The sequence below is a fragment of the Labrys sp. F242 genome (genome assembly GCF_057813875.1).
Genome location: NZ_JBVASG010000001.1, coordinates 2,877,516 through 3,099,205, shown reverse-complemented (window position 1 = coordinate 3,099,205; position 221,690 = coordinate 2,877,516). Strand labels below are relative to the sequence as shown.

General features: G+C 63.2%; 220 protein-coding genes and 1 pseudogene (2 of these 221 cut by a window edge). 117 read left to right on the top strand and 104 right to left on the bottom strand.

Translation table 11 applies throughout. The features are described from left to right. Positions 1-229, top strand: the final stretch of a protein-coding gene (locus ACZYTC_RS14595) for a S8 family peptidase (RefSeq protein ID WP_488989872.1). The gene continues 932 nt to the left of window position 1, outside the view; only the last 229 of its 1,161 coding nucleotides appear in the window; the start codon falls outside the window, past its left edge; it ends in the stop codon at positions 227-229. Between the two features lie 13 nt (positions 230-242). On the opposite strand, the gene ACZYTC_RS14590 is transcribed toward ACZYTC_RS14595, so the two are convergent. Both ACZYTC_RS14590 and ppdK read right to left on the bottom strand, forming a co-directional pair. Further along, positions 243-1,250 (bottom strand): nodulation protein NodZ, encoded by a 1,008-nt coding sequence (locus ACZYTC_RS14590; protein ID WP_488989871.1) that lies wholly within the window; start codon positions 1,248-1,250, stop codon positions 243-245. Between the two features lie 9 nt (positions 1,251-1,259). Continuing rightward, positions 1,260-3,926 carry a pyruvate, phosphate dikinase gene (gene ppdK, locus ACZYTC_RS14585; protein ID WP_434955380.1) on the bottom strand — a complete coding sequence of 889 codons (2,667 nt, stop codon included), beginning with the start codon at positions 3,924-3,926 and terminating at the stop codon, positions 1,260-1,262. Between the two features lie 410 nt (positions 3,927-4,336). Here ppdK and acuI point away from each other — a divergent pair, with 410 nt between their 5' ends. The 3 genes from acuI to ACZYTC_RS14570 all read left to right on the top strand — a co-directional run bounded on the left by acuI (position 4,337) and on the right by ACZYTC_RS14570 (position 7,782). Further along, positions 4,337-5,323 carry an acrylyl-CoA reductase (NADPH) gene (gene acuI, locus ACZYTC_RS14580; protein WP_434955381.1) on the top strand — a complete coding sequence of 329 codons (987 nt, stop codon included), beginning with the start codon at positions 4,337-4,339 and terminating at the stop codon, positions 5,321-5,323. A gap of 234 nt (positions 5,324-5,557) precedes the next feature. Then, a complete protein-coding gene (locus ACZYTC_RS14575) occupies positions 5,558-6,457 on the top strand; it encodes an EamA family transporter (RefSeq protein WP_488989870.1) in 900 nt (299 codons plus the stop codon). Positions 6,458-6,624: 167 nt separating this feature from the next. Continuing rightward, complete coding sequence (locus tag ACZYTC_RS14570) at positions 6,625-7,782, top strand: MFS transporter (RefSeq protein WP_488989869.1); 1,158 nt, start codon at positions 6,625-6,627, stop codon at positions 7,780-7,782. Between the two features lie 61 nt (positions 7,783-7,843). Here ACZYTC_RS14570 and ACZYTC_RS14565 read toward each other — a convergent pair whose 3' ends face one another. From ACZYTC_RS14565 to ACZYTC_RS14555, 3 genes are all read right to left on the bottom strand, one after another. After that, a complete protein-coding gene (locus ACZYTC_RS14565; protein ID WP_434955384.1) occupies positions 7,844-8,761 on the bottom strand; it encodes a LysR family transcriptional regulator in 918 nt (305 codons plus the stop codon). Between the two features lie 365 nt (positions 8,762-9,126). After that, a complete protein-coding gene (gene glyS / locus ACZYTC_RS14560; RefSeq protein WP_488989868.1) occupies positions 9,127-11,232 on the bottom strand; it encodes a glycine--tRNA ligase subunit beta in 2,106 nt (701 codons plus the stop codon). Between the two features lie 82 nt (positions 11,233-11,314). Then, entirely contained in the window at positions 11,315-12,214 is a 900-nt protein-coding gene (locus ACZYTC_RS14555) for a glycine--tRNA ligase subunit alpha (protein WP_441772851.1), read from the bottom strand. Positions 12,215-12,454: 240 nt separating this feature from the next. Here ACZYTC_RS14555 and ACZYTC_RS14550 point away from each other — a divergent pair, with 240 nt between their 5' ends. Beyond that, positions 12,455-12,862 carry a hypothetical protein gene (locus tag ACZYTC_RS14550; RefSeq protein WP_488989867.1) on the top strand — a complete coding sequence of 136 codons (408 nt, stop codon included), beginning with the start codon at positions 12,455-12,457 and terminating at the stop codon, positions 12,860-12,862. Positions 12,863-12,995: 133 nt separating this feature from the next. Here ACZYTC_RS14550 and ACZYTC_RS14545 read toward each other — a convergent pair whose 3' ends face one another. Continuing rightward, positions 12,996-13,169 carry a hypothetical protein gene (locus ACZYTC_RS14545; protein ID WP_187829741.1) on the bottom strand — a complete coding sequence of 58 codons (174 nt, stop codon included), beginning with the start codon at positions 13,167-13,169 and terminating at the stop codon, positions 12,996-12,998. Between the two features lie 30 nt (positions 13,170-13,199). Beyond that, entirely contained in the window at positions 13,200-14,102 is a 903-nt protein-coding gene (locus ACZYTC_RS14540) for a S49 family peptidase (protein ID WP_441772776.1), read from the bottom strand. Positions 14,103-14,403: 301 nt separating this feature from the next. On the opposite strand from ACZYTC_RS14540, the gene ACZYTC_RS14535 reads away from it, so the two are divergent. Continuing rightward, the gene (locus ACZYTC_RS14535) at positions 14,404-14,718 is read left to right on the top strand and encodes a hypothetical protein (RefSeq protein ID WP_441772777.1); all 315 of its coding nucleotides are present in this window, start codon (positions 14,404-14,406) and stop codon (positions 14,716-14,718) included. 180 nt (positions 14,719-14,898) lie between these two features. Here ACZYTC_RS14535 and ACZYTC_RS14530 read toward each other — a convergent pair whose 3' ends face one another. The 7 genes from ACZYTC_RS14530 to ACZYTC_RS14500 all read right to left on the bottom strand — a co-directional run bounded on the left by ACZYTC_RS14530 (position 14,899) and on the right by ACZYTC_RS14500 (position 22,665). Then, positions 14,899-15,843, bottom strand: a complete 945-nt coding sequence (locus ACZYTC_RS14530) for an amino acid ABC transporter substrate-binding protein (protein WP_441772778.1) — start codon at positions 15,841-15,843, stop codon at positions 14,899-14,901. Between the two features lie 137 nt (positions 15,844-15,980). Beyond that, positions 15,981-17,228 carry a dicarboxylate/amino acid:cation symporter gene (locus ACZYTC_RS14525; RefSeq protein WP_434959603.1) on the bottom strand — a complete coding sequence of 416 codons (1,248 nt, stop codon included), beginning with the start codon at positions 17,226-17,228 and terminating at the stop codon, positions 15,981-15,983. Positions 17,229-17,615: 387 nt separating this feature from the next. Continuing rightward, complete coding sequence (locus ACZYTC_RS14520; RefSeq protein WP_434955390.1) at positions 17,616-18,377, bottom strand: SDR family NAD(P)-dependent oxidoreductase; 762 nt, start codon at positions 18,375-18,377, stop codon at positions 17,616-17,618. 32 nt (positions 18,378-18,409) lie between these two features. After that, positions 18,410-19,213 (bottom strand): ABC transporter permease, encoded by an 804-nt coding sequence (locus ACZYTC_RS14515; RefSeq protein WP_434955391.1) that lies wholly within the window; start codon positions 19,211-19,213, stop codon positions 18,410-18,412. Then, positions 19,213-20,076, bottom strand: a complete 864-nt coding sequence (locus ACZYTC_RS14510) for an ABC transporter permease (RefSeq protein WP_441772779.1) — start codon at positions 20,074-20,076, stop codon at positions 19,213-19,215. The genes ACZYTC_RS14515 and ACZYTC_RS14510 overlap by 1 nt, the downstream gene beginning before the upstream one ends. 204 nt (positions 20,077-20,280) lie before the next feature. Further along, positions 20,281-21,444, bottom strand: a complete 1,164-nt coding sequence (locus tag ACZYTC_RS14505; RefSeq protein ID WP_488989866.1) for an ABC transporter substrate-binding protein — start codon at positions 21,442-21,444, stop codon at positions 20,281-20,283. Positions 21,445-21,576: 132 nt separating this feature from the next. Next, entirely contained in the window at positions 21,577-22,665 is a 1,089-nt protein-coding gene (locus tag ACZYTC_RS14500) for an ABC transporter ATP-binding protein (RefSeq protein WP_488989865.1), read from the bottom strand. 297 nt (positions 22,666-22,962) lie between these two features. Here ACZYTC_RS14500 and ACZYTC_RS14495 point away from each other — a divergent pair, with 297 nt between their 5' ends. Continuing rightward, positions 22,963-23,640: a helix-turn-helix transcriptional regulator gene (locus ACZYTC_RS14495; protein WP_488989864.1), complete on the top strand. Its 678-nt coding sequence runs from the start codon at positions 22,963-22,965 to the stop codon at positions 23,638-23,640. 8 nt (positions 23,641-23,648) lie between these two features. Here the strand turns inward: ACZYTC_RS14495 and ACZYTC_RS14490 are convergent, their stop codons facing one another. Both ACZYTC_RS14490 and ACZYTC_RS14485 read right to left on the bottom strand, forming a co-directional pair. Next, on the bottom strand, positions 23,649-24,407 hold the full coding sequence (locus tag ACZYTC_RS14490) for a tRNA1(Val) (adenine(37)-N6)-methyltransferase (protein ID WP_488989863.1): 759 nt from the start codon (positions 24,405-24,407) through the stop codon (positions 23,649-23,651). Next, positions 24,404-24,628, bottom strand: a complete 225-nt coding sequence (locus ACZYTC_RS14485; protein ID WP_149251743.1) for a putative signal transducing protein — start codon at positions 24,626-24,628, stop codon at positions 24,404-24,406. The genes ACZYTC_RS14490 and ACZYTC_RS14485 overlap by 4 nt, the downstream gene beginning before the upstream one ends. Before the next feature lie 114 nt (positions 24,629-24,742). On the opposite strand from ACZYTC_RS14485, the gene ACZYTC_RS14480 reads away from it, so the two are divergent. Next, on the top strand, positions 24,743-25,759 hold the full coding sequence (locus ACZYTC_RS14480) for a polyprenyl synthetase family protein (RefSeq protein ID WP_488989862.1): 1,017 nt from the start codon (positions 24,743-24,745) through the stop codon (positions 25,757-25,759). Positions 25,760-25,845: 86 nt separating this feature from the next. Then, a complete protein-coding gene (locus ACZYTC_RS14475; protein ID WP_434955398.1) occupies positions 25,846-26,424 on the top strand; it encodes a DUF1993 family protein in 579 nt (192 codons plus the stop codon). A 39-nt stretch (positions 26,425-26,463) separates the two neighbouring features. Here the strand turns inward: ACZYTC_RS14475 and ACZYTC_RS14470 are convergent, their stop codons facing one another. Further along, on the bottom strand, positions 26,464-26,946 hold the full coding sequence (locus ACZYTC_RS14470) for a MarR family winged helix-turn-helix transcriptional regulator (protein WP_481274015.1): 483 nt from the start codon (positions 26,944-26,946) through the stop codon (positions 26,464-26,466). A gap of 107 nt (positions 26,947-27,053) precedes the next feature. Between ACZYTC_RS14470 and ACZYTC_RS14465 the strand changes: the two genes are divergently transcribed. Next, a complete protein-coding gene (locus tag ACZYTC_RS14465; protein ID WP_434955400.1) occupies positions 27,054-27,467 on the top strand; it encodes a VOC family protein in 414 nt (137 codons plus the stop codon). Positions 27,468-27,574: 107 nt separating this feature from the next. Here ACZYTC_RS14465 and ACZYTC_RS14460 read toward each other — a convergent pair whose 3' ends face one another. Then, positions 27,575-28,993, bottom strand: a complete 1,419-nt coding sequence (locus ACZYTC_RS14460) for an MFS transporter (RefSeq protein WP_488989861.1) — start codon at positions 28,991-28,993, stop codon at positions 27,575-27,577. 173 nt (positions 28,994-29,166) lie between these two features. Between ACZYTC_RS14460 and ACZYTC_RS14455 the strand changes: the two genes are divergently transcribed. Then, positions 29,167-30,069 carry a LysR family transcriptional regulator gene (locus ACZYTC_RS14455; protein WP_488989860.1) on the top strand — a complete coding sequence of 301 codons (903 nt, stop codon included), beginning with the start codon at positions 29,167-29,169 and terminating at the stop codon, positions 30,067-30,069. A gap of 49 nt (positions 30,070-30,118) precedes the next feature. Here ACZYTC_RS14455 and ACZYTC_RS14450 read toward each other — a convergent pair whose 3' ends face one another. From ACZYTC_RS14450 to hisD, 6 genes are all read right to left on the bottom strand, one after another. Then, positions 30,119-30,565: an NUDIX hydrolase gene (locus ACZYTC_RS14450; protein ID WP_434955403.1), complete on the bottom strand. Its 447-nt coding sequence runs from the start codon at positions 30,563-30,565 to the stop codon at positions 30,119-30,121. 336 nt (positions 30,566-30,901) lie between these two features. Then, positions 30,902-31,726: an ABC transporter permease gene (locus ACZYTC_RS14445; protein WP_434959604.1), complete on the bottom strand. Its 825-nt coding sequence runs from the start codon at positions 31,724-31,726 to the stop codon at positions 30,902-30,904. Further along, positions 31,726-32,901 carry an ABC transporter permease gene (locus tag ACZYTC_RS14440; protein ID WP_434955404.1) on the bottom strand — a complete coding sequence of 392 codons (1,176 nt, stop codon included), beginning with the start codon at positions 32,899-32,901 and terminating at the stop codon, positions 31,726-31,728. Before ACZYTC_RS14440 ends, ACZYTC_RS14445 begins: the two co-directional genes overlap by 1 nt. Next, positions 32,898-33,962 (bottom strand): ABC transporter ATP-binding protein, encoded by a 1,065-nt coding sequence (locus tag ACZYTC_RS14435; RefSeq protein ID WP_434955405.1) that lies wholly within the window; start codon positions 33,960-33,962, stop codon positions 32,898-32,900. The genes ACZYTC_RS14440 and ACZYTC_RS14435 overlap by 4 nt, the downstream gene beginning before the upstream one ends. Positions 33,963-34,197: 235 nt before the next feature. Next, positions 34,198-35,247, bottom strand: coding sequence for an ABC transporter substrate-binding protein (locus ACZYTC_RS14430; RefSeq protein WP_434955406.1), 1,050 nt, complete (start codon positions 35,245-35,247; stop codon positions 34,198-34,200). Positions 35,248-35,412: 165 nt separating this feature from the next. Further along, a complete protein-coding gene (gene hisD / locus ACZYTC_RS14425; protein WP_441772788.1) occupies positions 35,413-36,714 on the bottom strand; it encodes a histidinol dehydrogenase in 1,302 nt (433 codons plus the stop codon). 190 nt (positions 36,715-36,904) lie between these two features. On the opposite strand from hisD, the gene ACZYTC_RS14420 reads away from it, so the two are divergent. From ACZYTC_RS14420 to ACZYTC_RS14410, 3 genes are all read left to right on the top strand, one after another. Then, on the top strand, positions 36,905-37,450 hold the full coding sequence (locus ACZYTC_RS14420) for a cupin domain-containing protein (protein ID WP_434955408.1): 546 nt from the start codon (positions 36,905-36,907) through the stop codon (positions 37,448-37,450). 337 nt (positions 37,451-37,787) lie between these two features. Next, positions 37,788-38,855 (top strand): phosphotransferase, encoded by a 1,068-nt coding sequence (locus ACZYTC_RS14415; RefSeq protein ID WP_441772789.1) that lies wholly within the window; start codon positions 37,788-37,790, stop codon positions 38,853-38,855. Continuing rightward, positions 38,852-40,150 (top strand): aspartate aminotransferase family protein, encoded by a 1,299-nt coding sequence (locus ACZYTC_RS14410; RefSeq protein WP_441772790.1) that lies wholly within the window; start codon positions 38,852-38,854, stop codon positions 40,148-40,150. The genes ACZYTC_RS14415 and ACZYTC_RS14410 overlap by 4 nt, the downstream gene beginning before the upstream one ends. 299 nt (positions 40,151-40,449) lie before the next feature. Here the strand turns inward: ACZYTC_RS14410 and ACZYTC_RS14405 are convergent, their stop codons facing one another. From ACZYTC_RS14405 to ACZYTC_RS14350, 12 genes are all read right to left on the bottom strand, one after another. Further along, on the bottom strand, positions 40,450-40,965 hold the full coding sequence (locus ACZYTC_RS14405; protein ID WP_441772791.1) for a GNAT family N-acetyltransferase: 516 nt from the start codon (positions 40,963-40,965) through the stop codon (positions 40,450-40,452). Between the two features lie 193 nt (positions 40,966-41,158). Continuing rightward, complete coding sequence (locus ACZYTC_RS14400) at positions 41,159-41,659, bottom strand: F0F1 ATP synthase subunit B family protein (protein WP_149255299.1); 501 nt, start codon at positions 41,657-41,659, stop codon at positions 41,159-41,161. 32 nt (positions 41,660-41,691) lie between these two features. Next, positions 41,692-42,237: a F0F1 ATP synthase subunit B gene (locus tag ACZYTC_RS14395; protein WP_441772792.1), complete on the bottom strand. Its 546-nt coding sequence runs from the start codon at positions 42,235-42,237 to the stop codon at positions 41,692-41,694. A 270-nt stretch (positions 42,238-42,507) separates the two neighbouring features. Further along, the gene (locus tag ACZYTC_RS14390; RefSeq protein WP_068291855.1) at positions 42,508-42,735 is read right to left on the bottom strand and encodes a F0F1 ATP synthase subunit C; all 228 of its coding nucleotides are present in this window, start codon (positions 42,733-42,735) and stop codon (positions 42,508-42,510) included. 43 nt (positions 42,736-42,778) lie between these two features. Then, positions 42,779-43,513 (bottom strand): F0F1 ATP synthase subunit A, encoded by a 735-nt coding sequence (locus tag ACZYTC_RS14385; RefSeq protein WP_434955413.1) that lies wholly within the window; start codon positions 43,511-43,513, stop codon positions 42,779-42,781. Between the two features lie 43 nt (positions 43,514-43,556). Continuing rightward, positions 43,557-43,925: an AtpZ/AtpI family protein gene (locus ACZYTC_RS14380; protein ID WP_454813155.1), complete on the bottom strand. Its 369-nt coding sequence runs from the start codon at positions 43,923-43,925 to the stop codon at positions 43,557-43,559. A 704-nt stretch (positions 43,926-44,629) separates the two neighbouring features. Next, a complete protein-coding gene (locus ACZYTC_RS14375) occupies positions 44,630-45,226 on the bottom strand; it encodes an ATP-dependent Clp protease proteolytic subunit (RefSeq protein ID WP_434955415.1) in 597 nt (198 codons plus the stop codon). A 10-nt stretch (positions 45,227-45,236) separates the two neighbouring features. Continuing rightward, the gene (locus ACZYTC_RS14370; protein ID WP_441772793.1) at positions 45,237-45,761 is read right to left on the bottom strand and encodes an SRPBCC family protein; all 525 of its coding nucleotides are present in this window, start codon (positions 45,759-45,761) and stop codon (positions 45,237-45,239) included. Then, complete coding sequence (locus ACZYTC_RS14365; RefSeq protein ID WP_434955417.1) at positions 45,758-46,072, bottom strand: ArsR/SmtB family transcription factor; 315 nt, start codon at positions 46,070-46,072, stop codon at positions 45,758-45,760. The genes ACZYTC_RS14370 and ACZYTC_RS14365 overlap by 4 nt, the downstream gene beginning before the upstream one ends. Before the next feature lie 191 nt (positions 46,073-46,263). Continuing rightward, positions 46,264-49,722, bottom strand: a complete 3,459-nt coding sequence (smc, locus tag ACZYTC_RS14360; protein WP_488989859.1) for a chromosome segregation protein SMC — start codon at positions 49,720-49,722, stop codon at positions 46,264-46,266. Positions 49,723-49,758: 36 nt separating this feature from the next. Further along, on the bottom strand, positions 49,759-50,421 hold the full coding sequence (locus ACZYTC_RS14355; protein WP_434955419.1) for a DsbA family protein: 663 nt from the start codon (positions 50,419-50,421) through the stop codon (positions 49,759-49,761). A 94-nt stretch (positions 50,422-50,515) separates the two neighbouring features. Continuing rightward, positions 50,516-51,100: a DUF721 domain-containing protein gene (locus tag ACZYTC_RS14350; protein WP_434955420.1), complete on the bottom strand. Its 585-nt coding sequence runs from the start codon at positions 51,098-51,100 to the stop codon at positions 50,516-50,518. A gap of 24 nt (positions 51,101-51,124) precedes the next feature. Between ACZYTC_RS14350 and mutY the strand changes: the two genes are divergently transcribed. Continuing rightward, positions 51,125-52,219, top strand: coding sequence for an A/G-specific adenine glycosylase (mutY, locus tag ACZYTC_RS14345; protein ID WP_441772795.1), 1,095 nt, complete (start codon positions 51,125-51,127; stop codon positions 52,217-52,219). A gap of 42 nt (positions 52,220-52,261) precedes the next feature. Here the strand turns inward: mutY and ACZYTC_RS14340 are convergent, their stop codons facing one another. Both ACZYTC_RS14340 and ACZYTC_RS14335 read right to left on the bottom strand, forming a co-directional pair. Beyond that, positions 52,262-52,939 carry an aspartate/glutamate racemase family protein gene (locus ACZYTC_RS14340; protein WP_441772796.1) on the bottom strand — a complete coding sequence of 226 codons (678 nt, stop codon included), beginning with the start codon at positions 52,937-52,939 and terminating at the stop codon, positions 52,262-52,264. A 2-nt stretch (positions 52,940-52,941) separates the two neighbouring features. Continuing rightward, positions 52,942-54,396 (bottom strand): MFS transporter, encoded by a 1,455-nt coding sequence (locus ACZYTC_RS14335; protein WP_441772797.1) that lies wholly within the window; start codon positions 54,394-54,396, stop codon positions 52,942-52,944. Positions 54,397-54,595: 199 nt separating this feature from the next. Here ACZYTC_RS14335 and ACZYTC_RS14330 point away from each other — a divergent pair, with 199 nt between their 5' ends. From ACZYTC_RS14330 to ACZYTC_RS14315, 4 genes are all read left to right on the top strand, one after another. Further along, the gene (locus ACZYTC_RS14330; protein WP_441772798.1) at positions 54,596-55,438 is read left to right on the top strand and encodes a MurR/RpiR family transcriptional regulator; all 843 of its coding nucleotides are present in this window, start codon (positions 54,596-54,598) and stop codon (positions 55,436-55,438) included. Between the two features lie 239 nt (positions 55,439-55,677). Further along, positions 55,678-56,139 carry a DUF4126 family protein gene (locus ACZYTC_RS14325; RefSeq protein ID WP_441772799.1) on the top strand — a complete coding sequence of 154 codons (462 nt, stop codon included), beginning with the start codon at positions 55,678-55,680 and terminating at the stop codon, positions 56,137-56,139. Next, complete coding sequence (locus ACZYTC_RS14320) at positions 56,136-57,518, top strand: FAD-containing oxidoreductase (RefSeq protein WP_441772800.1); 1,383 nt, start codon at positions 56,136-56,138, stop codon at positions 57,516-57,518. The genes ACZYTC_RS14325 and ACZYTC_RS14320 overlap by 4 nt, the downstream gene beginning before the upstream one ends. A gap of 213 nt (positions 57,519-57,731) precedes the next feature. Next, complete coding sequence (locus ACZYTC_RS14315) at positions 57,732-58,631, top strand: alpha/beta fold hydrolase (protein ID WP_441772801.1); 900 nt, start codon at positions 57,732-57,734, stop codon at positions 58,629-58,631. Positions 58,632-58,776: 145 nt separating this feature from the next. Here the strand turns inward: ACZYTC_RS14315 and ACZYTC_RS14310 are convergent, their stop codons facing one another. Beyond that, the gene (locus ACZYTC_RS14310) at positions 58,777-59,736 is read right to left on the bottom strand and encodes a MurR/RpiR family transcriptional regulator (RefSeq protein WP_488989858.1); all 960 of its coding nucleotides are present in this window, start codon (positions 59,734-59,736) and stop codon (positions 58,777-58,779) included. A gap of 241 nt (positions 59,737-59,977) precedes the next feature. Between ACZYTC_RS14310 and ACZYTC_RS14305 the strand changes: the two genes are divergently transcribed. From ACZYTC_RS14305 to ACZYTC_RS14285, 5 genes are all read left to right on the top strand, one after another. Then, positions 59,978-60,796: an ABC transporter ATP-binding protein gene (locus ACZYTC_RS14305; protein WP_488989857.1), complete on the top strand. Its 819-nt coding sequence runs from the start codon at positions 59,978-59,980 to the stop codon at positions 60,794-60,796. A 10-nt stretch (positions 60,797-60,806) separates the two neighbouring features. Next, positions 60,807-61,649, top strand: coding sequence for an ABC transporter permease (locus tag ACZYTC_RS14300; protein ID WP_434955430.1), 843 nt, complete (start codon positions 60,807-60,809; stop codon positions 61,647-61,649). A 93-nt stretch (positions 61,650-61,742) separates the two neighbouring features. Further along, positions 61,743-62,927, top strand: a complete 1,185-nt coding sequence (locus ACZYTC_RS14295; RefSeq protein ID WP_434955431.1) for an ABC transporter substrate-binding protein — start codon at positions 61,743-61,745, stop codon at positions 62,925-62,927. Between the two features lie 257 nt (positions 62,928-63,184). After that, positions 63,185-64,270: a Gfo/Idh/MocA family protein gene (locus ACZYTC_RS14290; RefSeq protein WP_488989856.1), complete on the top strand. Its 1,086-nt coding sequence runs from the start codon at positions 63,185-63,187 to the stop codon at positions 64,268-64,270. A gap of 85 nt (positions 64,271-64,355) precedes the next feature. Then, positions 64,356-65,786, top strand: a complete 1,431-nt coding sequence (locus tag ACZYTC_RS14285) for an amidase (protein ID WP_488989855.1) — start codon at positions 64,356-64,358, stop codon at positions 65,784-65,786. 189 nt (positions 65,787-65,975) lie between these two features. On the opposite strand, the gene ACZYTC_RS14280 is transcribed toward ACZYTC_RS14285, so the two are convergent. Further along, positions 65,976-67,148, bottom strand: a complete 1,173-nt coding sequence (locus tag ACZYTC_RS14280; protein ID WP_488989854.1) for a site-specific DNA-methyltransferase — start codon at positions 67,146-67,148, stop codon at positions 65,976-65,978. Between the two features lie 267 nt (positions 67,149-67,415). Between ACZYTC_RS14280 and ACZYTC_RS14275 the strand changes: the two genes are divergently transcribed. The 5 genes from ACZYTC_RS14275 to ACZYTC_RS14255 all read left to right on the top strand — a co-directional run bounded on the left by ACZYTC_RS14275 (position 67,416) and on the right by ACZYTC_RS14255 (position 72,577). Beyond that, positions 67,416-68,396 carry an ABC transporter substrate-binding protein gene (locus ACZYTC_RS14275; RefSeq protein WP_488989853.1) on the top strand — a complete coding sequence of 327 codons (981 nt, stop codon included), beginning with the start codon at positions 67,416-67,418 and terminating at the stop codon, positions 68,394-68,396. 182 nt (positions 68,397-68,578) lie between these two features. After that, positions 68,579-70,135, top strand: coding sequence for a sugar ABC transporter ATP-binding protein (locus tag ACZYTC_RS14270; protein ID WP_434955436.1), 1,557 nt, complete (start codon positions 68,579-68,581; stop codon positions 70,133-70,135). Beyond that, positions 70,128-71,084 (top strand): ABC transporter permease, encoded by a 957-nt coding sequence (locus ACZYTC_RS14265; protein WP_441772808.1) that lies wholly within the window; start codon positions 70,128-70,130, stop codon positions 71,082-71,084. Before ACZYTC_RS14270 ends, ACZYTC_RS14265 begins: the two co-directional genes overlap by 8 nt. Continuing rightward, positions 71,084-72,121, top strand: coding sequence for an ABC transporter permease (locus ACZYTC_RS14260; RefSeq protein WP_454813172.1), 1,038 nt, complete (start codon positions 71,084-71,086; stop codon positions 72,119-72,121). Before ACZYTC_RS14265 ends, ACZYTC_RS14260 begins: the two co-directional genes overlap by 1 nt. A 9-nt stretch (positions 72,122-72,130) precedes the next feature. Then, complete coding sequence (locus ACZYTC_RS14255; protein ID WP_434955439.1) at positions 72,131-72,577, top strand: RbsD/FucU family protein; 447 nt, start codon at positions 72,131-72,133, stop codon at positions 72,575-72,577. 18 nt (positions 72,578-72,595) lie between these two features. Here ACZYTC_RS14255 and rnhB read toward each other — a convergent pair whose 3' ends face one another. Further along, complete coding sequence (rnhB, locus tag ACZYTC_RS14250) at positions 72,596-73,168, bottom strand: ribonuclease HII (RefSeq protein ID WP_434955440.1); 573 nt, start codon at positions 73,166-73,168, stop codon at positions 72,596-72,598. 186 nt (positions 73,169-73,354) lie between these two features. Between rnhB and ACZYTC_RS14245 the strand changes: the two genes are divergently transcribed. Next, a complete protein-coding gene (locus ACZYTC_RS14245; RefSeq protein ID WP_434955441.1) occupies positions 73,355-73,816 on the top strand; it encodes a hypothetical protein in 462 nt (153 codons plus the stop codon). 152 nt (positions 73,817-73,968) lie between these two features. Here the strand turns inward: ACZYTC_RS14245 and ACZYTC_RS14240 are convergent, their stop codons facing one another. After that, positions 73,969-75,093 carry a PA0069 family radical SAM protein gene (locus ACZYTC_RS14240; RefSeq protein WP_434955442.1) on the bottom strand — a complete coding sequence of 375 codons (1,125 nt, stop codon included), beginning with the start codon at positions 75,091-75,093 and terminating at the stop codon, positions 73,969-73,971. On the opposite strand from ACZYTC_RS14240, the gene ACZYTC_RS14235 reads away from it, so the two are divergent. Continuing rightward, a complete protein-coding gene (locus ACZYTC_RS14235; RefSeq protein WP_434955443.1) occupies positions 75,074-75,787 on the top strand; it encodes a glycosyltransferase family protein in 714 nt (237 codons plus the stop codon). The two genes, ACZYTC_RS14240 and ACZYTC_RS14235, sit on opposite strands and share 20 nt — an antisense overlap. 89 nt (positions 75,788-75,876) lie before the next feature. Here the strand turns inward: ACZYTC_RS14235 and ACZYTC_RS14230 are convergent, their stop codons facing one another. Continuing rightward, the gene (locus ACZYTC_RS14230) at positions 75,877-77,031 is read right to left on the bottom strand and encodes an FAD-dependent oxidoreductase (protein ID WP_488989852.1); all 1,155 of its coding nucleotides are present in this window, start codon (positions 77,029-77,031) and stop codon (positions 75,877-75,879) included. An 82-nt stretch (positions 77,032-77,113) separates the two neighbouring features. On the opposite strand from ACZYTC_RS14230, the gene ACZYTC_RS14225 reads away from it, so the two are divergent. Then, positions 77,114-77,785, top strand: coding sequence for a TetR/AcrR family transcriptional regulator (locus ACZYTC_RS14225; protein ID WP_488989851.1), 672 nt, complete (start codon positions 77,114-77,116; stop codon positions 77,783-77,785). 70 nt (positions 77,786-77,855) lie between these two features. On the opposite strand, the gene ACZYTC_RS14220 is transcribed toward ACZYTC_RS14225, so the two are convergent. The 7 genes from ACZYTC_RS14220 to uxaC all read right to left on the bottom strand — a co-directional run bounded on the left by ACZYTC_RS14220 (position 77,856) and on the right by uxaC (position 85,754). Then, on the bottom strand, positions 77,856-78,935 hold the full coding sequence (locus ACZYTC_RS14220) for an ABC transporter ATP-binding protein (RefSeq protein ID WP_434955446.1): 1,080 nt from the start codon (positions 78,933-78,935) through the stop codon (positions 77,856-77,858). 10 nt (positions 78,936-78,945) lie between these two features. Continuing rightward, positions 78,946-80,013, bottom strand: coding sequence for a Gfo/Idh/MocA family protein (locus ACZYTC_RS14215; protein ID WP_488989850.1), 1,068 nt, complete (start codon positions 80,011-80,013; stop codon positions 78,946-78,948). After that, on the bottom strand, positions 80,013-81,023 hold the full coding sequence (locus ACZYTC_RS14210; protein WP_488989849.1) for a Gfo/Idh/MocA family protein: 1,011 nt from the start codon (positions 81,021-81,023) through the stop codon (positions 80,013-80,015). The genes ACZYTC_RS14215 and ACZYTC_RS14210 overlap by 1 nt, the downstream gene beginning before the upstream one ends. 120 nt (positions 81,024-81,143) lie before the next feature. Next, positions 81,144-82,013 (bottom strand): carbohydrate ABC transporter permease, encoded by an 870-nt coding sequence (locus ACZYTC_RS14205; protein ID WP_434955449.1) that lies wholly within the window; start codon positions 82,011-82,013, stop codon positions 81,144-81,146. After that, positions 82,003-82,935, bottom strand: a complete 933-nt coding sequence (locus tag ACZYTC_RS14200; protein ID WP_488989848.1) for a carbohydrate ABC transporter permease — start codon at positions 82,933-82,935, stop codon at positions 82,003-82,005. The genes ACZYTC_RS14205 and ACZYTC_RS14200 overlap by 11 nt, the downstream gene beginning before the upstream one ends. A gap of 5 nt (positions 82,936-82,940) precedes the next feature. Continuing rightward, positions 82,941-84,224 (bottom strand): ABC transporter substrate-binding protein, encoded by a 1,284-nt coding sequence (locus ACZYTC_RS14195; protein ID WP_488989847.1) that lies wholly within the window; start codon positions 84,222-84,224, stop codon positions 82,941-82,943. 129 nt (positions 84,225-84,353) lie between these two features. Next, on the bottom strand, positions 84,354-85,754 hold the full coding sequence (gene uxaC, locus ACZYTC_RS14190) for a glucuronate isomerase (protein ID WP_488989846.1): 1,401 nt from the start codon (positions 85,752-85,754) through the stop codon (positions 84,354-84,356). A 220-nt stretch (positions 85,755-85,974) separates the two neighbouring features. Between uxaC and ACZYTC_RS14185 the strand changes: the two genes are divergently transcribed. Then, a complete protein-coding gene (locus ACZYTC_RS14185; protein ID WP_481274040.1) occupies positions 85,975-86,715 on the top strand; it encodes a GntR family transcriptional regulator in 741 nt (246 codons plus the stop codon). Positions 86,716-86,878: 163 nt separating this feature from the next. After that, positions 86,879-88,147 carry a Gfo/Idh/MocA family protein gene (locus ACZYTC_RS14180; protein ID WP_441772817.1) on the top strand — a complete coding sequence of 423 codons (1,269 nt, stop codon included), beginning with the start codon at positions 86,879-86,881 and terminating at the stop codon, positions 88,145-88,147. Positions 88,148-88,433: 286 nt separating this feature from the next. On the opposite strand, the gene ypfJ is transcribed toward ACZYTC_RS14180, so the two are convergent. Both ypfJ and ACZYTC_RS14170 read right to left on the bottom strand, forming a co-directional pair. After that, positions 88,434-89,333, bottom strand: coding sequence for a KPN_02809 family neutral zinc metallopeptidase (gene ypfJ, locus ACZYTC_RS14175; RefSeq protein ID WP_488989845.1), 900 nt, complete (start codon positions 89,331-89,333; stop codon positions 88,434-88,436). A 238-nt stretch (positions 89,334-89,571) separates the two neighbouring features. Next, complete coding sequence (locus ACZYTC_RS14170) at positions 89,572-90,408, bottom strand: uracil-DNA glycosylase (RefSeq protein WP_488989844.1); 837 nt, start codon at positions 90,406-90,408, stop codon at positions 89,572-89,574. 146 nt (positions 90,409-90,554) lie between these two features. Here ACZYTC_RS14170 and ACZYTC_RS14165 point away from each other — a divergent pair, with 146 nt between their 5' ends. Both ACZYTC_RS14165 and ACZYTC_RS14160 read left to right on the top strand, forming a co-directional pair. Beyond that, complete coding sequence (locus tag ACZYTC_RS14165) at positions 90,555-91,961, top strand: cell wall hydrolase (protein ID WP_488989843.1); 1,407 nt, start codon at positions 90,555-90,557, stop codon at positions 91,959-91,961. 439 nt (positions 91,962-92,400) lie between these two features. Next, positions 92,401-95,205, top strand: a complete 2,805-nt coding sequence (locus ACZYTC_RS14160) for a DUF2339 domain-containing protein (protein ID WP_488989842.1) — start codon at positions 92,401-92,403, stop codon at positions 95,203-95,205. 577 nt (positions 95,206-95,782) lie between these two features. On the opposite strand, the gene ACZYTC_RS14155 is transcribed toward ACZYTC_RS14160, so the two are convergent. From ACZYTC_RS14155 to ACZYTC_RS14145, 3 genes are read right to left on the bottom strand one after another with little or no spacing between them, the layout of a single operon-like run. Further along, positions 95,783-96,292 carry a tyrosine phosphatase family protein gene (locus ACZYTC_RS14155; RefSeq protein ID WP_434955459.1) on the bottom strand — a complete coding sequence of 170 codons (510 nt, stop codon included), beginning with the start codon at positions 96,290-96,292 and terminating at the stop codon, positions 95,783-95,785. A 6-nt stretch (positions 96,293-96,298) separates the two neighbouring features. Further along, complete coding sequence (locus ACZYTC_RS14150; protein WP_488989841.1) at positions 96,299-96,907, bottom strand: HD domain-containing protein; 609 nt, start codon at positions 96,905-96,907, stop codon at positions 96,299-96,301. Positions 96,908-96,909: 2 nt separating this feature from the next. Further along, entirely contained in the window at positions 96,910-97,527 is a 618-nt protein-coding gene (locus ACZYTC_RS14145) for a DNA-3-methyladenine glycosylase I (RefSeq protein WP_488989840.1), read from the bottom strand. A gap of 150 nt (positions 97,528-97,677) precedes the next feature. Here ACZYTC_RS14145 and ACZYTC_RS14140 point away from each other — a divergent pair, with 150 nt between their 5' ends. Next, positions 97,678-98,688: an LLM class flavin-dependent oxidoreductase gene (locus ACZYTC_RS14140; protein ID WP_434955462.1), complete on the top strand. Its 1,011-nt coding sequence runs from the start codon at positions 97,678-97,680 to the stop codon at positions 98,686-98,688. On the opposite strand, the gene ACZYTC_RS14135 is transcribed toward ACZYTC_RS14140, so the two are convergent. Together ACZYTC_RS14135 and ygfZ are read right to left on the bottom strand one after the other, a co-directional pair. After that, on the bottom strand, positions 98,670-99,260 hold the full coding sequence (locus tag ACZYTC_RS14135; protein ID WP_434955463.1) for a hypothetical protein: 591 nt from the start codon (positions 99,258-99,260) through the stop codon (positions 98,670-98,672). The two genes, ACZYTC_RS14140 and ACZYTC_RS14135, sit on opposite strands and share 19 nt — an antisense overlap. Positions 99,261-99,639: 379 nt before the next feature. Next, positions 99,640-100,503, bottom strand: a complete 864-nt coding sequence (ygfZ, locus tag ACZYTC_RS14130; RefSeq protein ID WP_488989839.1) for a CAF17-like 4Fe-4S cluster assembly/insertion protein YgfZ — start codon at positions 100,501-100,503, stop codon at positions 99,640-99,642. A gap of 139 nt (positions 100,504-100,642) precedes the next feature. On the opposite strand from ygfZ, the gene ACZYTC_RS14125 reads away from it, so the two are divergent. After that, positions 100,643-101,968, top strand: a complete 1,326-nt coding sequence (locus ACZYTC_RS14125; RefSeq protein ID WP_441772823.1) for a dihydroorotase — start codon at positions 100,643-100,645, stop codon at positions 101,966-101,968. A 20-nt stretch (positions 101,969-101,988) separates the two neighbouring features. Here ACZYTC_RS14125 and ACZYTC_RS14120 read toward each other — a convergent pair whose 3' ends face one another. Beyond that, entirely contained in the window at positions 101,989-103,527 is a 1,539-nt protein-coding gene (locus tag ACZYTC_RS14120; protein WP_488989838.1) for a rhomboid family intramembrane serine protease, read from the bottom strand. A 153-nt stretch (positions 103,528-103,680) separates the two neighbouring features. Here ACZYTC_RS14120 and ACZYTC_RS14115 point away from each other — a divergent pair, with 153 nt between their 5' ends. From ACZYTC_RS14115 to ACZYTC_RS14075, 9 genes are all read left to right on the top strand, one after another. After that, positions 103,681-103,929, top strand: coding sequence for an exodeoxyribonuclease VII small subunit (locus ACZYTC_RS14115; RefSeq protein WP_068284665.1), 249 nt, complete (start codon positions 103,681-103,683; stop codon positions 103,927-103,929). A gap of 136 nt (positions 103,930-104,065) precedes the next feature. Further along, positions 104,066-105,985: a 1-deoxy-D-xylulose-5-phosphate synthase gene (dxs, locus tag ACZYTC_RS14110; RefSeq protein ID WP_488989837.1), complete on the top strand. Its 1,920-nt coding sequence runs from the start codon at positions 104,066-104,068 to the stop codon at positions 105,983-105,985. After that, positions 105,985-106,734, top strand: coding sequence for a TlyA family RNA methyltransferase (locus ACZYTC_RS14105; protein ID WP_481274049.1), 750 nt, complete (start codon positions 105,985-105,987; stop codon positions 106,732-106,734). The genes dxs and ACZYTC_RS14105 overlap by 1 nt, the downstream gene beginning before the upstream one ends. Positions 106,735-106,807: 73 nt before the next feature. Then, positions 106,808-108,034, top strand: coding sequence for a class I SAM-dependent RNA methyltransferase (locus tag ACZYTC_RS14100; protein WP_434955469.1), 1,227 nt, complete (start codon positions 106,808-106,810; stop codon positions 108,032-108,034). 109 nt (positions 108,035-108,143) lie between these two features. After that, positions 108,144-108,662 carry a gluconokinase gene (locus ACZYTC_RS14095; protein ID WP_434955470.1) on the top strand — a complete coding sequence of 173 codons (519 nt, stop codon included), beginning with the start codon at positions 108,144-108,146 and terminating at the stop codon, positions 108,660-108,662. Positions 108,663-108,799: 137 nt separating this feature from the next. Next, the gene (locus tag ACZYTC_RS14090; RefSeq protein ID WP_434955471.1) at positions 108,800-110,218 is read left to right on the top strand and encodes an FAD-binding oxidoreductase; all 1,419 of its coding nucleotides are present in this window, start codon (positions 108,800-108,802) and stop codon (positions 110,216-110,218) included. 1 nt (position 110,219) lies between these two features. Next, entirely contained in the window at positions 110,220-110,825 is a 606-nt protein-coding gene (locus ACZYTC_RS14085) for an NAD(P)H-dependent oxidoreductase (RefSeq protein WP_434955472.1), read from the top strand. 14 nt (positions 110,826-110,839) lie between these two features. Next, positions 110,840-111,565 (top strand): 3-keto-5-aminohexanoate cleavage protein, encoded by a 726-nt coding sequence (locus ACZYTC_RS14080; protein ID WP_488989836.1) that lies wholly within the window; start codon positions 110,840-110,842, stop codon positions 111,563-111,565. A gap of 79 nt (positions 111,566-111,644) precedes the next feature. Continuing rightward, positions 111,645-112,745: a D-alanyl-D-alanine carboxypeptidase family protein gene (locus tag ACZYTC_RS14075; RefSeq protein ID WP_488989835.1), complete on the top strand. Its 1,101-nt coding sequence runs from the start codon at positions 111,645-111,647 to the stop codon at positions 112,743-112,745. Between the two features lie 11 nt (positions 112,746-112,756). Here the strand turns inward: ACZYTC_RS14075 and ACZYTC_RS14070 are convergent, their stop codons facing one another. After that, entirely contained in the window at positions 112,757-112,984 is a 228-nt protein-coding gene (locus tag ACZYTC_RS14070; protein WP_441772828.1) for a hypothetical protein, read from the bottom strand. Between the two features lie 150 nt (positions 112,985-113,134). After that, positions 113,135-113,764: an SOS response-associated peptidase gene (locus ACZYTC_RS14065; RefSeq protein WP_441772829.1), complete on the bottom strand. Its 630-nt coding sequence runs from the start codon at positions 113,762-113,764 to the stop codon at positions 113,135-113,137. Here ACZYTC_RS14065 and ACZYTC_RS14060 point away from each other — a divergent pair. The 5 genes from ACZYTC_RS14060 (at position 113,763) to ACZYTC_RS14040 (ending at position 116,129) form a co-directional block, all read left to right on the top strand. Then, positions 113,763-114,248 carry an NUDIX hydrolase gene (locus ACZYTC_RS14060; RefSeq protein WP_441772830.1) on the top strand — a complete coding sequence of 162 codons (486 nt, stop codon included), beginning with the start codon at positions 113,763-113,765 and terminating at the stop codon, positions 114,246-114,248. The genes ACZYTC_RS14065 and ACZYTC_RS14060 overlap by 2 nt on opposite strands. Then, the gene (locus tag ACZYTC_RS14055) at positions 114,245-114,670 is read left to right on the top strand and encodes a TIGR02301 family protein (protein WP_441772831.1); all 426 of its coding nucleotides are present in this window, start codon (positions 114,245-114,247) and stop codon (positions 114,668-114,670) included. The genes ACZYTC_RS14060 and ACZYTC_RS14055 overlap by 4 nt, the downstream gene beginning before the upstream one ends. Positions 114,671-114,756: 86 nt before the next feature. Further along, a complete protein-coding gene (locus ACZYTC_RS14050) occupies positions 114,757-115,017 on the top strand; it encodes a hypothetical protein (RefSeq protein ID WP_068284643.1) in 261 nt (86 codons plus the stop codon). A gap of 109 nt (positions 115,018-115,126) precedes the next feature. Then, complete coding sequence (locus ACZYTC_RS14045; protein ID WP_434955479.1) at positions 115,127-115,765, top strand: hypothetical protein; 639 nt, start codon at positions 115,127-115,129, stop codon at positions 115,763-115,765. Between the two features lie 58 nt (positions 115,766-115,823). Then, on the top strand, positions 115,824-116,129 hold the full coding sequence (locus tag ACZYTC_RS14040; protein WP_441772832.1) for a hypothetical protein: 306 nt from the start codon (positions 115,824-115,826) through the stop codon (positions 116,127-116,129). 36 nt (positions 116,130-116,165) lie between these two features. Here ACZYTC_RS14040 and ACZYTC_RS14035 read toward each other — a convergent pair whose 3' ends face one another. From ACZYTC_RS14035 to ACZYTC_RS14025, 3 genes are read right to left on the bottom strand one after another with little or no spacing between them, the layout of a single operon-like run. Next, positions 116,166-117,101, bottom strand: a complete 936-nt coding sequence (locus ACZYTC_RS14035; RefSeq protein WP_441772833.1) for a histone deacetylase family protein — start codon at positions 117,099-117,101, stop codon at positions 116,166-116,168. Between the two features lie 22 nt (positions 117,102-117,123). Continuing rightward, entirely contained in the window at positions 117,124-117,987 is an 864-nt protein-coding gene (locus ACZYTC_RS14030; protein WP_441772834.1) for an SDR family oxidoreductase, read from the bottom strand. A 13-nt stretch (positions 117,988-118,000) separates the two neighbouring features. Next, a complete protein-coding gene (locus tag ACZYTC_RS14025; protein WP_441772835.1) occupies positions 118,001-119,767 on the bottom strand; it encodes an acyl-CoA dehydrogenase family protein in 1,767 nt (588 codons plus the stop codon). 106 nt (positions 119,768-119,873) lie between these two features. Between ACZYTC_RS14025 and ACZYTC_RS14020 the strand changes: the two genes are divergently transcribed. Both ACZYTC_RS14020 and ACZYTC_RS14015 read left to right on the top strand, forming a co-directional pair. Further along, positions 119,874-120,845 carry an L-threonylcarbamoyladenylate synthase gene (locus ACZYTC_RS14020; protein ID WP_434955484.1) on the top strand — a complete coding sequence of 324 codons (972 nt, stop codon included), beginning with the start codon at positions 119,874-119,876 and terminating at the stop codon, positions 120,843-120,845. A gap of 719 nt (positions 120,846-121,564) precedes the next feature. Continuing rightward, entirely contained in the window at positions 121,565-122,629 is a 1,065-nt protein-coding gene (locus ACZYTC_RS14015) for a sulfotransferase family protein (RefSeq protein ID WP_434955485.1), read from the top strand. A gap of 235 nt (positions 122,630-122,864) precedes the next feature. Here ACZYTC_RS14015 and ald read toward each other — a convergent pair whose 3' ends face one another. Then, positions 122,865-123,983, bottom strand: coding sequence for an alanine dehydrogenase (ald, locus tag ACZYTC_RS14010; protein ID WP_488989834.1), 1,119 nt, complete (start codon positions 123,981-123,983; stop codon positions 122,865-122,867). Positions 123,984-124,142: 159 nt separating this feature from the next. Between ald and ACZYTC_RS14005 the strand changes: the two genes are divergently transcribed. After that, a complete protein-coding gene (locus ACZYTC_RS14005) occupies positions 124,143-124,616 on the top strand; it encodes an Lrp/AsnC family transcriptional regulator (RefSeq protein ID WP_434955487.1) in 474 nt (157 codons plus the stop codon). Between the two features lie 19 nt (positions 124,617-124,635). Here ACZYTC_RS14005 and ribB read toward each other — a convergent pair whose 3' ends face one another. The 6 genes from ribB to ACZYTC_RS13975 all read right to left on the bottom strand — a co-directional run bounded on the left by ribB (position 124,636) and on the right by ACZYTC_RS13975 (position 129,772). Then, on the bottom strand, positions 124,636-125,931 hold the full coding sequence (gene ribB, locus ACZYTC_RS14000; protein WP_434955488.1) for a 3,4-dihydroxy-2-butanone-4-phosphate synthase: 1,296 nt from the start codon (positions 125,929-125,931) through the stop codon (positions 124,636-124,638). A 79-nt stretch (positions 125,932-126,010) separates the two neighbouring features. Beyond that, positions 126,011-126,361, bottom strand: coding sequence for an anti-sigma factor (locus tag ACZYTC_RS13995; RefSeq protein ID WP_434955489.1), 351 nt, complete (start codon positions 126,359-126,361; stop codon positions 126,011-126,013). Next, the gene (locus tag ACZYTC_RS13990) at positions 126,358-126,804 is read right to left on the bottom strand and encodes a sigma factor-like helix-turn-helix DNA-binding protein (protein ID WP_434955490.1); all 447 of its coding nucleotides are present in this window, start codon (positions 126,802-126,804) and stop codon (positions 126,358-126,360) included. The genes ACZYTC_RS13995 and ACZYTC_RS13990 overlap by 4 nt, the downstream gene beginning before the upstream one ends. Positions 126,805-126,948: 144 nt before the next feature. After that, positions 126,949-127,929: a nickel/cobalt transporter gene (locus tag ACZYTC_RS13985; protein ID WP_434955491.1), complete on the bottom strand. Its 981-nt coding sequence runs from the start codon at positions 127,927-127,929 to the stop codon at positions 126,949-126,951. Further along, positions 127,926-128,573, bottom strand: a complete 648-nt coding sequence (locus ACZYTC_RS13980; protein WP_488989833.1) for a DUF1007 family protein — start codon at positions 128,571-128,573, stop codon at positions 127,926-127,928. The genes ACZYTC_RS13985 and ACZYTC_RS13980 overlap by 4 nt, the downstream gene beginning before the upstream one ends. Before the next feature lie 185 nt (positions 128,574-128,758). Continuing rightward, the gene (locus ACZYTC_RS13975) at positions 128,759-129,772 is read right to left on the bottom strand and encodes a zinc-binding alcohol dehydrogenase family protein (RefSeq protein ID WP_441772839.1); all 1,014 of its coding nucleotides are present in this window, start codon (positions 129,770-129,772) and stop codon (positions 128,759-128,761) included. Positions 129,773-129,875: 103 nt separating this feature from the next. Between ACZYTC_RS13975 and ACZYTC_RS13970 the strand changes: the two genes are divergently transcribed. Next, positions 129,876-130,250: a winged helix-turn-helix transcriptional regulator gene (locus ACZYTC_RS13970; RefSeq protein ID WP_434955494.1), complete on the top strand. Its 375-nt coding sequence runs from the start codon at positions 129,876-129,878 to the stop codon at positions 130,248-130,250. A 22-nt stretch (positions 130,251-130,272) separates the two neighbouring features. Here ACZYTC_RS13970 and ACZYTC_RS13965 read toward each other — a convergent pair whose 3' ends face one another. Both ACZYTC_RS13965 and ACZYTC_RS13960 read right to left on the bottom strand, forming a co-directional pair. Continuing rightward, positions 130,273-130,971 carry a DUF1045 domain-containing protein gene (locus tag ACZYTC_RS13965; protein WP_488989832.1) on the bottom strand — a complete coding sequence of 233 codons (699 nt, stop codon included), beginning with the start codon at positions 130,969-130,971 and terminating at the stop codon, positions 130,273-130,275. Between the two features lie 144 nt (positions 130,972-131,115). Continuing rightward, complete coding sequence (locus ACZYTC_RS13960; protein ID WP_488989831.1) at positions 131,116-132,702, bottom strand: gamma-glutamyltransferase family protein; 1,587 nt, start codon at positions 132,700-132,702, stop codon at positions 131,116-131,118. 230 nt (positions 132,703-132,932) lie between these two features. On the opposite strand from ACZYTC_RS13960, the gene ACZYTC_RS13955 reads away from it, so the two are divergent. Together ACZYTC_RS13955 and ACZYTC_RS13950 are read left to right on the top strand one after the other, a co-directional pair. After that, a complete protein-coding gene (locus tag ACZYTC_RS13955) occupies positions 132,933-133,190 on the top strand; it encodes a hypothetical protein (RefSeq protein WP_434955497.1) in 258 nt (85 codons plus the stop codon). A 34-nt stretch (positions 133,191-133,224) separates the two neighbouring features. Further along, positions 133,225-134,169 carry an alpha/beta hydrolase fold domain-containing protein gene (locus ACZYTC_RS13950; RefSeq protein WP_434955498.1) on the top strand — a complete coding sequence of 315 codons (945 nt, stop codon included), beginning with the start codon at positions 133,225-133,227 and terminating at the stop codon, positions 134,167-134,169. A gap of 15 nt (positions 134,170-134,184) precedes the next feature. On the opposite strand, the gene ACZYTC_RS13945 is transcribed toward ACZYTC_RS13950, so the two are convergent. Further along, entirely contained in the window at positions 134,185-135,537 is a 1,353-nt protein-coding gene (locus tag ACZYTC_RS13945) for an MATE family efflux transporter (protein ID WP_488989830.1), read from the bottom strand. A gap of 72 nt (positions 135,538-135,609) precedes the next feature. Continuing rightward, complete coding sequence (locus tag ACZYTC_RS13940; protein WP_488989829.1) at positions 135,610-136,035, bottom strand: DUF1330 domain-containing protein; 426 nt, start codon at positions 136,033-136,035, stop codon at positions 135,610-135,612. A gap of 204 nt (positions 136,036-136,239) precedes the next feature. On the opposite strand from ACZYTC_RS13940, the gene ACZYTC_RS13935 reads away from it, so the two are divergent. Beyond that, a complete protein-coding gene (locus ACZYTC_RS13935) occupies positions 136,240-136,575 on the top strand; it encodes a GIY-YIG nuclease family protein (RefSeq protein ID WP_434955501.1) in 336 nt (111 codons plus the stop codon). Positions 136,576-136,768: 193 nt separating this feature from the next. Next, on the top strand, positions 136,769-137,038 hold the full coding sequence (locus ACZYTC_RS13930; RefSeq protein WP_434955502.1) for a hypothetical protein: 270 nt from the start codon (positions 136,769-136,771) through the stop codon (positions 137,036-137,038). Between the two features lie 214 nt (positions 137,039-137,252). Here the strand turns inward: ACZYTC_RS13930 and ACZYTC_RS13925 are convergent, their stop codons facing one another. Next, positions 137,253-138,851, bottom strand: a complete 1,599-nt coding sequence (locus ACZYTC_RS13925) for a vWA domain-containing protein (RefSeq protein ID WP_434955503.1) — start codon at positions 138,849-138,851, stop codon at positions 137,253-137,255. 467 nt (positions 138,852-139,318) lie between these two features. Between ACZYTC_RS13925 and ACZYTC_RS13920 the strand changes: the two genes are divergently transcribed. Both ACZYTC_RS13920 and ACZYTC_RS13915 read left to right on the top strand, forming a co-directional pair. Then, positions 139,319-139,621: a hypothetical protein gene (locus ACZYTC_RS13920; RefSeq protein WP_434955504.1), complete on the top strand. Its 303-nt coding sequence runs from the start codon at positions 139,319-139,321 to the stop codon at positions 139,619-139,621. A gap of 600 nt (positions 139,622-140,221) precedes the next feature. Then, positions 140,222-140,809 (top strand): L,D-transpeptidase, encoded by a 588-nt coding sequence (locus ACZYTC_RS13915; RefSeq protein WP_434955505.1) that lies wholly within the window; start codon positions 140,222-140,224, stop codon positions 140,807-140,809. A 662-nt stretch (positions 140,810-141,471) separates the two neighbouring features. On the opposite strand, the gene ACZYTC_RS13910 is transcribed toward ACZYTC_RS13915, so the two are convergent. The 3 genes from ACZYTC_RS13910 to ACZYTC_RS13900 all read right to left on the bottom strand — a co-directional run bounded on the left by ACZYTC_RS13910 (position 141,472) and on the right by ACZYTC_RS13900 (position 142,978). Then, entirely contained in the window at positions 141,472-141,660 is a 189-nt protein-coding gene (locus ACZYTC_RS13910) for a hypothetical protein (protein ID WP_149251642.1), read from the bottom strand. Positions 141,661-142,075: 415 nt separating this feature from the next. After that, a complete protein-coding gene (locus ACZYTC_RS13905; RefSeq protein WP_434955506.1) occupies positions 142,076-142,294 on the bottom strand; it encodes a hypothetical protein in 219 nt (72 codons plus the stop codon). A gap of 207 nt (positions 142,295-142,501) precedes the next feature. Then, positions 142,502-142,978, bottom strand: coding sequence for a hypothetical protein (locus ACZYTC_RS13900; protein WP_488989828.1), 477 nt, complete (start codon positions 142,976-142,978; stop codon positions 142,502-142,504). Positions 142,979-142,993: 15 nt separating this feature from the next. Here ACZYTC_RS13900 and pdxH point away from each other — a divergent pair, with 15 nt between their 5' ends. The 4 genes from pdxH to ACZYTC_RS13880 all read left to right on the top strand — a co-directional run bounded on the left by pdxH (position 142,994) and on the right by ACZYTC_RS13880 (position 146,374). After that, complete coding sequence (gene pdxH, locus ACZYTC_RS13895) at positions 142,994-143,644, top strand: pyridoxamine 5'-phosphate oxidase (protein ID WP_434955508.1); 651 nt, start codon at positions 142,994-142,996, stop codon at positions 143,642-143,644. 160 nt (positions 143,645-143,804) lie between these two features. Then, positions 143,805-144,557: an SDR family NAD(P)-dependent oxidoreductase gene (locus tag ACZYTC_RS13890; protein WP_434955509.1), complete on the top strand. Its 753-nt coding sequence runs from the start codon at positions 143,805-143,807 to the stop codon at positions 144,555-144,557. A gap of 148 nt (positions 144,558-144,705) precedes the next feature. Beyond that, positions 144,706-145,524 carry an enoyl-ACP reductase FabI gene (fabI, locus tag ACZYTC_RS13885; protein WP_068284574.1) on the top strand — a complete coding sequence of 273 codons (819 nt, stop codon included), beginning with the start codon at positions 144,706-144,708 and terminating at the stop codon, positions 145,522-145,524. A 268-nt stretch (positions 145,525-145,792) separates the two neighbouring features. Beyond that, entirely contained in the window at positions 145,793-146,374 is a 582-nt protein-coding gene (locus ACZYTC_RS13880; protein ID WP_434955510.1) for a histidine phosphatase family protein, read from the top strand. A 328-nt stretch (positions 146,375-146,702) separates the two neighbouring features. Here the strand turns inward: ACZYTC_RS13880 and ACZYTC_RS13875 are convergent, their stop codons facing one another. Further along, entirely contained in the window at positions 146,703-147,005 is a 303-nt protein-coding gene (locus ACZYTC_RS13875; RefSeq protein WP_488989827.1) for a PsiF family protein, read from the bottom strand. 283 nt (positions 147,006-147,288) lie between these two features. Between ACZYTC_RS13875 and aroC the strand changes: the two genes are divergently transcribed. Further along, entirely contained in the window at positions 147,289-148,404 is a 1,116-nt protein-coding gene (gene aroC, locus ACZYTC_RS13870) for a chorismate synthase (protein ID WP_488989826.1), read from the top strand. A gap of 168 nt (positions 148,405-148,572) precedes the next feature. Here the strand turns inward: aroC and ACZYTC_RS13865 are convergent, their stop codons facing one another. Beyond that, positions 148,573-149,514 (bottom strand): DnaJ C-terminal domain-containing protein, encoded by a 942-nt coding sequence (locus ACZYTC_RS13865; protein WP_441774512.1) that lies wholly within the window; start codon positions 149,512-149,514, stop codon positions 148,573-148,575. Between the two features lie 280 nt (positions 149,515-149,794). On the opposite strand from ACZYTC_RS13865, the gene ACZYTC_RS13860 reads away from it, so the two are divergent. Then, positions 149,795-150,508, top strand: a complete 714-nt coding sequence (locus ACZYTC_RS13860) for an HAD family hydrolase (RefSeq protein WP_434955514.1) — start codon at positions 149,795-149,797, stop codon at positions 150,506-150,508. Continuing rightward, the gene (locus ACZYTC_RS13855; protein ID WP_434955515.1) at positions 150,508-151,392 is read left to right on the top strand and encodes a DUF1499 domain-containing protein; all 885 of its coding nucleotides are present in this window, start codon (positions 150,508-150,510) and stop codon (positions 151,390-151,392) included. Before ACZYTC_RS13860 ends, ACZYTC_RS13855 begins: the two co-directional genes overlap by 1 nt. Here the strand turns inward: ACZYTC_RS13855 and ACZYTC_RS13850 are convergent. Further along, positions 151,377-152,285, bottom strand: a complete 909-nt coding sequence (locus tag ACZYTC_RS13850; RefSeq protein ID WP_441774509.1) for an MBL fold metallo-hydrolase — start codon at positions 152,283-152,285, stop codon at positions 151,377-151,379. The two genes, ACZYTC_RS13855 and ACZYTC_RS13850, sit on opposite strands and share 16 nt — an antisense overlap. 162 nt (positions 152,286-152,447) lie before the next feature. On the opposite strand from ACZYTC_RS13850, the gene ACZYTC_RS13845 reads away from it, so the two are divergent. After that, positions 152,448-152,660, top strand: a complete 213-nt coding sequence (locus ACZYTC_RS13845) for a cold-shock protein (protein WP_068284736.1) — start codon at positions 152,448-152,450, stop codon at positions 152,658-152,660. A gap of 64 nt (positions 152,661-152,724) precedes the next feature. Continuing rightward, on the top strand, positions 152,725-153,354 hold the full coding sequence (locus tag ACZYTC_RS13840; protein WP_488989825.1) for a glutathione S-transferase: 630 nt from the start codon (positions 152,725-152,727) through the stop codon (positions 153,352-153,354). Between the two features lie 200 nt (positions 153,355-153,554). Here ACZYTC_RS13840 and ACZYTC_RS13835 read toward each other — a convergent pair whose 3' ends face one another. Further along, positions 153,555-154,250, bottom strand: coding sequence for a helix-turn-helix transcriptional regulator (locus ACZYTC_RS13835; RefSeq protein WP_434955518.1), 696 nt, complete (start codon positions 154,248-154,250; stop codon positions 153,555-153,557). Between the two features lie 114 nt (positions 154,251-154,364). Here ACZYTC_RS13835 and ACZYTC_RS13830 point away from each other — a divergent pair, with 114 nt between their 5' ends. After that, positions 154,365-155,261: a DMT family transporter gene (locus tag ACZYTC_RS13830; protein WP_488989824.1), complete on the top strand. Its 897-nt coding sequence runs from the start codon at positions 154,365-154,367 to the stop codon at positions 155,259-155,261. Between the two features lie 66 nt (positions 155,262-155,327). Here the strand turns inward: ACZYTC_RS13830 and ACZYTC_RS13825 are convergent, their stop codons facing one another. From ACZYTC_RS13825 to ACZYTC_RS13815, 3 genes are all read right to left on the bottom strand, one after another. Continuing rightward, the gene (locus ACZYTC_RS13825; protein WP_434955520.1) at positions 155,328-155,963 is read right to left on the bottom strand and encodes an outer membrane protein; all 636 of its coding nucleotides are present in this window, start codon (positions 155,961-155,963) and stop codon (positions 155,328-155,330) included. A 277-nt stretch (positions 155,964-156,240) separates the two neighbouring features. Continuing rightward, on the bottom strand, positions 156,241-156,711 hold the full coding sequence (locus tag ACZYTC_RS13820) for a hypothetical protein (protein ID WP_434955521.1): 471 nt from the start codon (positions 156,709-156,711) through the stop codon (positions 156,241-156,243). 81 nt (positions 156,712-156,792) lie between these two features. Further along, positions 156,793-157,038, bottom strand: a complete 246-nt coding sequence (locus ACZYTC_RS13815) for a hypothetical protein (protein ID WP_434955522.1) — start codon at positions 157,036-157,038, stop codon at positions 156,793-156,795. A 27-nt stretch (positions 157,039-157,065) separates the two neighbouring features. Here ACZYTC_RS13815 and ACZYTC_RS13810 point away from each other — a divergent pair, with 27 nt between their 5' ends. From ACZYTC_RS13810 to ACZYTC_RS13780, 7 genes are all read left to right on the top strand, one after another. Then, positions 157,066-157,818, top strand: a complete 753-nt coding sequence (locus tag ACZYTC_RS13810) for an SDR family oxidoreductase (protein WP_488989823.1) — start codon at positions 157,066-157,068, stop codon at positions 157,816-157,818. A gap of 102 nt (positions 157,819-157,920) precedes the next feature. Beyond that, complete coding sequence (gene uvrC, locus ACZYTC_RS13805; protein ID WP_488989822.1) at positions 157,921-159,897, top strand: excinuclease ABC subunit UvrC; 1,977 nt, start codon at positions 157,921-157,923, stop codon at positions 159,895-159,897. Between the two features lie 61 nt (positions 159,898-159,958). Next, complete coding sequence (pgsA, locus tag ACZYTC_RS13800; protein ID WP_434955525.1) at positions 159,959-160,561, top strand: CDP-diacylglycerol--glycerol-3-phosphate 3-phosphatidyltransferase; 603 nt, start codon at positions 159,959-159,961, stop codon at positions 160,559-160,561. Between the two features lie 19 nt (positions 160,562-160,580). After that, a complete protein-coding gene (gene moaD / locus ACZYTC_RS13795) occupies positions 160,581-160,832 on the top strand; it encodes a molybdopterin converting factor subunit 1 (RefSeq protein WP_434955526.1) in 252 nt (83 codons plus the stop codon). Positions 160,833-160,953: 121 nt separating this feature from the next. After that, a complete protein-coding gene (locus tag ACZYTC_RS13790) occupies positions 160,954-161,415 on the top strand; it encodes a molybdenum cofactor biosynthesis protein MoaE (protein WP_434955527.1) in 462 nt (153 codons plus the stop codon). 75 nt (positions 161,416-161,490) lie between these two features. Further along, positions 161,491-162,639: a hypothetical protein gene (locus ACZYTC_RS13785; protein ID WP_434955528.1), complete on the top strand. Its 1,149-nt coding sequence runs from the start codon at positions 161,491-161,493 to the stop codon at positions 162,637-162,639. A gap of 202 nt (positions 162,640-162,841) precedes the next feature. Then, on the top strand, positions 162,842-163,129 hold the full coding sequence (locus ACZYTC_RS13780) for a hypothetical protein (RefSeq protein ID WP_068284544.1): 288 nt from the start codon (positions 162,842-162,844) through the stop codon (positions 163,127-163,129). 181 nt (positions 163,130-163,310) lie between these two features. On the opposite strand, the gene ACZYTC_RS13775 is transcribed toward ACZYTC_RS13780, so the two are convergent. Continuing rightward, complete coding sequence (locus tag ACZYTC_RS13775) at positions 163,311-163,490, bottom strand: hypothetical protein (protein ID WP_209431936.1); 180 nt, start codon at positions 163,488-163,490, stop codon at positions 163,311-163,313. 240 nt (positions 163,491-163,730) lie between these two features. Continuing rightward, entirely contained in the window at positions 163,731-165,245 is a 1,515-nt protein-coding gene (gene ilvA / locus ACZYTC_RS13770) for a threonine ammonia-lyase, biosynthetic (RefSeq protein WP_481274081.1), read from the bottom strand. A 124-nt stretch (positions 165,246-165,369) separates the two neighbouring features. Between ilvA and ACZYTC_RS13765 the strand changes: the two genes are divergently transcribed. Beyond that, positions 165,370-166,896, top strand: coding sequence for a caspase family protein (locus ACZYTC_RS13765; protein ID WP_488989821.1), 1,527 nt, complete (start codon positions 165,370-165,372; stop codon positions 166,894-166,896). 53 nt (positions 166,897-166,949) lie between these two features. Here ACZYTC_RS13765 and ACZYTC_RS13760 read toward each other — a convergent pair whose 3' ends face one another. From ACZYTC_RS13760 to ACZYTC_RS13750, 3 genes are all read right to left on the bottom strand, one after another. After that, positions 166,950-168,356: an MATE family efflux transporter gene (locus tag ACZYTC_RS13760; RefSeq protein ID WP_488989820.1), complete on the bottom strand. Its 1,407-nt coding sequence runs from the start codon at positions 168,354-168,356 to the stop codon at positions 166,950-166,952. Between the two features lie 224 nt (positions 168,357-168,580). Then, the gene (locus ACZYTC_RS13755; protein WP_434955532.1) at positions 168,581-169,834 is read right to left on the bottom strand and encodes an MFS transporter; all 1,254 of its coding nucleotides are present in this window, start codon (positions 169,832-169,834) and stop codon (positions 168,581-168,583) included. 388 nt (positions 169,835-170,222) lie between these two features. Next, the gene (locus ACZYTC_RS13750) at positions 170,223-170,393 is read right to left on the bottom strand and encodes a hypothetical protein (RefSeq protein WP_434955533.1); all 171 of its coding nucleotides are present in this window, start codon (positions 170,391-170,393) and stop codon (positions 170,223-170,225) included. A 392-nt stretch (positions 170,394-170,785) separates the two neighbouring features. Between ACZYTC_RS13750 and ACZYTC_RS13745 the strand changes: the two genes are divergently transcribed. Further along, positions 170,786-171,787 carry a ribonuclease T2 family protein gene (locus tag ACZYTC_RS13745; RefSeq protein ID WP_488989819.1) on the top strand — a complete coding sequence of 334 codons (1,002 nt, stop codon included), beginning with the start codon at positions 170,786-170,788 and terminating at the stop codon, positions 171,785-171,787. A 9-nt stretch (positions 171,788-171,796) separates the two neighbouring features. Further along, positions 171,797-172,447, top strand: coding sequence for a DUF2161 domain-containing phosphodiesterase (locus tag ACZYTC_RS13740; RefSeq protein ID WP_434955535.1), 651 nt, complete (start codon positions 171,797-171,799; stop codon positions 172,445-172,447). Between the two features lie 35 nt (positions 172,448-172,482). Here the strand turns inward: ACZYTC_RS13740 and ACZYTC_RS13735 are convergent, their stop codons facing one another. After that, entirely contained in the window at positions 172,483-173,640 is a 1,158-nt protein-coding gene (locus tag ACZYTC_RS13735; protein ID WP_434955536.1) for a diphosphate--fructose-6-phosphate 1-phosphotransferase, read from the bottom strand. Between the two features lie 383 nt (positions 173,641-174,023). On the opposite strand from ACZYTC_RS13735, the gene ugpB reads away from it, so the two are divergent. The 8 genes from ugpB to ACZYTC_RS13695 all read left to right on the top strand — a co-directional run bounded on the left by ugpB (position 174,024) and on the right by ACZYTC_RS13695 (position 181,079). Further along, entirely contained in the window at positions 174,024-175,334 is a 1,311-nt protein-coding gene (gene ugpB / locus ACZYTC_RS13730) for a sn-glycerol-3-phosphate ABC transporter substrate-binding protein UgpB (RefSeq protein ID WP_481274083.1), read from the top strand. Positions 175,335-175,544: 210 nt separating this feature from the next. After that, entirely contained in the window at positions 175,545-176,426 is an 882-nt protein-coding gene (gene ugpA / locus ACZYTC_RS13725; protein ID WP_434955538.1) for a sn-glycerol-3-phosphate ABC transporter permease UgpA, read from the top strand. A gap of 36 nt (positions 176,427-176,462) precedes the next feature. Continuing rightward, positions 176,463-177,311, top strand: a complete 849-nt coding sequence (ugpE, locus tag ACZYTC_RS13720) for a sn-glycerol-3-phosphate ABC transporter permease UgpE (RefSeq protein WP_441774441.1) — start codon at positions 176,463-176,465, stop codon at positions 177,309-177,311. A gap of 7 nt (positions 177,312-177,318) precedes the next feature. Next, the gene (gene ugpC, locus ACZYTC_RS13715) at positions 177,319-178,374 is read left to right on the top strand and encodes a sn-glycerol-3-phosphate ABC transporter ATP-binding protein UgpC (RefSeq protein WP_454813234.1); all 1,056 of its coding nucleotides are present in this window, start codon (positions 177,319-177,321) and stop codon (positions 178,372-178,374) included. Positions 178,375-178,454: 80 nt separating this feature from the next. Continuing rightward, positions 178,455-178,865, top strand: coding sequence for a hypothetical protein (locus ACZYTC_RS13710; protein ID WP_488989818.1), 411 nt, complete (start codon positions 178,455-178,457; stop codon positions 178,863-178,865). A 130-nt stretch (positions 178,866-178,995) separates the two neighbouring features. Further along, entirely contained in the window at positions 178,996-179,409 is a 414-nt protein-coding gene (locus tag ACZYTC_RS13705; protein ID WP_434955542.1) for a VOC family protein, read from the top strand. 48 nt (positions 179,410-179,457) lie between these two features. Next, positions 179,458-180,072 carry a pyridoxamine 5'-phosphate oxidase family protein gene (locus tag ACZYTC_RS13700; RefSeq protein ID WP_434955543.1) on the top strand — a complete coding sequence of 205 codons (615 nt, stop codon included), beginning with the start codon at positions 179,458-179,460 and terminating at the stop codon, positions 180,070-180,072. A 65-nt stretch (positions 180,073-180,137) separates the two neighbouring features. Beyond that, positions 180,138-181,079: a DUF6454 family protein gene (locus tag ACZYTC_RS13695; protein ID WP_488989817.1), complete on the top strand. Its 942-nt coding sequence runs from the start codon at positions 180,138-180,140 to the stop codon at positions 181,077-181,079. Between the two features lie 29 nt (positions 181,080-181,108). Here ACZYTC_RS13695 and ACZYTC_RS13690 read toward each other — a convergent pair whose 3' ends face one another. After that, a complete protein-coding gene (locus tag ACZYTC_RS13690) occupies positions 181,109-181,528 on the bottom strand; it encodes a hypothetical protein (protein ID WP_454813236.1) in 420 nt (139 codons plus the stop codon). A 158-nt stretch (positions 181,529-181,686) separates the two neighbouring features. Next, positions 181,687-182,187 (bottom strand): hypothetical protein, encoded by a 501-nt coding sequence (locus ACZYTC_RS13685; RefSeq protein WP_441774436.1) that lies wholly within the window; start codon positions 182,185-182,187, stop codon positions 181,687-181,689. 297 nt (positions 182,188-182,484) lie between these two features. Between ACZYTC_RS13685 and ACZYTC_RS13680 the strand changes: the two genes are divergently transcribed. Next, positions 182,485-183,660, top strand: a complete 1,176-nt coding sequence (locus tag ACZYTC_RS13680) for a PcfJ domain-containing protein (protein WP_441774435.1) — start codon at positions 182,485-182,487, stop codon at positions 183,658-183,660. A gap of 106 nt (positions 183,661-183,766) precedes the next feature. On the opposite strand, the gene ACZYTC_RS13675 is transcribed toward ACZYTC_RS13680, so the two are convergent. Then, complete coding sequence (locus tag ACZYTC_RS13675; protein WP_488989816.1) at positions 183,767-184,195, bottom strand: hypothetical protein; 429 nt, start codon at positions 184,193-184,195, stop codon at positions 183,767-183,769. A gap of 322 nt (positions 184,196-184,517) precedes the next feature. Between ACZYTC_RS13675 and ACZYTC_RS13670 the strand changes: the two genes are divergently transcribed. The 4 genes from ACZYTC_RS13670 (at position 184,518) to ACZYTC_RS13655 (ending at position 187,708) form a co-directional block, all read left to right on the top strand. Beyond that, entirely contained in the window at positions 184,518-184,937 is a 420-nt protein-coding gene (locus tag ACZYTC_RS13670) for a hypothetical protein (RefSeq protein ID WP_434955549.1), read from the top strand. A 78-nt stretch (positions 184,938-185,015) separates the two neighbouring features. Next, positions 185,016-186,251 carry a bifunctional glucose-1-phosphatase/inositol phosphatase gene (agp, locus tag ACZYTC_RS13665; protein ID WP_441774433.1) on the top strand — a complete coding sequence of 412 codons (1,236 nt, stop codon included), beginning with the start codon at positions 185,016-185,018 and terminating at the stop codon, positions 186,249-186,251. 118 nt (positions 186,252-186,369) lie between these two features. Next, positions 186,370-186,624, top strand: a complete 255-nt coding sequence (locus tag ACZYTC_RS13660) for a hypothetical protein (RefSeq protein WP_488989815.1) — start codon at positions 186,370-186,372, stop codon at positions 186,622-186,624. A 259-nt stretch (positions 186,625-186,883) separates the two neighbouring features. Next, positions 186,884-187,708, top strand: coding sequence for an outer membrane protein (locus ACZYTC_RS13655; RefSeq protein ID WP_488989814.1), 825 nt, complete (start codon positions 186,884-186,886; stop codon positions 187,706-187,708). Positions 187,709-187,743: 35 nt separating this feature from the next. On the opposite strand, the gene ACZYTC_RS13650 is transcribed toward ACZYTC_RS13655, so the two are convergent. Further along, positions 187,744-188,388 carry a TetR/AcrR family transcriptional regulator gene (locus tag ACZYTC_RS13650; protein WP_434955553.1) on the bottom strand — a complete coding sequence of 215 codons (645 nt, stop codon included), beginning with the start codon at positions 188,386-188,388 and terminating at the stop codon, positions 187,744-187,746. Positions 188,389-188,483: 95 nt separating this feature from the next. Here ACZYTC_RS13650 and ACZYTC_RS13645 point away from each other — a divergent pair, with 95 nt between their 5' ends. Continuing rightward, complete coding sequence (locus ACZYTC_RS13645; protein WP_441774431.1) at positions 188,484-189,875, top strand: cytochrome P450; 1,392 nt, start codon at positions 188,484-188,486, stop codon at positions 189,873-189,875. A gap of 182 nt (positions 189,876-190,057) precedes the next feature. Then, complete coding sequence (locus ACZYTC_RS13640; RefSeq protein WP_488989813.1) at positions 190,058-190,873, top strand: hypothetical protein; 816 nt, start codon at positions 190,058-190,060, stop codon at positions 190,871-190,873. A gap of 23 nt (positions 190,874-190,896) precedes the next feature. Here ACZYTC_RS13640 and ACZYTC_RS13635 read toward each other — a convergent pair whose 3' ends face one another. Then, positions 190,897-192,186 (bottom strand): aminotransferase class V-fold PLP-dependent enzyme, encoded by a 1,290-nt coding sequence (locus ACZYTC_RS13635; RefSeq protein WP_488989812.1) that lies wholly within the window; start codon positions 192,184-192,186, stop codon positions 190,897-190,899. Between the two features lie 235 nt (positions 192,187-192,421). Between ACZYTC_RS13635 and ACZYTC_RS13630 the strand changes: the two genes are divergently transcribed. From ACZYTC_RS13630 to ACZYTC_RS13595, 8 genes and pseudogenes are all read left to right on the top strand, one after another. Further along, positions 192,422-193,435: a DUF4261 domain-containing protein gene (locus tag ACZYTC_RS13630; protein WP_488989811.1), complete on the top strand. Its 1,014-nt coding sequence runs from the start codon at positions 192,422-192,424 to the stop codon at positions 193,433-193,435. A gap of 200 nt (positions 193,436-193,635) precedes the next feature. Beyond that, entirely contained in the window at positions 193,636-195,687 is a 2,052-nt protein-coding gene (locus ACZYTC_RS13625) for a caspase family protein (protein ID WP_434955557.1), read from the top strand. Positions 195,688-196,211: 524 nt separating this feature from the next. Next, positions 196,212-198,530, top strand: coding sequence for an FdhF/YdeP family oxidoreductase (locus tag ACZYTC_RS13620; RefSeq protein WP_488989810.1), 2,319 nt, complete (start codon positions 196,212-196,214; stop codon positions 198,528-198,530). Then, a complete protein-coding gene (locus ACZYTC_RS13615; protein ID WP_434955559.1) occupies positions 198,527-198,817 on the top strand; it encodes a hypothetical protein in 291 nt (96 codons plus the stop codon). Before ACZYTC_RS13620 ends, ACZYTC_RS13615 begins: the two co-directional genes overlap by 4 nt. An 89-nt stretch (positions 198,818-198,906) precedes the next feature. After that, positions 198,907-200,130, top strand: a complete 1,224-nt coding sequence (locus tag ACZYTC_RS13610; protein WP_488989809.1) for a multidrug effflux MFS transporter — start codon at positions 198,907-198,909, stop codon at positions 200,128-200,130. Positions 200,131-201,003: 873 nt separating this feature from the next. Continuing rightward, on the top strand, positions 201,004-202,062 hold the full coding sequence (locus tag ACZYTC_RS13605) for a methyltransferase (RefSeq protein ID WP_488989808.1): 1,059 nt from the start codon (positions 201,004-201,006) through the stop codon (positions 202,060-202,062). Between the two features lie 344 nt (positions 202,063-202,406). Continuing rightward, positions 202,407-202,670 (top strand): annotated as a pseudogene (locus tag ACZYTC_RS13600) (general stress protein); the annotation flags it as partial. A gap of 204 nt (positions 202,671-202,874) precedes the next feature. Further along, positions 202,875-203,063, top strand: coding sequence for a DUF2171 domain-containing protein (locus tag ACZYTC_RS13595; protein WP_441774447.1), 189 nt, complete (start codon positions 202,875-202,877; stop codon positions 203,061-203,063). Between the two features lie 68 nt (positions 203,064-203,131). Here the strand turns inward: ACZYTC_RS13595 and ACZYTC_RS13590 are convergent, their stop codons facing one another. Continuing rightward, on the bottom strand, positions 203,132-203,545 hold the full coding sequence (locus ACZYTC_RS13590) for a VOC family protein (protein ID WP_434955563.1): 414 nt from the start codon (positions 203,543-203,545) through the stop codon (positions 203,132-203,134). Between the two features lie 211 nt (positions 203,546-203,756). Between ACZYTC_RS13590 and ACZYTC_RS13585 the strand changes: the two genes are divergently transcribed. Continuing rightward, complete coding sequence (locus tag ACZYTC_RS13585) at positions 203,757-204,461, top strand: DUF6882 domain-containing protein (RefSeq protein WP_488989807.1); 705 nt, start codon at positions 203,757-203,759, stop codon at positions 204,459-204,461. Between the two features lie 97 nt (positions 204,462-204,558). Here ACZYTC_RS13585 and ACZYTC_RS13580 read toward each other — a convergent pair whose 3' ends face one another. Beyond that, positions 204,559-204,834 (bottom strand): DUF4242 domain-containing protein, encoded by a 276-nt coding sequence (locus ACZYTC_RS13580; RefSeq protein WP_434955565.1) that lies wholly within the window; start codon positions 204,832-204,834, stop codon positions 204,559-204,561. A gap of 147 nt (positions 204,835-204,981) precedes the next feature. On the opposite strand from ACZYTC_RS13580, the gene ACZYTC_RS13575 reads away from it, so the two are divergent. Together ACZYTC_RS13575 and ACZYTC_RS13570 are read left to right on the top strand one after the other, a co-directional pair. Beyond that, on the top strand, positions 204,982-205,902 hold the full coding sequence (locus ACZYTC_RS13575) for a LysR family transcriptional regulator (RefSeq protein ID WP_488989806.1): 921 nt from the start codon (positions 204,982-204,984) through the stop codon (positions 205,900-205,902). Positions 205,903-206,046: 144 nt separating this feature from the next. After that, complete coding sequence (locus tag ACZYTC_RS13570; protein WP_441774597.1) at positions 206,047-206,286, top strand: hypothetical protein; 240 nt, start codon at positions 206,047-206,049, stop codon at positions 206,284-206,286. Positions 206,287-206,343: 57 nt separating this feature from the next. On the opposite strand, the gene ACZYTC_RS13565 is transcribed toward ACZYTC_RS13570, so the two are convergent. Then, positions 206,344-208,341 carry a peptidoglycan-binding domain-containing protein gene (locus ACZYTC_RS13565; protein ID WP_488989805.1) on the bottom strand — a complete coding sequence of 666 codons (1,998 nt, stop codon included), beginning with the start codon at positions 208,339-208,341 and terminating at the stop codon, positions 206,344-206,346. 454 nt (positions 208,342-208,795) lie between these two features. On the opposite strand from ACZYTC_RS13565, the gene ACZYTC_RS13560 reads away from it, so the two are divergent. From ACZYTC_RS13560 to ACZYTC_RS13550, 3 genes are all read left to right on the top strand, one after another. Continuing rightward, positions 208,796-209,548, top strand: a complete 753-nt coding sequence (locus ACZYTC_RS13560; protein WP_488989804.1) for a hypothetical protein — start codon at positions 208,796-208,798, stop codon at positions 209,546-209,548. A gap of 210 nt (positions 209,549-209,758) precedes the next feature. Next, positions 209,759-210,700 carry a T6SS effector amidase Tae4 family protein gene (locus tag ACZYTC_RS13555; RefSeq protein WP_441774594.1) on the top strand — a complete coding sequence of 314 codons (942 nt, stop codon included), beginning with the start codon at positions 209,759-209,761 and terminating at the stop codon, positions 210,698-210,700. A gap of 243 nt (positions 210,701-210,943) precedes the next feature. Beyond that, the gene (locus ACZYTC_RS13550) at positions 210,944-211,405 is read left to right on the top strand and encodes a hypothetical protein (protein ID WP_488989803.1); all 462 of its coding nucleotides are present in this window, start codon (positions 210,944-210,946) and stop codon (positions 211,403-211,405) included. Positions 211,406-211,531: 126 nt separating this feature from the next. On the opposite strand, the gene ACZYTC_RS13545 is transcribed toward ACZYTC_RS13550, so the two are convergent. Both ACZYTC_RS13545 and ACZYTC_RS13540 read right to left on the bottom strand, forming a co-directional pair. Further along, entirely contained in the window at positions 211,532-212,062 is a 531-nt protein-coding gene (locus ACZYTC_RS13545; protein WP_481274103.1) for a DUF3455 domain-containing protein, read from the bottom strand. Between the two features lie 176 nt (positions 212,063-212,238). Beyond that, a complete protein-coding gene (locus ACZYTC_RS13540) occupies positions 212,239-212,769 on the bottom strand; it encodes a T6SS effector amidase Tae4 family protein (RefSeq protein WP_434955573.1) in 531 nt (176 codons plus the stop codon). Positions 212,770-213,268: 499 nt separating this feature from the next. Between ACZYTC_RS13540 and ACZYTC_RS13535 the strand changes: the two genes are divergently transcribed. The 5 genes from ACZYTC_RS13535 to ACZYTC_RS13515 all read left to right on the top strand — a co-directional run bounded on the left by ACZYTC_RS13535 (position 213,269) and on the right by ACZYTC_RS13515 (position 216,183). Beyond that, on the top strand, positions 213,269-214,399 hold the full coding sequence (locus ACZYTC_RS13535) for a hypothetical protein (protein ID WP_488989802.1): 1,131 nt from the start codon (positions 213,269-213,271) through the stop codon (positions 214,397-214,399). A 269-nt stretch (positions 214,400-214,668) separates the two neighbouring features. Continuing rightward, complete coding sequence (locus ACZYTC_RS13530; RefSeq protein ID WP_488989801.1) at positions 214,669-214,959, top strand: excalibur calcium-binding domain-containing protein; 291 nt, start codon at positions 214,669-214,671, stop codon at positions 214,957-214,959. Then, positions 214,868-215,143 (top strand): YdcA family protein, encoded by a 276-nt coding sequence (locus ACZYTC_RS13525; RefSeq protein ID WP_488990010.1) that lies wholly within the window; start codon positions 214,868-214,870, stop codon positions 215,141-215,143. Before ACZYTC_RS13530 ends, ACZYTC_RS13525 begins: the two co-directional genes overlap by 92 nt. Positions 215,144-215,288: 145 nt before the next feature. After that, positions 215,289-215,888, top strand: coding sequence for an imm11 family protein (locus tag ACZYTC_RS13520; RefSeq protein WP_488989800.1), 600 nt, complete (start codon positions 215,289-215,291; stop codon positions 215,886-215,888). Between the two features lie 124 nt (positions 215,889-216,012). Then, positions 216,013-216,183 (top strand): hypothetical protein, encoded by a 171-nt coding sequence (locus ACZYTC_RS13515; protein WP_488989799.1) that lies wholly within the window; start codon positions 216,013-216,015, stop codon positions 216,181-216,183. 124 nt (positions 216,184-216,307) lie between these two features. Here the strand turns inward: ACZYTC_RS13515 and ACZYTC_RS13510 are convergent, their stop codons facing one another. From ACZYTC_RS13510 to uvrB, 3 genes are all read right to left on the bottom strand, one after another. Beyond that, entirely contained in the window at positions 216,308-217,273 is a 966-nt protein-coding gene (locus ACZYTC_RS13510) for a retron St85 family RNA-directed DNA polymerase (protein ID WP_488989798.1), read from the bottom strand. Continuing rightward, the gene (locus tag ACZYTC_RS13505) at positions 217,263-218,183 is read right to left on the bottom strand and encodes a retron St85 family effector protein (protein WP_488989797.1); all 921 of its coding nucleotides are present in this window, start codon (positions 218,181-218,183) and stop codon (positions 217,263-217,265) included. Before ACZYTC_RS13505 ends, ACZYTC_RS13510 begins: the two co-directional genes overlap by 11 nt. A 419-nt stretch (positions 218,184-218,602) precedes the next feature. Then, positions 218,603-221,308 carry an excinuclease ABC subunit UvrB gene (uvrB, locus tag ACZYTC_RS13500; RefSeq protein ID WP_488989796.1) on the bottom strand — a complete coding sequence of 902 codons (2,706 nt, stop codon included), beginning with the start codon at positions 221,306-221,308 and terminating at the stop codon, positions 218,603-218,605. A gap of 156 nt (positions 221,309-221,464) precedes the next feature. Here uvrB and ACZYTC_RS13495 point away from each other — a divergent pair, with 156 nt between their 5' ends. After that, positions 221,465-221,690, top strand: partial view of a lysozyme inhibitor LprI family protein gene (locus tag ACZYTC_RS13495; protein WP_441773731.1) — the 5' portion only. Its footprint extends 149 nt past the window's final position; only the first 226 of its 375 coding nucleotides appear in the window; the start codon lies at positions 221,465-221,467; its stop codon lies off the right edge, out of view.

Genomic DNA, 221,690 nt, shown 5'->3' with positions numbered 1-221,690 from the left:
CTGGCCTGGCGGCGGCCTTCATACCATCAGCGGCACCAGCATGGCCTGCCCGCATGTCTCGGGCGTGGCCGCCTTGTGGTGGCAGGCGCTCGAGCAGAAGGGCATCAGCGCCAGTGCCGCCAGCGTCGGCGCCCGTATTCTCGCCAGCGCCCGCCGGAACGTGTTCCCCGCGGATGTCCCCGAGGTCGATATCGGCCAGGGCATGGTCACGGCGCCGCCGGCAAACTGACGGCAGCGCTCGCTCAGACGAGGAGGGCGGGAGACAGCGGATCCGCCCGATCGAAGGGCTGCTGCAAGGCTCCGACCGTTGCCGGGGCGGCGTCTGGCCTCGCCTGGGTGATCGCCGCGTAGAAGGAAAAGAAGCTTCCGGCGGGGTAGCGGATCAGGGCATCGCAGCGGGCCAGCAGCAGCATTTCCACCAGGGCGTCCTCGAAGCCTGCTGCGGCGGCACCGGGCGCGTGCAGTTCCCCGGCGGCGGGCGGGCGATAGGTCTTGGGACGGCAGATCACGCCGGGTACCTGGGCCCTGAAAGCGGTCTCCACCTCGACGCTGTCGGTGCAGAGCAGTACCGGGGCCTCGTGGCCGAGCCTGGCGCGAGCGGCCTCGACGGCCCGCCGGCAGCGCTGGAGGGCGGCGTCGAAGGAATGCCAGGAAGGCGCGTGCCCCATGATGTCGCCGCCATTGCCATGGCGCATGTGCAGGCCGATCACCGGCGCTTGTGGAAGCTGGGTTCGCCGGAAATCCTCGACCGCTGCGGCGATGGCGGGCAGGGGACGCAGGGCTGCGAGACAGGCATGCGCGTCGGCGAAGGGGAAATGCTCGCTCGACAGGCAAGCATGGAAGGCGACCGTCGCGGCTGGAAAATCCTCGCCGGCCAGGATCGCGGCCACCGCCTTGTCCCGTTCCTCGGGATAGGAATCGGTCGGCATCAGCCATGGCATGGCCAGCATGCCCGGCTGTTCCCAGGCAAGCGGATAGGCCGGCCGGGGCAGATCGGCGGTATCGAGCTCGTCGCCGGTGATCAGCGGCACGCCGGCAAGCGTGGGCCCGGCTTCAAAGCAGTGTGTAAAAAGGTTGCCGGCGCCCGGCGCATAGCGGGCGTGGCGCCAGTCGACCACCAGCGTGCGCGCGCTCAGACGCGCGAAACGCCAGGCTGCGCAGAGGCAGACGAGCCGGTCGCCCAATCCCGTCTTGCGCAGCGACAGGGCATAGCGACCGGCATCAGGACGGGCCGAGACGGGATCCGGCACGTTTCCCGTCTATTTCCTGGCCTCGAGCGCGGCCTGTGCGGCCGCCAGTCTGGCGATCGGCACGCGGAAGGGCGAGCAGGAGACATAGTCGAGCCCGGTGCGCTCGCAAAAGGCGATTGAGGCCGGGTCGCCGCCATGCTCGCCGCAGATGCCGAGCTTGAGATTGGGCCGCTGCTTGCGGCCACGTTCGACGCCGATCTCCACCAGCGCGCCGACACCCTCCTGGTCGATCGAGACGAAGGGATCGATGGCGAAGATGCCCTTCTGCACATAGGTGCCGAGGAAGGAGGCCGCGTCGTCGCGCGAGATGCCGATCGTGGTCTGCGTCAGGTCGTTGGTGCCGAAGGAGAAGAATTCGGCGCTTTCGGCGATCTCGCCAGCACGGATTGCCGCGCGCGGCAGCTCGATCATGGTGCCGACCTGATAGACCAGCTTAACGCCCTTCTCCTTTTCCACCGCCTGCGCCATGGCATCGATGCGCGCCTTGACGAGGTCGAGTTCGGCTCGCGTCGCCACCAGCGGCACCATGATCTCAGGCGTCACCGGCTGGCCGGTCGAGGCGGCAGCTTCGACCGCCGCCTCGAAGATGGCGCGCGCCTGCATCTCGGCGATTTCCGGGAAGGCGATCGCCAGGCGGCAGCCGCGGAAGCCGAGCATCGGGTTGAACTCGTGCAGTTCCTGGGCGCGGGCCCTGAGCTTGGCGGCCGAGGCTCCCATCGCGGCCGCGACTTCGGCGACCTCGTCTTCCGAATGCGGCAGGAACTCGTGCAGCGGCGGGTCGAGCAGACGGATGGTGACCGGCAGGCCCGACATGATCTCGAAGAGCTGGCGGAAATCCTCGCGCTGCATCGGCAGGAGCTTGGCGAGGGCGGCGCGCCGGCCCTTCTCGTCGTCGGCCAGGATCATCTCGCGCATGGAGACGATGCGGCCCTCGTCGAAGAACATGTGCTCGGTGCGGCACAGGCCAATGCCCTCGGCCCCGAAGCTGCGCGCCTGGCGGGCATCGGCCGGGGTTTCGGCATTGGTGCGTACCTTCATGCGCCTGACGCCGTCGGCCCAGGTCATCAGCTCGGCGAACTCGCCGGAGAGCTCGGGCTGTACCATGGCGATCTTGCCGGCGAGCACCTGTCCCGTCGAGCCGTCAATGGTGATGACGTCGCCCTTCTTGTAGGTCTTGCCACCAGCCACCAGCGTGCCGGTCGCGGTGTCGACGCGGATGCTGCCCGCGCCGGAGACGCAGGGCTTGCCCCAGCCGCGGGCCACCACGGCGGCGTGCGAAGTCATGCCACCGAGACGGGTGAGGATGCCGGAAGCAGCCAGCATGCCCTTGATGTCCTCCGGGCTGGTTTCCTGGCGCACCAGGATGACGGTCTTGCCGGCTGCCTTGCCGGCTTCGGCCTCGTCGGAGGTGAAGACGATCTCCCCGGAGGCCGCGCCAGGGGAGGCTGGCAGGCCGCGCGCGATCTCGATGCGTTCGGCCTTGGGGTCGATCGTGGGGTGGAGAAGCTGGTCGAGGGCGCCCGGGTCGATGCGGCCGACGGCCTCTTCCTGCGTGATCAGGCCTTCCTTGGCCATTTCAACCGCGATGCGCAGCGAGGCCTTGGCCGTGCGCTTGCCGGAACGCGTTTGCAGCATCCACAGCTTGTTGTCCTCGACCGTGAACTCGATGTCCTGCATGTCGCGGTAGTGCTTCTCGAGCACCTTGGTGATGCCGACGAATTCGGCGAAAGCGGCAGGCATCGCCTCTTCCATCGAGGGCTTGTTCGAGGCGCCTGCCTGCGCGGCGGCCTTGGAGATCGGCTGCGGCGTGCGGATGCCGGCCACCACGTCCTCGCCCTGGGCGTTGATCAGGAACTCGCCATAGAGCGCGTGCTCGCCGGTGGACGGGTTGCGGGTGAAGGCGACGCCGGTGGCTGAGGTATCACCGCGATTGCCGAACACCATGGCCTGCACATTGACGGCCGTGCCCCATTCGGCGGGGATGGCGTGCAGCGAGCGATAAGTGATGGCGCGCGCGTTCATCCAGGAAGCGAAGACAGCGCCGACAGCGCCCCAGAGCTGTTCCTGCGGATCCTCGGGGAAGGGCTTGCCGAGCTCTTCGAGCACCAGAGCCTTGTATTGGCCGACCAGTATCTTCCAGTCCGCGGCCTGGAGGTCGGTGTCGAGCACATAGCCCTTGCGCTCCTTATAGGTGTCGAGGATCTCCTCGAAATGGCCGTGGTCGACGCCGAGCACCACGTCCGAGAACATGGTGATGAAGCGCCGGTAGGAATCCCAGGCGAAGCGCTCATTGTTGGAGGCCGCCGCCACCGCAGCGACCGTGGTGTCGTTGAGGCCGAGATTGAGCACCGTATCCATCATGCCCGGCATCGAGGCGCGCGCGCCCGAGCGCACCGAGACCAGCAGCGGATTCTCGGCATCGCCGAAGGCCTTGCCGGTGATGCGGCCGATCTCGGCCAGGGCCGTTTCGACCTGGCCCTTCAGCTCCGGCGGGTAGCTGCGGTCATTGGCGTAATAGTAGGTGCAGACTTCGGTGGTGACGGTGAAGCCGGGCGGCACCGGCAGGCCCAGATTCGACATCTCCGCCAGGTTGGCGCCCTTGCCGCCCAGCAGGTTCTTCATGCTCTGTTCGCCTTCGGCCTTGCCGTCGCCGAACCCATACACCCACTTCGTCATTGCACTTCCTCAGTGATTTCGGATTGGCCGATTGCGCCGGCACGTATTTGGCGCAGAGCCTTTCCACAGCCGGCCGATAAATTCAATTCTTCAAACGTCTAAATCGATAGGTTGGACGGATAACAAAATGTGTCAGAGTGTAATAATTGCGCGTGATCCCGCTTTTGTCTGAAGAACGGGCACGTCTAGAGCGCGATATGTCTGATTAATCGAGCCGAATCGTTGAAGATGGCGGGGAGACAGTATCAGGGACCGCTGTCTTCCGGCCGGCCCTTCCTCTCCAACCAGCGTTGCGTTTCCAGGAGCCGGCTGGAAGCCAGCGGTCCCAGCAAGGCTCTGCGGCCATTTTTCCCCTTGCCTTAACCGGCCCGGGCCTCGAAAACGCCAGTATACCAATTGCAGGAGCGTGCATGTCGACTTTCAAGGCTCTCGTCGTCACCAAGCCCGATAGCGGCTATGCCTGCAACTTCGCCGAGTTCGACGAGCGCGATCTCATGGACGGCGATGTCACAGTGCGCGTCACCCACTCGACCGTCAACTACAAGGATGGCCTCGCCATTACCGGCAAGGGACCGGTGGTACGGCGCTTTCCGATGATTCCGGGGGTCGATTTCGCCGGCGAGGTGATCGCCACTTCCAGCAAGGACTGGGATCCCGGCGACCATGTCATCCTCAATGGCTGGGGCGTGGGCGAGACCCATCTCGGTGGTTATGCCGAGCGGGCCCGCGTCAAGGGCGAGTGGCTGGTACGGGTGCCCTATGGCATGACCCATGCGCAGGCGATGGCTGTTGGCACCGCCGGCTACACCGCCATGCTCAGCCTGATGGCGCTGGAGGCTCATGCCATCACGCCTTCGCGCGGGCCGGTGCTGGTGACCGGGGCTGCCGGCGGCGTGGGTTCCACGGCAGTCGCTTTGCTGGCTCGGGCCGGCTACAGCGTGATTGCCTCCACCGGGCGGCCTGAAGAAGCCGACTATCTCAAGAATCTCGGTGCCGCCGAGGTGATCGATCGTGCCGAGCTGACCGGGCCCGCGCGCCCCCTCGGGAAGGAGCGCTTTGCCGGCGCGGTCGATACGGTCGGCTCGCTTACCCTCGCCAATGTGCTGTCGCAGATCAAATATGGCGGTGCCGTCGCCGCCTGCGGCCTCGCCGGCGGGGCCGACCTGCCATCCAGCGTGATGCCCTTCATCCTGCGCGGGGTCTCGCTGCTCGGCATCGATTCGGTGCAATGCCCCCAGGTCGTCCGCCAGGAGGCTTGGCGCCGCCTCGCCAACGAACTCGACCGCGACAAGCTCGACGCGATGACGAGTTCGATCCCCTTCGACGAGGTCCGCGAAACCGCCGCCAACATTCTGGAAGGCAAGGTGCGCGGCCGGGTCGTGGTGGAGATCGGCTGACGGTTCGGCAAAGGTCCGATGCGGTATAGCTTGCACGACCTTTGTCATTGCCGGGCTTGACCCGGCAACCCAGCTTCAGCCGCCGAACCGCTGGATGCCCGGGTCGAGGCCCGGGCATGACAAAAAGCTGCGTTTCTTTCTTAAGCAAACCGCAGGGGGACAGGGCCGGCTGGGCCCCTCCGTTTGCAGGGCGCCTCCTCAGTGGGCGTTCCTCTTCCTCATGCCAAGGCTGCCATGCGCAAGGATCTTATTCTGGGCATCGTCCTCGTGCTGGTCGGGGCCTCCTGCTATGGGCTGCAATCGACCTGCGTGACGCTCGCCTACGGCCAGGGCTATTCGCCGGGCGAGGTCATCGGCACTCAGTTCGTCATCGGGGCCATCGCCCTCGGCCTGATCAAGCTGGCCAGCCAGATGCGGCCGTCCAGATCGGGCGCAGTGCGGGTGCGTTGGCCCGATCGGCTCAAATTGATCGCCGGCGGTGCCAGCATCGGCTTCACCGGCTCGTTCTATTACCTGTCGGTTGCCTATACCTCGGTCTCGGCCGCGATCGTGCTCCTGATGCAGAGCGTGTGGATGGGCGTGGCGCTCGATGCCGTGCTGAGCCGGTCCTGGCCGTCGCCGATCAAGCTGGCATCATCCGCATTGGTGCTGCTCGGCACCGTGCTGGCAACCAATCTCCTCGGGGATACAGACCATCTGAGTGTCCTCGGCATCACCTTTGGCCTGCTGGCGGCCGTGAGCTATACGGCCGTGATCTGGTGCTCCAATCACGTGGCCGTCCATGTCGACGTGATCAGCCGGAGCTTCCTGATGGTGTTCGGTGGCGCGGTGGTCGCGGTGCTCATCGCGCTGCCGCAACTCTCGGTGCGGTTCGATCCGAGCATCATCTGGGGCTGGGGCCTCGTCATCGCCCTGTTCGGCACGGTGCTGCCGCCCTTCCTGTTCAACAAGGGTATTCCAGCCACAGGCGTCGGCCTTGCGGCGATGCTCTCCTCCGTGGAGCTGCCGGTGGCGGTCGTCATGGCCGGCCTGATGCTGCACGAGGCCTTCCTGCCCTCGCAATGGGCCGGTGTCGGCATCATTCTCGGCGCGATCGGGTTGGCCAATGTCGGCGCTGGACGGGCGGCAGCTTGATGCCGCCTAGCCGGACGATTGTTCCAATGGTGCCGATTTCCTGCTATTCAGGGCTTTAAAGGGATAACCGAAGCGCTGCCTCGAAACCCGACATCCTTGGCCTCACCAGGCGGATCGTCGGAACCATCCCGATCCCGGACGTGAGGTCTCATGATCGGGAAGACCAGATGGATCGCCGCGTCCTACTCCTTGCACTCGCTACTTTCGTCACCGGCACCGCCGAGAACATCGTCATCGGCATCCTGCCCGACATTGCCGGCGGGCTCGGTGTTTCCATCGGCCTTGCCGGCCAACTGACGGCAGTCTTTTCGATCACGTTTGCGCTCGCAGCTCCTGCCGCCCTGCTGTTGACCGCGCGTTTGGAGCGCAAGGCCGCCTTTGTCGCGGCCCTCGCGGCCTTCGTCCTTTGCAACCTCCTCGCCGCAGCCAGCCCCGGCTACGGCGTGTTGTTCGTCGCCCGCGTCGGCATGGCGGCGGCGAGCGCCACCATCGCCCTGCTGGCGACCATGCTGGCCACCGAACTCGTCGACGAGAGCATGAAAGGCCGGGCGATCGGCGTGATCTTCATGGGGGTCAGCGGCTCACTGGTGCTCGGTGTGCCGATCGGCATGCTCGTCTGCTCGCTGGCGGGTTGGCGCAGCGTGTTCCTGGCGCTCGCCGCCCTGGCGGTCGTCGTCCTGATCGTCTGCCGCCTGAAGCTGCCCGATGTCGGGGCCCGCCGGCAGGGCACGCCCGATTACCTCGCCCATTTGCGATCGCGCCCCCTGGTCTGCGCACAGCTGGTGTCGATCCTGATGATCTCAGGCCATTTCGTGCTGTTTGCCTATTTGGCTCCCTATCTCGGTGGTGTTCTCGGCATCGCCGGAACCGGGATCGTGCTGGCCTTCATCGCTTTCGGCGTTGCCGGTGTGTCGGGTGGCTATCTCGGCGGCCTCACCGCCGACAAGCTCACGCCGCGCCGGGCGATCGTGCTGGTGCCGCTGGGCTATCTCACAGCGCTCATGCTGATCCCGCTCGCGGCCGGCACGAGCCTGTCCTTCTTTCCGGTGATGATGGTCTGGGCCTGCCTGAGCTGGATGATCTCGCCGGCGGTGCAGAGCTTCCTGATCGCGATGGGGCCGGATACCGCCGAAGCGGGGGTGAGCCTCAATCTTTCCGCCATGCATATCGGCGTCGGCCTGGGCACGGCCCTGGGCGGCGTCGCGGTGGAACGGGTGCCGATCAGCTCTCTGCCGGGCATCGGCGCGATCCTGGCCGCCATGGCCTTGATGATGGCAATGCTGGCCTATCGGGGCGCAGGCAGGCGGGCTGGGATGGCGATGTAGCGGGAGAGCGAATAACCCCCCGGCTTTACGGGTGAAGCGGCGAACGAGCCGGGGCGGATGCTCAGGATTCTCCGGTTCCCTCCAGCACGGGCCTCAGCTTCGTCAGCGCTTCCCAGCCATGGTCCATGAAGGCGCGGACCTTGGCCGAGTGCTTGAGATCGGGATGGGTCAGGAGCCATAGGCCGGCGCCGACGCCCGGCAGTGGCTCTGACAGGCGCGGCAGCGGCAGGGTATCGCCGATATAACAGGGCAGCAGGCCGACCCCGAACCCCGAACGCAGGGCCTCGGCGACGCCGACAATGGTGTTGAGGCGCATCATGATGCGCTCGTTCGGCACTTCGCGTTCCACCCAGCGCGCCGGCGGAATGTTGGAAAGCCCTTCGCCGGTGGCGATCCAGCGCTCGGCGAAAAGGTCGGTGAGTTCGGCTCCCTTCAGCCGCTCCGGGCCGTAAATGGCCCAGGCAATAGTGCAGACCCGCCGGCCGACCAGCGTGTCCGGCGGCGCGGAGGTGGCACGGATCGCCACATCGGCGTCCCGCTTGGACAGGTTCAGCGGCAGGTTGGAGACCACGACGTCGAGGCGGATGTCGGGAAAGCTGGTCAGGAAACTGGTGAAAACAGGCATCGTCAGGTGGGCCATGATGCTGTCATTGGTGGTGACGCGCAGTTCCCCCGACGGCTTGACGTCCCGTCCCGCAACGCGGCGCTCGAAGCCGCTGATGTCGTCGGCAATGCGGCCGGCGAGGGCCACCATCTCCTCACCGGCCGCGGTGAGGGCGTAGCCGCTGCGCCCTCGCTCGAACAGGCGGGCGCCGAGCAATTCCTCGACGGCATTGATGCGGCGAAACACGGTGGAATGATTGACCCCGAGCGCGATTGCCGCACCCACCAGGGATTTCGTCTCCGCCACGGCGCGGACATAGCGATAATCATCCCAATTGGGGGATGGACGCTGTAGAGCGGAGTCAGAAACGGTCATACAGGCGCCCCTGGCGACAAGAAACGCGGATCCAGCGAAGGCTTTCTATTGTTAGCATCGGTGAGCAACGGTGCAAGATCGACTTGCTGGCGGCAATTCGGTCCGTGTTTTCATAGCAAGCATATTCGTCATTGCGAGCGCAGCGAAGCAATCCAGTCTTCGCAATATCGTGGGCTATGGCCCCTGGATTGCTTCGCTGCGCTCGCAATGACGGGTCGATTGGGCTTGTGGGTGCCGAGTACGAGAGCAAAGCGCGTTTAGCCGGAAACGCTTGTTTGCTCTCGCTCTTTGGTTCCAAGCCAATCCTACGGATTGGCTTGGGCGTCTTTGCGATTCTTGGCGATTCCGCCAAATCGTAAAACGCTTCAGCCCTCGATGCGCGAGAAGTCGGCGACGCTGCGGGTTGCGGTCCGGATCTCCTCGAGCAGCTTCAGACGGTTGAGACGCAGAGCGGCATCCTCGGCATTGACCAGGATCTTGTCGAAGAAGGCGTCGACGGGCCGGCGCAACTGCGCGAGGGCCGTCATGGCGCCTTCATAGTCCTCGGTCGCAATGGCGGCAGCGACAGCCTGCTTGGCCGTCTGCAAGGCCATCTGCAGGGCTTTCTCCTCCGGCTCGGTGAGGAGAGAAGCGTCCGCACCGCCGGAATAGGCGCCGGCGCCGTCCTTCTTCTCCTCGATGCGCAGGATGTTGGCGGCGCGCTTGGCGCCAGCCAGCAGTGCCTTGCCGTCCTCGTTGCCGAGAAAGCGGCCAAGAGCCTCGACCCGGCGGACGATGAGCAGGAGATCGTCCTGCCCGCCCAGGCCGAACACCGCGTCGACGAGGTCGTGGCGTGCGCCCTGTTCGCGCAACTGCACCTTAAGGCGATCGGCGAAGAAGGCCAGGAGATCGCCGGCGATGTCATTGCTCTTGGCGAAGGGCGCCTGGGCGATGACAGCCAGAAGAGGCAGGCGCAGCTCGTTGTCGAGGACCAGGCGGATGACGCCGAGAGCGGCCCGGCGCAGCGCATAAGGGTCCTTGCTGCCGGTCGGCTTCTCGTCGATGGTCCAGAAGCCGACCAGTGTGTCGAGCTTGTCGGCGAGCGCCACGGCGACCGCAACCGGATCGGTTGGCGCACTGTCGCCGGCGCCCTTGGGACGGTAGTGATCTTCGATCGCGGCGGCGATGGCGGCGTCCTCGCCCTGGGCGGTGGCATAATAGCGGCCCATCAACCCCTGCAATTCGGGGAATTCGCCGACCATTTCAGTGGCGAGATCCGCTTTTGCCAGCTTTGACGCGCGTTCGGCCTTGGCTGGATCCGCGCCGACGGCTGGCGCCAGCGCCTTGGCCAGGGCGGCGATGCGATCGATGCGCTGGCCCTGCGTGCCGAGCTTCTCGTGGAACACCACGTTCGAGGCGATGATCTTGGCGAGGCGCTGGTCGAGCGGCTTGCCTTCTTCCTCATAGCCGGGCAGCGGCCTCTGGTCGGTCTCCCAGAAGAATTTGGCGTCGGACAGGCGCGCGCGGATGACGCGCTCATTGCCGGCGACGATGGCCTCGCCGCCATCGACAGCCTCGATATTGGCGATCAGGATGAAGCGGTTGGCCAGGCGCCCCGTCCTGGGATCACGCACCACGAAGCATTTCTGGTTGGCGCGGATGGTAGCCTGGATTGCTTCATCCGGCACGGAGAGGAAGCTCTCCTCGAACGAACCCATCAGCACCACCGGCCATTCCACCAGGCCGGCAGCTTCATGCAGCACCGCATCGTCCTCGACCAGTTCCAGCCCCTGGGCGAAAGCGAGGTTGCGGGCGTCGGTGAGGATGATGTCGCGCCGGCGGGCCGGATCGAGCACCACCTTGGCGGCCTCCAGCTTGGCGACATAATCTTCGAAGCGCCTGATCTGGATGGTGCCCGGCGCCATGAAGCGGTGGCCCTTGGTGGTGTCGCCGACGGCGACGCCCTCGATCTCGAAGCGCACCACCTCCGGGTCCTCGGTCTCGGGACCGAAGGTGCAGATGATGGAATGCAGCGGGCGCACCCAGCGCAAGCTTCCCGACCCCCAGCGCATCGATTTGGGCCAGGGAAAGGTACGCACGACTTCCGGCACGATCTCGGCGATGAGTTCGGGCACGGCGCGGCCGGCTTTCTCCACCACCGCGACGTAGAACTCGCCCTTCTTCGGATCGCTCTCGATGCGTGCCTGATCGAGCGAGGCGAGACCGGCGGCCTTCAGGAAGCCCTGGATCGCCCCGTCGGGGGCGCCGACCCGGGGACCCTTGCGTTCCTCGCGCGTATCGGGCTGGCGGATCGGCAGGCCGTGCACGGTTAGCGCCAGGCGGCGCGGCGTGGCATAGGCCGAGGCGCCCTCATAGACGACGCCGCGCTCGACGAGCGCATCCGTCACCATTTTCTTGAGGTCTTCAGCCGCCTTGGCCTGCATGCGGGCGGGGATTTCCTCGGAGAAGAGTTCGAGCAGAAGGTCGGGCATGGGATCGGTTTCGAAGTTGGGCGACCCGGAAGGTCGAATGAAGGAGGCGAGGACGTGTCGGGCAAGGGAGAGTTGGGGAGAGCTAGGCTCCACCTGCCTCGGTCCTGACCCAGGCCTCGCCGCAGGCCTTGGCGAGCTCGCGCACGCGCAGGATGTAGCTCTGGCGCTCGGTCACCGAGATGGCGCCGCGGGCATCGAGCAGGTTGAAGCGGTGGCTCGCCTTGATGCACTGGTCATAGGCGGGCAAAGCGAGCTGATGCCGCTCGCCTTTGTCGCCGGCCGCGAGCAGGGCCTTGCACTCCTTTTCGGCATCGGCGAAGTGCTGCTTGAGCATCTCGATGTCGGCATGCTCGAAATTATGCCGCGAATATTCCTGCTCGGCTTGCAGAAAGACGTCGCCATAGGTCACCTTCTCGGCGCCGTCGCGGCCGTTGAAGTTGAGGTCGTAGACGTTCTCGACGCCCTGGACATACATGGCCAGGCGCTCGAGGCCGTAGGTCAGTTCCCCGGAGACGGGACTACACTCTTGACCAGCCACGATTTGGAAATAGGTGAACTGCGACACTTCCATGCCGTCGCACCAGCATTCCCAGCCCAAACCCGATGCACCGAGGGTGGGGCTTTCCCAGTCGTCCTCGACGAAGCGGATGTCGTGCAGCAAGGGATCGACGCCGATGGCGGCGAGCGAGCCGAGATAGAGGTCCTGCAGATCCGGCGGCGACGGCTTGAGGATGACCTGGAACTGGTAATAATGCTGCAGGCGATTGGGGTTTTCGCCATAGCGGCCGTCCTTGGGGCGGCGCGAGGGCTGGACATAGGCGGCATTCCAGGCCTTGGGGCCGAGCGAGCGCAGCGTGGTGGCCGGATGGAAGGTACCCGCACCCACTTCCATGTCGTAGGGCTGCAGCACGACACAGCCATAATCGGCCCAGTAGCGCTGGAGGGTCAGGATCAGGCCCTGGAACGAGCGTTCAGGGCGCATATAAGCGGGGGTAGCGTCGGCCATCTCGGTTCTCGAAAGTAATAAGCCGTGCCGGGGAAGGTGTTTCCGCCGGTACAGACGTCAGCCCGACCCTTAGAGCAAGATCGACACTGGGGAAACCTGTTTGTGCAGCGCGCGATCCTGTGCCTGTCCGCACAGCTGCCGGGAAGCTCTCATGAGACAAGGGATGCAACGGGACACATCAACCGATCCCGTACAACCAAATCCCAGGAGAGTAGTATGTCCAGGCAATCCCTTCTTCGTACCGGTCTCATCGCAGCCTTGATCTTCGGCTCGGTGGTCGGCTCCATCACCACCTCCTTTGCCGCATCCACCGGCCCCGGTGCGGGCGGCAACGGTGGGAACGGCGGCGGTCGCGGCGCCAGCTCGGGTCCTTCCGGTGGTGGTGGTGGCGGTGGTGGCATCTCACCCGAGGCCCGCCTGATCATCGCGAACCCGCCGCCCTGCCGCACCCATGTCTGCAATCCGCCGCCACGCCCGCCCGTGGTTCGCATCCAGACCAAATTCGTCGATCAGACGCGCTGCACCAATGTCTGGCGCCAGGTAGTGCTGGATGACGGCAGCGTCATCGAGGACCGCACGATGCCGATGCGCAAGCATTGCCGGGTCATCCGCAATTTCGATTGATCGAGCGTCCCAAAACAAAGAAGCAGGTTCGCAAGAACCTGCTTCGACGCGTCTGATAGGCTTGGCGTTAAGAGCGGCCGCACATAGGCATGTGCCATGCCGGGAGGCAGCACCAGGTCTGCCGTCCTCCGGTTCAATCCGGGCGATAGACGCCGCTGCGCGGGTCGCGGCGCAGGTTGATGGCTTCCTGCCGAACGGGCTGGGGCTTGTAGAGTTCGTTGTTCACTCGCTCCCATTCGCGCTTGACCAGGCGAACAAGCACCACGGTCCCAACGAGGCTGGCGACTGCTAGAACGACAGGATGCATGGCAGGCCCTCTTCATTCATCATTTCGTAACTATAAACCGAAACGGGCACGAATTGCACGCCCTTCGAGTGCGGCAAGTACGCCTTCGGTTAATTGCTCACTTTCGGCGGCCGAAAAATGGGCGCCCAGACCAAGGCGCCGGCCCAGCAGACCACGTGACTCCGAGACGGTCTTGAAGCGCACCTTTTCGCCGTAGCGCGCGCGCATGACGGACCGGATGTCCCCAATCGCATCGGCAAGGCCGAACTCGATCGCCTGCGGCGCGAGCCAGAACTCGCCCGAAAAGAGCTGATCGTCTTCGCCCTTGAGCTTGCCGGCTCGGCGCTCCTTCACCAGGGCGATGAACATATCGTGGATGTCGCGCTGCAGGGTGGCCAGCCTTTCGACATCTTCGGGTCTTTCGGGGCGGAAGGGGTCCAGCATCGTCTTGGAGCGCCCGGCCGTATGGACACGGCGCTCGACCCCGATTTTCTCGATCAGCTTGTCGAAGCCGAACGAGGCGGAGACCACGCCGATGGAGCCGAGGATCGAGGCTGGGTCGGCGATGATCTCGTCGGCAGCGCAGGCGATCATATAGCCGCCGGAGGCGGCGACATCCTCGACGAAAGCGAAGACCGGCAGCTTCTTCTCGGCGGCAAGGGCCCGGATGCGGCGCATGATCAGATGCGACTGCGCCGGCGAGCCGCCGGGCGAATTGATCACCAATGCGACCGCCTTGGCACCTTTTACCGCGAAGGCGCTGTCGATGAGCTTGTCGAGCTTGGTCATGTTCAGGCTGGCGCTGAAACGCGAGCCGGTGCCAATGGTGCCCGAGAGCGGAAGGACGGCAACCACGGGAGCCGGGTGGCGCCACTTCTCGGGCAGCAACCGCCGGATCCGGCCGACACTTCGCTTCAACAGATTGTCCGATTGCGGGATATCAGGTGTCGTCAACGCGGCTTCGCCTTTTCCTGTGCAGCATGAAGCGGCGGGCCTCACGAGAAGGTGATGACCGCCTTTGCCGCATATAGGCACGAAATCCCGGCGGGACGATAGGCTGCGGCATCTGCTGAATGCAGGATGAACGGGTCGATCAAGTGGCATTCAGCAGATGATGGGATAGTGAAAGCGGGAAGGAGCGAGAGATAGTCGCCACTCCCCTGGAACCTTCCCGGTTCTGGCAGTTAGTATCATAGTAAGCTGGCCCGTCGGGGTTGGGTCGAGCTTTCGCCGATCTGAATCGCAGGAGGAACGAATGTTTCGCAAGCTCGCTTTAGCGGCCGCCTTGGCTTTCGGCATGGGGGGCGCTGCCATGACCGTGCAGTCGGTCCAGGCCGCGGTGGTTCATCCGGCAGCCAATGCCGGCGTGATCCAGGCCATCGAACAGTCGGCCCCGGCACCGGATGCCGCACAGAAGGTCTATCACCGCGGTCGCCCGCATTATGGCCGTCCGCACTACGGCCGCCCGCATTGGCGTCCACGTCCACACCGCTATTGTCGGGTGAAGCGCGTGCGTGTGCACACCTATTACGGCTGGCGCTGGGTGAACCGTCGCGTCTGCTGGCGCTAACGAACGTTTCGTCCAAGGCGTTTCGCGACTTGGCGGCATCGCCAGGGATCACAAGGATGCGTCGGACCAAAGAGTGAGAGCAAAGCGATGCTCCGTCTGAACGCGCTTTGCTCGAGGGCGTGAATATGAACACCCCCGATCTTGGTTCGGGGGTGTTTCTTCATGCGCAGAGCGGATGCCTTAGAACTCGTCGATGCCGAGTGCCCGCCAGGCTTCGGTCAACTGCAGGGAGATAGGCAGGTTGAGGTTCTCCCCCGTGGGAGTGGGCTGGAGGAACCATCTGCGATAGGTTCTGACCAGCTTGCCCTGTTCGGCCATGGTCGCGAAGGCTCGCCTGACGGCTTCGGCCATCAGCGGATCTTCCCGGCGGAACATGATGCCATAGGCGTCGTAGGTGATGAAATCCCCGACGACGGCCAATGACTTCTGGGCGTGATTGCGGGCGATAAAGCCATAGAGCAGGGCGTCATCGGTCGCGAAGGCATCGGCTTTGCCTGCCGCCAGCATGTCGTAAGACTGCTGGTGGTCGGGAGCCGAGGCGATGATCATGCCAAGCTTGTATTTGTCGTTGAGCTGCTTCAGTGCGGCTTCATTGGTGGTGCCGGCTGTCACCACCAGGGTCTTGCCGTGCAGGTCCTTGTAGGTGTGGATGCCGGAATCGCGTTTGACCAGGAGCTTGGTGCCGGCCACATAGGTGATCGGCGAAAAGGAGACGCTCTTCTGGCGCTCGAGATTGGCAGTGGTCGAGCCGCATTCGAGATCGGCCTCACCTGATGTCACGGCCTCGATACGCGTATCGGAGGTGACGAGCTTGTAGTCGATGCGCACCGGCTTGTCGTGCAGTTCGCGCGAGATCTCCTCCACCACGCCCTTGCACAACTCGATGGCGTAGCCCTCTGGTCCGGCCTGGTCCGGGCGCTTGAAGGAGAAGGGAAAGGAGGCGTCGCGATAGCCGATGGTGATGGCACCGGTGCTGTTCGCCTTCAAAAGGGTGCCGGACAGTTCGAGCGGAAAATATTGCTGCTTGGGCGCGGCCGACAGGTCCTCGCCGATCATGTCTTCGGCCCTGGCGATGCCGATTGCCGCCATCACGATAGCGAACGTGAGCGGAATGAGTTTGTTCAAGGATCTCTCCCGAAAATCCGGGCGGCCGCCGGTCGGCGCCGCCCTCATGCGGCGTGCCGCGACGCAAGAGGCGATTGGCGGCACAAACGATGCTCGATGAGGGCGGCGGCATCGCAGCCGATGCCGCCGCCAGGCGTTCAGGCGTGAGCGCCTGCGGGTGTGGCACCGGCCACGCCGATGTCGTCCTTCTCCGGGCCGAGATCGCCTTCGAACTTGGCGACTGCAGAGGCCGCCAGCGAGTTTCCGATCACATTGGTGGCACTGCGGCCCATGTCGAGGAATTGGTCGATCCCGATGATCAGGAACAGGCCGGCCTCCGGAATCTTGAACTGCTGCAGCGTGGCGAGGATCACCACCAGCGAGGCACGCGGTACACCGGCCACGCCCTTGGAGGTGAGCATCAGCACGGCAGCGATGGTCAACTGGGTACCAATCGAGAGTTCGATGCCATAGGCCTGCGCGATGAACAATGTCGCGAAGGTCGTGTAGGCCATGGTGCCGTCCAGATTGAACGAATAGCCCAAGGGCAGCACGAAACTGGCGATGCGCTTGGAGACACCGAAACGCTCGAGCTGGTCGAGGATCTTCGGATAGGAAGCCTCCGAACTCGCGGTGGAGAAGGCAAGGAGGAAGGGCTCGCGCATGCGGCTGACAAGGCTGGTCATACGTCCGCCGAGCACGAAATAGCCGACGCCGAGCAGGAGTGCCCACAAGATGGCCAGAGTCAGGTAGAAGCCCCCAAGGAACTTGGCGAAGTTGAGGAGAACGCCCGGCCCGGACTTGGTGATGACCGAAGCAACGGCCGCGCATACGGCGAAGGGGGCGACCTTCATCACATAGCCGGTGATGACGAGCATCATATGGGCGATATCGTCTGCCAGCTGGATCAGTGGCTTGCCGCGCTCGCCCAGGGCCATGATGGCGACGCCGGCAAACATCGAGAACACCACGATCTGCAGAATCTCGCCCTCGGCCAGCGATTTGAACAGCGAGGTCGGTACCAGGTGTTCGACGAAGTTCTTGAAACTGAAGGATTCGGAGGAGAGATTGGCTGTGTTCGCGGCCTGATCGGCGATGACGATGCCATGACCGGGCTGGAGGAGATTGGCCATCAGCAGGCCGAGCAGCAGCGACACGATCGAAGCCGATATGAACCAGGCCATGGTCTTGGCGCCGACGCGCCCAAGCGTCGCGGCATCGCCCATATGGCCGATCCCGACGATCAGGGTCGTGAGAACCAGGGGGCCGATGATCATCTTGATCAGGCGCAGGAAGACGGCGCTGACCAGGGACATGTAGTCGGCGACCGAGACAGCCGTTTTCTTGTCGGGGAAGGAATAGAAGCAGGCGATACCGATCGCGATGCCCAGTACAAGGCCTATCATCACGTAGATGAAATTCTTATTCAAGTTGACCCCCCTCATTTGACCTAACGGTTGCATCCGGCGGGATGCAGACAAGCGAGATTTCTCTGGGGCAAATTATCAGACAAACGGCGTTTGAAAGGGCGCTTGCCAAAAATTTGCAACGGATTTGTCATGTTATTGACATAGTTGCACTCCAGCCGGCCGCGTGAGTCAAGCCTTTTCAAAGCGCTTTTGCAGATGTCGACCGGCACATTTCCTGTCGAATATTGACGGGATGTTTTGCTCGAAAAACAGGAGCGTTCACTTTGGTCAACGCGAGGCAGGACCATACCGCCCGTGGTGCAGGCTTCGCGCAGGACAGTGCGGCGGAACGGCGGTGCTGACCGGTGAACTTGCGGTGGCGGCTCAGCCGATGCTTTCTCCACCGTCGACGACCAGGGCCTGCCCGGTCATGAAGGCGGAGCGATCCGAGACCAGGAAGAGGATGGCCTCGGCGATCTCCTCAGCCGTGGCCCAGCGGCCCATCGGGATCTTCTCGCGGACATAGGCTTCGATGGCGGCACGGCCGCCCATCTGGGCGATGAAGGGCTCGTTGAAGGGGGTGTCGACCCAGCCGGGGCAGAGGGCGTTCACGCGCACCTTGTGCCGGGCATAGTCGAGGGCCATCTGGCGGGTCATCGCCACCACGGCGTGCTTGGAGGTGGCATAGGCGATCATCTCCCGGTCGTAGAACATGCCGGAATTGGAGGCGGTGTTGAGGATGACGCCACCGCCAGCCGCGATCATCGCCGGCATGGCGAGCCGGGCCGCAAGGAAATGGGCGCGGACATTGATGCGCCAGGAGGCGTCGAACCCATCGAGGCTGACATCGGTGAGCGGCCCGCCGATCTGGATGCCGGCATGATTGTGCAGGATGTCGATGCGGCCATGGCGATCGAGCGTGCTGCGAACGAGATGCTCGACGGCCGCATCGTCAGCCACATCGGTGGCTACAGCCTCGGCACGGCCTCCCTGCGTGCGGATCCTGTCGGCGGTCGCCTCGCCGGCGGCGGCGTCCCGGTCGGCGACGATCACGACGGCTCCTTCGCGCGCCATGGCAAGGGCACCGGCCTGGCCGATACCCGAGCCCGAACCGGTGACGACGGCGATGCGGCTTTCCAGGATCATGGTCATTCACTCGATGATGGGGAGCAGGGGCGCTATTGGCGCTTGCGCAGCAGGAACTGGGCGAGCAGCACCATCAGCACCGAGGCGACCAGCACCAGCGTGGCGATGGCGTTGATCTCGGGCGTGACGCCGCGGCGGATCGAGGCGAACACATAAATGGGCAGGGTGGTCTGCGGGCCCGCGACGAAGAAGGCCACGATGAAATCGTCGAAAGAGAAGGTGAAGGACAGCAGGAATCCCGCCAGGATGGCCGGGAAGATCTGCGGCAGCACGATGGAGCGGAAGGTGGTGAAGGGCGTGGCGTAAAGATCGCTCGACGCCTCGACCAGGTCGCGGCTCAGGCTGCCGAGGCGCGCGCGTACGATCATGGTGACCAACGCCATCGAGAACAGGCCGTGCGCGGCGATGATCGAGCCATAGCCGAGGCCGAGCCTGGGCGGGGCATCGCCCGGCCAGATCGCCGCGAGCAGCGGATTGGCGAAGGCGAAAACCTGCACCAGCGCCACCAGCGTGGCGATGCCGATGACCACGCCGGGCACCACGATCGCGGCGCCGAAAAGAGCATCGAAGACGAGGCGGGTTCGCGTGCCGACGCGCGACAGGCCGAGGGCCGCCATCGTGCCGAACACCGCCGCCAGCAGTGCACTGCTGGAGGCGACGATCAGGCTGTTGCGCAGGGCTTCCATCAGGAAGGGATTGGCGAGGGCGGTGCCGTACCACTTCGTCGAAAAGCCGACGATCTCGCTGGCGTTGCGGCCGGCGTTGAAGGAGAACAGGACGAGGAGCCCGATCGGCAGATAGAGAAAGGCGAAGACGGCGGCGACGAAGGCTCTCATCAGATCAGGTCCACCTGCCGGGCGCCCGATACGCGTGCCGTGATGCGGTTGGCGATCATGAGCACCACGACCGAGGCGACCACCAGCGTTACGGCGATGGCGGAGCCGAACGGCCAGTTGCGCGATTGCAGGAAGAGGTCGACCAGGGCATTGCCGATGAAGAAGACCTTGCCGCCGCCGAGCAAGGTCGGGATCAGATATTCGCCGAGCAGCAGGATCATCACCAGGCTGAAGCCGGTCATCACGCCGGGCAGGGACAACGGCAGCGTCACGCCGAGGAAGGTCGAGACGGGCCTGGCGCCGAGGTCGGCCGAGGCTTCGAGCAGGCGGCGGTCGAGCCGCTCGAGGCTGACGTAGATCGGCAGGATCATCAGCGGCAGGTAGCCATAGACGATGCCGACCAGCACCGAGCCCGGCGTGTTGAGGAGCCGGATATCGGCAATGCCGATGAGATCGAGCAAGGCCGGGATGCCGCGCGAGCCGAGGATGTACATCCAGGCATAGCTGCGCATCAGCAGGCTGGTCCAGAATGGGATGACCACCAGCGCCAGCAGGATCAGGCGCCAGCGTGGCGGCGCTTTGACGGCGAGGTAATAGGCGACGGGATAGGCCACCAGCAGGCAGGCGAAGGCACCGGCCGGCGCCAGGATCGCGGTGTTCCAGAAGGCAGTGGAGCGTGCGCCGAGATTGGCATATTGCGCAAAAGAGAACGCGGCCTGGTAGCCGCCCTCCGGCGCCCGCTCGCCGACGCTGAAGACGAGCACGGCGATGAAGGGCAGCACCAGGAAGACCACGAGCCAGGCGCTCGCCGGGGCGAGCAGCAGGGTCGTCACGAGTGTGCGGCGGGCGCGGGAGGAGGCCACGGATGAGGTTCCAGTGGAAGGGCGAGCTGCATTGTTGGCAAAATGCGCTCGGTGTGAGGATGCTGTCATTCCCGGCGCCGCCGCAGGTGGCGGGAAGGGAATCCAGGGCCAGGGGCGTCGTGCTGCCCCTGGATTCCCTTCCCCTCGCTGTGCTCGGCCGGGAATGACGGAGCGGCCTTGTCTCCAGCGATCACCAGGGGGCACTCAGGCCGATTTGAAACGGGCCATCAGCTCGGCCCGGTTCGGATCGGTCAGTGTCGCCGCCGCCCCGAATTCCAGAGGCTTCAGCAGGTCGGCGGCCGGATAGAGGATGGGATTGGCAAGAAATTCCTTGGGCAGCAGGGCGTTGACACGCGAATCCGTGCAGGGCGCGCCATTGGCGATGTGCTCCTTCACCGCATTTTCCGGCGTCATCAGATAATTGAGCAGGGCGTAGCCGGCCGGCTTGTTGGGCGCGTCCTTGGGAATGGCGTAGAAGTCGGTCCAGATCTCGCCGCCTTCCTTGCCGAGGATATATTTGATGTGGGGCAGGTCGCGATTGAGCTGGGCTCCGTCATTGGTCCAGCACATCGTCATCCAGGCATCGTTGGCGCGCATCGGCGGCTGATAGTCGGAGGACACGGCATAGAGATGGGGCTTGGCCTTGATCAGCAGTTCCTCGGCCTTGGCGAGCTCGTCCTGCTTCAGCGAATTGAAGGAATAGCCGAAATATTTCAAGGCGTTGCCGATGGTGGTGAGCTGGTAGTCATGCACCATGGTGCGATTGGAGCCCTCGGCCATGGCGGTGTCCCAGAAATCCTTCCAGCTTGCCAGCGGCTTGCCGAGCTTCTGGGTGTTCACCGCAAAGCCGGTGGTGCCCCAGTTCTTCGGCACGGCAAAGACCGTGCCGTCGATGGTGCCCTCCGCGGTGAAGCGGGCATCCTCGGTGGGGGCGCTATAGGCCGGCAGCTTGGCAAGGTCGATGGCGTCGATGAGGCCGAGCTTTTTGTAGGTGGAGATGGTGTAGTTGGTCGGCACGAACAGGCTCCAGCCGGTGGCGCCGGCCTGGAGCTTGGCCAGCATCTCCTCGTTGGAACCGAAGACGTTGACCTCGACGGCGACGCCCGTCGCCTTGGTGAAGTTCACGAAGGTCTGCGGGTCGTGATAATTGGGCCAGGTGGCGATCGACATCTTGTCGCCGAGTTCGCCGGCGGCATGGGCGGGAGCGGGCAAGATGCCGTTTTCCCGGCCGAGCACGGCCATCGCCATACCGAGGCCGGTGGCGCCGAGGAAATGGCGGCGGCTGATCGAGCCCTTCCGGTAGCGCAGGAGCTGATCGACAAAGTGTTGGGCGGAGATCGGCAGGCCGTCGCGATAGGATTTCGACATGGCTCATTTCCCTCTGGTGGTGCCGCTTTGCGCGGCTTTTAGATCGACTTCTCGATTAAGAAAATGGGTTAAAACAAAGAGTTAGAGCGAAGGTGACAATTCGAAGATAAAGTCATTTTGCTCTATCGTCGTTCAGGCGGCGAAGGCCAACGGCGCTCCCGGTGCGAAGCCGATCGAGACGCTGTCGCCCGGCCCCTTGAGGCCGGGGCCATGGGCCAGATGGTCGGCGGCGACCAGCACCGTGCCGACATCCTTGACGTCGATGGCATATTCGGCGGTCGAACCGAGAAAGATGCGGTTGTGCACGGTGCCCCGCAGGCTCGGTCCCTCGCCGGCCTCTAGGCGCATGGCTTCGGGACGGATGCTGATGCGCGCGGCCTGGCCGAGCTGGAGCGGGGTATGGCTTCGCGCCTGGAGCATGGTGCCGTCGGCCAGCACGATCCTGGCCGCCTTGCCGTCGACCTCGGCGACCTTGCCGTCGAGGAAATTGGACTTTCCGACGAAATCGGCAACGAAGAGGTCGGCCGGATCGTCATAGATCTGGCTGGGTGCCCCGGTCTGGACGATGCGGCCCTTGTTCATCACGCAGACGAGATCGCTCATCGAGAGCGCCTCTTCCTGGTCATGAGTGACGAGCACGAAGGTGATGCCGAGGGACCTTTGCAGATTCTGCAGTTCGAGCTGCATCTCGGTGCGCAGCTTCTTGTCGAGGGCGGCGAGCGGTTCGTCGAGCAGCAGTACGGCGGGCTTGTTGACCAGGGCCCGGGCCAGGGCAACACGCTGCTGCTGGCCGCCGGAGAGCTCGTGGATGCGCCGGCGGCCATAACCGGAGAGGCGCACCATGGCGAGGGCCTCGTCGACGCGCCGGGCGATCTCCGAACCAGCCAGGCGCGGACGCGCCTGGCGCAGGCCATAGGCGATGTTGTCGCCGACGGTCAGATGCGGAAACAGGGCATATTGCTGGAAGACCATGTTGACCGGGCGGCGATAGGGCGGCGTGCCGGCCATGTCCTGGCCGCGGATCATCACCTGGCCGCTGCTTGGCTGTTCGAAGCCACCGATCATGCGCAGGCAGGTGGTCTTGCCGCAGCCCGAGGGGCCGAGCAAAGCGACGAAGGCCCCGTTGGGGATGGCGAGATCGATGCCATGCACCGCGGTGACCTCACCATAGCGCTTGGCGACGGCGCGAAATTCGATATCGGGCGAGGTCCTGTCGTTCATCCGCGCTTGTCCCCTCGGTCGCTGCCAAGCCGTTTCGATCTGGCCGGTTCATTCTTGCTTTTCGGCTTTTGCGAAAGGAAAGCTAGCAGAGCCGATTTCATCTCGTATATACCTACCAGGGGGTATATACTGCATGTTTGTTCAGCACAGGGGGTAGAAATCGGCGGCACCAGGCATAATCTGGCGGCATCCACGGCGCTGGCGGAGGCGATAGGAACCGCGGGTCGCACCGGCTCGGGTGACTTCGCGCGCGCCCTGCTGGCCTGGCTCGGCCTGCATGCGCGTTTCGACCACAGCGTGGTGTTCGCCTATCGCGGCTCGGCTCGGCCGCCGATGCTGTACGAGACCTTTTCGCCGGCCGAGAGCCATATCTTCGTCGCCCTCTATCAGGATGGCGCCTATCTGCTCGATCCCTTTCATCGGGCTGCGATCGGGGGCTGCGAAGGCTTCCGGCGCATGCGCGAGCTGGCGCCCGACCGCTTCTATACGAGCGAATATTTCCGCTCCTATTACAGCCAGACGGGCCTTGCCGAGGAGGTGGGCTTTTTCGTGCAGCTCCCCGAGCAGACTTCGGTGGTGCTGTCGCTGATGCGCCTGGCGGGGTCGGGGCCGTTCGGCACCGCCGAGGCGCGCGGCCTGCGCGACCTGGCGCCGATCGTCCTCGCGCTGTGCGCCCAGCATTGGCGCGACCTGCCGGAGTTCGGCGAGACCGGCAGCCGGATGGCGACATTGCCGCTGCCGGGCAGCGATTTCGATCGCGCCCGCCTATGGGCCAGCCAGTCGCTGACGGCGCGGGAGGGCGAAATCGTCAATCTGGTGCTGCAGGGGCATTCGTCGGATTCGATCAGCCGCCTTCTGCATATCTCAGTGGGCACAGTGAAGGTGCATCGCCGCAACATTCACCACAAGCTCGGCATCCATTCCCAGGCCGGCCTGTTCGCCCGTTTCCTCTCGCTTTTGAACGAGACTGGCTAGCCTCCAGGCTAGGCCTGCCAGTCGATCAAGGCTTCACCGCGATGCAGGGCCTCCGCCTCTGCGGTGAAGCCGCCGTTCTCGTCATGCAGGATCAGCGGCGGCAGCAGGAGGAAGGGCGCGCGCGAACCCTTGACGGCGCGGATGAGCAGGCGGACGGCCGGCGCGCCGGCGTTCGGCTGCACGGGCTTGACCCGGATGTCGCCGAAGCGCCGGTCGAGGCTGGCCAGCAGCCGGGGCAGGGCATCCGCGCGGTGGATGAGGGCGAGGCTGCCTTTGGCGCGCAGGAGGGCGAGGGCGCAGAGGATCCAGGCTTCCTCATCGGCCTCGCCATGCACATGCGCGCCGGCGCGATAGGCATCGGGTGCCGGGCGAATCGTGCCGGGAAGATGGAAGGGCGGATTCATGATGACATGGTCGACCGTGCCGGGCTGCAAGGCCTGGCCCTTTGCCGGCCTTTGCGTGACGTCGGCCTCGATCGTGGCCACCCGTTCGGCAAGGCCGTTGCGCGCAGCATTCCCGGCTGCCAATGCCGCGATGACCGGATCGATCTCGACCAAAGTGACGCGACATTGCAGGCAGCGGACGGCAAGGCCGAGGCCGGCGGCGCCGATCCCCGCACCGAGGTCGTAGACCATCTCTCCCGCAGCCGGCAAAAGACAGGCCGAAAGCAAGGCGGCGTCGGTTCCGACCCGATGGCCCCGGGCCGGCTGTGAGAGCTGCAGCCGACCGCCGAGAAAAGCCGAGAGTGTGGTCTCGGTTGCGGTCACGGCGTGCGCAGCTCCTTGCCGAGGCCGGCCTCGGTCAGCCGCTGGCGCGCCAGCACGCTCTGATCCGTGTCGACCAGTATGCGGCGCGGGATCATGCCGAGCGAGCCTTCAAGCACGCTCATATGGGTGTCCAGCACGAGATGGACCACGCCTGCCTCTGTGAGCAGGGCCTCGATATAGGAGATCAGCACGGGATCATTGGTACGAACGATTTCTTCCATGCGGCAATGGTTGCGATTATCGCAACAATTGCAATGTGCTTGTTGGCGCGACAACTGCGAGCTTGTATGGGGAGCCACGCATTTCTATGGTGCCGGCAAAACGGAGTGCATGTATTGGGCGTCGTTGTCGCATTCGAGGACAAATCCGGGTCGCAAGGATCGATCCAGCCGATCGTCGACCTGACCAAGGCGGATATGGCGCGGGTCAATGCCACCATCCTGTCGCGGACGGGGTCGGAGGTGACGATGATTCCTGAAGTCGCCAACCATCTGATCTCTTCCGGAGGCAAGCGACTGCGCCCGATCCTGACCCTGGCGACTGCCCAGCTTGCCCGCTACCAGGGCGAGGGGCATGTGAAGCTGGCCGCCTCCGTGGAGTTCATGCATACGGCCACGCTTTTGCACGACGATGTCGTCGACGAGAGCGATATGCGGCGCGGCAAGCCGGCCGCGCGCATACTGTGGGGCAATGAGGCGAGCGTGCTGGTCGGCGATTTCCTGCTCGGCCAGGCTTTCAAGATGATGGTGGAAGTCGGCTCGCTCAAGGCACTCGACATCCTCTCGACCGCTGCGACGGTGATCGCCGAGGGTGAAGTGGCCCAGCTTGCCGCCGCCAAGAATACGGCGACCACCGAGGACGAATATCTGGCGGTGATTCGCGGCAAGACGGCGGAGCTCTTCGCGGCCGCCTGCGAAGTCGGCCCGGTTCTGGCCGAGCGCCCCAAGGATGAGCAGGCCGCCTGCCGTTCCTTCGGCATGAATCTCGGCATTGCCTTCCAGCTCGTCGACGATGCGCTCGACTATGGCGGCTCGGACACCAAGCTCGGCAAGAATGTCGGCGACGATTTCCGCGAGGGCAAGATCACCCTGCCGGTGGTGCTGGCCTTCCGACGCGGCAATGAGGGCGAGCGCGATTTCTGGCGCCGCACGCTGGAACGCGGCGAGATCACGGAAGCCGATCTCGAGCACGCCATCGGCCTGATGCGCCGCCACAAGACGCTGGAAGATACCATCGAGCGCGCCCGTCATTATGGGGCCATGGCCAAGGATGCCCTGGCGCTGTTCGCCGACAGTCCGATGAAATCGGCCCTGGCGGATGTGGTGGAGTTCTGTATCGGCCGCGCTCACTGAGCGCCGGCCGGCCCCTTTTGGCCGGATGCGGAACTCGACAAGCGTATTTATGCGGGCGGTCCGAGGCCGTCCAGGGAAGCAAGCCCATGGCTGATCTTTTCGACGTTTCCGTTCCGGTTTTCCTGCGCTATCTCACCAATCTCGACGCGATCCTCGACAAGACGGCCGAGCATCTGCAGCTCCGGGGCACTGAGCAGGCGGAGGTCCTCAACCTGGCCCTGCAGCCGAACATGTTCCCTTTGAAGTGGCAGGTTCGCATCGCGCTGGGCTTCTCCATCCGGGCCATCAACCCGGTGCTGCAGCAACCGATCATGCTCGATGACGGCCCGATCGAATCGATCGAGGACATCCGCCTCTTGCTGGGAAACACCATCGCGCGGCTCAAAAACGTCTCGCGGCGTGATTTTGCCGGCGGGGAAGCCAGGCTCGTACGGGAGAAGGCCGGCCAGGCGGTGTTCGAGGCCAAGGCCGTCGAATTCGTCACTCAATATGCCTTGCCGAACTTCTTCTTTCATCTCGGCATGGCCTATTCACTCTTGCGCCTTGCCGGTTGCCCGATCGGCAAGGGTGATTTCGACGGCTTCCACCAGTATGAAGCCGGCCTCAACCTGGTGCCGGAGATGCCGGCGCAGCCGCAGCCGCTGATGCAGCGGCTACCCGGTTGAAGCATGCGCGCCTGGCTGCGCAGCAGCCGGAGCCTCTCGTCAAAGGGCGGTGATCAGCTTTCGGAGCAAGCCATCGAGGGTTTCCTGCTCGGCCCGCGTCAGCACCGACAGCAGCCGCTCCTCATTGGCAACATGGCGCGCGATAGTCTCGTCGATCACGGCCTTGCCGGCCTCGGTGAGGGCGATCAGCTTGCCGCGGCGGTCATTGGGATCGGGGCGCCTCTCGACCAGGCCGGCGTGTTCCAGCCTGTCGAGGCGATTGGTCATGCCGCCCGAGGAGATCATCGCCGCTTCGTAGAGCCGGGTCGGCGAAAGCATATAGGGCTCGCCCGAACGCCTCAGCGTAGCCAGCACGTCGAACTCGCCGGGCTGCAGGCCCGCGGCGGCGAAGAGCGGGTTCATATGGTCGCGCAGCACCCGTTCGGACGCATCGGACAAGCGGCCGAACACCGCCATCGGCAAGGAGGGAAGGTCGGGGCGTTCGCGAGCCCATTGTTCGACGGCAATATCGGCGCGGTCCATCGGCAGGTTCTCTTGACGAAAAGTATCTTGACATTAAGATACCTTTCGTCTACTAACATCATAGCGAGATAATAAATCAACTCGCCCATTCGGTGAAGGAGGAAGTGATGGCCAAGATGATTTTCTTGAATCTGCCGGTGCGCGATCTTGCCGCCGCAACTGCATTCTATGTCGCGCTGGGCGGCGAGGTGAACCCGCAATTTTCCGATGAGCAGACCAAATCGGTGGTGCTTTCGGATGCGATCGTCGTGATGCTGCTCACCCATGAGCGCTATGGTCAGTTCACCAAGCGCCCGATCGGTGATGCGCGCCAGTGGAGCCAGGCCCTGATCGCCCTCAATGTCGACACCCGCGATGGTGTGGATGCGACGCTGGCCCGCGCCACGGCGGCGGGCGGGCGCGCCGATCCCAACCCGGCGCAGGACCATGGCTTCATGATCAGCCGCAGCGTCGAGGATCCCGACGGCAATGTCTGGGAAATCGTGTGGATGGATCCCGCTGCGATGGCGCCGCAGGGCTGAGGCGCGAATGCATCACCCTCCCCTGGAGGTATCGGCACTTCCTCTTGGAAGTGCCGATACCTCCAGGGGGTGAAACTTGTGCTTGGGCTTCACCTGCACCCCGCAATTCAGGGGACATCCTGTGGCTGCGCGGCGCGTCCCGCCAGAATGCGCGTTCCCGCAGCCAGGATAATCGCAACCACGATCAGGAAGGCGGCGGTGGCGAATGTCGCCTGCATGCCGAAGGCGACGGCCTCCAAAGGGGCTTTGGCGATGTCGCCCATTCCGGCGGCAAAACGGAAGATGGCTCCCATGGCCGAAGCCCCGGTTATCAGGCCCAGATTGCGCGACAAATTGACGAGGCCCGATGTCACGCCTCGCCGGTCCGCTGGGATACCGGCCATGACGACGGTGTTGTTCGCGGCCTGGAAAAGCTGGTAGCCCGGCGTCAGGATGACGATGCCGGCAATATAGCCGGCGACGCCGAACGCCGGGCCCATCATGGACAGGGCGATGGCTCCGACTGCCATCTCGGTGAGGCCGATAAGGATCAGGCGAGGCGCACCCAGGCGATCGACGATGCGTCCGGCAAACACGCCGCTCAGGATGGAAAGGACCGGGCCGACCGCCATCACCGCTCCGATTTCAGCTTCGTCGAGAGCGAAGACGCTGGACAGATAGAATGGCCCGACCACGAAGGTCGTCATCATCACCGTCGCGACCAGGGCGCTCGTTGCCAAATTGACGCTCAGCTCCTCGCTACGGAAGGCGGCCACTTGGATCAGGGGTGAGCTGACACGTGCCTCCGCCAGCAGGAAGAGACCGCCGCCGATGACGGTTGCCAGCAGCAGACTCGTGCCGATCCAGCCGGGAGTGCCGCGTCCCGTGGTCATGGCCAGGGCATAGGCGGCGAGCGTTGCGGCCAGCAGCAGCGTGCCGAGGCTGTCGAAGCTGTTGCGGACATCCCGGGATTTGCCGCCGTCCTCGCGCAGGAATCGATGGGCAAGATAGAAGGCCAGGAGGCTCAGGGGGACATTGACGAGGAAGATGCTCCGCCAGCCGAAGGCGGAAATCATGAGGCCTCCGAGCGATGGCCCCAGAGCGGTGCCGACGGCCGACATCGTACCGAGCAGCCCCATGGCACTGCCGGTCCTTTCCCTGGGAACGGCTTCGCCGATAACAGCCATGCCGAGAGCCGCCATGATGGCTGCGCCGAGGCCCTGGGCGGCGCGAGCCGCGACCAGCAGCCCGAATGTGGGCGCCACTGCGCAGGAAGCGGAAGCCAGCGTAAACAGGGCGAGCCCGGCCAACAGCAGCCTGCGCCGCCCGACGATGTCCCCCAATCGGCCGACACTGACGACCAAAGTGGTCATCGCCAGCAGATAGGCCAGCACGATCCACTGCACCTGCTCGAATGAGGCCGAGAAGGCCGTGGCCAAGGTCGGCAGGGCGACATTGGCGATGCTGGTGCCCAGGGACGACAGCAGGATGCAGAGGGAAAGGCAGGCAAGCGCTCCGTGGAACTTGGGCGTGGCCTTTTCATGCATTCGTCCATCGTCTCTGGTGGCTGATTTCGGCATGGATCGCGTCTTCCGTCGGTTCGAAGGTGGAACCACCGAAAGATAGGCCTGTGCCTGACATGGCGGAATGCGCATCATTTGCACTTCATTCGTGCATCAGACGCCATGCCATAATTGACTTTGGATGCTATGATCGACCCATGTCGCTTCCCGATTTCAATCTTCTCATCACGCTCGACGTTCTGCTGACGGAAGGCAGTGTCGCCCGAGCGGCCCGCCGCCTCAGGCTCAGCCCCTCGGCGATGAGCCGGGCCCTGGCCCGCTTGCGCGAGACGACCGGTGATCCCCTGTTGGTTCGGGCCGGCCGCGGGCTCGTGCCGACGCCGCGGGCTCTGGAACTGCGCGAACGCGTCGGCCAACTCGTCCAGAGTGTCGAAAGCGTTCTTCGTCCGGTAGAAGCGCTCAACCTGAAAAAGCTCACGAGAACCTTCACCCTTCGCAACCGGGAGGGCTTCGTCGAGAATTTCGGACCCGATCTCATTGCTCATGTCCGCGAACAGGCGCCGGGGGTCACGCTCCGGTTCGTGCCGAAAGTCGACAAGGACAGCACGCCTCTGCGGGACGGCAGCGTGGATCTGGAGACGGGCGTGATCGGCGATTCGATGGGACCGGAGGTGCGGGCGCAGGCCCTGTTCCGCGATCGTTTCGTCGGTGTCGTCAGGATGGGGCATCCTCTGAGCGAGGCTCTGGTCACGCCTGAGCGCTATGCCGGCGGAAGCCATGTTCTGATTTCTCGCCGAGCCCTCTATCGGGGGCCTGTCGACGGCAGGTTCGAAGCGCTTGGCCTCAAGCCGAACATTGCCACGATCGTCAGCGGTTTTGCCGAAGCCCTGGCCCTGGCCCGCTCGACCGACCTGATCGCCACCGTGCCCGAGCGTTCCACCGGTCGGCTGCGCGCCGGGCTGTTCTGCTTCCCGCTGCCGTTTGCCTTGCCGGAGATCACGATTTCTCTGCTCTGGCACCCGCGGCTCGATGCCGACCCGGCGCATCGCTGGCTGAGGGATTGCGTCCGAAAGGTCTGCATGGAGCAGCTTGCCGGTTAGGCCGGCTCATCATTTCATGGGATGCCTGCGATCCAAAAAGAGGGACATCCTACGGTGCCATGGCCGGCCTCAGCCCGGACAGCAGCCGGGCGAGACCGGGATCGTCCACGATGATGGAGGCGTCGCCGAGGCCCATCCATTGCACGCGGCGCTCGGCCTGTTCCTTCCACGCCGGCAGCATGCCGGTGACGCGCAGGGGATAGACGTTCACCTTGATCAGTTCGAAGCGGTCGGCGAGACGTTTCCAATAGATAAAGGAGCCGAGCGCCTTCTTGCGCGGCTTGCCGGTCAGCCCCGCTTCCTGCTCGGCCTCGATGCGCGCGGCGACATGATCCTTGCGGCCCTTGATGGGCCAGCCCTTCGGCACCGTCCAGCGATGGGTAGTGCGGGTGGTCACCAGGCAGACCTCGATGCGACCGTCCTTTTCGCGAAGCGGCAAGGCCGCGACCTGGCGGCGCGTCGGATTGGGCAGGATGTCGGTGGCGGTACTCGGCATGGTACTCTCACGCTTCCAGGGCAAAGCGCGTTGGGACGGGAACGTGCTTTGCTCTAACTCTTTGTTTCCTCGCGTCTTTGCGATTCTTGGCGATGCCGCCAGGAATCACAAAACGCTATGGTGGAGCAAAGGCTCCTACGCGACTGACTTGCCGATATCTTTGCTCAAGCACCGCTATGCCGGCGTGACACGACGCACGCGCCGGGCAGGGGGTGCCTCATGGCGTGCCGAATATGTCGAGCGATGGTCCTTCCGGGTGCGCGGACGTCACAGCGACATGCCTGCATGTCTTGGCGTCCGCGCTCCCGGAAGGAGCCTATCTCCTCGAACTTGGTATCATTCCTCAGCCGGCAGGACCTGCTTGCGCTTGCCGAGCAAAGCCAGGATCGCGGCTCCCTTCACGGCGACTGCCAGGATCAGCGTGATCACGATGATCAGGAAGGCAGCTGCGGCGATGGCCGGGCTGATGTTCTCCCTGAGCGACGAGAACATCTGCCGTGCCAGCGTGGTCTGGTTGGGGCCGGCGACGAACAGGGTGATCACCACCTCGTCGAGCGAGGTGGCGAAGGCGAAGGCAGCGCCGGTGAGGATGCCGGGCAGAGCGAGCGGGAAGGTCACGGCTCGGAAGACGGTGCCGGGCGAAGCGCCGAGGCTGGCCGCCGCCTTTTCCAGTGCCGGATCGATACTGGCAAGCGAACCGGAGACGTTGACCAGCACGAAGGGTACGCACAAAACGGCATGGGCGATGATCACGCCCGCATAGGAGGAGGCGAGGCCGAGCCGGGCATAGAGGATCTGCATGCCGACGCCGAGCACCACCGCCGGCACCACCATGGGCAGCAGGAAGATCGAGCGCAGCACGCCCGAGAACGGCACCAGATTGCGCCTGAGGCCGAGGGCGGCAAGCGTGCCAACCACGGTGGACAGCACCGTCGCGCCCGAGCCCACGATCATGGAGTTGACGATCGAGCGCTGCCAGGCGTCGCTGGTGGCGAGCGTATCGAACCAGCGTGTCGAGGGGCCCGTCATCGGGTAGGTCAGGAACACGCTGTCGGTGAAGGCCAGCGGCAGGATCGCCGCCAGCGGGACGACCAGGAACGCCACGATCAGCGCGCCGAAGGCAAGGCGCAGGGCGTTGAAGGAATTCTTGCCCAATCCCATCATGGCTGCACCATTGGCGTGCGCGAGAGCCGTCCATAGACGAGGTAGAGCACCGTGGTCGGCACCAGCAGGAAGATGCCGAGCGCGCCGGCCATGCCCCAATTGGCGGTGCCGGTGGCATAGAAGGCGATTACCGAGGAGATCATCTGCTCGTTCGGGCCGCCGACCAAAGCGGGGGTGATGTAGTAGCCGAGCGCCACCATGAAGACGAGGAGCGAGCCGGAGAGCACGCCCGGCATGGCCAGCGGCAGGAGAACGTGGCTGAAGGCCCGCAGCGGGGGGGCGCCGAGCGAGGCGGCGGCCGGCATCAGATTGCGCGGAATGGCGACGAGGCTAGCATAAACAGGTAGCACCATGAAGGGCAGTAGCACATGCGTCATGGCGATGAGGATGCCGGTGCGGTTGTAGATCAGCGGCAGCGAGGCATCGATCAGGCCGAGGGCCTTCAGCGTCTGGTTGATCAGCCCGTTCTCCTGCAGCAGGATCATCCAGGCGGCGGTTCGCACCAGGAGTGAGGTCCAGAGCGGCAGCAGCACGGAGAGCAGCAGGAGATTGCGTTTCCAGCCCGAGAGGCTTGCGGCCAGCATGGCGAAGGGCAGGCCGATGGCGACGCAGAGCAGCGTCACCTGCAGGGCGATCATGAAGGTGCGCAGCATGATCATGCGGTTTACGGCCATATCCGCAGGCACATTGGCGATGCTGCCGTCATCGGCGCGCTTGAGATCGACCGCAGCCAGGAGGTTCGCATCCGTGTAGGACGGCATCGAGCGCTTCAGCGCCAGCCAGAAGGCAGGCTGCCCCCAGCGCGGATCGATGCCGGCGAGGGGAGGCGGGCTGTTTTCGGGGGCGTTGCGCACGGCAGTGGCGGTCTTCGGCAAGAGGGTGCGGAAGCCCGCCTGCTGGCTGTTGAGCGCGCGCACGGCATCGCCGAATTGCTCCTGGGGGATCGTCGTACGCAGATCCTTGGCGAGCGCGGCCTGGACCTCGGCCGGCGGCAGGCCGTCGCCCTTCCAGCCGGCGATCGCCTCCGCCGTCAGCGGGAAGGCATGACGCACGGTGCCGCCCTGCACGGAGGTGACGATCATCATGCCGAGCGGCCACAGGAAGAAGATGCCGAGAAAGGCGATGAGGGGAAGCACCAGGAGAGCGGCCTTGAGCCGCGCCGCCGCCGTCATGGCAGGACCAGCGTGCAGTCGTCGGGCGCGAAGCCGACATGGACCTCGGAACCGATGGCCCGGCTCGCCTCGCGCCTATCGGCCTTGGCCACGAGGCGGCGTTCGCCGCTCGACAGATGCAGCCGGACATGGTCGCCGTGATAGACGTCATCCTCGACGCGCACGGGCAGGCTGTTGGCCAGGGTCGGCGCATCGCTCAGATGTAGCCTTTCGGGCCGCACGGAGACCAGCACCTGCGCACTCGGCTTCGGCGAAAGCTCGGTGCGACAGGAGACTGTCGGTCCCAAAGCGAGCTCGACGGTGGCCAGGCCGTCCGAGCAGGATTTCAGGGTACCGTCGAGCAAATTGGTCTCGCCGATGAATTCGGCGACGAAGCGCGTGCGCGGACGGTCGTAGAGGCCCGATGGCGTGTCGAGCTGCTCGATCTTGCCGAGATTGAGCACGGCGACCCGGTCCGACATGGTCAGGGCCTCGCCCTGGTCATGCGTGACGAAGATCACGGTGAGGCCGAGCTTGCGATGCAGCTCGCGGATCTCGAGCTGCATGTGCTCGCGCAACTGCTTGTCGAGTGCGCTGAGCGGCTCGTCCATCAGCACCACCTTGGGTTCGTAGACGAGGGCGCGCGAGAGAGCGATGCGCTGCTGCTGGCCGCCCGAGAGTTGGGAGGGCTTGCGGTCCTTGAGATGGCCGAGGCGAACCAGGTCGAGCGCCTTGGTCACCCGGGCGTCACGCTCCGCCCGGCCGATCCCGCGCATCTTGAGCGGAAAGGCGACGTTCTCGGCGATGCTCATATGCGGAAACAGGGCGTAGTTCTGGAAGACCACGCCCATGTTGCGCTTGTAGGAGGGCAGGTTCTCCACGCGGGTGCCGTCGACGAGCAAGGCGCCGCTGCTGGGTGCCTCGAAGCCGGCCAGCATCATCAGGAGGGTTGTCTTGCCCGACCCGGAGGGGCCGAGCAGGCTGACGAATTCGCCCTGGCCGACATGGAAGTCGAGATTGTCGACGACCTTCATCGTGCCGAAGGATTTGCTGACACCGTCGAAGTGAATGAACGAGTCCATCGGATCCGAAAAGCTCCTTCCAGGCGCGGGCCTTGGGAAGTTGGAATGAGCGATGTCCACACGGACATCGAGACGCAACCCAGCCGGCATTAACGCAGCCTTGTCATGCCCGGGCTCGACCCGGGCATCCAGTGCCTCGCCTCAACCTTGAAAGCGGTCCTGGATTGCCGGGTCAAGCCCGGCAACGACAAAGGCTGGTGCCCGAGAGCAGGCGCATGCTGGAGAAAGGACGGGCCTACTGCCCGAGCCAGGCGTTGAAGCGCTTGGTCAGATCCTCGATGTTGTCATTCCAGAATTCGGTGTCGATGGAGACCGAATCCGTCATGTTGGCCGGCGAGGTCGGCAGATCGACGGCAAGATCGGCGGGCACCTGGGCGGCCGCGGCCTTGCTCGGCAGGCCGTAGGCGATGTCCTGCGGCAACTTGGACTGGTTCTCCGGCAGGCTGGCGAAGGCGATGAAGTCCATCGCCGCATCCTTGTTCGGGCTGCCCTTGAGGATGACCCAGCTGTCGACGGCGTAGATCGAGCCCGGCCACACGCCCTTGAAGTGCGTACCTTCGGTCTTGTTGATGCCGGTGATGCGGCCATTATAGGCCGAGGTCATCACCACCTGGCCCGACTTCAGGAGCTGAAGCGGCTGGGCGCCCGATTCCCACCAGACCATGTCGCCCTTGATCTCGCCGAGCTTCTTGAAGGCACGATCGACGCCCTCGGGCGTGCGCAGCACCGTGTAGACGTCCTTGGGGGCGACGCCATCGGCCATCAGCGCGAATTCGAGGGCGTATTTGGGGCCGCGTCGCAAGGCGCGCTTGCCCGGAAACTTCTTGGTGTCCCAGAAATCGGCCCAGGATTTCGGGGCTTCCTTCAGCTTGTCGCTGTCATAGGCGAGCTGGGTTGACCAGACGATGGCGCCCACGCCGCAATCGCTGACGGCACTGTCGATGAACTTGTCCTTGCCGCCGAGCTTGTTCCAGTCGAGCGGCTCGTAGATGCCGTCAGCACAGCCGATCGCCAATTCCTCGGCCTCGACCTGCACGGCATCCCAATTGGGCGTGCCTGCCTTGACCTTGGCCTGCAGTACGCCGATGCCGCCGTCCCAGGCCTCGTCGAGCACCGGCTTGCCGGTCTTCTCGGAGAAGGGCTTGAAATAGATCTTGCGCTGGGCGTCCTGGTAGTTCCCGCCCCAGGATACGACGGTGAGGTCGCGCGCCGAAGCGCTGGCGACGCCGGCGAGGACGGTGCCCAAGGCGATGCCGGAGGCAAGAAGGAGGTGTTTGAAGCGCATTGCGGTCTTCCCCACTGGTTCGGTCTCTGGTTTGCGTCGCAGTGTCTTTCCCGGAGGAAGGACCCGCTTCGTCTGTTGCACGCGGCTCACCGCCGCATGGAATTGTCGCATCGGAACCCGCGAGCCCGCCAATGGCAATGGCAGCGCCCGCTTCCGGTGAAAAAATTAGACGCCGATCTCCGCAAGCAGCTGCTTGGGAGCGAGGCGCAGGGCTGCCGCCCGGCGATGGCCTTCCAGCCCCTCGCTGGCGCTCTGCCGAATGGCCGGCGGGGCGACTGCGGCGACGCCGCGATCGTCCAGCCACTGATGGGTGCAGGTCTTGAGGTAGGATCCGACCCACAGGCCTCCTGTGTAGCGCCCCGCGCCCATGGTGGGCAAGGTGTGGTTGGTGCCGCAGCACTTGTCCGAATAGACCACGCTGGCCGAGACGCCGATGAACAGCGAGCCGTAATTGCGCAGCCTGGCTGCGGTGGCGTGGGCATCGCGCGTGTGCACCTCAAGATGTTCGGCAGCGATAAAGTCCGAATAGGCCAGCATGGCCCCTTCGTCTTCGCACAGCACGATCTCGCCATAGTCGCGCCACGCCGGACCGGCGACATTGGCGGTGGGCAGGTTGGCGAGCTGGCGCTCGACCTCGGCCAGGGTCGCTTCGGCCAGGGCCCTGTCCGTGGTGATCAGGCCGACGCGCGTGCGTACGTCGTGCTCGGCCTGCGCCAGGAGATCGACGGCGATGGTGACCGCGTCTCCCGTCTCGTCGGCCACCACGAAGATCTCGCTGGGGCCGGCGAGCTGGTCGATGCCGACAAGGCCGAAGACCTGGCGCTTGGCCTCGTTGACGAAGGCATTTCCGGGGCCGAAGATCTTGTCGACGGCCGGGATGCTCTCGGTACCATAGGCCATGGCGGCAATGGCCTGGGCGCCGCCGACCCGGAAGATGCGGTCGGCGCCGGAGAGGTGGCAGCCGGCAATCATGGCCTGGTGAGCGCCCGGCGGCAGGCAGGCGATCACCTCGTCGCAGCCGGCGACCTTGGCGGGCACGATGGTCATCACCGGCGCCGACAGCAGCGGATAGCGCCCGCCGGGCACATAGGCGCCGACACGGGCGATCGGGATGATGCGATGGCCAAGATGCAGGCCCGGCAGGGCCTCGATCTCCAAGGGCAGCAGCGTGGCGCGCTGGGCCTCGGCAAAAGCGCGCACCCGCTCGATGGCGAATTCGGTATCGGCTCGGGTCTGCGGGTCGAGGGCATCCACGGCCGCCTGGCGCTCGGCGGCGGTCACCTCGAAGCGCTCCACATCGACCTTGTCGAACTCGCGCGAATAGTCGCGCAGCGCCGCATCGCCGCGTTTGCGCACCTCGTCGACGACCTGCTTCACGGTGGCTTCCACGGACGCATTGTCGGTGAGGGCGCTGCGTCCCGGTGCCTTGATGCGTGTGATGCGAGCTTGGATGGTGGCGTCGAGCATTGGTGGCCTTTTTCTCTAATTCTTTGTTTTGGCGCATTTTCTGAATCAGGAAGTCGATCAACTTCTTGGAAAATGCCTTGGGAAGCGAGATGCCCAAAGACTTGCCGCCGCAAGCGCCCGGCGCAATTGCCCCAGACTGGCTCGTTCAATATATTCACCACTTGCGTGATGCCATGCCCAAGGAGGGACGATGAAGATCGGAGACAAGCTGCGCGAATTGCGCCACCGGCGCAAGCTCAGCGTCAGGGAGGTCGCCCTGCGCTCGGGTGTCTCGCACTCCTCGGTCTCGCTGATCGAACGGGACCTGATCAGCCCCTCGCTCGACACGCTGAGAGCGGTTCTCGACGCGCTCGGCACCACGCTGCCGGGCTTCTTCATCGATCTCAAATCCGCGCTGCCGCAGAGCCCCTTCTACCGGGCCGCCGACCTGACCGAGATCGGGCAGCCGGAGGCGATCTCCCATCGCGTCATCGGCCTCGATTATCCCAACAAGTCCATGCTGCTGCTGCACGAGACCTACGCGCCCGGCGCCGATTCAGGCGAGGCCTATGCCCATTCGGCGCAGGAAGGCGGCATGGTGCTGAGCGGCGCCATCGAGATTACCGTCGACGGCAAGGTCGAGGTGCTCCGTGCCGGCGATGGCTATTATTTCGACAGCCGGCTGCCGCACCGTTTTCGCAACATCTCGGACGGGCGCAGCGAGATCGTCAGCGCGATCACGCCGCCGACCTATTAGGCTATCAAGGACGCAATCTAACGAGGCCGAGTAGAGCGCGACAATCCCTCCCCGACTTCGGGGAGGGTGGCCCGGCAAAGCCGGGTCGGGTGGGGGAGAGTGGCGCAGTCGATCATATTTGACAGATGGGCGCCACTCTCCCCCTTCCGCCGCTGCTTCGCATCGGCACCTTCCCCGAAGTCGGGGAAGGATGATCGCGCGCCATTCTGAGAACCGAGGCCTGATGGCCGAAACAGCCATACAGGCAGGCACCCTGGTCGATTTACCGACCATTGCGCGGCCTCTCCCGCCATGCGGGGGTTGCGTCGAGGCCTGAGGGATGGGAGAGGGGGATGCCATGGCGCCTCCACAGACATCGACCGTTCTTTCAACGCCGGCCCCGCCTGTTTCCAAGGCACGTGCGGAGGCCATCATCCGTGATCATTACGGCCTCGACGTCGAAGCCTTCCCGCTGATCGGCGAGCGCGACAACAATTTCCGGCTCCGGGCGGGCGACGGACGCGAGTTTCTCCTGAAGATCGTCAACCCGGCCGAAGATGTGGCGGTGACCGATTTCCAGACGGAGGCCCTGCTGCATATCGCCCGAAGGGATGCCGACCTGCCGGTGCCTCGGGTCGTGCGTACGCAGGCCGGCGAAGCCTATTTCTGGCTTGAGGAGCCCGGGCAGCCGCCGCGCCTGGTGCGCGTGCTGACCTATCTGCCCGGCACGCCTCTGGCCAAGCTCGAACGGGGCCCCGCGCTTCGCCGCAATCTCGGCGCCGGCCTTGCCCAGCTCGACCGCGCCCTGGACGGTTTCGAGCATGCCGGCAGCCCGGCCGACCTGTTGTGGGACCTCACCCACGCCCCCAGCCTGCGGCCGCTGGTCGTGCATGTCGAGGACGAGGAGGCTCGCGCCCTCGTCACCGCCGTGCTGGACCGGCTCGAGGCCCACACATTGCCCCTGACGGCCGGGCTTCGAACCCAGGTGATTCATAACGACTTCAACCCCTCCAACATCCTGGTCGGACCGGGAGATGACGGTGCGTTGGACCAGCTCGCCGGCATCATCGATTTCGGCGACATGGTGCGAGCCCCGTTGGTCAACGAGGTGGGCGTATCGGCCTCCTATCATATCGGGGAAGGGGTAGACTTCCTGGAGCCGGTCAAGCAGTTCGTCGCCGGTTACAACCGCATCCAGCCCCTGCAGGACGATGAGATCGGCTGCCTGTTCGATCTCATCTGCGGCCGCATGACGCTGACGGCCATTATCACGGCCTGGCGCTGCACGCTGGAGCCCGGCAATCGCGACTACATCCTGCGCAATGCCGGCCGGGCCTGGGCGGGATTGGCTGCCGCGCGCTCGCTCTCGTCAAACCAGGCGGCGGACGAATTCCACCTTTACCTGAGCAAGGATCGCCTCTCATGACCATGGTCAATGCCTTCGATCCCAGCAACACGGCCGGCTTTGCCGCCGATGAGGCAGCCCTGATCGAGCGCCGCCGGCGCGTGCTCGGTCCTGCCTATCGTCTGTTCTATGCCCATCCGGTGCATGTGGTCAGGGGCGAGGGCGTCTGGCTTTACGGGCCCGACGACACGGCCTATCTCGACGCCTACAACAATGTCGCCAGCGTCGGTCATTGCCACCCGCATGTGGTGGCGGCGCTGGCGCGCCAGGCCGGGGTGCTCAACACCCATACGCGCTATGTCACCGACGGCATTCTCGACTATGCCGAGCGGCTGGTCGCGACCATGCCGGCCGAGATCTCCAACATCATGTTCACCTGCACCGGCAGCGAGGCCAACGACCTGGCCTTGCGCGTCGCCAAGGCTGTGACCGGCGGTACGGGCGTCATCGTCACGCAGAACGCCTATCATGGCGTGACGGATGTGCTCGCCCAGATGTCGCCCTCGCTCGGCGCGGGGGCGCCGATCGCCGAGACGGTGCGGGTGGTGCCTGCTCCCACATCTGCCGACACGACCGGCGAAGCCTTTGCGCAAGGCGTGAAGGCGGCGATTGCCGATATGGCTGTTCATGGCATCCGACCTTCGGCGCTGCTGGTCGACACCATCTTCTCCAGCGACGGCGTCTTCGCCGACCCGCCGGGCTTCCTGCGTCCGGCGGTGGAGGCCATCCGCGCTGCCGGCGGCCTGTTCATCGCCGACGAGGTTCAGCCCGGCTTCGGCCGTACCGGCGCCGGCATGTGGGGCTTTGCCCGGCATGACATCGTTCCCGATCTCGTCACCATGGGCAAGCCGATGGGCGATGGCCATCCGATGGCGGCCATGGCGGCGAGGCCCGAGCATCTCGAAGCCTTCGGGCGCGAGGTGCGCTATTTCAACACCTTCGGCGGCAATCCCGTCTCCTGCGCGGTGGGCATGGCCGTGCTCGACGTTATCGAGAACGAAGGCCTGATCGCCAATGCCCGTGACGTCGGCGCCGCGCTCAAGCGCGGCATTGAGGATCTCGGCAGGCATGATGGCCGTATCGGCGAAGTGCGCGGGGCAGGGCTGTTCATCGGCGCCGACATCGTCGATGCCAAGGGTGCCCCCGACGCCGCAGCGGCCGCCGCCATCGTCAACGGCCTGCGCGAGCGCCAAGTGCTGATCTCGGCTACCGGACTGCGGGGGCACAGCCTGAAGATCCGCCCGCCCATGGTGTTCTCGCATGAGAATGCGGCCTTGCTGATCGAGCGATTGAAGGCGACGCTGGTGGACCTGTAGGGGCCCACCAAGGTATAGCCCCTTCTCTCCTCGCGGGAGAAGGGGCGGCTGGACGAGGGCGATGAGTTTCACTTAGGAAGGGCAGAGCGCTTCAATTCGTCATAGCCGGGCTTGACCCGGCTATCCAGCGCCACAGACAGGCGGGCAAGAGACTGGATTGCCGGGTCAAGTGTAAAGACCGCGGACGTAGCTCGCGCAAACTCCGATGGTGTTTTAGCGAACGACATTGAGCCGGACGAGGCGACGTATCACCCGCAAGGAACCTCGACGCGGACGCAGCCGTCCAAATCTACATGGTTTCAGGACCGGCTCGCCGTCGCCCGAAAATCCTCGGCCGTCATGACATAGACGAGGCTCGGCGCTTGCCCCGGCACATCGTCGAGAAAGCCATCGCGGCGCATCGCCAGTCTCTCGAGCGTTCGGATCGAGGGGAGATTGGCCGGCCGGACGAGCGCGAAGACCGCCTCGCTGCCCAGGTCCTCAAAGGCGTGTTCTAGGCCTGCACGGCCGAGTTCCGTGGCCAGGCCCTGACCCCAGGCTTCGGGGGCGAATCGAAAGCCGAGATTGAGGCGTTCCTCGCTGCCATAGGTTCGGTAACCGACGCCGCCGAAGCCGATCAGGTGTTCGGGATTGTCTGCGGCCGCCACCGCCCATGTCCCGAAGCCGTGCCGACGCCAATGCTCGATCCAGCGTGCAAGTGCCCGCTCGCTGGCTGCGATATTCGGGGTCGGACCCGCCGGATTGTAAAGATTGGTCGCCGGATCGCCGTGGATCTCGAAATGCCGTTCGAGATCGGACACAGCAGGTTGACGCAAGACCAGACGTCCAAATCGCTTCATGATTTTCGGCATCCGCGGCTGGGGCTCGGCAATCCGCGGGATCCCGCGCTGGCCCTGCAGCGGGCCTATCATCGGATCACGGCCTTTCCAAGCGACAGCGGCGCGAGCAGGACAATAAAAAACCGCCCGAGAGCTCGGGCGGTTTTCAACAGCGCCCGGTTCGGGCCGCTTAGTTGAGCTTGGCGCGCACCTCGTTGAGGGCAGCCGACATCAGATTGCCGGTGCTGGCGGGCGGCTGGTCGGCAAGGATCGTGGTGGCAGCCTTGACGGCGGCATCGGCAGCGGCGGCCTTGACCTCGGCGACGGCCGACGTTTCGGCCTGGGCGATCTTCTGATCGGCAAGCTTGGTGCGGCGCGCCACGAAGTCTTCGATCTTGGCGATCTGCTCGGCCTTGAAGCGCTCGGCCTCGGCCTTGGCAGCCTCGATCATCGCAGCAGCTTCGGCTTCCGCTTCCTTCTGCTTCTTCTGATAGTCGGCCAGCAGTTTCTGGGCTTCCTCGCGCAAGGCGCGAGCCTGCTCGAGCTCGGCGCGCACGGCATTGCCGCGGGCATCGAGGCCCTTGCCGATCTGGCCAAAGGCCCCGAGCTTCCAGGCGATGGCCAGGAAGATCAGCGTGGCGATGAGGATGTAGAACTCGGGCCCGGCAGGGTTGAAGAGTTCATGGATCATCTCGGCGAAATATTCGATCACGCCCGCCTCCCTTAGTTAGCCAAGGCCGTGTTGACGGCAGACTGGACCGTCTGCGGCTCAGGGGCCTTGCCGAGCAATTGCTCGATGATGGCGGTGGTGGCGTCGACGGCGATGCCGTTGACGTTGCCGAGGGCAGCCTGCTTGGTCGCCTGGATCTTGGCTTCCGCCGCTGCCAGCTTGGCCGAGAGATCGGCCTCGAGCGACTTGCGGGTGGTGTCCGTTTCGGCAGTCACGGCAGCTCGGGTTTCGGCCGCGATGTTCTGGGCCTTGGCGCGAGCCTTGATGAGGGAGGTCTGGTATGAGGCCACGGCCTCATCGCTGTCCGCCTTCGCCTTCTGCGCAGCCGCAAGGTCCGCCGCGATCTTAGCTGACCGCTCGGAGAGGATGCCGGCGATGCGCGGGAGCGCGATCTTCGACATCAGGATGTAGAGAAGCCCGAAAGCGATGACCAGCCACACAAGCTGTGAGGCAAAGGACGAGCTGTCAAAGGGCGGAAATGCGCCCTTGGCCCCATGTGCATCGCCGGGAACCTCGGTTCCTGCGTGACTTTCAGCCATGAAACACCTTCAACGGATGTGAACTCACGTTTTTGCAGGCCAAGCTACAAACAGATTGAGCCACAAACAGATGGAATTGCTGCCAGTTCTAGAGCAAAGCGCGTTTGGACGGAAACGCTTGTTTGCCCTAGCGCTTTGGTTCGACACGTCTTTGCGATTCTTGGCGGGACCGCCAGATCGCAAAACGCTTTAGCCACTGAAACGACAGACGGCCCCGCGATTTCTAGAAAAAACCGCGAAAGCCGTCCCGTTCGGCGTGGCTGGCGCGGATCAGACTGCGAAGAGGAGCAGCAGAGCGACGAGCAGCGAGAAGATGCCGAGAGCTTCGGTCAGAGCGAAGCCAAGGAGCAGAGTGCCGCGCTGGCCGTCGGCAGCCGACGGGTTGCGCAGGGCGCCCGAGAGGAACTGGCCGAACAGGTTGCCGAGGCCGATACCAGCGCCGGCCATGCCGATGCAAGCGAGACCAGCGCCGATATACTTAGCTGCGACGGGATCCATGGAGAACTCCTGTTGGTGTAGGTTTTGTTGGATTTAGACGGGATCAATGGCCGGGATGAAGGGCGTCATTGAGGTAGATGCAGGTCAGCGTAGCGAAGACATAGGCTTGCAGCACGGCAACCAGCACTTCGAGCGCCACCAGGGCGATCACGAGAAGCAGGGGCAGGGGCGAAAGGATCGCCGTCAGCGCGCCGGCGCTGGCGAGCATGACGATGAAGCCTGCGAAGATCTTCAGCGCGATGTGCCCGGCCAGCATGTTGGCGAAGAGACGGACGGAGAGGCTGATCGGACGCGAGACGAAGGAGATGATCTCGATCGCCACCAGCAGCGGCAGCAGCACGGCCGGAACGCCGGAGGGTACGAACAGCTTCAGGAAGTGGGCGCCGTTCTTGTAGAAACCATAGAGGATCACCGTGGCGATCACCAGGGCCGCCAGCGCGAAGGTGACGATGATGTGGCTGGTGACGGTGAAGAAGCCGGGAATCAGGCCGAGCACGTTGCAGAACAGCACGAACATGAACAGCGAGAACACCAGCGGCATGAAGCGCATGCCCTCGTTCCCGGCCGAGGAGCGCACGGTGCCGGCCACGAATTCATAGAAGGTCTCGGCGAGGGACTGCCAGCGGCCCGGCACGGTGGCGCGGGCAGAGGTCGTGGCAATCATCACCAGCGCGATGAGGATCACCGCCAGGAACATGAAGAGAGCCGAATTGGTGAACGCGATGCTGCCGATATGGAAGAGCGGCTTGATCTCGAACTGCGTAATCGGACTATGCATCGCCTGGCAGGCCCTGTCTTCAATTGTGGCGCAAGGCGCCGGATCATTCCTGTTTGCCGGGCGTTTTGCCCAACATATTCGAGGCGCGCAACAAGTTCCGGATACCTGCCCCGAAGCCAAGCATCAAAAAGATGATGAGCCCCCACGGCGAAGTACCGACAAACCGATCCACGACCCATCCCAGCAAGCCGCCGGCGATGATGCCGCCGACGAACTCGGACGAGAGGCGCATGGCCTTGCCGATCGCAGAAGGATCGCCCTCCTGCTTGCGCGCCTTGGCCGTTTCGGCTTCTTCCCCGGCCTTGATGGAGCCGAGGCGCTCGTCGAGACGGCGCAAGCGTTCGTTCAATTCACTTTCGCGGGATTCGTCTTTGCCGGATTTCCCGGCCTGGTCCGCTTCGTCGCTCGCCATTGCGGCAACATGCTCCCTGGCCGGCCAAAACTGAGCCGGACGCCCCCCTTGAAAACGGCGGGACCATACCCAGGCCCCCTTGCGGTGTCAAGGCGAGGCAGAATTATGCCAAGTGTTTGAGAATAAATAAAAAATGGGGAGAATGGCTGTTGGCTGCCGGCTTTTCTGCCAAAGCGTTTTGCGATTTGCCGGAATCGGCAAGAATCGCAAAGACGCGTTGAACCAAAGAATGAGTGCAAAGATGCCCTTACACTCAAACGCGCTTTGCTCCAGGACAAGGCATGGTTGCGGCGTCACATTTGCTCGTGCAGGCCTGCACAAGCCTGCCTTGAAGCCGTCCCGGAGCCGCCACAGATGGGTTGTGGTGGCAAAACGGGGGCGAGAATCAGGAGCTGACAAGCGCAATGCGGCTCATTCAAACGTCATTGGGGGCTTGTGCGAGCTTTGTCGTTAGCGGTTCTCATTTTGACCTATGGCCGGGTCGTCTTGGGAACGCGGACGTCCCCATCCGCATTTTGGAACCGTGGGTAGATACGTGCCGCTGTCATCCCCGGCTGAGCCGCTCTTGAGCGAAGCGAGAGAGGGCGAAGGGAAGGGGATCAAGGGGTTGAAGGGCTCGATCTCTAGCCCCTGGATCCCCTTCCCTCGCTTTGCTCGCCGGGGATGACAGTCCGGAAGCAGTTCACTTATTTCTTCGACATTTTCTAAGCCGCTTCCTGGCGCTCCGATGCGACGTGGTCGACAAGGCCCCAGGCCTGGGCTTCGTCGGCTGACATGAAATTGTCGCGATCCATGGCGGCCTCGACTTCTCTGACGGTCCGGCCGCAATGCTGGGCGTACAGACCGTTGAGACGGGCTCTCGACTTGATGATGTTGTTGGCGTGGATGAGCATGTCGCTGGCCTGGCCCTGATAGCCGCCCGAGGGCTGGTGCACCATGATCGAGGCATTGGGCAGGGCGAAGCGGCGCCCGGCCGTGCCGGCCATCAGGATGAAGGAGCCGAGCGAGAAGGCCGATCCCATGCACAGCGTCGAGACCGGGCTCTTGATGAACTGCATGGTGTCGTAGATGGCAAAGCCGCTGGTCACCGATCCGCCCGGGGAGTTGATGTAGAGCGAGATCTCCTTCTTCGAATTCTCCGCTTCCAGGAACAGGAGCTGTGCGCAGACCAGGGCGGAGACGCCGTCATCGACAGGGCCGTTGATGAAGATGATGCGCTCGCGCAGCAGGCGCGAGAAGATGTCGAAGGCGCGTTCGCCGCGGGTGGACTGCTCCACCACCATGGGGACGAGGGAATTCATGACGAGCTCCTCAGGCGGCGAGAGCCAGTTGCGATCCGATTAGATCGCAACTTTTCTCTGACTCTTTGTTTCGACGTATTTTCTTAATCGAAAAGTCTGCCAACTTTTCTGGAAAATCCTTTGGCAGCATGGTCGGCTGGTTGAGATTGGCGGCGACGGGCCGCAGGACGAAGTTGCTCTGGGTGATGCGCAGCAGCGTGGAGCCTTCGCCATGGGGGGTGAGCTCGAAGGTGACGACGCTGTCGAGGACGCGGTCCTGCATCTTTTCGCTCCAGGCATAGCGCAGTATTTGCGGGGCCTCGGCGGCAAGGAGGCGGCAATCGACCAGTTCGGGCTCTTTCGACTCCCGTCGCGGTGAACGGGGAGCACCCGTCCCGTCCTCGGCCGGCGTCAGCCAGGCGGCGACGTAATCGGGAATGGTGAGGGCACGCCAGACCTTGGCGGGCGGTGCTTCCAGCAGGCTTTCGAAGTGAAGATCGTCCGGCGCTGTCTTGTCCTCCGCGCCTTTGATCGTCGCGTCGCTCAGGATCGTCATTGGTCCATCTCCTTCAGCACGGCCTTGAGCCGGTCGATGCGTCCAGGCCAGAAGCTCGCGTAGCGGTCGACCCAGTCGGCCAGCGGGGCGAGCGCCTGGGGGGCGGCACGGTAATGCACCATGCGACCCTCGCGCCGCTCGGCCACCAGGCCCGCCTCGCGCAGCACGGCCAGATGCTGCGAGATCGCCGGCTGGGAAATCTCGAAGCCGGCCTTGATCTGTGAAACGCTCATCTCGCCGCCCGCCAGCCGTTCGAACACGGCGCGGCGGGTGGGGTCGGCGAGGGCCCGGAAGAGGTTTGTCTGCATCATGCAAAACACATAAGCACTTGCTTATGGATTCGGCAAGAGCAATTCGGAGCCTGGAGGGTCGATCTCCAGATCGACCCTCTTCGCCTTTTTCAGGTACAGCTGTTCTAAGATGGTCGATCAGGAGATCGACCCACCAGTCCTGCCTCGACCGAGGCGCCCTTGGCGCTCGGCAGTCCTGCTATCCCGAACGCCTACACCGCTTCCAGGAACTTCTCGGCTTCGCTCAGATTGACCGAGACGAGTTGGCTGACGCCGCGTTCGGCCATGGTGACGCCGAACAGGCGATTCTGGCGCGACATGGTGATCGGGTTGTGGGTGATGGTGACGAAACGCGTCTCGGTTTCGCGAATCATCGCGTCGAGAAGATCGCAGAAGCGCTCCACATTGGCATCATCAAGCGGCGCATCGACTTCGTCGAGCACGCAGATCGGTGCCGGATTGGTGAGAAACACCGCAAAGATCAGCGCCATCGCCGTGAGGGCCTGCTCGCCGCCCGAGAGCAGGGACAGGGTCTGCGGCTTCTTGCCGGGCGGACGGGCCAGCATTTCCAGGCCAGCTTCGAGGGGATCGTCCGACTCGGTGAGCTGCAACTCGGCCGTGCCGCCGCCGAACAGGGTCTGGAACAGGCGCTGGAAGTGGCCGTTGACCACGTCGAAGGCGGCGAGCAGCCTCTCGCGCCCTTCGCGGTTGAGGCCGGCAATCGCCTGGCGCAGGCGTTTGATGGCCTCGACCAGATCGTCCCGTTCGCTGACGAGGCCATCGAGCTGGGTCTGCACGTCCTTCTGCTCGTCCTCGGCCCTGAGGTTGACGGCGCCAAGGCGCTCGCGCTCGCGCTTGGCGTCCTCCAGCATGCGCTCGACCACGCGCCGATCGGGGATCGGGGCGTCCGGCGCAAGATTGGCGAGCTTCAGGAGGCCCGTCGGCGCGACGTTCAGGGCTTCCGCGATCTCGGCCACGATCTGGGCGCGACGCGCACGCAGGGCGTCGAGCTTTTCTTCCGCGCGCACCTGCTCCTCGCGCGCCTGGCTCAGGGCGACCAGCGCCTCGCGGCCCTGGCGATCGGTCTGGGCCAGACGGGTCTCGGCTTCGGCCAGGCGGTCGGCGGCAATCTTGCGCACTTCTTCCGCCGTCTCGGTTTCCGCGATCAGGCCCCGCCGTCGTGCCGCGAAGACGACCGGGGCATCGTCGAACTCGGCCCGTTCGATTTCCAGTTCGGTCAGGCGGCTGGTCAGCGTCTCGATCTGGGCCGCGCCATTCTCCTGGCGGTCTGTCCAGGACTGGCTTTCCTGTTCGATGGCGGCAAGACGCCGCGAGCGCAACTCGTCCTCGCGTGCCAGCGTCTGGGCCTGGGCGCGCGTCTCGGCCACCACGGCGCGGCCTTCCGCGACGCCATGGCGCAATTCCTGCAGCTGGTCGTTGAGGGCGCTGCCATCGGGCAGTGCCGCCAAAGTCTGTCTTGTCCGCTCGCAGGCCTCGCGCGCCTCGGCAAGATCGCTGCCGAGGCGGTTGCCGGCTTCGTCCAGGGCGGAGAGGCGGCTGGCGAGCTGGGCTGCCTGGCGCTCGGCCGCGACGGCACGCTCGCGCAGCTGGTCGGCCTCGCGGCTGAGGCTGCGCCAGGCGTCGCGCGTGGTGCGCTCGCGCTCAGCGGCCTGGCGCGAGGCGGTCTGCGCCATCTCGGCCTCGCGGCGACGGGGAGCGACGGCATCCCGCGCCTCGAGCGCGCGCTCTTCCAGTTCGGCCAGACGGTTGCGTTCGGCCAGGCGCCGGGCGGCGGGAGAGGGGGCCTCGGCGGCGGCCACGAAGCCGTCCCAGCGCCAAAGATCGCCTTCGCGGCTCACCAGCCGCTGCCCGGCGGCGAGCAGGGCCTTGAGGCGGTGGCCGTCGGCCTTGTCCACGATGCCGATCTGGGCCAGGCGGCGCGCCAGGTTTTCGGGAGCCTGGACGAAGCTCGCCAGAGCCTCGGCTCCGGCGGGCAGAGCCGGGTCGCCGTCAGCGACCGCGGCGCCCGACCAGTGCGCCGGCGCGTCGAGATCGACAGGCGCGTCGATATCCTCGCCGAGGGCGGCGCCGAGCGCCACCTCATAGCCCTTGGCGACCTGGAGGGCATCGGCAATCGGGGGATATTTGGCGCCGGCCGGCGTCAGCACCAGCTTGGCCAGGGTTCGCGCCTCGGTTTCCAGGCGGTTGGCCGTACGCTCGGCGTCCTGGAGAGGCGTTCGCGTGGCGGCTTCGGCCTCGCGCGCCTCGGCATGAACAGCCTCGGCTTCCAGGGCGGCCTGTTCGGCCTGGCTACGGCGCTCCTGCAGCGCGGCAAGTTCAAGCTGCAACGCTTCGGCGACGGCCGTGGCATTGGATCCGGCGCGCAGGGTTTCGCTCTCGCGCCGGATCTCGGCGAGCTGGCGTTCGAGGCGGAGGACCCGTTCCGCGGCCTCGTGCTCGCTGCGTTCGGCCTGGGTGCGCGATGCCTGCAGTTCGGCCAGGGCGCTCTGGGCCTCGCCCATCGCCTTCTCCTGCTCGGCCAGGGCGGCCTCGGCGTCCCGCAACAGGCCAGCGGCCTCGGCGGCACGTTCCCCACTGCCGTCCTGCTCGGCCTTCAAGACGGATGCCTCGGCCCTCAGGCGCTGCAGCATGGTGCCGGCATCCGATATCAGCGATTTTTCGCGGGTGATGTCGGCGCCGGCCTGCTTGATACGGTGGTCGAGCTCGATGCGCCGCTCGCCGGCGCGCCGCTCTTCCTGCTCCAGTTGTTCGCGCGCCAGCACCAGGCGATGCAAAGCGGTGCCGGCGGCATGCTCGGCGTCGCGCAAGGGCGGCATCTCATGGGCGGCGATGGCGGCAAGACGGGCTGTCTCGGCCTGTGCCCGCGTGCGCTCGGCTACGGTGCGGGTATCGAGATCCAGTCGCTTCTCGGCCTCGATCACCAGCCGCCCCGCTTCCTCGAAGGCAATATGGAAGATGAGGGCCTCGGCCTGCCGGATCTCGTTGGAAAGGCCGCGATAGCGGAAGGCCTGGCGGGACTGGCGCTTCAGGCTGTCGAGCTGGGTCTCGATCTGGGTCAGCACGTCCTCGAGCCGCTCCAGATTGCTTTCGGCCGCCTTCAGCCGCAATTCCGCTTCGTGGCGGCGCGTATGCAGGCCGGAGATGCCGGCGGCTTCTTCGAGGATACGGCGGCGCGACTGCGGCTTGGCGGCAATGAGCTCGGCGATCTGGCCCTGGCGCACCATGGCGGGCGAGCGTGCGCCGGTGGAAGCGTCGGCGAAGATGAGCTGTACGTCGCGGGCGCGCACCTCCCGGCCGTTGATGCGGTAATTGGAGCCGCGATCACGCTCGATCCGGCGGGAGATTTCCAGAATGTCGGCGTCGTTGAAGGCAGCCGGGGCGGTGCGGTCCTTGTTCTCGACCGTCAGCATCACCTCGGCCATGTTGCGCGGCGGCCGGTTGCCGGAGCCGCCGAAGATGACGTCGTCCATCTCGGCGGCACGCAGATTCTTGTGGCTGCTCTCGCCCATCACCCAGCGCAGGGCTTCGACAAGGTTCGACTTGCCGCACCCGTTCGGCCCGACCACGCCGGTCAGACCGGGTTCGATCAGGAAATCCGTCGGTTCGACGAACGACTTGAAGCCGAGAAGCCTGAGCTTGGTTAGTTTCATCCATCACCCCGCAGTCCGGCGGGGCCGGGACTGCTTTCAGGATTTGAGGAACGGATCGACGATCTTGGAGAACTCGTCGACCGTGATCTCGCCGCCCTTCCTGATACCGTTGATGAAGAAGGTCGGCGTGCCATCGATACCGAAAGCCGAAGAACCACGCTCCTTCACGGCATTTACGCCAGCATAGAGCGCCTGGTCTTTCAAGCAGGCCTGGAACTGTTCCTGTGTAAAACCGGACTGCTTGGCAATGCCGAACAGGGCGGGAAGCACCTGCTTGGCGTCATTGACGAACGCCCAGCTCTCCTGCTGCGAGAACAGGACGTCGAGCATGGTGTAATATTTCTCCGGCGGCGCATCCTTGGCCACGCAGCGCGCCAGCATGAAGGCAGCGGTGGCGCGCGGGTCGAGCGGGAACTCGCGCATCGTCCACAGCACCTTGCCGGTGTCGATATATTTTTCCTTGATCCCCGGGAACACGTCCTTGGCGAAGCGGGCGCAATGGGGGCAGGTCATCGAGGCATATTCATAGACCTTCACCGGTGCATCCGGCTTGCCGAGCGCGATATCGGGGATGGGGCCGGGAACGGCCAACTCGAGGAGGCTGACCTTGTCGTCGGCCGCGAGGGCGGGCAGGGCCGCAAGCGCCGGACTCGCCGCAAGGGCTGCGATCAGGGTACGGCGGGAAAGCATCGGGCTCATCGGCGACTCATGTCCTTCATCATTGCGCGTTCGCGCACTCTATCTGTGCGGTACTTGAGCCTTGCAATTATGGCAACAGGCAGACCGGCCACCTTCACGTAGCTGTGACCGGTTTGGCACGGCGAGGCGTGCCGCGAACCTGCCGCCCCAGCCGTTCCAGGGCCTCGCGCAAGCCGGGGTTCTCGATGCCGCTGAGATCGTCAGCCAATTGACGGGAGGCTTCGGGAGGCAAATCGGGAATTTTTGGCCTCTCCCGCGGCGCCGGATGGTCCACCGGCCCCTGCTTGAGGCGCAGCTTGCCGATACAGCGCCAGCCGAAAACGGCGTTGATGCGTTCGATGATCTGGCTGGCCGACATCTCGACCTCGAGCGCGAAGGCGCTCTCGACCCGCAGGATCAGGGTCGCGGCGGCAGGAGCGGTATCGGACGCTTCGCCTTTGGGGCGGGGTGGCCATTGGATCTTCACGGGCAGCGAATGGGCCGAGAGCCGGGCGCCGACAATATCCGGCCAATGGCCGATGATGTCGGCCGTGGCGAAGCCACGCGCCTTGAGGGCGTCGGCCAGGGCCGGTCCGACGAGATCCGCGAAGGGGCGGGCCGACCTTCGCTTGAAGGGGGCCTGCTGTGGAGACGCTCTGGGTTGAGGCGCTTTGGGTTGAGACTTGGGCTTGTTGATCATGGTCGATCTGTGGAATGAGGAGCCATGCTTAATGGTGTCGCTCCCGAGGTCAAGTCCGCAGAAGGCTCGCATGCCCAAGCCCTGCACGCAGAAGCCCTGCTCGTCTGGTATGACAGGCATCGAAGGCGGCTGCCCTGGCGTGCGCTTCCCGGCGAGAAGGCCGATCCTTATCGCGTCTGGCTTTCCGAGATCATGCTGCAGCAGACCACGGTGAAGACCGTCGGCCCTTATTTCCAGGCTTTTCTGGCACGCTGGCCCACGGTCGACGCCATGGCTGGAAGCGACGAGGAGGATATCCTCAAGGCCTGGGCCGGGCTCGGCTATTATTCGCGCGCCCGCAATCTCCATGCCTGCGCCCGTTTCGTTAGCGGGAAGCTGGGCGGGCACTTTCCCGACACGGTCGAGGGCCTCAGGCAATTGCCGGGAATCGGGGCCTATACGGCGGCGGCCGTTGCCGCTATCGCCTTCGACCGACGTGCGGCCGTGGTCGACGGCAATGTCGAGCGGGTGGTCACCCGGCTCGAAGCGCTGGAGACGCCGCTGCCGCAGGCCAAGCCTCGGATTGCCGAAATCGTCGACGGCATGACGCCGGCCGACAGGCCCGGCGATTTTGCGCAGGCCATGATGGATCTGGGGGCGACGATCTGCACCCCGAAACGCCCGGCTTGCGGCCTCTGCCCCTATTTGCCCTTCTGCCGGGCACGCCGGGAAGGGACGCAGGAAAGCTTCCCGCGCAAGGCCCCCAAGCCCAAGCGCCCCCTGCGCAAGGGGGCAGCCTTCTGGATCGTCAGGCCGGATGGCTGGGTGCTGGTGCGCAAGCGCCCCGACAAGGGACTGCTCGGCGGCATGACGGAAATTCCCTCCAGCGTGTGGAGCGAAGACTTCGATTCGGCCACGGCGGTCAACCACGCGCCGCTCAAGGCAAAATGGCGCAGGCTGACGGGCGAAGTGAGCCATGGTTTCACCCATTTCGAGCTTGCCGTCAGCGTCTATGCCGCCGATGCCCTGCTGAGTACCAAGGCGCCGGCCGATTGCCGCTGGGTTCGTCTTGATGACCTCGATGGCGAAGCCCTGCCGACGGTGATGCGCAAGATCGTGGCGCTGGCGCGGGGGAACTAGCGGCTGTAGCCCGAGAAGATCGGCACGCCGTCTTGTTGCCGGTCAGTTCCGAGGCCTGCCGCCATTCTCGATCGCGGCGATCATCAGATCCACCGCCGATCCGATGGGCGCGATGATGGGGATGTCGAACTGGGTGCGCAGATATTCCGCCGCTTCGCCCAGCGGCCCACCGCCGATGATGACCGCTTTGGCTCCGTCTTCGATGCACAGCCTCACCGCGGTTGCCAGCTCGCTGCGCAGGCGTTCTGCATCATCGGCCAGCTTGACCGGGTCACCCGGCGTGCAGCGTATGCCGGTATAGAGGTGCTGAAGCCCCAGGCTTGCCGCACGCGCGGCGATTGCTTCGGCGAGATCCGGCGTGACGGTGGCGACGCCGAATTTCCGCCCGCCCTGCGAGGCGTCGATCATGGATGCCTCGCAAATGCCCATGACCGGCACTTGCAGGCTTTCCTGCAGATGGACGACACCCGGATCGCCATAGGCACTGACGATGATGCCGATGCAGCCCGTGTCCTGCGCGCGGCCGATCTCGATGACCTGGCTTGCCGAAGCGGCAAGCTGAGTTTCGTTGACGATCATCGAGGGGCTGCGGGTTGCCGTGGCGGCTTCCAGTCGAAGCCGCCCATCGGCCTTGCGACGGGCAATGGCCAGCATCATCCCCGTGGTCGCTTCCGAACTGTTGGGATTGATCAATAGGACATGGGGGGACGATGCTTGCATTGTCAGGCCTGTTCTCTGGCGGTTTTGGTAAAATCGACGGTCGGGGTTTCGGGTTCGGCCGGCTGGGTCAGGTCTTCCATGGAGCGGCCATAGGTTTCGGGCCCGAGCTGAATGCAGAAGGCGAAGACCGCATACATCGAGGCGGCGAGACCGAAAATGCCGAGCATGCCCAGATGGTCGAACAGGTAGCCAGCCACGGTCGGCACGATCGAGCCTGCGGCCGAGCCGCTTGCCAGGATCAACGCCACGCCGAAGCCGCGAATACGGGTCGGATAGAGTTCGGGCGCATAGATCCAGATCGAGGTGTTGAGCAGCAGCACGAAGAACTGGAAGAGCGCGCCGAAGAACAGCACCAGATAGAGACTGGTCCCCAGATAGACGATGGCCAGCGCCGCCGCGCAGGCGCAGACCGAACCGATGCTCAGGACCCTCTTGCGCGGGAAATAATAGCCGAACATCGAGGCGGTGATCGCCCCCAGCACGCTGCCGCTCTGGATGATCATGCTGAAGAGCAGGCTGCCGGAGAGCGTGTGGCCCATCGACATGAAGATCATCGGCATGAGGGTGAGCACGGAAAGCTGCGCCCCGTAGCTCATCAGGATCGCGATCGCCACCGGAATGGTGCGTCCGAGATAGGGCGCCCGGAACAGCTCTCTCCAGCTGCTTTTCGCAGGCTGGTCGCTGCCGTCTTCGGGTTTCGACAGATATTCCTTGATCCGCAATTCCTTCGGCCGCAGCGAACCGGAGGCAAGAATGGAAAGCACCTTGTTGGCTTCGTCGATCTTGCCCTGAGAGGCGAGAAAGCGCGGTGTTTCCGGAACGTAGCGGCGGAAGAACACGACGAGGAAGGCCGGGATCGCCAGCATCCCGAAGAGCCAGCGCCAGGCATCTTCGCCTGCGAACAGGGTGAAGATCACGAGCCCGAATGCCGGAGCGAGGAAATTCCCGAAGCCGCCGGCGCCGACATTGACCAGGCCTGCCGCCGTGCCGCGGAATTTCGGCGAGCAGAACTCGGCGAGCATGGTGACGGCCGTGGAGATTTCACCGCCGACGCCAAAGCCGACGATGGCGCGCGCCATGCAAAGCACCGCGAAACTCGGTGCAAGCGCACAGAGCGCGGACCCAAGCGTGAACAGCAGCAGATTGATGGTCAGCATGACGCGGCGGCCATAACGATCACCGAGGATGCCGGAGAGGAGGCGGCCCGCGGCCGCACTTGCAAAGGTGATGGTGTTCAGGAAACCGATGTCGGCGCCGGTGAGGCTCCATTGCGTCTTCAGCATCGGCGCGACCAGCCCGATGGTGTTCTGCTCGAAGGCGTCGAACAGACATCCGATCAGAATGAGCGCGAGAATTTGCTTGTGCGCCGTGGTGACGCCGATCGTCCCCAGTGCCTGTTCCATCTGCTTTTGAACCGGCGACGATGCGCCGGATGGGATCATCTGTTCCCCTGCCATGGCGATTAAATCCTCTGGATGATGTTTTTGAAATTATTTTTTCACAATTAAACTCAAAGAAAATATTTTTGCAATTGGTATTTTTGGTCTCTTGCTCAAGGCACAATTTGTGAGGATCCGAGGTGATATGATTGTACAAACGGTCAAAATCTCCTAGTGCTCGGAATGTCCTGAAAAATAGATTTCAGCAGCCTCGGCCATGCAGTCTTCCGAAAGATCATTCCTGACCCGCGTGCGGGACGTCCTCGACGAGCTTCCGCCGGCCGAACGCCGGCTCGGGGAATTCGTGTGTGATTTTCCCGGCGAACTGGCGAGCTATTCGGCATCGGAGCTGGCGGCCTTGGCTCATGTCTCCAATGCCACCGTGACGCGGTTCGTGCGTCGCCTGGGCTACGAGACCTATGAGGAATCGCGCCGCCACGTGCGCCAGGAGAGGCAGACCGGGTCACGGCTGTTTCTTTCCAATGCGGCTGACGCTGCCGCCGGCCAGTCGCTTTCCAGCCATGTCGGCCAGGCCATCGCCAATCTGGAACAGACCTTTCTGTCGATCCGCGAAGCCCAGATCGATGCGGTGGTGGAGGCCATGCTGGGCGCACGCAGGACCTGGGTCGTGGGCTTTCGCTCCAGCCAGCCCTTTGCCGCCTATCTGCAATGGCAGATGCTGCAGGTCATCGACAACATCGTCGCCATTCCCGGCCCGGGCCAGACGCTCGGCGAATATCTGGCGAGCATCGCCACGGAGGACATGGTGGTGGTTTTCGCCTTACGCCGCCGCATTGCCAGGCTGGACGACATCCTGGCGGCCATTGAAAAGCGGGGCGCCAAGCTGCTCTATATCACCGACGAGGGCGCGCCTCTGCGTTCCTCTGCGCAGTGGCATTTCTACTGCCAGACCTTGGCGCCCGGCCCTTTGTTCAACCACACGTCGGTGATGGCGCTGTGCCATCTGCTCACCACCCGCGCCATCGAGAAGGCTGGCGCTGCCGGGCGCAGGCGCCTGCGCGACATAGAAACCTACGGTGACGCGCTCGATGAGCTGTAGCGGCTTTGTCACAGCCGGGCTTAACCCGGCAATCCAACCCCTCGGCCACCAGCGCATGTGGCTTGTGGATAGCCGGGTTAAGCCCGGCTGTGACAAAGGTAGCGCCAGCTCGAAGATGCTTGAGTGAACGGCGTCGGCTGCCAGTGCAGTGTGGTGCCGCGACGTCGGCGCTCCAAAACCCTATTGCCTTTATACCATCCTACCACCAGCATGAGGGCTCATCGGCATAAGGGGGCTGCATGTCGTTGTTTGGCGCTTTTCTGATCGGCGTGGTCGCGGGACTGCGCACCTTCACCGCTCCTGCAGCCGTGAGTTGGGCCGCCTATCTGGGGTGGCTGCCGTTGGATGGCACGTCGCTGGCCTTTCTTGGCCATCCCGTCACGCCCTATGTCTTCACCGTGCTGGCCCTGTTGGAATTCGTCGGCGACCAGCTGCCCTCGACGCCCAGCCGCAAGGTGCCGATGCAGTTCGGCGCCCGCCTCGTCAGCGGTGCCTTCAGCGGAGCGGCGATCGGCCTCGCCTCCGGATCCTGGCTGACCGGCCTCGTCGCCGGCCTAGCCGGTGCTGTCGTCGGCACGCTGGGCGGCCATGAGTTCCGCCGCCGCCTGGCGCTCGCCTTCGGGCGGGACCTGCCGGCCGCCTTGATCGAGGACGTGGTTGCGGTCCTCGGGGCGCTCCTGGTCGTCAGGGCATTGCTATGAGCACACAGTTCGACGCCATCATCATCGGCGCGGGCCAGGCCGGGCCGTCCCTGGCTGGCCGGTTCAGTGCGGCGGGGCAGCGGGTTGCCATCATCGAGCGCAAGCATGTCGGCGGAACCTGCGTCAACACCGGCTGCATGCCGACCAAGACCCTGGTGGCTAGCGCCTATGCCGCCCATCTCGCGCGCCGCGCCGACGATTATGGCGTGGTGCTGAATGGTCATGTCGGCGTCGACATGAAGAAGGTCTGGACCCGCAAGCAGGCGGTTACCATGAATGCGCGCACCGGGCTGGAGGACTGGCTCGGCGGCATGCCGGGCTGCAGGCTGATCCGGGGCCATGCCCGCTTCACCGGCTCCCATGAGATCGAGGTCGATGGCGAGCGGCTGAGCGCGCCGAAGATCTTCCTTAATGTCGGCGGGCGCGCTTTGGTGCCCGACATGCCGGGGCTTGATGGCATCGACTATCTCACCAACACCTCGATCGTGGAGCTCGCTACGCTGCCGGAGCATCTCATCGTGATCGGCGGCAGCTATATCGCGCTGGAATTTGCGCAGATGTATCGCCGTTTCGGCTCGCAGGTCACGGTGATCGAGCGCGGGCCAAGGCTGACCTCGCGGGAAGACCCCGATATTTCCGACGCCATCCGCGACATCCTGACCAAGGAAGGCATCGATATTCGCCTGGAGGCGACGAACTTGTCCTTTGCCCGTGAGGGTGGCGGCTTTGCCGTCACCGTGGCGGGGGAGGGGCAAAGCCCCGCTCGGATATCAGGCTCGCATGTGCTGGTTGCCGTCGGCCGGGTGCCCAACACCGACGATCTCGGCTTGGACAAGGCGGGCGTACACACCGATGCGCACGGTTATGTCACCGTCGACGATGAGCTTCGCACCAATGTCGAGGGGATCTGGGCTCTCGGCGATTGCAACGGCAAAGGCGCCTTCACCCATACCTCCTACAACGACTACGAGATCGCCGCCGCCAATCTGTTCGATGCCGATCCGCGCCGGGTGAGCGATCGGATCACCGCCTATGCCCTCTATATCGATCCGCCGCTCGGACGCATCGGCATGACGGAGGAGGAGGTGCGCCGCTCCGGGCGCAAGGCCCTGATCGGCAAGCGGCCGATGACACGGGTCGGCCGGGCGGTCGAGAAGGGCGAGACGCAGGGCTTCATGAAGGTGATCGTCGATGCCGAAAGCCATGCCATCCTCGGCGCGGCCATCCTTGGTGTCGGCGGCGACGAGGTCGTCCATGGCCTGCTCGACGCAATGTATGCCAAGGCGCCCTATGCCACCATCCAGCGCGCCGTGCACATCCATCCGACCGTCTCGGAACTGGTGCCGACCATGATCGGCGAGCTGCAGCCGCTGGTGTAGCGGCAGGACGCCGCTGGAGACGTCAGGGTATCTTCGCGCAGACAGTCGTTCAATATTACACGGGTAATATTGACGCAGATGTTTTATCCGGGTAATAAATGGATGTGGGAGTTCGTCGTGCCGATTGCGCGCTCGACCCCTCCCTCTCCAAACCTAGCGCGGCCTTCGATGGTCATTGGTTGCAGCTAGGAAGATCCGGACGGAATACGGCCTATGAACAGTGTGAAAGCCAACGCCATCGACCTGGCCTATGACAGCTTCGGCGACGAGGCCGGCGAAGCGATGCTTTTGATCGCCGGCCTCGGGACGCAGATGATCCACTGGACGGTTCCGTTTTGCGAGGAGCTGGCGACACGGGGCTATCGTGTGATCCGTTTCGACAACCGGGACGCCGGCTACTCGACGCATTTCAGTCAATGCGTCCCGCCGGATTTTGGCGCGCTGGCGGCTATGCTCGCGGCGGGGCGGCGGCCGGACGTTCCCTATACTCTTTACGACATGGCAGCGGACGCAACGGGCCTGCTCGATGCCCTCTCCATCGACCGGGCGCATGTCGTCGGCCGGTCGATGGGCGGGATGATTGCGCAGATCATGGCGAGCGAGCATCCCGAGCGAGTGCTGTCGCTCACCTCGATCATGTCGAGCACCGGCAATCCGAGCCTTCCGCAGGCAGCCCCGGACGTCATGGCGATGATGATGCGCCCGGCACCCGATCCTGTCACGAATCATGCGGGATTTCTGTCGCACAGCCTCGCCTTCAGACGCCGCATCGCCGGCACGGGCTATCCGTTTGATGAAAAAGCCCATCGCGCTCTCGTTCTGGAAGAGGTCCAACGCGCCTATGATCCCGGCGGTACCGGGCGGCAGATCGCCGCGATGGCCGTGATCGGCGATCGTCGTTCGCGCTTGGCAACGATCACCGTGCCTAGCCTCGTAGTGCATGGGGTTGATGATCCGCTCATCCTCCCCGCTTGTGGCAGGGACACTGCCACGTCGATCCCGAACGCGGACTTCATGCTGGTCGACGGCATGGGGCATGATCTGCCGCCCGCATTGTATCAGATGGTTGTCGATGCGATTGGCAGGACGGCTCGCCGGGCATCCAACGGCTAAAACACCTCTGATGGGTCGCGCCGCGGCAAGGGGCGCGAGACCCTATGAACCGCCGTCGGCTTCCGAAGCTTTTCCTCATCGCTTCCACTCACAAGCGAGCGCAGTGAGGATATGCGGGGGTGACAGAGTGCTATCCGCACAGCCGCTAATCCCCCAAGGGCTCCATCTCCTTGCCGGCGCGGCGGATCTGCACATTGTATTTGATGCGGCGCAGTGTCTCGCGGGCCGAACCGCCGAGCTTATAGCCGGTGGCGGTGGCCATCAGGTCGATCAGGGTCAAGAAGGCAAAGCGCAGGGCCGTGGGCTTGAGGGTGTCGGGGAATTCGGGCACGGCCACGGTCAGCCTTACGTCGCAGGCGCGGGCGAGATCGGTGTCGGGTGCGGTGACGCAGATGGCAGCGGCCCGGTACTGGCGGGCGATCTCGACTGCTTCGACGACCTCGCGCGTGCGTCCGGTTGCAGAGATCGCGATCACCACGTCCCTCGGCTTCAGGGTCGAGGCCGTCATGCGCATGACATAGGGGTCGCAATGGGCTGATACCGCGACGCCATAGCGGAACAGACGATATTGGGTCTCCTGGGCCAAGGCGGAGGCGCTGCCGCCGAGGCCGAAGACGGCGATCTGGCGAGCGCCGGCGATGAGATCTGCCGCCTTCTGCAGTTCGGCAGGATCGAGCTGGCGCTCGGTCTCCTGGATGGCGCGATGGGCCTCGCCGAACACGGCACTCCAGTAGGGCAGCTCAGGGGCCTGGTGGCCGGCAGTGGTGCCCGGCTTGCCGAGATAAAGCGCGCCGACCACCAGGCTCTGGGCTAGGCGCAGCTTGAAATCCCTGACGCCCTCGCAACCGATGGCGCGGCAGAATCGGGTGACGGTGGGCTCGCTGACCCCGGCGCGCCTGGCCAATTCACCATTGGAGGCGGCAATGGCAGCCTCGACATCGTCAAGCACCACGTCGGCCACGCGCCGTTCCGCCGGACGCAGGTCGCGATAGCCGTCCTTCACCAGGGAAATGATATCGGGGATATGGGTCACGCGCTCGGCAACGCCGCCGCCCGGCTCGCTTGCCTTGTTGCGCGGGGAGGTCCGCATCCTGCCCTGGCTCATGAGGCGTTTCTCCCTAAGCTTCAAGGCCCGCCGGCGACGGCAGGCAAGCGGCCCATGTAGGAAAGTAACACAACCTTCATTTTGCAATAACACAAGATAATTCCGATAGATAGAAGGCATATCGGCTCACTGGTCTTGCAATGGTCCTACCATATGCTTGACACTAAAGTAGGATAGTTACACAGTGCCGCCTGCGATGAGATGGCCCTTGAGGGCCACGGCGCATTCTCCGAGGGATGGAATGAAAACGGGGCTGGCATCACACCCGAAGCTTGCCGTGCGGGAGGCAAGCAAGGTCTATCACACGGCTTCGGGCGATCTCGTGGCGCTGGACCGCTGCAACATCGATATTCAGGCCAATCAGATCGTCGCCATCGTCGGGCCCTCGGGCTGCGGCAAGACCACTTTGCTGTGGTCGATGTCGGGGCTTCACCGCCTGTCGAGCGGCGAAATCAGGCTGGATGGCAAGGCCATCACCGGCCCGCATCCCGATATCGGCCTCGTCTTCCAGGAAGCGAACCTGCTGCCCTGGCGCAATCTCGATGCCAACATCGCCTTTCCCTTCGAGATCAAGGGCACTCGGCCCGACCGGGCCTGGATCGAGCATCTGCTGCAGCGCGTCGGCCTTGCCGGCTTCGGCGGCAAGTTCCCGCGCGAGCTCTCCGGCGGCATGCAGCAGCGGGCGTCCATTGTACGCGCTTTATCGCTCAAGCCCTCGGTTTTGCTGATGGACGAGCCTTTCGGTGCTCTCGACAGCTTCACCCGCGAGGAGATGAACGGGTTGGTGGAAGAGATCTGGCTCGATAGGCCGACCACCATCGTCTTCATCACCCACAGCATCGAGGAGGCCATCTTCCTGTCGGACCGGGTGATCGTGATGAGCGCCAGGCCCGGCCGGGTGGCGAGGGAATATCAGGTACCGTTTGCGCGCCCGCGCTCCCTGGAAATCATGGCCACCAAGGAAGTCTTCGACCTTCAGAACGCCATCAAGCTGGACATCGTGGGCGGCCGCGCCAGCCAGACGCAGGTGCCGCTGCGCAGCGCCATGGCCGCAAGCTGAGGACATTGCCGTGAGTGACGCCGTTCCCCAATTTTCCAAAGCCAGCTCCGGCGACGGCCGGGATGTCAGCCTCACCAATCTGTCGGCCTTTTCCTCCGGGCCCGGCATCAAGTCCGGCTTCGAGATCGCCGCGATCGTCGCGGTCGCCGTGATCCTGATCGGCGGCGCCGAGCTCGCGCTCAGGCTGTTCAAGGTGCCGCTCTACATCATGCCGCCGCCGAGCGCGATCGTCACGGCGCTGTTCACCGAATTCCCGCTGATCCTGCCGCATCTCGGCTACACGCTGGTGGAACTGGGCGGTGGCTTTGCCATCGGTGCCTGCATCGGCCTGATCCTGGCTGCGGTGATCACCCAGTTCCCCTTCGCCGAGAAGATCATCGCGCCCTACATCCTCCTGCTGGTCACCACGCCGATGCTGGCTTTGGTACCGTTGCTCATCCTGCGCTTCGGCTTCGGCTATACGCCGAGGATCATCGCGGTGGCGCTGGCCGCCGGCCCGATGGTGATGATCAACGCCGCAACCGGCTTCCGGCGGGTGGACAATGCCAAGATCGCGCTCGCTCGGTCCTATGGCGCCTCGACGCTGCAGATCTTCTGGAAGATCCGGGCACCGATGGCTTTGCCGATGATCCTGGTCGGCCTGATGATCGGTGCCATTTTCGGCCTGTTGACGGCTGTGGGAGCCGAAATGGTCGGCGGCGGCTTCGGGCTCGGCAACCGGCTGACGACCTATTCCTCCATGATCCAGATGCCGCAATTCTTCGCGGTGGTGCTGGTGCTCTCCATCCTCGGCATCCTGATCTATGTGCTGTTCTTCCTGATCGGCAAGAAGTGGGCAAGCTGGGAAGCCTGAGCGGGAAAGCCAACAATAGCAAAGCGATAGAACGAAAAGACCACTCACCATTCGAACTGCCGGAAACAGGCAGGGCCCAACCGGAGGAAAGCCGTGACGAAGAACGAGAGCGCATCGACGAGGCCAAAGAGTGTAGAGCCTGGCATCAGCCGGCGCTATTTCCTGCAGGTGGGGGCCGGCGGCCTGGTGACGGCGACGGCCCTCGGCGCCTCCGGCCTGCTGACACCGGCGCGGGCCGCGGCCTATGAGAAGTTCACCTGGATCTCGCCGCGCGGCACGCTGGAAGTGCTCGACGACTATCCCTATTGGGCGGCGAAGAAGGCGGGTTACTTTGGCGATCTCGCCACCGACATGCAGCCCGGCCCTTCCGACGGCACGGCGACGGTGAAATTCGTCGATGTCGGCCAGGCCGATATGGGTTTCCCGTCCCCGGGCGTGTTCTCCTTCGCCATCCAGAACGGCATGAAGCTCAAATCCGTGTTCCATATGGGCGCGCGCGACACCTTCAGCTTCGCTTTCCGCAAGGGCGAGGGCACCAAGGATCTCAAGACGCTGGAAGGCAAGACCATCCTGCTCGGTTCGGCCGCCTGGCAGGCGATCACCGATCCGCTGCTCGCTGCCCAGGGCGTCGACGTCAAGAAGGTGAAATATGTCGAGGCCGGCTGGCCGACCTGGGGCACGGCGCTGGCCGGCGGGCAGGGCGACGCCGCCCTGTCCTGGGAAGGGCTCAGGGCGGAATGGATCGCCAAGGGCCTCAGCTTCGACTACTGGCTCGGGGTCCAGCATTCGAAATTCCCGGCCAATACCTTCGTGGTGCGCAGCGCCGATCTCGAGGATCCCGATCGCAAGGCCTTCCTGGAGAAGTATCTGCGCGGCTGGGCCATGGGCCTGGAGTTCGGCTACCAGAATCCGCGGGCGGCCGTTGAGGCGGTGTTCGAGCAGTTCCCGACGCTCGCCAGCAATCTCGGCCCGGAGCTCGGCACCACCTCGATCCTGCAGCAGGTCAACGTCTTCCGTGGTGACATGGACAAGCGCGGCGGCTGGGGCTGGCACGACATGACAAGCTGGCAGGCCTTCTTCGACCAGATCCACAAGATCGGCCAGATCTCCGCACCGGTTAAGGCGGAGGACGTGGTCACCAACGACCTCATCAAGCCGGCCAATGATTTCGACAAGGCCAAGGTCAAGGCCGACGCGGACAGTGCCAAGCTTTCGGACGGCTTTGCCAAGGTCGACGTCGAGAAGATCAAGGCGAATCTGTTTAACGGAGCCCTGTAGGGGGAATGCGGGTCCACTTAAGGAGGTAATGCTGCGATTTGTCATAGCCGGGCTTGACCCGGCTATCCAGGAGCCACACGCGCAAACGGTCTGGGGCTGGATTGCCGGGTCAAGCCCGGCAATGACAAAGGTCGCGCAAGCTCCAAGACGCTCAAGTGAACCGCATCAGCCCTCTGAGGGGTGCTTTGCAAACATTTGAAATCCGGCGCGGATCCCGGTCCGCGTCGGACTATGTGATTGGTATTGGGGGAGGGCGCATGTCCGACAAGGTTAGGATTCTCGTGGTGGGGCTCGGCAATATGGGAGCCTCCCATGCCAGCGCCTATCATCGCAATGATGGTTTCGAGATCGTCGGCATCATGAGCCGCTCGATCAAGTCGAAGCCCGTACCGGCCGAACTCGCCGGCTACCCGCTGTTCGAGGACTTCGATACCGCACTCAGGGAAACCAGGCCTGATGCCGTCTCGATCAACAGCTGGCCGAACACCCATGCCGAATATGCGCTGAAGGCGATCGAGGCACGCTGCCACGTCTTCATGGAAAAGCCGATCGCTACCACGATCGAGGACGCGGAGAAGGTGGTCGCCGCTGCTCGTGCCAAAAATCGCAAGCTGGTGCTGGGCTATATCCTGCGCGTGCACCCCTCCTGGGTGAAGTTCATCGAGATGGGCCGGACCCTGGGCAAGCCGTTGGTGATGCGCCTCAATCTCAACCAGCAGAGCAGCGGCCCGGCCTGGCACTGGCACAAGAACCTGATCGACTCGCTGATACCGATCGTCGATTGCGGCGTGCATTATGTCGATGTGATGTGCCAGCTCACCGGCGCCAAACCGCTGCGCGTGCATGGCATCGGCGCCAAGCTCTGGCAGGAGGCGGCCCAGCAGAATTACGGCCATCTGCACGTCACCTTCGACGATGGTTCCGTCGGCTGGTACGAGGCGGGCTGGGGGCCGATGATGAGCGAGATCGCCTATTTCGTGAAGGACGTCATCGGGCCGGAAGGGGCCGTATCCATCGTTGCCGGCCAGACCGAGAGCAGCAAGCAGGGCGAAGAACTCTCCGATTCCGCCGACATCGATCGCCACACCAAGACCGACGCCATCAAGATCCACTACGCCAAGGTCGACGCCGACAAGAACTTCGCCAAGCCGGACGAGATCTTCAGCATGGAGGACGAACCGGGCCATCAGGAATTGTGCGATCGCGAGCAGGCCTATTTCCTGCGTGCGATCCGCGAGGACCTCGATCTCACCGAATCCATGGCGGCCGCAGTGAACAGCCTGCGCATCGTGCTGGCGGCCGAGCAGAGCATCCGGGAACAGCGGGCGGTCGAGATCGGCTGACGGCGTTCGTCGCTCCGCCAGCGATCCGACGTGCGCGTTTTGCGCGCGTCGTAGCTTTTCATTTCATCACCAAGGGATACTCGTCATGACGACATTGCTGGAAACCTACGTCGAATCCGATGCGCTCGCTTTGGCCGGGCTGGTGCAGAAAGGCGAGGTGTCGCCACTCGAGGTGGTGGAGACCGCCATCACCGTGATCGAACAGCTCAATCCGAAGCTCAATGCAGTCATCCACCGCCTCTACGACATGGGCCGCGCCGCCGCAGCCGATGTCGATCGCCAGGCCGCGTTCGCCGGGGTTCCCTTTCTTGCCAAGGAACTCGCCAGTTCCTGGAAGGGGGCACCGCTCACCAATTCATCGCGTTATCTGAAGGATCTGATGGCCGAGAGCGATTCGGTGTCGGTGCAGCGCATCCGGGCTGCCGGCCTTGTGCTGCTCGGCAAGTCGAATGCGCCCGAGAATGGCTGGTCGATCTCGACCGAGCCCAAGCTCTACGGCGCCACCATCAATCCCTGGAAGGAGGGCATCACCGCCGGCGGGTCGAGCGGCGGCACGGCGGCGGCCGTGGCCTCGCGCATGGTGCCGATCGGCGAGGCGAGCGATGGTGCGGGCTCCATCCGCGTTCCCGCCTCCTGCTGCGGCATCGTCGGCCTGAAACCCTCGCGCGGACGCGTCACCCTCGCTCCGGCAGGGGACTTCTGGTACGGCGGCGCCTATTTCCTCTGCCATTCGCGCAGCGTGCGCGATACAGCCGCTTATCTCGACGCCGTTGCCGGAGCCTTGCCGGGTGATCCCTACACGCCGCCCAGGCCGGCGGAGAGCTGGCTTGAATTGTCGAAGCGTACGCCTGCGCGGCTGCGCATCGGCTACACCGTCACGCCGGCCAACGGCACGCCGATCGACCCCCAGGTGAAGGCTGCGGTGCTGGCCACGGTGAAGACCCTGGAGGGCCTCGGCCATCTCGTCGAGGAACATGACATGGCCCTCGACGGCAATGATGCCTGGAAGACCTATACCCATATGTCTCCGGTCGAGACGGCCGCGATGTTCGACGGACTGGCCGACGTGATCGGGCGTCCCGTCACCCGGGACGACGTCGAGCCGGTGACCTGGGCGGTGATCGAGCGCGGCCGCTCGATCAGCGGCGTCGAGCATGCCCGCGATGTCTGGAAATTGCGCGAACTCAGCCGTGCCATCGCCGAGGATCTTGGGCCCTACGACATCTTCATCACGCCGACCCTGACGCAGCTGCCGCGCCCGATGGGCTATTACGACATGTCGATGACCGATCTCGACCAGTACAACGCCAAATGGACGGATGCGGTCTTTGCCTTCCCGTTCAATCTTTCCGGCCTGCCCGCGATCTCGCTGCCGCTGGGCTCGACGCCGGACGACATTCCGATCGGCGTGCAACTGGTCGGGCGTTACGGCGACGAGGCGAGCGTGCTGGCGGTTTCCGCACAGCTCGAACAGGCCATGCCCTGGAACGGCCGGCGCCCGGCCATCAGTGCGTGAGGGGCAATTACCTTCTCCCCTTGTGGGTATCGTCCACTCCACTTGGAGTGGACTGGGTGCCCCTAACGGGCGGATGAGGGGTCGCCTGACCCATCCTAAACGCCTTGCAGGCAGCCACCGGCAATGGGGAGGTTTCGTCGACCCCTCATCCGGCTGCCGCCGCCTTCTCCCGCAAGGGGAGAAGGAATTTTACCCCGCCGCTGCCAGTTCCTTGCGCAGGATGGCGCGTAGCTCGTCGATCAGCACCGGCTTGCCACCATCGTCATAGTGCCAATAGGTCCAGCCATTGCAGGCGGGCAGGCCTTGGGCGAGGGCGCCGATCTTGTGGATCGAGCCGATGATGTCGCCGAGCATGATCGATCCATCGACCCGCACGCGGGCCTGATGGCGACGATTGGCGTCGGTCAGGATGGCGCCGGGCTGCAGGAGCTGGCGTTCGATCACGTTGGCGAAGGGAATGCGGGGTTCGGAACGCTTTTCCGCCGGTGCCAGCATGGCGGCATCGTCGACAAGCGTGGCGTGGGCGATGCGCTCGCGGGCATGGGCGATATAGGCCTGATCGCGCTCGATGCCGACGAAGTGGCGGCCGAGTTTCTTGGCGACGGCGCCGGAGGTGCCCGAGCCGAAGAAGGGGTCGAGCACGACGTCGCCGGGCTTGGAGGCGGCGAGCAGGATGCGTGCCAGCAGCGCCTCCGGCTTCTGGGTCGGATGGGCCTTGCGCCCCTCGTCGTCCTTGAGCCGTTCGGAGCCGGTGCACAGCGGGATCAGCCAGTCGGAGCGCATCTGCACATCCTCGTTGCCGGCCTTCAGTGCCTCGTAATTGAAGGTGTAGCGCGAGCGCTGGTCGCGCGAGGCCCAGATCAGGGTCTCATGCGCATTGGTGAAGCGCTTGCCGCGGAAATTCGGCATCGGATTCGATTTGCGCCAAACGATGTCGTTGAGGATCCAGAAATCGAGATCCTGCAGGCTGGCGCCGACCCGGAAGATATTGTGATAGGAGCCGATCACCCACAGCGTGGCATCGGGCTTCATCACGCGCTTGACGGCGGCGAGCCAGGCCCGGGTGAAATCGTCATAGTCGCGCAGGGATGCGAACTTGTCCCAGTCGTCGTCGACAGCGTCGACCATGGAATTGTCGGGCCGCTGAAGATCACCACCCAATTGAAGATTATAGGGGGGATCGGCAAAGACGAGATCGACGCTCGCGGCTGGCAACCGCTGCAACGCGGCAATGCAGTCGCCCTCGATGATGGTATCGAGCGGTAGAACCGCACTCGCCATTGCAGACGAACGCGATTCTACACGCTTCAACCCTGGGCTCATCCGAAGCGCTTGGGCGGCTCCGGTACGCGAGATACTCATGGGGTACTCATACGCAACGCTTACTGACAACACGGTGGATCCTGGGCCGGTTTGGTAAATTCCGCGTTGCCATCCTGATAAAAATTTCGTGCCGGAACGGGACGCCCGCCGCTCCGCCACGCTTGCTGTGATTGTCCGCGTTCTGCTCAAATTGATGACTTGACGCGATTGAAATTGTCCGACCATTCTAGCCGCCGACCATGGCACCGAAACTGCGCTGCCGGCGGTCCGGGCCCGTCGGAACCAGGGCCCAAACGGGAGAGAAACATGATTACGCGTCGTTCCTTGCTGCAGATCGCGGCCGGCAGTGCTGCGTTCACCGGCCTCGGGCTGGTGCCTGCTTACGCCGACCTGCCCAAGCTGAAGAAGAAAGACAAATACAAGGTCGGCTTCGCGCAGACGGAGAGCAACAATCCCTGGCGTCTGGCACAGACCGCCAGCATGAAAGACGAGGCCCAGAAGCGGGGCTGGCAGCTCGTCTATACCGACGCCGCCGGCTCGGCCGCCAAGCAGGTCGCCGACGTACGCTCGATGATCGCCCAGAAGGTCGACGTCATCCTGCTGTCGCCGCGCGAGGAAAAGCCGCTCGTGCCAGCGGTGATGGAAGCCAAGAAGGCAGGCATCCCGCTCTTCCTGATCGATCGCGGTGTCGATGCGAATCTTGCCAAGGGCGGCAAGGACTACATCGCCTTCATCGGCTCCGACTTCGTGAAGGAAGGCGAGATGGCGGGCGAATATCTCGCCAAGGCGATGAACGGCAAGGCCAAGATCATCGAATTGCAGGGAACCACCGGTTCCTCGCCGGCGAATGACCGCAAAACGGGCTTCGAGAAGGCGATCAAGGCCTATCCCGACATGAAGATCATTGCTTCCCAGTCGGGTGACTTCGCCCGCGACAAGGGGCGCCAGGTTTTCGAGACGCTCTATCAGGCCCATCCCGACGCGACCGCCCTCTATTCGCACAATGACGAGATGACCATGGGCGCCATCGCCGCGATGGAGGCTGCCGGCAAAACACCGGGCAAGGACCTGATCCTGGCTTCGATCGACGGCACGCGCGATGCGGCCCAGGCCGTTTCGGACGGCAAGCTTCTCGTCCTGATCGAATGCAATCCGAAATTCGGTCCGGCTGCCTTCGACGCCATCGTCAAATATGCCGCCGGCGAAGCCGTGGCGCCGCGTCTCGTCAATACCGACCGGCTGTTCAACAAGGACAACATCGCCGCTTATTTGCCGGAATCCTATTGATCCGGCAGTCTTAGAACGCTGACTTTTGTCATTGCCGGGCTAGCCCCGGCAATCCAGCTCCTCCTTTATGACAGAGAGCCTGGATGCCCGGGTCATGCCCGGGCATGACAAAGGTCGAGCCTAAGCGGCGATTCTTTACAATGATAGAGGCGGGTTTAGCCGCCATTAGAGCTAGAGACTGAATGGCACCATCGTCCCCGCTTCTTTCCATGGACGCCATCACCAAGAGCTTTGGTGGCGTCAAGGTCCTGCATGGCGCGACCCTCGACATCGCCCCTGCTGAGGTCATGGCCTTGGTGGGCCAGAACGGGGCCGGCAAGTCGACCATGATCAAGATCCTCAATGGTGCCCATACGCATGATGGCGGCACCATCACCTTCGGCGGAGCACCCTGGCAGGCCAGTTCTCCGCAGCAGGCCCAGCGCCTGGGGGTGAGCACCATCTTCCAGGAACTCAACCTGATCGGCTATCGTTCGGTCGCCGAGAACATCTATCTCGGCCGCGAGCCCAAGCACCGCGGCTTGTTCATCGACTGGAAGGCGATGAATGCCGGTGCACGCGAGCTCCTGGCCCGTTTCGACGTCAATATCGACGTTACCCAGCCGCTGGGTGAATTTCCCACCGCCATCCAGCAGATGGTGGCGATCGCCCGCGCGGTGTCCTTCAAGGCGCGCCTGGTGATCATGGACGAGCCGACTTCCTCTCTCGACGAGGCAGAGGTGGCGGTGCTGCTGCGCACCATCCGGCAACTCAAGGATGACGGGGTCTCGGTGCTGTTCGTCACCCATAAGCTCGACGAGCTCTATGCCGTCTGCGACCGGGTTACCATCATGCGCGACGGGCGCACGGTCGCCGTTTCGCCCATGCAGGACATGCCCAAGCTGACCCTTGTCTCTTCCATGCTCGGCAGGGCCCTTGCGGAAGTGATGGCAAAAGGCACCGCCGCCGAACGGGGAGAGGGCTCGGCTGTTCGCGAGGAACTGCTCGGCGTGCGCTCGCTCGCCGTCGGGCGGCGCGTCAGCGATGCCTCCCTTTCGATCGACAAGGGCGAGATCGTCGGATTGGCTGGATTGCTGGGTTCGGGCCGTACCGAGACGGCCCGCGCCATCTTCGCCGCCGACAGGCGCGCCAAGGGAGAGATCGCCTTCAATGGAGCCAAGACGGAGTTCCGCACGCCAACGGAAGCCATCAAGGCCGGAATGGGATTTTGTTCGGAAGACCGCAAGGTCGAAGGCATCGTCCCCGACATGTCGGTCGCCGACAATCTCACCCTCGCGCTGATGCCGGCCCTTTCGCGAGGCGGCCGCTTCGACCTTGCCGAGCAGAGGCGGATCGTCGAGCGTTTCATCAAGGAAATCGGCATCAAATGCTCGGGCCCGGACCAGAAGATCCGCGAATTGTCCGGCGGCAATCAGCAAAAGGTACTGCTCGCCCGCTGGCTGTGCATGAATCCCAAGCTTCTCATTCTCGATGAGCCGACGCGCGGCATCGATGTCGGGGCCAAGGCGGAAATTCTCAACCTGATCCGCCGCTTTTCCGCGGAGGGGCTCGGCGTGCTGGTGATTTCTTCCGAACTGGAGGAGGTCATCGAGGCGGCAAGTCGCGTCTTCGTGCTGCGCGACGGCTTGAGCGTGGCGGAGCTGCGCGCCCCCAACATCAATGAGGACAGCATCATGGCCGCCATGGCCCACGGCGCCAGCCCCGCAGCCGACGAGACGGGAACGGCTAACCATGCGTGATGTTCCTGCGTTTCTGCAGCGCTACGGTGTCATCATCGCGCTGCTGCTTCTGATCGGCTTCAATTTCGCCGTCACTCCCAATTTTGCCACCACCCAGACCCTGTTGGTCAATCTCACCCAGGTCTGCACCATCGTGATCGTCGGCATCGGCATGACGCTGGTGATCGCAACCGGCGGCATCGACCTGTCGGTTGGTTCGCTGATGGCGATTGCCGGTGCCCTGTCGCCGATGATCTTCACAGGCAAAATCGTGGATTTTTCCAACCTCTATGTCGCGATCGCCTTCGGCATCGTCATTCCGGTGCTGGTCGCGGGCGTATTCGGCCTCTTCAATGGCTGGCTGATCACCCGCTACAACATCCAGCCGATCATCGCGACGCTGATCCTGTTCATTGCGGGCAGGGGGCTCGCCCAAGTCTCCACCAATGGCGACCTGCAGGTCTTCAAGGTCCCGGAATTCCAGGCGATCGCGCTCGGCAAGGTGCTGGGATTGCCGTTCCAGGTCTGGATCATGGCGGTTCTGGTGATCGCGGCCGCCTATGTGCTCAAGGGCACCGTGTTCGGCCGGCAGGTCCTGGCGGTCGGCGGCAATGAGGCGGCGGCCCGACTCGCCGGCGTGCCGGCGGCCCGCGTCAAGGTGCTGGTCTACTTCATCTGCGGCCTGTGCGCCGGTATCGCCGGCCTCATCGAGATCGCCATGAACTCGGCAGCCGATGCCAATCTGATCGGCATGGGCAAGGAACTCGATGCCATCGCGGCGGTGGCGGTTGGCGGGACGCTGCTCTCCGGCGGCCGGGCTACCATCGTCGGTACCTTGCTCGGAGCACTCATCATCCAGCTGGTGCGCTACACCTTGCTCGCCAACGGAGTGCCGGATGCGGCGGCTCTCATCGCCAAGGCAGTGCTGATCGTGCTCGCTGTCTGGCTCCAGCGGCAGGGGACGGCGTGATGGCGAACTTTCGGTTCTCTCCGGCCCTCGGCGTGCTGCTGGCCCTCGTGCTGCTCGCGGCCTTCGGGGCCTGGCGCTATGACGGCTTCCTCGGCACCTACAACATCCAGACCGTGCTGCGCTACAATTCGATGTTTGCGCTGGTCGCCCTCGGCATGTGCTTCGTGATCATGACTGGCGGCATCGACCTGTCGGTCGGCACCACAGCCGCGCTGGCCAGCGTGGTCTCCGCCTATCTCAGCTCCTATGGCCTCATCGCCGGCGCCGCCGGCGGGCTTGCGGCGGGAGCGGCCGTCGGCATCATCAATGCGCTGATCATCACCCGTTTGAAGATCCTGCCTTTCATCGCCACGCTCGCCACCATGCTGGCGGCGCAAGGCACGGCCCTGCTGCTGGCCAACAACCAATCGGTCTCGGCTTCCTATGACACGGCCTTCACCGCGCTCGGGCAGGGCGATCTTCTCAGCTTCATGCGACCTGAATGGGTGGATGCCGAAAATGCCGGCACCGCCGCGAACATTCTCGGCTTCATCCTGAGCTTCCCGACGCCGGCCTGGATCGCCCTGGTGGCGTATATCGTGGGCGCCATTACCCTGAACTCCACCTCTTTCGGGCGCCATGTGCTGGCGGTCGGCGGCGGCGCGGAAGCCTCCCGGCTGATGGGCTTGCCGGTCAACCGCACCATCTTCGCGGTCTATGTGATCTCCGGCGTGACGGCCGGCATGGCGGGCGTGATCCTGGCCTCGCAATTCGGTGCCGGCCAACCGATCGAAGGCATTGGCTGGGAGCTGATCGCCATCGCCTCGGTGGTGGTGGGCGGCACGCTGCTGACAGGGGGCAAGGGCTCCATCGGCGGCACGCTGGCCGGCGCCCTGCTGCTCGGCCTGATCTACACGATCCTCAATTTCGAGAATGGCATGGGCTGGATCTCGCTCTCAGCCTATTGGCAGTCGGTGGTGCGCGGCGCCTTCTTGCTGATCGTCGTCATCCTGCAGGCCAAGCTCATGCAGACCAGACCTGCGCAGATCGCAAAATAGGAAACTACCATGCTCAAGAATATCGATCCGTTGCTGAATGCCGATGTGCTCTATGCCCTCCGAGCGATGGGCCATGGCGACACGCTGGTGATCTGCGACACCAATTTCCCGGCCGATTCGGTCGCTCGCGAGACGGTACTGGGGGACCTCCTGCGCATCGATGGTGTGACGGCCGCCCGTGCGGTTGAGGCCGTACTGTCGGTCGTGCCGCTCGACACCTTCGTCGACGACTCGGCCCGCCGCATGGAGATCGTCGGCTCGCCCGACGAAGTCCCGCCGGTCCAGCAGGAAGTGCAGGCCGCGATCGACAAGGCGGAAGGCAAGTCCTGGCCGATGACCTCGATCGAGCGCATGGAATTCTACGAACACGCCAAGAAGGCCTATTGCGTGATCGCTACTGGCGAACGGCGCTTCTATGGCTGTTTCATCTTCCGCAAGGGCGTGGTCGCGCCGTAAGGAGACAGCACCGCTCTCTCAAACCCGATATGCCTTCAGCCTTCCGAAGGACAGGCGGTGATGCGGGCAGGGTCCATGCGTGTCGATGGCGGCGGTATGTTCGGGCGTGCCGTAGCCCATATGGCGCTCGAAGCCATAGAGCGGGTAGGTGGCCGAAAGCTTGATCATCAGGCGGTCGCGGGTGACCTTGGCGATGATCGAGGCGGCGGAGATGGTCGGCACCAGCGCGTCACCGTCGATGATGGCGCGGGCCGGAAGCTGCAGGCCGTGGGGCACGTCCTTGCCGTCGATCTCCACCGACGAGGGGCGCAGGGACAGTCCCCTGACGGCCCGCCGCATGGCGTCCAGCGTGGCGCCGCGGATGTTGAGCCGGTCGATCAAGGCTGGGCTTGAAAAGGCGACCGAGACCGAGAGCGCCGAGGCCATGATCTCCTGATAGAGCTCTTCGCGCCGTGCCGCCGTGATGACCTTGGAATCGGCCAGGCCGACCGGCACCCTGTCGGGATCGAGGATGACGGCGGCAGCCGATACCGGGCCCGCCAGCGGTCCCCGGCCAGCCTCGTCGACGCCAGCGAGAAGATGTTTTGTCATGAACTGGCGTTAGAAGATTCCCGCCGGCAGGTCCAGCGCAGAGGGTGGGCTGACGCTGTACCGATACAAATCGTGACTTGCTTTGTGCCTCTGCCATGTCAAGTTTAGCTGCAATTTTTCAACGTATGTTGCCGACAACGATGGACAGCGTTTGGGCAGATAGCGTTTGTTGCGGGGCAGGGCGGAATGCAAAAGAACGTGACCGATATCGAGGCTGCTACACCTTCTCAGGACCATCAATCCCAGAGCGAAGCGGCGCCGGCTCCGATCAAGGCTGGCTTGCCCTCCGACAATGTGTTCGATCGCCTGGTGCATGACGAGGAGGATGTCGTCGGCCTGCTGGCCTTTTCCCTCTCCACGCAGAACAAGCGCGACTGGCTGGTGGCTTTCAAGCAGGAGGTCGGGCGCGATCCGACACCGGACGAATTGGCCGCCTACGACATCGGCGAGCGGATCGACCGCCGCCTGGCAACCTATCGCAAGCTCGCCGAGCATGCCCTGGCCGGCAATTCCTTCTGGGCTTCGGCGACCCTGACGCCCGTGAGCGAACTGCCTGGCCCGACGATCAGCGAGCTTTTATCCACGCCGGCCAAACCGGAGCCGGCCAAACCGGCGCGCTCGTCCTGGTTCAAAGGCAGCAAGCGGTGATTGCCGGCAGTTCTTCGGATATTAGGGCGGAAGAAGACCGTTTCTTCACGGTCCGCGGCGTTGCCCCCTTGCCCTCTCCCTGTAAGAACCGGGCAACGGCAAGGGCGACAGGCAACACGACCGAAGAACGAAAATATCTGCTTTTCGCCTGATCAGAACAGCGCCAGTTGTTCACCCATCCGCACCGGGCGGGTGAACAGGTCCGTACGCAGCTTCAACCGCCTGGCGTTGAGGCCCAGCCGGGCGGCAGCCAGTTCGAAACGCCGCCCGATCATCCAGGCATAGGGTCCGGTTCCCGACATGCGCAGGCCCCAGCGCGAATCATAGTCCTTGCCGTCGCGGCTCGATCGCATCAGCGAGAAGACATGGTTCATGGCATCGGGGCGATGCTCGCCCAGCCAATCGCGCATCAGGCCCGAAATCTCGAGGGGCAGGCGTAGCATGACGTAACCCGCCTCGCGGGCGCCCGCCGCACGGGCCGCTTCGAGGATGCGCTCGATCTCGGCATCGTTGATCTTGGGGATGATCGGCGCCACCATCACCGTCACGGGAATGCCGGCATCGGCCAGCTGACGCATGGCCTTCAGGCGCAAGGACGGCGTGGCCGCTCGTGGCTCGAGCGAGCGGGAGAGCTTTGCGTCGAGGGTGGTCACCGACAGGGCGACCTTGACCAGGCCGCGCCGCGCAAGGCGTGCGAGAATGTCGATGTCGCGGGTGATCAAGCCCGATTTGGTGACGATGCCGACCGGGTGGCTGGTTCTATCAAGAACCTCCAGAATGGAGCGGGTGATGCCGCGCTGGCGCTCGATCGGCTGGTAGGGGTCGGTGTTGGTGCCCATCGCGATGGTGCGCGGCTGATAATTCCTGGCCGACAATTCTTTTTCCAGCAGGGTCGCCGCATTCGGCTTGGCGAACAGCTTGGTCTCGAAGTCGAGCCCCGGCGAGAGCCCCATATGCGCGTGCGTCGGCCTGGCGAAGCAATAGACGCAGCCATGCTCGCAGCCGCGATAGGGGTTGATCGAACGGTCGAAGGAGATGTCCGGCGAGTCGTTGAAGGTGATGATCTTGCGGGCCTGCTCGTCCTGGATCTCGGTGCGCAGAGTCGGCAATTCCTCGATCGAGTTCCAGCCGTCATCCTCGATGAAGCGCGAAAGCCCTTCGAAACGCCCGCTGGCGTTGGAGCCGGCGCCGCGGCCCCGCCGCCGATCGATGTCGATCACGGTCGTGCCCACCGGCACCGCATCGGTAAGAGAGACCTTGCTTATCGGCACGCCCATGGCCGCCTCCGCGAATCAAATTCCTCTGTTCTCATTAGAACAAAAAGAGAACATTGCTGCAAGCGAAACGAAATTGCCGATAATTTGCGCAGGATCGGCTGTTTCGGGCTCTGATTTCGAAGGGCGCCGCGTGATATGCGAGGAGGAGAATGAGACTGAAACAACCCCCCTGCCTGCCATGATCAGTGTCGTCATCGCCGCGAACGGCCAGGAATTGCTGCTGGCGGAAACGCTGGCTGCCCTTGTCCCGGCGGCGGCGGATGGTTTCGTGCGCGAGGTGGTGGTCGCCGAGAGCGGATCTTCCCGGGGCACGCGCCTGGTCGCGGATGCCGTCGGCTGCGTCATCGTAGAAGGTGACGAGCGTACCGGCCTCGAGGCTGCCCGCAGCGATTGGGTGTTGGTGATGGCCCCCGGCGTGCGGCTGGAGAGCGATTGGTTTCGCGAAGCCGGCGTGATGATGCAGCGATTGCAGAGAGTGGGCGACCGGCCGGTCGCGATGTTGTTTCGCGGCGCGGTCGACGATTATGGCTGGCGGGCAAGAGCGCGGGAGATCCTGCTCAAACTGTCGCGCAGCCGCAGGCGGCGGCAGGCCGTGCTGGCGCCCCGCCAAGCGCTGCTGGCCGGCGCGCGCCTGGCAATCCATGCGCTGCGGGCGCGTGCTTTTACGGGCGGGGTCGGGCCTGTTGGCTTATGAGACAGATCCTGTCGGCTTGAGTCGGCCCTTTGCCCGCGATGATCCGGCGAGAGCGTCGGCCGTCATGCCGGCACTGGTGGTGGCGCGGATCAGGACAGGGCGCTTTCTTCCTGTCTCCCCTGATGGGCGGCAGTGAGGAAGTCGATAAGTCCGAACGGAGCGCGGTCGCCGAGGCAGATTTCCAGCATCAAATGCGCGTCCGCGGCTTCGGGGGCGCTGCGCGCGAACATCGCAATTTCATGGATGGCGAGGGCCGCTTCGATGTCGTCGGGGTGAGCGGCGATCGCTTTTGCGAGTTCGGCGCCGTCGAGCATCGCCAGGTTCCCGCCTTCGCCGGCGGGGGGCATCAGGTGGGCGGCGTCGCCGAGAAGCGTGACTCCGGGCACGCGGTCCCATCGGTGTCCGACGGGAAGCGCATGGATCATGCGCGGGGTCGGCGGAGTCTCGCCATCGGTAATCAGCGCGGTGAGCGCCGGCGCCCAGCCCTCGAATTCAGCCGCGATCCGGGCTGTTGCGGCAGCGGCGTCACTAAAGTCGATGTCGGCGATCCATTCGGCGGAGCGGTTCAACTCGACATAGGTGTGAAGGATATTTCCGGCCTCGCGATGCGCGACGATGCCCTTTCCCGGGGCGAGTGCGTACATCGCACCGCGGCCGACGGCTCCGGCAGACGCGGAATGCCGTTCGTCGACATCATGTAGATAGGTCTCGATCAATGTGGTGCCGACATAATCGGGCTTCGCATCGGACAGCAGGGGTCGGACCTTCGACCAGGCGCCATCCGCCCCCACGAGAAGTTCCGTTCTCGCGGTCGACCCGTCCGTGAATGCCAACTCGTGCCGGCCATCGCCGAGATCCGCGACGTGGGCGAGCTTCTTTCCCCACTGAATCGTATTCTCGGGCAGGGACTGGACAAGAATTCGTCGCAGGTCGCCTCGAAGCACCTCGGGACGTCCGCTGGTGCCGTCGTCGGGCTCGTCGAGCAATAAGTTGCCGTGTCGGTCGAGAATGCGTGCCGCCGCGCCGCCCCGGTGGATGATCGCGTGGAATTCATCGAGGAGGCCGGCGTCATCGAGCGCGCGTTGCCCGTTATATTCGTGGATATCGAGCTGTCCGCCCTGCGTGCGCGCGCCGGCCGAGGGCTCGGCCTCGTAGACCGTCGCCGAGATGCCGTGCCGGGAGAGGACGCGTGCGAGGATGAGGCCGCCGAGGCCCGCGCCGATAATCGTGACTGGTGTCGTCATTCTATTCCTTTCAAATGTCTATGGAACACTGTTCCATAGACATTTGTTGGAACGATGTTCCAACCATGTCAAGATGGTGGGTATGACAACCAAGATTCAGCGAACCGGACGGCGCGCGGACACGCTCTCGAAGGAGAGGATCGTCGAAGCCGCGATCGAGATCCTGGACAGCGGGGGGGAAGGCGCCCTGACATTCCGCGCACTCGCCGCCCGTCTGGCAACGGGAAGCGGAGCGATCTACTGGCACGTCGCCGACAAGGACGGGCTCCTCGCGGCTGCCACCAACGACATCATTGCCCGCGCCATGACCGAGGTGGGCGATGGAGACAGGCCCCAGCAGGCCATCAGAGTCATGGCGCTCGGTGTGTTCGATGCGATCGATGCACACCCCTGGGTGGGTGCGCAACTCTCCCGTGAGCCATTGCAAGCCGCCATGCTCCAGATTTCCGAAGGCATCGGCAGCCATCTCCAGGCGCTCGGCGTTCCCGAGCGGGCGGAGTTCGACTGCTGGTCCGCGCTCGTGAATTACATTCTCGGCGTCGCCGGGCAGAACGCTGCGAATGCCCGTCTCGCCCCGCGCGAAATGGACCGGACGACGTTCCTCACCACCGTTGCAGCGCGGTGGAGGCAGCTCGACCCCGCCAAATATGCCTTCGTGCATCGGTTGGCGACGCGGCTGCCCGGCCATGACGACCGGGAGCAGTTCCTTGCCGGCATCGACCTCATCCTGGCCGGGATCGCAACCGTCCGATAGCGTTGCCGACCCATCCATCTGTCGCGGGCGCACCACCCTTCGAAATCGGCGTTCCGGCGATCCGCTGGGCTCACCGTCGCAGGGAAGCACCCTCTTGGTTGAAGACATGGCAGAGGGCGGGGTCGGCGCGCAGGGGCACGGTTTCGCCATGGCGGACTCGTAATTGCCCAGGGGCCGAAATGGTCAGGTTCTCCCCGCCTGAGGTGGTTGCGTAGAGCACGGTCTCTCCGCCGAGATGCTCGACCAGATGGACTTTGACGTCGCCGAGCGACTCGCCGGCCCCGCCGCCGACCAGGACATGCTCGGGGCGCACGCCGAAGGTGACGGGGGCAGTCGTCCTGGCGCCCGCTAGAGGCGAACCGAGGCTTACGGTTCGGCCGGCAACTTCGATCGCATCGCCGGCTCCGGCCAGGCGGCCGGCCAGGAAATTCATCTTGGGCGAGCCGATGAAGCCGGCCACGAACTGGTTGGCCGGCGCGTTGTAGAGATCGAGGGGTGCGCCGACCTGCATCACCACGCCGTCGCGCAGCACCACGATCTTGTCGGCCATGGTCATCGCCTCGACCTGGTCGTGGGTCACGTAGATCATGGTGTTTCCGAGATCCTGGTGCAGCTTGGCGATCTCCACGCGCATCTGCACCCGCAGTTCCGCGTCGAGATTGGAGAGGGGTTCGTCGAACAGGAAGATGCGCGGTTCGCGCACGATCGCCCGCCCGATAGCGACGCGCTGGCGCTGGCCACCGGACAGGGCCTTGGGGCGGCGCTGCAAATAGTCCTCGATCTTGAGGATCCTGGCGGCATGGCGCACCCGTTGGTCGACCTCGGCCCGCTTGTAGCCGGCGGTCTCCAGTCCGAAAGCGAGGTTCTTGTAGACCGTCATGTGCGGATAGAGGGCGTAGGACTGGAACACCATGGCGATGCCCCTGCGCGAGGCGGGGACATTGTTCATGCGTTCCCCGTCGATGGTGAGGTCGCCGCCCGAAATCGGCTCGAGACCGGCGATCATGCGCAGAAGGGTAGATTTGCCACAGCCCGACGGGCCGACGAACACCGTGAACTCGCCCGGTTCGATGACAAGATCCACGCCGTGAATGACGTCCAGAGAGCCGTAGCGCTTCACCACCTTGTCGAGCCGGATGCTCGTCGCCATGTCGTCCTCCTTACGGTCGCCAACCGCGATATTTCGGATGATCGGGGCCGATCGGCAGGGCCACGTCGCTGCCGGTCTGGGCGGAATGATAAAAGGCGGTCGCCAGTTCCAGCGCCCGGCGGGCATCGGCAACCGTGACCGGGACCGGTGCACGGCCGTGCAGGGCCTCGTGCAAGGCATCCATCTGGCCGAGGAAGCGGCGGCCGACCGGGGGCAGGTCGGCGACGAGATCCTTGATATCAGCCGCCACGGCCTCGTTCGCTGGCAGGATCGTCCAGGGGTCGTCACCCGGCGAATAGGCCTCGCCGCCGCTCTCGAAAGTGACGTTTTCGAAGCACAGGCGCAGCCGCGAAATCTCTTTCTGCGAGCCCAAAGTGGCGCTGGCCGCCACCAGCGCGCCATTGGCCATTTCCCAGGAGGAGGAGACGCAATCCTCCACCTCGATGGCGTTGACCCTCGTCGTCGCCCGCGCGAACAGCCGCCGCACCGGTCCCATCAGATGGGTCATCATGTCATGCTGGTGGATGGCATGGGTCATCAGCACCCCGCCGAGCTCTGTGTCCCATTTGCCGCGCCAATAGACGGCATAATAATCGGGTGTGCGCTTCCAATGGGTTTCGACGGTGCCAAGATAGGGCTTTCCGGCCAACCCCGCCTCGATGATGCGCTTGGCCTTCTGCACACCCTCGCCGAAACGGTACTGGAAGATCGGCATCAGGATCTGGCCGCTCTGGGCCTGGGCATTGGCCAGAAGATCGGCCTCGTGCAGCGAGCCCACCAAAGGCTTTTCGCAGACAACGTGCTTGCCCGCCGCCAGGGCCCGGCTGACCAGCTCGAAATGGGTTGCGGGCGGTGTGGCGATGTCGATCACGTCGATATCGTCGCGAGCGAGGAGTTCGTCGAAATGCAGCGTGCGGCTTTCGGCCGAGAATTCATCGGCCACCGCATCGAGGCGTTCCTGGTTGCGATCGCAGACGGCGGCGAGGCGCCAGCGTTCGGGGCGCGGCGCATAGGCCTCGGCGATATGCGCGCGCCCGATGTTCAGCCCGACGACGGCGACGGATTTGATCTCGCCCATCACGCAGCCTCCTCGGCGCGCTGCTGGGCCTTGAGGGCGAGTTCCATCGCCTTGAAGCAACGGGCCTGCGGCATGGCCGTCTCGGTCCGCTCCAAGACGTCGGTGATGAACTGCCGGCCGAAGGGAAGCTCGACCGCCGAACAATCGATATGCTGCATACCCTTCCGATCGGTGAGGAAGAGATGGTCTCCGCCGGCGCGGCCGGCGACATCGACATATTTTCGCAGCTCGATGGTGCCTTGGGTGCCGGTGATGAAGAGCCGCCCGTCGCCCCATACCGGCAGGCCGTCGGGCGTGAACCAGTCGACGCGGATATAGCCCGTGACACCCTGCGGCGTGCGAAGGTGGACATCGCCGACATCCTGCAGGCCGGGCTTGTCGGCATTGGCGCGGTTGCCGACAGAGGCGGAAAGGATATCGGCATCCTCGGCGCCGGTGAAGAACAGGAACTGCTCGAACTGGTGGGCGCCGATATCGACGAGGATGCCGCCATAGCGCTCGCGCTCGAAGAACCAGCCCGGTCGCTGCGGCTTGCGCAGGCGATGCGGGCCGAGTCCGGCCATGGTCACGATCTCGCCGATGGCACCCGAGGCCACCAGTTCGCCGGCCTTCACGGTGGCGGGCACTTCGAAATGTTCCGAATAGAGGATGGAGAGGATGCGCCTGGTCTCGGCCTGCACCAGGCGCACCCTCTCAAGCTGGCCGAGGCTGGTCATGCCCGGCTTGTCCAGCAGCACATCCTTGCCGTGGCGCATGGCCGTGACGGCGACGTCGGCGCGATCACCCGGGATGGCGGCGCTGACGATCACATCGATCGAAGGGTCCTCATAGAGCCGCGCCGCCTCGGCGACGCGCGGGATCTCGGGATAGGCCCCGGCAAAGGCGACGGCGAGATCGTCCTCGGTGGCATGAAAGCCCGTGCAGACGGCACCGGCCTGCCTGAGCGCCCTGATCTGGCCGTGGATATGGTCGTGATTGATGCCGATGACGGCGAATTTCAAAGGTTTCATATCAATTGTCCGCTCGGGCGTTCTACTTTCAGATTGAATCGCTAGAATCGCAAAATGCGTCTGTTCCCAGTGTGTTAAGTCGAACGAAGATTTCGGCTTGAACGCATTTTGCTCCGGATGTCAGCGTTTCATGCCGGTGGTGGCGATGCCTTCGATCAGAAGGCGCTGGAAGAACAGGAAGACCAGGAAGATCGGGATCAAGGAGAGCACCGACATGGCGAACAGGGCGCCCCAGTCGGAGGTGCCGCTGGCATCGACCAGCGAGCGCAGGCCAAGCTGGACGGTGTAGGTGTGGATGTCGCCCAGATAGATCAGCGGCCCGAAGAAATCCTCCCAGGTCCAGATGAAGGAGAAGATCGCGGCGGTGGCGAGGACAGGCATGGAAAGCGGCAGCACGATCTTCCAGTAGATGCGCCAGGCGCTGCAGCCATCCATCATCGCGGCCTCGTCGAGCTCGCGTGGCAGGCCGCGGAAGAACTGCACCATCAGGAAGATGAAGAAGGCATCGACCGCGAGGAATTTGGGCACCACCAGCGGCAGCCAGGTGTTCACCCAGCCGATGTTCAGGAACAGCACATATTGAGGAATGAGGGTGACGTGGTAGGGCAGCATCAGCGTGCCCAGCATCAATGCAAACCAGAAGTTCTTGCCGAAGAACTGCAACCGCGCGAAGGCATAGGCCGTCAGCGAGGCGGCCATGACGTTGCCGATCGTCGCCAGCACGGAGATGGCGAGCGAGTTGAGGAAGAAGGTTCCAAAGCTCACCTGCAGTCCGAACCAGCCGGTTTCATAGGCCCGGATCGAGACCTGGGAGGGGATCAGCGAAGTCTGGCCGCCGAAGATGTCGTCCGCCGGCCGCACCGAGCCTGCCAGCATCCAGAGCAGCGGATAGAGCATCACGAAGGAGGCGGCGATCAGGCCAGCATGGATCAGGGCCGAACGCAGGACTGAGCGCTCCGGCGCGTGCACGGCGGCGGCGTCAGTCGTCATAATGCACCCAATAGCGCGCGGTGAGGAAGGAGAAGGCGGTGAAGAAGGCGATGATCAGCACGAGGATCCAGGCCAGCGCCGAGGCATAGCCCATGCGGAAATAGCCGAAGGCCTCCTGGTAGAGATAGAGCGTGTAGAACAGGGTCGAGTTGATCGGGCCGCCATTGCCTTCGGAGATGATGAAGGCGGGCGTGAAGGCCTTGAAGGCTTCGATGGTCTGGATGACGAAATTGAAGAACACCACCGGGGTGAGCAGCGGCAGGGTGATCTTGAAGAATTGCCGGGCCTTGGAAGCGCCGTCGAGGCTGGCGGCCTCGTACATGTCCTGCGGAATCTGGCGCAGGCCCGCCAGGAAGATGATCATGGGCGAGCCGAACTGCCAAACCGAGAGCGCCACCAGCGTGTAGAGCGAATAGCGCGGATTGGAGATCCAGCTCGGCCCGTCGATGCCGGCGAGGGCGAGGAGGGAATTGACGAGGCCGTCGGCGGCGAAGAGCTGGCGCCAGAGCACTGCGATCGCCACGGAGGCGCCGAGCAAAGAGGGCAGGTAGAAGATGGCGCGATAGAGCGGAAGCCCTCTTATGCCGCGATTGAAGGCCATGGCCAGAGCCAGGGCGAAGATCAGCTTGAGCGGCACCGACAGCAGCACATAGGTGAAGGTCACCTTCATCGCCGCCGCGAATTTCGGATCGGCGGTGGCGATACGCAAATAATTGGCGGTGCCGACGAATTGCGGGCTCTGCAGCAGATCATAGTCCGTGAAGGACAGATAGAGCGAGGCCAGGGCCGGCCCCAAGGTGAGGCCGAGAAAGCCGATCAGCCAGGGCGCCAGGAACAGATAGCCGGCACCGTTTCGGCGCAGGGCCTGCCGCAGCCGACCTTCGGAGATCTCGCTGGGCTGAACCAGTGTCGTCGCGGCCATGGCGCTCAGCCCCGTTTCAGGATGGACTCGGCTTCCGCAATGAACTGCTCGCCGCCTTGTTCCGGCGTCGACCCGAAGGCGACTTCCTGGCTGATGCGCTGCAGCACGAAGGAGATCTCGCCAGCCCCCTTGGGCGGGGAGGGCGGCAGGGCCCCGACATAGGGGTCGAGCTTGCCGACATAATCGACCATCTGCCTGCTGACGTCGTCGAGCGAGGCGGCAGCAAGGTCGCGCATGGCGGGGGAGGCGGGAACGCCCCGCTCCACCCCGAGGATCTTGACGCCGGCGGGATCATGCACGGTGAAGTTGGCCAGCTTGACGGCGAGCTCCGGCGCCTTGGCGTCCGAGGAGATCGACCACATCTGCGAGGGCTTGAGATAGTGGCCGGGCTTGCCCCCAGCGAGGATGGGATAGGCCGTGATCGACAGTCTGGCCTTGCTGAGCTGCTGGGCGCCGATGAACTGGTTGGAGTGCAGGAAGCTGGTGGCCGAGTAGCCGAGGGCGAGGGGCGAGGTTTCCAGCGTCAGCTTGTCGAGGGCCTGGATGTCGGCGCTGACGCTGCCGCCGGAATCGCGCAGGGCGCCCCAGAGCTTGAACCAGTCGGCGGCATCCTTGGCGTCGAAGGCGAGTGCGCCCTTGTCGTCATAGAGGGCCTTGCCCCGTTGCCGCAACCAGAGCTCGAAGGCTGGCTCGACGCCGCTGGCGTCGGCCGTAGCGTAGAATTTCTTGCGCTTGTTGGCCTTGCCGAAAGCCTCGCATTTGCCGGCGAATTCCTCCCAGCTCGTGCCGAATTTCGGCGGCTCCACGCCCGCTTCCTGCCAGGCAGCGGGGTCATAGGCCATGGCTGAAGAGTTGACCCCGAGATTGATGCCGTAGAGCTTGCCGTCGACGCTGCAGGAACCGAGATTGGCCTTGCCGAAATCGGCGATGTCGAGAAGGTTGCCCAGATATTGGTCGAGCGGCAGGATGGCCCCGCGGCGGGCATATTCGAACATGTAGCGATAGTCCATCTGGACCAGGTCAGGCGCATTGCGCCCGGCGACGCGGGTGGCGAGACGCGGCCAGTAGTCGCTCCATCCGGTGAATTCGGTCTTGGTGTCGACGCCGGCATTTGCGGTCCGGAAGGCATCCACGGCCTTGTTGGTACGGTCGGCCCGCTCCTGCGAGCCCCACCAGAACACCCTGAGCTGCTTGTCCTCCGCCCGGGCCTGGTTGCCCAGGATGACGGAAGCGGCAAATCCGCAGCCGGCTCCGAGCATTGCACGACGACTGACGAGATGGGCATGCATGGCTTCCCCCCTTTTCCGGTCCGTATGGCTGCTTGAAAGCCGGTTTTTCTGTGTTCTTGTCTTTGTACTCGCGGGTTTCGATATCGATATGACGTTACGTGACATCGCATGCCGCCATGGCACACGATGTCAGAGTTTGTAGGCGCGCTTGGCGAGGTTGTAGGCGAGGTCGACGGCGACCTCGGCGGCTTCGTCCTCATCGAGGCGATGATCGGCCACCAGGCGGGCGAGGCAGGCGCAATCGACGCGGCGAGCCATGTCGTGGCGCGCCGGGATCGACAGATAGGCCCTGGTATCGTCGTTGAAGCCGACCGTGTTGTAGAAACCGGCCGTTTCCGTCGCGAGTTCGCGGAAGCGGCGCATGCCTTCCGGACTGTCGAGGAACCACCAGGGCGGGCCGAGCCGGAGCGCGGGATAATGGCCGGCGAGGGGCGCGAGTTCCCGGTTGAAGGCCGTTTCGTCCAAGGTGAACAGCACGACGGTGAGACCGGGCTCGTTGCCGACGGCGTCGAGCAGGGGCTTCAGCGCCTCGACATAGCTGGTCTGCCTGGGAATGTCGGCACCGACATCCGGACCGAAGCGGGTGAACAGCGCCGGATTGTGATTGCGGTAGGAGCCCGGATGGATTTGCATGGTGAGCCCGTCCTCCAGGCTCATCCGCGCCATTTCGGTGAGCATCTGCGCCCGGAACAGCTCGGCATCGGCGGGCGTTGCCGGTCCGGCGATGAGGCGGGCGAAGAGCGCTTCCGCCTCTGCCCGGCCGAGATTGGCCGTGCGGGCGCTGGGATGTCCATGGTCGCTCGAGGTCGCCCCCAGCGATCTGAAGAAGGCACGGCGTTCGCGGTGCGCCGTCAGATAGCCTTCCCAACTCGCGGGCTGCCCGGTCATATCGAGGAGATGTCGAACCTGGTTCCGGAAATCGGCACGATCGGCATCGACGACGGCGTCGGGGCGATAGGCCGGCAGGACACGGCCCTTCCAGCCGGAGGCACGGATGGCCTGATGGGCCTTCAGATCGTCGGTTGCCGCGTCGGTGGTGGAGATGGCCTCGATGTTGAAGCGGTCATAGAGGGCGCGGGGGCGGAATTCCGGCCGTTCGAGTGCGGCGGCGATCTCGTCATAGAGCCGGTCGGCATTGTCCGGTGCCAGGCGCTCGGTGATGCCGAAGCCGCTTTCCAGCGAATGCTCGAACCACAACCGGCTCGGCGTACCCCGGAACAGATACCAGTGTTCGGCAAAAAGCCGCCAGATCTTGCGGCCGTCGGTTTCGACAGCTGTCCCGTCTCGGCTGGGAATGCCGAGCATGTCCAGCCGTACACCCTGCGAATAGAGCATGCGTGTGATGTAGTGGTCCGGCTTGACGAACAGCGTGGCGGGATCGGGGAAGGGAGCATCCTCGGCATACCAATTGGGGTCGGTATGGCCGTGCGGGGAGAGAATCGGCAGGCCTGCCACCTGCCTGTAGAGGCGGCGGGCAATAGCCCTGGCGTCCGGTTCGATCGGCAATAGCCTGTCGGGATGAAGTGCCATGCGGGGCTCGGCCCTGATCTGGTTGGCGTCTCCTCTTGACGGTGGCTTTAACACTAAGATACTAGTGTGTCAAAATCTGATGATCGCGGCTCTCTGGAGCAAAGCGCGGTTGGTGGAGACGCTTTTCTACCCTAACTCCTTGTTCCGACGCGTCTTTGTGATTTGAAGTGGTTCAGTCAAATCACAAAATGCTCTGGGAGGACCACACCGGGCCGGGGCCATGGAAAGCCACGATACAAGCCATTCGCTGGAAATCCTGACGGCACGAGGCAAGGCGGCGCAATCCGGCCTGCGTCCGACGCGTCCGCGCGTCACCACAGCGACCCTGATCTACGATGACCTGCGTGAGGCGATCCTCGGCATGCGGCTGGTTCCCGGTACGCCACTGCAGGAAAAGGCGCTGACCCAGCGTTTCGGCGTGAGCAAGACACCGGTACGCGAGGCCCTGATCCGACTGGCCGAGGACGGCCTGGTCGATATCTTCGCGCAATCGGGAACCTTCGTGTCGCGCGTGCCGGTGGCGGCCATTCCGGAGGCGGTGGTGATCCGCCAGTCGCTGGAGGACACGGCGGTGCGGCGCTTGATCGAGATCGCTACGGAAGCCGACATCGCCACGATCGACGCCATTCTGGCGCGCCAGCGCCTGCTGGCCGATCTCGGCGACAAGGACGCCTTTCACGAGGCGGACGAGGCTTTCCACCAGGCCATCGCCCAGATCGCCGGCTATCCCAGCATTCCGCGCCTGCTGCGCCAGATCAAGGTGCAGATGGATCGCGCAAGGCGGCTGACCCTGCCGGTGGCGGGCCGCATGCATCAGGTCATCGCCGAGCATAGCTTCATCCGCGATGCCATTGCCCGCCGTGATGTCGAGGTGGCCAGCAAGGCCATGAAAGCCCATCTGAGCGCCGTCGTTCCCGACATCGACCGGCTCCGGGTGCAGTATCCCGACTATTTCGTTTAGGGAGAAATGCGATTTCAATAAATCGTTTTTCTCTAAGTTATTGTTTTAACGCATTTTTTTAACCGAAAAGTCTACCAACTTTTCTGGAAGATGCTCCAAGCGCCCCGGAGAAAGATCCCGTTCCCGGGCGCCGTCAACAGCCAGAACCGCATGAGGAAACGCTATGACGATGCAAGCGACGAGACATGAGGATGGGGAAAGCGCAGAGAGGCATCGGGTGGCCCTGGTCGGCACAGGCCATCGCGGAGCCGGCATGTGGGGCAAGGAACTGCTCCAGGGCTGGCGCGACCGGGCCGAATTCGTGGCGATCTGCGACATCAACGAAATGCGGGCCACGGCCGCGCGCACTGCGATCGGCACCAACGCAGCCGTCTACACCGATGTCGACCAGATGCTGGCGAGCGTGAAGCCGGAGATCGTCATCGTCTGCAGCCGCGACGATACCCATGACGAGATCATCGTCAAGGCGCTAGAGGCGGGCTGCCGGGTGATCACCGAAAAGCCGATGACCACCACGCCGGAAAAATGCCGCCGCATCCTCGAAGCCGAGGCGCGCACGGGCCGGCCTGTCGACGTGACCTTCAACTATCGCTTCGCGCCCACGGCCGCTCGCATCAAGCAGTTGCTGCGCGAAGAGGCTGTTGGGACCGTGACTTCGGTCGATTTCCATTGGTATCTCGACACCCAGCATGGCGCCGATTATTTCCGCCGTTGGCACGCCAAGGAAGCCCATTCGGGCAGCCTGTTCGTGCACAAGGCCACCCACCATTTCGACCTGCTCAACTGGTATCTGGAATCGGTACCGCGCGAGGTCTCGGCCTTCGGCACGCAGCGCAATTACGGCCGCAACGGGCCGTTCCGCGGCGAGCGCTGCCAGACCTGCGTCCATGCCCAGGATTGCGATTTCTATTTCGACATGAGCAAGGACCCCTGGCTGACCATGCTCTATGAGGATCCATCAGCCGAGGACGGCTATGTGCGCGATGGCTGCGTCTATCGTGAGGACATCGACATCGCCGACACCATGACGGCGATGCTGCGCTTCGAAAACGAAGTGATCGTGTCCTATTCCCTCAACACTTTCATGCCGATCGAGGGCTATCACCTGGCCTTCAACGGCACCAAGGGACGCATCGAGGTTCGCCAATATGAGCGCCAGGCCTTCGAAACGCCCGACCATGACGAGATCGTGCTGATGCACAATTTCGGCGGCGTCGAACGCATTCACGTGCCGCATGCCGGCGGCGGGCATTTCGGCGGCGACGATCGCCTGCGCGACATGCTGCTGCGCCCCGGCATGACCGATCCGCTTGGCCAGCGTGCCGGCGCCCTGGCAGGGGCGATGTCGATGCTGTGCGGTGCGGCGGCTCTCGCCAGCATGAAGTCGGGACGGCCGGTCAAACTGGCCGAACTCGGAGGCCTGCCGGCCTGATGGGGGGCAGGTCTTCGTCTTCTGACCTGCATCTTTGCATGCCGCCTGAAATCGAATGAGTTTACGCAACGGGGGCTGCCCCTCACCTTACCTCTCCCGTAAGAACGGAGGGCGGCGACTTTGATGTCGATTTGTGCCGAAAACCTCTCATCTCGCCCAACGCTGGGGCGAGATGAAAGCTCCGAGGATCAATCGCAACGCTTGCGCCTCCTCGCCCCGTCCTTACGGGGAGAGGTAAGGTGAGGGGCCGCGCGACCTCAACGACAAGGGAGCGAAGTATTCCCCCTCAGATGGCGCCGGAGGTGTCGCAGGAACGGATCTGGCCGCTTTTCAGGCCGGTGACGAACCAGCGCTGGCGCTGCGCCGCCGTGCCATGGGTGAAGCTGTCGGGCACGACATAGCCCTGCATCTTCTTCTGCAGCATGTCGTCGCCGATGGCCTGGGCCGTCTGCAATGCGCCCTCGATGTCGCCCTGCTCGATGAACTTGAAATCCTGCTGCGTGCGATTAGCCCAGACGCCTGCCAGGCAATCGGCCTGCAGTTCTTGGCGCACCGAGGAGCCGCCGGCGCCCGCGCCGCCCTCTCGCAGCAGGCCGAGTTCGTCCTGCACATGATGGCCGACTTCATGCGCGATCACATAGGCCTGGGCGAAGGCGCAGGCGCCCTGGCCGGCCGGACAGGCATTGAAGCGGTTGCGCATCTCATCGAAGAAGGCGGTGTCGAGATAGACCTTCTTGTCGTTCGGGCAATAGAACGGACCCATGGCCGACTGGGCCGTGCCGCAGGCCGAGCGAGTCACGCCGTTGAACAGCACAAGCTCGGTCGGCTGGTAGGCCTTGCCCTTGACCTGTTCCTGGAACAATTTCGTCCAGGTGTCCTCGGTGGAGCCGAGGATCTTGCGCACAAACGTGCCTGAAGCGTCGTCGGCGCCGCCTGTCTGGCTGGAGGGGCGCGGTTGCTGCTGTTGCTGGACCTGCGGCTCACCGCCGCCGCTCAAGCCCTGCAAGGCGTTGAAGGCCGCTTCGGGGCCGACGAGGAAATAGAGAGCCGCGACGATCACCAGGCCGCCCAGGCCGATGCCGCCCCGTCCGCCCGGAAAGCCTCCGCCGCCACCGCCGCCGAAACCACCGCCTTCGCCGCGACGATCGTCGACATTGTCGGATGCGCGCATATCGTCGAGTTTCATCGCCCTGTCTCCTGCTCCCCGGATGCCGGCCGTTCACCGATGTCGGGCCGGCATGGTGATTTGTGCTCCTGCAAGCCATACCCAATAAATATGTCTTCGCAAAGCCCGTTACAGGGGCTCTAGGCGGTGCTTACGTAAGGAAATACAGTTTTCCCGAAATGCGCCGTTCGGTTCGGCGCAAGGAGCGGGGATCACAAAGTTTCTCCCACGACGGCAAAGGGCCGGGCACGCGTTTGTCTCAGGAAGCGTCCTGCTCGAGTGCCGTGCGGATCGCGCGGAAATCGCGCCAGGCCAGCCTCTTCTGCACCGGCTGGCGTAAGAGATAGGCCGGATGCAGCGTAGCGATCGCCCGGATACGCTGGCCTGAAAGCTCATGGTCGAGCCAGCGCCCGCGCAGTTTCAGGATACCGTCGGTGACGCCAAGCAGCGCCTGGGCACTGCGTGCGCCGAGGCAGACCAGGACCTTGGGCGCGACCAGTTCGATCTGGCGTTCGATGAAGGGACGGCAGATCGTGGTCTCCTGCGGGGTCGGGTCGCGATTGCCGGGCGGGCGCCAGGGCACGACATTGGCGATATAGGCCTTGGTGCGGTCAAGGCCTATGGCGGTGAGCATGCGGTCGAGCAACTGGCCCGAGCGGCCAACGAAAGGCTTGCCCTGGATGTCCTCGTCGCGCCCTGGCGCTTCGCCCACGAACATCACCTTGGCGTCGGCAGCCCCGTCGGCAAAGACGAGTCGGCTCGCCGTGGCCTTGAGGGCGCAGCCGTCGAAACGCTCGAGAAGATCGCGCAATTCGTCCAGCGTGCGGGCGCTGCGCGCCTGCTCGCGCGCCGCCAGTTCCACCGCGTCCGGGGAGGTGGTGAGCATGGTCGGCGCCGGGGACGCCATGCGGGGCTGCGCCGTGGCGGCAGGAGCTCTGCGCGCCGGCTCGGGCTCCGGTGCGGAACGGACGGGGGAGGGGGAGAAAACAGCCTGCGCGCTTTCGGTAAAGCGGTCGACCGGTTCGTCGCCAACAGCCACGTCTACGCCCATATCGGCATACCATTGCAGCAGCGCGACGATCTGTTCGGGGGGCATGGACGCGGACATCATGGCGAAAGGATAGAGCAAAGCTTCCAGAGTTGGAACAGGCTGGGCGCCCCTGTTAACTCCCCATCAAGGTTAATGCATCATCAATGGGCTCATCGGCAACGCCGTGTTGGTTGAACCTGTGAGCCTCGTCCATGCTGCTGCGCCGGCCCGTCATCATCGCCCTTCTGCTCTGCGCTGGCGCCACCAGCACGATGATGTACCGCCGCTCGACCGCCGTGCAGGCGAGCCCCGCCGTTGCCGCTACCATGCATGGCGCCCTGCAGGGCGCGCCCGGCGTGCGGCGCGCCGCGGTGATGCGGGCTGGTCTGTTCGCAATGCCGCAGCTCAGCCTAGCCGATATCGGTTTGGCGCCGCAGACCGCCTTCGGTGACGGCTTCACGCTGCGGGCCATGCCTGCCAGCCTGACGCTGACGCCGAACCGAAACGATTTCATGCCGCTTCCCGATGATGTCGGCCCGCCCAGTGCACCGATCCGGGACGCCACCAAGAAAGGCATGACGATCTGGCCCGAGGTGATCCGGACCGCCAAGGGTGACCGGCGGCCAGACCGGGGTGTCGGAGAGAATGTTGCCTATATGGCGTCGGGCGATCCGCATGTGCTGATGCCCAAAGTCGGCGCCAAGCCGATGGCGCGGCAGTCGCGCAGGCTCCAGCCGCCAGAGACCGCCGAGGGGCTGCAGCAATTCCAGCCGTCCCGGCTCAGTGCCATCGTGGTCACCAAGCTTGCCGAGCGGCTTTCGGTCGCCGATGCCGATCTCGGCGGACATGATGGCGCGGTGCCTCTCGATCATTCGCTTGCCCCGGCTGGTGGCATGTCGCCGGCGGCGAGCCGCCCCGACCTCGCGAGCCTGACCAGCAGCACGACCCGAGCGGACGAGGCGCGGCCGGTCGAACTCGCCATGGCCGACCCGAGCGCCCTCCAGCCGGTGGTGGCCCAGCCAGTCTTGACCCAACCTGTCATGACTTTGGCGAACGTGCAGCCGGTGATGACGCCGGACGATGCCCAGACCATGCCCGAAATCGGCAGTGACGAGGGGTTGACCGATGCGCAGAAGAAATCGCGCATTGCCGGCCTGCCCGGGCTGGACGACGGCAAAGCCCGCCCGCTCGACCTGCCGCCGGCAGCCTTCACCAAGGCACAGATTTGCCTGGCGACGGCGATCTATTTCGAGGCCCGCGGCGAAAGCCGCGAGGGACAGGTGGCCGTCGCCCAGGTCATCATCAACCGCCTGCGCTCGCCCTTCTATCCCAAGAATGTCTGCGACGTAGTCTACCAGGGGGCCAGCAACAAACGCTATGGCGGCTGCCAGTTCTCCTTCGCCTGCGATCTCGTCGCCGACAAGGTTACCGAGAAGGAGCCCTGGGAGCAGGCCCTGGTCCTCGCCGAGCGGGTGATGAACGCCAAGGACTGGATCCCAGAAGTTGGGAACGCCACGCATTATCATGCCAATTATGTTCGTCCGCGCTGGGTGCGCGACATGCGCGAGAAGGACAAGATCGGCAAACATATCTTCTACCGCGTCAAATGGTGGGCCTGATCGGCAAGCTTCCACGATAGGCGTCCACAGTTCCTGTAACCGGCGGGATACACAAGATCCGGATTCACGCGTATGGCTGGCACCATAGTTGCGTTTATGGGTGGCGTGATTTTCGCATCGTCGATGCGAGTGTAGCGAAGCAATCCAAATGTCGCTGAGGCGGCAATTCTTGCTACAGGATTGGCACGCGTCACTCGCGATGACGGCAAAGATCTTGTCCATGATCAACGCAGCTTCAATTGCCGGGCAAACCGCCTGCACTTGTCGCCCAGAGCATTTTGCGATTTGTCCGGATCGGCCAGAATCGCAAAGACGCTCTAACCAATCCGTTGGATTGGCTTGGAAACAATGAGCTGGAGTGAAGCAGCGTTCACGCTTGAACGCGCTTTGCTCGAGGACCGCGCGGAGCCCGCGCTGTAATGACCTGTCATGGGTGAGCATGTCTGAAGATAGCGCCTTCCTCCTCATCGGCCTCCTGGTGCTCGCCTTTCCGGTGCTGGCGATCGTCGGCTTCGTGATGACACTCGGCCTCAGGCGCAGGGTGCAGGAGCTGGAGGAAAGGGTTCGTCTGCTGGCAGGCCAGCGCCCGGTGCCGGTCGACGTCGCCAGGACCGGCGCGACGGCCTCGCCGGCGCCAGCTCTGGCCGGGGAAAGAAAGGCCGCTGAGCCCGTACGGGCAATGGTTGCACCGGTTTCCACTGCCTCGCCTGTCGAGACGTCGCCGATAGTCGGGCAGGCACAGGCGCCAGTCCGGCCGGAACCGGTGATGGCTGCTTCCGGGCAGGCTCAGCGCCGCGCGGCGCCCGACAAGCCCAAGGTCAGCCTGGAGGAAAAGCTCGGCACGCGCTGGGCCGTCTGGGTCGGCGGCCTGGCGCTGGCACTCGGAGGTGCTTTTATGGTGCGGTATGCCATCGAGGAGGAGCTTCTCGGCCCCGGTGCGCGCATCCTGGCTGGCCTCGTCTTCTCCCTGGCCCTGATCTGCGGCGGCGAATATTTGAGGCGTCGTCCGGTGGCGCCAGCCGCAGGACAGGCGGCCTATATTCCCGGCGTGGTCACGGCCGCGGGCACGGTGGCCCTCTTCGCGACCGTCTATGCCGCTTATGCGCTCTATGATTTCCTCAGCCCGGCCCAAGCCTTCGTGCTGCTTGGCCTGGTCGGCATCGCCACCATGTATGCGGCGGCGCTGCATGGCCCCTGGCTCGCCGGCCTGGGCCTCGTCGGCGCCTATGGCGCGCCCCTGCTGGTGTCCTCGAACCAGCCCAATCCCTGGGCGCTCGCCCTCTATATCGTAGTGGTGACATCAGCCGCTTTCATGCTGGCGCGTATTCGCCTCTGGCGCTGGCTCGCCATCGCCGCCGGTATCGGCGCCTTCTGCTATGGCTTCGTGCTGGGCAGCATCATGGGCGAGGACACCGGTGCCATGGTGTTCTACATCCTCGCTTTGTCGGCGCTGGTCGGCGCGGTGCTGATCTACGAGCCCCATCACGGCAAGACCTATCAGCGTTTCGATCCCATCGGCCTCGGCGCGGTCGCGGGCCTCGCGGTGCTGGCCGTCTCTTTCGCCGGCGCCGATGTGTTCGGGCATGCCTCGCTCGCCACCTTGCTGATCGTGATGGCACTGGCGCTGGCGACCGCGCTCGCCTTCGATGCACTGGCCCCGGCCGCCGTGATCGCCGGCCTGGCCGGGCTGGCCTGCCTGTGGATCTGGCCGATTGGCGGGCAACTCGCCGCCGAACCACTGGTGGTGGTGCCGGGCCATCTCTATCTGCCCTTCCTGATGCCGGACGCGCTGCAGGCCTATCTGCAGATCGCGATCATCCCGGCTGGCGTGCTGCTGCTGGCTACCACGATCAGCCTGATGCGCCACCCCAGGCCGCAACTGCCGGCACTGGCGCTGGCACTGGCGGGGACGGCAACCCCGATCTTCGCACTGGCTATCGCCTATCTGCGTATCGAGAGCCTGCGCGCCAGCCTGCCTTTCGGCGCGGTGGCAGCCGGGCTCGCCGTGCTCTTCGCCGCGACGACCGAGCGTTTCCTGCGATTGGAGAGGCAGGCGGGCGAGGATGAGACGCCCGGTGCCGGTTCCTCCCTGCATGCCGTCGCGAGCGCCTCGGCAGTGGCACTCACGCTCACCTTCCTGATCGCCGATTCCCCGCTCACACTGGCCTTTGGCCTGTCTGCGCTCGGCGCGGCCTGGGTCTCGACCCTGCGGCCGCTGCCGGCCCTGCGCTGGTGCGCGGCCGGTTTCGTCCTGCTGGTGCTGGCGCGCATGGGCGGGGCCTGGACCCTGGCTGGCGCCAGCCTGGAACACTTCCCGGACTGGCAGGATATCGCGCTGCGCTATGCCGTGCCCGCCGCGGCCTTCTATTATGGCGGCGTCCTCCTGCGCCGGCGCAAGACAGATATTCCGGCCGCCATCCTCGATCTCGGCGCCATCCTGCTTGGCAGCGCAGCGGTGGTCTTCGCCATCCGCCTCGGCCTGCGCGGAGCGGAGGAGGCCGCTTATCCCGGCATGTCCCTCGCCGAGGCAGGGCTTTATACGGCACTCGCCTTTGCCGCCTCGATGGCGCTGGTCTATCGTTCCGGGGCGACCACCAGCCCGGTCTACCGGGTCGCGGCGCCGATCAGCGTCATCATCGCGCTTTGCCTGACGGTCACGGGGCCGTTGATCACTGCCAATCCCGTGATCAGCGGCGAGGCGATCGGCGGCGGCGCCCTCTTCAACACCTTGCTGCCCGGCTATGCCCTGCCGGCGCTGCTCGCGGGGGCGGCGGCGCTGTTCTGGCACTGGTATGGTCGTGGCGTCGGTAAGGAGGAACACAAGAATCGGGGCATGGAGAATGCGCCCTTTGCCCTGCTGTGCGGGATCTGTGCCTTCGTGCTCGGCTTCGTCTATGTCACCCTCGAAGTGCGCAAGATCTTTGCCGAGGGCGTGCCCGACTTCGCGTCGATCTCCTCGGCCGAGAACTGGGGCTATACCATCGCCTGGCTGCTCTATGGCCTGGTGCTGCTTGCCCTCGGCATTTGGGCGAAGGTGCGCGCCATCCGCCTGGGCTCGGCCATCGTGATCATGCTGGCGGTCGCCAAGGCCTTTCTGTTCGACATGTCGGAGCTGGAGGGGATCTGGCGTGCCTTGTCCTTCATGGGGCTCGGCGTCGCCTTGATTGGCATCGGCCTCGTCTATCAGCGCCTGTTGTTCGGGCCCAAAATCGGATCCGGGCAGGAACCGCGGCAGTCGCAGTGAATGGCTGGCATCGAGCCTTGTCCCGATGGCATCTTGCAGCGTCTCAGGCTGGAAGTGGCTTTGACGAACTTTGCCGTCCAAGAGTTGCGCCGGCACGCGGTGGAACGGCGGACGACCCGTGCGCGCAGCTGACCGTTTCGCTAAAAATCGTTTCGCAGCCAGCCGCGCGCAATTCCGTTAAGCTCTGCACACAGCCGTGCCACATCATCTTGCATCGCAGGGGGGAGCGCGCGGGCGGGATTCACCGCATGTTCAAGTAGTTTTGTCATGCTGCCGGTATACCATATCCGTCGCTGCCCAAGCCTGCGGGGCTGCGCCACACCGACCGGCTCTGCCCCTCCACGGCTCCCGTCAGTGTCCGAAAGCGTGGTATGCCAGATTAAGTTTAAACTTGTATACTTCCAGCTCGGAGACAGCATAGGCGGCGTCATCGGCCCGTCATCGATCTTTGCCATGGTCGCGGCCATCGAGCTGTCCGTTCCTCGACAGCGATGCGATGTTTGACCTTTTCCTGGCCCGGCTCCCCGCCGGGCTTTTTTTGGCGGGTCGCCGAGCGGCACTTTCCTGACGACACGCCTTACAAATGCAAGGCGAAGGGCACGCCTTCGAAGCAGTCCTCGCCGCGGCCGATGGCGTCGATGGCGGCAAGCATGCGGCCGTTGCGGCCAAGGCGCATGTCCGCCAGGGCTACGATGCGGCGGTTGGGGGTTGCGGTCGGCGACAGCCGGCGAATGGTTTGCGCCAGCTCATGCTCGTCGAGCGTGGGGTTGAGAGCGCAGGCCGCCGTGAAGGCCGCGGCGGTCGAGCGGCTGACCCCGGCATAGCAATGCACCACCAGCGGCGTCGCCTGGTCCCAGTCCCTGACGAAGGCGAGAAGCTGCGAGAGGTGGTCCTCGCCGGGCAGGATCTGCCCTTCTTCCGCCACCTCGACGATGTCGTTCATGCTGAGAAAGAGATGGCGCTTCTCCTCCACCGTGACAGGCCTGATCACCTTGGTGCCGGCATTGATCAAGGTCAGGATCTGGCGGGCGCCGGTGGCGGTGACCGTGGCGTCGAGCCGGGAGAGCGAGCAGACATTGATTTGCATGGTGGCTTACCTGAAGATCTGGGTAAAACGGTCGAGGAAGGCCCGCTGCGCCTGCTCCGCCGGCAGAGGTTTCAGCCTGGTCTGGTCCATTGGCCGGGGCAGGGGGCGCGGATCGCCGAAGATGCGGCAGGATTCCTCGATGCCGAAGCCGGCAAGCTGGGTCGCTTCGAGAAAGGCAGCCACCATGTCGGCTTTCTTGGTTAGTGCCTTGATCGCCGGAGGCGGGATGGCCGGCAGGCCGAAGCGCAGATGGATGGCTCCGAGCAGGCGGGCCTCCACGCTCTTATAGCTCTCCCCGATCACTGCCTTGAAGGGCGAGATCATGTCGCCGATGACATATTCGGGTGCATCGTGCAGCAGCACCATCAGCCTCACCATGTCGGGCTGGGAGGGCTCCATCGCATCGAGCACGTCGAGGACGAGCACGCTGTGCTGGGCCACCGAGAAGATGGCATTGCCGCTGGTCTGGCCGTTCCAGCGCGCGACCCGGGCCAGGCCGTGGGCGATATCCTCGATTTCGATATCGAGCGGGGAAGGATCGAGCAAATCGAGCCGTCGGCCCGATAACATGCGCTGCCAGGCCCGGTGAGGAGTGGCTTTCTTTACGCGTGCCATGGTCAGCCCGGATGCCCCGCCTTGCCGAGCTCGGCGCATTCGGCATGGCGGAAGCAGTCGACGAGATGGTCGTTGACCATGCCGACCGCCTGCATGAAGGCATAGACGATGGTGGGTCCGACGAATTTGAAGCCGCGCGCCTTCAGATCCTTAGAGATCTTTTGCGACAGGGCCGTCTCGGCCGGGACGTCGCCATGGGCGCGCGGTGTGTTCTGCAGGGGACGGCCGTCGAGGAAGTCCCACAGATAGGGCGAGAAACCCTGCTTTTCCTCGATCTCCAGCCAGAGCCGGGCGCCGATGATGGTGCCTTCCACCTTGGAACGATTGCGCACGATGCCGGGATCGGCCATCAGGGCCGCCACCTTCTCCGGACCGTAAAGCGCGATCTTGGCCGGCTCGAAGCCGTCGAACACCTCGCGGAAATGCTCGCGCTTGCGCAGGATGGTGATCCAGGACAGGCCGGCCTGGAAACCGTCGAGGATGAGCTTTTCATAGAGAGCGCGGCCGTCATATTCGGGCACGCCCCATTCCTCGTCGTGATAGGCGATGTAGAAGGGGTCCAGCCCCGGCCAGGGACAACGGTACTTGCCGTCGTCGTGCAGAATGACTGTGTGTTCCATGCCGCCTTCTTGCCATGGCGAAAGCCGACTCGGGAAGAGGCAAGAACATTTCGTGATCGAGGGGAGAAGGTTAACTGCGCCCTTCCTTGCCAGGGCGGCAAAGCCACCTATATTAGTTCGATCGTCATCGAATTTTGTCGTGCCCTTTTCATGATCCCGATTTCAGTCCTCGACCTTTCGCCCATCGCCGTCGGCAGCAATGCCGGGCAGGCCCTCCACAATTCGCTGGACCTTGCCCGCCATGTCGAGCGGCTCGGCTATAACAGGCTGTGGCTGGCCGAGCATCACAACATGCCGGGCATTGCCAGCGCTGCCACCGCGGTGGCGCTTGCCCATGTCGCATCCGGCACCTCCACCATCCGTCTCGGGGCCGGCGGCATCATGCTGCCCAACCATGCGCCCTTGATGGTCGCCGAGGCCTTCGGCACGCTGGCGGCCCTGCATCCTGGGCGCATCGATCTCGGCGTCGGGCGGGCGCCCGGCACCGACCAGATTACAGCGCAGGCGCTGCGCCGCAATCTCAACGCAGAGATCGACGCCTTTCCGCGCGACGTCATCGAGCTGATGAATTATTTCAAACCGGTGAGCCCGGATCAGCGCGTGCAGGCCGTTCCGGGGGCGGGGCTGGAGGTGCCGGTCTGGATCCTCGGTTCCAGCCTGTTCGGGGCGCAGCTTGCCGCCATGCTCGGCCTGCCCTTCGCGTTCGCCTCGCATTTCGCGGCGGCTGATCTCGAAGGGGCGATCGCCATTTATCGCGGCCGCTTCGAGCCCTCCGAATATCTCGACAAACCCCATGTCATGCTCGGCATGAACGTGGTTGCCGCCGACACCGACGAGGAAGCCCAGTTCCTGCAGAGCTCACGCCTGCAGGCCTTCGTCAGCCTGCGCACGGGGCGGCCGGGCCTGATCCAGCCGCCGGTCGAAAACTACGAGGAGACACTCGATGCCGTCGGCCGTGCGACGCTGCAGCATATGCGTCACATATCGGTGGTCGGCTCGCCCGCTACCGTCAAGGCGGGGATCGAGGAATTCGTCGCCCGTACCGGCGCCGACGAGATCATCGCCACCAACATGATCTTCGACCACGAGAAGACCAAGCGCTCCTACGAGATCCTCGCCGGTGAGATGATCGGTGCTCCGGCTCAGGTCAGCGTGTCATAGAGGCCGAGGGCCCAGCCGATCTCGGCAACCAGCGCGACGATGGCGAAGGCGAGCTGAAAGCGCTGGTTTGATACAATAATGGCGGCCGCGCTGGTGATGACGAAGAAGGCGATGCGCACCCAATATTCCGGGCCGAGCGACTGGACGTAGTCGCCGCCCTTGATGAGGGTGTCGATGATGTCGAGGAAGAAGGTGCCGATCAGGATGCCGAAAAACCATTTCCGGCGGGACATGAAATAGTCCTCGAAGCCCTTGTACTCGTACATGGTGTCCGGAAAGAGCATCGTGCACATGAAGAAGAACACGCTCGCATAGAAGGCGACGAAGCCATAAAGCGGGAAGGTCCACTGCACGTTGACCAGATGGAATTCCCACCACCAGAACGAGATGATGTGAAGCAGCATGAAGAAGGTCCACGCCAGATGGACGCTGTAGATCTTGTGCTGGCGCGGATGCTGGACGAAGCGGGCAAGGCCGGTGAGCAGCCGGCCCATGCTGAGGCCCACGATGATGCTGATCACCGTGCGGACATGGCTCAAGACCGTCGGATCGAAGGCGTGGGGCTGGTTCACGGAGGCATCCTCGCGCTTTAGAGCGACAGCATGCCATTGCAACCATGACGCCCGGCATACTCATGAAGAGTCCCGCGCTCGGGCGGGTATGAAATTACTTCCCCAAAGCGTTTGCGATTTGACGGAGTCACTAAGAATCGCAAAGACGCATCGAGACAAGAAGCTGGAGCAAAGCGCGTTCAGTCATGAACGTGCTTTGCTCTAGGATTGCCCGGAATCATCGCGGGAGCAAGACAGGCAGAGCGGGGTGTTGGGGAAGACTGCGCCGCGACGCCTGAATACAGCGCCGTACGGCCCACCATCTCGGCCGGCTCGTTGCCGAGACGACTCTGCAATTCGCGCGAGGGCGCAACGCCGGTTGAAGGCCGGGGAAGGAAGCTCAGGCCATCGCCTTGTGCGTCTCGCTCGGTCCAATCCACCAGGAGGGCTTGTCGACCGCCAGAGCCACGCCCTCCGCCGCCAGGATCTCGCCGGCAGCCAGCCCGTCTTCCACACGATCGAGCCGGAGCAGGGCCAACCCCCGCGTACCTGCCGAGGAGCCGAGGGTGCCGGCCGGCCGGTCGCCGATGCGGATTTCCGTGCCGGCTGGCGGCAGGGTGGCGCTGGCTATCACAGGCACGATGCGGGTCCGCGCGGTGCCGCGATGCTGCATGCGGCTGACGACTTCCTGGCCGACGAAGCAGCCTTTCTTGAAGTCGACGCCGGCGAGCATGTCCATCAGCACTTCGTGCGGGAAGGCATCGCCGAAGCGAAAATCCTTGCCGCCTTCGGGAATGCCGAGCTCGATGCGGCGGGCGTGATAGGCGGCAGTAGCGGTATCATCCACGCCGGCGACGACAGGCGCGTAAATGCGCAGACCAAGCTCGGGACGGCGGGGGTCGGGGAAGGCGATGGCGCTTTCGATAGCCAGGCCCTCGATATTGATCTCTTCGGAGGGCAGGGCAACGTAGACACCCCAGGCCGGCGACAGAGTCTCGACCGTCACCTTGGCGCGCAGCCGATAGAAATTGAGCCTCTTGGCTAAATCGGGCGCCACGTCGGCGTCGGTATCGAGATAGAGCCCGTCTTCCCCGATCGTCGCCAGGAAATCGAACAGGATCTTGCCCTGCGGCGTCAGCAAGGCACCCCATCTTCCCCGGCCGGGTTCGAGATGGGCAATGTCGCAGGTGACGAGATTGGCGAACCAGGATCGAGCATCCTCGCCGCTGAGGCGGAGTATGGCGCGGTCGAGCAGATGGATCATGGCAAGGCAGTCCCGTTTCAGCCTCCCCTATATGGCAATCCCTGTGCGCGGCGTGAAGAGGCGGCGGATTGTTGGTTGAAAGCTGGCGCTCTCTGGGGGAAAAGCGCAGGGTTTCAGTTTCGTCCTCGAGGAGAGCGCCATGCCCCAGATCTTCGACCGCATCTTCCGCAATGGCGAAATCGTCAATCAGGACGGGCGGCATGGTGGCGATGTGGGGGTCAAGGATGGACGCATCGCGGCGCTGGGAGACCTGTCGCAGGCCAGTGCCGGCGAGGTGATCGATTGCACCGGGCTCACCATCCTTCCGGGTGTGATCGACAGCCAGGTGCATTTTCGCGAGCCGGGACCGACGCACAAGGAAGACCTCGAATCGGGGTCGCGGGCGGCGGTGATGGGCGGCGTCACCGCAGTGTTCGAGATGCCGAACACCGACCCGCTCACCATTACGCCCGAAGCCCTGGCCGACAAGGTCAGCCGCGGCACGCATCGCATGCATTGCGATTTCGCCTTCTGGGTTGGCGGCACCCGCGAGAACGCGCCAGAGGTGGCGGAACTGGAGCGCCTGCCGGGCGCAGCCGGCATCAAGGTGTTCATGGGCTCTTCCACCGGTTCGCTCTTGGTCGAGGACGACGAGGGCGTGCGCGAGATCCTCAAGCGTACGCGCCGCCGTGCCGCCTTCCATTCTGAGGACGAGTATCGCCTGCGCGAGCGGCGCGATTTGCGCATCCAGGGGGACGCCTCGTCCCACCCGGTCTGGCGCGACGTCGAGGCGGCCCTCAACTGCACGCGCCGCCTCGTCGCCATTGCCGAGGAGACGGGCGCGCCCATCCATGTCCTGCACATCTCGACGGCGGACGAGATACCCTTCCTCGGCGCGCATAAGCGGCTGGTGACCTGCGAGGCGACGCCGCATCATCTCACTCTGGCTGGCCCGGAGGCCTATGAGAAACTGGGCACGCTGGTGCAGATGAACCCGCCGGTTCGTGATGCCGGTCATCGCGAGGGCATCTGGCACGGCATCCGCCAGGGCATCGTCGACGTGCTCGGCTCCGACCACGCGCCGCATACGCTGGAAGAAAAGGCCAAGCCCTATCCCGATTCTCCCTCGGGCATGACCGGCGTGCAGACCTTGGTGCCGGTGATGCTCGACCATGTGAACCAAGGCCGGCTGTCATTGGAGCGTTTCGTCGACCTCACCAGCCACGGCCCCTGCCGCATCTTCGGCATGGCCGGCAAGGGTCGCATCGCCGTCGGTTATGACGCTGACCTCACCATCGTCGACCTCAAGCGCAAGGAGACCATCCGCAACGGGTGGATTGCCTCCAAATGTGGCTGGACGCCCTATGACGGCGTTGAGGTCACTGGCTGGCCTGTTGGCACCATCGTGCGCGGTGCCAGGGTGATGTGGGAAGGCTCGCTGGACGAACATTCGCGCGGCGAGGCCGTGCGTTTCTGGACGGCCTGACGCGATGTTCGCGCTCCGCGTCATCGCCGCTTGGAGTGCGCCGTGCCAAACATCCAGGCCAGTGCTATGCCGGCGACGAATCCGAGGCCATGGGCGGCGAAACTGATCTGCGGCAGCGAAAGATCGATCGACGCCTGGATCAGCAATACGATGACGATCAGGCTGAGATTGTGCCGGTCGGCGATGTGGCGCGTTGCCAGGAAGTCCGACAAGCGCCGCAGGGCGATGGCGCCGATCAAGGCGAAGATGGCGCCGGACGCCCCGACCAGGACCTCGGGCTGGGTTACGCCGGCTACGGCCAAAGCGAGCACCCCGGCCATGGAAGCCAGGCCGCCGATCACATAGATCAGGCCCATGCGCAGGCTTCCGACCGTGGCCTCCACCATGCGGCCAAGAAGGAAAAGCCCGATCATGTTGCTGATCAGATGTTCGGGGCCGGCATGCAGGAACATGGCGCTGAGCAGGCGCCACCATTCATGATCCCTGACCACAGCATCGGGCCATAACCCCCCAAGCCGGAACAGATTTTCGGCGTCGGTGGTGTCGCCATTCCACAGTTCGATGCCGAAGAAGGCGCAATTGGCCAGGATCAGCAGATAGGTCACCGGAGCGGCGCGCCAGCCGGTGCGGCGCAGGGGGGCGTTGCGCCGGATATGCGCCTCCAAATCATCGAGGAAGGCGGTGGCCTGCGGCGAGAGCTGGCCCTCCGCCTCGCTCGCCGGCTTGTCCAGGCGAGCGACGATCGCTTCATGCTGGGCCGGCGTCAGCGATGCGGAAGCAAAGCCCCGCAGCAGTGGTTCGGCAAGTTCGCCGCGCGCCGCCGCCTGGAGGGCGGTCGCCTGCCAGAAGGCCTTCACGGAGACCGGCATGGCGTGGAACGAGGCCAGCATCGAATCCGTGGCCTGAACGCGCCCGCAGAAGGCCAGGAGCATCAGGGTCGACAATTGTCCGGAGCCCAGCAGGCCGCGATGGCGCGCGGCTGTCGCCACCATGGCCTCCAGCTGGCCAGTTTCCCCCAGAGCCCGAATCGGGAAGGCGACCGCGTCTGCGCCTGGCGGCATGGGGTTACGGGCGAGATAGTCGACGATGCCCTGCCAGTTCTGGCGCTGCCGCAGCAACTGCAGGTCGATGATTACCTCCTGGTCCGGCTTGGTGGTCTGGCGCAGTGCTTCAAGGGCGTCGATCCGGTCCTCGCGCGTCGATTCGGAAAGGGCCTTGAACAGATTGGCCGTGAAGCGGATTTGCCCGGTGGGCTGAATGACACTGGCCAGGCGGGCGAGCAGGGCGGCGCGTTCGTTGCGGCCGGCCAACAATTCGCGATTGGCTCGATTCAGCAAGGGCCCTGGCGCAATGATCATCAGCAGGGCCAGGGCGGCCAGGAAACCGTAATAGTCGGGCAGAAATTGGTATCCCGCGATGGCGATGGCGATCACGATCGCATGCCCCGCCAGGTAGAGCGCGATGCATGGAAAACGATGGGCCTGGGTAACGAACACCTGGGCGATGGCCACGGCGGACAGGGAACCGGCGGAGAGCGCAAGGAAGGTCTGCAAATCCATGCGCCGCTTTTGCCGGAAGCGCGCCTGAGCCGCAACCTGTCGCTTTCCCGCGCCTTATGCACGGTTGGGTCATGCCGTTTGCATGGCTTTTTCTTTCAATGCGGCGAGGTTAGGGGCTATAGAGGGGAAAATAGCAGATCTGACAGGTTGATAATGGCCGACAAGCCGTCCGATATCGCAACGCTCAGCTTCGAGAAGGCGCTCGCCGAACTCGAGCAAATCGTGCGCAGCCTTGAGGGAGGCAATGTGCCGCTGGAGGAATCGATCACGCTGTTCGGGCGTGGCGAGCAGCTCAAGGCCCATTGCGACAAGCTTCTGAAGGTCGCAGAGGCCAAGGTCGACAAGATCCGGCTCGACGCCGAGGGCAAGCCCGCCGGGCTCGAACCCTTGCCGGAAGCCTGATACGCAACAGCCTTCAGGGCGTCCTGCGATCCGCCGAAATGGGCCGTACTCGCAAAGACGCGTCGGAACAAAGAGTTAGAGCAAAATGATGTTTCCACTTATGCGTGCTTTGCTCTAATCTTCTCGGGTGAAAAATTTGGCAAACACTTCCGCAACCCCGCTGCTCGACACCATCAATCTGCCGGCTGATCTGCGCCGCCTGCCCGAGGACAAGCTCCAGCAGGTGGTGGACGAACTGCGCCGGGAGACCATCGATGCCGTCTCGGTGACCGGCGGCCATCTGGGCGCGGGCCTCGGGGTGGTCGAGCTGACGGTCGCCATCCACGCCGTGTTCGACACGCCGCGTGATCGCCTGATCTGGGATGTCGGCCATCAGGCCTATCCGCACAAGATCCTCACCGGGCGGCGTGACCGTATCCGTACCCTGCGCCAGACGGGGGGGCTCAGCGGCTTCACCAAGCGCAGCGAGAGCGAATACGATCCCTTCGGGGCCGCGCATTCCTCGACCTCGATTTCGGCGGGCCTCGGCATGGCGGCGGCGCGCGATCTCGACGGCCGCGACAACAATGTCATCTGCGTGATCGGTGACGGCTCGATGTCGGCCGGCATGGCCTATGAGGCGATGAACAATGCCGGGGCGCTGGGTTCGCGCCTCGTCGTCATCCTCAACGACAACGACATGTCGATCGCCCCGCCCGTGGGCGCGATGTCGGCCTATCTGGCCCGGCTGGTCTCCGGCGGGACCTACAAGAATTTGCGCGATTTCGGCAAGATGCTGGCCAAGAAGCTGCCGAAATTCTTCTACGACAAGGCCAAGCGCACCGAGGAATATGCTCGCGGCTTCTGGACCGGCGGCACGCTGTTCGAGGAGCTCGGCTTCTACTATATCGGCCCGATCGACGGACATAATCTCGACCACCTCCTGCCGGTGCTCAAGAATGTGCGCGACAAGGCCGACGGACCGGTGCTCATCCACGTCGTCACCCAGAAGGGCAAGGGCTACGGCCCGGCCGAGAACGCGCCCGACAAATATCACGGTGTGGTGAAGTTCGATGTCATCACCGGAGCGCAGGTGAAGGCCAAGGCCAATGCACCATCCTACACCCGCATCTTTGCCGAGAGCCTCATCAAGGAGGCCCGCAAGGACGAGAAGGTGGTAGCGATCACCGCTGCCATGCCGTCCGGTACGGGGCTGGACCTGTTCGAACAGGCCTTTCCCCAACGGCTTTACGATGTCGGCATTGCCGAGCAGCATGCGATAACCTTCGCGGCAGGTCTCGCCAGTGAAGGCTACAAACCATTCTGCGCGATCTACTCCACCTTCCTGCAGCGCGGCTACGACCAGGTCGTCCACGACGTGGCGATCCAGAACCTGCCGGTGCGCTTCCCGATCGACCGCGCCGGTCTCGTCGGGGCGGATGGAGCCACCCATGCCGGCTCCTTCGACGTTGCCTTCCTGGGCTGCCTGCCCAACATGGTAGTGATGGCCGCCGCCGACGAAGCCGAACTGGTGCATATGGTGGCGACCGCGGCAGCCTATGACGATGGCCCGATCGCCTTCCGCTATCCGCGCGGGGAGGGAGTCGGCGTCGAGATGCCCGAAATCGGCGTGCCCCTGCCGATCGGTAAGGGACGCGTCCTGCGCGAAGGCAGCAACATTGCCCTGCTCTCCTTCGGCACGCGCCTGGCCGAGTGCCTGAAGGCGGCCGAGGACCTAGCCGCGCTCGGGCTGTCGGCGACCGTCGCGGACGCCCGCTTTGCCAAGCCGCTCGACGAGGAACTGGTCCTCAGGCTCGCCCGCCAGCACGAGGTGCTGCTGACGGTCGAGGAAGGTTCCGTGGGGGGCTTCGGCAGCTTCGTGGCCCAGTGCCTGGCCGAAGCCGGCGCCTTCGACAACGGCCTGAAATTCCGTTCGCTGGTGCTGCCCGACATCTTCCTCGATCAGGACAAGCCAGAGGCGATGTATGCGCAGGCCGGGCTCGATGCCGCCGGTATCGTGACCAAGGTTTTGTCGGTGCTCGGGCGCGATGTCGTAACCGGGGCCAAGCGTGCCTGATGCGCAAGCGCGCGGACGTGCTGCTGGTTGAGCGCGGTCACTTCGACAGCCGTGCCAAGGCACAGGCCGCGATCGCTGCGGGACTTGTGGTCGCCGATGGCAAGCCTGTGCGCAAGGCCTCAGAGGGTTTGGCGCCAGAGGCCGTCATCCAAGCGCAGGCGGCCTTCCCCTTCGTGTCGCGCGGTGGGCTCAAGCTCGAACACGCGCTCGATATATTTTCGGTGCCGGTCGAGGGACGCATCGCGCTCGACATCGGCGCCTCCACCGGCGGCTTCAGCGATGTGCTGCTGCGGCGGGGCGTGGTCCGGGTCTATGCCGTCGATGTCGGCCATGATCAGCTTCATGCCAGCTTGCGGGGAAATGACAGGTTGATTTCGCTGGAAGGGGTGGATGCGCGCAGGCTCGATCGCAGTCTCGTGCCCGACCCCGTCGATGTCGTCGTCGCCGATGTCAGCTTCATCTCGCTGGCGCTGGTGCTGCCGGCGGCGCTGGCGCTCGCCGGCCCGGGCGCGGATCTTGCCGTGCTCGTCAAGCCGCAATTCGAGGCGGGTCGCGAGCGGATTGGCAAGGGGGGCGTGGTCAAGGACGAGGCCGTGCATGCCGAGGTCTGCGAGCGTATCGCCGGCCTCGTCTCCTCGCTCGGCTGGCAACTGCGCGGGATCGTGCCGTCCCCCATCGAAGGTGGCGACGGTAACAAGGAGTTTCTGCTGTCTGCCCATAGGGTTAGTATAGCCGAGCTCGTAGATTGAATCAGGGGACTTGCGTGCCTGAACTGAGATTTTGATTCATCTCGTTCAGGCGCCGCATGATGAAGTTGAGATCGTGAATCAGCACGTTGAGACATCACTGGAACTCAAGATCGAAAGGCTGGGGCATCGCGGTGACGGCATCGCGCCGGGCCCGGTCTTCGTGCCTTATGCCTTGCCGGGTGAAACGGTTCTGGCCGAGGTGAACGGTGAGCGGGGACGGCTGATCGCCCTGCAGGAGCCGAGCCCGGATCGCATCGAGGCTTTCTGCCCCCACTTCAGCCATTGCGGCGGCTGCGCCATCCAGCACTGGTCGCTCCAGGCCTATCAGACCTGGAAGCGCGGCCTGGTGGTCGAGGCGCTGAGGCAGGCCGGCATCGAAACACCGGTCGAGCCGCTCGTCGATGCCCATGGTCGCGGCCGCCGCCGGGCGACCCTGCATGCCCGCAAGGGTTTGGTCGGCTTCGCCGAGGCGCGTTCGCATGCCATCGTCGAACTCGACGCCTGTCCGATTTTGGTGCCGGAACTGAACCGTGGCCTGGAGGTGGTGCGTGCGCTGGAGAAGCAAATGCGCGGCCTTGGCAAGCCCCTCGATCTGGTACTGACCGCCACGGTCACCGGCCTCGACTGTGATATTCGCGGCGCCGGGCGCATCGACGACAAGATGCGGCTGAGGCTCGGCGAGCTTGCCCAGCAGTTCGACCTGGCCAGGCTTTCCAATCACGGCGACGTGGTGATCGAACGCCGGGCTCCGGTGGTGCGTTTCGGAACGGTGGAGGTTTCACCGCCGCCGGGAGCCTTCCTGCAGGCCACGGCCGAGGCAGACCTTGCTCTCACGGGCCTGGTGCGTGAGGGCCTTTCCGGTGCCAAGCGTATCGCTGACCTCTTCTCGGGCTGTGGCACCTTCGCGCTCGCGTTGGCGGATGCCATGCATGTGCAGGCCTTCGATTCGGACAAGCCAGCGGTCGGCGCGCTCGACCGGGCGGCCAGGCGAGCCCAAGGCCTCAAGCCTACCGGGGCGACCGCACGTGATCTCTTCTACCGACCCCTGCTGGCCGAGGAGCTCAAGCCGTTCGATGCCGTGGTGTTCGATCCGCCGCGCGCCGGTGCGGAAGCGCAGGCCAAACGCCTTGCCGCTGCCAAGTTGCGCCGTATCGTCGGTGTGTCCTGCAACCCGACGACCTTTGCCCGCGACGCAGCGCTTTTGATTGCCGGTGGCTACCGGCTCACCAAGGTGACGCCGGTCGACCAGTTTCGCCACTCCGGCCATGTCGAACTGGTCGGCGTGTTCGAGCGAAAATAGCGTTTTGCAATTGGACGGAATCGCCAGGAATCGCAAAATGTTCCTGGCACCCGGCGATTTGATCGAGAGAACCACCTCGACCAGACCGCATTCTGCTCTAGGAAATGTCATGACTTCATCGCCGCCCCTTCCTACTGCTCTCGTTGTCATGGGCGTTTCCGGTTCCGGAAAGAGCAGCATCGGTGAACGCCTGGGGACGCGGCTCGGCTGGACGTTCCGGGATGGCGATTCCTTCCACCCGCCGGCCAATGTCACCAAGATGCATGCGGGCATCCCTTTGACCGACGAGGATCGATGGCCCTGGCTCGCGGCCATCGCGGCCTGGATCGCCGAGTTGAGAGGGGCGGGGCAACACGGCGTCGTTGCCTGCTCGGCGCTCAAGCGCGGCTATCGCAATGCCCTGCGGGATGGGCACGCGGACGTCCGCTTCGTCTTTCTCGAAGGCAGCGCCGAATTGATCTCTGCGCGGTTGGCCAAGCGCAAGAACCATTTCATGCCGCCGAGCCTGCTCGCCAGCCAGTTTGCCACGCTGGAGCCGCCGGGGCCGGACGAGACGCCGATTATCGTTTCAATCGATGCGGAGCCCGACGCGATCGTCGCCAATACGCTCCATCATCTTGTCCGCTAGAGCAAAGCGCATTCACGTGTAAACATGCTTTGCCCCGACTCTTCGTTTCCAAGCCAATCCAACGGATTGGCTAGAGCGTTTTGCGATTCTTGCCACTTCCGTCCAATTGCAAAACGCCGCAGCCAGGATGACCCTCCATGTCCGCTCAGCTTTCTCCCGAACTTCTCGCCCGCTTCGCCGCCCTGGTTGGAGAGCGCTACGCCATTGCTGATGTGGATGCGCAGCAGCCCTTCCTGAAGGAATGGCGCGACCGCTATCACGGCAGGACGCCGCTGGTGCTGCTGCCCGGGACGGTGGAGGAGGTTGCGGCGATCCTCAAGCTGGCCGACGAGACCGATACCGCGATCGTGCCGCAGGGCGGCAATACCGGCCTGGTCGGCGGCCAGGTTCCGCGTGCGGAAGGCAACGAACTGCTGGTCTCGCTCAAGCGCCTGGACAAGGTTCGCGCCGTCGATCCCGACAGCAACACCATCGATGTCGAGGCCGGCGTGACGCTGCAGCGCGTGCAGGAGGCGGCGGAGGCGGCCGGGCGTTTCTTCCCCCTCACTCTGCCATCCGAGGGGAGCTGCACCATCGGCGGCAATATCGGCACCAATGCTGGCGGCACCGGCGTGATCGCCTATGGCAACACACGCGACCTGGTGATGGGGCTGGAAGTCGTGCTGCCGGGAGGGCGGATCTGGCACGGCATGCGTCATTTGCGAAAGGACAACACCGGCTACGATCTGAAGAACCTCTTCATCGGCGCCGAGGGCACGCTCGGCATCGTCACCGCGGCGGTGCTGAAACTGTTTCCCAAGCCCCGCTCCATCGGCACGGCCTTCATCGGTGTCGACAATCCGGCGGCGGCGCTGGCGCTTCTCCATGTTGCGCGGGAAAACGGCGGCGGCACGGTGACGGCTTTCGAATTGATGCCGCGCATCGGCATCGATTTCGTCATCCGCCATGTTGCCGATGCCCGCGATCCCATCGAGGGCAGCTATCCCTGGTATGTGCTGCTGGAGGTCTCGAACTCCTCCGAGGGCGGCGTGAACGAGGCGTTGGAGACGATGCTGATGACGGCCTATGAGCGCGGCTATGCCCGCGATGCCGTGATCGCCGCCTCGCTCGAACAGGCCGCCGATTTCTGGCGTCTGCGCGAATTGCTGTCGGAGAGCCAGCGCTTCGAGGGCGGTTCGATCAAGCATGACGTCTCGGTGCCGATCCGCCTCGTGCCTGCTTTCCTCGACAAGGCCATTGCCGCCGTGGAGGCTTTCATCCCGGGCGCTCGTCCCTTGCCTTTCGGCCATCTTGGCGACGGCAATATCCACTTCAACGTTTCCCAGCCCGTGGGCGGTGACAAGCAGGCCTTCCTGGACAAGTGGGAAAAGACCAACGAGATCGTTCATGCCATCGTCGCCGAGTTCCACGGTTCGATCTCAGCCGAACACGGCATCGGCCAGGCCAAGCGCAAGCTGCTGCCAGGGGTCAAGGATCCGGTGGAGTTGGAGATGATGCGCGCCATCAAGGCGACGTTCGATCCCAAGGGCATCATGAATCCCGGCAAGGTGCTCTGACATGCGAGCGATGGTCGTCATCGGCCATCCCGTGCCAGCGAGTTTCAACCATGCATTGGCCGAGGTCGTGCGAAGGACCTGGCGAGAAGCCGGCTGCGATGTTGCCTATCACGACCTGGCCGCCGAGGGCTTCGACCCACTCCTGACCACCGAGGAGGCTCGCGGCCGTCCGAGCGAGAATACCCTGGTGCAGGCCCATATCGCCGAGCTGCAGTCCTGCGATCTCCTCGCGGTCATCCATCCCAATTGCTGGGGCGCGCCGCCGGCGATCATGAAGGGCTGGATCGACCGGGTCTTCGCGCCCGGTGCCGCCTATACCTTCGCCAAGGGGGACGATCGAGGTGACGTGCCGCAGGGGCTCCTGCGGGCCTGTGCCGCGCTGGTGCTCAACACCGGCAATACGCCTTCGGATCGAGAGCAGGCCGTTTTCGGCGATCCGCTCGATCGCATGTGGCGGGAGGGCATTTTGCGCTATTGTGGCGTGCACCATGTTCTGCGTGCGCTCTATGGCGTGGTCGCCACCAGCACTGCGGCGGATCGGGCCGACTGGCTTGCGGATGCGGAGGCTTTGGCGCTGCGGGCGCGGGATCTCGCTGCGCAGATATGATCAGGGAGAGGACGATGCTGCAAGCTTGCCTGAACGGCAGCAGGAGCCGCGATTTCCACCCGGCGCTGGCCTGCACGCCGGCTGAACTGGCGTACGATGCCAAGGCGGCCATCGGCGCCGGTGCCGAGGAGCTGCATGTCCACCCCCGAGGGCAGGATGGCGAGCAGAGCCTGGAGCCGGCCGATGTTGGCGCAGCCCTGGAAGCGATCCGTGCGAGCGTGCCGGGCGTGCCGGTCGGCATCTCGACCCTGTGGACCATTCCGCCGACTGGCCGGGCGCGCCAGGCACCGATGCGCGAATGGCGGACCCTGCCGGATTATGTTTCCGTCAATCTCAGTGAGGAGGATGCGCCGGAGATCATGGCGCTGATGATCCAGCGCCGCATCGGCATCGAAGCGGGGTTGGCCACGGTCGCCGACGCCTTGCGTCTGGTGGCGCTGCCTTCCGCCGAGCGCTGCCTGCGTGTGCTCATCGAGATCGAGGAACAGGAAACGGCGGCGGGACTGCATGTCGCCCACGAGATTCTCGCCGTCCTCAACCACGCCAATCTCGGCCTGCCGATCCAGTTGCACGGTAGCGACCGGACCCAGTGGTCGATGCATGACGAAGCTGTCCGCCTGGGTCTCGACCGCCGCATCGGCCTGGAGGATGGCGCTGACCTGCCAGATGGGACCAGAGCCGTCGACAATGCCGAACTGCTGCGTACGGCAGTGGTGCTTGCCGGGCGGGCGAGCGGCTGACCGCCAGGCCGTTCGCTCTAGCGCCGATCGGTTGTCGTGAATGTCGCAAAAAGGTCGGAAGCGGACGTCATAGAAACGATTGATTGATTGGGCCGCCTGGGCGGTCGAAAGGGATATGGATAGAATGTTTTGGAAGAGTCTCGGCTGCTTGGCGCTCGTTTTGACGCTTCACGGCCCTGCGCGTGCCGCGGATGCGACGCCCATTCTCGTCGTCGATGTCGCGGCTGGACAGGTGCTCTATGCCGAAGAGGCAGGGCGTCCCTGGTTTCCAGCTTCGACGACCAAGTTGATGACGGCCTTCGTCACTTTTGAGGCCATTCGCGCCGGGCGTGTTTCGATGCAGACGCCAGTGGTGCTTTCCACCCATGCGATGAGCCAGAAATTCCTCGACTCCGGCCTGCACGTCGGAAGCACCATGACGATGGAGGATGCTCTGTTCGCCATGATATCCGGCTCGACCAACGACATCGCCATGGCGATTGCCGAGACGGTTGCCGGATCGGAAGAGGCGTTCGTCAAGGCGATGAACGATGCCGCAAGGCGATTGGGTATGACGGGAAGCCGGTTTACCAACCCGAACGGATTGTTCGATCGCCGGCAAAAGGCGACGGCGCGCGACATGGCGCTGCTGGGCATAGCCATTGACAGGGAGTTTCCGCAATACCGGCACTTCTTCGAGACATCGGCTGTCGTCATCGATGGAAAGACCGTTGAATCGCACAACGAATTGCTCACCCGCTTTGACGGCGCCAGAGGCCTGAAAACCGGTTATCTCTGCGCGGCGGGCAACAATGTGGTCGCTCTCGCCGAGAGGGGCGGGAGGCAGGTCATGGTGGTCGTGATGGGCGCGACGACCGAGCGCGAACGCAACGAGCGGGCAGCAATGTATCTAACCCAGGCGTTTGCCGGCGAGCTTTCGCCCGGCAACAAAGCACTCTCCGCCCTTACCAACGACACCAAGCGCAGTCCCCCGGACATGCGGGCAAAGCAATGCGGCGAGCAAACGCGAGACTATGAGCGAATGCGCGATGCTGCCTATCCGATGGGGCTGCCCGGGCAGATCAGTTATCTCGCGCAGGTTGAGGCCGCCAAGAAGGTACATCAGATCACGACTTGGCTGACCCCCAGCGCCCCGAAGCCCGAAAAAACGTCGACCACCGTCAAGCCGAAGCGTGGATGACGCGGCGAGGTTCAGTCCTCGTCGTCGGTGGGCGATCGCGTCACGCAACCGCGCTGGCGATGCACGCCGCTGCCTTGGGCATCGGGCGCTTCGATGCTGGCGCCGACGCTGCGCGAGCAGTAGGTCGATCCCCGCTCATCGGCGCTGTAGGTCGCGCTGCCGACGCTGACACCGGCACTGCAACTGGCAAGGGCCGTTGCGGCTGCAAGCGCGAGGGCTGCGGATAGGATCTTCATCATCGTCTTTCCCTCCAGAGATCGAATCTCGTCGAACAGGAAACCGTCCTTTCTCACAAGATTTCGCTAAGAATTTGAACGCGCGCCATTTCCGGCTTTGGGGTGACAACGGTCATGCGAACTCGAAGACGCTTAAGTGAACTGCATGGGGGATCAGAGGCCGCGATTCAAATCCGGTGCGACTGGCGCCAGTTCGAGCATGTCGGCAGCGGGGGGCCGCAGCAGGACGGCTGCTTCGCCAGGCTTTGTCAGCGGATCGAGCCAGAAGGCCATGGCGTCGGGCTCGATCAGCACGGGACTGCGTTCGCCGACTGCCGCGAGCATGCCGCTGGCATCGGTGGTGAGAAGGCCGACCGTGTCGATCTCGCTGCCGTCACAGCCCGACCAGGTCTCCCAGATCGCCGCCAGGGCCATGAGGCCTCCGTCGGGCCGGTGCAGCATATAGGGTCGTTTCGTGCGTCCCTGTTTCTGCCATTGGTAAAAGCCATCTGCCGGTATCAGGCAACGCCGCCGCGCAAAGGCGTTGCGGAAAGAGGGCTTCTCCTGCACCGTCTCAGAGCGGATGTTGATCAGCAGCGGATAGCCTGCCGTATCCTTGATGAAGGCCGGAATGAAGCCCCACCGCATCAAGGTGAAATGCCGTGCCGAAAAGTCGGCATGCACCACGGCAACGGGCTGGCTCGGTGCAATATTGGTGCGCGGCGGGAAATCCGGTTCCTCGACATAGCCGAACCAGTCTCGCACCTGTCGTGGCGAATGGGTGAGCGCGAAACGGCCGGTCATGATTTCGAAAGAGGTTGCGGGGCAGGGCGCTGCCGCCAATAGTGGCGCCATGACGGAAGCACCGCGATCCTATCCCGCCCGACCGATTCTTGCAGCCAGCATCGCTCTCTTCCGCCATGGCAGAATATTGCTGGGTGAGCGGGCGCGAGCGCCGGGCCGGGGCCTGTTCTCGCTGCCGGGCGGTGTGGTGGAGTTGGGTGAAAACCTCGAAGCGGCGGTACGGCGGGAAGTCCGCGAAGAGACCGGGCTGGAGATCGAGATCACCGGCTTCGTCCGCCATCACGAAGTGATCGCCCGCGACGACGCGGGGGCCGTGCAGCGCCATTTCGTGGTGGCGGTCTTCGTGGGGCGCTCGGTGCGGGGTGAACCGCGGCTCAGCGAGGAAACCCTGAGCTTTCGCTGGGCCGACCCTCTCACTCTCGACGGCCTGCCGCTGACCGACGGGTTGGCCGATATCGTCGCTGCGGCCGGGAGGATGCTGTGAGCGGCCGCAGCCTTCTGCCTGCCGTCCTGTTGGTTTTGGCGGGAGCCCTCTCGCCTGGTTCGGCACAGACCCCGCCGCCCAAGCCGGTGCAACCGTCAACTGTACCGGCGGCTCCCCAGATCGCACCCTATGAACCGCAATTGCTGCGGCTCGCGGAGTTGATGGGGGCCTTGCATTATCTGCGCGGTCTGTGCGGCTTTGCCGATGCGGGGGCCTGGCGGGACAAGATGAATGCCCTGGCCGAAGCCCAGGGTTTCGACGAGGCCGCCAAGGCACGCTTCGCGGGAGCCTTCAATCGCGGCTATCGTAGTTTCAGCGAGAGCTACCGCAGCTGCAACGAGGCAGCCGGCAAGGTGATCGACCTCTATCTGGAAGAGGGCAGCACCATCATCAAGACGCTGGAAGCGCGCTACGGGCGTTAACGATTAATTGGGAAGTGTCTATTCCTGGGACACCAGCGTGCTATGGTCCGGCTCGCCCGCAGCCATCGCCGCGGCAGGATTTTGTCATGTATGATCGCGTTACCCATCTGAAACAGCAATTCGCCGCAGACGATGCCCGGCGGGCAGCGCTCGACTATCTGCTGCAGGCCTGGGAAGAAGCCATTCTCGATGGCATCGACGGCGATTGCGTGGCAAATGCGGCTCTTTTTGCAGCCTTCAAGGAATTGGTCGCGACCTATGGCGAGGAACCCGTCGCGCGCTTTGCCGAGCGCCTGCCCGAGCGGGTGCGCAATGGCGAGTTTACGGTCAAGGGGACCCATCAATAGAATGTGAGCGGCCTCCTCTGTCCGGGAAGGCTCGCAATCGCGCGTGGCTGTGGTTAGGCTAGCATCAAGCGAATGCCGTGATTCGCCTGATCCCGGATTGATGCCGACCATGCGCCGAATTGTCCTTGCCGTTTCCGCTGTCGTCCTGCTCGGCACCGTGCCGTCACAGGCGGCCAACGACGCGACCAAGAATGCGCCGGGCAAGTCTCCGCCCGTGACCACAGAGGCCCCCACCGTGACGGTCACGCCGCCGGCGAGCGACGACAGCGACAGTGGGCAGGTGGCACCGCAGGTCTTTTATGGCGACGCCGATCTGCCGGCACCGGTGAAGGAATTGCGGCAGAAACTGCTGACGGCGATCAAGACGGGCGAACTGGAATCGCTGCGCCCTATCTTTGCTGCCAATGGCGGCAATCCCGACCTGCCCGGCGGCGAGAGCGACGATCCGATCGCGACGCTCAAGCTGCTGGCCGGCGACCCGAAGGGCCGGGAAATTCTCGCCATCATGGATGACGTGCTCGAGGCAGGCTATGTCCATGTCGACGTCGGCACGCCGCAGGAAGCCTATGTCTGGCCCTATTTCGCGCGCTATCCCCTCAACAAGCTGACCGGCCCGCAGATGGTCGAGCTGTTCCGCCTGATCACCGCCGGAGATTTCCAGGACATGCAGGACAAGGGGGTCTATTCCTTCTATCGCCTCGGCATCAGCCCCCAGGGCAAGTGGCAGTTCTTCGAGGACGGCGATTGATCGTGTCGGCTGTCGCTTGCGTTATCGCAGGCGCACTGGGAAAATAGGATGTCAAGGCATGACCAGCCTGACGGCGCGACGTGATCCAGATGACGTAGAGCTGGAACGCGAAACGACGCTACCCGATTTTCAGCAGTGGGTGATTCACTGCTTCGGCCTTCAAGAGCAGGACGACCTTACGCGCCGTATTCGCGATGAATCGCAGATCAAGCAAATGCTTTCGCCGATCTTTGATGAAATGAGGGGCGGCGATAGCCTTTGGCTGTGCCGCAGTATAGTTCTTGGCCCGCTCTTGGGCCATAGAGGCATTGCCCTTGTTCGGGCAGGTCGTCCTCTGATCTATGTAAAGGTCTTGAACTATTAGCTTGACGAGGATGCTCTGCCGATTTCATTCCTCGCACTACGCCTGCATCAACGTGGCGACATGCACGGCGCTGGAGCGGGCGAGGGCGGTGAGATCATAGCCGCCTTCGAGCACGGAGACGATACGCCCGCCTGCCGTCCTTGCTGCGAGGTCGATCAACACGGAGGTCGCCCAGGCATAATCCTCCTCGACGAAATTGAGGCCGCCGAGCGGATCGCGCTCATGGGCATCGAAACCGGCCGAAATCAGGATCAGATCCGGCGCGAATTCCTGCAGACGCGGCAGGATCACGCTTTGCATGGCCTCGCGGAACTCGCTGCCGCCTTGCCCGGGCCTGAGGGGCGCGTTGACGATGGTCCCGGCCTCGCCGGTTTCGCTGGGCGCGCCGGTGCCCGGATAGAGCGGCATCTGATGGGTGGAGGCATAGAGCACGCTGGGATCGTTCCAGAAGATCGCCTGGGTGCCATTGCCGTGATGCACATCGAAATCCATGATCGCCACTCGCTCGGCGCCATGCGCCTTCTGGGCGTGGCGGGCGGCGATGGCGACATTGTTGAAGAGGCAAAAGCCCATCGCCCGTTGCGGTTCGGCATGATGGCCGGGTGGGCGTGAGGCACTGAAGGCGTTCTGGGCCTTGCCGGTCATGACATGGTCGACCGCCAGCGCCGCGCCGCCGGCTCCGCGCAGGGCCGCTTCGAAACTACCCGACGACATCGAGGTGTCGCCGTCGAGCTGCGCCAACCCCTCATCGTCATGCGGGCTCAGGCGCTGTAAGGTTTCGACATAGGTGCGCGGATGGCAGGCCTCGATCATTTCGATCGAAGCCTCCGGCGCCTGGATCCGCTCCAGCGCGTCGAACATCGGACTGGCCAGCATCGCCTCTACCGCCAGGATACGATCAACCCGTTCGGGATGCCCCCGCGGCGTCTCGTGGCGGGCGTAGGCCGGGTGCGTCACCAACAGCGTCGTCATGCCGGAGCTGTCCTATTGTATTTCAATGCATGGCCTCGCCGATAACCACGCCGGGGGGCGGCACGGAATCGTCGGGCACGAAGAAGTCGGGCGCCAGGGTTTCGCCCGGAACCGCGCGATAAGCCTCGAAATCGGTGACCCCCTCGCCGGAGAGGAAGGTATCGTCGATCAGGAAGTTGCCGGAGAAGCTGACCGGCTTGTTGAAGATGCGATAAGCGGCATCGGCCAGGATATCGGGCTTGCGCGAGCGGCGCATCAGAGCTTCGCCGCCGAGAATGTTCTTGATCGCGGCGGTGGCGATGGTGGTGCGGGGCCATAAGGCGTTCACACCGATGCGTCCGCGCGTCTCGCCGGCGAGGCCGAGCACCACCAGGCTCATGCCGAACTTCGCCATGGAATAGGCGGTGTGGGGAGCGAACCACTTTTCCTTCATGTCGAGCGGCGGCGACAGCATCAGGATATGCGGCTGCTGCGCCTTTTCGAGATAGGGCAGCGCCGTCTTCGAGACCAGGAAGGTGCCGCGCGCGTTGATCTGATGCATCAGATCGAAGCGCTTCATCTCGGTGTCAACAGTCTTGCTCATCTGAATGGCCGAGGCATTGTTGACCACGATGTCCACACCGCCGAACTGGGCCGCCGTCTTGGCGAAGGCTTCCTTGACGCTATCCTCGTCACGCACGTCGACCACCAGGGGCAGGGCCTTGCCACCCGCCTTCTCGATCGCCTCGGCGGCCGTGTAGATCGTGCCTTCCAGCTTCGGATGGGGGGTCTCCGTCTTGGCCGCGATGGCGATGTTGGCGCCATCCCTGGCTGCTCTCAGCGCGATGGCGAGCCCAATGCCACGCGAGGCGCCAGTGATGAACAAGGTTTTGTTGGCAAGGGACATTCAGGGGATCCTGTCAGAGAACGGTTTCGAGTCCGGCGGCAACGTAGCCGCTTACCGCGCTTTCCGCGAGCCCCTCGGCCTGCGGCGAAATCTGCGTGGCGTAGAAATGCGCGGTGTCGATGCGCAGGCGATTGGCGGGCTCGCCAGGATCGATGGCAGCCGCGGCCAGCGCTTCCTTCGCCACCACGCCGCCGCCGGCGGCGATGGCGAACACGCGCAGATAGGGCGTGGCCCCCGCCAGGATGTCCTCGGGGCGCTCGCGGGGCGCCAGCATATAGGCCGTGGCGCGCTCGAGCGCGTCGACGGAGCGTCCCAGGAGCGGCGCGAGGGCCGCAAAGCGCTCGCTGGCCGCAACGGTCGCGACGGTCTCCCGCAACTCGGCGATGAAGCCACCGATCACATCGCCCCCTTCGAGCGGCAGCTTGCGGGTGACGAGGTCGATCGCCTGGATGCCGTTGGTTCCCTCATAGATCGCGGCGATGCGGGCATCGCGAAAATGCTGGGCGGCGCCCGTCTCCTCGATATAGCCCATGCCGCCATGGATCTGGACGCCGAGCGAGGCGACTTCGTTGCCGATATCGGTGGAGAAGGCCTTGGCCACGGGCGTGAGCAAAGCGGCACGGTTGGAGGCTTGTCTGCGCCTGTCGACATTGGTCTCGTGATGGGAACGATCGATCGCCACCGCGAGCAGGTAGGAGATGCCGCGGGCAGCCACGGTCTTCGCCCGCATCTCCAGGAGCATGCGCCGGATGTCGGGATGCTCGATGATCGGGCTCATGCCGCCATTCCGCCAGAGCGCGCTCTTGCCCTGGCGCCGCTCGCGCGCATAGGCGAGCGCGTGCTGATAGGCGCGTTCGGCGATGGCGACCCCCTGTAGGCCGACGGCGAGGCGGGCATTGTTCATCATGGTGAACATGCAGGCCAGGCCCTTGTGTTCCTCGCCGATGAGATAGCCGATGGCGCCGCCTTCGTCACCGAACACCATCACGCAGGTCGGCGAGCCGTGAATGCCGAGCTTGTGCTCGATACTGGAGCAGAAGGCATCGTTGCGGCGGCCCGGATTACCCTCGGCGTCGGTGAGATATTTCGGCACTAGGAACAACGAGATGCCGCGCGTGCCCGCGGGCGCATCGGGCAGCCTGGCGAGTACCAGATGCACAATATTGGGCGTCAGGTCGTGATCGCCATAGGTGATGAAGATCTTCTGCCCGAAGATGCGGTAGCTGCCGTCGTCGTGTCGTTCGGCGCGACTGCGCAGGGCGGCGAGGTCGGAGCCCGCCTGCGGTTCTGTCAGGTTCATCGTGCCCGTCCACTCGCCGCTGACCAGCTTGGCGAGATAGGTCTCACGCAGCTCCGGCGTGGCGTGGGTGGCGAGAGCCTCGACCGCGCCCATGGTGAGCACCGGTCCGATGCCGAAAGCCATCGAGGCCGAGTTCCACATCTCCAGGCAGGCGGCGTTGAGCAGCAGAGGCAAGCCTTGACCGCCGAACTCCACCGGTCCCGCCAGGCTGTTCCAGCCGCCGCCGCTCCAGTCGGCATAGGCCTCTCGCCAGCCCGGGGCGGTCACGACGCCCTGCTGTTCGAGCCGGGCGCCGACCCGGTCGCCCTCGCGGTTGAGTGGGGCGATGCGATCGGTCGCGAAACGGCCTGCTTCCTCCAGGATAGTGTCGACCAGATCCGGCGTGGCATCGGGGAACAGCCCCTCGCTCTGCAAAGCGTCGACATCAGCGACATGACGAAGAGAAAAGGCAATATCGGCGACAGGCGCTTGATAGGTCATTGTTGGCTCTTGAACTCCATTGCGCACCTTCGACCTTGACGGAATGCGTGGCTGCGGGCAATGGCGCATCACGCATCGATCAACAGAAGAGCGGACGGCGGCCCTGATGACATATCGAAACACTTTGCATCTTGGGGCCGACCCGTCTTCCCTCGCGACGGCCGGACGTATCCTGGCGGAGGGCGGGCTGGTCTCCTTTCCCACCGAAACGGTATACGGCCTGGGCGCCGATGCCACCAATGGCCGAGCAGTCGCCGGTATTTACGAGGCGAAGGGCCGTCCACGCTTCAACCCGCTGATTGCCCATCTGGCTTCGTTCGAACTCGCTCGCGGCCAGGGTGTCTTCTCGCCAGCCGCCGAACGACTGGCCCGAGCCTTCTGGCCGGGGCCGCTGACGCTGGTCGTGCCGAAGGCGCCGACCTGCACGGTCAGCGAGATCGCCACCGCAGGGCTCGACAGCGTCGCCTTGCGCGTGCCCGATCATCCCGTGGCCCATGCCGTTCTCGAGGCTGTCGGCCGGCCTGTCGCTGCGCCCTCGGCCAATCGCTCTGGTCATGTCAGCGCCACCACCGCCGCCCATGTCGCCGCCGATCTCGACGGGCGCATCGATGCCATCGTGGATGGCGGCGGCACCAAGGTCGGTGTCGAATCGACTATCCTGTCCTGCCTCGGCGATCGAGTGGCGATGCTGCGGCCCGGCGGCTTGTCACGCGACATGATCGAAGACGTGCTCGGCTTTGCCCTCGCCGAGGGACCTGAGGGCGCAGGTGACGAGCCGGTGGCCCCTGGCATGCTGGCGTCCCATTACGCGCCTCGGGCCCATGTCAGGCTCGATGCCGAGAATGCCGAACCCGACGAAGCCTGGCTGGGGTTCGGGCCGGGTGGTGGCGAGCAGGCCCGCGTCTCTGCCAATCTCAGTCCGAGCGGCGACCTTACCGAAGCCGCCGCCAATCTCTTCGGCATGCTGCGCCTGCTCGACCGGGCCGACATTCATGCCATTGCCATCGCCCCCATTCCCGGTGACGGATTGGGCGAGGCCATACGCGACAGGCTCGCCCGCGCCGCCGCCGAGCGCTAGAGCGTTTTCCAGAAAAATTGATAGACTTTTCGATTAAGAAAACGCGCCGAAACAAAGAGTTAGAGAAAATAACGTTTCGAAGGAAGTCATTCTACTCTAGGGGGATGGCCCGCGTCGTAAGCAGTGCGGTTGGCTCGCCAGGCGCCGCTATCGACGCCCGGCCCGGCGGCATCCCTGCACCGGATTGTGTCTCCGGCTATTCCGGCGCGCCGATTCCTCCGCCGAGCTTCACCGCTTCATTCCTTCATTGGAGCGTACCTTTCAGGAGTGGAGAGCGAAGTTACGGTGTCTCGGGATAAATTCTTGTTGATCGGATAGGGCACGGCCGAGCCGTCGGGGCCCTCAGCGGCTTCAGATTTTGACGCGGCCTCACGTCTTCACTCGGCCTTCATGGCATCGAGCCTGGCGTGATCCGCTCAGGACCAATTTTATAATGTTTCCAAAACGATGGGTGTCCCGGCGCTGTCATGCCAGCGGGAAAGCTGCGTGAGCGCAGATTGGTTCACCGAGCCTGGAACTTTGGACAAGCGGGGACGTTGTCTTGCTGCCGGTTCGCTACGGCCGGTGCGGCTCTGTGGAAAAAATGAGAATAGCCTAAGGTTGAACCGACAGAAAAATTATGTTCCCTATCGCATGACGCTGGGTAGTTACTGGGGGGTGACTGAGTAGCAAGACAATCTCCAATCATCGGGATCGATTGTTCGAGCGAAGGAGACGCGATGTCGCATCATGTTCTTGTGGCCTGTATGCCTAAGTCAGCTTCGACATTCATAACCAGCGCCATAGCAAACGCGGTCAGTCTTAATTTAATCAATTTGATTCCAAGTTACGGACGCCGCGAGCAGGAACTTTGTGAAATCTGCCTGGCCCAAAACGCCGAGCTTGACTACGTCGCCCAGCACCACATCAAGCACAGCACTTGGACCGAAGAGCTGTGCCGCGATTATGACGTCTCCATCATTGTCCTGATCCGCAGCCTTTTCGATGTCGTGGTCAGCATCCGGGACCACGTCCATCGCGAAAGCCCGGTCAGCCCTGTCTTCTATCTCGACAAACAGCATCTTGGCCGGGACCGTGCCGAGCTCGAGCATATGATCGCGATGCTGGCGATCCCCTGGTACATCAATTTCTATATGGGCTGGCGCAGTTCGAAGGTCGCGCGGATCTTCATGTATGAGGATTTCATTGCCGATCCGGACAAGGCGATAGGCGAGATGCTGGCCTTTGCCAGCATCCCCGCAAGTACCGCGCAAATTGCTGCCGGTCTGGAGGCAGCAAGATCCAAGGGCAGCCGTATCAATGTCGGCAAGGCCGGTCGTGGCATGGACCTCAAACCGGAGACGGTCGCGATGATCATGGATATGGTGGACGCCTATCCTGAAATTCAGGATGACCCCTATGTCCGGATGATGAAAACCCAGGCGGGGAGTATCTTGGCTACGGGAACAGACGAAGTTGCAGCGCCGCTTCCTGCTACCGGCAAGCCGATGGTTCGTCCTTCTTTCGCGATGCGGGCAAGGCGTTATTACAGGCGCAAGGCGAGGTTGCTCGGCAAAAGACGTAACCCGCTCATGGCGACAGGGTTGCTGGCCATCGCCGCCCTCTATTATGCTTTCCTGAACAATCTCATCCCGAATTCGCTGAGTGGGGGGCGCGCCGATGACCTCATCGTGCCGGCCGCGCTGGTTTTCGTCGCCGCCCGATTGTTGACGGCAACCAAGATCAAGGCGGTGCCGGTGCCGTTCAGGGGGGACGGTGTGGCGACACCGGCGTCCTCGCGCTGATGCTAAAGCGTTTTGCGATTTGACGCAGTTACCCAGAATCGCAAAGACGCGTCAAAGCAAAGAGCTAGAGCAAACAAGCGTTTCCGACTAACGCGCTTTTGCTCTAGCCGGAACAACGCCAAACCGATGGTATCGTCGTCGATGCCTTCGATTTCGATCGAGTCCGCTCGATGCCGGCGCAGCCAAGACGCGCACCGGGAGCCACCTTTCAATGCCTCCCGGTACTGGACCGCGCTCAAGCGCCGACGAGGCTCTCGGCGCTGACATAGGCCAGGTCATGCGCTTCCGCCACCGGGCGGCAGGTGATCTTGCCATCCACCACGTTGAGGCCGTTGCGCAGATGCACGTCGTCGCGCAGTGCCTGCTTCCAGCCCTTGTCGGCCAGCGCGACGGCGAAGGGCAGGGTGACGTTGTTGAGCGCGAAGGTCGAGGTGCGGGCCACGGCGCCCGGCATATTGGCGACGCAGTAATGCACCACGCCGTCGACGACATAGGTTGGGTGGGAATGCGTGGTCGCCTTCGAGGTTTCGATGCAGCCGCCCTGGTCGATCGCCACGTCGACGATGACGGCGCCGGGCTTCATGCTGCGCACCATGTCGCGGCTGACAAGTTTGGGGGCGGCAGCGCCGGGAACCAGCACGGTTCCGATCAGCAGATCGGCGCGCTTCACCAGTTCCTCGATGGCCGAGCGGGTCGAGAATACGGTGGAGATCGAAGTGCCGAACTGGGCGGCAAGCCGCTTGAGGGCTTCGGCCGAGCGGTCGACCACGGTGACCTTGGCACCCATGCCTACGGCGATGGTTGCCGCATGCGTGCCCGAGACGCCGCCGCCGAGAATGACGACCTCGGCTGCCGGAACGCCGGGTACGCCGCCAAGCAGGATGCCGCGTCCACCCTGGGCCTTCTCCAGGCTGTGGGCGCCGACCTGGGGCGCTAGGCGACCGGCGACTTCGGACATCGGCGTCAACAGAGGCAGGGCGCCGGAGGCCGACGTCACGGTCTCATAGGCGATGCAGACGGCGCCGGAGGCAACGAGATCATGCGTCTGCTCCGCATCGGGAGCCAGATGCAGATAGGTGAACAGGATCTGGCCCTGGCGCAGCTTCTTGCGCTCGATCTCCAGTGGTTCCTTCACTTTGACGACCATGTCCGCCTTGGCGAAGATGATATCGGGATTGTCGACGATTTCGGCACCAGCACCGACATAGTCGGCATCCGAGAGGCCGGCGCCGACGCCGGCATTGGTCTCCACCCAGACCTCGTGGCCGTGATGCACCAGTTCCGCTACGGAAGAGGGGATCAGGCCGACGCGAAATTCATTGTCCTTGATTTCCTTGGGAACGCCGATCAGCATTGTTTTTGCCTTGTATGGTGATGAGGCTGGCCCTTGTCGTCGGACCTAGTCTAGAGCGGCATGATGGCGTGGAAATCGCGCAATTTCCCGCTGAAAACTCTGGCGTTTGAGCGGTTCTGTCGCATAGTATGCGACAAAATGATCCATTGATCGCCATTTATGCCGAAATCCGAGATCTCACTCGACATCCGCGACCGTGCCATTCTCAGGCTGCTGCAGGCCGATGGCCGCCTCACCAATGTCGACCTTGCCGAAAAGGTCAATCTGTCCCCTTCAGCCTGCCTGCGGCGGGTCAAGCTTCTGGAGGAGCGCGGGTTGATCTCGCGCTATGTCATGCTGCTGGATGAGAAGGAGGCCGGCTTGCCCGGAGTCGCCTTCGTGCTCGTTACGCTGGATCAGCAGGGGCGCGGCGCGCTCGATGCCTTCGAGGCTGCGATCCAGTGCCATCCGGAGGTGACAGAGTGCTGCCTGCTGGCCGGTGCCGCCGATTACATGGTGCGGGTGGCCTATGCCGACGCCGCCGATTTCGAGCGCATCCACACCGAGATCCTGACCCAGCTTCCCGGCGTGGTGCGGGTTCAGTCCACGCTGGCCTTGCGCAGCGTCAAGAAGACGACTGCGCTGCCGGTGTGAAGGTGTGATGTGACGGTCTTCAGACCGTCTCCGTGCCCTTGATCTCGATGCCGAAGCCGCTGAGGCCAATATAGGTGCGTGGCTTGGTCGAAAGCAGCCTGATCGAAGAGACGTCGAGGTCGCGCAGGATCTGGGCGCCGAGCCCGACCTCACGCCACTGTTCGCTGCGCAGGGCTTCCGAACCGTGTTCCGAGCCGTGGGTCACCATGGGCACGCCGGCGGTGCCGTCACGCAGATAGACGATTACGCCCCGGCCAGCTTCCTTGAACTTGGCGAGAGAGGCACCGAGCATCTTGGCGCCGCCGAACACATCCGTCACCACATCGGCGCGGTGCAGGCGGGTCGGTACATTCTCACCATCGCCGATCTTGCCGTAGACGAAGGCCAATTGCTGCACCTCGTCATAGGGCGTGGTGTAGGCATAGGCGGTGAGCGGCCCGATCTCGCTTTCCACGGTAAAGGTCGCTACGCGCTCCACCAGCTTTTCGCGGGCCTGGCGGAAGGCGATGAGGTCGGCGATCGAGACCATATGCAGGCCATGGGTCTCGGCGAAGGCCACGACCTCGGGTCCGCGCTTGACCGTGCCGTCATCATTGGCGAGCTCGCAGATCGCAGCGACCTGGGGCAGGCCGGCGAGCTTGCACAGATCGGTGGCCGCCTCGGTATGGCCGGAGCGCATCAGCACTCCGCCTTCCTTGGAAATCAGCGGGAAGATATGGCCCGGGCGTACGAAATCGCTGGCGCCCATATTGGAGTTGGCGAGCGCGCGCACCGTATTGGCGCGCTGCTCGGCCGAGATGCCGGTGGTCAGGCCATGCTTGACGTCGACCGTGACGGTGAAGGCCGTGCCGAGCGGGGCGTCGTTCTGCGACACCATGGGGTCGAGGCGCAGGCGCTTGGCCTCTTCCAGCGTCAGGGGGGCGCAGACGATGCCGCAGCAATGGCGGATGATGAAGGCCATCTTTTCGGTGGTGAGGTGGCTGGCGGCGATGATCAGGTCGCCCTCGTTCTCGCGGTCGTCGTCGTCGACCACCACCACGATCTCGCCGCGGGCGAAAGCCTCGAGGGCGGCTTGAATCTTTTGATGGGACACGACAGTCTCCTTGAGGTGCTCACGAACCGGGGCGAGGCCCAGAAAGTCATTGGGAGTGACGCTGCCGCCGGTTGCTTCGGCAATGCGTCCGGCGGTCTCGCGGGAAATCCACGCCGTTTCGTCATTGCACAGGGCGGTGATGCTCGCAGGCGACAGCCCCACCGTCCTGGCGAAGGTGCTGCGGGGCGTTGTGGTCTGTTTGAGCCAAGCGTCGAGTTTCATGGTGCCAAGGTAGGCACGGAGGAATTTAATTTCAACCGAAATGTTGGATAAATTTCAGTATTACTGAAAGGCAGGAGAATCAGATCCCGATCAGAGCCCTCAAGGTCGGCATGGCGAGGTCGAGCGCCAGGCCAACGGCGACACCGGCCGCAAAAATGCCGATATAAGTCCAAAGCGTGCTGTCGCGATGCCAGGCAACAGGCTTGTCGTTACGCAGTTTCAGCATCATCGAAAGGGGCAGGGGCTCGCGCGCGATGGGCGCGAGGGCGGCGTGCAAGGCCTCGCTCTGACGCTGCCAGGTCGCGGCGCGCTCGCTGCCCTGGGAATCGGATTCCAGTGCCTCGCGCGTTTCACGCTCCACCCGTGCGGAGAGCCGGCCATCGACCAGGGCATTGAAGATCCGGTCGGGAATACGGGTGGGCTCGGTCATTTCACGATCCGCAGCACGGCGTGGCGCTGGCCGTCCACCTGGCGCGAGAAAGCCTCGCGAGCTCGGGTGAGGCGAGCGATGAAGGCTTCTTCGCGCACCGCCAGCACGGCGGCAGCCGTCTCATAATCGAGCCCTTCGATGATGATCAGCGACAGGACCTCGCGGTCGGCCAGGGGCAGGCGGTCGAAAGCGCGAAGGATGTCGGGATGGCTGGAGCAGGCAGCCTTCATCGGCGGGCGTTGAGCCTTGAGCTGGTTTTCCCGGTCGTCGAGGTCGCGGCGGCGGGCAATCAGCGCCGTGAGCAGGCGGGGATAATCGAGACGCTTGCCCTCATGCGCGGACAGGATCTCGAGGACCAGGGCATCTGCCCCATCGGAATCATGGCTGAGCGCCCGGGCAAAGCGCCTCAGGCGCTGGACGACGGCTTCAATCTGCTGGCCCATCGGTCGATCCTCCGGCCGCCTCCGGCTGGCCGCTTCTCCCTGCGGATTGAGCCGGAAAGTCGAGCTGGGCGCACGCTTCGGTGCGCCCTCAGCCATCATACTGCGCGGCTTTTGGGGGGCCAAGTATTTTGGCGACGGCAAGAGCTATGCGGAGGGTAAATTTATCACGCCGGCAAGCAGGATGAGCCCGAGTGCGAACACCATGAAGGCAAGACCCATTTCGAGCGTGCGCACCGTGATGGCGGCGGCAAAGCTTTGCGGGGCGGCAAAGCGGACGGCAAGGCTCTTGGCCATCACCGCGACCGTGGCGATGGCGGCGATGGTGACGGCAGTGCCGAGGCCCATGGCGAAAGTCGCGATGATGCCCGAGCCGTAGATTCCCTGCCGCCAGGCGAACACCAGCACGATGATGGCGCCCGTGCAGGGCCTGAGGCCGGCGGCGAGGATCGCCCGCATGTTGTTGCGTTTGGCGGTGTCGCTGTCGGTCGGCAAGGCAAGATGGCCGCAATTGGCGTCGTGGACATGGATGCTGGCGCCGGGCAGGCCGAAACGGGCGGCGATCAGGCCCCACAGAGCGCGGCCCTTGCGCCAGAACAGCCAGGCACCGACTGCCATCACCATGAAGTTGGAGAGCCGCTCCAGCATCAGGGTGGAGGCATCCATGGTCTGGGCGGTGACGTTGAGGATGGCCGCCAGCACCGACACCATGGCGATGGCGGACAGCGCCTGCACCAGTGCGAAGGCGCAGGAGAGGGCGATGCCGCGCTTCACCGCCTCGTCATTGGCGAACAGATAGGAGGAGATGACCGCCTTGCCGTGCCCGGGGCCGGCAGCATGGAAGACGCCATAGCCGAAGCTGAGGGTGATCAGCGCGAGGCTGGCGGTGCCGTTCTGCTTGGATTCCTTCAGAGCATCGACGAGCAATTGATAGTAGCGGGCGGTTTCGCTGAGGATCCAGGCCAGGAAGGGACTGGCGGGGCCGGTGATCGATTGCTCCGGCCGGCTGATGCCGAAGGGCGTGCTCTTCTGGGCGAGCGCTTCGCCAGCCGCCAGCAGAAGCAGGAACAGGACCGCCGGCGCCCCCTGTGCGACCCGCCTGGCAAAGCGGCCGATACCCGTTGTCACGGGCAGTTCACCTGGATGTTGTTGGCGAATTTGGCACCGAAATCCTTGTTCTGGTCCAGCGCGCTGAAATAGGCCTCGTCGAGCTGCAAAGCGGCGGCCTTCTGGTCGTCGCTGGGTGGCTTGGGCCTGATGACGTTGAGCGCACAGCCCTGCGGGGGGCCATCGAGCTTGGCCGGGTTCTCGTCCTGCAGGGTGAAGGCGACATAATAGGTCGGATCGTAGATCTGGATCGCCAGCGCCTTCTGCCCCTGTGTCTGCGGAGAGGAGAGGGGCAGGAAGAAATGCAGGGTCAAGACGCCGTTGGCATAGTCGAGATAAGGGTCGGTCGGATCCTTGAACAGGAGCTCCTTGCCACCGAGTTTGGCAAAGGTGAAATAGCCGAAATCCTTGAGGTTCTCGACATTGGTCTGAGCCAAGGGGGCGAGGGTCTCGCGCGTGTAGCTGCCGTCCTTGTCTTGCTGCAGTCCCTGCGTGGCATAGGAGGAGAAGGCTTCGTCGAAGGTCCAGTGCTGCTTGACGCCGGTTACCCGCCCCTTGTCGTCGTAAACGATCTCGCTGGCTGAATCGACGAAGACATGTGGATGGGCCGCAGCCCGCCCAATGAGGCAGCCAAACAGTATAGTGGCGAGAAGAAGCGAGCGCATGAACGATCCAGATTGCAGCGGGCAGGAGCAGTAGCGATTCACCACCCGGCCGGTTGTAACCTGCCGAGTGGGGCGGAAGGATGGCGCCGCTCATGCCCAGCCTTTGGCGTTTGCTTGAGAGCGCCTGCGCTCCATAGCAAAATCCTGGTTCTGGAACCGTTAAGTTGACTTAATGGTCGCCGCTCTCAGAAGCCCTCCAGCACGATCTTACCCTTGGCGCGTCCGCTTTCTATCAGGGCGTGGGCCTGTTTCAAATTCTCGGCATTGATCGGGCTAAGCACCTGGCTGAGCGTCGTGCGGATCTTGCCTTTGTCGATCAATCCGGCGACCTCGTTCAGCAATTTTCCCTGCTCGTCCATGTCGGGTGTCTGAAAGATCGGACGGGTGAACATCAACTCCCAGTGGATCGAGGCCGCCTTGCGTTTGAAACCCATGATATCGAGCCCCTCCGGATCGTCGATGAGGCCGAACCGGCCCTGGGGCGCGATCAGTTCGACGATCTCGCCGAGATGGCGGTGGGTCTCGGTGGTGGAAAAGACGAAGGCGGGGGCGCCGATGCCGAGTGCCGCGATCTGTCCGGCGATCGGCTTGCCGTGATCGACGACGTGATGGGCTCCGAGTTCACGCACCCAGTCCTGCGTTTCGGGGCGGGAGGCGGTGGCGATGACCGTCACCTCGGTCAGTGCGCGCGCGAGCTGGATGGCGATCGAGCCGACCCCGCCGGCGCCGCCGACGATCACGATGGCATTGGCCGCTCCGGGCACAGGACGGCGAATATCGAGCCGGTCGAACAGCATCTCCCAGGCCGTGATGGCTGTCAGCGGCAGGGCTGCGGCTTCGGCATCCGAGAGAACTTTCGGCTTGTGGCCCACGATGCGCTCGTCGACCAGATGGAACTGGCTGTTGGCACCGGGCCGGGTGATCGAGCCGGCATAGAACACCTCGTCGCCGGGCTTGAAGGCGGTTACCGCTTCGCCGACCTCCACCACCCGGCCAACGGCATCCCAGCCCAGGACCTTCCATTCGCCCGCATCCGGCGAAGCCCTGCGCCGAACCTTGGTATCGACCGGATTGACGGAGATTGCCGCGACCTCGACCAGAAGGTCGTGGCCAGTTGCCTTGGGGCGGGGCAACTCGATGTCCTCGAGCGCCTTCGCAGCGTCGATGGCGCCCGCCGTCCTGTATCCGATCGCTTTCATGGCTTGTTCCTCATCGCTGATTGATATGAGCAAAATCTGTGCCTATGATCAATGATCGTCAATATGCACAAAAAACGCCTATAGTATCAAAAAGGATACTGTCATGGCCAAAGCGCGCCATTCCCGCTTCGATTGCACGCCGGGCTGTTCGGTCGAGGCCGCCATCGCCCTGATCGACGGCAAGTGGAAATCGATCATCCTGTTCCATCTGCTCTCGGGCACGCTGCGCTTCAGCGAGATCCGCCGCCATATCGCGAATGTCACGCCGCGCATGCTGACCAACCAATTACGCGAGCTGGAAGAAGATGCGCTGATCGAGCGCAAGGTCTATGCGCAGGTGCCGCCCAAGGTGGAATACAGTCTCTCGCCGCTCGGCCGCAGCATGGAACCGGTCCTGCTGGCGCTGAAGGCGTGGGGCGATGCCAATATCGGCCTCTATGGCAAGCCGCATGCCGTCGAAAAGGCGGACGCGGCCTGATTCCGTCGCCGGAAAACTCCGCTTAGAGCATGGCGATGTCGATGACCTGGAAACGCCCGCCATCCTCTTGGCGGAACAGGCCAAGGCGATCGATGCGCAGTCGAGGGGCGACCTTGAGCTCCTTTGCCCGGAGATCCAGGTGTTCGCCGATGGCCGGGGCGTTCTCGATGGCCCCCGACAGCGTCATATGGAAGCGGAATTCCTCCAGCACATGGGGGTAGCCATGGGCGTGGAGATAGCCGCGCTGGCGCTCGCTCAGGCGGTCTGGATTTCGGCGGGCGATTTCGGCGGGGGTCAGCGGCGCGCGCAGCCTGTCGAAATGCCTGACGATGCCGCCCTCGAGTTCGGCCAATTCACCCGGCGGCTCTGCCGGGACCATGGCGAGAAAGGCGCGGCCATCGCGCGAGGAAGGGATCGGCCTGATGACCCAGGCACCGAGATCGACCGGCCGCTGGGTCCTTGCGAAGGCGATGAAGTCCGATGCAAGAGCTGCCTCGTCCCAGCCGTCGGCGGCGCGGAAAGGGGCTTTCAAGGTGGCGTGGAAGCCATAGAGCCGGGGATCGGCAGTCATCTCATGCCAGGCGGAAGCGGTTGTAGCGGCAGGATGCCATTGGGGCACGTCCTGCCCAGTGAAGGCATCGTAACCCAGGACTTCGCTGCCGAAGCGCCAGAGCGCCGTGTCCGCAGCGGGCACATAATAGATCGCGTAACGTGTCGCCATTCTCAAACGTCCATGACCATTCCCGAGCAAAGCACGTCCATGATTGAGCGCTTGTTTGCTCCAACTCTTCGTTTCCAGCCAATCCGACGGGCTGGCTAGAGCGCCTTTGCGATTAGATGCGACTCCGTCCCATCGCAAAACGCTCTAGAGCCCAAGGGCACCACCGTCGGCGCGTGGGTCGTGCACGGCCTCGATGCGTCCGTCCCTGGTGTGGCGGACGAGCGCACCGGCATGGCCGAAGCTGTCTGCATAGGCCTCGCCGATGTCGAGGGGATGACCAGCACGGTCGAGCGCGTTGAGAAGGCTCTCGTCGAAGCGGTCTTCCAGCCGCAGCACGGATCTTCTTTCTTTCTCATCGCGAGCGAGGATGAAACGCGGGGCGTCGACGGAAGCGGCGAGGCTTTCGCCCAGGCGATAGCGTGAGAACAATTGCGCCAGGATCTGCGGCTGGGCATCGCCGCCCATGGTACCGAAGGGCATCACCCGGCCATCCGAAAACAGCGCCATGGCCGGGGCGAGGGTGTGAAAGGGCAGACGCCCGGGTGCCAGGGCGCGAGGCGAGCGGGCGTCCAGTGAAAAGGCCGTGCCGCGGTTCTGCATCAGCAAGCCGGTCTTCGGCAGCACCAGGCCCGAGCCATAATCCCAATAGATCGACTGGATGGTGCTGACGGCAAGGCCATCCTTGTCGATCGCGCCCATCCAGACAGTGTCGCCCCTGGCACCCGACAGTGGGGAAGGGGCGGCGCGCGCCATCGAAATCGCCGCGGCTTCGCTCTCCAGGAAGGCAGGCGTGAGGAAGGCGGCTGGATCGGCGCTCATCGAAACGGGATCGGCAATTTCGCGGTCTCGGATGGCCGCCGCTCGCTTGGCTGCCTCGACCAAGCCATGGATATGTTCGAAACTGCCCGCCCGCTTGAGGCCGAGGCGCTCGGCAAGGCCGAGGATGACGAGGGTGGAAAGCCCCTGCGTCGGCGGCGGCAGGCTATGGAGCGTGACCCCCTGCAGGGGCAGGCTCAGCGGTTCGCGCAGTCGCGCTTCATAGCGCCGGAAATCCTCCCGCGTGACGAGGGCACCGGCGCGGTCGAGATCGGCGGCGATTTCGCGGGCGGCGTCGCCACGATAGAAATCGTCGAGCCCAGCATGGGCGAGCTGTTCCAGCAAACCCGCGAGCGCCGGCTGGACGAGAAGGTCCCCGGCTTTGGGGGCTTCACCCGACGGCATGAACTGGGCGGCAAAGCCAGGCACGGTCTTGAGCTCGTCGATCTCGGCGGGCTCGACCCGGGCTTGCGAGGCCGATACGGCGATGCCGTCGCGGGCATGGCGGATGGCATCTTCCAGCAGCACGGCCATGGGCAGCCGGCCGCCGAAGGCCCTGGCCATGTCGGTGGCAACCTGCCAGCCGGCAATCGCGCCGGGAACAGTGAGGCTGGAAAGGGCGCCGCGAGACGGCACTTCATCATAGCCGAGATCACGCAGGGCCGAGATGGTGGCCCGGCTGCCGGCGGGGCCGCAGGCCTGGATCGCCCGGATGCGGCGGCCTTTGTCGGCGATCAGCCAGAAACCATCACCGCCTGCGCCGTTCATATGCGGATAGGTCACGGCGATGGTGGCCGCCATGGCGATCATCGCCTCGATGGCGTTGCCGCCCTGGATCAGGATGCGCTGGCCGGTTTCGCTGGCCGGATGATGGGGCGTGGCGACGGCGGCATGACCGAAGACGGGCGTTTCCATAGGGCAGTGCAGCTTTCCAAGCGCAGACTTACATGGATGATTTGTCATCTACAGCGTTTCGCGCTCCGGTGGAATCACCAAGAATCGCAAAGACGCGTCGAAACAAGGAGTTAGAGCAAAGAGGCGTTTTCGCCATCCATGCGCTTCGTTCCACAAGGGGCGTAGCAAAGCGCGGCGTGATGGTATAGAGGCATGGGACGACATTCACGAAAGCCGTCGGGGAGCCGATTTTGCCCAGCTCTGAAAAATCCATCAATTGGACCAGCCTGATCACCGTTTGCTCGGCCGCCATTCTGATCGGCACCGAACTGCTCGGTGCGGCCTGGGCCTCCGGCTGGGCGCTGGCGGGATTTTTCCAGCTCGGACCCACGGTCGAGATCATCCTGCAATGCGTGTTCGGCCTCGTGGCCTTCTATGCCATTTTCGTCTTCCTCAGGCAGGCCAGCCGGGTCGAGTCGATTTTCAAGCGTGAAGGTGCCAGGTCCTAAGACGAAGGCTCCTGAGACACCGCCCGACGGCGGGATGCCGGAGACTGCCGAACCCAGTCTCGCCTCGCGCTCGCTCCATGGCCTGTTTCGTCTGCTCAGGGTGAAGGATTGGGCAAGGCCGCCGGTTCTGCAGGCGCTGATCCGGCTGAGCCGCCGGACCGGCCCTGCGCTGCCCTCCGCCCGCCTGCGAAATCTTTGTGAGATCCGGCAGGAAGTGGCGCATGGCGACCGGGTGTTCCATCTCGGACCGCGGGACGGCGGCAAAGCGCCCTTCCATCTGCTCTACCTGCATGGGGGCGCCTATTCGTTCGCGATCAGCTTCCTGCATTGGCGCTTTCTCGACGACCTGATCCGCCGCACTGGCTGCAGTGTCACGGTGCCTTTCTACCCGTTGGCTCCGGAAAACGGTCATCGGGAGGCGCTGGCAAGTGTGCTGGCGCATTACACGGATCTATGCGCCCATTTTGCCCCGGAGCGCATGGTGGTGATGGGCGATTCGGCCGGAGGCGGGCTCGCGCTTGCACTGGCCCAGGCTCTGGTCGCGGCCGGCCACCCCCAGCCCGGCCAGATCGTCCTGCTCTCACCTTGGCTTGACCTCACCATGAATGATCCGGCGACACTGGCGCATGTGCCGCATGATCCCGTGATCACGCCGGAGGCGGCCCGGGCGGCAGCGCGTCTTTACGCCGGCGACCTGCCGCTGGACGATCCCGGGATCAGTCCGCTTTATGGCGAGATGCGGGGGCTGGCGCCGGTCACCGTCATGACCGGCACCGCGGATCTGCTCAATCCCGAGGCCCACAGATTGGCCCAGCGCCTGGAACGGGCTGGACAGCCCGTCGAACTCCTTGAGCAGGCCGGCATGGTGCATGCCTGGATGCTGCTGCCGCTGCCGGAGGCGGAACGCGCACGCGGGCAAATCGGTGATCTGTTGAATGCGCGCTTCGGACCGGAGGGCAGGGCAGGTCTTTCGGCCTGACCCCTGGCCTTTGTCTCATGTCAGCCGCCGCGCCGGCCTCTTCGACCAGACCAGGCCGTAAAAGCCGGCCTGGAGTAGCAGGTTGGCCGCAAATCCGGCGGCGTAGCCGATCCAGATGCCGGACAAGCCTATTTTCGCATCCAGCAGGCAGGCCAGCGGCACCTCGACCAGGACGATGGCGGCCATGAACAGGCCTGTCGGCACCAGGACCGTGCCATCCGCCCGCATGACCCCGCTGAGCACCGCTGACCAGCCCGCGAGCACCACGCTCCACAGCACGATATGGAGGAGATCCACGGCGACAAGAGCCGTGGCGGCTTCGGTGATGAACAGGCCGATGGCCACCGGGGCAAGCATATAGGCGGCAACCACGAAGGCGCCTGTCGTAACCAGGTTCAGACGCAGCCCGGTCACCAGGATAGGTCCGACAACGCCTAGCCGGCCTGCGCCGATACTGTGCGACGCCAGGACCGTCGCCGTGATTCCTAGCGACATCACCGGAAATTGCACCCAGCTCATGATCTGGTTGATGGCGCCATAGCTGGCGGTGGCGCCGACTCCGTGCCGATTCACCAGGCCGAGCAGCACCAGTTCCGCCACAGCCATGCTCATCATCTGGCAGGCTGTCGGCAGGCCGATACGCAGGATGGCCGAAGCGAGCAAGACGTCGAAGGTTGGAGCTCGAGGCGTCGTCGGCGCGAGCGGATGCCGGCGGCGATGCCAGTGCCAGGCGAGCCAGAGCAGCGACAGCGCATAGGCGCCGATGGTGGAGAAGGCGGCGCTCGTGACGCCAAGACGGGGCAGTCCTGCCCAACCTTCGATCAGGGCCGGCGTGGCGGCAAGAGACAGCGCTGTCGCGATGACGAGCACGAAAAGCGGCGAGACGGCGTCGCCGACGCCCCTGCTCATCGAGGTGACGAGCCAAAGCAGGAAGATGACGGGGCAGCCGGCCGTCATCAGGCGCGCATAGTCGACAGCCGCCTGCAGGACCGCCGCAGGCGTGCCGAGGGCCTGCAACAGGCCGGGAATGGCGAAGTGGCCGAACAGGGCTATCGGCAGGCTGAGGGCGAGCAGCATCACGATGGCGGTGGCGGCGATACGGCGAACGCGCGGTCGATCGCCCGCGCCCCAGGCCTGGCCGATCAGCACGGCGGCGCCGCTGCTCAGGCCGATCACCAGCGAGAGCGCCAGGAACAGGATCGGAAAGAAGGCCGATACCGCGGCAATGGCTTGGAGACCGAGAAGCTGGCCGATCCAGATGCCGTCGAGCGTGCCGGAGGCAGCCTGGAGGACATTGGTCAGCATCATCGGCAGGAGAATGCCGAGATAGAGGCGCCACAGGGGGCGAGAGGGAGAAGAGGATGACATGGCGGATACCGGGCAAGCGGATGCATTCCGGGCGGCGGGCCACCAGGTGGATGCAGGAAAGCGGGGCTGAAATCAGGCGGGAATCGGCAGTTGCGTGAGCGGCAACAAGCGTGAATCGGCCAGGGCGGCGGTGCGGTGCCCGAGCCCGGCGAGGTAGCCCTCATCGTCGGCAAAGGCGAGGAAGCCCCGTACGGAGGCCTGCCGCACGAGCGCGACCTGGTCCCACCGTTCCGTTTCCGGACCGATCAGGAAAGGCCCGCCGGCGCCGAGAAACAGCAGCTCGCCACCGCTTCGGGACAGGAAGGGCAGGGTGTGGACGACATAGCGCCGAAAGGCTTCCTCGCCGCTGATCGGCGCGATGGGCGCGAGTTCCGGCGAGGCCGAATAGTCGGCGACCTCGCGAAAACGCAGGAGATTGAGCATGGCGACCGGGCCGGCAAGACCCCGCGTCACGAAGTCTCGTCCGGCCTCCTGCGTGGGAGAAAGATAAGGCGGCATGGATTTTCCTCGGCATCCAGGAGGCGTCCGGCTTGGGCGAACAGGTGTCCGCCGCTGGGCAGACTAGCGATGAAACTGGCGGCATTATATCCGGGTGAAATTTTCCTTGTCAATATACCCGGGTAATATTGCGTAGCTTGCTGTTCTGGTTTACGGCTGCGTGCAATTGCAACGCCATTCCGCTTTGGTCCAAGGAGGCCGCCCATGAAACGTGAAGATCGCAAGGCGGTTGTCGACGCCTATAAGAAGCGCAAGGTCGCGGCTGGCATCTACGCCCTTCGCTGCACGGAAACGGGGGATTGCTGGGTCGGCCGGGCGCCGGACCTTTCGAAGATCCGCAACAGGCTCTGGTTCACCCTGGGTCAGGGCGCCAGCCTGAACCAGGGCTTGCAGTCCGCCTGGAGCAGGCACGGAGAGCGCACCTTCAGCCTGGAGATCATCGAACAGATCGAGGATGAAGAGGTTGCTTTCGTGCGCGAGCGAACCCTGAAGGAACGGCTCGATCATTGGGTGGCGACCCTGGCGGCAAAGCCGATCTGATGTCGTCATTTCCGGAAGATGGCAGCGTCTTCGCGCCTCTTCGCCCTAAGGCGCCGTGCGATGCCGAAGGCAACTGGTCTCGATCCGGACGAGCCTCCAACTCATGCTTGTGACGGCCTCGAGCGACGTGGCGCTTCTCATTTGCCATCGGAGCAGCGCATGATGCGGAAGGCGGTCACCGGGGGCCCTTCGCATGTCCGATCTTCCAAGCGACGATCAGCTTCGCATCACGCTGGCGCGAACACTCGGCCTGGTCTTCGAGGATTGGAGCATGCCCGATCCGACCCGAATGGAACTGGATGTCGAGCAGGCGATTCGACAGGCGGTCCGGCGAGCCTGGCCGGACTTGACCGTCGCCACGGTGATAGCCGGTCTTCGGCATGAAGGTGAAGTCGATACCATCGATCTTCTGATGGCCGACACCCGAAGCGGCACCAAGCGGCGATATTTGGTGTTTCCCTGAGGCTGCGTGCTTTCGCAGCTGAACGGCTTTTTGCTTCGATTGCGGTTTTCGAGGTGTCCTTGCGAGTCCAGGCGCTTCCGTCAAATCACGAAATGGGGTGGTCGCCGCCGAGAACGACGGTCTCGCGGCAACGCACCACCGCTCGCCGGCGCGAAGAAGAGGGGCGGCAATTGCGCCGAGATACTATCGCAACCGCCGCCCCCTGAAGGCAGGGTCATTGAGGCAGGGCCAGTTTCACCTCATTGCGTGCGCCGGCCTTGATCTCGATGTCCTGGGTGACATTGACGTCGCCCTTCCACGCGCTGGCCGTGTATTTGCCTGCGGGTAGAACGTAGCTCATCGACGTATCGTAGTTCCGCGTGATTTCCTCCGCGTCATCACCATAAATGCCGGTCCGCGGGACGGTGATGCGGATCGAATCTGCGCCCGGCGCGGTGATGGCGACAAGGCCGGCGTCGAGCGGGAAGGAAGCCGTCACCGTCTCACCGGTCTTGATCGTCAGCGGGAAGACGCGATCCACGCCATCGACTTTGATACGGACGCGATAGGTGCCTTCGGGCAGATCGAAAACAGGCTCGGCGGCATAGTCGCCGATCAAGGAGGACTCGCCTTCGGCTGCTTCGGAGCCAACCAAGATATCGACACGGGGATCCTTTACGGCGGAGCCTCCCGGGGAAAAGGTGACCTTGCCCTTCAGCTTGCCGACACCGGCAATGACCTCGACAGGAACCGTTTCACCGGGCGCGATTTCGATATCGCGGGTCTGGACGGCTGCGCCAAGCTTCAGCGTGACACTATATTCGCCCGCCGGGAGGATGACCCCGGTCTCGGCGTCATAGCCGGTGAACAGATCAGCGCTGCTGCCTTTGGGTTTCACGGTCCAGACCACATAGCCCTTTGCCGTTTCGGTCGCCGTGCGCTTGGCGCGCAGTCCGATGCGGCCCGCGTTCAACGCCATGTCGACACGGTTCATCTCGTTGGCCTTGATGGTAATGGGGGCCTTCACGCTCGCCTCGCCTGCCGTGAGCGTGAGGATATAGTCGCCCGGCTCAACCTGTTCGTGGATGTTGGCGTTGTAGCTCGTCATCACCACTTCGGATGTCGTGCCTTCCGGCGCGGGGCGGGTGAGTTCCCATCGCACGTCGTCGGTGATCGGGTCGTCGCCCACGGCCAGCCGGGCATAGCCCGTCAGGTTCCAGTCCGGTTTGGGTTCCGCCTTCGGCTCAGCCTTGGGTTGCGGGGCCGGTGCAGGCGCCGGATTGCCTTGGGCGGTGTGCACGGCCTGCTGGATGGCCTTGGTGAGTTCGCCGGCATCCTCGGCCTGCAGGGCGATGCCGCCCGTCGCCTCCGCCATGCAGCGCAGTTCGCGGTTGGCTTCGGGATCCTTGATGTCGAAGCCGACGGTGTCGACGACGAGGTCTATATCGGCCTTCTTCAGGGCTGCGGCCACCTCGCAGGGGTCTGCGTTGCAGGTTTCCACGCCGTCGGAGACCAGGATGATGGTCGACCGGCCTTCCTGCCCCTTCATCGCTTCGGCGGCGGTTCGCACGGCGTCGGTCATCGGCGTGCGCCCTTTGGGCGACAGGCCGCCGACCATGGCCATGAACGCCCGCTCGTCGACCGGGCCGACCGGTTTGAGCATCTCTATGTCTTTGCAATCGCCCTTGCGACGATGGCCATAGACGATCAAGCCGAGGTGATCGTCCGCCGGCCAGCCTTTCAGGATGGTACCGACGGTTTGGCGTGCGGCCTCGATCTTGGTGATGTCACCAACCTTGCCCCACATGGAGCCCGAGGCGTCGAGCACGAGCATGACGCGTGCTCCCTCTTCTGCCCTTGCGCTCATTGCAAAAGGCAATAGGGCGCCAGCCAGGCCGAGGAGACCTGGAACAAGGGCATAAAGACTTTTCCGCATAGTAAACTCCAATGAAACGGTCGATCGGACATTTGTGCGGTCAGGTTCGCTTCTTGCCGTTTCAAATATAAGCAAATGTTGTGACACTCAAGCGCGCTGCAGCATGTGTCTATGTTGACGATTACCTCTGTGCGCTTTCGCATAGTTTGACGGGGATGCGATGATGTTCACTCAGTGTCGATGGTGCTCGCCCCGGTGCCTTTCCCGAATGACCCTTCCGGTCGATGGATAGGCGGCATGCTGATACCGCCCCGCAGCGATGTGCGAAAACGCACAGCGCGAAGGGGCCGTTTCCAATTAACCATTGCTGCATCAGCGGGGCCGCAAATCAGCACGAGCCCACGCAAAATCGTCGGGGACTATCGATGTTGACCTCAAACGCACGCCTGGCCTGGAATGACGACATCGACATGTCGGCGCCAGATATCACCGAGCTGCATCGCGCCTACATGCTTTCGATCCGTCAGCACCAGCGTCTGTTGGGCGAGCTTTGCGCGACGCTCTCCAACCTCGGTGTTGCCATCGACAATTCTCCTCTCGACTCGCAGATGCGGGATGCCCTTTCCGCCGGCGTCGGCCGTCATGTCGACCTGGCCCGCGGAATCATCGCCGGAATCGACAGCGCGCTGAGCTTCTCGGCGCCGACGCGTCCGTCGACCGCTCATTGACGAATAGTCGCTGCTGCGGCGGCCGGCTGTGCCGAAAGGCACAGGGGTGCAGCGACCGGGAAACCGGGTTGCCGTGGACGTCACTCTACTCTCCATAGCAGTAACTTGAGCGGGCAGGCCTTGCAGGAGGCTTGCCCGCTCCTTTCAGCATGGACCTATCGCAGAGAACGAACTTTACGCGTGGTCTCGCTCCGGGAAGAAGATGCGGCTTTGCCGAGGGCATGAGGCCCAATATTTGCTCTTGCCCCAGTTGCCTCCAGTAAATGAGGGGACCTCTCTCGGGGCAAAGTGCGTTTAGGCATGGACGCCCGCTTGCTCTAATTCTTTGTTTCGACGTGTCTTTACGGCTCTTCGCGATGCGGCCAAATCGCAAGACGCTCTGGCGCCGGGGCTCCCGGGTGTCTGGCGTGGCAGCGTATGATATCGGCAACACTTCTTGTTTTTTAATCACACCGCATTGACACCCACTGGTTGTTTCATTTTTGTACTGTCCATGTGTTGAGTTTTCCGGCTCTCGTCTGCCTGGTACCGCCGGACTTAACCGAACAGTAACCATAATGATGGCGGTACTAGCTACGCGCTGACGTATTCGGGGGTACTATGAAACTGGTCCATTTCGCCATGCTCGCGGTCATGTCGCTGAGTCTGGGCGCTTGCCAATACACCAAGACGGCCGATCCCGTGCTCTCGGAGCGGGACGCGCAGTTCATGGCGATGATTCCCACCGGCGACGTGGACAAGATGTTTGCCCGCTACATGGTCGACAATCCCACTGGCGAACCGGCGGGCGTAGTGGTTGTCGAGACCAAGCAGCATCTGCTCTATTATACGCTGCCCGACGGCAAGGCGATGCGCTATGGCGTGGCCCTCGGCAGCGAGGCCTTCGGGTGGACGGGTGAAGCCGTCATCGACCACAAGGCCGAATGGCCGACCTGGAATCCGCCGGCCGAGATGATGGTGCGCTGGCCGCATGTCAAGCGCACCGAAGGGGGGTGGACCAACCCGCTGGGCGCGCGTGCGCTTTACCTCTTCCAGGGCGGCAAGGACACGCTCTATCGCATTCACGGCACCAACGAACCTGAGAAAATCGGCCGTAGCGTCTCGTCCGGCTGCATCCGGATGCGCAACATCGACGTGATCGATCTCTATAACCGCGTTCCCGCCGGTACGAAGGTGATCGTGCGCTGAGGCGGATTTCGGCGGCGTGCTCGTCACGGCGCTGCATCCAAGGTAATTTCGACAAGAGCCCCGGATCGCACTGGGGCTTTTTTGTTGGCCCTGCTGCCCCTGGGGCAGCTTCGTGTCGGCGGGACGAGCCGCGGGCATTCGGCGGAAACCTGCCGACTTTCCGGATCTGGCCAATCGGGCTTCGGCCCATATGCGAATGAAAGCCCGGCGTGGGGGACTATGCGCGAGGCGCTTCAGTATCTTCCATGGGCTTCTGACTTCCGCTGGTTTGGCGGCGGCTGCGTGGCAGCGATCGGTCATTCGTGTCGAGTGGAGGAGGATGAAGGCGGGACTGCGGCGCCAACCAGATTCACGCCGTGCTCGCACCCGATCTTCCCGGGCCTGGTATCGGCAGGCGTGAGGCGCCTTCGACAAAGGCCGATATCTGGCTGGAGCCTAGTCTGATCGGCTGCATAAGCATGCAGGGACCCGAGACGAAGCTCAGCACCGGATGAGCGCGGCCGAAAATGGCGTCAGCCGCCGGCTTCGGCGTATGCTTGCCTGGCGGGCCGGTTGATACGGGTCCCAATGCCACCTGCCTCGGCAGGCAAAGCGTCGCATCCGGACAAACCTGCCGCCGATTGCGGCAGGTCCAGTGCCGTAAAGGAAAGTATAGCCGGGTCTTACGACTGGGCCATTTGCTGGAGGCGCGTATAGGCTGCCTCCGCGCTCATCTGGCGCTGATCCTTTTCCTTGCGGGCTGCCCCGACGGCGGCGGCCAGAGCCGGGATGGCGATCTTGCCATAACGATCCTCGAGCTTTTCCCGCTTCTCTTGCGCGGGCTGCTGGAGACGCGATCCCTCGATGTCCATAATCTGGTCCTCAACCAAGGTACACGACAATTACGTGCACAGATTTACGCAGTTACGACAACAACTTGGCTCATAATTGACAGCGAAGGCGTGGGAATTATGACGGAGCGGCGACATGATTATCTTATTTGCGACATCGCCGTCATTTTACTGCAACATGTTGCAAGAACGTCACAAGTAAATAAGCCTCAGCTCATAAAGAAAGCCGCGCTTTGCGGCGCGGCTGCGATGCTTTCATAAGTTCAATGTTACCGATATGCCGCGCCTCTATCGTTGCGGTCGTGTCGCATATCGACAAATGCGGGATGCTTTCGCCTAAAGTGTTTTGCGATTCAGCGGTAACGCCAGAATCGCAAAGACGCATCGAACCAAAGAGCGAAAGCAAAGCAGGGTTTGGCTCTAAACGCGCTTTGCCTTAGGCAGCGAGGTCGTCGTCTTCGTCGCGCAGGCAAGCCGGCATCTCATGCTTGGGCTTCTCCGGCTTGGCGACAACGCGTGCCACCTGGGCCGCTGCCGCGGCGACGGCCGAAATGCCGATGGCGCGATAGAGATGCTGGAGCTGCTCGCGCGGGGAGCCTTGCGGCGGTGCGAGCGCTTCGCTTGGTCGGTCGGTAGAAAGAGGGGAGGTCGTCATAATTAACTCCATACGCAACGACACGCTCTACTTGTTTTCACCCTGAGGGTGCTTTGAAGCGAGGTGAAGGCCGGACTGTGAATATTTGGCGGCGAAAGTATCATGGTTAACGTGAAAGCCCCGTGATACTTCGCACGGCATGACCAGCAATATACGCCGGGCCACCTGAATGTTCGATTAACCAGGCCCGGTGGCGCGCGAAAATTCTCACACGTGCGGCAGGGCCCAGGGCTGTACGCTGACGATGGACCAGGCCGTGCCGCTCTTGCGGCAGCTCTTGCCCTGATACCATTGGGTCGGGCCCTGGCCGCCCTGGGCTGCGACGAAGCTGCGGCAGGTAAGCTTGTTTTCGGCATAGCTATCGGCAACCGGAGTGACCAGGCCATGTACGCCGGTTGTCATGCTGGACCACGCTATGGAGGCGCCCGGATTCTGGGGGTCCATTCCCGCCTGCAGCGCAGCCTTGGCTTGCTGCCAGTCGGCATCGGTCATGCTGGCGTTCAGGCGGATGTCCTGTTCGGGGATCGAACCTGTCGTCGTCTTGTCCTCGGCCGAGCCGAAGATCGGGCCGAGGGGCGTCGAAATGGCGCAGCCTGTCAAAATGACACTGGCGAACAGCACTGACAGTGGGCCGCGGACGCGGTAGGCGTTATAACCGCCCTTGAAGACGAACAGGCTGAACACAGTGGAGCCACCCCAATGACCATGACGTTAGGTAATCCTGGCACGGGCGAGTTAACGCCGGGTGACTCGGCTGGCTTCCTCGGCGCGTCCGAACCGTTTTTGTTGTTCGCGCAATGGCTGGCGGAAGCGGAGAAATCCGAGCCGAACGACCCCAACGCGATGGCGCTCGCCACGGTGGATCCGGAAGGCCTGCCGGACGTGCGCATGGTGTTGCTCAAGGGCCTCGATGACAAGGGTTTCGTCTTCTATACCAACACACAGAGCGCCAAGGGCACGGAATTGGGCGGCACGCCCAAGGCCGCCTTGCTGTTTCATTGGAAGAGCCTGCGCCGGCAGGTGAGGGTGCGTGGGCCGGTCGAGCGCGTCACCGATGCGGAGGCGGACGCCTACTTCGTCACGCGCCCGCGTGGCAGCCGAATCGGCGCCTGGGCGTCGCAGCAGTCGCGGCCACTCGAAGGGCGCTTCGCCCTTGAAAAGGCCGTGGCGACCTATACGGCCAAATTCGCCATCGGCGAGATCCCGCGTCCTCCCCATTGGACCGGTTTCCGCATCCTGCCGGTGCAGATCGAATTCTGGCACGACAGGCCGTTCCGATTGCATGACCGCCTGGTTTTCCGGCGTGCCGAGAGCCAAGGCGGCTGGCGGCGCGAGCAGCTCTATCCCTGACAAGGGCGCGCGCCCATTTGGAGCAACGGCCTCTGGGGTTGTAATTGGGCCCGACTCGGCTGTCGCGGCGATCCGCCACCCTATTTCATTTGGGCGTCGTGATATCTATGTCTTCTGGCATGGCTCCTTGGAGCCGCCTCTTTTTCGATCGGTATCCGTCATGGCAAGCAGTTCCGCCCAGCATCCGCAGCGCGCGATGATTCTCACCGGCGCCTCCCGGGGGATCGGGCATGCGACCGTCAAGCGCTTTTCAGCGGCAGGCTGGCGGGTCATCACCTGCTCCCGCCACGCTTTTCCCGAGGAATGTCCCTGGGAGGCAGGCCCGGAGGATCACATCCAGGTCGATCTCGCCGATCCGGCCAATACCGAGGAAGCGATCGAGGAGATCAAGCGCCGTCTCGACGGCACCGGCCTGCATGCGCTGGTCAACAACGCGGCGATTTCGCCAAAGGGCAAGAGCGGCTCGCGCCTGAGCAGCATCGAGACCGGGCTTTCGGATTGGCAATGGGTGTTCCAGGTCAATTTTTTCGCGCCGATCATGCTGGCGCGCGGGCTGATCCAAGAGCTCGAACAGGTCAAGGGCTCGGTGGTGAACGTCACCTCGATTGCCGGCGCACGCGTTCATCCCTTTGCCGGTGCCGCCTATTCGACCTCCAAGGCCGCCCTGGCTGCCTTGACCCGTGAGATGGCCTCGGACTTTGCGCCGCGCGGTATCAGGGTCAATGCGATCGCGCCTGGCGAAATCGATACCTCGATCCTTTCGCCCGGTACCGAAAAGATCGTCGCTCAGATTCCGATGCGGCGCCTCGGTACACCCGATGAAGTGGCCAAGACCATCTACTTCCTCTGCACGGATCAGAGCTCCTATGTGAACGGGGCCGAGATCGCCATCAATGGTGGCCAGCATGTGTGAAGGCGGTATTCCGGGAACGATAAGGCGGCTGCCGACGCTTTCGGCGTAACAGGGACGGTCTATTCCTCAACAAATAGACCTATCGCCCCTTCCCCCCTGCGCAGCCTTCCGTTATTCATGCCGTTCCTTTCGAATAGGCAGTTGCGGAATGACAGCAAGTGGATTGATGGCCGGCAAGCGCGGCCTCATCATGGGTGTGGCGAATAATCGATCGATCGCCTGGGGCATCGCCAAGGCGTGCAGGCAGCATGGCGCCGAGCTGGCCTTCACCTATCAGGGGGATGCCCTGAAGAAGCGCGTCGAGCCATTGGCTGCCGAACTCGATGCCCTGGTCGTCGGCCATTGCGACGTCACCGACGGGGCCAGCATCGATGCCGTGTTCGCCGAAGTCGCTGCCAAATGGGGCAAGCTCGATTTCATCGTTCACGCCATCGCCTTTTCGGACAAGGACCAGCTCGACGGCCGCTATCTCGAGACGACCGAAGAGAACTTCACCAAGACGATGCTGATCTCCTGCTATTCGCTCACCTCGGTCGCTCAGCGCGCCGAGAAGCTGATGACGGATGGCGGCTCGATCCTGACGCTGACCTATTATGGCGCCGAGAAGTGGATGCCGCACTATAACGTCATGGGCGTGGCCAAGGCCGCTCTCGAGGCGAGCGTGCGCTATCTCGCCGCCGATCTCGGCGAGAAAGCGATTCGGGTGAACGCCATCTCCGCCGGTCCGATCAAGACTTTGGCCGCTTCCGGCATCGGGGATTTCCGCTACATCCTGAAGTGGAACGAATATAACGCGCCGCTACGCCGCACCGTCACCATCGAGGAGGTGGGCGAAGCAGGAGCATATCTGCTATCCGACATGTCGCGCGGCGTTACCGGCGAAGTGCATCATGTCGATGCCGGCTACCATGTGGTCGGCATGAAGAATCCGACCTCGCCCGACATCACGCTCGCCGGCAAGGACTGAGCGCGAGGGCAGGCCTTGGAGCGCCGGTCCAGCAGCCGCTGACAGGCCGGACAGCACGAAACGAGGTGGGCGTTCGCCGATGGCGTGATGCCCGTCCGAGCGGATTCTTCTTGATCGAGCCGTGTGCTCGATCAAGAAGAATCCGCAAGCTCTCAAACACTTGCGAGCTTCTCGGTGTTACCCATTCGAGGGCGACATCTGGAAGCTCTGCTTGGGGAGGCAGGACGGCCTCCCGTCTGATTCATGCGTCCAAAGCAGGAGTAAGCCCGTGGCGCCCACACTTTACTTCATGCGCCACGGCGAGACCGATTGGAACGCCGAAGCGCGCCTGCAAGGCCAGCAGGACATTCCCCTCAACCAGGTCGGACGCAAGCAGGCCACCGAGGCCGGCCACAAGCTTGCCGAGGTCCTGCCGGCGCCGGATGGTCTGCCCTGGCTGGTCAGCCCGCTCGGGCGCACCCGCGAGACGGCGGAACTGGCACGCAAGGCGATCGGCCTGCCACCGCAGCGCTACACCACCGATGACCGTCTCAAGGAACTGACCTTCGGCGATTGGGAAGGCCGGACCTGGGCCGAACTGCGCTCGGTGGATCGCAACATGGTGAAGGCGCGGACTGCCGACAAATGGGCCTATGTCCCGCCGCGCGGCGAGAGCTACGCCATGCTGCATGACCGCATCGCACTCTGGCTCAAGACTGTGACCCAGGATCTCGTGGTGGTCAGCCATGGCGGCGTTGCCCGCGTGCTGATGGTGCTGCTGGCGGGAAAAGCCAGCGGTCAGGCCGCCGAGGAGCCGATCTGGCAGGGCAAGCTTCTGGTCTTCCGCAACAAATCGGCTGAATGGGTCTAGGGGCAATTGCTCACCCCCTGGTCATCCCGTGCGCGATGCAGCATGGAATGCTGCTTCGCAGTCAGACCAAACCTCGGTTTGGTCCGGGGACCGCGCTGAGAATGAGCCTCGGCTGGCTTACGATCCCGGATCTGCGCCGCATCACTACGTGCTGCAGCGCGTCTGGAATGACCCACGTGAGCAATTACGTCTAAGATATTTCCCGAAAAAACGGGCTGGCCAGAGCCGCCGAAGCAGATAACCGGCTTCGGCGGTCGTGGTCGTCAGGCCCGGCGAGGCTTGCCGGCCTCGTCGAGCAGAGGCCGCTCGCAGCGGCAGCAGATTCGGGTCAGGTGGCCGGGCCGCCCTTGTGCTTGCAGCTTTCGCGGAATTTCTTGCGGGGTTTGCCTTTCAGTCCCTGCTTGTCGGCGGCATCGGAGCACGCCTTGGAAATCGCCGCCTTCTTGCTGGCATCGAGCGAGGGTTTCTTGGCCTTCGGGGTCGTCGGCGCAGTGGCGGGCGCCATCTGCTCGGTCGGAGCGGTCGTTGCCGGTGGTGAAGCTTGAGGAGTGGTCTGCGCCGAGGCTGCGCCAACGCCTAAGGAAAGTGCCAATGCAATTGCCGGAAGCAGGCCAAAACGACGTAGGTTCATGGTATTTCCTCCAGTATATTCGATCTTGATAGCGATTTCGATATCCAGACCGACTCAGACATGGAACCGCGAGATGGCCGAATTTTGACCTTCGTTTGAGAATTCGGCGGCGCTACCTGATCGAATCCTAATTCGATCCCGGATAATGCCTTGTCTATTCTGATCGATCGGAGCCGCGGCAAGCCAAAGCTGGGCAGACGTTTAGCGCTGGGCGAGCGGCCGAAATTGAGTTTTGGTACGAATGCTGTAGAAGGCGCCCATCACCCGTTCCCTGCGAGTTCTCATGTCCTTCAACAGCTTCGGCCATCTCTTCCGCGTCACCACCTATGGCGAGAGTCACGGCGTGGCGCTGGGCTGCGTGATCGATGGCTGTCCGCCGCGCCTGCCGATCAGCGAGGCGATGATCCAGGGCTTCCTGGATCGCCGCAAGCCGGGGCAGAGCCGCTTCACCACCCAGCGCCGCGAGCCGGATAGCGTGCGTATCCTTTCGGGCGTGATGGCCGACGAAGCGAGTGGGCTGTTGCTGACCACGGGAACCCCGATCCACCTGATGATCGAGAATGTCGATCAGCGCTCCAAGGATTATGGGGAGATCAAGGACAAGTATCGCCCCGGCCATGCGGATTATGCCTATGACGTCAAATATGGCATCCGTGACTATCGCGGCGGCGGGCGGTCCTCGGCACGCGAGACGGCGGCCCGCGTGGCGGCCGGGGCGGTGGCCCGGCAGGTCCTGCCGGGCGTGAGCGTTCGGGGGGCGCTCGTGCAGATGGGGCCGCACAAGATCGATCGCAACCGCTGGGACTGGGAGGCGGTGAACGCCAATCCGTTCTTCTGTCCGGATCCGGTCGCGGCCGCCTTCTTCGAGGACTATCTCGATGGCGTGCGCAAGGCGGGCTCCTCGATCGGCGCCGTGATCGAGGTGGTGGCCGAAGGGGTGCAGCCCGGCCTCGGCGCCCCGATCTACGGCAAGCTCGATTCGGATCTTGCCGCGGCCATGATGAGCATCAATGCAGTCAAGGGCGTGGAGATCGGGGACGGTTTCGCCGCAGCCGAACTCGGAGGCGAGGCGAATGCCGACGAGATGCGCATGGGCAATGACGGAAGGCCGCTATTCCTGTCCAATCATGCCGGCGGCATTCTCGGCGGCATCTCCACCGGCCAGCCCGTGGTGGTGCGCTTCGCGGTGAAGCCGACCTCCTCCATCCTGCAGGAGCGCCGTACGGTGGATCGCTATGGCCGCGACACCGATATCATCACCAAGGGGCGTCACGACCCCTGTGTCGGTATCCGGGCCGTACCGGTGGGAGAGGCGATGATGGCCTGCGTGCTCGCTGACCATGTCCTGCGTCATCAGGGGCAGGTCGGCACGCCGCTGGCCTGGCCGTTCGAGAAATAAGGGGCGGGCCTTCAGACCCGCCTATAGCAAAACGCGTTCAGGCGTGAACGCTTATTGCTCTAACTCTTTGTTCTGGCGCGTCTTTGCGATTCGAGGTGATTCCGTCTAATCGCAAAACGCTCTGGACACGTACCGCCCGATGGCGGGTCTGAAGACCCGCTCCTTGATTCATCGCCCGATATCGTAACCCTTGTCGCGCAGCTTCACGAGAGCGGCCTCGAGTTCGGGATCGATCTTGCCGGGCATGATGATCCTGGGCTGTACGATGAGGTCGCCGGGGCCGTCCTTGGCCTGCACGCCCTTGCCCTTGAGGCGGAAGGAGCGCAGCCCCGTGGTGCCGGCGGGCAAAGTAAGATCGACGGAGCCGTCCAGCGTCGGTACGCGCACCTTGGCGCCGAGCGCTGCCTCATAGACGGTCACGTTGACGTCGACACGCACGTTCCTGCCATCGGCGCGGAACGTATCGTGCGGCGCCACGGCCACCGTGATCAGCGCATCGCCGGGTTCGCCGCCGAACGGGCTGGGCTCGCCCTGGCCCCTGAGGCGGATGGTCTTGCCAGGAGCGATGCCGGCCGGAATGGAGGCGTCCACCATGCGGCCTGGCCCGAGCTCGACCCGTGTCTTGCCGCCCAGCGCCCAGACCGTGAAGGGAATCTGGCCGGTGACCTGGATGTCGTCGCCGCGGGGCGCCGAACCACGCGAACTGCCGCCGCGCTGGGCGCGTCCGCCGAACATCTCGCTGAGAATATCGTCGAAACCGCCGGCAAAACCTCCGCCGGTGCTGCTACTACTACCGCCCCGACCGCCACCAAAATTGAACTCGAAGCCGCCGGTATCGCGCCCAAATCCACCACCGGAGCCGCCCGCGGCCTCGAAGCCCTGGAAGCGCGGCTTGCCCTCGGCGTCGATCTCGCCACGGTCGAACTGGGCCCGCTTCTTCTCGTCACCGACGATTTCATAAGCGCTATTGACCTCGGCGAACTTCGCCGCGGCCTTGGCATCCTTGTTCTGATCGGGGTGGTACTGCTTGGCGAGCTTCCGGAAGGCCTTCTTGATCTCAGCCAAGCTTGCCGTCTTGGAAACGCCAAGGACGCTATAGGGGTCACGCATGTTTCAAAATCTCTCCCGCCGGCCCCCTCATGGGCAGCCTGCCACCGTGGCACGAAGCCCACGCGTGCGTGGAACATGGGATTTGGCGCGAGATTCCGCAATATGTTCGCGCTGCGAAATCTCTGGAAGGCGGCGATTTCGGCCCATACGTCGAGCATGCGACGTTCGGGTACTGGTTTGACGCATCATAGCCGATTTCTGGCTCCTGCGTGAATTCGGTATGCCACGCCGACCAAATTCCTTATGGAGGGCGAGAAAGGGCTGTAGACTGGGATTCGACATGCCGATACGCGCTATACTCTTCGACAAGGACGGGACCCTGGTCGACTTCCACCTCACCTGGAGCGCCGCCGCCTATGCTGCCATGCAGCGCCTGAGTGGTGGCGACCCCGAGAAGATGGCGAAGCTGGTCGAGATCAACGATTACGACCTGGAGAGCCACCGCATTCTGCCGCATTCGGTGCTGGTGGCTGAATCTTCGGCCGATTATGGCGTCGCCTGGGCCGAGGTGCTCGGGGAGGTCGCCGATACGGCCTTCTTTGAGCAGATGGACCGTATCTTCATCGAAGAAGGCCTGAAACACGTCACGCCGATCGGGGACCCGCCCTGGCTGTTGTCCACCCTGAAGAGCCGGGGCTACCTCCTGGGCATCTGCACCAATGACTCCGAAGCGGGCGCCCGTGCCCACTGCGAGAAGCTCGGCCTGATGCCCTGGCTCGACGCCGTACTTGGCTATGATTCAGGCCATGGCCGCAAGCCGGAGCCGGGCCCGGTGCTCGGCTTTGCCGGGGCTTTCGGGGTCGCGCCTCGGGAAATCGCCCTGGTCGGCGATTCCACCCATGACCTGCATGCCGTCAAGGCAGCCGGAGGCACAGCCATCGCCGTACTCAGCGGCTTCGCGCAGCGGGAGGAATTGGCGCCGCATGCCGATCATGTCATCGAGAGCGTGATGGACCTGCCCGATCTCCTGCAGTCGCTGGCGGGCGCGCCCTGATGCTGCGGCGTCCGGCGCCTCCGCCGATCGGCTGGGCCCGTGTCGCGCAGAGTTTGGCGGTCTTTGCCTTCGAGGTCGTGCTGATTTCGCTGGTTCTGATGCGCTTTCATCTCGCCCCGCTCAAGGCTGGTTTTGCCGCCTTGTGCGCGGGACTGCTGGCGGCCTGCGCCGCCTTGCTCTGCGCCGTGATCGCCTTCCAGGTGATCTGGCGCAAGGGCGAGAGGGGCTTCGGCCGGGCCTTCAGCGCTTTCCTGCTCGCCATCCTGCTGCTGGGCCCTGCGGCGATTGCCGCCAGTCTCGCTCTCAGCGTGCCTGACATCGTCGATGTCAGCACCGATCCCGACGATCCGCCGCCTTTGGCCCATGCCGCCCGCACGCGCGCTGGCGATGCCAATTCGACCGCCTACGCGGTGGGGCTTGCAGCCTATCAGCGCAAAGCCTTGCCGCAGATCCAATCGATTCTCCTCGATGTCCCGCCGGATGATATTCGCAAAATTGCGCTTCGCCTGATGCGGGACAGGCGCTGGCAGATCGTGGGCGATCTGCGCTTTGGCGAGATGGCTGCGCGCATTCGCTTGCCGGACAGCATCCGCGAGGATGGCGATTCCGCGGACTCCGACACGGCCGGAGGCGCGCCCACAGGATCGGCCGCCACGCAAAGGCGCTTTAGCGATCGCATCGAGGCGATCGCCTCATCCACGCTTCTGGGTACCACCGATGACATCGCCCTGCGCATCCGGGGCGAGGGCGGCAAGACGCGCATCGACATGCGCTCGGCGGCTCGCTACGGCTCCTACGATTTCGGTGCCAACGCCAAGCATGTGCAGAGTTTCATGGCCGAATTGCGCGATCGAGCTCTGACGCCGGATCAGGCCAGCCAGTAATGGCCCGCCATGGAAGGAGCCCCTTCGGTGACGACCTTGCCGCGCTGGACCAGGTCTTCGAGATGGGCGAACAGGTTGAGGGCCGCCGCTCCCTGTAGCCCGGCCGGCAGTCCCGCATAGACCCTGGCGGTCAATGGCGTGATCGGCGTGGGGCCGTCTCCCAGGGCCTGGAGGATCGAGGCCTCACGCATGCGGCGGTGCTGGATCATGGCGCGCACGAAACGCTGGGGCTGCTCGACCGGCCCGCCATGACCGGGAAAGTAGCGTGCCTCCGGCCTGCCGATGAGCTTCTCCAGCGAGGCCATGTAGTCGCCCATCGAGCCATCGGGCGGGGCGACGATGCTGGTGGACCAGGCCATGACATGGTCGCCCGACAACAGCACCTTGTCCGCCTCCAGCGAAAATGCGAGATGGTTGGCGCAGTGACCGGGGGTCGCCACCGCCGTCAACGGCCAGTCCGGCGGCCCGAACCGATCGCCCTCGGCCAGAACCACGTCGGGATGGAAGGCGAGGTCGCCGGCGGCGTCGAGCAGATTGACCTCGCCTTCATGCAGGGGCCGGGCGCTGCGATGCGGGCCGGCGCCATGAGTGGGTGCGCCGGTGGCCGATACCAGTGCCGGCACGGCCGGCGAGTGGTCGCGGTGGGTATGCGTGACGGCAATCGCCACCACTTCCTCGCCGCGCACCGCCGACAGCAGGGCAGCGACATGGCCGGGATCGTCCGGGCCGGGATCGATGATGGCAACCTTGCCGCGTCCGACGATATAGGAACAGGTGCCGGTGAAGGTGAAGGCTCCGCCATTGGGAGCCACGATACGGCGGACACCCGGCGACAATTCCTCGAGGACACCCGGCAATGGCGCGGCGCGATTATAGGGGATGTCTTCGCTCATATGGATTTCCAGTATCGATAAATTTTGTGCGGCGCGGCAAGGGTCGATCGCCCGTGGGGTTCATATCGCCTCTTGCGTACAAACGTCCTTTGGATGAAACTCATTTCGCACTGGTGTGGAATGGATCTGGTCATCCGGCCAGATCGGGACTGGGAGCGTAAGATGGCGCAGAGCGGCACCGTCAAGTTCTTCAACACCCAAAAAGGCTATGGCTTCATAACGCCTGACGATGGTGGACGCGACATCTTTGTTCACATCACCGCAGTCGAAAGTTCCGGTCTGGGTACATTGTCGGAAGGCCAGAAGATCTCCTTCGATGTCGAACCCGACAAGAAGGGCAAGGGACCGAAGGCCGTTAATCTGGTGAAGGCCTGACTGCTATTTCCGCACTAGCGGCTGAAATGCGGTAATGGATGGACGAGCGCTCGCAGGAGCGCTCATGATTCCAGCACTGGATCTCGGCTCCGCCATGCAATTGCGCTCCTCGCCCCCGTCGCCCTTTGGGCGGAAAGTCAAGATTGCCGCGCACTATCTCGGCTTGCTCGACAGCATCACCGTGGTTCCTGCGGATACCAATGACCCGCAGGACAGCCTGCGCGGGCAGAATCCGCTCGGCAAGATCCCGGTACTGATCCTGGAAGACGGGACCATTCTCTACGACAGCCGGGTCATTCTCGATTATCTCGACCACCTCGCAGGGGGTGGGCGCATCGTGCCGCATGGGGCGGGGCGCTATGAGGTGCTGACGCGTCAGGCCTTGGCGGACGGCATCATGGATGCCTCATTGCTCCAGGTCTATGAGGCGAGGATCCGTCCCGAAGACCAGCGCAGCGCCAAATGGCTCGACATCCAGGCCGGCAAGGTTGCGCGCGGCCTGGCCGCGTTCGAGGCGCGGGCAGGGGCCTTCGATCCGGCGCTGGATGCGGGAAGCATCGCGCTGGCCTGTGCGCTCGGCTATCTCGATTTGCGCTTCGCCGGAACCTGGCGGCAGCATTTTCCCAAGCTGCAGGCCTGGCTGGCTGCCTTCGAGGCGAAAATCCCGGCCTTCGGTCTGACACGCCCGGAATAATATCAGGTCTCGAAGATGTCGATGCATCCGAGATTTGAGCACCTCGCGATTTTCGACACCAAATCAAAGATTTGGCGAAAATCGCGAGGCGGAACCATGAGTCATTGTCAATGCCTCATGGCATAAGGCCGTTGGCCTTGAGCGGTGGTTGTCGCCTCCGCCCGGTCATGTCGTTGCTGTTCGTCTGAAAGCTTGGGGCGCTAGCGCTGCGGCGCCTCTTCACGCTGGCGTGCTTCCCAGGCCGCGCGCAAGGCCGCGCTTTCGCCTTCGAAGCGTTCCTGCGTGACCTCGCACCGGCGGATGCGGTCGGCCCGGAAGCTGCGGAAGTCCCGACGTAATTCGCACCAGGCGACGACATGCATCACCTCGACATAATAGACCATGGCGATCGGGCGAATGATGCGTCGGCTTTCCCGCCCCTGGGCGTCGGCATAATGCAGCAACAATTTGCGTTCGTCGCGAATGGCCAGGCGAATGGCGGAAAGATCGACGCTGACCGGCTCGGGATGGATCCATTGCGGCACGAAGAGACGGGTCTTGTCGATGGGCTCGCGATTGGCAATCGGCAGGACGCTGGCGATTTTGGCTCGGATCGAGCCCGCCGCCGTCTTGAGCGCGCGGTCGTCGGTGCGTTCCAGCAGGCCAAGGGCAACCACCAGGGCTTCGACTTCCTCGATCGATAGCATCAGCGGTGGCAGGTCATAGCCCGAGCGCATGACATAGCCGATGCCGGCTTCGCCATAGATGGGCACCGACAGGGCCTGAAGCGACGCGATATCGCGATAGATGGTGCGCTTTGCGACTTCGAGCTGCGCGGCGATCGCCTCGGCCGTCACCGGCTTCTTGGCAACGCGCAGGAGCTGGATGATCTCGAACAGGCGTGTGGTGCGGCGCATGGGAGACAAGCCGTTAATCGCGGTCTCCGCAGAGACTGCTGACAGATTCATGTCAGCAAGGTTCTGCTTCAATGTGCATCTGTCAATCGGTATCCAGCCATATCGGAGATTGCGATGTCCATCGAGGAAAGCATGCCGGCCGCATTCTCCCCGCGCCATTTCGGCGTGGTGCTGGTGACGGCCTCCGCCATCCTGTGGAGTACGGCCGGCTATTTCACTCGGGCGGTGCCGCTCGACATCGCTGCCTTGCTGTTCTGGCGGGGCCTGTTCGGCGCAGCCACCAGCCTGGCCTTCATCCTGGCTCTAGAGGGGCGTAATACCTGGCGCAGCTTCAGGGCGATGGGATGGATCGGGCTGGGCTTCTGCCTGCTGTCGAGCCTGGGCATGGCCTGCTTCGTCGCGTCGCTGCGGCTTACCAACGTGGCTCATGTTTCGATCATCTATGCCACGGTGCCATTTGCGGCGGCCGGGTTGGCCTGGCTGGTGATGCGCGAGCGGGTTTCCGCCGCCGTGCTGGTCGCCAGCCTGTTGGCCGTTGCCGGCGTGGCGATGACCGTGGTTGGCGGTGGCGGGCAGGGGAGCCTGATCGGCGATGCCCTGGCGCTTGCGATGACGGTGCTGGTTGCCGCTTTCGTGGTGATGCGGCGGCGCTTTCCCGACGTACCATTGGTGCCGGCCGCCTGCCTGTCGGCGCTGGTGCCGTCGCTGATCAGCGCGCCCCTGATGTCGAGCTGGCCGGCCGATGGCCAGCAGGTTGCCATGCTGGTGGCCTTTGGCGTGAGCAATATGGGGCTCGCCCTGGTCTGCTTCACCATAGGTGCGAAATTCATTCCAGCTGCACAGACGGCGCTGATCGGCGCGCTGGAAACGCCGCTTGCTCCCCTCTGGGTCTGGCTTGCTTTCGGAGAAGCGCCGGGAATGGCGGCCTTGGCTGGCGGTGGCGTGGTTCTCCTGGCTGTGGTGGGCAGCATGATCTGGGAAGGCCGGACATCCCTGGCCAAAGCTGGATAGCGGCGCCCGAACGAAAAAGGCCCGGCGCTGTGCCGGGCCTCTTCGGAGCGCTGTCTTCCGAACGGATCAGAAGTGATAGTTCACGCCCAGCTTGATGTCGCTGCCGCCATAACCGGCCTTGACGATACCGCTGCGGATGTCGAAGTCATCCTTGCCATAACTGGTGTAGTTGTACTCAGCCCGGACCGAAACCTCCGGGGTTACGCGATATTCAGCACCGAAGCCGGCGGTCCAGCCGACCTGCCACTGCGAATCCTTGGCACCAAAGCGGTTGATCTCGACATCGCCGAAGGCGAGACCGGCCTTGATGTAAGGCAGGAAGTCGCCCATGGCATAGCCGAGGCGGGGCGTGATCGAGCCGTTGAAGCCGTAGGTACCCTTATGGCCATCATATTTGTCGGTGATGTCCGCATAGTTCAGCGAACCTTCGAGACCGACCACGATCGGATCGTACTGCATGTTGTAGCCGGCCTGGACACCGCCGGTGAAGCCGCTGGCCTCGTTCAGGCGGACGCCGCGATTGGCGTCGAAGTCACCGGAAAAGCCGTAGCCGAGATTGATACCGGCATAGAAGCCCGTCCAAGTCACGTTGGAAGCCGGAGCCTGATAGGCCGGCGCGGGCTCCTGATACTGCGGAATGTCGGCCGCAAAGGCGGACCCGGTGATCAGCGTCGCTGCTGTGGCGAGAAGAAGCTTTTTCATCGTGAACTCCTGGAACTCATACACGCGATGACGCCGGTATCCCCAACCCATCGAACAATCATGCGACCGTGTTACGTGAAGACTATTAAGAGAAGGTTGCCTGATGGGTTTATTAAGTAGATTTAACAAGGCAATATTATGGCAACGATTTCAATTGTATTTGAAATAATTTGTTAACCATGATGTATGTTCTGTAAATTGCCTTAACGTAATTCTATGATTATTATGGTTAACAAGAAATTGATATTGTGAATTCTAGCGCGGCTCAGATGGTTTGTCATTTCCAGCCAGCGGCATAAGGCGCGGGTGCATTGGCAAAATCGGAGTGAACCGAACCCAAATCATAGTTGAACGCCGTTGCCCGGGCTGACCAGCGATTATATTGCACGCCGCCGCAGGCCAGATCATCGCCTCGGCCCGAGGTGAGGCCGGGCAGGAGGCACAGGCTCGTCGGGCGCGCATTGCTGCGCAGGGGCGGACGGTTCTTGCTGTTCTCGCCCAGGGAATCGATCGGGATGGAGCCGACGATGTCGATGTCGTCTTGTCCAGCCGTCGGGCGCGCTGGCTTGACGGCAGCCTGCGGGATGACACCCGCCAGCACCGGTGCCTTGGTCACGGCAATGAAGCGACCGGTCCACACCAGCGAAAGCGCGGAGGGCGCCCCGGGCACGGTTTCGCCGGCCTGCGCCACTCCGGTGAGGGGCTGCCAGGCCAGGATCGCGCAAGTGAGGAAAGTGACCTTCAGCATCGTGTCCCAGTGTTGCCTGTTCCGGTGCCAAAGCGTTTTGCGACTTGATGGAGTCACCACGAATCGCAAACACGCGTCAAACTAAAGAGCCAGAGCAAAAAAGCGTTCCGCCGTGAACGCATTTTGCTCCGGTGCCAGCACGGGCCAGCCCGTCACTTGAACAATGCCCAGAGGTTGTTCGACGTTAACGCTGGGCAGCAATCTGCCCGCATCGTAAACGCAGTATGAAGACAGGCCGACCGACGGAATGGAGAAAATGGTGGAAAAAGTACAAGCGTTTTTCGATTTGCCGGGATCGGCAAGAATCGCAAAGACGCGTCGAACCAATGAGCTAGACCAAACGAGCGTTCAGTCATGAACGCGCTTTGCTCTAGGGCGCAATGCGCCTTGGTGACGGGCGCTGCCAAGCGTATCGGTCGGAGCATCGCGCTTGGTCTGGCGCAGGGCGGATATCATGTCGCGCTCCATTGCAATCGCTCGCGTGCGGAAGCGGAGGGGGTGGCGGCCCAAATAGCGGCCATGGGCCGCAGGACCTGCATCGTCGTCGGTGATCTGACCGCGGGAGACAAGGTGAGCGCGATCGTCGAGCAGGCGCGCGCTGGCATCGGCACCCTCGACCTGTTGGTGAATTCGGCCTCGATGTTCGAACCGGACAGCGTCGGCAGCCTCCAGGCACAGATCTGGAACCGGCAATTCGCCGTCAACGCCCAGGCCCCGATCTTTCTCGCCCAGGCTTTTGCGGCTCAGGTCGATCCGCACGCTTATGACCCGTCCATCGTCAACCTGATCGACCAGCGCGTGCTGCATCCCCGGCCTGATTATGTTTCCTATTATCTCAGCAAATCCGTGCTGCATGTCGCCACGCAGACCCTGGCCCAGGCCCTGGCACCGCATATCCGCGTCAATGGCATCGGTCCCGGCCCGACCATGCAGGCCGCCTCTCAGACACCCGAGGAATTCGCCGCCGAGGCGGCCGGCACGCCACTCGGCCACGGCAGCGCCGTGGAGGATATCGTGGAGGCCGTGCTCTACCTCGCCCGGGCCCGCAGCGTCAGCGGCCAGATGATCGCCGTCGACGGCGGCCAGCATCTGGCATGGGCTGAGTAGTCCGAGCGGGAATAGCCCGGGTGCGCCAGGGATTGGGGGCAATTTCACCAGTGTTCTGCGTGCCCTCTCGTCAGCGTGCCTCCCGCGTCCTATTTATCAGCCATGACCGACTCGCCCGATCTTGCCGAAACCGAGGAAGCCTCCTCCTCCGTCGACTTTGCCTTCGACGAAAAAGCCGTGCCGTCCTCGCTGCGGGCGGGGACCGCGGTCATCCATGCCTTCTGGAAGACGCTGCCCAATGCCCCGGGCGTCTATCGCATGATCGATGCGGAGGGCACGGTGCTCTATGTCGGCAAGGCGCATTCGCTCAAGAAGCGGGTGTCGAGCTATGCCCGCGGCATCGCGCCGACCGCTCGCATCGCCCGCATGATCGCCGAGACGGCGGCGATGGAATTCGTCACGACCCAGACGGAAACCGAAGCCCTGCTGCTCGAGATCAATCTGATCAAGAGCCTGAAGCCGCGCTTCAACGTGCTGCTGCGCGACGACAAGTCCTTTCCCTATATCCTGCTGACGGGCGACCATCCGGCGCCGCAACTGACCAAGCATCGCGGCGCGCGCACGCGCAAGGGCGATTATTTCGGCCCCTTCGCCAGCGTTCTGGCCGTCAACCGCACCATGAATGCGCTGGAGCGCGCCTTTCTCATTCGCTCCTGCACGGATTCGGTGTTCTCGACCCGTACGCGCCCTTGCCTGCTGCACCAGATCAAGCGCTGCTCCGCGCCTTGCACCGGCGAGGTCTCGATCGAGGACTATGCCGGCCTGGTGGGCGAGGCGCGCGCCTTCCTGACCGGCAAGTCCAAGGCCATCAAGGAGGCGATGGCCCGTGAGATGGAACAGGCCGCCGAGACCTTGGAGTTCGAGCGAGCCGCCCGCTATCGCGACAGGCTCGCGGCGCTTTCGGCCATTCAGTCGACCCAGGGCATCAATCCGCGCTCGATCGAGGAGGCGGACGTCTTTGCCGTGCACGAGCAGGCCGGCCAGTTCTGCATCGAGGTGTTCTTCTTCCGCACCGGCCAGAACTGGGGCAATCGCGCCTATTTCCCCAAGGCCGACCGCACGTTGAGCGAGGCCGAAGTGCTCGATGCCTTCCTCGGCCAATTCTATGACGATAAGCCCGCCCCCAGGCTCGTCCTGCTCTCGCATGAGGTCGAGGGCGGCGAGATCCTCCAGCAGGCGCTTTCCCTGCGTGCCGGCCATCGCATCGAGATCGCGACGCCCAAGAGGGGTGAGAAGCGCGACCTCGTCGAGCACGCCCTTACAAATGCCCGGGAGGCCCTCGGGCGGCGTCTGGCCGAATCCTCCTCGCAGCTCAAGCTGCTGGAAGGCGTTGCCGAAGCCTTTAGCCTCGAGGAGGCGCCACGCCGCATCGAGGTCTATGACAACTCTCACATCATGGGCACCAACGCCGTCGGCGGCATGGTCGTGGCGGGGCGCGAGGGCTTTGCCAAGACGCATTATCGCAAGTTCAATATCAAATCGACGGAGATCACACCGGGCGACGACTACGGCATGATGCGCGAAGTGCTGCAACGGCGCTTTTCCCGCCTGATCAAGGAGGCGCCTAAAGACGACATTGCGGAGCCGAAAGAGGGGACGGAACCGGACGATGTAGCGATGCCATCCTGGCCGGATCTCGTCCTGATCGACGGCGGTGCCGGCCAGATGCAGGTCGCCCGCGAGGTCTTTGCCGATCTTGGCGTCGAGGATGTCGCGCTGGTCGGTGTCGCCAAGGGGGTCGATCGCGATGCCGGCCGTGAGACCTTCATCGTTGAAGGCAAGTCGCCCTTCAAGCTCGCCCCACGCGATCCCGTGCTCTATTTCGTGCAGCGTCTGCGTGACGAAGCCCACCGCTTCGCCATCGGCGCCCATCGCCAGAAACGTTCCAAATCCATGAAGGAGGGGGGCCTGCGGGAAATCGGCGGCATCGGCCCACAGCGCAAACGCGCATTGCTGCGGCATTTCGGCACTCTCAAGGCGATCGAACGCGCCTCGATGGCCGATCTCGAAGGCTGTCCAGGCATCGATCAGGCGACCGCCCGCAAAGTCTATGACTTCTTTCACGAGAAGGCCTCCTGAACTTTCGCCTCATCCCTTAATGCCGGTTGACGGCGCGGCCCGCGCCATGTTCCTTCAAGCCATGACAGCACCTGTGCCCACCAAGCGAACATCACCGCTCTCCCTGCCGAATATCCTCACCTATGGCCGGATTGCGGCGGTGCCGGTGGTGGTGGCCTGCCTGTTCTGGCCGGAGGTGATCTGGGTGCGCTGGGTTGCCTTCGGAGCCTTCGCCCTGGCGGCGGTGACGGACTATTTCGATGGCTATCTCGCCAGGGCCTGGGGGCAGCAATCCTCGCTTGGGCGCATGCTCGATCCGATCGCCGACAAACTCTTGGTGTCCGCCTGCCTGCTCATGCTGGCGGCGACGGGGACCGTGAGCACCGGCAACCTGTCCGTATGGGCTGCAATCGTCATTCTGTGCCGTGAGATTCTGGTTTCGGGCCTCAGGGAATTCCTGGCCGAATTGCGCGTTTCCGTGCCCGTGACGCGGCTCGCCAAATGGAAGACCACGGTCCAGCTCCTGGCGATCGGCTTCCTGCTGGCTGGTCCTGCCGGCGATGCGGTTCTGCCCGGCTGCACGATCATCGGCCTGGTGCTGCTTTGGGTTTCGGCTGTGGTCACGCTCTATACGGGGTATGATTATTTCCGCAGCGGCGTGCAGCATCTCCTCGAAGATGCGTAATGAGGCTGGAGGACGCGCGATGAAGCTGATCTATTTCGCCTGGCTGCGCGAACGCATCGGCGTGCCGGAAGAGGAAGTCGACTTGCCGGCTGAGGTCAAGACGGTCGAGGATCTGATGCAATTTCTGTCCGAACGCAGCGAGGCCCATGCCCATGCCTTCGAGAACCGCAAGATCGTGCGGGCGGCAATCGACCGGCGCCATGTCAAGCCGGCGGCTCCGCTCGCCGGGGCGGGGGAAGTCGCTTTCTTTCCGCCCATGACGGGTGGTTAGACCAAAATGACTTTTCTTCGAATCGCTATTTTAGTCTAACTCTTTGTTTTAACGCGTTTTCTTAATCGAAAAGTCTATCAACTTTTCTGGAAAACGCTTTGGGCCGTCGGGAGCGGGAAGAGTGAGCGTTCGTCTGCAGCGTGAGGATTTCGACGTCGCGGCCGAGGTCGCCGCGCTCACGCGGGGACGCACGGATATCGGCGCCGTGGTCAATTTCATCGGAATCTGCCGGGCCGGACCGGAAGACGATCGCATCAGCGCCATGACGCTGGACCACTATCCCGAGATGGCCCAGGCCGAGCTCGAGCGCATCGAGACAGAGGCCCGCGAACGCTGGCCGTTACAGGGCGTTACCATCATCCATCGCCATGGCCGGCTGGTGCCGGGCGACAACATCGTCCTGGTGGTGACGGCCTCGATGCACCGCCAGGCCGCCTTCGAGGCCGCTTCCTTCCTGATGGACTATCTCAAGACGCGGGCGCCTTTCTGGAAGAAGGAAGAACGAGCCTCCGGTACCGGCTGGGTCGCCGCCAAGAATGAAGACGATGCCGCTGCCGCACGCTGGGCGACGAAGAAGTCCTGATGCAGTTCCCCTGGCGACAGACTTAGCCCGCCCGGTGTGTCACTGCCGCCGTTGCGATGGACAGGAGAGATTTTCATGCCGAACGGATTGAGAAAGCTCGCGGGCGCCATAACGGCGGCGACCTTGCTATGCGGTGTCGCGGGAGCGGCCTCGGCCGATTCGGAGCTGCGGCGTGCACTGTCTCGTGTTCCTGCCAAGGTTGCAATGGATCGCAACGGCATTGCCGCTAGCTTTGTCGGCTTGTCGGAATTGCGCGCGCTCTATGCGGGGGATGTCTCCGCGATGGGGCGACGGGTGGGCTTCGGCGGCACCGATACGCTGAAGGCCCTGCTCATGAGCACGGACGGGTCCTGGCAAGATGACACCGGCCTTAAACGCAACGAGATTGCCAGCCTCACCGATTATGGCACTCCGCCACGAGCAGTCGTCCTCTGGCGCTTCACGGAGCCTGGTGTATCCGCGCCTTTCGTGGAAGGGCTCGGAAAGCGCGGCTTCAGCCTGACCAATGGGGTATGGCGCAATGGCGAGCCGATGAAGCTCGATTTCACCAAACGCAGCGCCACCAATCCCTTCCTCGGCCCGCTGGGCCGGGCCTCGATGCTGGTGCCCTTCGCCGATGGCGTAGCGCAGTCTCCCGACCCCGGGGCGGCGGCCGAGGCGGGTGCTGTTTCGGCCAAGACCAGCCTCGCCGGCCTGGCGCCGATCGAGTCGGCCCTTGACGGTATCGAGAAGGTGGCTGCCCAGGGCTCGATCCTTCAGGCAATCGTTCTCACCCCCGCGATTTGGATGCAAGGGGACGATGTGATGGACCTGATGGCAACGTCACCCACCGCGGACAAGAAAGTACTGGCGGACAAGATGGCAGAGCGGGCAAAAAAGGCCCCCACGCCCGTGTCCCTCGGGGGGATCATCGCCGATGTCGAGACAAAGGAGCCGGCCAGCAATGGTGTGGTGATCGCACTGCCCTATGGCGATTGCGGTATCGCCAGGGAGGGGGCAAGGGCCTTCGCCGACAAGTGGAAGAATGCCGCCGACAGGGACGGCCAGACGGGCGCTCAACGGACCAGCATGGAACCCTCGGTGACGATCCACCAGGGAAAGGAAGCCTGCGTGGCCCTGATATCGCTGTTGGCTACGCCCGATGCCAAAGAGGGCAATCCTGTTCTGCGCTATATCACCGGCGCGATTTGGCGGCGTGACTTCAAGCCACTTCAGGGTGGATAGAACCCCGCGGATCAATGCAGCGAGCCTTCCACTGAGACCGGGTGACGTTGCAAACACGAAATACACAGATTTTACTTTGTGTAAGGCTCTCCGAAGCGCAGTTCGATTCACGGATTAATTGAAACGAAACCAGAATCTGTACAAATTGTCGCAGGCGGTCATCTTTTCAGCAACCAACCGCCACTGAAAGCGGAAGTCGACAATGGAACAGATTCTTATCAACCTGGTAGCGGGCGCGCTTGGCGGCGCCGGTTCCGGCAAGGCTCTGCCGCAATTCGACATGGGCAATATCGGCAACATCATCGCTGGTCTGGTCGGCGGCGGTGTGCTGGGTCAAATCATCACCGCTGTCTGGCCGTCTGTCGCCGCCTCCATGCAGTCGGGGAATTTTGACATCGGCTCGATCGTCACCAATGTCATCGGCGGCGGTGCCGGCGGCGCGATCCTGCAGGTCATCGTCGGCATGATCAAGAATTCGATGAGCAAATAGTCTTCGCTGCCGAGACAGGCGGCCGCTCAAATCGACACGTGCACCGTGAAGCGTCCAGATCTGTTGTGAGACAAGTCTGGATTGCTTTATTTCGTTCAGCACGCCGTTCGGTTGGTGATGGTCCTGGAGGGGCCGTCACCATCGTGCGATGCCAAAAAGCGGTGGTTCGGCGTTGTCGTCCTCAGCGCGCCAGCGCCGAAGCGACATGAGCGGCATCGGCGTTCAACGCGCTGCCGAGCAGCCAGACACCGATGATGAGGGCGAGACCGGCAAGCAGCCCGGTGACGACGTCGATCGTCACACCGGCTATGTCGCCTTCTTCAAATCCATCCTTGGCTGCAAACAATCCCGCCAAACGCATCGTACCAACTCCAACACCACTTTCATCGTAAATCGGCGCGGTTAACGCACCGTCTCTACTTGTAAGACCTTTACGACTTTTCGGTGTTGAAGCAGTGTCAAAATGCACGGAATGGTATGCCTTTCTGCAACCCTGATATGGGAGAAAAGCATACCCCTCGATGGCCGGCTGTGAACGTCTTAACTTCCTGTTATTGCTTTATTTTTTCTTAAGGTTGTCGACAGTCTCCGAGTGCCGTTTTCAGCCGTGCAGGAAGAGGCGGTAGGCGTCGTTGGCGCTCTCGTCTTCATAGGGGTAACCGAGCTCTCCCAGACGCTCGAAAAGGCGCGGTCGATCAGCCTCTGGAACCTGGATTCCAACCAACACCCGGCCGTAATCCGCACCATGGTTGCGGTAGTGGAACAGGGTGATGTTCCAGTCGAAGCCGACACCGTCGAGAAACCGGAGCAGAGCGCCCGGCCGCTCGGGGAATTCGAAGCGCAGCACCAATTCATCTGTCAGGCCCGGTGCGCGTCCGCCGACCATATAGCGCACATGCAGCTTGGCGGTTTCGTCGGCGCTAATGTCGACGACACCATAGCCGAGCCGCTCGAGCTGGCCGATGATCTCGCTCTTTTGACGCTTGGCATCCGCCAGTTTCAGGCCGACGAAGACATGGGCCTGGCTGCCGCCGGCGTAGCGATAGTTGAATTCGGTGACGATGCGGCTGCCCAGCACCTCGATGAAGCGGCGATAGCTGCCGGTCTCCTCGGGGATGGTCACCGCGAGCAGGATCTCGCGGGCCTCGCCCACCTCCGCCCGTTCGGCGACATGGCGCAGGCGGTCAAAATTGAGGTTGGCGCCGCTGTTGACGGCGATGAGCGCGCCGGACCTCTCCGGATTGGCCTGCGCATAGGCCTTCAGGCCTGCCAGCGATAGGGCGCCGGCCGGTTCGGACAGCACCCGCATATCCTCGAAGATGTCCTTGATCGCGGCGCACATGGCATCGGTGTCGGCGACCAGGACATCGTCCAGCAGCTCGCGGCAGATCCGGAAGGTCTCTTCGCCTGCCTGGCGCACGGCGACACCGTCGGCGAACAGACCGACCCGGTCCAGCACCACCCGTTCGCCGGCCGCGATAGCCGCCTGCATCGAGGCGGCGTCGACCGGCTCGACGCCGATAACCTTCGTTTCCGGACGAAGGAACTTGACATAGGAAGCGATGCCGGCCGCCAGCCCGCCGCCCCCGATCGGCACGAAGACCGCCTCGATCGGGGCGGGATGCTGGTGCAGGATCTCGACGGCCACGGTGCCCTGGCCGGCGATGACGTCGCCATCGTCATAGGGATGGACGAAAGTGAGGCCCTGTTCGCGCTCGAGTTCGCGGGCATGGGCATAGGCCTCGTCGAAGACGTCGCCCTTGAGCACGACCTTGCCGCCCCAATAGCGTACGGCGTCGACCTTGATGCGCGGCGTGGTGATCGGCATGACGATGGTAGAGGCGATGCCGAGCTTGGTTGCCGAGAGGGCGACGCCCTGGGCGTGGTTGCCGGCCGAGGCGCAGATGACGCCGGCCGCCTTGGCTTCGGGCGAGAGCCGGGCGATGCGGTTATAGGCGCCGCGGATCTTGAAGGAGAAGATCGGCTGCAGATCCTCGCGCTTGAGCAGGACTTCCGCGTTCAGGCGCTGGCTGAGCCGCACCATGGGGTCCAGCGGTGTTCTCTGGGCAACGTCATAGACGCGGGCATCGAGGATTCGGCGGACATATTCGATCACAACGCACCTGACTGTCGAAAAGGGGAGCAGTTTGGTGCTTCCCTATAGAAAAACCTGTCGGCTTCCATCTTTGAGACGTTCGGATGGCGCTGTCACGTTTGATTTGCGCCCGCTGGCGGAGATAATGTCGCGCCTGTCGATCCTGAGCCCCAGAGACCTCATCATGGCCCTGATACGCCTGTTCTTTCTTGCTGCACTCGTTCTGGCAGGCACGCTGCCGGCCGGTGCGGCCCAGAAGGCGGCTTTGGTGATCGGCAACAGTGCCTATCGCTCGGTGACGCCGCTGGTGAACCCGGCCAATGACGCCAACGACATGGCGGCGGCGCTGGGGCGGATCGGCTATGCGGTGACCTTGGTCAAGGACGGCGACCTGGCTGCGATGAATGACGGGCTCAGGGCGTTCCTGCGCGATGCCGATCATGCCGACAGCGTGGTGGTGTTCTATTCGGGCCATGGCGTGCAGGTGAAGGGGCGCAATTACCTCGTCCCGGTCTCGGCCAAGATCTCGGACGAGCTCGATCTGGATACCCAGACCCTGTCCTTGGACAAGCTTCTGGAACTGGTCGACAGCGCGGCGCCGAAGGTGAAGATCGTGATCCTGGATTCGTGCCGGGACAATCCCCTGACGCGCCAGCTGACGCGGGGGGCTGGTACACGCGGGCTGGCGCGCATCGATCTCGACGCCTCCTCGGCCAAGGGCACGCTGATCGCCTTTTCGACGGCGCCGGGCTCGGTGGCTCAGGATGGCAGCGGGCGCAACTCGCCCTTCACCACCGCGCTGCTTGCCCATATGGAGACGCCCGGCCTCGACATCCGCCAGATGTTCGGCCAGGTCAGGGCCGATGTCGACCAGTCGACCCAGGGCAGCCAGACCCCCTGGGTGAACGAGGCCATCATCGGTTCCTTCGCCATGTCCGGAAAGATGGAGACGCCTCAGCCTGTCAAGGCGATTGGCGCCACTGCCCTGGCACCGGTCGATCAGTCGACGCAAGGCTCAGCCGACATCGCCCCGGCCGCGACGACGGGTGGTGACGCCCAAACCGGCTCCGCGCCGCAACAGAATGCGGCCCTCGACTTTGCGGCCCCCGATCGAACCATTCCCGCATCGGTGGCGCCAAGCTTTCCTTGCAACGGCCGCCTGAATCCCACTGAAAACGCCATCTGCCAGGATGGCAGTCTTGCCACCCTCGATCAGACACTGTCATCGGCCTATGGCATGATCAATTCGGCCCTGCCGAAGGATTTGCAGGCCAAGCTGAAGGCCAACCAGACAGCCTGGCGCGCCCAGCGCGACGAGTGCGGCGGGGACGCGGCCTGTATCGGCGTGAGCTATCGGCAGCGGCTCGCCTTTCTGAAGAGCCTGGTCGACAAGGCGGCAGGCACGCCCTCCGTGTCGCCGAGTTTCCCCTGCGGCCGACGTCTCAATCCCAGCGAGCGTGCCATTTGCCAGAGCGATACGCTGGCGCGGCTCGACCTTGCCCTCGACAATGTCTTCAAGGCTCGTTTCAGGAGCCTGCAGAAGGCCGATCAGGTTGCCCTGTCGGCGAACCAGACGGCCTGGCGCACCAATCGCGATCGCTGCGGCGCTACAGCCAGCTGCATCGAAGCGGCCTATCGGCAAAGGTTGAACTACTTCCAGTCCCAGCAATAGGCAGCCAATTCCGACAAAGAGAAGTTTTGGCCCCCTACCGAGATGGCGGTGGCTCAGGTCGCCGGCTTGAGGCGATCCCGCCGCAGCCAGCGCATGGTCATCAGCACGGCGACCGCGGTCAGCCCGCTTACCAGGCCGGCCCAGATGCCGGCGCCACCCCAGCCGAAATGGAAGCCCAGCAGGATGCCGAGCGGCAGCCCCGCCACCCAATAGCCGATAGCGGCAAGCAGCATCGGGATCAGGGTGTCGTGCAGGCCGCGCAGCATGCCAGCGGCCACCACCTGGGCACCGTCGGTGATCTGGAACAGGCCGGCGAAGATCAGGAACAGGCTGGCCCGGGACACCACATCGGCGTTGACGGGATCGGCAAGATCGATGAACCGGCCGATCAGCAGATGCGGTGCGATCAGCATGAAGGCGGCCGCCGCGCACATGAAGCCGACACCGAGGACATAGGCCGTCCAACCGGACCGGCTGATGGCATGCTTGTCGCCGGCGCCATAGGCGAGGCCGACCCGCACCGTCGCCGCCTGGCCGAGGCCGAGCGGCACCATGAAGCTGATCGAGGCGATCTGGATGGCGATGCCATGCGCCGCCAGGTCCGTCTCGCCGATGCGCCCCATCAGGAAGGCCGCGGCATTGAAGACAGTGACCTCGAAGGCGAGCGTGACGGCGATGGGCACACCCAGCCGAAAGATCTGCCAGAGCCGCTCCCGGTCTGGCCGCCACAGGTTCTGGAACAGTTGAAAGCGCCGGAACGGCCGGCTGAAGGCCAGGAAGGCGGCAAGCAGCAGGAAGAAGATCCAGGTCGCGATCGTGGTGGCAATGCCCGGGCCCGGCACGCCGAGGGCCGGCAGGCCGAGATGGCCGAAAGTGAGGCCCCAGGCCAGGACGGCATTGATGACGATGCCGACAAGCGCACTCCACAAGGCAGCACGCGGCTGGCCCATGGCGGCTGCCGCCGAACGCAGGGCGATGTAGCCCACGAAGGCCGGCAGCGACCAAGCGAGGCCGTTGAGATATTGCGAGGCCTGCCTGGCGATCTCGGGGCTCTGGCCGAGATGCAGCATGATCCATTCGCTGTTCATCAGGCATGCAAGGCCCGGAATCGAGACGATCAGCGACGTCCACAATCCCTGCTGCACGGTGCGGCGGATATCGGGGCCGCTGTCGTCACCGGCACCCAGCGCGCTGGCCACCATTGGCGCCACCGCCGTCACCACGCCCAATCCAATGATGGCAAAGAAGAAGAACAGATTGTTGGCCAGGGTCACGGCGGCAATCGCCTGCGACCCCAATTCACCCACGAGGATGAGATTGGTGGTGGTCAGCGCCAGCTCGACCAGATTGGTCAGAATGAGGGGCCAGGCCAGGATGAAGGTTTCGAGTGCCTCCCGGCTCCAGCTCTGGTGACCGCCGAGGTTCGCCTGCGAACCAGTCGGCGGAAATACCGTAGCCATTTGGTCGTTTCCATTCGTCGTTCAAAATTGGGGCGGGAGCCGCCCAAGGCGTTCTGCGATCTGACGGGACCCGGCAGGTTTCGCAAGGACGCTCCAGCCAATCCGTCGGATTGGCTTGGAAACAAAGACTTGGAGCAAGGCGCGTTCTCACATGAACACGCTTTGCTCCAACGAGCCCCGTTCGGCATCGAGAAAGTCGGGGATGAAAAGACGAGCCGCCTTTCCTATTCAAACACTTCCTTGGCCGCTTCCACGGGCTGCGGCTGTGGGCGCTCGATATTGGGCAGGAAGACGGTCAACAGCCCGATCATCGGCAGGAAGGAGCAGACCTTGTAGACGAATTCGATGCTGGTCCAATCGGCCAGAACGCCGAGGGCTGCGGCACCGACGCCGCCCATGCCGAAGGCGAGGCCGAAGAACAGCCCGGCGATCATGCCGGTCTTGCCCGGCACCAACTCCTGCGCGAACACCACGATGGCGGAGAAGGCCGAGGACAGGATGAAGCCGATGATCACCGCCAGAACCGGGGTCCAGGTCAGGTTGGCATAGGGCAGGGCCAGGCTGAAGGGCAGTACGCCCAGGATCGAGACCCAGATCACATATTTGCGCCCGATGCGGTCGCCGATCGGTCCGCCGAGCAACGTGCCGGCGGCTGCAGCGAACAGGAAGATGAAGAGCTGCATCTGCACCGCTTCGGGCGACAGGCCGAAACGATCCTCGAGATAGAGCGTGTAATAGCTCGACAGCGAGGCCATGTAGAAGAATTTGGAGAAGACCAGCGCCAGCAGGACTACCAGCGAGGCGATGACACGGCCGCGCGACAGCGAGGCCACTGCCGGCACGGCCCTGGCCTTGGTGCCCGCCGTATGGCGCCGATAGGCAGCATACCAATTGCCGACATTCCACAGGATGAACATGGCGAGCAAGGCGATCACCGAGAAGATGGCGATCGAATGCTGGCCATAGGGCAACACGATGAAGGCGGCCAGCAGCGGCCCGATCGAGGTGCCGAGATTGCCGCCGACCTGGAAGACAGACTGGGCGAGGCCCGTCTTGCCACCGGAGGCCATGCGCGCCACCCGCGAGGATTCGGGGTGGAAGACGGATGAGCCGGTGCCGACCAGCATCGCGGCGATCAGGACCGTGGTGTAGTTCTGGGCATAGGCCAGAAGCACCAGGCCGACGAGGCTGAGGCCCATGCCGACGGTGAGCGAATAGGGCAGGGGGCGGCGATCGGTATAAAGGCCGACGAAGGGCTGCAGCAGCGACGCCGTGAGCTGGAAGGCCAGCGTGATCAAGCCGATCTGGGTGTAGCTGAGGGCATAGTTGTCGCGCAGCATCGGGTAGATCGAGGGAATCAACGACTGGATGGTGTCGTTGAGGCAATGCGAGACGCTGATCGCCATGAGAATCGAATAGGCCGTCCGCTCGGGGCTGAAAACACCTGAGGGGGGCAAGGTGGCTGCTTTGGCGTCCATACGTCAGTGCTAGACCCGCGGTGGCACGCGGGGTGCAAACGCAGGCTATCCCTTTGTTGCGGCACGAAAAATCGGCATCTTGGCGCACGCCAAGGCCGATCAGGCCTGGTTCCGCTGGGCTATGCGGTCGATGGGAAGAGATGCGGGAGCCGCCCGCTAAACCGTTTTAGCCGAATGTCATCAATCGGGGAATATCGAGACGCATCGTCAATTATAAAACTTCGTGATGATATTCATCACGCCAACGCAATGAAAGCGGCCAGGGAGCGGGAAAGAAATGGTTCAAGATGGAAGCCCGGTCCCTGAAAACAAAATCGCGATCCGGGATGGCCAGGATCGCGATCGGACTATCGATAGGAGGCATGCAAGCCCAAACCGGGGAGCGAGGTCAGATCGCCTCGTTCTCGGCGCTGGCGACGCGGTCGATATGGCCGCGATAGATACCCAGATCCAGCAGGTCGCGGTAGCTCAATTCGCGGCGCACGGTCGCGAGGCGACGGCGGTTGCGATAGGCGACGAGGCGGGTGGTGATGGCATTGATGAAAGCGACGGTCGTCACGGGAGTGGTTCCAAAAAAGAGTAGCTCACTTGCTGGCGTGTATATAGGCGAATCGTGGTGAAATTTGTGCAGAATCGCACGTGCAAAGCGGTATGCCGGTCATGCTATTTTCGCATGGTTTAGAGGGGGTTACCGCAGTGCGGTAGTGTGGCTGACGGCGCTGCATTCGATGCCTAAATCGCGTGCAGCCATGCGCCATGCCATACCCCGGTAGGTTTCTGTTCAGCCCTATGCTTTATTCCTCGGCGAGGGGGCGGGCCACAGGTGGCTCGCGATAGAGCCTGAGGCGTCTTGTGGTTGGGCGTAATCGCCAGAATCGTAAGGACGCATCGAACAGGAAGTGCGGGCAAAACGTCGTTTCCGTCGAAGCGCGTTCTGCTCTGGAGGATTGCATGCACAAAAGCTGGCTTGCGGCCTTGGCCGTTTCGATCCTGGTTCCTTTCGCGCCGGTCAAGGCCGATGAAACGATGGCGGGAACTTTCACGGCGCGAGAGGCCTGCGCGGCCCTCCAGTCCATCCGCAAGCAGACCAATCCCGGCAACGTCAAGCTCGTGCCCGCGCAGAGCTACAGGCTGCTTGCCGGCAACAAGCCCCAGCCGACCTTCTATCGCGTCGAGGTGGAGGATGCGCAGCCTGCGCAACGCTGGGTGCCGGTCTCCTGCGGTGAGGTGAAAGCGGCGGACGGCAGTGCGATCGCGCCCGGCGCAGCCAAAACCGGTCCGGTAACGTCGGCGGGTGGGGCTTCCTATGTCTTCGCCGTCAGCTGGCAGGCCGCCTTTTGCGAGGGGCTGCCCGAAAAGACCGAGTGTCGCACGCAAACCGTCGACCGCTATGACGCAAGCCATTTCACCCTGCACGGCCTCTGGCCGCAGCCGCGCGGCAATGCCTATTGCGGTGTGGCGCAACGCGATGTCGAGGCCGACAAGGCGCATCGCTGGGAGGATCTGCCGGCGCCTCAGCTCGAACCAGCGACGCGTACCGCCCTGGAGAAGGCCATGCCCGGCACGGCCTCCTTCCTCGATCGCCACGAATGGATCGAGCATGGCACCTGCTTCTTCGAGAAATCGGCCGACGCCTATTTCCGCCGTTCGGTGGCCTTGATCGGCGAGATCAACGCCTCACCGGTGCAAAAGCTCTTCGCCGACAATATCGGCAAGGAAATCGATACCGGCGAGATCCGCAGCGCCTTCGACCAGGGCTTCGGTGTGGGTGCCGGCGAGCGGGTGCGTTTCGCCTGCAAGCGGGCCGGCAACCGGCGAATCATCGTGGAGATGACCATCGGCCTGCGCGGCGAGGTCAAGGATGGTGCCAAGCTCACCGATCTGATCGCCGCTGCCTCGCCGACTGATCAGGGCTGCAAGTCGGGCATTGTCGATCCTGTTGGACTGCAGTGAGGGACGGCCTTGGAGACCTCACTTTATCTGCCCATCAAGACCTTCCTGGAATCGCTTGATTTCGCGGTAAAGGGCGAGATCGGCCGCTGTGATGTCCTTGCCCTGCGCGAGGGCGACCCGCCGGTGGTGGTGATCTGCGAACTCAAGCAGAGCTTCAACCTGGAACTGGTGCTGCAGGGCGTCGACCGGGCCGGGGCCTGCGACGAGGTCTGGCTGGCAGCCCGTCTCTCCGCCCGGGGCAAGGGGCGGGAAAGCGACTCCCGCTTCCGCAATCTCTGCCGGCGGCTTGGCTTCGGCCTGCTGGGCGTGTCCGAGCGTGACGAGGTGCAGATCATCGTTACGCCCGAGGCGCCGTTCCCGCGCCGCGACCCCAAGCGCCGCTCCCGTCTCCTGAGGGAGCATCGCAAGCGCCAGGGCGATCCCGTCCTCGGAGGCTCCACCCGCACGCCGCAGATGACAGCCTATCGCCAGCAGGCGCTTGCCTGCGCCGCTGCCCTGGTCATGGCGCCGCAGCGTCGGCGCGACCTTACCAAATCGGTGCCCGATGCTCCGAGAATCCTGAAAGGCAATGTCTATGGCTGGTTCGAACGGGTCGAGAAAGGCATTTACGGCCTGACGCCTGCGGGCCGGGAAGCGCTGGAGCGCTGGCCGCAGGCGTAAGGGTGGAGACCCATCGGGGGGAGGGCGTATCTCCCTTATACATAGGGCGTGAAGATGTCCGGCCGTCGCGGCAGCAGGCGGCGGAAATAGGCCCGGCCTTCCTCGGAAATGGCATTGGATCCGGTAAAGAAGCTGTCGGGCATGTGACGCGTGCGCCCGGCAACCTGGTCGAGGGATACGATGCGCGGCGCGGTGTGCTTGCCGTCATAATGCAGCACCACCGACCCGGAGCCCGTGAAGGCACTCTGCGCCGCAAAGGCGCCCGCCTCGAAGGCTTCTTTCGCATCGGTCTCGTCGATGATGCCGAGATAGCCGCGCGGCAGGTAACCCAGCGTGTCGACACGGGCGCGGGCCTTGGGAAAGCGCTGCTTGAGGGCCTTCTGGATCTCGATACCGAGATCGCCACCGGTGAGTTGCACATTGCCATGGGCGTCGCGCTCGACCGTGCCGGCGGCGAGCGCCTCGGCCAGCGGCCGCCCGGTTTCGTCCTGCACGCCTTCCGACATCGATACGATGCAGCGGCCGACGCGGGTGTAGACGGCATCGACGTCGTTGAGGAATTGCTCGACCGAGAAGGACTTTTCCGGCGTGTAGATCAGATGGGGGGCCTCCTCCGGCGCCTGCTGCCAGCCGGCCGCAGCGGCGCTGAGGAAGCCGGCATGGCGGCCCATGACGATGGCGACATAAATGCCCGGCATTGCCCGGAAATCGAGATCCATGCTGACGAAGGCATTGGCGACGAAGGCCGCCGCCGAGATGAAGCCCGGCACATGGTCGTTCTCCATCAGGTCGTTGTCGATCGTCTTGGGGGCATGCACGAAACTGCAGGAGCCGGTCGATTGCTGGCGCAGGAGGTCGAGCGTGCCGGCGGTGTCGTTGCCGCCGATATAGATGAAGCCGCGGGCATCGAGCTTTTCCAGCGCCTGCAGGATGGTCTGGCAATAGGCGGGGTCGGGCTTGTCGCGTGTCGAGCCGAGCCCCGAATTGGGCGTGCGGGCCAGGCGTTCGAGATCGGTTTCGGAGAGCGCCGTAAGATCGACCAGATCACCGCGCGTCAGACCCCGCACGCCATGACGGGCGCCTAGGATGCGCAGCGACGGGTCGTGCCGGCGGGCGGCGACGACGGCGCCGGCGAGGGTCTGGTTGATCACGGCGGTGGGGCCGCCCCCTTGGGCGATGACGATCGACGGCATGGAGCCTCCCTGGGCAGAATTTCCCGATATTGCCTACGAATGGGCAATATCGGGAAATTCTTCAAGCGTTTGAAATCCTGCAGCTTCCTCCTGACCAAGCCCGTGGCTCGATCAGGAGGAAGCTGCCTGACGCTCTGGTGTCCAGTTGCTTAGCCTCGAAACAGCCGGGCGGCAACGAGCGACTTGCCGATGGGATCAGAAAGCTGGCGATCGTTGCGAAGGCGGAAAACGGTGTTCCGTTCACGCTATCGACAGGCGCGTGCGCGGCCAGCTTGTTCCATTGTCATAATTGCTTCATTGTTCCGTCACGGAAGCGCTAACCATCCGGCCGTAAACAACGCCGTCCTTTTCAAGAAGCGGCGCACCGTGAGGGAGTATCATCCATGAAATTGAGCGTTCTGGCTTCGGCCACGGTTCTGTTTGCCGGTGTATCCACCGGGGCCCTGGCAGCCACCGACATACAATGGTGGCACGCGATGACGGGTGCCAATAATGATCGCATCGTCAAGCTGGCCAATGATTTCAATGCCAGCCAGAGCGACTACCGCATCGTTCCCGCCTATAAGGGCTCCTATGCCGATACCATGAATGCCGGCATCGCCGCGTTCCGGGCTGGTAATGCGCCTGATATCCTGCAGGTCTTCGAAGTCGGTACGGCAACCATGATGGCCGCCAAGGGCGCTATCAAGCCCGTTTACCAGTTGATGAAGGACGCAAACGAACCCTTCGACCAGAAGTCCTATCTGCCCGCCGTGACCGGCTATTATTCCAATGCCAAGGGCGAGATGCTGTCCTTCCCCTTCAATTCCTCGACCATGGTGATGTGGGTCAACGAGGATGCCTTGAAGAAGGCCAATCTCGCGGCCGCGCCCAAGACCTGGCCTGAGGCCTTCGAGGCGGCCAAGAAGCTGAAGGCGGCCGGCTATGCCACTTGCGGCATTTCGACGGGCTGGACAACCTGGGCCAACATCGAGGAACTGTCGGCTTGGCACAACGTACCGCTCTCGACCAAGGCCAACGGCCTCGATGGCTTCGATACCGAGTTGAAGATCAACAATCCGCTGGTGGTCAAGCATCTGGAGAATCTGATCGAGGCCCAGAAGGACAAGACCTTCGACTATTCCGGCCGTACCAACCAGGGCGAGGGGCGCTTCACGTCGGGCGAATGCCCGTTGTTCCTGACTTCGTCGGCTTTCCTGGGCAACGTCAAGGCCAACGCCAAGTTCAAATATTCGGTGGCGCCGATGCCTTATTATCCCGATGTGCAGGGAGCTCCGCAGAATTCGATCATTGGCGGAGCCTCGCTATGGGTGATGGGCGGCAAGTCGGACGAGGCCTACAAGGGCGTCGCCAAGTTCCTGACCTACCTGTCCAAGCCCGATGTGCAGGCCTGGTGGGCCCAGGAGACCGGCTATCTGCCGATCACCCCGGCCGCCTATGAGCTCTCCAAGAAACAGGGCTTCTACGCCAAGGACCCCAACAGCGAAGTCGCCGTGCTGGAGCTGACTAACAAGGCGCCGACGGAAAATTCGCGCGGGCTTCGCCTCGGCAATCTTGCCCAGATCCGCGATGTCTGGGCCGAGGAGATCGAACAGGCCCTGGCCGGCAAGAAATCGGCCCAGGCTGCCATGGACGATGCCGTTCGTCGCGGCGATGCGATGCTGAAGACCTTCGCCCGTACGGCCGGACGGTAAGGGGGCGTAAAAGCCTCAGCGAAAAGATGCCAAGCTTTGTCATGCCCGGGCTTGACCCGGGCATCCAGTCCAACACCCCCACCGCCTGGACATGGGCGCTGGATTGCCGGGTCAAGCCCGGCAATGACAAAGGTCGAGAGCATTAGAGCATCGTGCCGACAAGGGGCTGCCGGTTTTCGGCAGTAGCGATGCGGCCCATTAGGATCGCCCATGGAAAAACGCTCCGTCTTCTCCGGCAAGACCCTTCCCTGGCTGTTGCTGGCGCCGCAATTGGCGATCACGCTGATCTTCTTCTACTGGCCGGTGGTGCAGGCGATCCGCCAGTCCTTCTTCCTCGAGGACACTTTCGGGACCGTTTCGGAATTCGTCTGGTTCGAGAACTACCAGCTGTTGTTCGCCCAGCCGGAATATTACCAGGCGGTGGGCGTCACCATGGTCTTCGCCATTCTGGTCGCTGTGCTCTCGCTCGGCCTCGCGCTGATCCTGGCTGTGCAGGCCGACAAGAAGATCAAGGGCGCCTCCTTCTACCGTACCATGCTGGTCTGGCCCTATGCGGTAGCGCCGGCTGTGGCCGGCGTGCTCTGGCTCTTCATGTTCCAGCCCTCGCTCGGCCTAGTGGCGCGCGGCCTTGGCCAAATCGGCGTGGCCTGGAACCCGCTGCTCGACGGCCAGCACGCCATGATCCTGGTCGTGCTGGCGGCGACCTGGAAGCAGATTTCCTACAATTTCCTGTTCTTCCTGGCGGGGTTGCAGTCGATCCCCAAATCGCTGATCGAGGCGGCCGCCATCGACGGCGCACGCCCGGCGCGCCGATTCTGGACCATCATCCTGCCGATGCTCTCGCCGACGACCTTCTTCCTTCTGGTGATCAATATCGTCTACGTCTTCTTCGACACGTTCGGCATCATCGACGCGGTGACGCATGGTGGCCCGGCCGCGGCGACCACCACCATGGTATTCAAGGTATTCAATGACGGCCAGCTTGGCGGCGATCTCGGCGGCTCGGCGGCACAGTCGGTGATCCTGCTGATCCTGGTGATCGCGATGACGACCCTGCAGTTCCGCTTCATCGAGAAGAAGGTGACCTATTGATGCCCCGTTTCTCGATGCCATCCGGAGGAGCGGCGCATGGTTGAGAACCGCCGCTTCGGAAATCTTTTACCGCATGCCATCCTGATCCTCGGCGTGCTGGTTCTGGCCTTTCCGGTCTGGCTGGCCTTCGTGGCCTCGACCCATGATGCCACCACCATCGCCAATGGGCAGATGGGCATGCTGCCGGGCCCCGATCTGATCAAGAACTATACCCAGACCCTGTTCCACGGTACGCAGGGCGCCACGCGCGAGCCGGTGCTCACCATGCTGACCACCAGCCTGATCATGGCGGTGGCGATCGCGGTGGGCAAGATCGTGATCTCGCTGATCTCGGCCTTTGCCATCGTCTATTTCCGCTTCCGCTTCCGCATGTTCGCCTTCTGGCTGATCTTCATCACGCTGATGCTGCCGGTGGAAGTGCGCATCTACCCGACCTACAAGATCGTCTCCGATCTCCACCTGCTCGATACCTATGCCGGCCTGACCTTGCCGCTGATCGCCTCGGCGACGGCGACCTTGCTGTTCCGCCAGTTCTTCATGACCATTCCCGACGAATTGCTGGAAGCCTCTAAGATCGATGGGGCCGGCCCGCTGAAATTCTTCAAGGATACCGTGCTGCCACTGTCAACAACCTCGATCGCGGCGATGTTCGTGATCCAGTTCATCTATGGCTGGAACCAGTATTTGTGGCCCCTGCTGATCACCACCCAGGATTCGATGCAGACCATCGTCATCGGCATCCGCAAGATGATCACCACCCAGGACGCCCTGACCGAATGGCAGATCGCCATGGCGACCGCGATCCTCGCCATGCTGCCGCCGGTAGTGGTGGTCGTCGTCATGCAGAAGCTCTTCGTCAAGGGCCTGGTCGAGACCGAGAAGTGAGTAACCGATGGCGCAAGTCGTTCTGAACAACGTCAAGAAGATCTACGACAACGGCTTCGAAGCGGTGAAGGGAGTGAGCTTCACGGTGCCCGATGGCGGCTTTTGCGTGCTGGTCGGCCCGTCCGGCTGCGGCAAGTCGACCTTGCTGCGCATGGTGGCGGGGCTGGAGCGGATCTCGTCGGGCGACGTCCATATCGGCGAACGCCGGGTCAACGAGATCGAGCCGATGGACCGGGACATCGCCATGGTCTTCCAGAATTACGCGCTCTATCCGCATATGTCGGTCTTCGACAATATGGCCTATGGCCTGCGCAACCGCAGAACTGCCGAGGGCGAGATCAGCCAGCGGGTAAAGGAAGCCGCCCGCATTCTCGAACTCAGCGACGACATGCTCAAGCGCAAGCCGCGCCAGCTTTCCGGCGGCCAGCGCCAGCGTGTGGCGATGGGCCGTGCCATCGTGCGCCAGCCCGCTGCCTTCCTGTTCGACGAGCCGCTCTCCAACCTCGATGCCAAGCTGCGCGTGCAGATGCGTGGTGAGATCAAGCAGCTGCAGCAGCGCCTCGGCACGACCTCGATCTATGTCACCCATGATCAGCTCGAAGCGATGACCCTGGCCGATGTGCTGGTGGTGCTGAATGGTGGCGCGATCGAGCAGATCGGCGCCCCGCTGGAAATCTATCGCAATCCGGCTTCCACCTTCGTGGCCGGCTTTATCGGTTCGCCTGCCATGAACGTCCTGAAGGGGCGCGGCGAGGGGAATACGCTCATCCTCGGGGAAGCTCGGCTGGCCTTGCCGCGTACGGTGCCGGGGGAGGTCCTGGTCGGCCTGCGAGCCGAGGACCTGCAGCCGGTCGCAACACCGTCGCCGGGAAGCCTGCCCGTGAAGCTGCGTTATGTCGAGGAGCTGGGAGCTCATCGCTTGGTGCACGGGGACATCGGCGAGCAGCCTCTGGTTGTCGCGCTCGGCATGGACCACACCATCAGCGACCATATGCAGTTTGCTGTCGATCCCGGCAAGGTTCATCTTTTTGATGGCGCGACCCGATTGAGAATCCCAAATTGAATCGCGTATAGATTTGCGGGATGGTCGGCGATATGTTGGCTTGCCTGCTCCAATAGTCTTCAGATTTAAAAGTTTTTCACATGAAAAAAGTAAAGAAACTACTTTGCGGTATCGCCATCGGCGTTGCCGCGATGCCGTCTTTCGCCTATGCGGGTTCCAGGCAAGTAACGGTACCCCGCGGTAAGCCGTATCCCCTGTTGGCCATGGGCTCCTATGGTGCCGGTACCTGCGAAGTCTTTCCTGTCAGGGATATTCGCATTGCATCGGGCCCGACGCATGGTGTTGCGCAACTTGTGACCGTGACGACAAAACTGGGCAAGGATACCGGTGTGTGTGCCGGTACCACGACCAAGGCACCTGTCGTCGTCTACAAGTCCGCCGGTGCCTTCACGGGTGTCGACCACGTGACAGTCACCTGGATGGCCCCCTCGCATACCGACAATGTGCGGTTCGTTCCCAACCAAATGGAGATCGAGATCACGGTCAAGTGACGGCACCCTCATTCAGTGCGATCATGAGGTTGACAGATTGCTGGCTGTCTTGATTGTCTGCCTTCCGGGCCGATGATGCGAAGCGGGAGGCGGAGGCGCGGATCCTCTTCGGCTGTCGCAGGAGAATCACATGCCCAAGCTCGACCGCATCCTCGAAACCGCCATCTATGTCGACGATCTCGATCGTGCCGCGCGCTTCTATGAGACGGTGCTGCAGCTCCCGCCCTTGCTTAAGATGGAGCGGCTCTACGCCTATGACGTGGGCGGTGCCAGCGTGCTGCTCGTCTTCAAGCGGGGAGCCTCCGCTCAGGACATGACATCGCCGGTCGGTACCATACCGGGCCATGATGCCGTGGGGCGCATCCATGTCGCCTTTGCCATCGGCGCCGACGAACTGGCGGACTGGGAGGCGCGCCTGGCGGTGCATGACGTCGCCGTGGAAGGACGTACCCATTGGCAGGCGGGGGGAGACAGCGTCTATTTCCGTGATCCTGACGGCCATATGCTGGAATTCGCCACGCCGGGTCTTTGGCGAACCTATTGAAACGAGGGGCTGCGGCGCCTGCCGCAGTCGAAAGAACGGAAGTTCCTGATGTCGCTGATCACAACCATCGCCGAGCTCGAGACGCTCTACAGCGAACCGGTGCAGCCGGCCGCCCGCATCAAGGTGCTGGATCATGTGTCCGACCAGTATCACGCCTTCATCCAGGCTTCGCCCTTCATGATGCTGGCCTCGGTGGGGCCGTCCGGCGTCGATTGCTCGCCACGCGGGGATCCGGCCGGATTCGTCCGCGTCGCCGATGCCAAGACGCTGATCATTCCGGACAGGCGCGGCAATAATCGGCTGGATTCGCTGCGCAACATCATCGAGGATCCGCGCGTCCACCTCCTCTTCATGATCCCGGGCATCGGCGAGACGCTGCGCGTGGTCGGCCGTGCCGTGATCTCGACCGATGCGGACCTGTGCGCCAGCTTCGCCATGCAAGGCAAGGCGCCGCGCAGCGTCATCATCGTCACGGTGGACGAGATCTACACCCAATGCCAGAAGGCGCTGGTGCGTTCGAAGCTGTGGGATCCTTCGACGCAGATCTCGCGGTCGCAGCTGCCGAGTATGGGCCAGATCCTGAGCACGATTACCAAGGGTGATTTCGACGGCGAGGCCTATGACAAGGCCTATCCCGAACGTCTGCGCCAGACGATCTACTGAGCAGCGCAGCGGTCACATCAACGTTAGGGGCGTGCAGTAAGGCAGGCGCCAGGGAGGATATTGTGATGATCCGAATCAAGATTGCCGCCGTTCTCGCCGCGCTGACGCTGTTGCCGAGCGTGGTCTCGGCGGGTGAGCTTGGGCTCGCCGAACGCGTGAACAGGCTCACGCGGGGGACTGCCTGGAAACAGGTGGCGGCCATCCCCATCGCCTTCCCGACTTTCCATCCGCAGGGCATGGTCATGATCGGTGATGATTTCTTCGTGTCGTCGGTGAACATCATCAAGCCGACCACCAAATACCCCTCGCCGCGCGAGGGGTATGACCGCGATACCGGCGAGGGCGAGGGGCATCTGTTCCGCATCTCCAAGGATGGCAGGCTGCTGGCCGACCTCAAGCTGGGGGAGGGCAGCATCTATCACCCCGGCGGCATCGATTTCGACGGCAAGTTCATCTGGGTGCCGGTGGCCGAATATCGGCCCAACAGCCAGTCGATCATCTACAAGGTCGATCCCGCGACCATGAAGGCCGTCGAGGTGTTTCGCTTCAAGGATCATGTCGGTGGCATCGTCCATGACACGCAGCGCAACTCCCTGCATGGCGTGAGCTGGGGATCGCGGCGCTTCTATGCCTGGCCGCTTGGCACAGACGGCAAGGTCACCAATGCCGATGCCCGCCCGGAGACGCTGCGGGTGATGAACCCGGCCCAATATATCGACTATCAGGACTGCCACTATGCCGGTGGTTCGCGCATGCTCTGTTCCGGGCTGAACGCCTACAAGGTTGCGCCGGACGCCGCGTCCTTCCGGCTAGGGGGGCTCGAACTGGTCGATCTCAAGGACAACCGGCCGGTCTGGCAGGTGCCTGTTGAACTCTGGGCCCCCTCGGGCTTGCCGATGACGCAGAATCCGGCCTTCATCGAAACCAGGGACGGCGGGCTGCGAGCCTATTTCATGCCGGATGACGACAAGTCGACCCTGTTCGTCTACGAGGCCCAGACGCCCTGATGTCGCTACGGTTGGCAGCGGCCTGGCGCTCAGCCTCCGGCTGCGGAGCGGATGATACGGCAGACATCGGAGCGGAAGTCGGGACCTGGTATCTGGCCCGGATTCAGGATCATGGTGTAGTCGACCCGCGTGGCGTTGCCGCGCTTGCGGGCGGCCATCTTGACTTCCTGGACCCGTCCGTTACGGGCGCCATCATTGAGTGCGGTGAGGAGGCCGAGCCGGCGGTTCACCTTGATGCCGACCCAGTAGCTGTTGAGATGCGCCGTGCGCGTCAGATTGTCGATCGCCGTGGCGGGGCTCAAGCCGGGAAAGACATCCCATGTCGAGATCGCCGGGGCGAGTCCGCCGGAAACGGTGAAATTGGAAGAACAGGTCTGAGCCTGGACGGCGGTTGCGCCGAACACAAGCAAGGCTGCGATACCGTATTTGATCATGGGGTTTCGCTGCATGATGAGACAATTCCGGCAGGGCATCATCGATAGCACGGTAACGTAACGTTATCCATGCCGCCGATTGTACCGGGACCTCGGATGCGAGGCAGAACGATTGTGCTGGAGATTACAAAGGTCTTTGCATTCGACTTCGGACCAATAGTGTCTCGGTCTCCTCACAAACCCGCCGTGCTCATGATGACATAGGCCTCGCCGCCTTTGCGATCGTGGCGGACCACATAGGTCTGGCCCCGCATCGTGATCTGGATCGGGCCGTCGCTGGTCAGGCTGGCGGCGGGTACGCCCGCAGCGGTAGCGACTACGCTGCGAAATTGCTCGGCCACAGCCGGGTCGGCACTTTTCTCGGCCGTGACGGCACATTCCTTCTTGCCGCGCACCTGCAGGGAGTAGCTGCCGTCAGGGGCCATGCCGACCAGGCTGGCCCCGAGATCCATCTGGGGTTTGATGCCATGTTTCTTGGCTGCTGCCATCGCCCTGTCGAAGGCTGGCGCCGTGGCAAGGCAGGCGTCCCGGAACAGCATCAAGGCCTTGTCTGTCACGTCGCCAGCCTTGCTTGAAGACGTGTTTGGCAGGCCCAGCACGAGGCCAAGGACCAAGGTCGCGGCCAATGTCCCAGCCTGAGGCCGCATGCGGGGCTTTGAAAGCGAAGGGGTCATTGTAGGCTCCTTGCCTGGACCGAGCACTGCGGTCGTGTATAGGCAGATGAGGCCGCTTTGGGAAGCAAGCGGGCCCGAAGCCTGCTGCCCTCGATGCAGCAATGCCACAGGACGGCATGAAATGGTCCGATGGCGACATGGGCTCTTGCGTCCACGAGCGGTCGGGATTAGAGAGCGCGCCCCGCAACCGTTCGACCCGAGGGAGAACAGCCATGAGATCGCAACAGGGAACGTCACGTTTCGTGCCGGCGCCCGCATTGCGTCCGGCTGTCCATATGTCCATCAGGTTGAACGACCATGGCACGTTCCATGATTCAGCGCCGGCAGGATGCCGAGCGCGAACGTATCGCGGCCTATGAGGCCACGTTGCGCGCCCGCGCGCGGCAGGCGCAGTGCTTTTCTCCCCTGAGCGAGGCAATCGCAGCAGTACGGGTTGGCCTGTCCAGCGCCATGCTGCGCGATCCCGGAGAATGGCGACCGCAGTTGAAGACACGCGATCCCGCGCGCCTGCGGCTGGCGGCGGCCCGCTATCTCTTCGCCCGTTATCCGGTGCCCGCTCCGCTCGAACACGTCTGGTCTGGTCCTGCCGGCCTGGAGGTGTCCGATGTGAAAGAGCGCAAGCGCTGGTATCTCGTGGCGGCCCAGGGCGGCTCGCTCTACAAGGAGTGCGCGAAGGACTGGCTCTCCCGCAAGGAGGTACATGCCTTCCTCAATCCGCCGGCGGAGCTCTCCTTCGAGGCGGCTCTCTGGCAGGCGATCGCCCGTTCCTACACCGACGATGTCGGCGTGGCGCTGCGTATCGCCCGCTCGAAGATCGCTGCAACCCAGCGCACGCAGAAGGCGCATGTCTTCTGGCGCGAGGTCGCGCGCTTCTTCTGCGTGCATCCGCTGCCGCTGGAGGAGATCGACGACCTCTGCGATTTCCTCTCGGCCCGCTTCCGGGCGGACCGGCGCTACAGCCTGAAGGGCCGTACGCCCGCTTCGCTACAGCGGCAGATGCGGGAGTGGCACCGTGAACTGGCCCAACTGGACCAGATCCGGCGAATGGCGCAGCGCCATGCCGCGCAAGCAAGGCTACCGGCCGCCAATGGCGATGGCAAATCGTCGGATGGCGGGCGCTGGCAGGGAGCGGCTTTGGCCGATTGGTCCTGGCAGCCTTCGACCAAGGAAGCCCCGCACCGCAGGGAAGAGATCCTGGTGGTGCAGCTCAAGACCGGCGCCGATCTACTAACCGAGAGCCGCGCCATGCATCACTGCGTCTCGGGCTATGCCAATAAGTGCCTCACCGGCAATGCCTCTATCTGGTCGCTGCGCCGCCGTGTGACAGGAGGCGTGGAGCGCCTGCTGACCATCGAACTCGATCGTCAGCATGTCGCCATTCAGATCCGGGGTTTTGCCAACCGGCTCGCCAGGCCGGAAGAGGACCAGATGCTGAAGCGCTGGGCGAAAGCGCGCGGGGTAACCCTGCGCTGAAGGACAACACCCCCGGCTTGCCGGTGGGTGTTTCCGACAGCCATCGATATCGATGAGCCTTGGGATATCAGGGCGCTGGGGCCAGCCCGGATGGGGACAGCAATTGTCAGCGGCCTTCTTCTTGCTTCAGCCAGACCTTGATGCGTGTCCCGTCAGCCGGGAGGTCACGGATGGTGCCGCCCGGTCCGGCCCAGCCCGAAGGTCGTCCATAGGCACGCCAACCCTGCGCCTCGATGCGTTGGCCGGTGAGTGCGCGCGATCCCTTCTCCACCGTGCCGACCTCGATCGTCAGCGTGAAGACTTCGTCGACGAATGCGCCTCTTTCGAAAAAGGAAATGTCATCGCGTCTTTTCACCCATTCCGGCACCTTCTTGGCGGCGGTGGCGGCCACCAAGCGGCCCGTGAGGATGAGATCGGCCTCGGCGGTGAGGGCAGCCTGCGACATGTCGGGAATTGCGGCCGGCGCGGCTGTGCCGATGACGGCCATTGCTCCAGCCAGCATCAGGATGAGGGTATTCCTGCGATGTCGGTTCATAGCCGCCTATTTCGTCCCACTGAATTCAGGCTTTGTCATTGGGCCATATTACCTTGATCTTCGAAGAGCTTCTGTCCCCTCTAGAACAGACAGGCAGACAGTCTTCTCAAACCATTGGAGTGGCTGCTGTGGCCGGTTTGTTTTGTGTACTCCAAGGGAAAGTATTTTGGTTTTTAGTTTATAAGGTATATTTCTACCTTTTGTTTTCGTCTTCCAATAAATTCAAGATATCGCTATGGTTTCCGGAGTTATTTATAGCGTTCTAGCTTGACAATATTGGGTTTTATGGTCGGATCACCCCAGTCAAAGGGGCGTATCATTCATGAAACATGCATCTGTTTTCTGTTTTGCCGCAGCAAGTGCGGCGGCGGTCTTGCTTGCCGACACGGTGCCGGCCGATGCTGGTACCATCGTCCGGACCGTTGCCCATGGCAAGCCGATGCCGGTGGTGCCTTTGTTCGGGCTGGCGCGGGAAACCTGCGGCGTATACCCCCTGCATGATGTGCGGATCGAACGTCAGCCCCAGCACGGCGCGGCCAGGATCGCCAAGGTCAGCGTTAAATTGCCGGCATCGTTCGGGGTCTGCGCCGGAACCAACGTCACTGCGCCCTGGGTCATCTACCAGCCGGCCGGCAACTATGCAGGGGGCGACAGCTTCGGCGTTTCCTGGCGCATTGCGCCAAATGTGCTTGAATATACCAGTCGCTACGAAAGCTATGAGGTTGATCTGACCGTGAAATAGGAGACGGCACTTTGCGGCGAGGCGACAATCTCCTCCGCCTGTGCCACTGATGGAGGTGGGCAAGGGGGATGAATCGCCATGATTGCACGACATGTCGCTCTACTGGCCGCGATGGCTTGCGCCTTTTTGGCGACGCCGGCGTTGGCCGAGCCGGTACCTGAAGGCTACAAGCTCGAGCAGGTGCTGATGCTCAGCCGGCACAATCTGCGCGCGCCGCTGGCCAACAGCGGCAGTGCGCTCGCCAAGGTCACCGAGAGGAAATGGCCGGAATGGGAGGTGCCTGGCGGCAATCTCACGGTCAAGGGCGGTATTCTCGAAACCTATATGGGCCGCTCCATCGGCGGCTGGCTGGCCGAGAACGGCCTCATCGCCAAGGATGCCTGTCCGGCGCCGGGCAGCGTCCACATCTATGCCAACAGCCTGCAGCGCACGGTCGCGACGGCACAGTTCTTCGTCGCCGGCGCCTTTGCCGGCTGCGATGTCGCCGTGCACCATCAGGACAAGATGGGCACGATGGATCCCACCTTCAATCCGTCCATCCGTGCCGACAGCGATGGCTTCCGCGAGCAGGCGGTCACGGCGATGGTTGCGCAGGCCAAGACGACGCCGCTCGCGCCGGGCTACCGGCTGCTCGACGGCATCCTCGCCTTCAAGGCCTCGCAGAGCTGCAGGCAGGACAAGCTCTGCGATCTGACCAAGAGCGACGACAGCTTCACCGCCAAGGCTGGCGAGGAACCGGGCACCAAGGGCCCGCTCAAGCTCGGCAATGCCGTGGTCGATGCTTTCACCCTGCAATATTATGAGGGCTTCCCGCCCGGCGAGGTCGCCTGGGGGAGGATCCGCAACGAAGGGCAATGGCGCTCGCTCGCCGCCATCAAGAACGGCTATCAGGAGGCTCTGTTCACCACGCCAGCCGTGGCCCGCGACGTGGCCGGCCCTATGCTGGCCTACATCGCCGGTGCCCTGGTGAAGCCGGAGGCCGGCAAGGCCGTGCCGGTGACGATACTGTTCGGACACGATTCCAATGTCGCTTCCGTCCTCGCTGCGCTCGAGGCCGAGCCCTATGTGCTGCCGGGACAGGACGAGAAGACGCCGATCGGCGGCGTCATCCAGTTCCAGCGCTGGCGCGACGGCAAGGGCAATCGCGACCTGTTCCGGCTCGACTATGTCTATCAGACCAAGGCGCAATTGCGCCAAGGCACCAAGCTCACGCCAAAGAACCCACCGCGCCGGGTGACATTGAAGCTTAAGGGGTGTCCCACCGACAAGGACGGCTTCTGCGCCTGGAGCGATTTCGTCAAGGCGCTGCCCTAGGACGACGATGGCGAGCAAGCTCTCTGAGCGGCTGCGCCTTATTCTCGAGGCCTTACCGCGCGACCGGGCCTGCGCGTGTTGGAGATTGGTTGTGGGCCGGGTGCACTGGCGGCGGGCTATGGCGGCGCGCATCGGCGATGGCCATGTGCTGGCGATCGACCGCTCCGCCCGTGCGATTGCGCAGGCCGTCATAAGCTCCAGGGTTGAGATCATGGCGGGGCGGCTCAGCTTCCGGGAGGTCGCCGCCGAGGCCTTCGTGCTGGAAGACGATGAGATGCCCTATGATCTGGCTGTTGCCATACGAGTCGGTGCACTCGATGGCGACATCCGGCGGCCGGCGAGACGGTGCGGCTTCGCCTCGCTGCTGCGTTGAGGCCCGGGGGCGACTTTTCCTCGATGGTGGTGATCCTCTGTACGAGATAATGCTGAAGGGGGTTCAGGATTCAAAATGACGGCGGTATCTGTTGTCGCTTTTCCTTAAGAATTCGAGGAATTTAAGCGCAATCTTGAGTTGCATTTTTACTTGAATCTTATTGAAATTACGTTCACGAAAACTTCAGAATTCTGACATTCGGTCTTCATCCATCCGCCGCTATCACCACGCGTCAGGAATGAGCTCGGTGGGGCAGGCAATGCGTGTTTGGGTGGGGATAGCCGCGCTGGTCGCGGCATTGGGGACGGTGGAGACTGCGGGGGCGGCCGATCTGGCGCCGGCCGTTGTCGAGCCCGCGGTTCCCTTGGAGGCGCCGAGTTGGACGGGCTTCTATGCCGGTCTGCATGCCGGTTACGGCTTTGGCGCGGGCCAGGATGTCGATATCGCCCGCATCTCGCGCAACAACGAGGTGCAATGGCGCAGCAAGGCGGGCAAAGTCTCGCCTTCAGGGGTCTTCGGGGGTGGCCAGCTCGGTTATAATCTGCAATATGGCGCCTTCGTCGTCGGCCTGGAGACCGATATCGACGTCAGCGGCGTCGAGGACACAGCCCGTGGCCAGTTTGAGCCCTGGAAGGCGCCCTGGGGCAACAGTCCCGGCTATTATTACAGCTATCGCAACCGCACCAAGGCGCAATGGTTCGGCACGCTGCGTCCGCGTCTCGGTTACGCCTATGGCGATTTCCTGTTCTATGTCACGGGTGGCCTTGCCTATGGCGGCATCAAGAGCCAGTCCGATTTCATCGATGGCGGTGTCGGCTCCGGAGGGTTCCACTACGCCGGCCATGTCTCCAAGAGCGAGACCAAGGCCGGTTATGTGCTCGGCGCCGGCATGGAATACGCTTTTGCGCCGAACTGGACCGCAAAGCTCGAATATCAATATCTCGATTTCGGCGATCAGAAGGCCCACGCCAATGAATATTGGCCGAATGCCACGCCACCTGCCTACAATGACTACATGCTCTACCACACCAAGATCAGCACCGCCTTTCATACGGTGCGGCTCGGCGTGAACTACCATTTTTGAGGGTTTGTGGGTGGCTCGCCTCCCGGGCCACCCTATTACAGCAGCGCCTGCAGACTGGGCGCGAGATAGGGGCGCAGCAGGCTGCGGACCTGGCCGAGGCCCCAGGCCAGATGCTCCGGCGTTAGGGCATCGATGCCCTCGTGGACGTCGAGATAGAGTGCCCAATACGTCGCTACGATCCACAGATTGGCGAGCAGTGGCTGGAACTGGTCGTCCGGGACGACCAGCAATCCTCGTTCGCGCAGGACTTGCGCCAGTGTTTCGACGGCGCCGCGCAGATGCGCGCTGAGCGCACGCACGCGCAGCCGCAATTCGGGTGAGAGCGCAAGCAGGCCGATCATATCGCGCAGCAGGAAGCGATACTCCCAGATCAAGGCAAACCAGCGCTCCAGTAATCCGAAGGATGTTGCCGGATCGGCCGTACCCTCGGTTCCTTCCGCCAGCAACGCCATGGCATCGGCCTCGAAGCGGTCGAGCACGGCCGCGACCAGCGTCTCCTTGGTGCGGAAATGGTAATAGAGATTGCCTTCGTTGATGCCGGCGGCGGCGGCGATCTGCGCCGTGGTGACACGATCAGGCCCGTTCTCGTTGAACAGGCCGAGAGCAAGCGAGACGATACGCCCACGCGTCTCTCCGCCCTTGCTGGTTGCTGCCTTTCTTGCCTTCGTCCCCGTCGCCATGCGTTTCCGTCCTAATTTAAGGTGCTCACCTTAATGTCGCCTAACTCTAAGGTCATTACCTTAAATCGATTGCTGGTACGGGTACAATTCAGGCGATGGAGGCCGGCGTGAACATTGCAGTCGATCCCGTGATTTCCGAGGCGAGCGAAGGCGTCGCTGTCAGCCGCAGTTCCCTGCTGGCGGTGTTCTCGGCCATGATCACCAATCCACTCAAGGTCATCCCGCCCGAGGCCTTCAGGGAACCGCTGGTGATCACGCGCAGCGGCGGCAAGCTGCGGATCTTCCTCACCGATCCCGTGCTGATCCACGAGGCGTTGACCACCAACAGCGCCGCTCTCGGCAAGGGCGAGGACACAAGGCGCGGCCTCGGCCCGGCGCTCGGGGAGGGGCTGCTCACAGCCGATGGCGAGCACTGGAAATGGCAACGCCAATCGGTGGCGCAGGGCTTCCGGCACGAGAAGCTGCTTGCCTTCCTGCCCATCATGATCGCCGCCGCGGAGCGCACGCGCATGCGCTGGCACGAGACGGGCCCCGGCGCTGAATTCGATATCGGGCACGAGATGATGCACACCACCTTCGATATCATCGTCGAGACCATGATGTCCGGGCAGGGCGCGATCGATGCCGAGGCGGTGGAACGCAGCGTCACCCGCTACCTGGAAGGATCGGGCTGGACCTTCGCCATGGGCCTGCTCAGGGCGCCGGACTGGTTGCCCTATCCGGGGCGGGGCGGCATCACGCGATCGGCGGGCTATTTGCGCACGACGCTGTCGCGGGTGGTGGCCGAGCGCCGACTGTCGTCCGAGCAGCGGCAGGACCTGCTCGGCCTGCTGCTGTCGGCCGTCGACCCTGAAAGCGGACGCCGAATGAGCGACGGGCAGGTGGTCGACAACCTCTTGACCTTCGTCATGGCTGGCCATGAAACCACGGCGCTCGGCCTCGCTTGGACGTTCCATCTCCTCGCCACCCATCCGGATATCGAGGCACGCGTCCTGGCAGAAATCGAGGCCGTAACCGGGGAGGCCGGCGCGGTGCTGCCGGAGCACATTGCCAACCTCGCCTATACGCGCCAGGTATTCCAGGAGGCGATGCGGCTCTATCCGCCGGCGGCGATCATTCCGCGTGTCGCATTGGCCGATTTCAAGCTCGGCCAGCACGTCATTCCCGCCGGAGCGGCGATCTATGTGCCCATCTATGCGGTGCACCGCCATACCAGCCTGTGGGAGGAGCCGGAGCGCTTCGATCCCGATCGCTTCGCCCCGGAGCGGGCGAAAGGACGCCACCGCTATGCCTATATGCCGTTCGGCGCCGGGCCGCGCACCTGCATCGGCAGTGCCTTTGCCATGCTGGAGGCGGTCGCGATCCTGGCCGTGCTGTTGAAGAGCTTTTCGCTACACCCCGTCGATGCGTCCGAACCCAAGCCAAAGCTGCGCATTACGCTGCGCCCGGATCGTAAGCTGCGGATGAAGGGGGTGCAGCGGCGGTAGCGAGGGAACGCAATCGTTTTGTGGACTGCTTGTGATGTTGATCCCCGCTTGCCGAAGGTCACGTCGGTGTAACCAGCGAAACTCGACTGTGATTTCTCAAGAAGAAATCCGGCCTGATCTGATGACATGCCCGCTGCCCGGCGATAACACGAGTACATCGTCAATCTGGATCAAGCGGCCCCATGAGTGTGCTCGACGCATTTCCCACCCGCCCTCTGCGGGCGAACCGTATCGGCATCAGCCGCCTCACGGGGTGTTTCGTCGTTCTGGTCGGCTTCGCCCTCGCGGGCGGCATTGGCTGGTGGCAGGCCGAGGATCTGTGGCGCGATTACAAGATCAGCCGCAATTACGAGATCGCCGACGATGCGCGGATTTCGAATGGCGAGTGCAAGACCCGCAAGCTCATCTTCACCGATTGCTCCGCCACCATCACGGCACCCGACGGCGCCAGGAGCAGGGTCGAGATGATGTTCGTGGACATGCATGCCGGAGACTATGAAACGGGGGTTGTGCGCTCGCGCGAGGATCCCCAGCTGCTGACACTGGAGCTGGGCGTCGAGAAGATCACCGATCGCGTCCTCACTTTCCTCGCATTTGTCGGTGGGTTTGCCGCCCTTGGCATCGCGGGCCTTGCCATGCTGCTCAAGGCATCGAGACTCAGGCGGGCGATGGCCGAACCGGTTGTCATGAGACCTGTCGTCGCCAAGGTCCTGACGCAGGCCCGGACCTGGCTGAACTACACGATCAAGTATGAATATTCGCTCGACGGCAAGACCCGCAAGGCGACCAGCGTCTTGAAGAAGAAGGAGACGCCGTTCTTCCTCGGCACCGAGGAGCGCCAGGTGCTCGCAGTTGTGCCTCAGACGACCTCGACGCCGATCCTGCTCGATGCCGGGCTCGAGATGCTCAATCTTACCGACGAGGAACGCGCCGCCGTCCAGGCGGCGGTCTCGCCGGTGCAGGATGATATCCGGCTCGACCGCAGCATGCGCTGGTGAGGGCCGGACTGGAGCGTTTTGCGTCAGGCTGTGGCCACGGCCGTCAGGGCGGCGATGAGGCGGTCGAGCTCGGCTTCGGTGGTGTAGACGGCCGGGGAGACGCGGATGCATTGGCCGGCGGCCACGCCGGCCCGACGCACGGTGAGCACCTTGAACTCGTCCCTGAGCCGGGTGACGATGGCGGTGTTGTCCTCCTTGCTCACCTTGCCCTTGATCCGGAACGAGGTGATGCCGGCATGCAGGGCCGGATCGTTCGGTGTCAGGATCTCGATGGCGCCGATGCCGGCGACGCGCTCGACCCAGTAATTGCGCAGATGGCTGACCCGGGCATGTTTGGCCGCGACGCCGATCGACTGGTGCAAATCGAGTGCTGCCGGGATGGTGAGCGCGGCGGCGAAATTGAGCGTGCCGGTGTGGATGCGCGAGCGGATGTCCTCGGCCGGCCAGTCCTTGTCGCCCATATGGGTGTCGATATCAGCAAGGCGGCCCTTGCGGATATAGAGGAAGCCGAGCCCGACCGGCGCGCCGATCCATTTGTGCAGGTTGAAGCCGGCGAAGTCGACGCCGAGATCGGTCATGTCGAGCGGCAACTGGCCCCAGCTATGGGCGGCATCGAGGATGACGTCGACGCCCTTGGCGCGCGCCATCGCCGTGATCTCGCGCACCGGCATCACCAGTCCGGTGCGGTGAGACAGGTGGGTGAGCAAAAGGAGCTTCGCCTTGGGCGTTTCCTCCAGCACCTTGCGATAGGTTTCCAGCACGGCCTCGCGCGTGGCCGGCTCTGGGATGGCGAAAGTCTTGACCGTGACGCCGCGGCGGCTCTCGAGCATGCCCATGGCGTATTGTATGGAATCATAGTCGAGGTCGGCGTAGAGCACGGCGTCGCCGGGCTGGAGCTTGTTGTAGCCGGCTATCAGTGTCTGCAGTGCCTCGGTGGCGCCACGGGTGATGGCGATCTCCTCGGGTGAGACGCCGAGCGCGGTGGCGACGCGGTCACGCACGGCGGCGAAGTCGGCATCGAAGGACTTGCGGGCATAGAGCGTGTTCTGGCGGTTCACGCGCTGGATGTTCTCGACATAGGTCTCCAGCACCGGTCGGGCCATGATGCCCCAATAACCGTTTTCGAGATTGGCGGTGGAGCGGTCGACGTCATAGAGGTCGCGAACGCCAGACCAGAAGCCGGCATCGGTGGCAAGCTTGCTCGGGTCCGGCGCCGGCAGGGTGACGCTTTCGGCCGCCCGCGCCGGCCGCATCGCCGCCGCCATCACGGTGGTCAGCAATCCGTTGATCAGAAAATTGCGACGCTGGATCATAGTAGCTCCATTTTGCCCTTGCTTGCGATGGCGTTCGCTTAGGGCGACTTCATAACGCGAGCATGAAACCGGCTCAAATCATGGATTCCGGCTGCCAGATAACTGGCGATGCGATAGAAGCAAAACTAGGGAACATCGTCCGGTGGTCCTTCCGCCAGTCTTTCCTGCACAGATCTTCTCTATTCAGTAATTATCCTAAACCGCAATTGTTTCGGATTTTCACAAAGTAATGGCCATGGGAAAAGGCTTCTTCACACAAGCTGTCGTGATCTTGTTCGAGGGGGCGGTTAATCTCGATGTAATTCGGAAAATTCTGCAACCTAGTTATACCATCATCGGAGAAAATCAGTCTTCCGAACACTGGCAATTTGGCGGTCCGAGTCTGACAGTTGCCTACCGTCCGGACGTCAATGGACTGGTAAACGTCGATGTCGTCAATCAAATGTGGCCGGATCACATGGGTGATTCCAAAATCGATGCCATGCTATTCGGCGCATGGAGCCTGGGACATTTCGGTCCTTTCACCTATCCGAACGCACTTGCCCGAGCGGTCCAGCAATCATGGCGCTGGGCGGATGCTACGTCGAAGGTAGGGGCTCACGACAGCTTCGTTCGTATCAGAGCGAGCTATGTTTTTGGAGCGCCCAACGATGCGCCAGTGCGGCCCGAACACTATGATGGCGTCGATGAACTCGTCTTCGTGACCGGGCTTGCCAGACACGTCCTGCAACTGCCGGGAGCCATTTGCTATTTCAATCCGAATGGCGAAGTCGTGCTCCCATCCGAGGTGTTTGAAGATACGTTGGATTTTAATCGCCGAAATGGCCTGCCTGCCATCGATGCGTGGAGCAACATCCGGCTCTTCGACGTCGCGGGGGATTGGCTGGCCATGGATATGGTCGGCAGCTGGCAATTCGACCGGCCGGATCAGGAGGCCGTCTTCCCTAAGAACCGCTTTTCTCCGCAAGAAGTAGATCGTTTCCTCAGGAACGCAGCGCTCTACATCATCGACAAGGGTGATGTCATAGAGGAAGGGGACACGATGGACGGGCCAGGTGACATCAGATGGCGAGGCCACCATGTCGACGAAGGTCTCTCTGATCCACCGCGCCAAGTTATCCGTTGGCTTCCGACCGATGTCGCAAACATACCGCCAACACTGGTGCCACCGGGGATGTGGGCCAAACGGAAAAGCCCACAGAGTCTGGGCGCTCGCATTGCCGACTGGTTTGGCCGGTCACAGAAATGAAGGTTGGAGTGGCGTCGTGTTGGGGAAAGAAGGACAGCTCCGTATCGGGCGGTGGTCGCTGTGCGATTATAAGTCGATAGTGCCATTGTTGCCTCCGAATCCCAACCCCGCCCATGGACATCGGGGCCCACTTGTTCCATCGGAGATAGGCGCGCCGCCCTTTGGCGGCCATGGAGTCTCCAGAACGGTCCGATTGCCCGATGAAACGCTGCCTTGCCCTGTTGCTCTTCCTTGCCGTGGCCTTCGTGCCGGAGGTCGCCCTTGCCGGCCGGCGCGTGGCGTTGCTGATCGGCAACAGCGACTATGCCAAGGTGGCGCGCCTCGCCAATCCCGGGCGCGATGTCGGGCTGTTGAAGGAGACGCTCCAGAAGGCCGGCTTCGATGCGGTCGATACCGTGGTTGACGCCGACCGTGCCGGCATGATCGCGGCGCTGCGGCGCTTCCAGGCGAGCGCGTCGAATGCCGATATCGCGGTGGTCTATTTCTCCGGCCACGGTATCGAGATCGGCGGCGAGAACTATCTGGTGCCGATCGATGCGCATCTGATCAGCGATCGCGACGTCCAGGACGAGACGCTGGCGCTGTCGCGCGTGGTCGAGGCGACGGATGGAGCCGGCCAGCTCAAGCTGGTGATCCTCGATGCCTGCCGCAACAATCCCTTCCTCGCCAAGATGTCGCGCACGCGCGGCACGCGCTCCGTCGGCAAGGGGCTGGCACGGGTGGAGCCGGAGGGTGACAATGTGCTCGTCGCCTATGCCGCCCGTGAGGGCAGCGTGGCGCTGGATGGCAACGGCATCAACAGCCCCTATGCGCAGGCGCTGGCGCGCTATCTCACCCGGCCCGGCCTCGACATCCGCCTCGCCCTCGGCAAGGTGCGCGACGACGTGCTCAGCGCCACCGACCGCCAGCAGACGCCCTTCTTCAATGGTTCGCTGGGCGGCGACGTCATCACCCTGGCGCCTGCGACAGGCGGGCAGGTGGCGATGGTGCCGCCGGCCGAACCACCGCCTCCCGTCGAGCCACCGCCGCGCAAGCAGACCAAGTTCACGCCGCAGGTGGTGCCGCCCTCGCTGTTCCAGAATGGCGGGGCCGCTAGCGGTGCGATGCTGCGCATGAGCGATCCGCGCATCTGGCAAGTGGTCAAGGATGTCGACATGCCTGAGGTGATCGAGGAATTCCGGGACCGTTTCCGCGACTCTCGCGATGCCGGCGAGGCGGAGGAGAGGCTCAAGCAGCTTCTGGGTGTCAGCGAGCTCGATCCACTGCCCCCGCCGGCCGGCGAGCGCATCCCCGCGCCTGAAACCGAATGTGATCGCATCGGGGCGGCGCCGCTCGATCCTGACACCGTGATGCGGCGCACCCGAACGGCCTCGCCCAAGGAGATCGTCGCGGCCTGCGAGGCGGCCCTCAAGCAATATCCGCGCGAGCGGCGCTTCATGCATCAGCTCGGCGATGCGCTCGCCGATGCCGGCCAGAACGACAAGGCGCTCGCCATGAATTTGCGGGCTGGCATTGCCGGCAGCCAGGGCGGCTGGATCAGCTCCGGCCGCCTGTTCAAGGCCAGGGCCGGCGGAGCCAGCAACCCGGACGGCAACAGCTCCATCTCCCTCACCATGGCCTGGCAGCAGCCGCTCGGCTCCTTCTTCTTCAAGCGCGGCTTCGTCGAGCCCTTCGAGCGCATGCGGGGCAAGGCTGGCGTCACACGGGAACTGAGCAAGGCCGCAGCGTCCGGCGACCAGGCCGCCAATGTCTGGATCGGCTACATGTATCTCTTCGGCTTCAACGTGCCGAAGGACTATGCCAAGGGCATGGCGGCGCTCGACAAGGCCCGCCTGTCGCGTCCCGAAGACACCGGCATCCATCTCGCCTTGATGCTGAAGACCGGCTACGGCGTGCGGCAGGACGTCAAGGATGCGCTGGAGGAGTTCGGCAAGGCGCAGAAGGCCGATAACAGCTACGCCACCTATCAACTCGCCTTGATGTATCTGGATGGGCTCGGCGTGCCGCAGAACTATGCCGCTGCCGCCCGCATGATGGGCGATGCCGCCGTCGGCGGCGATCCGCGAAGCGTCGACGACATCCTTGCCAATTTCGCCAAATGGCCGCGGGAATACCGGGTCGTGCTGCAGCAGGAATTGCTCAAGCGCAACCTCATCGAAGGCAAGGCCGATGGCGAGCTCGCGCCCGGCATGACGGAGGATCTGCGCAAGCTCGCTCCAATGCCGACGGCCCCGATGGCAGCTACGCCTTAAGCGCATCTCTTTCAAGGTCTTTGCAAGGTACTTGAAAGTGAATGGATTTGTGTAAGGTGTGGGGCTCCGCGACCTCAACGATAAGGTAGCGCAATTCCGGTTCGATGGCCTGCAAGCACCTTGAACGGGGCGCGCTTTAAGCGGCGCATCCCTTTGCCAGTTTTCGCGCAACGGTTTGACCTCATTCCCGGAGATGATTTGCGTTATGGCTCGGTATGAGCCCGGCGCTGAGGCGCCATGCAATACATGCAGATCTGCTTTAGGGAATGAGAGTTGATGCCTTTGAAATGGGCACGAAGCGCGTTTTCGCATCGCCGATGCGTCTATAGCGACATGTTATTGCGCAGTATGACTGGGAATGACCCATGTCACGCAGTTTGTAATTCGTATAAATATGAACAAGACTGCATATAAATACTGAATGGGGGCAATATCCTATCGCACGATAGAATATTTCGATTTGATAAAACTGGCTATCGTCCATATGTCGCGAGGGCAGTTTTTCAGATCGTTGCGAGCCCTCCATGAACGAGACCACGAAGACCGAGACAGCCAAGACCGGACTTCGCAAGGCGGCCGCCGGTGGCTGGGGAGCGCTCAAGAGCTGCGGCCGGCATCTGTTGGCGAGTGGTTCGCCGCTGACGGGCGCGCGCACCATGCTGAAGGCGAACCAGCCCGATGGTTTCGACTGCCCGGGCTGCGCCTGGGGTGATCCCGAGCATGGTTCCTCCTTCGAGTTCTGCGAGAACGGCGTCAAGGCCGTGGCCTGGGAAGCGACCGACAAGCGCACCACGCCGGTGTTCTTCCGAGAGCATACGCTCGCCGAGCTGAGCCGCTGGAGCGATTACGAACTGGAAGCCCAGGGCCGGCTGACCCATCCGATGCGCTATGACCAGGCCAGCGACCGCTACGAGGCGATCGCCTGGGAGGAGGCCTTCCAAGAGATCGGCGCCCATCTCAATGCACTGGCCAATCCTGATCAGGCCGAGTTCTATACGTCGGGCCGGGCCAGCAACGAGGCCGCCTTCCTCTACCAGCTCTTCGTACGGTTCTACGGCACCAACAATTTCCCGGACTGCTCAAACATGTGCCACGAGGCCAGCGGCGTTGCCTTGCGCCAGGCCATCGGCGTCGGCAAAGGCACGGTGTTGCTCGAGGATTTCGAGGAGGCGGATGCCATCTTCGTCGTCGGCCAGAACCCTGGCACCAACCATCCCCGCATGCTCGGCGACCTCAGGCGCGCAGCGACGCGCGGGGCCCGCGTAGTGGTATTCAACCCGATGCGCGAGCGGGGCCTCGAACGCTTCGCCGACCCACAGGACAAGCTCGAAATGCTGCGTGGCGGCTCCAAACCCGTCGCCAGCGACTATTTCCAGCCGCGCCTCGGCGGGGACATGGCTGCCTTCCGCGGCATGGCCAAGACCGTCTTCGCCCGCGATGATGCCGAGCGCGCCGCTGGCCGGCCGACCCTGTTGGACGAAACCTTCCTGGCCGAGCACACCCAGGGCCTTGCCGCCTACCGCGCCGCCGTCGAGGCCACGAGCTGGGAAGAGATCGAGGACCAGTCGGGCCTGACGCAGGTCGAGATCGAGACGGCCGCCGACATCTACCTGTCGGCCGAGAAGGTGATCTGCACCTGGGCCATGGGCGTGACGCAGCATCTCCATTCGGTTGCGACCATCCGGGAGATCACCAACTTCCTACTGCTGCGCGGCCATGTCGGCCGTCCCGGCGCGGGGCTGTGCCCGGTGCGCGGGCACTCCAATGTGCAGGGGGACCGCACCGTCGGCATCAACGAGAAGCCACCGGCCGCCTTTCTCGACGCGCTCGCCCGCGAGTTCGACTTCGAGCCACCGCGCGCCGATGGCCACAACGTGCTTGCCGCCATCGGCGCCATGCTCGACGGCAGTGCCAAGGCTTTCATCGGTCTCGGTGGCAATTTCGCCCGCGCCACGCCGGACTCGCCCCTGGTGGAAAAGGCGCTCCGGGCCTGCGACCTCACCGTCCACATCGCCACCAAGCTCAACCATTCGCATCTGATGCCGGGGCGCGCCGCCTATCTATTGCCCTGCCTCGGCCGCACAGAGGTCGACCGCAACAGCGCGGGCAAGATCCAGATCGTTACGGTCGAGGATTCGATGAGCATGGTGCACGGCTCGGGTGGCATCAACCCGCCGGCCTCCAAGGAGCTGCGCTCGGAAGTCGCGATCGTCGCCGGCATCGCCGCCGCGACCGTCGGCTCGGACAAGGTCGATTGGGCAGCGCTTGCCGACAATCACGATTTGATCCGCGACAGGATCGCCCGCACCATTCCCGGCTTCGAGGACTACAATGCGCGGGTGCGTAAGCCGCGTGGCTTCCATCTGCGCAATGCCGCCGCCGAGCGCGAGTGGAATACGCCGACCGGCCGCGCCAATTTCGCTGCCGTCCCATTGCCGGAGGCGACAGCCTTCCAGCAGGCTCGCGGGCGCCAAGGCGTCTTCGTATTACAGACCTTCCGCTCGCACGACCAGTACAACACCACGATCTACGGCCATGATGACCGCTATCGCGGCATCAAGGGCGAGCGCCGGGTCGTCTTCATCCATCCCGACGACATCACCGCCATCGGTGCCGTGCCCGGCGAGATCATCGATCTGGTCGGCGAGCATGACGATGGCATCATTCGTGTCGCCGAGAATTTCCGGCTGGTCTCCTACGACATTCCGCGCGGCTGCATTGCGGGCTACTACCCCGAGGCGAACGTGCTGGTGCCGCTGTCGAGCGCCGGCGAGGAAAGCGACACGCCGACCTCCAAATCGGTGCTGGTTTCCCTGAGGAGCCGGGTGATGGTGGCCGCATGAGCCAAGAAGAAGAGGATTTGATGGCGACGATCGAGGCAATCCGCCGGCTCGACCCGCGTCTTTCGCCTCTCGATGGCGTCATCCTCGCCGCCGTGACCCTGGACATCGCCGACGATACAAGCAGCTTCGCGCGACTGTTCGAGGTGGAGCACGCCTTGGTGATCCGCGCCGCACATGACCTCACCGAGGAAGGACGCTGGCTCGACGTGGTGGAACGCCAGGCGCGGACGCAGCGCACCAAGGTGGCGATCAGCGAAGCGGGCAGGGCGCGGCTGGCCGGACTGTAAAGGCGCCGATGGACGCTGCCGGTCCGCCGCCAAGCCCTATCGGCGCCCCCTGGAATCATCCTATGAAAGCAGTTCATAGGAATCCCATCATGACCGACACGACAAGCCACGAGCCCGTGGTGGGCAAGCTCGGGCGCACGGAATTCATCGTGCTGGTGGCCAGCCTCGTTGCCGTCAACGCCTTCGCGATCGACATCATGCTGCCCGGCCTGCAGCAGATCGGCGCCAGCCTCGGCGAGCCCGATCCCAACCGGCGGCAATTGGTGATTCCAGCCTATCTGCTCGGCTTCGGCCTGCTGCAGCTCGTGTTCGGGCCGCTCTCCGACCGGTTTGGCCGGCGCGGACCGCTGTTGGTCGGGCTCTCCATCTATTGTGTAGCGGCCTTGTGCGCCTTCTTCACCTCGAACTTCAATGCCCTGGTGGCCCTGCGCTTCATCCAGGGCAGCGGCGCGGCAGCCTCCGCCGTAATCTCTACCGCGCTGGTGCGCGACGTCTTCGCCGGCAACCAGATGGCCAGGATCATGTCGCTGGTGTTCACCGTGCTGATGCTCTCGCCCATCCTCGCGCCCTCGCTCGGCCAGGGCCTGATGACGGTGATGGACTGGCGCGGCCTGTTCGGCTTCATGGCCGGGTGGGGGGTGATCGTCATCGCCTGGGTGTGGTGGCGCCTGCCAGAGACGCTGCAGCCCGAACACAAGCGCCCGCTCGGCTTCGGCGCCGTGATCGAAGGCTTCGGCATCGTCTTCGCCAACCGGGTCTCGCTCGCCTATATCATCGGCATGGCGGCGTTGTTCGGCGCGCTGATGGGCTTTCTCAATTCCTCCCAGCAGATCTATCGCGATGTCTTCGGTGTCGAGGCGATGTTTCCGCTGTTCTTCGCGGGCGGCGCGGCCTGCTCGGCGCTGGGCGGCATGGTGAATGCGCAACTGGTCAACCGCTACGGCATGCAGCTCCTGTCCTGGCTCGCGCTCATGGTGTTCGGCGCGGCGGCCCTGGCCATCCTCGTCGCCGCCTTGCTGCAGGCGCTGCCGCTCTGGCTGTTCTTCGGGCTCAGCGCGGTACAGTTCCTGGTCTTCAGCATGATCCTGTCGAATTTCGGCGCCCTGGCCATGGAGCCGCTCGGCGAGGTGGCGGGCACCGCGGCTTCGACCCAGGGCTTCCTGCAGATGGTGCCCGGCGCTGCCATCGGCATCCTGATCGGCCAGGTGTTCGACGGTACAGTGATCCCCCTCGCCATCGGCTATGTCGCCATGGTCGCGCTGACAGCGGCCTGCGTGACGCTGATGGCGGGGAAGGGGCGCATCACGGGCTGACTTGCAAGCCAAACCACCGCGTCAACATTGTCATGGAAGGACGATGTTCTTCGACGGATTTCGAGGCGCGAAGAGATGGACTCCGTAGATTATCGCTGCCGCATCGTTCTTGCCGAAAATCCGCACCCAGTTTTCGGTGCGATGCGCTTGAGATAACCTTACGGCAATAAAAAAGGGAGGTCCGAAAACCTCCCTTAGATTTCAAGTTTTATCTGGTCATCAAGGTCGAAAGTCGCACTGGTCTCTACCTGAGGCGGTAATGACGCTGACGATTGACATCCCCGACTTCCATTCTTCCCTGTATTAGGGCTGTTGATCAGGAAGACTATACCCACTTTTCGCAATGTCAACCGGATTGAGGGAGTACATCCAAGTAGTATTGCGGAAAATAATATTTCATAAGGGTGGTTCAGTAATTTTTGTTCGTACGCTAACGGTTTTTCCCTCCGCGTTTCCTGGCTTAGAACGGGAACGCGCTAGGGCTATTCGTAGCCAGAGCTTCGAGCCCACTTTGGAGCAGGCGGACTGGCGGAAGAGAGACGGTGTCCTCCGCGATTGCCGTAGAGAACCCCGAGGTAACGGAAGGCTTTGGCCAAGCAGAATTGCCCGGAGAGATCCATCCGTGGGCCTCGCCGGGAAATTCTGCAAGCGTTTGATATCGTGCAGATTCCTCTTGATCGTGCCTGTGGCTCGAACAAGGGGAACGTGCTTGGGGTGAAGCGTTGCCCGCGACGCTTCTGTGCCGGGCGCGCTCGGCGGAGGCCGGTCATGCGGCGGTATGATTCAACTTCATCATTCCCGTGCGAGGCATCGATGGTCATGCTATTTTAGGTTGCAGACTTGGTCCATTACAAGCCGCTCGGGAGAGGTGCCATGGACGACAAGACGCGCCCAGCTTCAGTCCAGCAGATTTCTCCGACGGTCCAGGAACCTCCCCCGCATGTCAAGCTGATCCAGATCGCGATGGGCAGCTGGGTTGCGCGCATGGTCTGGGCGGCGGCGAAACTGGGCCTCGCCGATCAGTTCGCCGCCGGCCCGCGCAGCGCCGACGAATTGGCAAGTCCGCTCGGCCTCCACGCGCCCTCGCTGCACCGCTTCATGCGCTGCCTTGCCAGCCTGGGTGTCCTCGGCGAACATCCTGGCCAGCGCTTCGCTCTGACGGAGCTGGGCGAGGCGCTCAAGACCGGCGCGCCGGGCGCGGCCAGGGCCACGGTGCTGACCTTCGGCAGTTCCTGGTTCTTTGGATCCCTCGATGAGATCATCTATTCGCTGCAGACCGGCAAGACCGCCTTCGAGAAAGTACATGGCATGCCGGTTTTCGACTATCTCGGGCGGCACCCGGACGAAGCCTCCCTGTTCAGCGAGACGATGGTCGGCGTGCATGGCCAGGAGCCGGCGGCCGTCGCCGCAGCCTATGATTTCTCGCCCTTCCGCACCGTGGTCGACGTGGGCGGGGCCACCGGCAATTTGCTCGCGGCGATCCTGGCCCAACATGCGGGGCCACGCGGCGTCCTGTTCGACCGGCCCTATGTGGTGGCCGAGGCGCCGGCCCTGCTGGAGGCGCGCGGCGTGAGGGCGCGCGTGACGATCGAGGCCGGCGATTTCTTCGAGACGGTGCCCGTGGGAGGCGATGCCTATGTGCTCTCCCACGTCATCCATGACTGGAGCGAGGCGCAGTGCCTGGCCATTCTTGCCCATGTCCACAAGGCCATGCAGCCCGACGGGCGGCTCCTGCTCGTCGAGATGGTGCTGCCCGCCGGCGATGCTCCCCATCCCGGCAAGCTGCTCGACATGGTGATGCTGACACTGCCCGGCGGCCAGGAGCGCACGGAAGAGGAATACCGGCAGCTTCTCGCCAAGGCCGGGTTCCGTCTGACGCGGGTGGTGCCGACCGAGTCGGCCGTGGGCGTGGTGGAGGCGGTGCGGGCGTAGGGAGGGTGTGATCCCGGCCATTTTGCAGCTGCAGCAGCGACCGGTGATGCACCGAATGTTGCAGCGATAGTCTCGTCATCGGGAGTACGATGTCGGCCAAAACCGGACCGCAAGTGGAGGATTCCGGCTCTCCACCCACCATTTGCCGTCACCGATTTGCGCTTTTTATGGAACGCATGCGCTGCTCAGGCATTGTCATAGTGGAACGTCCTGTCACCCCAGAGCAAAGCGCGTTCATGCCTGAACGCTTGTTTGCTCTGGTTCCTTGTTTCGACGCGTCTTTGCGATTCCGGGCGATTCCGTCTCATCGCAAAACGCTTTAGGCCCGTGGACTCCACGGGCGGATGCAAAGGAAGTCTGCCATGACCGAGATCATCACCGGTTTCTACGACAATCGATCCGACGCGCAAGCCGCGCTCGAGCAATTGCTGGCGGCCGGGTTTGCCCGCGACCAGATCACGCTCAACGCCAAAGACGAGAATTCCGACTATGTCCGGGAGGAAGACAGCGCCTCCTACGATCACCGGCGTGACGAAGGCGGCTTCTGGGCGATGCTCAAGCACTTCTTCTTTCCAGACGAACGGCGCTATCTCTACACCGAGGGCATGAGCCGCGGCGGCACGCTGCTCACGGTCGAGGCCGAAAGCCACCAGATCGAAACCGCCAGGATGATCCTGGAGGAATACGGTTCGATTGACCTGCCGGCGCGGGCCGAGACATGGCGCCAGAGCGGCTGGCCGGGTTTCGCTGCGGTGGCCCCGGACGGCGTGCTGCTCGCCCCCGAACCGGGCGGGGGTAACATTCGCGAGAACATGGAGGTCATCACCGCCGATGGCGTGAATATCGGCACGGTCGACGATCTCGGCGACGACCAGATCCGGCTCGCCAAGAACACCTCGCCCGACGGCGTGCATCATTTCGTGCCGCTGGACTGGGTCGACCACGTCGACGAGCAAGTGCATCTCAAACGCAAGGCGCCGGAGGTGCAGGCGGTCTGGTAGGCCGTTTGGTCAGTGATGCGTGACGACGGGCGCCGGATCGGGCGCCCGTTGCATTTGGTATGGCCAGTCTATCGCGCGAACACGCCGTCGAAATCCTTGAAGCCCTTGATCTCGATCGGATTTCCGCTCGGGTCGCGGAAGAACATTGTGCGCTGCTCGCCGGGTTCGCCCTGGAAGCGGATCACCGGCGGGATCTCGAAGGCGATGCCGGCCTTCTCCAACCGGGCGGCCAGGTCCAGCCAGGCATCGAGGGGCAGGATCACGCCCAGATGCGGCATCGGCACCAAATGATCGCCGACCTTGCCGGTCCGGCTGGTGGCGAAGGGCGTGCCCAGATGCAGCGAAATCTGGTGGCCGAAAAAGTCGAAATCCACCCAGCTCTGGGTGCTGCGTCCTTCCTCGCAACCGAGCACGTCGCCATAGAAGTGGCGGGCCTGGTCGAGATCGATGACGTGATAGGCAAGGTGGAACAGCGAGCGCATGGCCGGTCTCCGCGGTGGCCGGGCGAGGGTAGCTGAAAAGCGGGCGGCGATTCAACGCCGCGGGCCGGGTGCGGCGAACTTCAGGGCGGGACGATGCGGCGGCAATGTTCCCTTGGACATTGCCTCGTCGTATCTCCGGTGCAGAAATGCGGTGTCGCGATTCATCCCGATCGGCAGTCGGGCATTCACGCGGCAATCCGGGACGGTAACCATGGCCCCTACCTTGAACGACCTGTTTTCCGCGGAAGCCGGCTCGGCATTCGCCCGGCAATTGGCGCTCGGTGACCTGATCGGCGACCGCTCGTGGGACGTCGACATCGGGCAGGGAAAGATCTCGTTCGGCAGCGATCTCGCCTTTCCGATCCAGGTTCTCGGGACTAGCGCGGAGCAGGACAATAGCTGGCTGTGGGGCTGGGCCAACCACCAGAGCGGCCTGCCGGCCTCCGTTCTCGAGGCCTGCACGCGGATCAAGGAGATCGGCGATCAGCGCGGCATCAGGGAGTTCGTCGAACCGAAATTCGGGCTCGGCACCATCACCGATCACATGCTCGCCATGCTGTGCGGGGCACTGGTAGACAGATCCTGCTACTACCGGGCTCCCTATCAGGACGGCGCACTCTTCCTTCTGCTCGAGAAGCTGCCTGCTTCGATCCGTGCACCGGTGGCGGCCGAGCGGGTGAACACGGTGCTGATGCAGGTCGTCAGCAATTTCGAGGTCGATCATCGCGCGATGGCGGAGAGCTTCCTGCGCCAGCAGGGGTTCACGGTCAAAGCGGAGCCCGCGATGATATCCGCGACGCGCGAGGCGGATGGCGCCGAGGTCAGGCTTGCCTTCGATGCGCAGCAGCGGATCGCCAAGGTCGAGGGCGTCATCAAGCCCCGTGAGGTGAAGAAGCCCTGGTGGAAGCCATGGTGAGCGGCGGGGACGGTTTTGCCGAGTTTCGAAAATACCAGCGCCGAAGCAAGCGGCTTTTTCGGCGGGCCGCTTGCTTCAATCCTGCCAAGCAAGGCGTTCAGTTGTTCGCGGTCAACGGATCGATGATCTGTGAAACCTCGGTGATCTTCGTGAACGGAATGCCGCTGAGCTCACTGTGCCTTTTGATCTCTTCCTCGCTCTCGGCCAGGTAGATGCAGAAGGTCTTTTCGCCGGCAACATAGGAATGCTGCCATTGGACACGGGGGCCGATCGTCGCGAGCGCCTGGTTCGAAGCGCGGGCCGCACCGCAGAGTTCGGTTACCGAGAACGACCCTATGCCCGGAATGTCGCGTTCAATCACATAGCGTTTCATGTCTGTTTCCTCGCTGTTGGGGGGCTTATTTCCCAGCAACGATGCGCCTTTGCCAGGGAGACGGGAAGCGCCAATTTCTTTTGCCTGATAAAGAAAATCTTTAGTAAGAAGGCTTGTTCTTTTGTCGTCTAAAGATAATCTTTAGCAATGGCCGCCACCACGCATCTCAAGTCGCTGCAGGCGCTCGAATTGGCGATCAGGTCCGGTTCACTCAAGGCGGCGGCGGATCGCCTGGGCATCACGCCGGCCGCGGTGGGCCAGCGCATTCGGGCGCTGGAGGATTATCTAGGGGCCGACCTCTTGATGCGGGGGCGCTCGGGACTGCAGCCAACCCCCGAACTCAGCCATGCGCTGGGTGATCTGCATGTGGCGTTCGCGGCGCTGGAGCGTGTGACCGAAACGCTGGATTTCCAACGCGTCAGCGAAATCCAGATCGTGGCGGACACGGATTGGGCCGAGCTTTGGCTGGCGCCACGCCTGCCCGCATTTCGGCAGGACCATCCGAACATCTTGTTCTGTATCAATGGAGCCGGCGATGTGCCGCTCAGGCTCGGGGCGCCAGATGTGCGCGTCGGCTATGGCAATGGGCGCGACGAGCCCTTGTTCAGCGATGTCTTTCTGCCCTTCTCGGGGCCGGACAATCTGCGCCGCATCGCCGGCCGGGATCCGAGCATACAGATGGAGGGCATGCCGCTCCTGCATCTGAAAGCGCAGCTGGAGGAATCGGGGCCGCCTGGATGGGTGGAATGGTTTCAGGCATTCGGACATCGCGAGAGTGGTCCGGATCGTGGCGTGCGCTATCAACACATGCGACTGGCCCTGGAGGCGGTGCGCCAGAACGTGGGGTTTCTGGTCTGTGGCCTGTCCCTGGTCCAGCGCGACCTGGAAGAGGGGCTCGTCGTCAATCCTTTTGCGATGTCGCAACATCTGATTGCCCCACATCCCTATCGGCTGAAGCTTCGCCAGGATATCGACAAGCGGCCGCAACTTCAGAGCTTCGCGGCATGGCTGCGCAACGAGGCGAGCGAGACCCGGAAGTATATCGAAAAGACGGTCGCGCAGGCCTGAGACCGGGCCAAGGCATTGCGGTGACAGCCCAGTGAATATGCTACTATGCCGGCAAACAGTGCGGGCCATCAGGCCTCGCAAGCGAGCCGGAACCTCAATCGGGTAAACTGTCACCGCAATCATAATCATCCTGGGAAAGCGCTCATGTCAGCTCATATCTTCGACATCGTTTCGAAATCCCGCACCGAGGTGGTGATCGCCCATCATGAGGAGGGGCATTCCTATAGGTTCAGCGTGGCGAAGAGCACCGCGGGCAAGCGTGTGCTGGCCGACACTGTGCATTCGGTCGCCGGGCTGGCCGCCAAGCACCCGCCCGAATGGTACGCCGCCAGCGCCCGCGCCTTTGCCACCACGGTGGCGCATCGGGCGCATGCGATCGATTGAGGGCAAAGCAAGGGTGGTGTCGGGATGATCGGTTAGGCCCACCGATCAAATCCGCTCTCACCCGACTTGCAGCACCTTGTCGCCCGGCATGATGGCGGACACGAATTTATAGCCGCGGTTCACGCCATAGCGCGGATCGGCCTTGATCAGCGCCATGAACTGGCGGTGGCCGTTCTTGGTGCGGCCGACGAGGCAGCCGGCGCTGGTGCGGCCGAGATCGCCCTGCGGCGCGTCATAGCCCCAATGCTGGTTGATGGCGAAAAGGCCGGTGTCGAGGCGATCGCCGGTGCGCTGGAAGTCCTTGTTGAGGTCCCTGAAGACGCTGAGGGGCTCTGCCTGGACGAGGGCCTCATGGGCCGACGGAGAGCCGGCATGGTGGGTGCCGACGACCCAGGCCTTGTACTGGTTGAAGGCGATCCTGGCCGCCCCGCCGGGGTTCATCGGATGAACGGTCCAGAAATCGCCCGGCTCGGTGGTGCCTTCCCAGAGCGCGTCCTTGAAATCGGGGCGGCCGTTCCTGTCGATGGCGAAGACGATCCGGAGGTCGTTGAAGACATTGTGCCTGTCGTCGTTCAGCGTGCCGTCCGGGTTCAATCCTTCGAGATAGGCGATGTTCCGGCAGTCGGGATGGCGGCAGATGAAGTATTTCTGCGCCTTCATATAGGCGATGACCTTGTCGAACCAGGTTCCGGTCGTGGTGATCTCGGGCAGGAGCGCCGTCGGCTCGAGCAGCCGGCGGGCGATGGCGCTGCTGAAGCCGCCGCCAAGCGAGATACCGTTCAGGTCGCAGAATTCGCTGAGGGCCCAGAGCGAGACCGGGCCGAACTTGCCATCGGCGGGCGGATCGAGGAAGCCCAGTTCCGACAGCCGCCATTGGATCGCCGTGACCAGGCTGGTCTTGCCGCCGAGCTCGGCCACCGGGATGGTGGCGCCGTCGAATTGCGACAGCGAGGTCGTGCCGCCGCCCGTCGCCGCGGCGGTGCCGCTCTTCCGGAACTTGGCGGGCACGATATGGCCGTCGACATAGTCGGTCAGCCAGGCGCGGTAGGCTCGCGTGGTGTCGCCGCCGGCGGCATCGACATAGGCCTGCGCCTTGCCGCGCCCGATCTGGGTCACCAGGTCGCTGAAGGTGTAGGACCGCGTCTGCTTCAGGAAGGCCTGCGCGCCGCCGAGCCCTTCATGGTGGGCGATATAGATGAAGCGGGCCTTCTCGTCGTCGCCGATCTGGTCGTCAACAAGCCCTTCGGCGATCAGGGCGCTCAAATTGAACAGGCCATATTCGGCCGCCGACACGATTGCCAGCTCCGGATCGAAGCGCAGGTCGAGCACGGCCTGCTTCCGCGCGGCCACGATGTCGTTGGCGGCGCTGACGAAGCCCTTGGCCTTGCAGACCTGGTTCAGCAGCGTCTTCCTGTTGGTGGCATGCGAGGTCCAGGTGCTGTCGAGGAACTGCGTGAGCCCGGCCGCGCTGCTGGTGCCGGCCTTGGAGTTGGCGTTCCACTGGCCGCTCGGCAGTTTGGCCGCCTCGGCATCGATGAGGGCAGCGAGTGCGGCCGCGTCGATGTCGGTAATGCCATGGGCCTTGAGGAGGGGCGTGCGATAGACCTCGTTCGGCCCCAGGCTGAGCTCGTCGCCGGTATCGGAACCGGGCCCTTCGGCCTGCTGTTCGTCGGCGTCATCGGAGCCATCGGCCGGCAGGTCGTTGGTATCGATCCAGCCTTCGGCGGCGCTGCCGTCCTCCAGCCGGATCCGCACCTTCTTCCAGGGCGGCAGCTGGGCGCGTTCCTCGATGATGCTGCCCGTTACAGGCCTCGGCGTGCCCAGGGGCTCGTCATAGAGCTTGAACGCCGTCGCCTGCGCGATCTTCAGCATGTCGGCGTGGAGCCAGCCGAGATAGGTCTGCACCGCCTTATCGGTGAACGAGACCTTGGCCCAGCTCGAAAGCTCCCGCAGCTGCGAAACCCGGTCGCCCGCGGCGAGGCTGACGAGCGCAATGGAGGAATCGTCGGGATCCGGAAAAAGCGACGCCTTCGAAATCACGATGCAATCAGCCATGGCAGCCCCTCCCAACGAGCCAGCAGATCTCAGGCGGATAGGTATGGTCGCGCGGTTTTACTTCCGTGGTTCGCACTGCATCGCGGCGTGAAAAGGATTCAAGAATTCACGACAGGAAAAGGGATGCTTTCCGAAATCGATAGTCACAATAGACGCGTACGGATGCGATGCAGAGCGAGACCTTCTGCTACGAAGTCGCGTATTTCAGGCGTGGATAGTTCGCCGATAAGGTACGCACCGCGGGGCGATGTTTTCAATGACTGTTTTGGCGCTCCCGAGCGGCTTTTCACGGGGCTGTCACGGCTTCGGCCTTCAGTATGGTTCTGCAATCCTCAAAACCAGCGCCATGACAGGCCCGTGACCCGAGTTTCTGGCGAAATCGGCAAGTCGTGACCGTCATTTCAAATACTTCAATCCTGTGTAATTCCCAGGAAAGGAAGACGAGGAGGTAGGAATGGAATATGCAGCGTTGCTGTTTACCCTCCTCATTAGTCTCATCGGAGCGATCCTGGACAAGCCGCCTCTGTGGGCCAAATGCGCAATTATTTTCCTTATTCTGGCGTCATCCAGTGTCTCTGGATATAAAATCTGGAGAGACGACCAGGACAAGCAGGCCAAGCAACTGTTCGATACGGAAGTCGAGAGAAGAACGATTGCCTTGAGTATTTCCGATCTGAACGTCGTGCACCCTCAGATCCTTGGATGGCTGCAATCGAAAGGCTACACCGCGGGTACGGATTGCCGCACTTGGGGAGACGGCGTCCTCTGCGACGTTCAGGAGGTGCAGGGGAGGGACAAATGGGACCTGCCGCTGCGACGCACCGATCTCGCGGCTTTGTACCTGTACGCCTTGAAAACGAAACCTTCGCTTTCCCCGGAAGCTTTCATGTATCTGGATGCCCTATTCACGCGGGGCGGGCGCGCTGTCCCCTTGATGCAGCGAACGGATCTGCTGGATACAACCGCCATACTCGCGGCAAACAGCCTGTATGAGAGCTGCGGTTTCGGACCCAATGCGATGCGGGTGAGCGACAAGCTGGAATTTTTGTTGGATTACCAGCGGGACGCCGTCCTTCGCACCACCGTGCTGGCGCAGCCGGATCCGTCCTTGTGGGCAATGGACGAAGACCTTCCGAAGGTGTTCCATCGCCTGATCACCCAATACAGGCGGAGTGTCGCGGTGCAGGACAACCAATGCAAAAGCTGAGCTGGACCGGCGGCATTGCAGGGGATTTGGGCCGCATCCCGGGTTCAGCCGGTCAGCGGCCGCCGTAAATGAAATGCACCGTCGTCTCAACCGTCCGTAATCGTCGTAATTCGCGGTTCTAGCAAAGTTGAATTCCTGCGGGGGAAAACTACCGAGGCAGCGAATTCAACGCACAGGGTTGTTCGAAGATCAGGCTCGCGGAGAATTTCCATGGACAATTTTGTCGATATTCATGGCAAGCCAGTGCATCGGGTCGATCTGGCTGTGGGTGAAACTCGGATCGTCAGCCTGAAAAAGTTCGATTTGCAGCCCATGGTCGAAGTGGGGGTGATTGCACGGAACTCTGACATCGCCTTCAGCCAGCAATGCGTTCATCTGGGCGATGTGACCAAGAAGAAATATATCGACGTCTACGACATGGCGAAGGTCGCGGCTGATAATGTTCCGATCGAGTCTCACGGACGGTACTTTTTCCAGATTTGCGGCAAGTCCGCCGGTGATACCGAACTGGACGCCTTCTACTGGGTTTCCAAGGCAGGAAAGATGGGCGCCACTTATGCTCCGTCACTGCCCATCAGTGTCAAGGCGAACCCGAAGCTGCTCGTCTTGCCGGCTGCGCCCGGCCGGCATGTCGGCAGCTTTCAGGAGATGTGGAACAACCATCCGATGAGCCCGACAAACGGGGCCGTGCACTATCCCTGCAACAAGGGCGAGGCTCCGCTGCGCAATATGCAGTGTTTCGTCCGGCTCTGCGAGGCCCTGCATCTGAGCGGGGTGTCGTTCAAGGGGTGTTGGGGCTCGTCATGCCAGCTTCCCGGTGCCGATCACCGGCATCATTTTTCGAACCCCTACGATTTCCCAACCTGGTCCTGGGCCAAGGGGAAGGCCTATGTCTGGGAGGCAAAGCCCCCATTCTCGCCCGAACCGATGCCTGGCCTTGCCGCGTTCAAATTTGTCGAAGGCCGACAAGGCATCATCCTGTTCACGCATTATTTCAGCATCAAGGGGCAAACCTCGATGTGGGGCGGGCACATCGATTTGTGGAACAAGGATCGGATGGGCAACACCTACACCGACATGGACCCGATGCAGGGTGAATCGGCGTTTCTCAGGTCGAGAAAAATCAGCTTTTGGCCGCTGGTGGCGCTATAGGCCGGCAAGTGCGGACCGAAACCGATACTGGGTAAATTGTGCCGTAGTTCGCCATTGCACATTCCACGACATGGGGGGAGGGCAGGACCGGTAAACGGGTGATATGTGTCAATCGGGTATGTCGCGAAATAAAAGACGGTGAGCGCTGTCTCTATAGTTTCAATTTCGAGTAAAACATGGTGTGTTCGCTGGTGCTTTACCGTGGGGCTGGCGATGTTGCGGAAATTCATGTTGGTATTGGGGGTGTCGGCTTTGATTGCTGGCTGTGCGCCCCTGATAGGAGCGAATGCCAACAGCACGACGCCGCCGAGCGCGGAGACCAAGAAGAAATTCCAGGGCGGCACGACCAACATGTCGTTCGACGCCCATGGCACGCAGGTCGAGTTCCTGAGCAAGGACGGCCGGACCGCCCTCTGGTATCCCGGCAACGGTATCGTGCTGCAGGGCCGCTGGCGTCTCGTCGGTGCCGATCCGACCACCGGTTTCCAGGACAACATCTGCTTCCAATACGGCGCCAACACCTACAATCCGCTGACGCTCAACTATGGCGGCAACTGGGAATGCGAGGGGATCGCCCTCTATCAGGGGCATGTCGTCGAGCGCGTGGCGGGTGATCCTTTCGGCCTGGACAAGCGCGGGGCCGTGCCTTTCGTCCTACCACGGCAGCGCACGACCTTCGCGGAACTGCTGAAGCGGCGTTCCTGACGCCTCGTCACGCCTGGTTGAAATCGAGACGCCGAGTTGACCTGTCATCCCCGGCACAGCAGAAGGCCGTGGGGAGGGGATGACGCGCGCGGTTGCCCGTATCGGTCAGAGTTCACTGTCGCCAGCTTAGTTGGCCTTGGCGAAGAACGCGTAGGTCGCGGTGTAGGGCACGCCCACTTTCGTCCCGGTTCGCACGGGCGGCGCGGCGGGCGCGACGCCGCCATGGGTTGTGATACGCTGCACATAACCCACATTGCTCAGCACGCCGGCGGCCGGATCGGCCGTCACTTTGATGAGCAGCCAGGGGATATCGGCGCTGGCCTTCTTGGCCGGCACCGTCACCACCGGCGTATCCTTGTCGCGGACGATCTTGCTGCCATCGGCGGCTTCCCAGGAGGGGCCGGCATAATGATGCACGGCGCCTTGTTTCGCCGCCAGCTCCGCCACAGGAGCCTCGAGCACCCATTTGGGCGCTGCGCCGGCTTCCGCCGCGCTGGTATAGACCTGCAGGCCCTTGGCCTTGGCGGTGAAGGCCAGTGTGTAGCCGGCGGGCGGCTGCAACGTGGCCGGCACGGCCTCTGCTGCGTTTGCAGCCTGCGTTCCTCCGGCAAGCAGCATCGCCGCGGCGACGAATGCGTGGGTTCTTTGCATAAGCATCACTGTCTCCTGGCCCGATCCCGGGCTGGTGCATGTCGCGGCCACGGTAACATGGCACGGCCCCATGGGGGCGGCAACACTGTGGGGAACACAGGCCGGAGCTGGACTGCACCCCATATGTGAGACAGCAAAATACGTAAACTATCACCGTAGTTGGTAATTGGGACCAGCCTCGTTTATGCGAAATCCCAGAACAATACTGTTTTGTTGCTGAAGATGCCCCCCTCACTCATACCCGCAGGGCTATTTGCACTTTGTTTTATAGTGCTCATGTTCCATAACTCGTTGTGAGCCCTGGGCCCAAGATGGGTTCTGGTATCGTAAAAAACCAATATCCCCCATCTGTCTGCCAAGTAAGCCTTCATATTGCTCAAGGACGGGTCGGCCATGTTTTTAATGTTTTCTCCAGGGAAAAATTCTCCCTCGAGAAAAAGATCTACTTCATCCGGAGCCCCAAAATAATAATCTCCGCTTTTTCCGCGAAAATTTGGCCGGCGATAGCTTCTTTCCGGAACTTTAATGCCTGCCGCATTTAATGCGTAACTTAACTGTATACAACACGACGTTGCGCCCGGCGCATACGCATGTATTCCGTCCATGACACCCGCAGCGTCCGGCGGAAGGCTGGTAAAATATGGGAAATTATCCCATATTTTATTAAAATCGAAGGAAATAAAGTTCACATCTCTTACTGTATCATCACTCATATTCGTCACCGTGAGCTGACTGAATCGTGATACTTCGGATTTTGCAAGTATGCGATCTAGCGCGGAATGGCAGGCGCAGCCGCGGATACTTTCGTGCCGGTTCGCTAGACTGACTTGTCGATGATACGATAGACATAACAAACCCATTAGTCAAAGCCGAATGAGTTGCTTGCTGCTCCAGTTTTCCCGCCGGAAATTATTGAAGAAATTCACGTGACGCAGGTTTTGGTCCTCTTTCGCGAGGGACGGGGGCCGGTCTCGGCTTCCAGTTGGGTTTACGGATTGGGGTGATCGTGCATTCATCGGGCGGGGCAACCTAAATGTCTTGAGAGACAGCTGAATGAATGCACCGTTGCCGTAACCACCAATTCCACGATGACCAGCAAGAGCGATATAGTGCATGAGGCGACGAAATCAGTAAAGCGCCACCGTAGTTCCAACCCCTTGTTTTGACAGCACCTCAGCTTTGCATGATGCTCGCGCGATTGGGGGGCGACGCATGCGGTGGTTCGTTGCCGGCTTGCTGATTTCGTCGAGCCTGGCCGGAGGCTGCCGGGCCGGCGATCTTCATGATGGTTTCGACAGCGGCAGCGCCGACCGAACGTTGTGGAGCTTCAGCAAGTTCGTCGGCGGCTATCCGTCCAGGCAGGTGCAACCGCTCTTCCCCGGCAGTGGCGGAACCGCGGGTGCCGTCTCGATCGTCACGACGGACGCCGACGGCGGCAATGATTGCCCGCTCGAGGAAATGCCGGCGGGCGGCTGCCAGCGTGCCGAATTGCAGGTCGCGAAGAGCGGAGCGCTCCCTTACGGCTCCGACAGCTGGTATGCGTTCAGCTTCCGTATCCGGGGGCAGGTCGCGGCCTCCGGTAGCCACCGCACGGTCATCGGCCAATGGAAGGGGCCTGGCAATGACAGCCCGTTCGTGGCGCAGCGCTACGATGACGGCATTTTTCATATTACCGTGGAAACGGCCAACGGGCGCTGCCTGGTTGCGACGGATCGCAACAATGTGGCCGAGGTGCTCGAGGCCCAGGGATTTCTCGCCTCCCTGGACGCGTCCGACGATCGGGTGCGCGAACAGGCTGTCGCGCTGATACGGGGCAAAATCGGGCAGCAGCGGCAGGCGGAGATTCTGACCGGCGTGATGCCGGCCAACGTACCCCTGCCGGCACCCTTGCCGGGCAAGGAGCTGGAGGACCGGCGCAGCGGGGAGAACCGTGCCGCCGATTACCTGCAAGGGCTCGCCTTCCTGTCCGCCCCGGAGAATTATCTCGGCTGTCGCCTGGTCCGCATCGAGCCGGTGTCGAACCGGCCGTTGCCGACGCCGAAGGATGCCTGGGTCGACATGGTCTATCATATCAGGGGGTCGCACGACGATCCGTCCGGCAGGCCTGTTGGAGCCCTGCTCGAAGTCTGGGCCGACGGCCGGAAGATCGTGCGTGTCAGCGGCGATTTCGGAACCCGGCCGCCCATCGATCTCAAGGCCGATCCGGGGATGCAATATGTCAAGCTCGGTCTCTATCGCCTCAGGCAGCCGGGGACGCTCAGCCTCGACCTCGACGAATTCTCCCAGGCCTCGGATCTGGTCGGGCTGCGGCTCGAGCACATGCATCCGTTGGAGACGCCGTGACAGGTGAATGACAAGTGCTGTGACGGTTTGACTTATGTGGGGTTCGGCCACACAGGAGTGGCGGACAATGAGTAAACCGTCGCCGTGATACCTGACCGCCAAGTTGCCTTTCACGGAAATGTCACGGGCTCCGCTCTTCAAGATTCCTTCGCTCTACTTCAAGCAAGACCGCTGAATGAAGAGGGTAGGAGATGAGGCACAGAGTTGGTGCACCGTTATCGTAGTTTCATTTCCACCGATGGCGGCCTCAGGAAAAGGGGCGATAGTCGATGCGGTTTTTGATTGCCGTTGGAATTGTCACGGCCTTTTCGACTGTCTCGTTGGCGCAGGATCTTTCATGCACGGATCGCTACTGCAAGTACATGACCTCCTGCCAAGAGGCCGTCTGGCGCTTCGATCATTGTGGAGCATCGAAGCTCGACCGCGATAGCGATGGCCTGCCCTGCGAAAATCTTTGCAAGACTGCTGATGCCGTCAGTCGCGCCCGCAAAACGAATGCCACTGCTCAGCCCGATCTGCCGGTTGAAGAGCCCAACACCGCAACAGATGAAGAGAATTGACATGTGGGTTCGCATCGTCGTGTTGACGATCATCGCAGGCTTGGCGACAAATGTCGTAGCCGAAGCCCGCAATACGCCCTGTTCGGGGCGTAAGGGAGGGGTAAAGGCCTGCACGGCGGAAGGTAAGTTTCTCTGCCGAAATGGTACGGTTAGCCGGTCAAAGCAAATGTGCCATAAAAATTAAATGCCTGAAGCGGCAGCAGCGATTGAATGCACTGTCACCGTAATCGAGACGGTGAAGGTCGACAAAAAGTGAGTCTCTATTTAACAAGCCGTCTCCGCGATTCCAACAATTCCGAGTTCGCTGCCGGTCTTCCGGAGGAAATGACGTGATCAAAAAAGATGACAGGACATTCTACATCCTCGGCGAGCGATCCGTGAGTTCGAAGCCGCCAGGAATTGAAGTCAAGAATTTTCAACAGCTGAAATTACCCGGAAGAGCAACGATTTTCCCAGCTTACGACAGCGGAGAGATGCCAATTTATCCTGAGAGGCCTGTTCTCATCTATGACGAGAAGATGGGAAGAATGCCGTTCGATTTTGACAGATATGGGACCTATTGGCTGATTTCCGAACGATGCAAAGAAGTATTTCTTCAGGCGGATGAAGATGCATTTAGCTATGTAGAGTGTGACTTTGAGCTTTCAGGCGGTACTCGTGGCCCAAAATATTATTTTTGTATGCCTCGGTACAGCTTCGATGTAGTAGTTAGAGAAAAATCAAATATGAGGATAAAAGAATTTGGGGGTGGCAGGGTTCTGTATCATTTGATGCTTGCTGAGCGCGTCGTTATAAATAGCTCTTCAACAGAGGGGCGTCATTTGTTTCACGTAATTCACTCTGCCACTCAACTCTGCGACGAATATTTCAAGGCACAATGTATCGACGCAGGCCTTACGGGAATTACGTTCGTGAAGTTGAAAACATAACACGACGCTTTTGCATGAACTCCGTCGCCAAGACCGCAAATAGGCCATGAGTACCCGAACGCCCATTTTCCAAATTACGGTGACAGTGCATTTTATTGGCGATGCTAAATCTGATTGAAATTAAATGCACTGTCACCGTAATTCCAAGGCCGATCCCGGGACGCAATATGTCAAGCTCGGTCTCTATCGCCTCAGGCAGCCGGGGACGCTCAGCGTCGACCTCGACGAATTCTCCCAGGCCTCGGATCTGGCCGGGCTGCGGCTCGAGCACATGCACCCGTTGGAGACGCCGTGACAGGTGAATGATGAGTGTGATGATAATTCACTGAATGCGGGTTTCGGCTCGCAGGAGTGGTGGACAATGAGTAGAAAGTCGCCGCAATACCAATAGAAGTCTCTACAATTCGTACCCTTCAAATTTAGCGAATTCTAAGCGACGTATAATGCGAGTCTGGCATGTTCTTAAGATCGGGGTTCCTGAGTATTTCATGAATTGTATTATCTCCGTACTTCCTTCGCATGCGTTGTTCAAAATCAGGCTCAATGTCCCTCGCATAGGAAAGTAAACCGCGCATGTAGTGAACCTTCTCCGATGGAAGTCGACCACTTCGCCACATATGGATGAGAGATTTGATTTCGCGCTTTCGATCACGCCCGATAGACAGTTTGTGGTCAGGAGTAATTACCACGCCGGTAACCCCACGATGGTATTTCCTCGAAAGGTGAACGGTTTTCTTGTGATTAAGGCGCAAATTAAGGAAATCAATACCTTTTTTGCTTTCAATAATTGCCTTATGAATCTCAGTTAAATTATTCTCTTTCATGGAAGATACGAATAAATCATCGGCATATCTAGTGTATATAAGTTCATTTTCAGTGCAATAATTGAACATTCTGCAGTCGAATTCAAACATCATGGCATTTGTAATCGCAGGCGAGCTTGGCGCGCCGATTGTGAGGCGGCCACGCCGGCAGACTATTCGGCCAACAAATCTTATATCTTGTTCATTGAGTAGGATGCCAAATCTCAGCGCCTCGTATGCAATGAAGCTCTCAATATGCCCCTGATGAAAAGAAGGAAAGAAATTCGCAAAATCATATCGATTGGTATAGTGGGATCTCCGATGTCGTTCTGCATTCTCACGAATACCCACTCCACTTCGATATGCTGTTGCAGCCTCGTGAACCGGGAAGCGTAAAATAAGAGCCCTAACTATCCAGCGCTGTATCGCCTTTAGTTCTCTACTCGGGTGCTCAATCTTTCGCGTGCCGCCAGAACGTTTCGGAATTTCATAAAGCTTATATCTTTGGTTTGCTGTTTCAGACAAGCGAATGAGTTTTTGCAAATCTAATTTCGAAGTCCTAGCGAGTAACTCAATCAACATGACCAGTCTCGTCTAATATCTTACGAAACTCCGTGTCAGCCGACAAGAATGTAGCTGAGATTTCGATAGAAAGTGCATCATGTGTTGTTTTTGCTCCATCCCTAAGAGTCAATGGCGGTGCCCTCATTCTATCTACCCGTACATGTCCAAAGTCACCGATCTCAATCAACCTCCTTGCTCCAACAAGAATTGAGACGATCTTCTTCACCTTGCTGGTACTAATGTGTCCCTTATAAAGAGATCTTAAAAAGAATTCTATATCCTCAATTGTAGCGATTACGAGAATAGATACTAACTGATGAACTAATCCAAATAGCTCGAAGGGATCCGTATCCGAAAATTCTTTCACGATGAAGGACCTCTTCGTTTTCTGAAGAGGCTCACGATCATTTAAGCGATTGGCAATTATGCTAAAATCTGGATTGTCATAGTCAAATTGAATGTTGGGCTGAAAGCGAGATGCATCCTGTATTTTCTTGGCGGGTCCGAGTGAAATGAAGCTATCTGAGCGTTGCCGCTTTCCATCCACAGCAAGTAGTATTTTTCTGGCCAGTTCAGGGCGTGCTGAGAAATAACCGGTTTCGGCGAGTGAGCCGGGTGCTTCCGGAAACAAGACTATAGAATGCGAAAGCTGCCCAACAATTTCCTCAAACTCGGAGATGTCAAAGGGGTCTGTGTCTCCAAGAGAGAAGTAGTTCTTCATCGCAAATTCCGGCTCAAAGAACTCATGGTCGGGCAAGAGACCGCTGAACACCGCCTGGAATTTTTTTCGCATGTGCTCAGTTGGGTTATTCCCACCACACACGAAGACAATGTTGCTTTGACGCCGAATATTAAAACCGTTCTGGATAAGTTGGACCACCCTTCCACGCAACGCTTTATGGTCATCACTGCGCAGAGGGTGGTCCATTCAATTCTCTTACTCAAGCGTCCGACTTCGAATAGTTTTGTCGGCTCCGAGGCGAAAGACCGGGGACGACAAAACTATTCGAAGTCGGCGCCCAATGTCGTTCAATCGCTGTCAGCCTGGCAAATCACCCGGCATAGAGTGTCTCTCATAACACCCAGCTAAGAGTGATTCGCACGATACATGAATATTGGCATCGTTCAAGAGATTAATAATGCATCTTTCCTAAATGCTAAGATGTCAGAATTGCGTTACTATAGGTTTCGGCGCTAAAAAAGTATCGGCAACATTCAAAAGATTATCACAATATAAGCATTGCCCTATTTCACGCGTTGCGGATAAGATAATTGTGAAAATTACAATTATAGGGCTTTACCCGTCACGCGAAAGCCGAATTACGAGGACCATTTTAGAAGTCGCACTCACCCCTTCCACCGCTGCGGCCCAGGCTTCCCGCCACCCTTCTTCCGTGCCTCAGCCCCCAGCGGCACCTCGCGATCCGTGCCCGGGCCCATTGAGTCCAGCCCCGGCTTGGCGGCCCGCGTCTTCGGCAGGTTCGCCGCATCGCCATAGGCCTTCGGGCCCTTATAGGCGCCGGCCTTCTGGCGCACATTGACCTGCCGGGCCGAGCCGTCGTCGGCCACGGCCATTTCGGTCTCGCGCAGGCGTTTGAGTTCGTCGCGCAGGCGGGCGGCTTCCTCGAAACGGAGGTCGGCGGCGGCGTCGCGCATGCGCTTTTCGAGGTCGGCGGTGACGGCCTCGAAATTGTGGCCGATGGTGGAGACCTTGTCGGCCAGGCCCTTGTCGACGGTGACGCGGTCGCGCTCATAGACCGAATTGGTGATGTCGGCGATCCCGCGCTTGACGCTCTCGGGCGTGATGCCGTTGGCGGTGTTCCAGGCCACCTGCTTTTCGCGGCGGCGGTTGGTCTCGGCGATGGCGCGCTCCAGCGAGCCGGTCATGTTGTCGGCATAGAGCAGGACGCGGCCGTCGACATTGCGGGCGGCGCGGCCGATGGTCTGCACCAGCGAGGTTTCCGAGCGCAAGAAGCCTTCCTTGTCGGCGTCGAGGATGGCGACCAGGGCGCATTCGGGAATGTCCAGGCCCTCGCGCAGCAGGTTGATGCCGATCAGCACGTCGAAGGCGCCGAGGCGGAGGTCGCGGATGATCTCGATGCGCTCGATGGTGTCGATGTCCGAATGCATGTAGCGCACGCGGATGCCGTGGTCGTGCATGTATTCGGTGAGGTCCTCGGCCATGCGCTTGGTCAGCACGGTGACGAGGGTGCGGTAGCCCTGTTTCGCCACCTGCTGGACTTCGCCGAGGAGATCGTCGACCTGGGTACGGGCAGGGCGGATCTCGCATTGCGGATCGATCAGTCCGGTTGGGCGGATCACCTGCTCGGCGAAGACGCCGCCGGTGTGCTCCAGCTCCCATTTGCCGGGGGTGGCCGAGACATGCACGGTCTGCGGGCGCATGGCGTCCCATTCCTCGAAGCGCAAGGGACGGTTGTCCAGGCAGGAGGGCAGGCGGAAGCCATATTCGGCCAAAGTCGCCTTGCGCCGGAAGTCGCCTTTGTACATGGCACCGATCTGCGGCACGGTGACGTGGCTCTCATCGGTGAAGACGAGGGCGTTGTCGGGCAGATATTCGAACAGGGTCGGCGGCGGCTCGCCAGGCAGGCGGCCGGTGAGCCAGCGCGAATAGTTCTCGATGCCGGCGCAGGAGCCGGTGGCCTCCATCATCTCCAGGTCGAAGGTGGTGCGCTGGTCGAGGCGCTGGGCCTCCAGCAGGCGGCCGCCGGTATAGAGCTGCTGCAACCGGACCTTGAGCTCGTCCTTGATGCCCTTGATCGCCTGGTTCAGCGTCGGGCGCGGCGTGACGTAATGCGAATTGGCGTAGACCTTGACGAATTGCAGGTCCTGGATCTTCTGGCCGGTGAGCGGATCGAATTCGGCGATGCTCTCGATCTCGTCGCCGAACAAATTGATGCGCCAGGCGCGGTCCTCATAATGGGCCGGGAACAGCTCGATGACGTCGCCGCGCACCCGGAAGGTGCCGCGGCCGAAATCGGCGCTGATGCGCTTGTATTGCAGGGCGACGAGATCGGCGATCAGCTGCTTCTGCTCGACGCGCTCGCCCACGCTCATACCGAAGGTCATGGCGGTGTAGGTCTCGACCGAGCCGATACCGTAGATGCAGGAGACCGAGGCGACGATGATGACGTCGTCGCGCTCCAGCAGGGAGCGCGTGGCCGAGTGGCGCATGCGGTCGATCTGCTCGTTGATCGAGGACTCCTTCTCGATATAGGTGTCCGTGCGCGGCACATAGGCCTCGGGCTGGTAATAGTCGTAATAGGAGACGAAGTATTCCACCGCATTGTTGGGGAAGAACGACTTGAACTCGCCATAGAGCTGGGCCGCCAGCGTCTTGTTGGGCGCCAGGATCAGAGCGGGGCGCTGGGTGCGGGAGATCACCTGCGCCATGGTGAAGGTCTTGCCCGAGCCGGTGACCCCGAGCAGCACTTGGTCGCGCTCATGGCTCTGCAGGCCCTCGACCAGGTCGGCGATGGCGGTGGGCTGGTCGCCGGCCGGCTGATATTCCGAGACGAGTTCCAGGCGGATGCCACCCTCGCTCTTGTCGGGGCGCGAGGGGCGATGCGGCGTCCATATCGGCTTGCCGATCATGCGCGGGTCGCCGGTCTCCAGCAGTTCGGAGAGCGCCTTGATGGTGCCGGCCGAACCGCCGAGCTTGTCGAGCCCGTCGGGATCGAGCTGGCCGTCGTCCTTGGCGCGGGCCTTCTTGTCAGGTGCCTTGCGCTTGACCGCACGGCCCTCCATCTCGGCGCCTCCGCCGGCCGAGGGTACGCCGAGCTTGGCGGCAAGCTCGGGGTCGAGGCCGGTGACGGCACCGGCGTCGAAGCCACTCTGCGGCCCCTCGCCGAAGCCCGGCTTCTCGTCGTCGCGCAAGCTGCTCCTGGCCTCCTTGAGCAGGCCGGGATTGAGCAGGGCCTTCAGATGCTCGTCGAGCGAGGGCAGGGCCGGGCGCGACGCCTTGGATTTCGGCGTGCGGAGTTTCTTCGGAGCAGGGGTCTTGCTCGAGGAGGGGGCTTTGGGTGTATCGGACATGCCCTGATAATGGGGTGAGTCACGCGCCGGGGGAAGGGCCGTCGTCGGAAACTTGCTGACAACGTCCTGTCAGCAGGGTGGCGAAGTTTCCTGCGGCACGACAAGGCCGGCCCTGTTGTGCTAGCGACGGGTTCTTCGTTGCCTTCGGAGTTTCGGATGATCCGTCCTGCAAGTTTTATCATGACAGCGGCCCTGGCCGTCGCAACCCTCGCCTGGCAAGGCCCGGCCCAGGCCGCCGGTTTCGACTGCCGCAAGGCGCATAGCGCGGTCGAGAAGCTGATCTGCGCCCATCCGAAACTGTCCCGCCTCGATGACGAGATGAACAGGCTCTACCAGGCCATCGAGGGCGAGACGCGCGGGGTCGACGGCGAGACCGGCGCGG

Excerpts from the sequence above, each read along its gene's own strand:
- ACZYTC_RS14230 (WP_488989852.1), bottom strand. The coding sequence starts at position 77,031 with ATGACGACACCAGTCACGATTATCGGCGCGGGCCTCGGCGGCCTCATC.
- aroC (WP_488989826.1), top strand. The coding sequence starts at position 147,289 with ATGTCCTTCAACAGCTTCGGCCATCTCTTCCGCGTCACCACCTATGGC.
- ACZYTC_RS13635 (WP_488989812.1), bottom strand. The coding sequence starts at position 192,186 with ATGATCCAGCGTCGCAATTTTCTGATCAACGGATTGCTGACCACCGTG.
- ACZYTC_RS13630 (WP_488989811.1), top strand. The coding sequence starts at position 192,422 with ATGGGAAAAGGCTTCTTCACACAAGCTGTCGTGATCTTGTTCGAGGGG.
- ACZYTC_RS13850 (WP_441774509.1), bottom strand. The coding sequence starts at position 152,285 with ATGAGCGAAGACATCCCCTATAATCGCGCCGCGCCATTGCCGGGTGTC.
- ACZYTC_RS13745 (WP_488989819.1), top strand. The coding sequence starts at position 170,786 with ATGCACAAAAGCTGGCTTGCGGCCTTGGCCGTTTCGATCCTGGTTCCT.
- ACZYTC_RS14185 (WP_481274040.1), top strand. The coding sequence starts at position 85,975 with ATGGAAAGCCACGATACAAGCCATTCGCTGGAAATCCTGACGGCACGA.
- ACZYTC_RS13735 (WP_434955536.1), bottom strand. The coding sequence starts at position 173,640 with ATGCCGTCGATCGTCATCGCCCAAGGGGGCGGCCCCACCGCCGTGATC.
- ACZYTC_RS14225 (WP_488989851.1), top strand. The coding sequence starts at position 77,114 with ATGACAACCAAGATTCAGCGAACCGGACGGCGCGCGGACACGCTCTCG.
- ACZYTC_RS14570 (WP_488989869.1), top strand. The coding sequence starts at position 6,625 with ATGGATCGCCGCGTCCTACTCCTTGCACTCGCTACTTTCGTCACCGGC.
- ACZYTC_RS13775 (WP_209431936.1), bottom strand. The coding sequence starts at position 163,490 with ATGCGTTTGGCGGGATTGTTTGCAGCCAAGGATGGATTTGAAGAAGGC.
- pdxH (WP_434955508.1), top strand. The coding sequence starts at position 142,994 with ATGACCATGACGTTAGGTAATCCTGGCACGGGCGAGTTAACGCCGGGT.
- ACZYTC_RS14315 (WP_441772801.1), top strand. The coding sequence starts at position 57,732 with ATGAACAGTGTGAAAGCCAACGCCATCGACCTGGCCTATGACAGCTTC.
- ACZYTC_RS14325 (WP_441772799.1), top strand. The coding sequence starts at position 55,678 with ATGTCGTTGTTTGGCGCTTTTCTGATCGGCGTGGTCGCGGGACTGCGC.
- ACZYTC_RS13545 (WP_481274103.1), bottom strand. The coding sequence starts at position 212,062 with ATGCTTATGCAAAGAACCCACGCATTCGTCGCCGCGGCGATGCTGCTT.
- ACZYTC_RS13575 (WP_488989806.1), top strand. The coding sequence starts at position 204,982 with ATGGCCGCCACCACGCATCTCAAGTCGCTGCAGGCGCTCGAATTGGCG.
- ACZYTC_RS14090 (WP_434955471.1), top strand. The coding sequence starts at position 108,800 with ATGTCCGCTCAGCTTTCTCCCGAACTTCTCGCCCGCTTCGCCGCCCTG.
- ACZYTC_RS13655 (WP_488989814.1), top strand. The coding sequence starts at position 186,884 with ATGCGTGTTTGGGTGGGGATAGCCGCGCTGGTCGCGGCATTGGGGACG.
- ACZYTC_RS13940 (WP_488989829.1), bottom strand. The coding sequence starts at position 136,035 with ATGCCGCCTTATCTTTCTCCCACGCAGGAGGCCGGACGAGACTTCGTG.
- ugpB (WP_481274083.1), top strand. The coding sequence starts at position 174,024 with ATGAAATTGAGCGTTCTGGCTTCGGCCACGGTTCTGTTTGCCGGTGTA.
- ACZYTC_RS14335 (WP_441772797.1), bottom strand. The coding sequence starts at position 54,396 with ATGGCAGGGGAACAGATGATCCCATCCGGCGCATCGTCGCCGGTTCAA.
- ACZYTC_RS13920 (WP_434955504.1), top strand. The coding sequence starts at position 139,319 with ATGTTGACCTCAAACGCACGCCTGGCCTGGAATGACGACATCGACATG.
- ACZYTC_RS13595 (WP_441774447.1), top strand. The coding sequence starts at position 202,875 with ATGGAGGTCATCACCGCCGATGGCGTGAATATCGGCACGGTCGACGAT.
- ACZYTC_RS14395 (WP_441772792.1), bottom strand. The coding sequence starts at position 42,237 with ATGGCTGAAAGTCACGCAGGAACCGAGGTTCCCGGCGATGCACATGGG.
- ACZYTC_RS13625 (WP_434955557.1), top strand. The coding sequence starts at position 193,636 with ATGAAACGCTGCCTTGCCCTGTTGCTCTTCCTTGCCGTGGCCTTCGTG.
- uvrB (WP_488989796.1), bottom strand. The coding sequence starts at position 221,308 with ATGTCCGATACACCCAAAGCCCCCTCCTCGAGCAAGACCCCTGCTCCG.
- ACZYTC_RS14260 (WP_454813172.1), top strand. The coding sequence starts at position 71,084 with ATGGCGAACTTTCGGTTCTCTCCGGCCCTCGGCGTGCTGCTGGCCCTC.
- ACZYTC_RS14400 (WP_149255299.1), bottom strand. The coding sequence starts at position 41,659 with ATGATCCATGAACTCTTCAACCCTGCCGGGCCCGAGTTCTACATCCTC.
- ACZYTC_RS13990 (WP_434955490.1), bottom strand. The coding sequence starts at position 126,804 with ATGGGCCAGCAGATTGAAGCCGTCGTCCAGCGCCTGAGGCGCTTTGCC.
- ACZYTC_RS14365 (WP_434955417.1), bottom strand. The coding sequence starts at position 46,072 with ATGATGCAGACAAACCTCTTCCGGGCCCTCGCCGACCCCACCCGCCGC.
- ACZYTC_RS14120 (WP_488989838.1), bottom strand. The coding sequence starts at position 103,527 with ATGGATTTGCAGACCTTCCTTGCGCTCTCCGCCGGTTCCCTGTCCGCC.
- ACZYTC_RS14460 (WP_488989861.1), bottom strand. The coding sequence starts at position 28,993 with ATGCATGAAAAGGCCACGCCCAAGTTCCACGGAGCGCTTGCCTGCCTT.
- ACZYTC_RS14030 (WP_441772834.1), bottom strand. The coding sequence starts at position 117,987 with ATGTCCCTTGCCAACAAAACCTTGTTCATCACTGGCGCCTCGCGTGGC.
- ACZYTC_RS13675 (WP_488989816.1), bottom strand. The coding sequence starts at position 184,195 with ATGAACCGACATCGCAGGAATACCCTCATCCTGATGCTGGCTGGAGCA.
- pgsA (WP_434955525.1), top strand. The coding sequence starts at position 159,959 with ATGACAGCACCTGTGCCCACCAAGCGAACATCACCGCTCTCCCTGCCG.
- ald (WP_488989834.1), bottom strand. The coding sequence starts at position 123,983 with ATGCTGATCGGCGTTCCCAAGGAAATCAAGGACAATGAATTTCGCGTC.
- ACZYTC_RS14330 (WP_441772798.1), top strand. The coding sequence starts at position 54,596 with ATGCAGTCTTCCGAAAGATCATTCCTGACCCGCGTGCGGGACGTCCTC.
- ACZYTC_RS13670 (WP_434955549.1), top strand. The coding sequence starts at position 184,518 with ATGAAACATGCATCTGTTTTCTGTTTTGCCGCAGCAAGTGCGGCGGCG.
- ACZYTC_RS13945 (WP_488989830.1), bottom strand. The coding sequence starts at position 135,537 with ATGTCATCCTCTTCTCCCTCTCGCCCCCTGTGGCGCCTCTATCTCGGC.
- ACZYTC_RS14215 (WP_488989850.1), bottom strand. The coding sequence starts at position 80,013 with ATGGGCGAGATCAAATCCGTCGCCGTCGTCGGGCTGAACATCGGGCGC.
- mutY (WP_441772795.1), top strand. The coding sequence starts at position 51,125 with ATGCTTAATGGTGTCGCTCCCGAGGTCAAGTCCGCAGAAGGCTCGCAT.
- ACZYTC_RS14045 (WP_434955479.1), top strand. The coding sequence starts at position 115,127 with ATGCGCCGAATTGTCCTTGCCGTTTCCGCTGTCGTCCTGCTCGGCACC.
- ACZYTC_RS14415 (WP_441772789.1), top strand. The coding sequence starts at position 37,788 with ATGGCGCCTCCACAGACATCGACCGTTCTTTCAACGCCGGCCCCGCCT.
- ACZYTC_RS13540 (WP_434955573.1), bottom strand. The coding sequence starts at position 212,769 with ATGAGTGATGATACAGTAAGAGATGTGAACTTTATTTCCTTCGATTTT.
- ACZYTC_RS14220 (WP_434955446.1), bottom strand. The coding sequence starts at position 78,935 with ATGGCGACGAGCATCCGGCTCGACAAGGTGGTGAAGCGCTACGGCTCT.
- ACZYTC_RS13700 (WP_434955543.1), top strand. The coding sequence starts at position 179,458 with ATGTCGCTGATCACAACCATCGCCGAGCTCGAGACGCTCTACAGCGAA.
- ACZYTC_RS14205 (WP_434955449.1), bottom strand. The coding sequence starts at position 82,013 with ATGACGACTGACGCCGCCGCCGTGCACGCGCCGGAGCGCTCAGTCCTG.
- ACZYTC_RS13570 (WP_441774597.1), top strand. The coding sequence starts at position 206,047 with ATGTCAGCTCATATCTTCGACATCGTTTCGAAATCCCGCACCGAGGTG.
- ACZYTC_RS14145 (WP_488989840.1), bottom strand. The coding sequence starts at position 97,527 with ATGGAACACACAGTCATTCTGCACGACGACGGCAAGTACCGTTGTCCC.
- ACZYTC_RS13640 (WP_488989813.1), top strand. The coding sequence starts at position 190,058 with ATGAGTGTGCTCGACGCATTTCCCACCCGCCCTCTGCGGGCGAACCGT.
- ACZYTC_RS13525 (WP_488990010.1), top strand. The coding sequence starts at position 214,868 with ATGCCGTCAGTCGCGCCCGCAAAACGAATGCCACTGCTCAGCCCGATC.
- ACZYTC_RS13925 (WP_434955503.1), bottom strand. The coding sequence starts at position 138,851 with ATGCTCGTGCTCGACGCCTCGGGCTCCATGTGGGGCAAGGTTGGTGAC.
- ACZYTC_RS14440 (WP_434955404.1), bottom strand. The coding sequence starts at position 32,901 with ATGACGGCGGCGGCGCGGCTCAAGGCCGCTCTCCTGGTGCTTCCCCTC.
- ACZYTC_RS13935 (WP_434955501.1), top strand. The coding sequence starts at position 136,240 with ATGAAACGTGAAGATCGCAAGGCGGTTGTCGACGCCTATAAGAAGCGC.
- ACZYTC_RS13565 (WP_488989805.1), bottom strand. The coding sequence starts at position 208,341 with ATGGCTGATTGCATCGTGATTTCGAAGGCGTCGCTTTTTCCGGATCCC.
- ACZYTC_RS14265 (WP_441772808.1), top strand. The coding sequence starts at position 70,128 with ATGCGTGATGTTCCTGCGTTTCTGCAGCGCTACGGTGTCATCATCGCG.
- ACZYTC_RS14160 (WP_488989842.1), top strand. The coding sequence starts at position 92,401 with ATGTCTGAAGATAGCGCCTTCCTCCTCATCGGCCTCCTGGTGCTCGCC.
- ACZYTC_RS13535 (WP_488989802.1), top strand. The coding sequence starts at position 213,269 with ATGCGGTGGTTCGTTGCCGGCTTGCTGATTTCGTCGAGCCTGGCCGGA.
- ACZYTC_RS13980 (WP_488989833.1), bottom strand. The coding sequence starts at position 128,573 with ATGCGCTCGCTTCTTCTCGCCACTATACTGTTTGGCTGCCTCATTGGG.
- smc (WP_488989859.1), bottom strand. The coding sequence starts at position 49,722 with ATGAAACTAACCAAGCTCAGGCTTCTCGGCTTCAAGTCGTTCGTCGAA.
- ACZYTC_RS13960 (WP_488989831.1), bottom strand. The coding sequence starts at position 132,702 with ATGGAAACGCCCGTCTTCGGTCATGCCGCCGTCGCCACGCCCCATCAT.
- ACZYTC_RS13645 (WP_441774431.1), top strand. The coding sequence starts at position 188,484 with ATGGAGGCCGGCGTGAACATTGCAGTCGATCCCGTGATTTCCGAGGCG.
- ACZYTC_RS13560 (WP_488989804.1), top strand. The coding sequence starts at position 208,796 with ATGGAATATGCAGCGTTGCTGTTTACCCTCCTCATTAGTCTCATCGGA.
- ACZYTC_RS13705 (WP_434955542.1), top strand. The coding sequence starts at position 178,996 with ATGCCCAAGCTCGACCGCATCCTCGAAACCGCCATCTATGTCGACGAT.
- ppdK (WP_434955380.1), bottom strand. The coding sequence starts at position 3,926 with ATGACGAAGTGGGTGTATGGGTTCGGCGACGGCAAGGCCGAAGGCGAA.
- ACZYTC_RS13840 (WP_488989825.1), top strand. The coding sequence starts at position 152,725 with ATGATTCCAGCACTGGATCTCGGCTCCGCCATGCAATTGCGCTCCTCG.
- ACZYTC_RS14450 (WP_434955403.1), bottom strand. The coding sequence starts at position 30,565 with ATGCCGAGTACCGCCACCGACATCCTGCCCAATCCGACGCGCCGCCAG.
- ACZYTC_RS13950 (WP_434955498.1), top strand. The coding sequence starts at position 133,225 with ATGCCGGAGACTGCCGAACCCAGTCTCGCCTCGCGCTCGCTCCATGGC.
- ACZYTC_RS14280 (WP_488989854.1), bottom strand. The coding sequence starts at position 67,148 with ATGAGTATCTCGCGTACCGGAGCCGCCCAAGCGCTTCGGATGAGCCCA.
- ACZYTC_RS14355 (WP_434955419.1), bottom strand. The coding sequence starts at position 50,421 with ATGAGCCCGATGCTTTCCCGCCGTACCCTGATCGCAGCCCTTGCGGCG.
- ACZYTC_RS14310 (WP_488989858.1), bottom strand. The coding sequence starts at position 59,736 with ATGAGCCAGGGCAGGATGCGGACCTCCCCGCGCAACAAGGCAAGCGAG.
- ACZYTC_RS14340 (WP_441772796.1), bottom strand. The coding sequence starts at position 52,939 with ATGCAAGCATCGTCCCCCCATGTCCTATTGATCAATCCCAACAGTTCG.
- ACZYTC_RS13615 (WP_434955559.1), top strand. The coding sequence starts at position 198,527 with ATGAGCCAAGAAGAAGAGGATTTGATGGCGACGATCGAGGCAATCCGC.
- ACZYTC_RS13910 (WP_149251642.1), bottom strand. The coding sequence starts at position 141,660 with ATGGACATCGAGGGATCGCGTCTCCAGCAGCCCGCGCAAGAGAAGCGG.
- glyS (WP_488989868.1), bottom strand. The coding sequence starts at position 11,232 with ATGCCCGACCTTCTGCTCGAACTCTTCTCCGAGGAAATCCCCGCCCGC.
- uvrC (WP_488989822.1), top strand. The coding sequence starts at position 157,921 with ATGACCGACTCGCCCGATCTTGCCGAAACCGAGGAAGCCTCCTCCTCC.
- ACZYTC_RS13755 (WP_434955532.1), bottom strand. The coding sequence starts at position 169,834 with ATGGACGCCAAAGCAGCCACCTTGCCCCCCTCAGGTGTTTTCAGCCCC.
- ACZYTC_RS14155 (WP_434955459.1), bottom strand. The coding sequence starts at position 96,292 with ATGCAAATCAATGTCTGCTCGCTCTCCCGGCTCGACGCCACGGTCACC.
- ACZYTC_RS14465 (WP_434955400.1), top strand. The coding sequence starts at position 27,054 with ATGGCCAAGATGATTTTCTTGAATCTGCCGGTGCGCGATCTTGCCGCC.
- ACZYTC_RS14385 (WP_434955413.1), bottom strand. The coding sequence starts at position 43,513 with ATGCATAGTCCGATTACGCAGTTCGAGATCAAGCCGCTCTTCCATATC.
- ACZYTC_RS14410 (WP_441772790.1), top strand. The coding sequence starts at position 38,852 with ATGACCATGGTCAATGCCTTCGATCCCAGCAACACGGCCGGCTTTGCC.
- ACZYTC_RS13580 (WP_434955565.1), bottom strand. The coding sequence starts at position 204,834 with ATGAAACGCTATGTGATTGAACGCGACATTCCGGGCATAGGGTCGTTC.
- ACZYTC_RS13555 (WP_441774594.1), top strand. The coding sequence starts at position 209,759 with ATGGACAATTTTGTCGATATTCATGGCAAGCCAGTGCATCGGGTCGAT.
- ACZYTC_RS14455 (WP_488989860.1), top strand. The coding sequence starts at position 29,167 with ATGTCGCTTCCCGATTTCAATCTTCTCATCACGCTCGACGTTCTGCTG.
- ACZYTC_RS14545 (WP_187829741.1), bottom strand. The coding sequence starts at position 13,169 with ATGCATCCTGTCGTTCTAGCAGTCGCCAGCCTCGTTGGGACCGTGGTG.
- ACZYTC_RS13530 (WP_488989801.1), top strand. The coding sequence starts at position 214,669 with ATGCGGTTTTTGATTGCCGTTGGAATTGTCACGGCCTTTTCGACTGTC.
- ACZYTC_RS14505 (WP_488989866.1), bottom strand. The coding sequence starts at position 21,444 with ATGTCGAAATCCTATCGCGACGGCCTGCCGATCTCCGCCCAACACTTT.
- ACZYTC_RS13695 (WP_488989817.1), top strand. The coding sequence starts at position 180,138 with ATGATCCGAATCAAGATTGCCGCCGTTCTCGCCGCGCTGACGCTGTTG.
- ACZYTC_RS14035 (WP_441772833.1), bottom strand. The coding sequence starts at position 117,101 with ATGACGACGCTGTTGGTGACGCACCCGGCCTACGCCCGCCACGAGACG.
- ACZYTC_RS14005 (WP_434955487.1), top strand. The coding sequence starts at position 124,143 with ATGCCGAAATCCGAGATCTCACTCGACATCCGCGACCGTGCCATTCTC.
- ACZYTC_RS14475 (WP_434955398.1), top strand. The coding sequence starts at position 25,846 with ATGGCTGATCTTTTCGACGTTTCCGTTCCGGTTTTCCTGCGCTATCTC.
- ygfZ (WP_488989839.1), bottom strand. The coding sequence starts at position 100,503 with ATGATCCATCTGCTCGACCGCGCCATACTCCGCCTCAGCGGCGAGGAT.
- ACZYTC_RS13620 (WP_488989810.1), top strand. The coding sequence starts at position 196,212 with ATGAACGAGACCACGAAGACCGAGACAGCCAAGACCGGACTTCGCAAG.
- ACZYTC_RS13650 (WP_434955553.1), bottom strand. The coding sequence starts at position 188,388 with ATGGCGACGGGGACGAAGGCAAGAAAGGCAGCAACCAGCAAGGGCGGA.
- ACZYTC_RS14550 (WP_488989867.1), top strand. The coding sequence starts at position 12,455 with ATGTCCAGGCAATCCCTTCTTCGTACCGGTCTCATCGCAGCCTTGATC.
- ACZYTC_RS14200 (WP_488989848.1), bottom strand. The coding sequence starts at position 82,935 with ATGGCCGCGACGACACTGGTTCAGCCCAGCGAGATCTCCGAAGGTCGG.
- ACZYTC_RS13785 (WP_434955528.1), top strand. The coding sequence starts at position 161,491 with ATGCCGAACGGATTGAGAAAGCTCGCGGGCGCCATAACGGCGGCGACC.
- ACZYTC_RS13875 (WP_488989827.1), bottom strand. The coding sequence starts at position 147,005 with ATGAACCTACGTCGTTTTGGCCTGCTTCCGGCAATTGCATTGGCACTT.
- ACZYTC_RS14470 (WP_481274015.1), bottom strand. The coding sequence starts at position 26,946 with ATGGACCGCGCCGATATTGCCGTCGAACAATGGGCTCGCGAACGCCCC.
- ugpE (WP_441774441.1), top strand. The coding sequence starts at position 176,463 with ATGGTTGAGAACCGCCGCTTCGGAAATCTTTTACCGCATGCCATCCTG.
- ACZYTC_RS13515 (WP_488989799.1), top strand. The coding sequence starts at position 216,013 with ATGCACTGTCACCGTAATTCCAAGGCCGATCCCGGGACGCAATATGTC.
- moaD (WP_434955526.1), top strand. The coding sequence starts at position 160,581 with ATGAAGCTGATCTATTTCGCCTGGCTGCGCGAACGCATCGGCGTGCCG.
- ACZYTC_RS13975 (WP_441772839.1), bottom strand. The coding sequence starts at position 129,772 with ATGAAAGCGATCGGATACAGGACGGCGGGCGCCATCGACGCTGCGAAG.
- ACZYTC_RS14240 (WP_434955442.1), bottom strand. The coding sequence starts at position 75,093 with ATGGGCGTGCCGATAAGCAAGGTCTCTCTTACCGATGCGGTGCCGGTG.
- ACZYTC_RS14305 (WP_488989857.1), top strand. The coding sequence starts at position 59,978 with ATGAAAACGGGGCTGGCATCACACCCGAAGCTTGCCGTGCGGGAGGCA.
- ACZYTC_RS13915 (WP_434955505.1), top strand. The coding sequence starts at position 140,222 with ATGAAACTGGTCCATTTCGCCATGCTCGCGGTCATGTCGCTGAGTCTG.
- ACZYTC_RS13610 (WP_488989809.1), top strand. The coding sequence starts at position 198,907 with ATGACCGACACGACAAGCCACGAGCCCGTGGTGGGCAAGCTCGGGCGC.
- hisD (WP_441772788.1), bottom strand. The coding sequence starts at position 36,714 with ATGCTCGACGCCACCATCCAAGCTCGCATCACACGCATCAAGGCACCG.
- ACZYTC_RS14275 (WP_488989853.1), top strand. The coding sequence starts at position 67,416 with ATGATTACGCGTCGTTCCTTGCTGCAGATCGCGGCCGGCAGTGCTGCG.
- ACZYTC_RS14020 (WP_434955484.1), top strand. The coding sequence starts at position 119,874 with ATGACATATCGAAACACTTTGCATCTTGGGGCCGACCCGTCTTCCCTC.
- fabI (WP_068284574.1), top strand. The coding sequence starts at position 144,706 with ATGACAGCAAGTGGATTGATGGCCGGCAAGCGCGGCCTCATCATGGGT.
- ACZYTC_RS13605 (WP_488989808.1), top strand. The coding sequence starts at position 201,004 with ATGGACGACAAGACGCGCCCAGCTTCAGTCCAGCAGATTTCTCCGACG.
- ACZYTC_RS14195 (WP_488989847.1), bottom strand. The coding sequence starts at position 84,224 with ATGCATGCCCATCTCGTCAGTCGTCGTGCAATGCTCGGAGCCGGCTGC.
- ACZYTC_RS13825 (WP_434955520.1), bottom strand. The coding sequence starts at position 155,963 with ATGAAAAAGCTTCTTCTCGCCACAGCAGCGACGCTGATCACCGGGTCC.
- ACZYTC_RS13585 (WP_488989807.1), top strand. The coding sequence starts at position 203,757 with ATGGCCCCTACCTTGAACGACCTGTTTTCCGCGGAAGCCGGCTCGGCA.
- ACZYTC_RS14270 (WP_434955436.1), top strand. The coding sequence starts at position 68,579 with ATGGCACCATCGTCCCCGCTTCTTTCCATGGACGCCATCACCAAGAGC.
- ACZYTC_RS14445 (WP_434959604.1), bottom strand. The coding sequence starts at position 31,726 with ATGGGATTGGGCAAGAATTCCTTCAACGCCCTGCGCCTTGCCTTCGGC.
- ACZYTC_RS14535 (WP_441772777.1), top strand. The coding sequence starts at position 14,404 with ATGTTTCGCAAGCTCGCTTTAGCGGCCGCCTTGGCTTTCGGCATGGGG.
- ACZYTC_RS14420 (WP_434955408.1), top strand. The coding sequence starts at position 36,905 with ATGAAGATCGGAGACAAGCTGCGCGAATTGCGCCACCGGCGCAAGCTC.
- ACZYTC_RS13930 (WP_434955502.1), top strand. The coding sequence starts at position 136,769 with ATGTCCGATCTTCCAAGCGACGATCAGCTTCGCATCACGCTGGCGCGA.
- ACZYTC_RS14085 (WP_434955472.1), top strand. The coding sequence starts at position 110,220 with ATGCGAGCGATGGTCGTCATCGGCCATCCCGTGCCAGCGAGTTTCAAC.
- ACZYTC_RS13845 (WP_068284736.1), top strand. The coding sequence starts at position 152,448 with ATGGCGCAGAGCGGCACCGTCAAGTTCTTCAACACCCAAAAAGGCTAT.
- ACZYTC_RS14500 (WP_488989865.1), bottom strand. The coding sequence starts at position 22,665 with ATGAACGACAGGACCTCGCCCGATATCGAATTTCGCGCCGTCGCCAAG.
- rnhB (WP_434955440.1), bottom strand. The coding sequence starts at position 73,168 with ATGACAAAACATCTTCTCGCTGGCGTCGACGAGGCTGGCCGGGGACCG.
- ACZYTC_RS13890 (WP_434955509.1), top strand. The coding sequence starts at position 143,805 with ATGGCAAGCAGTTCCGCCCAGCATCCGCAGCGCGCGATGATTCTCACC.
- ACZYTC_RS13860 (WP_434955514.1), top strand. The coding sequence starts at position 149,795 with ATGCCGATACGCGCTATACTCTTCGACAAGGACGGGACCCTGGTCGAC.
- ACZYTC_RS14140 (WP_434955462.1), top strand. The coding sequence starts at position 97,678 with ATGATCCCGATTTCAGTCCTCGACCTTTCGCCCATCGCCGTCGGCAGC.
- ACZYTC_RS14390 (WP_068291855.1), bottom strand. The coding sequence starts at position 42,735 with ATGGATCCCGTCGCAGCTAAGTATATCGGCGCTGGTCTCGCTTGCATC.
- ACZYTC_RS13760 (WP_488989820.1), bottom strand. The coding sequence starts at position 168,356 with ATGGCTACGGTATTTCCGCCGACTGGTTCGCAGGCGAACCTCGGCGGT.
- ACZYTC_RS13865 (WP_441774512.1), bottom strand. The coding sequence starts at position 149,514 with ATGCGTGACCCCTATAGCGTCCTTGGCGTTTCCAAGACGGCAAGCTTG.
- ACZYTC_RS14105 (WP_481274049.1), top strand. The coding sequence starts at position 105,985 with ATGCGCAAGCGCGCGGACGTGCTGCTGGTTGAGCGCGGTCACTTCGAC.
- ACZYTC_RS14025 (WP_441772835.1), bottom strand. The coding sequence starts at position 119,767 with ATGACCTATCAAGCGCCTGTCGCCGATATTGCCTTTTCTCTTCGTCAT.
- ACZYTC_RS14575 (WP_488989870.1), top strand. The coding sequence starts at position 5,558 with ATGCGCAAGGATCTTATTCTGGGCATCGTCCTCGTGCTGGTCGGGGCC.
- ACZYTC_RS14070 (WP_441772828.1), bottom strand. The coding sequence starts at position 112,984 with ATGATGAAGATCCTATCCGCAGCCCTCGCGCTTGCAGCCGCAACGGCC.
- ACZYTC_RS14165 (WP_488989843.1), top strand. The coding sequence starts at position 90,555 with ATGCTGCTGCGCCGGCCCGTCATCATCGCCCTTCTGCTCTGCGCTGGC.
- ACZYTC_RS14015 (WP_434955485.1), top strand. The coding sequence starts at position 121,565 with ATGTCGCATCATGTTCTTGTGGCCTGTATGCCTAAGTCAGCTTCGACA.
- ACZYTC_RS14350 (WP_434955420.1), bottom strand. The coding sequence starts at position 51,100 with ATGATCAACAAGCCCAAGTCTCAACCCAAAGCGCCTCAACCCAGAGCG.
- ACZYTC_RS14430 (WP_434955406.1), bottom strand. The coding sequence starts at position 35,247 with ATGCGCTTCAAACACCTCCTTCTTGCCTCCGGCATCGCCTTGGGCACC.
- ACZYTC_RS13995 (WP_434955489.1), bottom strand. The coding sequence starts at position 126,361 with ATGACCGAGCCCACCCGTATTCCCGACCGGATCTTCAATGCCCTGGTC.
- ugpA (WP_434955538.1), top strand. The coding sequence starts at position 175,545 with ATGGAAAAACGCTCCGTCTTCTCCGGCAAGACCCTTCCCTGGCTGTTG.
- ACZYTC_RS14290 (WP_488989856.1), top strand. The coding sequence starts at position 63,185 with ATGTCCGACAAGGTTAGGATTCTCGTGGTGGGGCTCGGCAATATGGGA.
- ACZYTC_RS13855 (WP_434955515.1), top strand. The coding sequence starts at position 150,508 with ATGCTGCGGCGTCCGGCGCCTCCGCCGATCGGCTGGGCCCGTGTCGCG.
- ACZYTC_RS13510 (WP_488989798.1), bottom strand. The coding sequence starts at position 217,273 with ATGTTGATTGAGTTACTCGCTAGGACTTCGAAATTAGATTTGCAAAAA.
- ACZYTC_RS13905 (WP_434955506.1), bottom strand. The coding sequence starts at position 142,294 with ATGACGACCTCCCCTCTTTCTACCGACCGACCAAGCGAAGCGCTCGCA.
- ACZYTC_RS14285 (WP_488989855.1), top strand. The coding sequence starts at position 64,356 with ATGACGACATTGCTGGAAACCTACGTCGAATCCGATGCGCTCGCTTTG.
- ACZYTC_RS13780 (WP_068284544.1), top strand. The coding sequence starts at position 162,842 with ATGGAACAGATTCTTATCAACCTGGTAGCGGGCGCGCTTGGCGGCGCC.
- ACZYTC_RS13810 (WP_488989823.1), top strand. The coding sequence starts at position 157,066 with ATGAACGCGCTTTGCTCTAGGGCGCAATGCGCCTTGGTGACGGGCGCT.
- ACZYTC_RS13830 (WP_488989824.1), top strand. The coding sequence starts at position 154,365 with ATGTCCATCGAGGAAAGCATGCCGGCCGCATTCTCCCCGCGCCATTTC.
- ACZYTC_RS14095 (WP_434955470.1), top strand. The coding sequence starts at position 108,144 with ATGACTTCATCGCCGCCCCTTCCTACTGCTCTCGTTGTCATGGGCGTT.
- ACZYTC_RS14485 (WP_149251743.1), bottom strand. The coding sequence starts at position 24,628 with ATGGAAGAAATCGTTCGTACCAATGATCCCGTGCTGATCTCCTATATC.
- acuI (WP_434955381.1), top strand. The coding sequence starts at position 4,337 with ATGTCGACTTTCAAGGCTCTCGTCGTCACCAAGCCCGATAGCGGCTAT.
- ACZYTC_RS14180 (WP_441772817.1), top strand. The coding sequence starts at position 86,879 with ATGACGATGCAAGCGACGAGACATGAGGATGGGGAAAGCGCAGAGAGG.
- ACZYTC_RS14065 (WP_441772829.1), bottom strand. The coding sequence starts at position 113,764 with ATGACCGGCCGTTTCGCGCTCACCCATTCGCCACGACAGGTGCGAGAC.
- ACZYTC_RS13835 (WP_434955518.1), bottom strand. The coding sequence starts at position 154,250 with ATGCGCCGCACCACACGCCTGTTCGAGATCATCCAGCTCCTGCGCGTT.
- ACZYTC_RS14060 (WP_441772830.1), top strand. The coding sequence starts at position 113,763 with ATGATTTCGAAAGAGGTTGCGGGGCAGGGCGCTGCCGCCAATAGTGGC.
- ACZYTC_RS13680 (WP_441774435.1), top strand. The coding sequence starts at position 182,485 with ATGGCACGTTCCATGATTCAGCGCCGGCAGGATGCCGAGCGCGAACGT.
- ACZYTC_RS13590 (WP_434955563.1), bottom strand. The coding sequence starts at position 203,545 with ATGCGCTCGCTGTTCCACCTTGCCTATCACGTCATCGATCTCGACCAG.
- ypfJ (WP_488989845.1), bottom strand. The coding sequence starts at position 89,333 with ATGAAACTCGACGATATGCGCGCATCCGACAATGTCGACGATCGTCGC.
- ACZYTC_RS13505 (WP_488989797.1), bottom strand. The coding sequence starts at position 218,183 with ATGGACCACCCTCTGCGCAGTGATGACCATAAAGCGTTGCGTGGAAGG.
- ACZYTC_RS13820 (WP_434955521.1), bottom strand. The coding sequence starts at position 156,711 with ATGCTGAAGGTCACTTTCCTCACTTGCGCGATCCTGGCCTGGCAGCCC.
- agp (WP_441774433.1), top strand. The coding sequence starts at position 185,016 with ATGATTGCACGACATGTCGCTCTACTGGCCGCGATGGCTTGCGCCTTT.
- ACZYTC_RS14565 (WP_434955384.1), bottom strand. The coding sequence starts at position 8,761 with ATGACCGTTTCTGACTCCGCTCTACAGCGTCCATCCCCCAATTGGGAT.
- ACZYTC_RS14150 (WP_488989841.1), bottom strand. The coding sequence starts at position 96,907 with ATGGCACGCGTAAAGAAAGCCACTCCTCACCGGGCCTGGCAGCGCATG.
- ACZYTC_RS14320 (WP_441772800.1), top strand. The coding sequence starts at position 56,136 with ATGAGCACACAGTTCGACGCCATCATCATCGGCGCGGGCCAGGCCGGG.
- ACZYTC_RS13685 (WP_441774436.1), bottom strand. The coding sequence starts at position 182,187 with ATGACCCCTTCGCTTTCAAAGCCCCGCATGCGGCCTCAGGCTGGGACA.
- ACZYTC_RS14245 (WP_434955441.1), top strand. The coding sequence starts at position 73,355 with ATGCAAAAGAACGTGACCGATATCGAGGCTGCTACACCTTCTCAGGAC.
- ACZYTC_RS13965 (WP_488989832.1), bottom strand. The coding sequence starts at position 130,971 with ATGGCGACACGTTACGCGATCTATTATGTGCCCGCTGCGGACACGGCG.
- ACZYTC_RS14050 (WP_068284643.1), top strand. The coding sequence starts at position 114,757 with ATGTATGATCGCGTTACCCATCTGAAACAGCAATTCGCCGCAGACGAT.
- ACZYTC_RS14435 (WP_434955405.1), bottom strand. The coding sequence starts at position 33,962 with ATGGACTCGTTCATTCACTTCGACGGTGTCAGCAAATCCTTCGGCACG.
- ACZYTC_RS14525 (WP_434959603.1), bottom strand. The coding sequence starts at position 17,228 with ATGATAGGCCTTGTACTGGGCATCGCGATCGGTATCGCCTGCTTCTAT.
- ACZYTC_RS13690 (WP_454813236.1), bottom strand. The coding sequence starts at position 181,528 with ATGCAGCGAAACCCCATGATCAAATACGGTATCGCAGCCTTGCTTGTG.
- ACZYTC_RS14255 (WP_434955439.1), top strand. The coding sequence starts at position 72,131 with ATGCTCAAGAATATCGATCCGTTGCTGAATGCCGATGTGCTCTATGCC.
- ACZYTC_RS14555 (WP_441772851.1), bottom strand. The coding sequence starts at position 12,214 with ATGCGCCCTGAACGCTCGTTCCAGGGCCTGATCCTGACCCTCCAGCGC.
- ACZYTC_RS13970 (WP_434955494.1), top strand. The coding sequence starts at position 129,876 with ATGGCCAAAGCGCGCCATTCCCGCTTCGATTGCACGCCGGGCTGTTCG.
- ACZYTC_RS14125 (WP_441772823.1), top strand. The coding sequence starts at position 100,643 with ATGCCCCAGATCTTCGACCGCATCTTCCGCAATGGCGAAATCGTCAAT.
- ACZYTC_RS14170 (WP_488989844.1), bottom strand. The coding sequence starts at position 90,408 with ATGCCCCCCGAACAGATCGTCGCGCTGCTGCAATGGTATGCCGATATG.
- ACZYTC_RS14080 (WP_488989836.1), top strand. The coding sequence starts at position 110,840 with ATGCTGCAAGCTTGCCTGAACGGCAGCAGGAGCCGCGATTTCCACCCG.
- ACZYTC_RS14210 (WP_488989849.1), bottom strand. The coding sequence starts at position 81,023 with ATGAAACCTTTGAAATTCGCCGTCATCGGCATCAATCACGACCATATC.
- ACZYTC_RS14375 (WP_434955415.1), bottom strand. The coding sequence starts at position 45,226 with ATGAATTCCCTCGTCCCCATGGTGGTGGAGCAGTCCACCCGCGGCGAA.
- ACZYTC_RS14515 (WP_434955391.1), bottom strand. The coding sequence starts at position 19,213 with ATGAGAGCCTTCGTCGCCGCCGTCTTCGCCTTTCTCTATCTGCCGATC.
- ACZYTC_RS14370 (WP_441772793.1), bottom strand. The coding sequence starts at position 45,761 with ATGACGATCCTGAGCGACGCGACGATCAAAGGCGCGGAGGACAAGACA.
- ACZYTC_RS13765 (WP_488989821.1), top strand. The coding sequence starts at position 165,370 with ATGTCGCGCCTGTCGATCCTGAGCCCCAGAGACCTCATCATGGCCCTG.
- ACZYTC_RS13710 (WP_488989818.1), top strand. The coding sequence starts at position 178,455 with ATGAAAAAAGTAAAGAAACTACTTTGCGGTATCGCCATCGGCGTTGCC.
- ACZYTC_RS13660 (WP_488989815.1), top strand. The coding sequence starts at position 186,370 with ATGGCGGCGCGCATCGGCGATGGCCATGTGCTGGCGATCGACCGCTCC.
- ACZYTC_RS14380 (WP_454813155.1), bottom strand. The coding sequence starts at position 43,925 with ATGGCGAGCGACGAAGCGGACCAGGCCGGGAAATCCGGCAAAGACGAA.
- ACZYTC_RS14040 (WP_441772832.1), top strand. The coding sequence starts at position 115,824 with ATGACCAGCCTGACGGCGCGACGTGATCCAGATGACGTAGAGCTGGAA.
- ACZYTC_RS14520 (WP_434955390.1), bottom strand. The coding sequence starts at position 18,377 with ATGATCCTGGAAAGCCGCATCGCCGTCGTCACCGGTTCGGGCTCGGGT.
- ACZYTC_RS14115 (WP_068284665.1), top strand. The coding sequence starts at position 103,681 with ATGGCCGACAAGCCGTCCGATATCGCAACGCTCAGCTTCGAGAAGGCG.
- uxaC (WP_488989846.1), bottom strand. The coding sequence starts at position 85,754 with ATGGCACTTCATCCCGACAGGCTATTGCCGATCGAACCGGACGCCAGG.
- ribB (WP_434955488.1), bottom strand. The coding sequence starts at position 125,931 with ATGAAACTCGACGCTTGGCTCAAACAGACCACAACGCCCCGCAGCACC.
- ugpC (WP_454813234.1), top strand. The coding sequence starts at position 177,319 with ATGGCGCAAGTCGTTCTGAACAACGTCAAGAAGATCTACGACAACGGC.